This window comes from Streptococcus sp. OMI750, from assembly GCF_047463895.1.
Taxonomy (GTDB): domain Bacteria; phylum Bacillota; class Bacilli; order Lactobacillales; family Streptococcaceae; genus Streptococcus.
This window is the reverse complement of the sequence record NZ_JASHCZ010000002.1, coordinates 1-230,686: the sequence shown is the minus strand read 5'-3', so window position 1 is coordinate 230,686 and position 230,686 is coordinate 1. Positions and strand designations below refer to the sequence as shown.

Sequence of the window (230,686 nt, the reverse complement as noted above, 5' to 3'; positions counted from 1 at the left end):
TAACTCACCTCTATCATACTTGCTTAGAAATCAGTCATTCCAAGCAGAATGATAAGGAACGTCTGCTTCAAATCTGTCAAACATACGTGGATTTTGGGTTTAGAGAACGTAATTTTTATGAATTATTGATTTTTTACCGTGGAGAGCATGAAGATTCAGGCGATTGTTCGCAACCGTTGATGCAATTGAGAATGAAAAGTTATCGTTTATTGGAAGAAGCTATTGATGTCTTTTTACCGAAAGACTTATCTGATGCAGAAGCGCTAAATATTCGTAGTGGAATCTTTATTTTTTTACATGGCTTAGTGAGTATCTACAGTAGGGACAATGAAGAATGTCCAGAACGCATTAAGCAACTACTGACTGATTTTATTTCTTTTAAAATAATAGAAATGAAATGAGTTGGAATAACTTATGGGGCTTCTACAGTAAACTTGGATTGAAAAGACTAAGTTCTTTTATTGCCTTATTTTCCCCTCTTGTCTGCCTATCCATAAATTGAAGATTTTGTCCTTTGGTATTGATTTCGCTTAAACTAATTTTTATGTTACAATAAGAACGAACCGATAAAACAGTAAACGAGACCTATTTATGATTACAATCATTAATCCCACACGTTTGACACGTCAGCCATTTTTCAAGGACTTGATCAACTATTTGGATCAGCATGACGATGTGATCCTGCGGCAAATTAAGGCCCAATTTCCGGATCAACCAGTGGATAAGCTGATGGAGGAATATATCAAAGCGGGCTTCATACTTCGAGAAAATAAACGCTACACCCTCAACCTGCCCTTCTTGGAGTCAGCTGATCTTGTTGACTTGGATCAGGAGGTCTTTGTCCGAGAGGACAGTGCAGTTTATCAAGAATTAAAAGCCAGGATCTTCCAAACGGAACTTCGCAATAGTACCAATGAAGCGATTTTGGTGGAGGAGACTGACTTCGAACGAAATGCACAGACCCTTTCCAATTACTTCTACAAGGTGAAACACCAATATCCATTGACGGAGGAGCAAGAAAAGCTCTATGCTATCTTGGGAGATGTCAATCCTGAGTATGCTCTCAAGTATATGACCAGCTTTTTGCTCAAGTTCCTCAAAAAAGAAGTAGTCCAGCAAAAGCGCAAGGACATCTTTGTCGATAGTTTAGAAGTCTTAGGCTATATCCGCAAAAATGCTGAAGGCAAATATGAATTAGCAGTGGACTTGGACAAGGAAAGACTGATGTTTATCAAATAATAAACAAGGCTAGGAAAATTTCCTAGCCTTGTTTCGTTTGATTATAGATAACGTTCAGCAATGGCGGCGTCACCTGGATACTCTTCTTTTACGCCATTGACGATTTGGTAGCAATCCGCTCCTTTTCCGGCGATAATGACGGCATCTTCAGGCTTGCTGGTTGTTGCCATAGCCACTTGAATGGCTTCTTCGCGATCTGCGATTTTCTCGACAGGGCGCGTGATAAAACTACTAATCTCTTCAGCGATAGCCAAAGGATCTTCATAGTTGGGATCATCCGCTGTGAGGAAGACTTGGATCTCAGGATGGTCTTCTAAGAGTAAGCCAAAGTCTTTGCGGCGGCTCTCTCCTTTATTACCAGTTGATCCAAGGACCAGTGAAATCGTCCCTGTTTGATGGGTTTCGACAACTGAGAGCAGTTTTTTCAAGCTATCTCCATTATGGGCGTAGTCGATGAAGACCTTAGCGCCGTTTTTCTGAGTCAAGACTTCCATTCGGCCTGGAACGCGCGTCTTAGCAATCCCTTTTTGGATATCCTCGAGGCTCGCACCTAGGCGAAGGCAGGCAAGACCTGCTGCTACAGCATTTTCTTGGTTGAAATGTCCAATCAGTTGGATTTCATAGTTTCCAGCTAATTTACCAGTGGCTGAGAAGCTGAAGGCCTTAGAGTTTTCAATTTGATTCTCAGACTGGCTTCCATAAAAATCGTGGTCTTGGTTCGCGACTTGGTCCGCTAAAACTTGGAAATGATCCATATCACTATTGATGACAACGGCTTGGCTGTTCTTCATGAGGAGACGTTTGTGGTAGAAATAATCCTCAAAAGTTGGGTGTTCAATCGGGCCAATATGGTCAGGACTGATGTTGAGAAAAACACCAACGTCAAAAGTCAGACCGTAAACCCGTTTCACCAGATAAGCTTGACTGGAAACTTCCATAATCAGGTGGGTCCGATCATTGGCTACTGCCTGAGCCATCATGGCAAAAAGATCCAAACTCTCTGGCGTTGTCAGGGTCGATTTAAAGAAGTTTTTACCATCCAGTGTCGTATTCATGGTAGACAGCATAGCTGGTCGGTGACTTTGTTCCAAAATATGGTAAGCAAAATAGGCCGCGGTTGTCTTTCCCTTAGTCCCTGTGAAGGCCAATAGTTTTAATTGTTTCTCAGGGTGCCCATAAAACTCCATGGCAATTAAGCTCATGGCCTGTTTGATATCATTGACGAGGATAGCAGGAATACCAACTTCATAATCTTTTTCAGAGACATAAAAGCCGAGTCCATTAGAAATAGCCTGTTCCAGGTATTCTTTTTTGAAGTTGGCCCCTTTGACAAAAAAGAGGGTGCTAGCAGAAACCTTCCGGCTATCATAGCTAATAGCATCAAAACTTGTTCCTTCTAGATGGTAGTAGTATTCACCATTTACTAGAATTTCTCGGAAATTTTGGTCATGTTTTAAAATGTTGAGGGTTTGTTCAATTGTAATCATAAAACTATTGTAAACCTAAAGTCCCTATTTTACAAGTGTCATGGAAAAGTTTATAATGAAGAGAAGAAGAAACGAAAGAGGACACCAATGAGTCACGAACAAAATGACCAGCAAGCCCAGATGCTACGCGGGACTGCCTGGATGACAGCCAGCAACTTTATCAGCCGTTTGCTAGGAGCCGCTTATATTATTCCTTGGTATATTTGGATGGGAAAATATGGGCCACAAGCCAATGGTCTTTTTACAATGGGCTACAATATCTATGCTTGGTTTCTCTTGATTTCGACAGCCGGAGTACCCGTAGCCGTTGCCAAGCAAGTAGCCAAGTACAATACCCGGGACCAAGCCGATCATAGTTTTGCTTTGATTCGGGGTTTCTTGAAGTTCATGGGAATTCTAGGCCTTGGATTTGCCATTCTCATGTATCTTTTGTCTCCTGTCTTTGCTAGTCTTTCAGGTGGGGGAAAAGAGTTGATTCCGATCATGCAGAGCCTTTCTTGGGCTGTCTTGATCTTTCCTTCCATGAGTGTCATCCGGGGATTTTTCCAAGGTTTTAACAACATGAAGCCTTACGCCATTAGCCAGATCGCTGAACAAGTGATCCGGGTCATCTGGATGTTGCTCACGACCTTCTTCATTATGAAGATTGGCTCAGGAGACTATGTGCAGGCTGTGACGCAGTCGACCTTTGCGGCCTTTATCGGTATGGGAGCGAGCCTTCTGGTGCTCTTTTATTACCTTGCAAAGACAGGCTTGCTCTCTTCTATTTTTAGAAAGCAAGAGGGAAGTGAAGGGATTGACACTCGGGCTCTCTTGATCGATACGATTCGGGAAGCTATTCCTTTTATCATTACTGGTTCTGCGATTCAGCTCTTCCAAATTGTTGACCAGATGACCTTTATCAATGTCATGTCTTGGTTCACAGACTATAGTCAAAAGCAGCTCATGGTCATGTTTAGTTATTTCTCTGCTAATCCAAACAAAATTACCATGATCTTGATAGCAGTAGCGACTTCGATTGGGGGAGTTGGGATTCCTCTGTTGACAGAGAATTATGTGAAGGGGGACCTAAAAGCAGCTGGGAAGCTCGTACAGGATAACTTGACCATGTTGCTAGCTTTCTTGCTTCCAGCCACCTTTGGTGCAGTAGCTGTTGCAAGACCCCTCTATACCGTTTTCTACGGGCAACCAGATAACTTAGCTTTGGGCCTCTTCATTGTAGCAATGTTGCAGACGGTAATTCTCGGTCTTTACACGGTCTTATCGCCAATGATTCAAGCCCTCTTTCAAAATCGCAAGGCCATCCGCTACTTCTTTTATGGTGTAGTGGTGAAATTGGTCCTACAAATTCCATTTATTTTGGTCTTTCGTTCTTATGGGCCGCTTTTGTCAACGACCATTGCCTTAATGGTGCCAATCGTTCTCATGTATCGGGAGATCCAAACCATTACTCAGTTTAATCGAACCATCATCTTCAAGCGGACCTTGCTTGGTTCTATCCTGACTGTAGTGATGCTACTTGGAGTCTTGATCGCAGGCTTGATTTTGGGCTGGATTTTCCCACCAAATGGCCGTGTATCGAGCATGATTTATATCATCGTCATAGGCGGATTAGGAGTTGCTATTTATGGAGCCTTAGGATTATGGCTACGGTATTTTGACCGCTTTATTGGAGGTCAAGCTGCACGTCTCAGACAAAAATTCCGGATTAAATAAATCAGAGGTTGGGTAAAAAGTGCCCAGCCTCTTCTTGTTTTTGGATTGTCGAGCAAGTCGCAGTGGTTGAGTGGCCTCTACTACGCTGATTTCATCAGCTTTTACAGCCCTACTCAACTGTGCGGAGGTGGGACGACGAAATCGAATTCTAACGAATTACCGATTTCTGTCCCACTCTCTTTTCTTATAGTTTGAAACTATAGCTGGGTCTTGGAAATGGGAAAACCGCTCTCCTCATAATAGTGATAAAATAGTAAGCAGTTAGATTGAATGTTTATCGGAGGGCAATATGAGTAAAAAACGCAATATCAATACTATCTTGGCACAGGCAGGAATCAAGTCGGATAAAGCAACGGGAGCTTTGACGACTCCTTTGCATTTCTCTACGACTTACCAACACCCAGAATTTGGTCAGTCTACAGGTTTTGACTATACCCGTACGAAAAATCCAACACGCGCAACAGCTGAGAAAACTTTGGCAGCTATCGAAAGTGCAGACTATGCTTTGGCGACAAGCTCTGGAATGTCAGCTATTGTGCTTGCTTTTAGCATTTTCCCTGTTGGTTCAAAAGTCTTAGCCGTTCGTGACCTTTATGGAGGTTCTTTCCGCTGGTTTAACCAACAAGAGCAAGAAGGTCGTTTCTCTTTCACCTATGCCAATACGGAAGAAGAACTGATCCACCATCTAGATCATGGTCCGGTGGATGTCCTCTATATTGAAACACCAACCAATCCATTGATGTTGGAATTTGATATTGCTCATTTAGCCAAATTGGCCCATGCAAAAGGTGCCAAAGTCGTGGTGGACAATACCTTCTATAGCCCGATCTATCAACGCCCGATTGAAGAGGGAGCGGATATTGTTCTTCATTCAGCAACCAAGTACCTGGCTGGTCACAACGATGTCTTGGCTGGTGTTGTCGTGACAAATGATGCAGACTTGTATGACAAACTCTTTTACAATTTGAACACGACAGGTGCTGTTCTTTCCCCATTTGATAGTTATCTGTTGATTCGTGGGATCAAGACACTTTCGATCCGGATGGAGCGTTCGACAGAGAATGCTCGCAAGGTGGTTGAATTCTTGAAAACAGCACCTCAAGTTAAAGAAGTCCTCTACACTGGAAAAGGGGGAATGGTCTCCTTTAAAATTCAGGATGAGACAAAAATTCCTAACTTTTTAAATTCTCTTCAAGTCTTTACTTTTGCAGAAAGTCTGGGGGGAGTTGAGAGTCTTATTACCTATCCTACAACCCAGACCCACGCTGATATTCCAGCTGAAGTTCGTCATTCATACGGTTTGACAGATGACCTGCTTCGTTTGTCTATCGGAATCGAAGATTCGGATGATTTGATTGACGATTTGAAGCAAGCATTGGAGGCTTAAGATGAGCAAATATGATTTTACGACCTTACCGAATCGGTTGACCCACCATACCTACAAATGGAAAGAGACAGAGACGGATCCAGAGATCATTCCGGCTTGGATCGCGGACATGGATTTTAACGTCATTCCAGAAGTACGAGAAGCGGTGATTGGCTATGCTGACCAAATGGTCTACGGCTACACCTATGCTGCAGACAGCCTCTATCAGTCGATCCTTGAGTGGGAAAAAGAAGAACACGGTTATTCCTTTGACAAGGAAGCGATCGTCTTTATCGAAGGTGTTGTTCCAGCTATTTCAACAGCTATTCAAGCCTTCACCAAGGAAGGGGATGCGGTCTTAATCAATACACCGGTCTATCCTCCATTTGCACGAAGTGTCAAGTGCAATCGACGAAAATTGATTGAAAATTCGCTGATTGAAAAAGACGGACTCTTTCAAATTGATTTTGATCAGTTGGAAAAAGATATTGTGGAGCAGGATGTCAAACTCTATGTCTTGTGTAATCCGCACAATCCTGGTGGTCGTGTATGGGATCGTGAGGTCTTGGAAAAAATTGGCCATCTCTGTCAAAAACATGGAGTCCTTCTCGTTTCAGATGAAATTCACCAAGACTTAGCCTTGTTTGGACACCGTCATACCAGCTTTAACACGGTTGATCCAAGCTTTAAAGATTTTAGCTTGATCTTAACTAGTGCGACCAAGACCTTCAATATTGCAGGAACAAAAAATTCCTATGTGGTCATTGAAAATCCAAAACTTCGGACAGCCTTTAAACAACGGCAATTGGCCAATAATCAACATGAAATTTCAGGCTTAGGTTATATTGCAACGGAAGCTGCCTATCGTCATGGTAAGCCATGGTTGACGGAGCTCAAGCAAGTCTTTGAAAAACACATTGACTATGTGGTAGATGCATTGCATGAAAAGACCCAAATCCGTGTCATGAAGCCCCAAGGAACCTATCTTCTTTGGTTGGACTTTTCAGCCTATCCTTATACGGATGATGAGCTACATGCTAAAATCCATGACCAAGCTAAATTGATTTTGAACCGTGGATCAGATTTCGGAAAAGAAGGAACCTTGCATGCCCGCCTTAATGTGGCAGCTCCCTTCACCCTCATTGAAGAAATCACCAAACGCTTGGTGGAAACTTTTCACAAATAAGTGTTGACTTTCTGTAAGTGAAGGAGTACAATAAACTCGAAATACGGTAGGTGAGGCTACCACAAGGATACGGATGACTACCGCAAAGCAGTGGAGACACTACTCGTTGGTCAACAGTCCTGATCGCAAAGGTCAAGACTAAGCTCATTTCATCGCCTTGCGGAGCTAAAGCTTGGACGGTCAGTTTTTTAAGAGTTTTGATTGAAAAATAAATGACGAGTTTCATGAGTCCTACCGATCAAGGGTAGGACTCTTTTTATGCCTTACCTAGAAAAGAGAAAGGAGAGAGCTATGATACAAATCGATGATCATCCCGAACCGTACCGAACCAGCCAATCGCTGATTTGTGTCGTAGGGACTCCAAAAGTGATTGGCTCCTGATTGAAAAAGGAGATACCAATGCAAACAAATAAAGAAAGACTCATTGCTGCTCTTCAAGAACCGCTTGAAAGCACCTTTGCCACCTACAAAACCAGTGCCCTTGGTTTGGTTGACGATCAAGTAGAAGAAAACCGAGATACTTATGGCGAAAATGTCATCACAAAAGGTCAAGAAGATTCCATGATCAAAAAGATCTACGAATCGATCATCAATCCTTTTACAGTGATTTTGTTGGTCATTGCGCTGGTTTCCTTCATCACTAATGTCTGGCTAGCAAAACCAGGTGAGCAGGACCCAACGACCTCTATCATCATTGTGACCTTGGTCTTGATCTCTGGTGGGATCCGCTTCATTCAAGAATTGCGGAGCGACAAAGCTGCCAGCAACTTATCACGTATGATTGTCAATACAGCAACCGTTCTGCGTGATGGATCAGAACAAGAAATTCCTATTGATGAAATCGTTGTCGGAGATGTGATCAAACTGAGTGCCGGTGATATGATCCCAGCTGATGTGGTCTTGATTGATTCCCGTGACTTCTTTGTCCAACAATCTGGTCTCACAGGGGAAAGTGATGCTGTTGAAAAGGTTTGTCTCAGAAAAGCTGACAGTCAAAATCTAGATAGTCTTTTGGAGAGTGAAAGCTTGGCCTTTATGGGGACCAATGTCATCTCAGGGCGGGGGACAGCCTTGGTCTTGGTCGTGGGGGATGAAACCATGATGGGCGCTATTGAGCAAACCATCAACACCTATGACGAACCAACCTCATTTGAGAGAGAAATGAATACCATCTCTTGGCTCTTGATTCGGCTCATGTTAGTGATGGTGCCCGTTGTCTTTGTGATCAATGGCCTCACAGATGGTGACTGGTTAGAAGCGGGTGTCTTTGCCCTCAGCGTTGGGGTTGGTTTGACTCCTGAAATGCTGCCGATGATTATTACGGCGAGTCTTGCTAAGGGATCCATCATCATGGCCAAGGAAAAAGTCGTTATCAAAAAACTCAATGCCATTCAAGACCTCGGGGCTATTGATATTTTGTGTACAGATAAAACAGGAACCTTGACCCAAGATGAAATCGTTTTGGAGTATCCGCTTGATATCCATGGCGATTTGGATCTATCAGTCCTTCGCCGGGCTTACTTGAATTCCTATTTCCAAACCGGGCTAAAAAATTTGATGGACCGGGCGATTATCAATCGGACCCATAAAGAAGCCAAGAAACATGAAATCGTCCGCGATCTGGATCAAAACTTCCATAAGATTGATGAATTGCCCTTTGATTTTGAACGTCGTCGCATGAGTGTCATTGTCAAAGACGAAGACGGTGTGGTCAGCATGGTGACTAAGGGTGCCTTGGAAGAAATGCTTTCTGTATCGACTTATGTTGAGTACAAGGGAGAGATTAAACGCTTGACAGATGAAGTCCGTCAAGAGGTCCTCGCTGAAGTTGCTCAGTTAAATGAACAAGGTCTTCGTGTTTTGGGTGTCAGCTACAAAACCGACTTGGACGAAAATGAAATCTTTAGTGTTGAAGATGAAGGAGACATGATCCTAACCGGTTACCTTGCCTTTCTTGATCCACCAAAACCTTCTGCAGCTCCAGCGATTAAAGCTCTTGCAGAATATGGGGTAACCACCAAGATCTTAACTGGGGACAATGAAAAGGTCACCCAAGCTGTCTGTGAAAAAGTAGGACTAGATGTAGAGCGGATTCTTTTGGGAAGCGAAATTGATACGATGACTGACCAAGAGTTAGCACAAGTTGTGGAAACAACAACGGTCTTTGCCAAACTATCACCAGATCAAAAAGCCCGGATCATCTTGTGCCTAAAGAACAATGGCCACAAGGTTGGTTACATGGGAGATGGTATTAACGATGCTCCATCTATGAAGGTCTCAGACGTTGGGATCTCCGTGGATACCGCTGTTGATATTGCCAAAGAAACGGCAGATGTCATCCTTCTGGATAAGGACTTGATGGTTCTTGAAAAAGGCTTGGTCGAAGGCCGCAAGGTCTATGCCAATATGACCAAGTACATCAAGATGACGGTCTCTTCTAACTTCGGGAATATCTTTTCTCTTCTCTTTGCCAGCATCTTTTTGCCCTTCCTTCCAATGGCTCCCGTTCATTTGATTGTGCTCAATCTTATCTATGATCTTTCTTGTATCGCCCTACCTTTTGACAATGTCGACAAGGAATTCCTCAAGAAACCTCGTATCTGGGAAGCAAACTCTATCATGCGCTTTATGGCCTGGATTGGTCCAATTTCATCTGTATTTGATATCATCACCTACATGCTTCTTTACTTCCTTCTTGTCCCAATGATTTTAGGTCATGGCTACAACCATGGAGCAGCAGACGCAGCAGCCTTTATTATGGTTTTCCAAACCGGATGGTTTATCGAATCCATGTGGTCTCAAACCATGGTTATTCATATGTTGCGTTCACCAAAACTGCCATTTATCCAAAGTCGTCCAGCCTTCTCAGTCGTGGTGACGACCCTAGCAGCAGCCTTCTTTGTAACCTCCCTTCCATATAGTCCTTTGGCCTCTATCTTGAAGTTGAGCCAACTCAATGGATTGTACTTTGTTCTATTGTTTGCGATTATTGTCCTCTATATGCTGAGTGTGACGGTTGTCAAACGTATCTATATTAAGAAATACAAGGAATGGTTGTGATTTTTCCATAGAAAGAGTGAGTCCGAACTTAAAAAATTAAGTGTAAGGGCTCTCTTTTTTTGGTAAAATTTGGTATAATAAGACGAATATAAAGTTGGAAAAGATGATTTCCACGTGTTGCGCGTATCAAAAAAGGAGTAACAGAAAGAGGGAGAGCTTGACTCTTTCTCAATCCAAGCTCCTTTTTAAAGGATAGCAGCTTAGAAAGAAGGATCTCAAAAATGGGAAAACTAGAAGTTATTACACATCCACTGATTCAACACAAATTATCTATTCTTCGTCGTACAGATACCTCTACGAAGGCCTTTCGTGAATTGGTAGATGAGATTGCTATGTTGATGGGTTACGAAGTCTTGCGCGAATTACCTCTTGAAGATGTAGAAATTGAAACACCGATTACCAAAACCGTTCAAAAACAAATTGCAGGGAAGAAATTGGCCATTGTTCCAATCCTTCGTGCAGGAATTGGGATGGTCGATGGGCTCTTGAGTTTGGTACCAGCAGCAAAAGTTGGACATATCGGGATGTACCGTGATGAAGAAACCTTGAAACCAGTTGAATACTTGGTGAAATTGCCAGAAGATATTGATCAACGTCGTATCTTTGTAGTAGACCCGATGCTTGCTACGGGCGGATCCGCTATTCTAGCGATTGATTCCTTGAAAAAACGTGGCGCTAGCCATATCAAGTTTGTCTGCTTGGTGGCGGCACCAGAAGGGGTGAAAGCTCTTCAAGAAGCGCATCCAGATGTTGATATCTTTACAGCAGCTCTCGACGACCACTTGAATGATCATGGCTACATTGTTCCAGGTCTTGGAGATGCGGGTGACCGTTTGTTCGGTACTAAATAAAAAGCCCATTCATAGTAAGGGATAGGTGCTAAAAAATTGACCTTTTTTGACCATTGGTTTATAATAGCAGATATACCTTGAACCTCACGAATTGTGAGAATGAATGGATACTAAAGGAGAAGAATAAATGATTCCAGTAGTTATTGAACAAACCAGCCGTGGAGAACGTTCTTACGATATTTATTCCCGTCTGTTGAAAGATCGGATTATCATGGTGACAGGTCCAGTTGAGGATCAAATGGCCAATTCGATTATTGCCCAATTGCTCTTCTTGGATGCTCAAGATAACACCAAAGATATCTATATGTATATCAATACCCCAGGAGGTTCTGTTTCAGCAGGTCTGGCTATCGTCGATACCATGAACTTTATCAAGTCAGATGTCCAAACCATTGTTATGGGGATGGCAGCTTCAATGGGGACTGTGATTGCGTCAAGTGGTGCGAAAGGCAAACGTTTCATGTTGCCAAATGCTGAGTACATGATCCACCAACCAATGGGGGGCACTGGTGGCGGTACCCAACAAACCGATATGGCGATCGCAGCAGAACATTTGCTCAAAACACGGAATAACTTGGAAAAAATCCTTGCGGAAAATTCAGGTCAGCCGATCGAAAAAGTGCATGCAGATGCAGAACGTGATAATTGGATGAGTGCGCAAGAAACTCTTGAATATGGCTTTATTGATGAAATCATGGCCAATAATAATCTGGGCTAACCCTTTCTAAAGGGAATATCATGGAGGCTGGGCGATGGTCCAGCCTTTTTTGCTCTCATAAAAGAGTAGTTCTTTTTCTTGAAATTTGATATACTAGTAACAGAACGAGAAAGGGATTAACCATGTTTGAGAAACAAGAAAGAACAGGCTTGATTGTTAAATTGTATTACAATCGGGATGGAAAAAAATTACAATCAGTTGGAGATGTCTTGTATCATTCCAAGAAATGTCGCTATGTCCAATTGTATGTGGATAGTGACAAAGCTGATCAAATTATGGAAGACTTAAAGAAAGAACGTTATGTCAAAAAGGTCTTGCCTTGCTATCTCAAAGAGTTAGATACAGATTTTGTCGGTAGTTTGCAGCGATTAGAGACCTCATCTGTGGTCCTAAAAGGATAGAAAACGCAATCATTTTCTGGATTGCGCTTTTTTTATTGACAATTGTCAGATAATTCGGTATATTCTTAATATGTATTTATTTTAAGATTTATTTAAGGAGATCATTACAAATGAAGAAAAAATTTGCTCTTTCATTTTTAACCATTGCAAGTGTCGCTCTTCTTGCTGCTTGTGGTGAAGTTTCTACTTCAGGTTCAAACACAACTGGTAACGAAATCGGCAAAGAACTAAAAGTCGGTTTTAACTTTGAAAAAACTGGTGAAGTTGCAGCCTACGGTAGTGCTGAACAAAAAGGTGCTCAATTAGCCGTTGATGAAATCAACGCTAAGGGTGGAGCTGACGGTAAGAAGATCGTTGTCACAGACAAAGATAACAAGTCTGAAACAGCTGAAGCAGCTACCGTTACAACAAACCTTGTTACTCAATCAAAAGTAAATGCTCTTGTAGGACCTGCCACTTCAGGTGCTACTGCAGCAGCGGTTGCCAATGCTGGTAAAGCTGGTGTTCCACTGGTTACACCATCTGCAACTCAAGATGATTTGACAAAAGGTCAAGATTACCTTTTCCGTGCAACCTTCATCGATAGCTTCCAAGGACAAATCATTTCAAAATATACAATGGATAACTTGAAAGCCAAGAAAGTCGTTCTTTACTACGATAACTCATCTGACTATGCTAAAGGAATTGCTGAAGCCTTCAAGAAATCTTATAAAGGTGAAATCGTAGCAACAGAAACGTTCCAATCTAAGGATACAGACTTCCAAGCTGCTCTTACAAAAATCAAAGACAAAGACTTCGATGCGATTGTCCTTCCAGGGTACTACACTGAAACTGGTAAGATTGTAAACCAAGCACGTGGTATGGGAATCAAACAACCAATCATTGGTGGTGATGGATTTAGCGATGCGAAATTCGTTGAACAAGCAACACCTGCTGCAGCTACAGACATCTACTATGTAGCTGGATTCTCTACTGAAGGTGAAATGACTGATAAAGCCAAGAAATTCGTAGAAGCTTATAAAGCAAAATACAACGAAGAACCTTCAATGTTTGCAGCTTTGGCGTATGATTCAGTTTACATGGTTGCAGAAGCATCTAAAGGTGCTAAGAACTCTGTTGAATTGAAAGACAACCTTGCGAAGTTGAAAGACTTGGAAGGTGTGACTGGTACAATGTCAATCGACAAGAACCACAACCCGGTTAAATCAGCTCTGATGATTGGCTTGAAAGATGGTAAAGTCAAATCTGTTGAGTCTGTTAAACCATAATTATCATTTGTTGTTTGTACAAGAGGCTGGGAGAATAAAAATTCCTGGCCTCGCTCTTTATTGTTAGAAAGGATGGTTCAAATGCTCCAGCAATTAGTGAACGGTCTAATCTTGGGAAGTGTCTATGCACTCTTGGCCCTTGGTTATACTATGGTGTATGGAATTATCAAATTGATCAACTTTGCCCATGGGGATATCTACATGGTAGGTGCCTTTATGGGATATTTCTTATTGAACTCATTGAAAGTGAACTTCTTTGTAGCTTTGCTTCTAGCTATGGTTGGAACAGCTATTTTAGGGGTTGTGATTGAATACTTGGCTTATCGTCCGCTTCGTCATTCGACTCGGATTGCAGCCTTGATCACAGCCATCGGGGTTTCCTTCTTGCTTGAATATGGGATGGTCTTCTTTGTAGGAGCCAATACCCGTTCCTTCCCGCAAGTCATTGAAACTGTTCGTTACAACTTTGGTCCTATTTCAATCTCCAACATTCAGTTGATGATCTTAGGAGTGTCTATTTTCTTGATGGTCGCTCTTCAATTTATTATCCAAAAGACAAAGATGGGGAAAGCTATGCGTGCTGTTTCTGTCGATAGTGATGCTGCTCAATTGATGGGGATTAATGTAAACCGGACCATCAGCTTTACCTTTGCTTTGGGATCAGCCTTGGCAGGTGCTGGTGGTGTCTTGATCGGTTTGTATTACAACTCGATTGAGCCTTTGATGGGGATGACACCAGGGATCAAAGCCTTTGTCGCAGCCGTTCTTGGAGGAATCGGAATCATTCCAGGTGCTGCCCTAGGTGGATTTGTCATCGGTTTGTTGGAAACCTTCGCTACAGCGATCGGTCTTTCAGACTTCCGTGATGCCATTGTGTATGCCATCTTGATTGTGATCTTGCTCATCCGTCCAGCAGGTATCCTCGGTAAAAATGTGAAAGAGAAGGTGTAAGCCATGAAACAAAATTTAAAAGTGAATTTAGTCTGGCTTGGTCTTTTGGTCGCAGGTTTTGCCTTGATCCAAGTCTTGGTTGCAACGGGTGTGCTTAACCTCTTCTATATCCAAATTTTGGAACAAATCGGGATTAACATTATCCTTGCAGTTGGCTTGAACCTCATCGTTGGTTTCTCAGGTCAATTCTCACTCGGACATGCCGGATTTATGGCAATTGGTGCCTACTCTGCAGCCATTCTCGGTTCCAAATCACCAACCTACGGTGCTTTCTTTGGCGCGATGGTTTTAGGGGCCTTGATTGCTGGTGTCGTTGCCTTGATCGTTGGGGTTCCAACCCTTCGTTTGAAAGGAGACTACCTCGCGATTGCGACACTTGGGGTTTCTGAAATCATCCGGATCTTGATCGTCAATGGTGGTACTCTAACAAATGGTGCCGCTGGTATCCTTGGTTTGCCAGCCTTTACAACATGGCAATTGGTTTACCTCTTTGTCGTGATTACAACGATCTTTACGATTAACTTCTTACGCAGTCCAATTGGACGCTCTACCCTTTCTGTTCGTGAAGATGAAATCGCAGCAGAATCTGTTGGGATCAATACGACCAAAGTCAAAGTCATCGCCTTTGTATTTGGTGCGATCACAGCGGCGATTGCTGGATCTCTCCAAGCTGGCTTTATTGGCTCCGTTGTTCCTAAAGATTATTCTTTCACCAATACTATTAATGTCTTGATCATTGTCGTGTTTGGTGGTTTGGGATCAATGTCAGGAACAGTTGTGGCAGCTATCGTCTTGGGGATCTTGAACATGGTGCTTCAAGACTTCTCAAGTGTCCGTATGATCATTTACTCATTGGCTTTGATTCTCGTGATGATCTTCCGTCCAGGTGGTCTTCTTGGAACATGGGAATTCAGCTTGAAAAAACTACTCTCAAAAAAGGAGGCTAACTAATGGCACTTCTTGAAGTAAAAAATTTAACAAAAAACTTTGGTGGTTTGACAGCCGTTGGGGATGTGACCATGGAACTCAATGAAGGGGAATTGGTTGGTTTGATCGGGCCCAACGGTGCCGGAAAAACAACCCTCTTCAACCTCCTAACAGGAGTGTATGAGCCAAGTGAAGGGACCATTACCTTAGATGGTCAGCTACTTAATGGCAAGGCACCTTATAAAATCGCTGCAGGTGGTCTGGGACGGACTTTCCAAAATATTCGTCTCTTTAAAGACTTGAGCGTTTTGGATAATGTCTTGATTGCCTTTGCCAATCACCACAAACCACATGTCTTTGCTAGTCTGTTCCGTTTGCCAAGCTATTACAAAAATGAAGAAGCATTGAAAGTAAAAGCTCTTGAATTGTTAGCCATTTTTGGTTTGGAAAAAGAAGCAGATACCTTGGCTAAGAACTTAGCTTACGGACAACAACGTCACTTGGAGATCGTTCGTGCCCTTGCTACAGAGCCAAAAATTCTCTTCTTGGATGAACCTGCTGCAGGAATGAACCCTCAAGAAACAGCAGAATTGACCCAATTGATCCGTCGCATTCAAAAAGAATTCAATATTACGATCATGCTGATCGAACACGATATGAGCTTGGTCATGGAAGTAACAGAACGGATTTATGTATTGGAATATGGTCGCTTGATTGCCCATGGTAGGCCAGATGAAATCAAGACCAACAAACGTGTAATCGAAGCATATCTAGGAGGTGAAGCCTAATGTCTATGTTAAAAGTTGAAAATCTTTCTGTACACTATGGCATGATCCAGGCTGTCCGTGATGTCAGTTTCGAGGTAAACGAAGGGGAAGTTGTTTCTCTTATCGGTGCTAACGGTGCTGGGAAAACATCTATTCTTCGTACCATTTCAGGTTTGGTGCGTCCAAGTACTGGGAAAATCGAGTTTTTGGGTCAGGAGATTCAAAAGGTTCCTGCTCAAAAGATTGTAGCAGCCGGACTATCTCAAGTTCCAGAAGGCCGCCACGTCTTTCCGGGCTTAACTGTTATGGAAAACTTGGAGATGGGAGCTTTCTTGAAGAAAGATCGAGAAGAAAATCAAGCTAACTTGAAGAAAGTCTTCTCCCGTTTCCCACGTTTGGAAGAACGGAAGAACCAAGATGCAGCAACCCTATCTGGTGGGGAACAACAAATGTTAGCAATGGGTCGTGCACTTATGTCAACGCCAAAACTCTTGCTTCTGGATGAACCTTCTATGGGATTGGCCCCTATCTTTATCCAAGAAATCTTTGATATTATCCAAGATATCCAAAAACAAGGAACAACGGTTCTCTTAATCGAGCAAAATGCCAACAAGGCTCTTGCCATCGCAGACCGCGGTTATGTTTTGGAAACAGGGAAAGTCGTTCTTACCGGAACAGGAAAAGAACTCTTAGCCTCAGAAGAAGTCCGCAAGGCTTACCTTGGTGGATAAGATTTCTAAAATTCACTAGAACGTTAAAAAGAAAGGCCCGAAAAACCTTTCTTTTTTTATCTCTCCTGTTTGATTTTTCTAAATTTTGAAAACAAGAGAAAACTGCTGAAAGCGTTTGAAATCATTCTTAAAATCAAGTATAATAAAACTAATAAAAGCATAGGAGAACTTGTTATGGCTGTTAAAGATTTTATGACACGTAAAGTGGTTTACATTAGTCCAGATACGACAATTGCCCATGCGGCAGATTTGATGCGCGAACAAGGTTTGCACCGTTTGCCAGTCATTGAAAATGATCGATTAGTTGGCTTGGTGACAGAAGGTACGATTGCAGAAGCTAGTCCATCTAAAGCAACAAGCTTGTCTATTTTCGAGATGAACTATCTGTTGAACAAGACCAAGGTTAAAGATGTCATGCTTCGCGATGTCATTACCGTCTCTAAATTTGCAAGCTTAGAAGATGCGACTTACCTCATGTATAAGAACAAGGTGGGAATTCTTCCAGTCGTGGACAATGACCAAGTATCCGGTGTCATCACGGATCGTGATATTTTCCGTGCCTTCCTTGAAGTATCTGGTTATGGAGAAGAAGGAGTCCGTGTTCGCTTTGTGACGGAAGACAAGGTTGGTGTCCTAGAGCAAATCATTCACTTGATTGTAGAAGAAGGATATAACATTGCTAATACGGTCAATATCCCAACCAAAGATGATCATGTCGTCATCGAAGTTCAGATTGATGGAGTAACAGATCTAGAAGGGATCCGTACTAAATTTGAAGCCAACGGTTTGAAAGTAGATGAAATCACTCGAACTAGCGCAAAAGCTATTTAATAAAAAATCAGACTGGATGACAATCCAGTCTGATTTTTTATTAACGGTTAATGGGTTGTTTTTCTTTATCTAAAGTGAAGCCTTCGCCTAGAATTTCGTGTGCTTCAGAAATCGTAATAAAGGCAAATGGATCGATCTGATTAACGATATCTTTCATTTGTTTCATTTCATTCCGTGAAACGACACAATAGACAATATCCAAGTCCTTGCGGCTGTAGTAGCCCATTCCACGAATGAAGGTGATCCCACGGCCTAGATCGTCGGATACCTTTTTGGCGATCTCTTCTGGCTTGGCAGTAACGATGAGGAAGCCTTTTCCAGCGAAACCACCTTCCCCAATCAAGTCGATCACAAGGGTGTCAATCAGGATGAAGAAGAGAGTATACATGGCGGTACGGACATCTTGGAAGACTACGACAACCGTTATCAAAACAATGGCATCTACAATCAACATGAGTTTTCCCATACTGAGGGAAGTGTATTTATTAAAGATGCGAGCGAGGATATCTGTTCCTCCAGTGGTTCCTCCAGCATTGAAGATGATCCCTAGCCCCAAACCAAGCACAACCCCTGAGGCAATACAGGCAAGCAGAATATCTCCTTTAAAGGCGTCAAAGATGAAGTGATGGTAGTGGTGGCTGAGAGGCATGGCCTCAAAGAGTGCCATCCAAGCTGAAACCGAGAAGGTTCCCAGTAAGCTTAGATACAGAGATTTTTTGCCTAGAAGTTTCCAGGCGAGAACAAAGAGAGGAATATTGATCAGTAAGTTCATCAGGGATACAGGAATTTTGAAGAGGTAATAGGTGATCAAGGTAATCCCTGTTGCTCCTCCTTCATAGAAGTGAAAAGGGATGACCAAAAAATAGATTCCAAATGAAAAAATGCCGGCCCCAAAAATGATAGCCAGAATATCTTTAAATTTAAACATGATAGGTTTTCTCCTAAAACTTTATAAGAACATTGTAACAAAAAAGTGAAAAAATGAAAATGACTTTGAAAAATTTTCTCTCCTAAAATACAAGATTTTTACCCTTATTTTTGGTAAAATAAAAAGAAGAAAACTAGAAAGAGGATACTATGGGAAACGGTACATTAATTTCATTTGAAGGTCCAGAAGGAGCAGGAAAATCATCGATCCTAGAAGCCGTTTTGCCTCTACTTGAAGAAAAAGGAATTCCTTATATCACAACCCGTGAACCAGGTGGTGTCGACATTGCAGAAAAAATCCGCCAGGTTATTTTAGATCCAGACCATACTAATATGGATGCAAAGACCGAGTTGTTGCTCTATATTGCTAGTCGCCGGCAGCATTTGGTAGAACGTGTCTTGCCAGCTCTTGCAGCTGGCAAGATCGTCTTGATGGACCGCTTTATTGACAGCTCGGTCGCTTATCAAGGGTATGGTCGCGGTCTGAGTGTGGAAGATATCGAGTGGCTCAATCAATTCGCGACAGATGGCCTTAAACCAGACCTAACCCTATACTTTGATGTCGATGTCGAAGAAGGGCTCGCCCGAATTGCGAAAAACCAAGAGCGGGAAGTCAATCGTTTGGATTTGGAAGGATTGGAGCTTCACCAAAAAGTCAGACAGGGTTATTTGGCCTTGTATGAAAAAGACCCAGAGCGCATTGTGAAAATCGATGCCAGTCAATCCTTTGAAGCAGTCTTTGCGGATGTCTTGGCTGTTTTAGAAAATCGCTTGGGGACATTGAAATGAATCTAGAAGAGATCCAACAGCTCCAGCCAGAACTGGTGGAGCGCTTCACCCAGATCCTAGAACATAAACAGCTCAGTCATGCTTATCTCTTTACAGGCTCTTTTGCCAGTTTTGAGATGGCCCTCTTGCTAGCTCAGAGTCAGTTTTGCGAAGATTTGCAGGGAGTCTGGCCTTGTGGCAAATGTCGGTCCTGCCGCTTGATTGCTGAAGAAGAATTCTCAGATGTGAAGATCGTGCGTCCAGTCAACCAGATCATAAAGACTGATCGTATTCGCTCGCTGGTTCAAGATTTTTCTCAATCCGGATTTGAAGGAAGTCGGCAGGTCTTTATCGTCCAAGATGCGGATAAGATGCATACCAATGCAGCCAACTCTCTCTTAAAAGTCATGGAAGAACCCCAGAGTGAGATCTATCTCTTCTTGTTGACATCCGATGAAAATTTGATTTTACCGACCATCAAGAGTCGGGCCCAGCAGGTCCATTTTCCTAAAAAGCAAGCCTATCTAACCGAACTGCTAGAAAAAGAAGGCTTGATTAAATCGCAAGCAAGTCTAGTAGCTCGTTTTAGTTTTAGTCTCGAAGAGGCAGAGCAGCAAAAAAAGAATGCTAATTTTTTTGAGTTGGCTAAAGTTTGTGATCAGTTCATCGAACGTTGTCAATCTAATTTGAATCGCGCCTATTTGGAAGTAACTCGATTGGTGAGTTTAACAGATGATAAGGAAAAACAAAGCCAGGCCTTTCGTTTGATGGAGTTGGCTTTAGAAGAGCAATTGCACTTGAGCAGATCCCAGCAGCTGCTGGAAAAATTGAGTCTTGCTCGCACCATGTGGAAGGCCAATGTTTCTTTTCAAAATGCTTTAGAATATATGGTTTTGAGCTTAGAAAGTTAAGGAGTCAGAATGAATAAAAAAGAATTATTTGATGCTTTAGACGGCTTTTCTCAGAATTTGTTGGTCACCTTGGCTGAAGTCGAAGCCATCAAGAAAAATTTGAAACAAGTCATCGAAGAAAATACAGCTCTTCGCTTAGAAAATGATAAATTGAGAGAGCGTTTGGGGGAAGTGGAGAAGACCTCCTCCACAAAGTCACAACACCATGGTCGTGAAAATTTGCAACGAATTTACAATGACGGCTTTCATATTTGCACCTATTCCTATGGTCAACGCCGTGAGAACGATGAAGAGTGTATGTTTTGTGACGAGTTGTTATTTAGGGAGTAAGCATGCAGATCCAACGAAGTTTTAAAGGGGAAAAGAAAACAGGGGTGCTTTACCTGGTCCCAACACCGATCGGCAATCGTGAAGATATGAGTTACCGCATGGTCCAGACCTTGAAGGATGTGGACTTGATCGCAGCTGAGGATACTAGAAATACAGGCCTCTTGCTCAAGCATTTTGAGATTAGGACTCCCCAGACTAGCTTTCATGAACACAATGCCATGGAGAAAATTCCAGATCTGATCGCCCATTTAGAATCCGGAAAGGATGTGGCGCAAGTCTCAGATGCAGGACTCCCAAGTATTTCTGATCCTGGTCATGATTTGGTCAAGGCAGCGATTGAACGCGAGATTCCTGTCGTAGCTGTTCCTGGTCCAAGTGCAGGGATTACTGGCTTGATTGCCAGTGGCCTAGCCCCTCAACCTCATATTTTTTATGGATTTCTGCCTCGCAAAGAGGGGCAACAAAAGACCTTTTTCCAAGAAAAAGTGGCCTATCCGGAGACCCAGATCTTTTATGAGTCGCCCCATCGGGTGAAGGCGACCTTAGAGAATATGTTGGCTGTCTATGGGGATCGTCCGGTTGTCTTGGTTCGTGAATTGACCAAGATCTACGAAGAATATACTCGCGGCAGCATTTCTGAGTTAGTCGCATTTCTTGAAGAAAATCCTCTCAAAGGGGAATGCCTCTTGATCGTCGAAGGAGCCAAGGAAGAAGAGCTAGACCTAGAAGAGGTCGACTTGATCCAAGAGATCGATACCTTGGTCCAAGAGGGGATGAAGAAAAATCAAGCAATTAAACAGGTCGCCAAACAATACGGCCTGCAAAAGAGTGAGCTCTATGCTCGTTACCATCAAGAGTAAGAAAGGTTGAAAGCAGGATGGAAATTAGAATGGCTTATCCCAACGAGATTAAGCGAATTATGGAAATCATCCAAGATGCCAAGGAAAGCCTGGCTCAAAGACAGGTTGACCAGTGGCAGGATGGCTATCCAGATGAAGAGATCATTTTTGAGGATATACTAGAAAGTCGTGGCTATGTGGCCGTTGAAGACCAAGAGGTCGTAGCCTATGCAGCCGTCCACAAGGGAAATGAAGCGGCCTATAATGAGATTTACGATGGCAAGTGGGAGCATGACAACTATATGTATGTTACCTTTCACCGTGTCGCTGTGGCCAAAGAAGCTGCTGGCAAAGGGGTGGCTCAGACCTTCCTCCAAGGGTTGATCGAAGGAGAAAAAGGGCCTGATTTCCGTTGCGATACGCATCCGGATAATCTGGTCATGCAACATTTGCTTGAAAAATTAGGCTACCATTATTGTGGAAAGGTCCCAATTGATGGTGTCCGTCTGGCTTATCAAAAGATCAAACGAAAAGCAGAAACCAGTTTGTTCCAAGTGGTCTCAGAAGAGGACCGCTGGGACCAAAGAGCAGAAGCGGCCTACAATGACACTTTATCTTAAACAATTCTATGAAAGCCCTATGGGACTTCTTTCGATCATTGTCAGCGAAGAAGGCCTTGTAGAGCTTGATTTTTATGATCCAAAAGAGCCTGTACCAGATTCTGATGGAGCCCTAGAGCAAGTTCATCCCTTCCATGAAAAGGTGAAGGAGTGGTTGGACCACTATTTTGCGGGGGATCCAATTCCCGTCAGCTTTCCATTAGCGCCAAAAGGAACAGCCTTTCAAGAGCGGGTATGGCAGTTGTTGCGAGAGATCCCCTATGGTGAGACCAAGACCTATGGGCAGCTTGCCCAGGATCTTTCTTGTGGTTCTGCTCAGGCCGTGGGACAAGCTGTTGGGCGCAATCCCTTGACAATTCTAGTCCCCTGTCACCGCGTGATGGGAAAAAATGGAGAATTGACAGGCTATGCGTCTGGACTCGATCGTAAACGCTGGCTCTTACAACACGAAGGAATTACCTGGAAGGAGAAATGAAATCGATGTATACCTTTATTGAATACCCAAAATGTTCGACTTGTCGAAAGGCTAAATCAGAATTGGACGGTCTCCAATGTGAGTTTCAGAGCCAAAATATTGTAACCGAAACACCGACTAGTCAAGAATTGCAAGACTGGATGGTAGCGTCTGGCCTACCGATCAAATCTTTCTTTAATACCAGCGGGATGAAATACCGGGAACTCGGCTTGAAAGATAAGGTGGATCAACTGACAGTGAAAGAAGCAGCGGATCTCCTTGCTTCAGACGGTATGCTGATCAAGCGCCCCCTACTTGTCAAAGACGGAAAAGTGGTTCAAGTGGGCTACCGGAAACCATACGCAGACTTAGATTTGTAAATGAAAAGGGAGTTGGACTCCCTTTTCATTTTGAGTTGAAGATGATATAATCATACGAGTGAAATCTACGAAAGAGAGTTAAGGATGAGTATTTTAGAAGTGAAAAATTTGAGTCACGGTTTTGGGGACCGTGCGATTTTTGAGGATGTGTCTTTCCGTTTGCTAAAGGGAGAGCATATCGGTCTGGTCGGGGCCAATGGTGAAGGGAAATCGACCTTCATGAGCATCGTGACCGGTAAGATGCAACCAGACGAAGGAAAGGTCGAGTGGTCTAAGTATGTGACCGCTGGTTACCTGGACCAACACGCTGTCCTAAAAGAAGGACAAACGGTGCGCGATGTCTTGCGGACAGCTTTTGATGAGTTGTTCACAGCAGAGGCTCGGATCAATGACCTCTATATGGCCATGGCAGAAGACGGAGCTGATGTCGATGCTTTGATGGAAGAGGTTGGAGAACTCCAAGAGCGTCTAGAAAGCCGTGATTTCTATACCTTGGATGCCAAGATTGATGAGGTAGCCCGGGCTCTTGGGGTCATGGACTTTGGCATGGATACGGATGTGACCTCCTTGTCAGGTGGGCAACGGACCAAGGTCCTCTTGGCCAAACTCCTCCTTGAAAAACCAGATATCTTGCTACTAGATGAGCCGACCAACTACTTGGATGCAGAGCACATCGATTGGCTCAAGCGCTATTTGCAAAATTATGAAAATGCCTTTGTCCTCATTTCCCACGATATTCCATTCTTGAACGATGTGATCAACATCGTCTACCATGTGGAAAATCAGCAGTTGACCCGTTATTCTGGGGACTACTACCAATTCCTTGAAGTCTATGAAATGAAGAAATCGCAATTGGAAGCTGCTTATGAGCGTCAGCAAAAAGAAATTGCTGACCTCAAAGATTTCGTAGCCCGTAATAAGGCGCGTGTGGCTACTCGGAATATGGCCATGTCTCGTCAGAAGAAGCTGGACAAGATGGAACTCATTGAGTTGCAAAGTGAGAAACCAAAGCCCTCCTTTGAATTTAAAAATGCCCGGACTCCTGGACGCTTCATTTTCCAAGCCAAGGATCTCCAAATTGGCTATGATCGTCCTTTAACCAAGCCTTTAAACCTGACCTTTGAGCGCAATCAAAAGGTAGCCATCATCGGTGCCAACGGGATCGGGAAAACTACTCTCTTGAAGAGCTTGCTGGGAATCATTCCACCGATCGCTGGAGAAGTAGAACGTGGAGATTACCTAGAACTTGGCTATTTCGAGCAAGAGGTCGAAGGAGGCAATCGTCAGACACCGCTTGAAGCAGTCTGGAATGCCTTTCCGGCTCTCAACCAAGCAGAAGTCCGTGCCGCCCTTGCCCGCTGTGGCTTGACCACTAAACATATCGAGAGCCAAATCCAGGTCTTATCCGGTGGAGAGCAAGCCAAGGTACGCTTCTGTCTCTTGATGAACCGTGAAAACAATGTCTTGGTACTAGACGAACCAACCAACCACTTGGATGTAGATGCCAAAGAAGAGTTGAAACGGGCCCTGAAAGAATACAAGGGATCGATCCTCATGGTTTGCCACGAGCCAGACTTCTATGAAGGCTGGATGGACCAAATCTGGGACTTTAATGAATTAACGTAAACACAAAAAGAGAACCGTGCGGTTCTCTTTTCAGATTGAAGTTAAAGACTTCTTAGAAACTTTCCTTAGGTGAGTACGGACGTCAGCGAACTTCGTAGAAGTTCCATGACTAATTATTGAGCCTAAGGTCTAAATAATTCCGAGTGCCTGAAACTGTATTGTTTCAGGCACTTTTCTCATAGCGGAAAGTTTCAGTAGATGAATGTCTTAAATAATTAGAATTCAGTTTATTTACCAATGAATCTATTAGCTAATTTTATGTAAAATGTTTATCAATATCTTAAAAAGAGAACCGTTTGGTTCTCTTCTCATTATTTCTTGAAATCGTAGTCTTTTATGATTTCAATTTTTTCAATCTTGATGTCCGTTTTTGGTTTGTCCTTATCATCGGTTTCGGCAGATGCAATTTTATCGACGACATCCATGCCATCGATGACTTGTCCAAAGACAGTGTAGTTACCGCCATCAAGGGTTGGATTTCCACCATTTTTATAAGCATCGATGATCTTAGCTGGGAAGCGATCCGTCGGGAGCTTGCTAGAAATATCTTCCTTATTTTGGTTGATATAGAATTGACTACCGTTGGTATTTGGACCAGAATTGGCCATGGCTAGGGCTCCACGAAGGTTGTAAAGGTATGGAGAATACTCATTCTCAAAACCAGTACCTGAATCTTTGGATTTGTCTTTGCCCTTCCAGATGGATTCACCACCAGTACCATCTCCCTTAGGATCCCCAGTTTGGATCATAAAGTTGTTAATGACACGATGGAAAAGTAAGCCATTGTAATAGCCTTCTTTTGCATGGGTCAAGAAGTTCTCAACTGCAAGTGGGGCATATTTAGGGAAGAGCTTCACAGTGATGTCGCCTTCAGTCGTTGTGATTTTAACCTCCGCTTCGTCTTCAGCCACGTCAGTTGATAGTTGTGGGAAGACGGCATTTTCATTGGTCATGGCATCGTTAAAATCTTTGCGCAGTTGTTCTAATTTCTTTTGTTCTTCTTCAATTTTCTTTTGATCTTTTTCACTAGAGCTAGAAGTTGCTGTCTGCTCTGTTTTTTCTTTGCTTGAGCTTGAGGAGTTAGCGTCTGTCTTATTGGACGAACAAGCTGTTAAAGCCAAGCCGGAAAATAATAGTAGTGCGATTAATTTTTTCATATTCTTCCTTTCCAACATAGTTGTCTTTTTCTATTGTACCTTAATTTTGCGATACTTTCAAATTTAGACGGAAATCTCTCCTCACTAAAGTTGGTTAAAGATTGTCAATGCTTGATAAATCACTAATTAAGAAGGAAGTTGCGTAGAGATAGAAAATTCGGTATGATGGAAAGTGCTTTTAGAGCTGTGAAATAGATTTTTAAAGAGGAAGAAAGTCATAAATGAAACAACCACGTAAATTTTATATTTACTCGAGAAGTTCACTGTATTTTTTGATCTTTTTGGCAGTGTCAATGCTCATCGCTGTCATCCAATTGCTGCTTGAAGATGATTTTTTTGAAAACCTAACAGCCTTATTGGCTGCTTGTTCTCTTCTAGTGACAGTTGGCTGGATTGCTTTTTCATCGATGGGAAGAATAGAGATTAGGAACTCAGAAATAGTGGTCGATCGCAATTTCAAGCGCTATCGTCTAGCCCCATTAACCATTGAGGTCCGTTTAGGAGAAAAGGACTCGACGCGAGGGATCACCAATTATCCAATTTATGTGGAAGGAAAGGTCGTGGGGCATGGGACTTCTGGTCGTTCAATTACACTTAAATTCCTTGGTACTAAACGGAAAAATAAGGAATTACTGAAGTATTATCAAGAACATCTTTAAGCCCAAGTAGAAGCAAAGAAAGCTCTTGAGCAGGAGCCTACGGAAGTGGACTTTGAACAAATCGTATTAGCGTTGAAGGAGCGACAACAATTCCCTTTACGCGATTTGGTCGAATTTGGTGCAGATCAAAGGAATCTCAAAAAAACAGTATTTTATCATCCTAAAGAAAATAAACTATATGTCGGAAAAAGTGTTCCATTTCCCATTATCTTTACTCCAAGTGGCATCCTTTTTTATGGCATTTATCTGTTAACGGATCGAGTATCCTTTCATGGATTTATCCCACTAGTGCTATCATTTGGATTGATGTTTGTCATCGCTATAGGCCAATTGAAACGCAGAAGGCAGAAGTATACAGTGAATGTCATTCCTTATGAAATACCTGAGCACTATTTTCAAGTACAGAAGTCAAATGGATTGAAAACCTATTTGCTAATTCTTGTTTTTGGGCTCATCACCTTAGGATTATCCATCTTATATCTTACCTTCGGAAGCTTTCTGTTATTATTTATAAGTTTTTTGATGTGGTATTTCTTTGTTTTGTTAACATTATGCGGCCAATTCAAGAAAACACACTATTTAAAAATTTTGGAAAAGAAATAGTTTTCTTAATTCTTTAAAGCAATATTCACCCGTATGGGTGATTTCTTTTTGGCCTAAATCACTAATTAAGAAGGAAGTTGCATATAGATGGATAATTCGGTATGATGGGAGATAAGTTGTTTTGTTGGAAAATAAACGAATTCCCTCAAAAACGGTATCATGAATAGGAGGATATAAATTGGATTATAAAACTCTACGAAAAAACTATAGACTCTATATTAGATCTGCTGGCTTGTTGGCAATGCTTCTGATTGTTTGTATAGGATTAGTAGTCAGAGATACTCTTCTTCAGACGGGTGGCGTCTTATTGGTACTTGCAGGCTTGTTTTTATTCATCCAATTGCTTAAGAAGAGCTACACCAACAAGTGCAACACTATGCTCCATGTAGACTTAGATTTAGCTTTTTGGCAGCAATACCTTCAGTTGAACAAGAATGTGAAAAAGCCCATTTTACAGATAGATATGAAGCTAACTTCGGTCGCCTATTCTTTTATGATGGGAGATTTCGACACTGTCATAAAGGAAGCTAGAGAAGCACTTAGTCAGACGGATTATCCGCAAAAATATAAGAACTTTTTTGAGAGTTATCTTATTCGTTCGATCGTCCTGACAGATCCTGATTTGTCTAGAGAAGAGCTAGAGGCTCGATTAAATGAATTGACCATTACAGACCCCACACTAGCTGAGAAAACGAAAAAGGTCTGTCTCGCTCTTTATGACTTAACCATTGCCCACCAAAGTAATGATTATTTTGAAGGCTTAAGCAATGACTTCAAGTACCAGCAGTTAGAAATCATTTACTACCAAGCCTTGAATGCTACTCTTAAAGGCGATAAGTCTAGAGCGGAAGAGCTCTTTCGTAAGTTAGTTTCAGAAGATGAGTCGCTCTATATCGTTCGAAAGGCTAAACAATACTTGAAGGATGAAGGCAATCATCTGTAAATTCGATAATCGAAATAGAGATCAAGGGAGCTTGGGATGAACTATCAGGACTGTCTCGGTGGGAAAAAAGGATGTTAAAATGAAAAAATGGAAAATTGTAGCTTTGCTTCTAGTATCGATTCTATCTATCTCAATGATTGTCTATCAGAAAAGTATAGACCTTCAAAATAATGAACATAAAATTAAATGGGAAAAGTATGATGCAGGATCGATTAAAGAATTACACTATCTAGATGAAGAGAAACGAATAATTTCCTTTCTAGGCTCTGAAGATTTCACTTCCCTTAATGGATGGGCATCAATTGGTGATCGTTATTTAGTTTTAGGAACACGGACTGCAAGTAATGAAGGAATAGACGAGGAACCCAAAAAAGGTTGGACTTGGCATGCGATTGTTTATGATTTAGATTATCTAGATAAGAAACCTGAAAAGGTTGATCTTTACCAAGTTGTTAAGAATTATGATAAAAACTTTTATTTGTTATTTCAAGGAAATATAGTGATTGAGGATGACAAGGAATATTTATTGTTGACACTCCAACAATATGAAAAAAAGAACAGAATCACCGTTAAAATGGACTTGGATTCCAATAAAATAGTGGGTGAAACGACAGAGAAATTACTCAAAAGCAATTATCCCAATAGTCATAACTTAACATCACTTGGAGACGCCATTTATAATAGCAATGTATATAACCGAAACGATTTCTTTATCTTCTCTTATCCGTATTGTGACTGTATCAACTTTGAAAAGGACTACCCTAAGTTTATTCAGTTAGGAAAGGCTAATAAAGAAGATAAAATGGTAGTAGCATTTCGGAAGAAAAAAATATCGGTAGAAGAATCCTATCAATTACTGAGACATTGGTTTGCGCCACTTGGTCAAGATAAATTAGAAGTGATTGAAACAGTTGAAAGTAATGATGGGGAGAAGCAAACCAAAGTATTGGAGACTTATCAAGAGTTTGCAGAATGGACTCATCTTGAAAGAGATTGGTAAGGAGCTATCTAGGCTTGTTTTTAAGAGAAAGACAAAAAAAGGTGACCACTATTTCAGAGATATTAGAAAAATTTTACGCAGACCATGAGATGAAACCCTACATTTCGCCTGAGAGGGATTTGGAAGCTTGGCTGTTGGACCCAAAGCCCGTTTCGAAGAGAAATATGGAGCTCCTGCACGATGTTCTGGTCGCTGGGGATATTATTCTCTTGTGGCGGATTAACTTTGGAACCTTTACGACAGAGACGTGGTTTCCTAAGTACTTCGAGTACACCTATGGGATTCATGCGCCGGAACACTTGAAGGCTTTAGTAGATAAGGATTATGCCTATATTGAATCTGCTTTTGGTTCATTGGACCACATCAATGCGACCATGAAAAAAGCCATTCTCAAAAAGAAGGGAGTCGCTGGCTTGTCCAAGATGAAAGCGGCCGATTTGAACCAAGCTTTGGCTGATCACTTCACAGAAGAAGAGCTAGCCCAACAGTTCACGGTTCGGGGCTATCAGTTGATGGACAAAGGAAAACAAGCGTTGAAAGAACATCAAGCCATCATTGACCGCCACCCAAAGCAAAATCTATAAGTAACAGTGCCCACTCGGTGCTGTTTTTCTGCTTTCTGCTACAAATTTGTGGAAGTGATTTTACTAGAGAACTAGCTTGGAAATGTGATATAATAAAGGTTATGGCAAACAATAATCAATCGAAAAAAACACGGTCGACGAGACGACTGTCCAAAGCAGAATTAGAAAGAAAAAAAGCAATTCATCGCATGATTGCGACCATTCTGATTAGTCTGGTCTTAATTTTTGCGGCCCTGAAATTGGGGGCAGTAGGGGTCTTAGCCTACAATTTGATCCGACTATTTGTTGGAAGTTTGGCCTATTTGGCTATTTTAGCAATCTTTTTCTACCTCTATGCCTTTAAATGGTTGGACAAACACGAAGGGGTGATTTCAGGTTTCCTAAGCTTCTTTACTGGGCTTCTCTTGATGTTTCAGGCCTTCTTTGTATCCTCCCTTCATTTAGACAATAATGGGATCAAGGTCACCTTTTCAAGAATCATGGCAGACTTGATTCATCTGCGGGTGGAGAGTTTTGCTGGTGGTGGTATGATCGGTGCCCTTCTTTATGCTCCGATTTCCTTCCTTTTTTCAAATATTGGCTCTTATTTTATTGGCCTTCTCTTTATTGGATTGGGGATCCTCTTGATGAGCCCTTACTCCATCTATGATTTGTTTGAAAAGGGGTCCGAAGCCTTCCATGCTTCTATGGAAAAACGCAAAGAGCGTCGCGAGCAGAAATTCCTTGAAAAAGAAGCGAGAGCTGCCGAGGAAGCTGCTGCAGCTGAAAGAAAGCAAGAAGAAGCAAGAGCTGTTTTTCCAACTCCCCTTTCTATGGAAGGCCATCCTGTAGATCCTGAAACAGGAGAGGTATTGGCGGAAGAGCCGTTCACAGAGCCTTTTCCAGAAGCTGAGATTGTTGCACCAGCAACACCAGAAATCTACCTGCCAGATGAAGAATGGCCGGAAGAGCCTGAAGCATACGAAGAGCTTCCGGTAGCCGAAGAATTCGAAGACGATGGGGAGGAAGTTCAGGTGGACTTCACGCCTAAGGAACTCCTTCAATACAAACTTCCAACCATTGATCTCTTCGCACCTGACAAGCCCAAAAACCAATCCAAAGAGAAAAATATCGTTCGCCAGAACATCCGCATTTTGGAAGAGACCTTTGCAAGCTTTAACATCAAGGCGACAGTGGAGCGGGCGGAAATCGGCCCCTCTGTCACCAAGTATGAAGTTAAACCGGCTGTCGGTGTGCGGGTTAACCGCATTTCGAATCTAGCAGATGATTTGGCCTTGGCCCTAGCAGCCAAGGATGTGCGAATTGAAGCACCGATTCCAGGGAAGTCTCTGGTCGGGATTGAAGTGCCCAACTCAGAGATTGCGACGGTCTCCTTCCGTGAATTGTGGGAGCAGTCCAAAACAGATCCGGCTAAACTCCTTGAGATTCCTCTTGGGAAGGCCGTAGATGGCTCGGCTCGGACCTTTGATTTGGCCCGGATGCCCCACCTCTTGGTAGCTGGTTCTACCGGTTCTGGTAAATCGGTTGCGGTTAATGGGATTATTTCGAGTATCTTGATGAAGGCTCGTCCGGACGAAGTCAAATTTATGATGGTCGATCCAAAGATGGTGGAGCTTTCTGTATACAATGATATTCCTCACCTCTTGATTCCAGTGGTGACCAACCCACGCAAGGCCAGTCGAGCCCTACAAAAGGTTGTCGATGAGATGGAAAATCGCTATGAGCTCTTCTCGAAAGTGGGTGCTCGCAATATTGCTGGCTTTAATGCCAAGGTGGCGGAGTACAATGCCCAGTCTGAGATGAAGCAAGTACCACTTCCATTGATCGTGGTCATTGTCGATGAGTTGGCCGACTTGATGATGGTTGCAAGTAAAGAAGTGGAAGATGCCATTATTCGCCTCGGACAGAAGGCGCGTGCAGCAGGGATCCACATGATTCTTGCGACCCAACGGCCATCGGTTGACGTTATCTCAGGTTTGATCAAGGCCAATGTGCCTTCTCGTGTCGCTTTTGCGGTATCATCTGGGACCGACTCACGGACCATCTTGGATGAAAATGGGGCAGAGAAATTGCTCGGTCGCGGAGACATGCTCTTTAAACCGATCGATGAAAACCACCCGATTCGTCTGCAAGGATCCTTTATCTCAGATGACGATGTGGAGCGGATAGTCAACTTTGTTAAAGAGCAGGCAGAAGCCGATTATGATGATGCTTTTGATCCAGGAGAAGTGTCGGAATCAGATTTTGACGGAGGCATGGGTGGCTCTGATGAAGGCGATCCTCTCTTTGAAGAGGCCAAGGCGCTCGTGGTTGAAACTCAAAAAGCCAGTGCTTCGATGATTCAGCGCCGCTTGTCAGTTGGCTTTAACCGAGCGACTCGCCTCATGGAAGAGTTGGAAGCAGCCGGTGTGATTGGACCTGCTGAAGGAACCAAGCCTCGGAAAGTATTGCAACAATCATAAGGATAGGGAAAAAGGGCGCTTGTCCCACTCCCTTTTCTTTTTATAGAAAATAGAAAGTAGGACCAGATGAAGTTAGACATGATTCATCATATTGCCATCATTGGACGGGATCGCGATGCCATGTTGCATTTCTATGTGGACCAGTTGGGTTTTGCGATTGTCAGTGAATATGACCGTCCTGAACGCGGAGATATCTTGATCAATCTCCGTCAGGGCCAGCTGACGTTAGAACTCTTTATCAAACCGACGGCCCCAGAACGGCCTAAGCTTCCCTTGCCCGAGCATGCGGGACTGCGTCATCTAGCCTTTAAAGTGGAAGATGTAGAAGTGTATCTAGCTAGATTGGATCAGCTAGGTATTGAGAATACAGGCCTTCGCTATGATGACTTTGATGGTAAGAAAATGGCATTTTTCTTCGATCCAGAAGGATTGCCCTTGGAAATACATGAGTGAGGAACGCAATGGATAGATTAGAAGGACTCAGTCAGGAAGAAGTAGACAAAAAGATCCAAGAGGGCAAGCAAAATAAGGTCACAATCAAGACAGAAAAAAGCCTAGGACAGATCATTCGAGATAATGTTTTTACCTACTTTAATCTGATATTTTTGATTTTGGCTATTTTGTTGGTAGCAGTGAAGTCTTGGAACAATCTCTTGTTTGTCCCGATTGTCGTGGTCAACTCCTTAGTTGGTATTGTGCAGGAAGTCCGCTCCAGACGAATCTTGCGTCAGATGCAATTTCTACACATGAGTGAGGCGATCGCTCTTCGCGAAGGCAAAGAAGTCGCTTTACCTATCGATCAGCTGGTGGAGGGTGATCTAGTTCGCTTTCAAGCTGGAGACCAGATCTATGCGGATGGGGTCTTGCTGGAGGGCGAGCTAAAAGTCGATGAGTCGCAATTGACCGGTGAAGCCGATGAGGTCAAAAAAGGAGCGCAAGATGCGCTCATGTCAGGTAGCTTTGTGATTGCTGGTCAAGGACTGGCACGATTGGAAAAAGTGGGGAATGACTCCTACATCAACCAATTGAGCTTGGAAGCCAAACAGGTCAAGTCCCATGAGGAGTCCGACATGGTTCATGCAGTTAACCGCATCGTAGGGATCATTGGCCTCCTCATCATTCCGCTAGGCTCGCTCCTTTTTCTTCGCAGCTATGTCAGCCTAGGCGATAGCCTCAAGCTCAGTGTGACTTCAACAGTCGGAGCCTTGATCGGGATGATCCCAGAAGGCTTGTATCTCTTGATGACCTTGGCGCTGGCTCTGGGTGCTGTCAGATTGGCCAAGGAAAAGGTTCTGCTCAATAGCATGAAGGGGATTGAGACCTTATCGCGCGTGGATGTCCTTTGTGTCGATAAGACAGGGACCATTACAGAGCCTGGTATGGAAGTGACAGAGATTCGTCCAGTTAAAGACGCTCAAGACTTGGAAGCTCTAGCTCAGTATGTAGAAGCTAGTATGGATCAAAACGATACCATGGATGCGATCCGAAAATTCCACAAGACGCCAATCAGCCGTCCTTGGAAGACTCTTGAAATACTGCCCTTTACGTCCAAGAAAAAGTATGGGGCCATTGCCTTTGAAACGGGGATCTATGTATTAGGCGCTCCAGAATTTGTTTTACGAGAAAGCTTCTCTGAGCTTGAAAAAGAGATCGCCCCTGCTACGCAGGCAGGCCATCGGGTCTTGGCCTTTGGTAAATATAAGGGAAAACACCTGGGAGAGACGTTAGAGGCTCCTGTAGATTTGGTAGCCTGGATTATTCTCTCCAATCCTTTGAGAAAAAATGCCAAAGAAACCTTCGCCTACTTTAAAGAACAAGGTGTAACCATTAAGGTCATTTCAGGGGACAACCCTGCTACCGTCTCAGCTATTGCACAAAAAGCAGGCATTGAAGGAGCAGAAGACCTGATTGATGCCAGAACCTTACTGACGGAAGAAGACTTGCACCAAGCGACGAGCCAGTATACAGTCTTTGGTCGGGTGACCCCAGAGCAAAAGAAAAGCCTTGTAGAAGGCTTGCAGGCAAAAGGACACAAGGTTGCCATGACTGGAGATGGCGTCAACGATATTCTGGCCTTAAAAACAGCGGATTGTAGTATTGCGATGGAATCTGGAAATGATGCGACCAAAAAAATGGCGCAAGTGGTCTTACTGGATTCTGACTTTGGAAAGATGCCGTCTATCGTAGCAGAAGGTCGGCGGGTAGTCAATAATATTCAACGATCAGCCAGTCTCTTTTTGATCAAGAATATCTTTTCTATTTTGTTGGCTATCTCAGTTAGCTTCTTAGCCTTTACCTATCCCATCATGCCGTCGCAGATGTCTTTGATCAGTGGTTTTACGATTGGGATTCCAGGATTCTTCCTAGCGCTTGAGCCCAATAGCGAGCGCATCAAAGGACGCTTTATCGAAACGGTCTTTAAAAATGCACTGCCTGCTGCCTTGACGGATTTTATACTGATCTTTAGTTTAGTACTGTTCTCTTCAGCGTTTGGCATCAAGTCGGAAGAACTCTCGAGTGCAGCCATCTGCTTGATGGCCTTCGTCGGATTTACCATCATTTATCAAGAATCCCAGCCTCTCAATCACTACAAGAGACTGGTTCTTCTAGGAAATATCCTAGCTTTTCTGGTTTCAAGTAGTATCCTAGGGAAATTCTTTAACATGAGCCCCTTGAGACTTCAAACGCTGTTTATCTGCGCCATCATGGCAGTTCTCGCTCTCGTCTTGATTCAACTCTTCAAGAAGTTAGTGGGCTGGTTCTTTCATCGGATGAAATAAAAGAAAGAGAGTGGGACAGAAATCGGTAATTCGTTAGAATTCGATTTCGTCGTCCCACCTCCGCACAGTTGAGTAGGGCTGTAAAAGCTGATGAAATCGGCGTAGTAGAGCCCACTCAACCACTGCGTCTTGCTCGATAATCCAAAAACAATTAAGAGACTAGGACTTTTGTCCCAGCCTCCTTTTGGTATTAGATAAACAAACTAGCTGTTAAGATCAGGTAGAGCAAGAAGGTAACCAGAAATCCAGCACGCCAGAAGTATTTGATAAATTTAGGATAGTAAAAACTCTTTTTCTTTTTTAAGAAATAAACCGTTAGCCCCAGGGCTAAAAGAGACAGACTCAAGGACAGCAAAGGTAAGAGGCTGTGGTAAAAGGCATTGTCTGAGATCAAATAGTACTCCAAGGCAAATAAAGGAAAGGCAATATCAGTGGATCGCCATCCTCTTTTTTGAAGCTTAAAGAGGTGAACAATGATGCCGCTCAGAATTAGCGTTAAAAAAATAAATAATACAGAAGCAACTTTGATTAACATAGCTTCATTCTATCATAAAACGAAAAAAAAGTTTACTATATTTTAATTTTTTCTTGCAAAAAAAGAGAAATCGTGTATAATAGAAAGGTATGCACAAAGCATACTTGTGGGAGGTAAAAATCTGTAATTACCGCCAAAACCACAAAGGAGGATTTAAGAAATGGCTAAAAAAGTCGAAAAACTTGTAAAATTGCAAATCCCTGCTGGTAAAGCTACTCCAGCTCCACCGGTTGGTCCAGCGCTTGGTCAAGCAGGTATCAACATCATGGGATTCACTAAAGAGTTTAACGCTCGTACAGCTGATCAAGCTGGTATGATCATCCCAGTTGTTATCACTGTTTATGAAGACAAATCATTCGATTTCGTTACAAAAACACCACCAGCTGCTGTTCTTTTGAAAAAAGCTGCAGGTGTTGAAAAAGGTTCAGGTACACCGAACAAAACGAAAGTTGCAACTGTAACTCGTGCACAAGTACAACAAATCGCTGAAACTAAGATGCCAGATTTGAACGCTGCAAACATTGAGTCTGCAATGCGTATGATCGAAGGTACTGCTCGTTCTATGGGATTCACTGTTACTGACTAATTGTAACAATCCTATTTGCCCGCAATACACTTGATCAAATGACGAGTGACGTGGGAGATGAAAATCGATATGACCACATTACAAGGAGAAAGATAAAATGGCTAAAAAAAGCAAACAACTTCGTGCTGCTCTTGAAAAAATCGACAGCACAAAAGTCTACAGCGTAGAAGAAGCTGTAGCTCTTGCAAAAGAAACTAACTTTGCAAAATTTGACGCAACTGTAGAAGTTGCTTACAACTTGAATATCGACGTGAAAAAAGCTGACCAACAAATCCGTGGTGCAATGGTATTGCCAAACGGAACTGGTAAAACTGCTCGCGTTCTTGTATTTGCACGTGGTGCAAAAGCTGAAGAAGCAAAAGCTGCTGGTGCAGACTTCGTAGGTGAAGATGACCTTGTTGCGAAAATCAACGATGGTTGGTTGGACTTCGACGTAGTTATCGCTACACCTGACATGATGGCTCTTGTTGGACGTCTTGGACGTGTCCTTGGACCACGTAACTTGATGCCAAACCCTAAAACTGGTACAGTAACAATGGATGTTGCGAAAGCTGTTGAAGAGTCTAAAGGTGGTAAAATCACTTACCGTGCTGATAAAGCAGGTATCGTTCAAGCGATCATCGGTAAAGTTTCATTCGATGATACTAAATTGGTTGAAAACTTTAAAGCTTTCAACGACACAATCCAAAAAGCAAAACCAGCTACAGCTAAAGGTACTTACGTAACTAGCTTGACTTTGACTACAACTCAAGGTCCTGGTATCAAAGTGGATGTTAACTCACTTTAATTGAAATGAAAAGCTGCCTTCGGGTAGCTTTTTTTGTGTCAAAAACTTTTAACAAAATCACCAGAAAACGCTTACAAACCAGAAGTAAAATGTTATACTAGATCTATCAAAAAATAAGGAGATCTATTATGAAGAAAGATCACAACCAATTAAATTGGCTCATGGTCTCACTCATTGCTTTTAATATGGTGTGGGGATTGGGAAATGTCGTGAATAACTATTCGACCCAAGGCATTTCTGTTATTGTTTCCTGGATCCTGATCTTGGCAATTTATTTCATTCCCTATGCTTTGATCGTTGGCCAATTGGGCTCAACCTTTAAAGAAAGTGGGGGTGGTGTCAGTGAGTGGGTTGAAAAGACATCTACAAAACGTCTCGCCTATTTTGCGGCTTGGACCTACTGGGTTGTACATATTCCCTATTTAGCTCAAAAACCTCAACGAATTCTGATTTCTCTAGGTTGGGTTCTTCAAGGGAATGACAAATTTGTGAGTGGCTTAAGCATCCAATGGGTGGTTATCCTTTGCTTGATTATTTTTGGAATTTTTCTCTATCTCTCTACCAAAGGTTTGACGACCTTGAAAGTCATTGGTGGTTTGGCTGGTAGTGCCATGCTGATCATGTCCTTCCTTTTTGTCTTATTAGCAGTTGGAGTTCCTTTCATCAATCCGGGTATGCAATTTGCGACCCAACATATGGATCAGGTGAGCACCTATATTCCAAACTTTGACTTCTCTTATTTTACTACTATTTCTCTCTTAGTCTTTGCGGTAGGTGGAGCTGAGAAGATCTCTCCTTATGTCAACCAAACCCGTAATCCTGCGCGTGAATTTCCGAAAGGAATGATTGTTATGGCAATCATGGTTGGACTTTCTGCCATCCTTGGTTCCTTGGCTATGGGGATGCTCTTTGACAGTGGACATATTCCAGAAGATTTGATGCGAAATGGAGCCTTCCAAGCTTTCCAAATTCTTGGGAAACACTGGGGAGTTGGGAATGTCTTAGTGATTGTCTATGCTTTGACAGACATGATTGGACAAATCGCAGCCCTGGCCTTTTCGATTGATGCTCCGCTTCAAATCTTGCTCCATAATGCAGACGATGAATATATTCCTTCTTGGCTTCGCAAACGTAGCAAGAAAGGCGTCTTGACCAATGGTTACCTCCTGACAGGAATTTTGGTCAGTCTTCTTATCGTCGTTCCCCTCTTTGGGATTCAAGAAATCGATGGGTTAGTAAAATGGATGACCAACCTGAATTCTGTTGTGATGCCAATGCGGTACCTCTGGGTCTTCTTTGCCTATATCATGCTCAATCGTGCTTGGAAGAAGTACAAAGATGCAGAATACAAGATGACCAAGAGTCCAAAACTAGGCTTTATTATTGGAGCTTGGTGCTTCCTGTTCACGGCCTTTGCCTGTATTTTAGGGATGGTGCCAAAAGTGGACTTTAAGGTGGACCCAGTCGCTTGGCAATTCTCTCTATTGACCAATATCTTGACTCCGCTTGTCTTGATTGCATTAGGCATTATTTTGCCATGGATTGCCCGTCGCGAAAAGAAAAAAGTCTAATGGTAAATCCTAGTCCTCGGACTGGGATTTTTCCTTGTTAGACAGCTTTTTGAAAATAAAAAATTTTGATGGATATGACTATATAAAAAACGTAATTTATGGTAAAATAATACAGATCAAAAAAGGAGAGAGAAAATGGTAGAACCTAAGTATAAACGTATCTTAATCAAGCTATCTGGTGAAGCCCTTGCTGGCGAACGTGGTGTCGGAATCGATATCAAAACTGTCCAAAAAATGGCTCAAGAAATCAAGGAAGTTCACGAACTTGGAATTGAAATTGCCTTGGTTATCGGTGGTGGAAATCTTTGGCGTGGAGAACCTGCTGCTGAAGCAGGGATGGATCGTGTCCAAGCAGACTACACAGGGATGCTCGGAACTGTCATGAATGCTCTTGTGATGGCAGATTCGCTTCAACAAGTTGGTGTGGATACCCGTGTTCAAACAGCGATTGCCATGCAACAAGTCGCAGAACCTTATATCCGTGGTCGTGCCCTTCGTCACCTTGAAAAAGATCGGATCGTGATCTTTGGTGCCGGGATTGGTTCTCCTTACTTCTCAACAGATACGACCGCAGCCCTTCGTGCAGCTGAAATTGAAGCAGATGCCATTCTTATGGCCAAAAATGGGGTGGATGGTGTTTACAATGCCGACCCGAAAAAAGATGCTTCAGCTGTGAAATTTGAGGAATTGACCCACCGTGATGTCATCAACAAAGGTCTTCGCATCATGGACTCAACAGCCTCCACTCTCTCCATGGACAACGACATTGACTTGGTTGTCTTTAATATGAATGAACCAGGCAATATCAAACGCGTTGTCTTTGGTGAAAATATCGGTACAACTGTATCAAATAACGTAGAAAAATAATCGAAAATAGAGGAAAATTATGGCAAACCCAATCGTAGAAAAAGCAAAAGAAAGAATGACTCAGTCTCACCAAAGTTTGGGACGTGAATTTGGTAGCATCCGTGCTGGACGTGCAAATGCAAGTCTTTTGGATCGTATTTTCGTAGAATACTATGGAGTAGAGACTCCATTGAACCAATTGGCATCTATCACGATTCCAGAAGCGCGTGTCTTGTTGATCACACCATTTGATAAATCATCTTTGAAAGACATCGAGCACAGCATCAATGCATCTGACCTTGGTATCACTCCAGCCAATGATGGGTCTGTTATCCGCTTGGTTATCCCAGCTTTGACAGAAGAAACTCGTCGTGACTTGGCAAAAGAAGTGAAAAAAGTGGGTGAAAATGCTAAAGTAGCGATCCGTAACATTCGTCGTGATGCTATGGATGAAGCGAAGAAACAAGAAAAAGCAAAAGAAATCACAGAAGATGAATTGAAAGGTCTTGAAAAAGAGATCCAAAAAGTTACGGATGATGCTGTTAAGCATGTAGATGAAATGACAGCTCACAAAGAAAAAGAATTGATGGAAGTTTAATCCATCTCAACCACTACTGGAAAGAAAGACTCAGTTGGCACTGCTGGCTGGGTTTTATTTCCATTATTCTTGTGAAGAAGCAAGAAGAAAGAAGGAAGTATGAATACAAATTTAGCAAGCTACATCATGGGAATGGTCATTGATGAAAATGATCACTTCTATTTTGTTCAAAAAGATGGCCAGACCTACGCGCTTGATAAAGCAGAAGGATCGCATCAAGTCGGAGAAAGTGTTAAGGGCTTTGCCTATACCGATATGAAGCAAAAGCTCCGACTCACGACGCTTGAAGTCACTGCGACTCAAGAAAGCTTTGGCTGGGGAACGGTCACGGAAGTGCGCAAGGACCTGGGAGTCTTTGTCGATACAGGGCTTCCAGATAAGCAGATTGTTGTCTCACTAGATATCCTACCGGAGATCAAAGATCTATGGCCTAAAAAGGGCGATCGTCTCTATATTCGCTTAGAAGTTGATAAGAAAGATCGTATTTGGGGGATCTTGGCCTATCAGGAAGATTTCCAGCGTTTGGCTCGTCCAGCTTACAACAATATGCAAAACCAAAACTGGCCAGCCATTGTCTACCGCTTGAAATTGTCTGGGACTTTTGTCTATCTCCCAGAGAACAATATGCTGGGCTTTATCCATCCAAGTGAGCGCTATGTAGAACCACGCTTGGGACAAGTCCTAGATGCCCGGGTCATTGGATTCCGTGAGGTGGATCGGACCTTGAACTTGTCGCTGAAGCCACGCTCTTTTGAAATGCTTGAAAACGATGCTCAAATGATTCTGACCTATTTGGAAGCCAATGGAGGCTTTATGACTTTGAATGATAAATCGTCTCCAGAAGATATCAAGGCAACCTTTGGGATTTCAAAAGGGCAGTTCAAAAAGGCTTTGGGTGGGCTGATGAAGGCTAAAAAAATCAAGCAAGACCAATTTGGAACAGAGTTGATCTAAAAGGGGGCTTATGCGAAAATCGTTTTATACTTGGCTGATGACAGAGCGCAATCCTAAAAGCAATGCTCCTAAGGCCATTCTAGCAGATCTTGCATTTCACGAGTCTGCTTTTCCCAAGCATACAGATGACTTCGACGAGGTCAGTCGCTATCTAGAAGAGCATGCCAGCTTTTCCTTTAATCTTGGCGATTTTGATGCGATTTGGGAAGAATACCAAGCCCACTAGAGAAGGATAGGTCGAGGATGGTTTTTTCTCGGCCTCTTTGTTATAATAATAGAAAAATACAGGTAGAGAGGTTCTTTATTTGCAAGAACATTCAGTTGAAATTACATTAACGCATCCAGACGATCTCTTTCATTTGTTTGGATCTAACGAACGCCATCTCCGTTTGATGGAGCAAGAATTTGGGGTAACTATTCATGCCCGGACAGAAATCGTCCAAATCATTGGGGAAGAAGAAACCTGCGAGCAGGTTCGTCAAGTCATCCAGGCTCTTTTGGTCCTCGTTAACCGTGGTATGACCATTGGTACGCCAGATGTGGTGACCGCCATTACCATGGTGAGAAATGGGGAATTGGATAAGTTCATCGCTCTCTATGAAGAAGAGATTATTAAGGATAGTTACGGCAAGCCCATTCGGGTTAAAACGCTTGGTCAAAAGATCTATGTCGATAGTGTCAAGAACCATGATGTCACTTTTGGGATTGGACCAGCGGGGACTGGGAAAACCTTCCTAGCAGTGACTTTGGCCGTGACTGCCCTCAAGCGTGGTCAGGTCAAGCGGATCATTTTGACCCGTCCTGCTGTAGAAGCTGGAGAGAGCCTTGGTTTCCTACCAGGGGATCTTAAAGAAAAAGTAGACCCTTATCTACGTCCGGTCTATGATGCTCTTTACCAGATTTTAGGGAAAGACCAAACCACTCGGATGATGGAGCGGGAGATTATCGAGATTGCGCCTTTGGCTTATATGCGGGGGCGGACCTTGGACGATGCCTTTGTCATCCTCGATGAAGCGCAAAATACCACCATCATGCAGATGAAGATGTTTTTGACCCGTCTTGGTTTTAACTCTAAGATGATTGTCAATGGAGATACCAGCCAGATCGACCTTCCTCGAAATGTCAAATCCGGCTTGATTGATGCCCAGGAGAAATTGAAGAACATTTCTCAAATTGACTTTGTGCATTTCTCTGCCAAGGATGTTGTTCGCCATCCTGTAGTAGCAGAAATTATCCGGGCCTACGAGCCCATCCCAAATCCAGTCCTCAAAGAAAAACCGGATGTGGAAGAAGAAGAATAAAAGAAAAGGCAAAGATCATCAGATCTTTGCCTTTTTTATGTTAGAAATTAAACCAATTCATCAATTGGTGAGAAGTCACGCTCTAAACCGGTAGCAACGGGTTGGCTAGTGATGTGACCTTGGTAAGTGGTGACCCCTTGGCGCAGGCCTTCGTCGAGGGCAATGGCCTTGTGGAAGCCATTGTCAGCTAGGGATTCGACATAAGGAAGGGTCACATTGGTAAGGGCGATAGTAGAGGTACGAGCGACAGCCCCTGGGATATTGGCAACGGCATAGTGGAGCACACCATGTTTTTCGTAAACTGGCTCCGTATGCGTTGTGACACGGTCTGCTGTTTCAATAACCCCACCTTGGTCCACAGCTACGTCCACGATGACAGAACCTGGACGCATTTGTTTAACCATATCGTCTGTCACTAATTTAGGAGCTTTAGCCCCAGGAATCAGGACAGCTCCGATAACAACATCGGCATCACGGACACTGGCTTCAATGTTAAATGGATTGGACATAAGGGTTTGGATTTGGTGACCAAAGACATCTTCCAGAACAGCCAAACGTTTAGCGCTGATATCCAAGATAGTCACTTGGGCGCCGAGTCCAAGTGCAATCCGAGCTGCGTGGGTTCCAACGACCCCGCCTCCGATGATGGTAACCTTCCCTTTAGGAACACCAGGTACCCCACCTAGGAGGACACCAGATCCACCTTCTTGTTTAGTGAGGAAGTGAGCCCCGATTTGAACCGCCATTCGTCCAGCAACCTCACTCATTGGCACCAAGAGCGGCAATTGTCCTTCAAGGTCTCGAACGGTTTCGTAGGCTACCCCAGTTGTCTTAGCAGTCACCATGGCATCTGCTAATTCAGGAGCTGCAGCCATGTGCAAGTAGGTGAAGAGCAAGAGGTCTTCACGAAGGAAGTCGTATTCTTCAGCGAGGGGTTCTTTGACCTTGACCACCAATTCAGCTGCCCAAGCTTCTGCAGCAGTTGCAACGATAGTCGCTCCTTGTTTGGCGTAATCTTCATCGCCAAAGCCAGAACCAAGTCCAGCATTTGTTTCTACCAAAACTTGATGGCCTTTCTTCACCAAGCTTTGTACACCTGCAGGTGTCAAGCCAACACGATTTTCATTGTTTTTAATTTCTTTTGGGATACCGATTAACATGATTATTTCTCCTTACTTAGATATGGGTGTAAAAAGGCCATTGGTGTGAGATTCCCTCCTAACTCAATGACCTTTTCACTCCTTATCCAACTCTTTTAATTGATTGTTTTTATTTTATAGAAAAGTGGGTTAAAAAGCAAGAAAAAATTGAGCTTGCCTTCCTTAATGTTATTTGCTAAACTAATCCCTAAAGAAGGAGAGTCAAATGGAAAATTTATATGTGAAGTTAGCGGCTTATCGAGAAATAGAGGCTGAGCGCTTGCACTTGCGTCCGGTCACTCTTGAAGATGCACCGGCTATGCTTGAGTATGCTTCTGATGAGACAGTTACGCGCTATACCTTTGCAACCAATCAAAGTCTAGAAGAGACGCGTAATAATATTGCCCTCTTTTACCTAGCGAGCCCACTTGGCAGATGGGGGATCGAGCTAAAAGAAAATGGAAAATTTATCGGGACTATTGATTTACTGGATTTGGATCTTTGTCTGAAGAAGGGGAGTATCGGCTATGTTCTGAATAAAGACTATTGGAACCAAGGTCTTGCGACAGAGGCTACCAAGGCAGTCATTTCCCTGGCTTTTGAACAGTTAGGGATGAACAAGCTCGTTGCCGTACATGATAAGGACAACCCAGCTTCTGGACGGGTGATGGCCAAATCAGGGATGAAATATTCTCACGAGGAGCCCTACGCGATGCTAGACCTGCATGAAGAAGGGCGAATGGTGACGAGAGTTCATTATGTCCTCACGAAGGAAGAATATTTGGCAGAAAAATGAGTCAGGATATTGACAAAAGGTCTATCTCCATGATATAGTAGATAGGTACTGCTGGTTTAGCTCAGTCGGTAGAGCGCATCCATGGTAAGGATGAGGTCGCCGGTTCAATCCCGGCAACTAGCATAGAAGAAGAGAGAAGCTTAGAGGGGATCTAGGCTTCTTTTTTTGCTTTAATTTCTAATTGAGTGCCTATTTATGGACCTTTTTTCAACAATTTTCAAAAAAACGTTGACAAGCACAGAAATCCGTGGTAAAGTTAGAACAACAAAGAGAAAGGAGAAAACCATCATGAACAAAGTAGATGTTTTGATGACACAATTGAATACACAGCTTCTCCAATCTCAGTTGAGTTCTATGTAAAAATTGAATGAAACCCAAGATGGAGGAGTCTGTCTTGGGTTTTTTGTATGCATTTTTGCCTGCCTTAACTGAATTGGTGACAGGCATCAGAAGGCCCAAGTGTGGACTGAGCACGTACTCAGCTCCTACTTGGGTTTTTTCTGTGCCATTTTGAAAAGGAGAATATATGATCAGAGCTATTTGGGAGTATATCAGGGAGCGCAAGTGGCGATATGTGAAGATCGCTATGGTCCTGATTCTTTATGATTACACTTTATTGATCCCGACGCAAGTCATCCAGCGTTTAGTGGATCATTTGAGTCAGCAGACGCTGACGCAATCAAACTTTGTATGGGATATGGTCCTCTTGGTGGGATCAGCCATCCTCAATTACCTGACGGCTTTTTATTGGCAGTTGCGACTCTTTCAGTCGTCAGTCCATTTCAAGGCGACCCTTCAGGGACAAGCTTTTCGTAAGCTAGTAGCTATGCGGCGTCCCTTTTTTGAGAAATTTCGCTCAGGGGACCTCTTGACGCGCTTTACGACGGATGTGGATGGTATGGCCGATATGGCTGGTTACGGGATGATGGTGCTCCTGTTTGGCGGTGGCTTGTTTGCCTTTATTATTCCGACCATGTTTTTCATTTCTTGGCAATTAACCTTGATTTCCTTTATTCCCATGATCTTCCTTGTCGTCTCTACCTATTTTTTGAGTAGAAAGCAGGAGGAGTATGTTGAGCAAAACCGGGAAGCGGTTGCTCAGTTGAACGATGAAGTCTTGGAGTCCATCGAAGGGATCCGGGTCATGCGGGCCTATAGTAGACGGGATCAGCAGGTCAAACAGTTTCAGAAGAAAACGGCTAGTCTATCCAAAACAGGGGACAAAATTGCTTCTATCCAATATTCTTTTGGCCCCTTAGCCCTGTTGTTTATTGGATTCTCGACAGTCTTGCTCCTGCTATTTGGAGGACAGTCCCTAGCAAGTGGGCAGTTGAGCCTTGGCAAGCTATTGGCCTTGCAGCTGTATTTGGTCTTTTTAATTGAGCCTATGTGGATGATGGCGGACCTGATCTTGGTCTATCAGACAGGGCAAATGTCCTATAAAAAACTAAAAGAAGTGATTGATGAGACAGATGATCTGGAGCCAGATGGTACACACTATTTAGAGCAGATCGATTCGGTAGAGTTTAAGGATTATTCCTTCAGTTATCCTGGTGCTGATCGAAAGAGCCTATCAGGCATTGATTGGACTATCCAGCGAGGACAGACGGTTGGAATTGTTGGTCGTACCGGTGCAGGAAAGACTACCCTGGTTCGACAATTCTTGCGGCAATACCCAGTTGGTGAGGGAGAATTCTTGGTCAACCAGCAACCGATCGTGGACTACAACCGACACTCGATTGAAGAAAAAATTGGTTATGTTTCCCAAGAACATATTTTATTTTCTAAGTCTATCCGTGAGAATATAGCGCTTGGTAAAAAAGGAGCCAGCCAAGAAGACTTGGTGGAAGCAGTAGCCCAAGCTGCTTTTGCGGATGATCTCGAGCGGATGTCTCATGGAATGGACACCCTGATCGGTGAGAAAGGGGTCTCTGTATCAGGAGGTCAAAAACAGCGGATCTCTTTGGCGCGTGCCTTCTTAAGAGATGCAGATCTCTTGTTGTTAGATGATTCCCTTTCGGCAGTGGATGCGAAGACCGAACAGGCCATTATTGACACCATTCAAAAAGAACGAAAAGACAAGACGACCATCATTGTTTCTCATCGCTTGTCGGCTGTCCATCAGGCTGATTGGATCATCGTCTTGGATCAAGGACAGATTGTTGAAGAAGGCAGGGCTAGTGATTTATTAGCTCAAGAGGGCTGGTATTATGAACAATACCAACGGCAACAAAAACAGGAAGGAGAATAAGATGAAAGTATTGAAACGATTATTATCTATGATCACGCTTTATCTAACTGTCTTTCTTGCTGGCTTCATTTGCCTCTTACTAGCCACCATTTTTTCTGAATTGTCTCCCTTTCTTCTCCAAAAGATGATCGATGGGCCTTTGACTGCATTGACCCACGGTGGAGGACAAGGGGACTTGCTTCAGATGGGAGGATTCTATCTCTTGGTCTTGAGCCTGGGGCAGCTGATTAGCTACATGGGCAATCGGATCTTGCTACATGGAAGTAATCAAGTAACCGCTAGTCTGAGGAACCAAGCCTTTCAAGTCATGCAAGGGCTGCCTATTTCTTATTTTGATGATAAGCCGGCTGGGAAGATCGCGACAAGAATTGTCAATGATACGGAGACCTTGAGGACCCAGTTTTATAACTCTTGTATGATTTTAGTCATCTATTTGGTACGCTTTCTCTTTATCCTAGGGATTCTCTTTTACCTGAGTCCTATGATGGGCCTTCTCTTGTGTTTGGTCTTTCCGATTTTCTATGGGATCCAGTATCTCTACAAGGTCATGACGGACCAGCCTATGAAGGATTTCTTTGATGCGCGAAGCGAGGTCAATACCCAGGTCAATGAACTCTTGCACGGTGCTAGTATGATTCAGCTCTATCATCAAGAGCCTGGTGTGGTGGAGGAGTTTGAAGCCACTACCCAGAAGATGTTAGGAGCAAATGATCGAATCCTCTTAGCCGATTCTATCGCTTCTTGGACCTTGACGGAATTGCTCAAGTTTTTAGTGATTGCAGGCATTTTGACTATCGCTGGGATTTCTTTCCTACAGGGTAATATCGGTGTGACGGCTGGTTTCTTATTTATCAATATTAACTATGTGATTAATCTATTTGATCTCATGGCCAATCTTAGTCGTCAATTCCCAAATATTCGGCGATCCTTAGAAACGGGGAGCCGCGTCCTTGCCTTCTTAGACCAACCGTTAGAGGCCGATGGTGCATTGGAACTGAAGATAGAAAAGGCAGAGGTCGTGTTTGACGACGTTCAATTTGCCTATGAAGAAGGTAAGCCAGTTCTGCGGGATATTGCCTTTCAGGCTAGCCCTGGGGAAACTATCGCCCTTGTGGGCCATACTGGATCAGGTAAGTCTTCTATTATGAACCTGCTCTATCGTTTCTATGATCCTCAAGAAGGGGCAATTTTGATCGATGAGCAAGATATTCGCCAAGTCTCTCGTGAGAGCCTACGAAGCCACATGGGCATTGTTCTGCAAGATCCTTATCTATTTACAGGAACCATTGCTAGTAATGTGGCCATGAGTCAGGAACATATTGACCGGGATGGGGTCAAAGAAGCACTGAAAAAAGTCGGGGCTTGGCCTTTTGTAGAGCGTCTTGAAAAGGGAATTGATCATCCAGTAGTTGAAAAAGGCTCGGCCTTTTCAAGTGGAGAGCGCCAACTGATTTCCTTTGCGCGGACCCTCTACATGAACCCGAAAATTTTGATTCTGGACGAAGCAACCTCCCACATTGATACGGAGACAGAGGAGATCATTCAGAAGGCTATGGCAGTCCTGCAAAAGGGCCGGACCACCTTTATCATTGCCCATCGCTTATCGACCATTCAAGATGCAGATCAGATCTTGGTTCTATCAGAAGGGCGCATTGTCGAACGTGGGCAACATGCAGACTTGATTGCTCATGGTGGCATCTATGCCCAGATGCAAGCTATCCAACAGACGGTTGAATAAAAGGGCATTCTTCAAATAGTAAAAGTAGCGTGTATTCTAGTATATACGCTATTTTTATGCTATAATTGAAATGATAGTGAGGTGATCCAAGATGTATATTGAAATGGTTGATGAGACCGGTCAAGTCTCTGAAGAAATGATCAAACAAACCCAGGAAATTTTAGAATTTGCTGCAAAAAAATTGGGCAAAGAAGACAAGGAAATGGCAGTGACCTTTGTAACCAACGAACGTAGCCATGAATTGAACTTGGAATACCGGGACACGGATCGCCCAACGGATGTGATCAGTCTGGAATACAAACCAGAGATGGACATTGCTTTTTCAGAAGAAGATTTAGAAGACCATCCAGAGTTAGCAGAGATGATGGCTGAATTCGATACCTATATTGGAGAGCTTTTTATTTCTGTAGACAAGGCGCGTGAGCAAGCTGCTGAGTATGGCCATAGCTTTGAGCGCGAGATGGGCTTTTTAGCAGTGCATGGCTTCCTTCATATCAACGGTTATGATCACTATACGCCGGAAGAAGAGAAGGAAATGTTTGGCTTACAGGAAGAGATTTTGACAGCCTATGGACTCACAAGACAATAAACGAAAATGGAAAAATCGAGAACTGATTGCCAGTCTTGAATTTGCTTTAACAGGGATTTTCACAGCCTTTAAAGAGGAACGAAATATGCGTAAGCATGCACTTTCAGCTATCTTAGCGATTGTTGCAGGCTTCCTTTTTGGCATTTCAGCAACAGAGTGGCTCTTTCTACTCTTAAGTATTTCTTTGGTCATTGCCTTTGAAATCATGAATTCTGCTCTTGAAAATGTAGTGGATTTGGCGAGCGATTACCATTTCTCCATGCTGGCAAAGAATGCCAAGGATATGGCGGCAGGAGCGGTTCTCGTCATTTCGGGCTTTGCCTTTGTGACAGGTCTCATCATATTTGTGCCCAAGTTGTGGGCTTTGGTATTTGGATAAGAGGGAGACTTCCCTCATGAAAGGAAACTATGACATTTAAATCAGGCTTTGTAGCCATTTTAGGACGTCCCAATGTCGGGAAGTCAACTTTTTTGAACCACGTCATGGGGCAAAAAATTGCCATCATGAGTGATAAGGCGCAGACAACGCGTAATAAGATTATGGGAATCTACACGACCGATAAGGAACAGATTGTCTTTATCGATACCCCAGGGATTCACAAACCCAAGACAGCGCTTGGAGACTTCATGGTGGAGTCGGCCTATAGCACTCTTCGAGAAGTGGATACCGTTCTCTTTATGGTGCCAGCAGACGAGCCACGTGGTAAAGGCGATGACATGATCATCGAGCGCCTCAAGGCTGCTAAGGTACCGGTTATTCTGGTGGTCAACAAGATCGACAAGGTGCACCCTGACCAACTCTTGGCGCAAATCGATGACTTCCGTAGTCAGATGGATTTCAAGGAAATTGTGCCGATTTCAGCCCTTCAAGGAAACAATGTTTCGCATTTGATTGATATTTTGAGCGAAAACTTAGAAGAAGGTTTCCAATATTTCCCTGCTGACCAAATCACTGACCATCCAGAGCGTTTCTTGGTCTCTGAAATGATCCGTGAGAAGGTCTTGCATTTAACGCGGGAAGAAATTCCTCACTCTGTTGCAGTAGTCGTGGATTCTATGAAGCGGGATGAAGAGACAGATAAGGTCCATATCCGTGCAACCATCATGGTCGAGCGCGATAGCCAAAAAGGCATTGTCATCGGAAAAGGTGGCGCCATGCTCAAGAAAATCGGAACCCTTGCGCGTAAGGATATCGAGCTCATGCTAGGGGACAAGGTCTTCCTAGAAACTTGGGTCAAGGTCAAGAAAAATTGGCGGGATAAGAAATTGGATCTTGCTGATTTCGGATACAACGAAAAAGAATATTAATAAGAGGTGGGCAGAAGCCTGCTTCTTGTTTTTGAAAGGAGTTCTATGCCTGAATTACCAGAAGTAGAGACTGTCCGACGCGGTCTTGAGAAATTAATTCTTGGAAAAACCATCCAGTCAGTGGAAGTAAAGTATACAAAGATGATTCAGACGGATCTGGATGCTTTTCGTCAAGATCTCCCAGGTCAAGAAATTCTGGCTATGGGGCGCCGCGGGAAATACCTCTTGTTTTATCTGAAGGATCTGGTCCTCATCTCGCATTTGCGGATGGAAGGCAAGTATTTCTTTTATCCAGACGAAGTCCCTTTTCGCAAGCACGCCCATATCTTCTTTCACTTTACAGATGGCAGCACCCTGGTCTATGAAGATGTCCGCAAGTTTGGGACCATGGAAGTCTTAGTACCTGAGCTTGTAGACAGCTACTTTTTGGCGAAAAAGATTGGTCCAGAACCAACAGAATCAGATTTTAAAGGGCCAGCCTTCCAAGCAGCTCTTAAAAAATCAAAGAAACCCATTAAATCAGCTCTTTTAGACCAAAAATTAGTGGCTGGTCTGGGCAATATCTATGTAGATGAGGTCCTTTATCGAGCCAAGGTTCATCCAGCCCGTTTGGGTCAAAGCTTGACTGCTGGAGAAGCTAAAGCCGTTCGCAAAGAAACGATTGCTGTGCTTGCCCAAGCTGTTGAAAAGGGTGGCTCCACCATTCGCTCTTATAGCAATGCCTTCGGAGAGGATGGCACCATGCAGGAGGAACACCAGGTCTATGGAAAAACAGGCCATCCTTGTTTACGCTGCGGGACACCGATTGAGAAAATCCAGCTGGGGGGACGCGGAACCCATTTTTGCCCGCACTGTCAAAAGGAGAACTAGATGGCAAGAATCATTGGATTAACAGGAGGGATTGCTTCAGGAAAGTCCACTGTCACCTCCTATTTGAGAGAAAAAGGTTATCCTGTCATTGATGCTGATCGAGTGGTCCGTGACTTGCAGGCACCAGGAGGAGCCCTTTACCGTGTCCTAGTAGATCATTTTGGTAGAGAGATCCTTACCAAAGAAGGAGAGCTGGATCGCGTCGCTCTAGGTCAACGGATTTTTTCAGATCCTAGTGAACGAGACTGGTCCAATCGCGTCCAAGGCCAGCTCATTCGTGAGGCTTTGGCAGATGCAAGAGACAGGCAAGCAGCTCAATCCGATCTCTTTTTTATGGATATTCCCCTCTTGATCGAGCAAGGCTATGAAGAGTGGTTTGAAGCCGTATGGTTGGTGGCTGTATCAAAAGAAACTCAGCTCAAACGTTTGATGGAACGCAACCACTTGTCAGAAATACAGGCTCAAGAGCGCATTGCGTCTCAAATGCCACTAGAAGAAAAAAGAACCCATGCAGATCTGGTCTTAGACAATAATGAGGATCTAGCTGCTCTCTATGCCCAATTAGATAGAGCCTTAGAACAATTAGAAAGAAGATGATTTTATCACAAGAGAAGTCAATTGGCGTAAAAATCTATGGATCGCCTGGATCGGATGCTTTTTCATCGGAGCCAGTCTTTCATTAGTTGTGCCGTTTATGGCCCTCTTTGTAGAAGAGTTGGGTGTTACGGGCAAGGCTGTTCCTTTTTATGCTGGGATTGCCGTCGCGAGTTCTTCTGTAACCTCTGCGATCATGTCTCCTATCTGGGGGAGCCTGGCCGACCGCTATGGTCGAAAACCCATGATGCTCAGGGCTTCTATTGCTATGACCCTGACCATGGGAGGGATTGCCTTTGTGCCATCCGTCTTTTGGCTCTTGGTTTTGCGCTTTCTCAACGGTGTCTTTTCAGGCTTTGTCCCTAATAGTACAGCCTTGATTGCCAGTCAAGTCCCAAAGGACCAATCAGGCTATGCCCTGGGGACTTTGTCGACCGGTGTCGTAGCTGGAACCTTGATGGGGCCTTTGCTTGGGGGACTCATTGCTGAAAATCTGGGAATGCGCAATGTCTTTCTTTTGGTAGGATGTTTCTTATTTCTAGTGTCCCTTTTAACCTTTTGGGGCATCGAGGAAGACTATGAGCCCCTGCCAAAAGAAGAACAAAAATCCAGTTGGCAGTTGCTCATGTCCATTCAGCAAAAGGATATTCTCTTAGGCCTCTTTTTGACCAGTATGACCATTCAAATGATCGCCCAATCTATTTCTCCAATCTTGCCTCTTTATGTGCGAGCTTTAGGGCAAAGAGATAACTTGATTTTTGTATCGGGGATGATTGTTTCGGCTATGGGGATATCTAGTATGCTCTTTTCAGGTTGGATGGGTAAACTCGGGGACCGAATCGGGAATCACCGGCTCTTATTGCTGGCTCTTCTCTATAGTGGCTGTCTCTATCTCCTCTGCGCTCAGGCCCAAACGCCCCTGCAATTAGGAATCTTACGTTTTCTCTTTGGAGTTGGGACCGGAGCCTTATTGCCAGGAGTTTCCGCTTTGTTAAATCGCTTAACTCCTCCTGAAGGGATCTCTCGGATTTTTAGCTACAACCAGCTCTTTTATTATCTGGGTGGGGTGTTCGGTCCGATGATGGGATCGAGTATTTTCATGCATTTTGGCTATCATTGGGTCTTTTACGGAACAGCCCTTTTGGCCTTTACTGATTTAATGTTCCTCTTATTCTTATTTAGAAAGTATTTGAAAGTGAGAGAGATACGTGCGAATTAAAGTTCAATTGACCTGCACCAGCTGTGGGAGTCAGAATTATTTGACCAGTAAAAATACCAAGACCCATCCTGAGAAGATCGAGGTCTTGAAGTATTGTCCCAAGGAAAGAAAAGTAACCTTACATATTGAATCAAAATGATTTTCGTGGTATAATAGTGAAGATTTTAAGGAGTTTTGAATATGAGCGGAGCATTAACAACTATTTTACTAGTATTATCAGCATTGATTATTATCGCAATTTTTATGCAACCAACTAAAAACCAATCGAGCAACGTCTTTGACGCTAGCTCAAATGACTTGTTTGAACGTTCAAAAGCGCGTGGTTTTGAAGCCGTGATGCAGCGTTTGACAGCCATTATGATCTTCTTTTGGTTATTGATCGCGATGATCTTAATGGTACTTTCTAGTAGATAAGATAGGCTCAGACAATGTCTTTGCCTATTTTTATTTTGCAAAACGATGATTATAAAATTAGATAGAAAAAAGGAGGCTGGATAACCAGTAAAAAATCAATGAAAACAGATATAAAAGAATATTTACAAGAGCATGGCAAAGTCCAGATCAATGATTTAGCAGCTGCTCTAGGAAAGGAAGGGTCTAAGGATTTCCGTGAGTTGGTCAAGACCATCTCTCTGATGGAACGCCGTCATGAGTTAAAATTTGAGGATGATGGCTCCCTGTGCTTATCCCAAAAGAAGGCGCCAGCAATTACCCTCAAGGGCACCTTTCACGCCCATAAAAATGGCTTTGGTTTTGTCAGTTTAGAGGGCGAAGAAGAGGACCTCTTTGTTGGACGAAATGATGTCTATCATGCCATCGATGGGGATACCGTTGAGATCGTCATCACCAAGGTTGCAGACCGAAACAAGGGAACTGCAGCTGAGGCCAAGATTATTGATGTCTTGGAACATAGTCTTAAAACGGTAGTCGGACAAATCGTCCTGGACGAGGAAAAGCCAAAATATGCCGGCTATATTCGTTCGAAAAATCAAAAGATCAGTCAGCTGATCTATGTGAAGAAGCCAGCCATCCAATTAGAAGGTACCGAAATTCTCAAGGTTGAAATTGACCAATACCCGAGCCGTAAGCACAATTATTTTGTAGCGACTGTACGCGATGTGGTAGGTCATGTGACAGATCCAGGCATTGATGTCTTAGAAGTGTTGGAATCTATGGATATCGTCTCAGAATTTCCTGAGGAAGTTTTGAAAGAAGCCGAGCAGGTTCCAGATGCACCGTCTGAAAAGGATATAGAAGGACGCTTGGATCTGCGAGAGGAGATCACCTTCACGATTGATGGGGCAGATGCCAAAGACTTGGATGATGCTGTTCATATCAAGCTACTCAAGAACGGCAACTTTGAGCTGGGGGTTCACATCGCAGATGTCTCTTATTACGTTACAGAAGGCTCAGCTCTTGATAAGGAAGCTCTAAATCGTGCAACCTCTGTCTATGTGACCGACCGAGTAGTGCCCATGCTTCCAGAACGCTTGTCCAATGGGATCTGTTCTTTAAATCCGAATGTAGACCGCCTGACCCAGTCTGCCATCATGGAGATTGATCCTCATGGAAAGGTCGTCAAGCATACCATTACCCAAACAGTGATCAATACAACCTTCCGAATGACCTATAGCGACGTCAATGATATCTTAGCGGGAGACGAAGATAAAGCTCAAGAATTTAAGAAAATTGTCCCAAGTATTCATCAAATGGCGACCTTGCATGGTATTCTAGAAAGCATGCGGATTCGCCGAGGAGCCCTCAATTTTGATACCAATGAGGCTAAAATATTAGTCAATAAAGAAGGAAAACCAGTTGATATCGTCCTCCGTCAAAGAGGAATTGCGGAGCGGATGATTGAGTCCTTTATGTTGATTGCCAATGAAACGGTGGCGGAGCACTTTACGCGACTGAAATTGCCGTTCATCTACCGGATCCACGAAGATCCAAAGGCAGAAAAAGTACAGAAGTTTATCGATTATGCTTCTAGCTTTGGGATCCAGATCTACGGAACGGCTAGTGAGATGAGCCAAGAAGCCCTGCAAGAAATCATGCGCAAGGTTGAAGGAGAACCTTATGCAGATGTCCTTTCGATGATGTTGTTGCGCTCGATGCAACAGGCCCGTTACTCAGAGCACAACCATGGCCACTATGGGCTCGCTGCGGAGTATTATACTCACTTTACCAGTCCCATTCGTCGTTATCCGGACCTCATGGTTCATCGAATGGTGCGCGCATACGGAAAATCTCAAGAAGCGGCTGAACACTTTGAACAAGTCCTTCCAGACATTGCCAGCCAATCCTCTAGTCGAGAGCGCCGGGCTATTGACGCCGAGCGCGAAGTAGAGGCTATGAAAAAGGCCGAATACATGGAAGACTATGTTGGGGAAGAGTACGATGCCGTGGTTTCCAGTGTGGTGAAATTTGGCCTCTTTGTGGAGTTGCCAAATACAGTTGAAGGCTTGATCCATATTACCAATCTCCCTGAATTCTACCATTTTAACGAAAGAGATCTCACCCTTCGTGGGGAAAAATCCGGAGTGACCTTCCGTGTCGGTCAGCAGATCCGGATCAAGGTAGAAAGAGCTGACAAGATGACCGGAGAGATTGATTTCTCCTACATTCCGAGTGAATGGGATGTCGTTGAAAAAGGACTCAAGGCCAAGGGGCGTGATCGCGATAGCAATCGCAGAGAACGTAGACGCAAGGAGAAAAAAGCTTCTAAGAGTTCGTCTATCAGAAGAGACGAAAAACGGAAAGATGCTTCTCCTAAATCCAAAAAGAAAAAAGGAAAGAAACCTTTTTACAAGGAAGTAGCAAAGAAAGGAGCCAAACATGGCAAAGGGCGAAGGAAAGGTAGTCGCGCAAAATAAAAAGGCGAGACACGACTACACCATCGTGGATACGATTGAAGCAGGGATGGTCCTGACAGGAACAGAGATCAAAAGTGTCCGTGCAGCACGCATTAACTTGAAAGATGGCTTTGCACAAGTAAAAAATGGTGAGGTTTGGCTCAGTAATGTGCATATTGCCCCTTATGAGGAAGGAAATATCTGGAACCAAGATCCAGATCGTCGCCGCAAGCTCCTGCTTCACAAAAAGCAAATCCAAAAGCTGGACCAAGAAACCAAAGGAACTGGGATGACCCTGGTGCCATTGAAAGTCTATCTTAAAGACGGTTATGCCAAATTGCTTTTGGGACTTGCCAAAGGGAAACATGATTATGACAAGCGCGAATCCATCAAACGTCGGGAACAAAACCGAGACATCGCACGGGTCATGAAGCAATACAATACACGGTAATCAAAAAGCAGTTTTGAAACTTGTTTCAGAACTGCTTTTTTCTTAGAGACGGCCTCTTCTTTTTCGAACTTGTCAAGAGCTTCTTTTTTCTGTATGATAAAGGTACTGAAAGAAAAAGGAGAAGCTATATGACTCAAAAATTGATTGCCTACAAGCGCATGCCCCTCTGGAACAAGGATACCATGCCAGAAGCCCTCCGACACAAACACAATACTAAGGTGGGGACCTGGGGGAAGATTACGGTTCTAAAAGGTCAGTTAAGATTTATTGAATTGACAGAAGATGGGGAAGAAATCGCTAGCCATATCTTTGAAGCTGGAGCCGAGAACCCCATGGTAGAACCCCAAGCCTGGCACCGTGTCGAAGCTGCAACAGACGATGTGGAGTGGTACTTAGAATTTTACTGTGAGCCAAAAGACTATTTTCCCAAAAAGTACAACACCAATCCTGTCCATTCAGAAGTGTTAGAAGCAGTGAAGATTGTTCCAGCTGGAAAGGCACTGGATCTAGGATGCGGGCAAGGTCGCAATGCTCTCTTTTTAGCCCAACATGGCTTTGACGTGACAGCCGTGGATCAAAATGAACTGGCTCTTGAAATCTTGCAAAGCATTGTCGCTGAGGAAGATCTAGAAATGCCTGTGGGACTCTATGATATCAATGCTGCAGCCCTCACCCAACACTATGATTTGATTGTGTCAACGGTAGTTTTCATGTTTCTAGAGGCTGATCGGATTCCAGCTATCATCCGAAATATGCAGGAACAGACCAATCCAGGTGGTTACAATCTGATTGTCTGTGCCATGGATACGGATGATTATCCCTGCCAGGTGCCCTTCTCCTTTACCTTTAAAGAAGGGGAACTGGCGGAGTATTATAAGGATTGGGAATTGGTTAAGTACAACGAAAATCCCGGCCATCTTCATCGACGAGATGAGAACGGCAATCGAATCCAACTTCGATTTGCAACCATGTTAGCAAAGAAAAAGGAATAGAATGGAAGCGAGACAATAGGATCTCGCTTTTTTGATCTCGGCTGAAGAATCTACACAAGGAGATTTTGTCCTTCCTTACTTGCCAAAAAGAAAAACCTTCTCCACGAAAGTTGGAAAAGGTTGGCTAGCTTAGTTCCAGCTAGTAAAATCTGAGACACTAAGAATGATGGTTGCAATCTCGATTGGATCTTCCTTAGATCCAGATTCTAGCCAGGTCACAATCACAGATTCGATTGTAGCAATGAAAATCTCAAGGCCATATTTGTAGGGAACCTGGAAGTCTGAGATGATGTGCTCCTCAGCATGGGGAGTATCGTCTAATGCATGAAGGGTAAAACCTCTTACCAATTTACGAAAGTCCGAATAGCAGGCTTGAGTGAGGGCGTATATAAAGTCATAGTTTTCTTTAATGGTCGTTAAGACATTGAGAAAATTCACCTTGACAGGGCTTCCTTCAACAAAAAGACTATCCAATTCTTGCACCATATCCATTTTCATTTGTTCGAACATGTCGTATTTATCTACATAATGCAAGTAGAAGGTCCCGCGGTTGATCCCAGCGGTTTCTGTCAATTGTCGAATCGTAATGCTTTCAAAAGGTTGCTGCAGTAGCAGTTTTGAAAGCGCGTCTCTCAAATCGGCCTTGGTTGTCGTTTGTCTTTGTCGTGCCATATGTTCCTTTCTATTGTTGTATGAGTCTGTTTCTATTTATTTGACGTTGAAATAATTTACAGGTTAAATAATTTCACGCCACTAACAAATAGCATTATACTCTAAAAAGATAAATCAGACAACTTTTCCAATTTTTGAAAGGCTTGTAAAAGTATGTAAAAAAATCACAAGTTTATGACTGGCGGGGCTCGGCAAGAATTTGTGAAAATATCACAATAATTAGTGATTTAAAATAATTCCCTTCTAAAAAAATGGTCAGGAAATTTTTAGGAAAAGAATAAACAAGATGGAGAAAGTGACCTGAGAAACAAAAGAAACCAGCACCATTCAAAGTGCTGGTTTTCCTTATTTGATAAAGGTTGTTACAATTAAATGAAGATTCAAGATGGTCAGGACAATTGCGACTAGATAGCCTAAGAGGGTATTCCATTTGGCATTGACGTGTTCTCCCATGATATCTTTATTGGAGGTGAAATAAACCAAGGGGAAGATAGAGAAGGGGAGGGCTGCTGATAGAAAGACCTGAGAATAGACCAGCAGGTCGTCCAAGACATGTTCCTGGTCTCCAAATAAAATCGCAACGATGATGACTGGAAGGAGAGCAATGATGCGGGTCATAAGACGGACCAACCATTGTGGCAGTCGGAATTTTAGGAAACCTTCCATAACAATTTGACCGGTTAGGGTACCAGTAATGGTTGAGTTTTGACCACTAGCTAACAAAGCGATGGCAAAGAGTGTGGACAGAAAAGGACTGGCAATAGCTCCTGCAATCTGGTTATCCTTGAGAGCATCGTACATGCTAGAGAAAGCACCGATCTTGTCACCGTGTCCGAAGAAGAGGGCGGCCCCAAGAATCAAGAGCAGGGAGTTGACGACAAAGGCCAAACTTAATTCGATATTGGAATCCCAGGTCATAAAACGCACCGCACGCTTGATGTCCGCTGGATCGTTGTAATCGACTTTTCGTGTTTGAGAGATCGAAGAGTGGAGGTAGAGGTTGTGGGGCATTACCGTTGCCCCGATGATTCCTAATGCCAAGGTCAAGGCTTCATTTCCCTTTGGAAGCCCGATTCCGACTACTTCTTTTTGAGGGAGAAAGCCGGCGAAGATTCCTCCGATATCTGGCTTCGATAGGAAGACTAGGTAGCCGAAAATTGCGAGGATCGTTAGGATCAAGGTTGAAACGATAGCTTCGATCTTACGAAAGCCCAGATGCATGAGGCCTAGGAGAAGGAAGACATCAAAGATGGTGATGAGGATGGAAAAGAGTAAGGGCCAACCAAAGAGAAGGTGGAGGGCAATCCCTGATCCGATGACCTCAGCTAAATCTGTTGCCATTAAAGCTAGCTCGATCACAAGCCAAAGAGTATAGCGAAGCCATTTGGGTAAGTGATGGGCGGTCGTTTGGGCCAGATCTTTGCGATGGACAATCCCTAGTTTACCAGCCATTTGTTGTAACTGCATGGCGATTAAAGAAGAGAGGAGAACCACCGATAAAAGGAGATACCGATACTGTGCTCCTCCAACGACACTGGTGATCCAGTTCCCCGGATCCATATAGCCGACTGCTACGAGACTACCTGGTCCTGAAAAGAGCAGGAGGGCCTTCCAAAAGGGGATTCCTTTTGGAACATCAATAGATTGATTGATTTCTTGAAGTGATTTCCTTTCAAACTGTTGTAAACTCACAATGAGCCTTCTTTCTAACAATAACTAAAATTTGTTTCTCATTATAGCATAAAATTGACAATCATTCATGATTCTAAGGGATCTTGCAAATCTTTGATCTCCCTATTCCTTTGAGATCTAGAAGAAAAGGACTATAATATAGATAGAAACTACAGGAGGAAAGAGAAAATGGCCTACATCGAAATGAAACATTGTTACAAGCGATACAAGAGTGGAGAGACAGAGATTCTCGCCAATCAGGATGTTTCTTTTGAGATTGAGCAAGGAGAATTGGTCATCATTTTAGGAGCTTCAGGTGCTGGTAAATCAACGGTTCTCAATATCTTAGGAGGGATGGACACCAACGATGAAGGCCAGGTTTTGATTGATGGTGTGGATATTGCTAAGCTTAATCCCCATCAAAGAACGGATTATCGGCGGGATGATGTTGGCTTTGTTTTTCAATTTTATAATTTAGTGGCCAATCTAACAGCTAAGGAAAATGTCGAGTTGGCATCAGAAATTGTTTCTGATGCTCTAGATCCAGAAACCGTATTAAAAGAAGTAGGACTTGGAAATCGTCTGCATAATTTTCCAGCCCAATTGTCAGGTGGAGAGCAACAACGGGTGGCGATTGCTCGGGCAGTGGCGAAAAACCCTAAAATTCTCCTTTGCGATGAGCCGACGGGAGCATTGGATTACCAGACAGGGAAGCAAGTATTGGGGATTTTACAGGATATGTCTCGAAAAAAAGGAGCGACGGTCATCATCGTAACCCATAATGCTGCTCTAGCTCCAATTGCGGACCGAGTCATTCGCATGCACGATGCAAAGGTTCAGTCAGTCGAAGTCAATGAGGCCCCTCAAGATATTGCGACACTAGAATATTAGAAGAGGTGGAAGCATGAAACGAAAAGTATATTGGAAAGACCTCTTTCATTCTTTTACTGAGTCAAAAGGGCGTTTCCTTTCCATCTTAACCTTGATGATGCTAGGAAGTTTAGCCTTGGTTGGCTTGAAAGTGACTACTCCAAACATGCATCGAACCGCTAACCAGTTTATCCAGCAAGAAGAGATGCTGGATCTTGCTGTCATGGGAGACTTGGGATTAGATCAAGCGGATCAAGAAGAGCTGGAAGGACTCAGTGGGACCCGTGTCGAATTTGGCTCTCTGACGGATGTGACAGTGGAAGGAACAGGGAGGGCTATTCGGCTCTTTTCTCCTCCAAAGAGCATTTCGTCCTTTCGTGTGACCAAGGGGCGTCTGCCAAAGAAAGAAGAAGAACTGGCCCTAGCTAGTTTTTGGTCCGGTCGCTATCAGATTGGAGATCGATTTACGGTTGAAGAAAAGGTTGGAGAGAAGTCTGTTTTAAAGAGAAAGCACTTTACTATTGTTGGCTTTGTTCAATCATCTGAAATGTGGTCTCAGAAAAATTTAGGCAGTGCAAGGAGTGGAAGTGGAAATCTAGATGCCTATGCTCTAGTTTCAAAAGAAGTTTTCACGAATAAACTGCCTGTGATAGCGCGTATTCTGTTTGATGATCTGAAATCGTTGGATTCTTTTTCACCAGCCTACCAAAAACAACTCCAAGTCCATCAAGAGGACATAGAAAAGCGGCTGAAAGATAATGGAAAGGCTCGCTACCAAAGACTCAATCAGGCGGCTGATACAGAGATCCAAAAGGGGCAAAAGGAACTTAGTCGTGCTAAAGATACACTTCAAATAGCTAAGTCCCAAATCGATCAGGGTCAAAAACAATTAGACTTGCAAGAGGCCCAGCTAAGTAAACTAGGTCCATTCCTACCAGCTCAGCAACAAGCAAGCAGTCAAGAAAAGATCCAGCAAGCTAAAGCAGAGCTGGATCAGAAAAAGAAAGAATGGACAAGCGGTCAAACTGAGCTTGCACAAAAAGAGGAAGAGTTGCTCCAGGCCCAAAGGGATCTGGAGCAACTAGAAATCCCATCCTACCACGTCTATGATCGCAAGACCATGCCTGGTGGGCAAGGATACCTCATGTATAGCAATGCTAGTAGTAGCATCTCTGCCGTCGGAAATATATTTCCTGTGGTCCTTTATCTAGTAGCAGCCATGGTCACCTTTACCACGATGACACGCTTTGTCGATGAAGAGCGGACCAATGCAGGCATTTTTAAAGCGCTAGGTTATCGTACCAAGGACATCGTTCTCAAATTTGTCCTCTATGGATTTTTTGCAGGAACCATCGGGATGCTTCTGGGAAACTTGCTAGGCCATTATTTCCTATCAGGCATTATTTCCAAGATTATAACACAAGGAATGGTCATTGGGGACAGCAAAGAATATTTTTATGCAAATATGACTCTCATGGCTCTCGGCCTGTCCCTTGTAGCCAGTGTTCTTCCAGCTTATTGGGTGTCTCGTAAGGAATTAAAAGAAGAAGCCAATCTTCTCTTGCTTCCGAAACCACCCGTTTCAGGCTCTCAGATTTTCCTAGAGCGTATTGGTTTTATCTGGAAACGACTGAGTTTCACTCACAAGGTTACTGCTCGCAATCTCTTTCGTTACAAACTACGGATGCTGATGACCATTTTTGGTGTGGCAGGTTCGGTTGCTCTTCTCTTTGCAGGCCTTGGCATTCAATCCTCTGTAAGAGGAGTTCCAAATCGGCAATTTCAAGAAATCTTGTCTTATGAGCTGATTGTGGCCAAAAAAACCAACGCTTCTCCCCAAGAAAGCAAGGAACTAACCAATCGTCTAGCAAAATCAGATATCAAAAATTATCAATCTCTCTATAGCCAGCTGCTTGAAGCTTCTCTTAAAGGTGGTCGAGACAAGCAAAGCATTACCATGATGGTGACGGATCGAGCAGATTTATCGCCCTTTGTAACCCTGGGTTCTCTCCACAAAGGGGACCCCTTGTCTCTAAAGAAAGGGGTTATCATCAGCAGCAAACTAGCACAACTTGCAGGGGTTACGGATGGGGATCGATTAACGATAGACGGTCATTCTTTCAAGGTGGCAGGGATCACTGAAAATTATGTCGGACACTTTATCTATATGGATCAGACAAATTATCAAAAAATATACGGAAAGAAGGCTCCTGAAAATAGCTATTTGGTGCAGTTGCAAGATCCGTCTCAACAAGAAGTACAAGCTGTGAGTCGAGATATGATGTCTCTTGCAGCTGTTAAGGGAGTCAGTCAGAACGCTTCGATGATTTCGCTGTTTACCTCTGTTGCCAAATCTTTGGATAAAACCATGATGATCCTGGTGGTGGTATCGATCTTGCTAGCTATTGTGATCTTGTACAACTTAACCCATATCAATGTGGCAGAACGAATCCGGGAATTGTCAACCATTAAGGTCTTAGGTTTTCACAATAAGGAAGTGACGCTTTATATCTACCGAGAGACCATCTTATTGTCCATCATAGGGATTCTGCTAGGGTTAGGAGGGGGCTACTATCTTCATCAATTCCTTATTGCCATGATTGCACCTGATGCCATTCTCTTTTATCCCCATGTGGGACTGGGTGTCTACTTCTTCCCTGTTGGAGGGATTGTCCTTCTCCTGATCCTGTTAGGAATCTATGTCGACTATTACCTCCGGAAAGTGGACATGCTCGAAGCTCTCAAATCAGTAGACTAAGATACAAAGCCGTTTAGCAACTCAAAGGAAAATAGGAAATCCAACGACGAAGCGTCCGCTTCTAGTTGGATTTATCTTTTTCCAAAGAGTTGTAGGCGTGTTCAATTCGTGTAACGGCAAGCACGATAGTTGTTTTCCTACACGAATTACTAACTCTTCGGGAGGATAGTATCGATCCTCCCTCATCCTGTCGCAATTCACTATGATACAAAGCACGCATCTGATGTTGACAAAAAGAGCCCTAGCCTTCTTTTTCATTTTACCAGCATCAAATGTTTTTAAAACTTTCACCTGAGGGTGGAAGTTTTTCTTCTCTTTGTTATAATGGATGCAAGGAGAAGATCATGACGAAAATTGCTTTGCTTTCAGATATTCATGGAAATACAACAGCTTTAGAAGCTGTTATAAAAGATAGCCAAACAGCCAAGGTGGATGAATATTGGCTCTTGGGAGATAGTTTAATGCCAGGGACAGGCAGACGTGCACTATTGGAGCTGTTAGAGGAGCTTCCTATTACGGTGAAAGTCTTGGGAAACTGGGAAGATAGCCTGTGGCGGGCTATGAAGGGGATGTTGGATGAGACTAGACCGAGTCATCGCTACCTCATGCGCCAGTGTCAATATATTCTCGAAGAAATCACGCCTCAAGAAATCGAAGCCATGCAGAAAATGCCCATGCAGGTCCATAGAGAAATTGCAGGCTTGAAAATCGGTATTAGTCATCACTTACCCGATAAGAATTGGGGACGCGAATTGATCCATATCGGGGATCAGAAGGATTTCGATCGCTTGGTGACAAATCCAGCCTGTGATATCGCAGTCTATGGCCACATCCATCAGCAATTTTTCCGTTATGGGACTGGCGGAGAACTAATCCTCAACCCTGGATCGATCGGTCAACCCTTCTTTTTAGAAAAGAATCTTCGCAAGGACCTTCGGGCTATGTATGCCATTCTCGAATTTGATCAAATGGGACTAAAAGATGTCGATTTCAGACGGGTGGACTATGATGTCAAAAAAGAACTCCAACTTGCTAAAGAACTCCATCTCCCTTATTATCAAGTGTATTACGAAAGTTTGATCAATGGAATTCATCATACCCACAATCATGAGCTGCTTCATGAAATTGAGCGGAGAGAAGGCCATGATCGAGAGATTAATGCTTGGTTAGAGGATTTCTTTCAATAGTGTAACTGTTGACATTACAACACAAAAGAGTATAATAGGGATAATAAGCATCATCTATTGAAAAATATCCAGTAGAAGAGACCTTCCAAACAGCCAGAAAGGAGTGAAGATATGCAAATTTCAAGTCGATTTACCATTGGAACCCATGTATTAGTGATGATTGCCCTAAAAGGAGACTGCACCAAGGTGACCAGTGATATGATTGCTGGCAGCGTTGGGGTAAACCCTGTCATTATTCGGAAAACCTTGTCTCAATTAAAAAAGGCAGGCCTCATCCATGTGGCGCGTGGAACAGGTGGGGCCGAGATGGCCAAAGAATTGGAAGCCATTAGTTTGTTAGATATCTATCAGGCGGTTGAATGTCTGGGGAAGACTGGTCAATTATTTGGCTTCCACGAGCATCCAAATCCAGCTTGTCCGATTGGAAATAGTATCCATGGTGTTTTAGATGGGAAGCTAGAAGAGATTCAATTGGCCATGGAAAAGGAAATGGCTCAGACCAGCCTCAAAGAAGTGGTGGAGCAAACCAAGAAACAAATGGAGCTAGCAACTGTTTCTTGATTTGAGTCTGTGAGAAACTCGATGTAAAAAAGCCGTTCAGTTTAGACTGAAAGGCTTTTTGTGTTCATGGAGTAAAATATCAACCATCCTACTAACTTTACTTCACTAAGGCTACAAAGCTAACTAGAATACAGGTTACTGCAAAAATCCATGTCCAGTAACGATTAGGGATGAACATGAAGGAAGATCGATCGCGCAAAGCTATGCGTTGCCCTGTTTCCTCATCAATCATATACCGAACTTGATCGGAAACAAATTTCTTTGTCAGTAAATAATTGATACCAGCTGAAAAGATTCCCATCATACATCCAAGTATGATACTATCAGCTCTATTTCTCACATTAAGATGAAGAGCCATAAAAATAATATTGGTTAGTGCCCCGCCCAGCATAAAAGCAAGGGGAACGAGCAAGCCTTTACCACGCCAAACAATCATACAACAATCTCCTTATTTTCTAACTTAATCAAAATACAGCAAGTCTTTGCTGGTTTCGGTAAAGAGGCCAAAGCCATCTTTTGTCACATAGCCACAGTCTTCAATTCGAACCCCGACTTTTCCAGGGATGTAGATCCCCGGTTCGACTGAGAAGCACATTCCTTCTTCGATGACCAGGTCATTTCCTTCCATGATAGAAGGGAATTCATGCACATCCATTCCAATGCCGTGTCCGAGGCGATGGTTGAAGTATTCGCCGTAACCAGCTTTTTCAATGACGCTCCGTGCAGCACGGTCTACTTCATGCGCCGTTACACCTGGTTTGATCATGTCAATGGCTGCTTGTTGAGCTTCTAATGTCAAGTGGTAGATTTCTTTTTTGAAGTCATCTGGTTTCCCAACAGCAACAGTACGAGTCATATCAGATGCATAACCATTCACCATACAGCCAAGGTCAAAGAGCAAGAGAGCATCGTTTTCGACCTTGTTGCTTCCAGGAATTCCGTGTGGGTTAGCTGCATTATTTCCAGTCAAGACCATCGTTTCAAAGCTCATTTCATAGCCCAAGCGTTTGATGCCAAAGTCGATTTCTGCAACGATATCAGTTTCTGTTTTATCCAGTGAGATGGCGTCAAAACCCATATTGACAGCCTTATCTGCGTATTGACCGGCAACCAACATCTTTTGGATCTCATCAGCTGATTTGATCAAGCGCATGCGGTTAATCCGTGGTGTTAAGTTAGTAAATTTCGCTTTTTCAAAGACAGTGCGCAAACCATTGTACTTGGTCAGAATCAAGTTATCATATTCAAGTGCAACAGTTTTGGCATCTGGTTTAGCGATAGCCCCTTTAATCTTTTCCCAAGGGTTTTCAGAATCCACATAGCCAACCACTTGGAAATCGACAACTGCAGTCGCCCGTTCCACTTCAAGTGCAGGTACGAAGAGAAGGGGTTCGTGGTCTGTATAGACGAACAAGAAGAGTTGGCGTTCGTGGGGATCACTGTAAAATCCAGTCAGGTAATTGATGGTGACAGGATCGGATACAACAGCGACATCTGTTTTTTCAGTTTCAAGAAAATCGACGATTTGATCTAATTTGGACATAATGCTACCTTCTTTCTATGGATCTATTTTGTCAAATTTTCCCTAAAAAAGCAAGAGTTTACAAAATTTTACCAAAATACTTGAAAGTGTTTACAATCCGTGATAAAATAGGATTAATTAGAGAATGAAAACGAAATTTTCAACAATGAAAGGAAATCTTATGAATACAGACGATACAGTAACGATTTATGATGTCGCCCGTGAAGCAGGGGTTTCAATGGCAACCGTTAGTCGTGTAGTGAATGGAAATAAGAACGTTAAAGAAAATACACGTAAAAAAGTTTTGGAAGTGATCGAACGCTTGGATTACCGTCCAAATGCTGTTGCGCGTGGTCTTGCCAGCAAGAAAACCACAACGGTCGGTGTTGTGATTCCAAACATTACCAACAGCTATTTCTCTACCTTGGCTAAAGGGATTGATGACATTGCGGAAATGTACAAGTACAACATCGTCCTTGCAAATAGCGATGAAGACGATGACAAAGAAGTTTCAGTAGTAAACAACCTCTTTTCAAAACAAGTGGATGGAATCATTTTCATGGGCTATCACTTGACAGAAAAGATTCGCTCAGAGTTTTCACGCTCTCGGACGCCAGTCGTCCTTGCTGGGACAGTCGATGTAGAACACCAATTACCAAGTGTCAATATCGACTACAAGCAAGCGACTGTTGATGCTGTTACACAATTGGCAAAACACAACAAGAAAATTGCTTTTGTAAGTGGCCCATTGGTGGATGATATCAATGGAAAAATCCGTTTGGCTGGCTATAAAGAAGCTTTAAAAACGAAAAAATTGAGCTACAGCGAAGGACTTGTCTTTGAATCGAAATACCGTTATGATGAAGGTTATAACTTGGCAGAACGCATCATTGCGTCAAAAGCAACAGCTGCTTTTGTGACAGGTGATGAATTGGCTGCAGGTCTCTTGAACGGCTTGTCTGATCACGGTATCAAAGTGCCAGAAGACTTTGAAATCATTACTAGTGATGATTCACAAGTAACACGTTACACGCGTCCAAATCTATCAACGATTGGCCAACCCTTGTATGACCTTGGTGCGATTAGTATGCGTATGTTGACCAAGATCATGCACAAAGAAGAGTTGGAAGAACGCGAAGTGTTGTTGTCTCATACGATCAACCAACGTGGAACGACGAAAAAATAAAGATTAGTAGACTAGAGTCTCGACTTGGGAAGACGTGTCTACTAGTCTGAGAGGTTAGAACAAAACTGTTCTAGCCTCTTTTTTATACTGCAAACAGGTAGAGACTTGCTGGGCACTCTTTATTTCGGTATAATAGAAGGTATGAAAGTTTTACTGTATTTAGAAGGAAAATCCGTATTACAAAAATCAGGAATTGGTCGAGCCTTGCAGCACCAAATGCATGCGCTTGATTTGGCTGGGATTCCGTATACGACAGATATTTTAGGGGATTATGATGTGGTGCATATCAATACCTATGGCCCACGGAGTTTCCTTTTGCTCCATGCAGCAAAGCGTCGTGGAAAGAAAGTCATCATGCATGGCCATTCAACCCGTGAGGATTTTGAAAATTCCTTTATCGGGTCTAACTTTTTTGCGCCCTTGTTTGGGAAGTATTTGGCTCACATGTACCAAAAGGCAGACTATGTGATCACGCCATCTGAGTATTCCAAACACCTGATTCAGTCTTATGGGGTGACAACTCCGATTATTGCGGTCTCCAATGGGATTGATTTGGAAAAATACAAGAAGGATCCGAAAAAAGAAGAAGTCTTTCGCAAGCATTTTAATATCCAAGAAGGCCAAAAAGTTGTTATCTGTGCGGGGCTGTATTTTAAACGCAAAGGGATTGAAGATTTCGTAGAAGTGGCCCGTCGCATGCCGGATGTGCGCTTTATTTGGCTTGGATCGATTAACAAATGGATCATTCCGCGTAAGATTCGTCGCATAGTGGAAAAGGATCATCCTAGTAATGTGGAATTCCCTGGCTATTTCAAGGGAGCGGTCTTCCAAGGGGCTATGACGGGTTCAGATGCTTTCTTCTTCCCATCTTATGAAGAAACGGAAGGAATCGTTGTTTTAGAAGCCTTGGCCAGTCATCAGCACACCGTCCTGCGAGATATCCCTGTCTACAATGGCTGGATTGACGAGACCTCATCTGAATTGTGCCACAATGTGGATGAATTTGTGGATTCCTTGAACAAGGTCCTAAATGGACAAGTCGACAAGCGGGAGGCCGGTTACAAGGTCGCTGAAAGTCGTTCGATCGACATAGTGGCTCATCAATTGGTTGAAGCCTATCAAACAGTTTTGGAGATGTAAGATGCGTGTAGGGTTATTCACAGATACCTATTTCCCACAAGTTTCGGGAGTGGCGACCAGTATTCGGACGCTCAAAACAGAATTAGAAAAATTGGGTCATACAGTTTTTATCTTTACGACAACAGATAAAGATGTGAACCGCTATGAGGATTGGCAGATCATTCGGATTCCGAGTGTGCCCTTCTTTGCCTTTAAGGACCGTCGGGTCGCTTATCGAGGCTTCTCAAAGGCGCTTGCCATTGCCAAGCAATACCAGTTGGATATCATCCACACTCAGACAGAGTTTTCACTGGGCCTTTTGGGAGTGTGGATTGGACGCGAGTTGCGGATTCCAGTCATTCATACCTACCATACCCAATATGAGGACTATGTGCGCTATATAGCAAGAGGCATGGTCATTCGTCCAAGTATGGTCAAGTACATTGTGAGAAGCTATATGAATGATCTGGACGGAGTGATCTGCCCAAGCGAGATCGTTTATGACTTGCTCCAGAAATACAAGGTAAAGGCAGAAAAACGTATTATTCCTACAGGGATTGATTTGGCCAAGTTTGACCGACCAGAAATTACCCCGACAGAGACTGCTGCTCTTCGTGAGAAGTATGAGGTAGCAGAAGATGAAACATTGTTATTGAGTCTTTCACGGGTCTCTTATGAAAAGAATATCCAAGCGGTTATTGCGGCTCTTCCGGATGTCCTCCAGGTCAATTCTAAAGTTAAGTTGATCGTGGCTGGGGATGGTCCTTATCTGGATGATTTGAAAAAACAAGCAACCAAGCTGGGTGTATCAGATGCGATCATCTTCACAGGTATGATACAACCAAATGAGACCGCTCTCTACTATAAGGCGGCTGACTTCTTTATTTCAGCTTCAACAAGTGAGACGCAAGGGCTGACCTATTTAGAGAGCATTGCTAGCGGTACGCCGATCATTGCTCATGGGAATCCTTATCTTGATCATGTGATTGACGACCCCATGTTTGGGAAGCTCTTTTATGAGGAGAGCGATCTAGCCCAAGCAATTCTTGAAGCGATTGACGAGATGCCTGCAATCGATGAGGATAAGTGGGCAGAAAAGATTGATGATATTTCTGCAGCAACCTTCGGCCGTCGAGTCTATGAATTTTATCTGGATAAAATCATCTCTAAAGACTTTTCGAATGACTTGAACCCAGAGCAAAGTCGGGTTAAGCGGATGTCCAAGACCATTGTAAAAATTCCGACCAAGGTCATTGCTCTTCCGGTAAATGGATCGGTCAAGATAATGAAGGCGTCTGTCAAACAGGTGAAGAAAATCCGTAAAATCACGCATTTCTTTGATTGAAAAAGAAACTTTCTCTTGCAAAATTTTTCAATCGTGCTATAATAACTGACAGAGACATATCAAATCTAGGAAATCTGATAGAGAGCGCGTGGAGCTGGAAATCGCGTAGAGGATAGGTTTGGGACTACTCGAGATACTTTTATGCAAACATAAAACGGTGGCCACGTTAGAGCCAATCAGAGGTGTCCCTCTTTTTTGAGGAACATAAATGAAGGTGGAACCACGTTGCGACGTCCTTTTTGGATGTCGCAATTTTTTTGTGAGGAGACTAACTATGGAGTTGCAAGAATTAGTGGAGCGCAGTTGGGCAATCCGACAAGCTTATCATGATCTGGAAGTTAAGCATCATGATTCCAAGTGGACGGTAGAAGAAGACCTCTTGGCTTTATCAAATGATATTGGAAATTTCCAACGATTAGTGATGACCAAGCAAGGACGCTACTATGATGAAACACCTTACACACTGGAACATAAACTTTCAGAAAATATCTGGTGGCTAGTAGAACTTTCTCAACGTTTGGAGATAGACATCCTGACGGAAATGGAAAACTTCCTCTCTGATAAAGAAAAGCAGTTGAACATTCATACTAGGAAGTAGTCTGCTAATAAAAAGTCAATGCATAGAAACTATGAAATATAAAAAAGGAGAATATAATATTATGATTAACATTACTTTCCCAGATGGCGCTGTTCGTGAATTCGAATCTGGCGTTACAACTTTTGACATTGCTCAATCCATCAGCAATTCCCTAGCTAAAAAAGCTCTTGCTGGTAAATTTAACGGTAAATTGATTGACACAACTCGTGCGATTACCGAAGACGGAAGCATTGAAATCGTGACACCAGATCACGAAGATGCTCTTGACATCTTGCGTCACTCAGCTGCCCACTTGTTCGCTCAGGCTGCTCGTCGCCTCTTCCCAGACATCCACTTGGGTGTTGGCCCAGCGATCGAAGATGGCTTCTACTACGATACAGACAACCAAGCGGGTCAAATCTCGAACGAAGACCTTCCTCGTATCGAAGAAGAAATGAAGAAAATCGTTAAAGAAAACTTCCCATCTATTCGTGAAGAAGTGACTAAAGATGAAGCGCGTGAAATCTTTAAAAACGATCCATACAAATTGGAATTGATCGAAGAACACTCTGAAGACGAAGGTGGCTTGACTATCTACCGTCAAGGTGAATACGTGGACCTCTGCCGTGGCCCACACGTCCCTTCAACTGGTCGTATCCAAATCTTCCACCTTTTGAATGTGGCAGGTGCTTACTGGCGTGGTAATAGCGACAATGCCATGATGCAACGAATTTACGGTACCGCTTGGTTCGACAAGAAAGACTTGAAGAACTACCTTCAAATGCGTGAAGAAGCTAAAGAGCGTGACCACCGTAAACTTGGGAAAGAGCTTGATTTGTTCATGATTTCTCAAGAAGTTGGTCAAGGTCTTCCATTCTGGTTGCCAAATGGGGCGACGATTCGTCGTGAATTGGAGCGCTACATCGTCGACAAGGAAATCGCTGCTGGTTACCAACACGTCTACACTCCACCAATTGCCTCAGTAGAACTTTACAAGACTTCTGGTCACTGGGATCACTACCGTGAAGATATGTTCCCAACTATGGATATGGGTGATGGGGAAGAATTCGTTCTTCGTCCAATGAACTGTCCTCACCATATCGAAGTCTTTAAACACCACGTTCACTCTTACCGTGAATTGCCAATCCGTATTGCTGAAATCGGTATGATGCACCGCTATGAAAAATCTGGTGCTCTCACTGGGCTTCAACGTGTACGTGAAATGTCACTTAATGATGGTCATACTTTCGTAACACCTGAACAAATCAAAGATGAGTTCCAACGTACGCTTCAATTGATTATCGATGTTTACGAAGATTTCAACTTGACTGACTATCGTTTCCGTTTGTCTTACCGCGACCCTAAAGATACTCACAAATATTTTGATAATGATGAAATGTGGGAAAATGCTCAACGTATGTTGAAATCAGCTATGGATGACATGGGACTTGACTACTTTGAAGCTGAAGGGGAAGCAGCCTTCTACGGACCAAAATTGGATATCCAGGTGAAGACTGCCCTTGGTAAAGAAGAAACTCTTTCTACGATCCAGCTTGACTTCTTGCTTCCAGAACGCTTCGACCTTAAATACATCGGAGCGGATGGAGAAGAGCACCGTCCAGTGATGATCCACCGTGGGGTGATTTCAACCATGGAACGCTTCACAGCTATCTTGATTGAGAACTACAAGGGGGCCTTCCCAACATGGCTGGCACCACACCAAGTAACTCTCATCCCAGTATCTAACGAGAAACACGTTGACTACGCTTGGGAGGTAGCGAAGAAACTCCGTGACCGTGGTGTCCGTGCTGATGTGGATGAACGTAATGAGAAAATGCAGTTCAAGATCCGTGCTTCACAAACAAGCAAGATTCCTTACCAATTGATCGTTGGGGACAAGGAAATGGAAGATGGAACTGTCAACGTTCGTCGCTATGGACAAAAAGAAACAAACACTGTGTCAGTAGATGAGTTTGTATCAGCTATCCTAGCTGATATCGCCAACAAATCTCGTGTTGAGAAATAAAACGATAAAACCTGGGATAAAAATTCCAGCTACCTAAAAAAGAGGTTGGGACAAAAGATCCCGACCTCACTTTTTATTAGCAATCAAACTTTGACGCGGTAGCTGATTGAACTTTTTGTTCGTCTTTTAGACTCCAAAAAGCTCCTAATCATCCTCGCGGGGCTGGGACTACGAAATCGAGACTTTGTCTATCGATTTCTGTCCCACCGCCTTTTTATATTTTATTTAACCTGAGCTAGTAGTGATTGGTCAAACCACTACAAATAGTATCCTCATTAACAATCCTTTTTATCCATTAACTTTTGGATATAGGATATCTTCCCAAGATTTGCTTCCATGAGTTAGATAAGTTGACTATTCTCAATCCTTGTCTGCCTCATTTTCTTTTACGAGATCGTTTTGTGAATCTTTTTCAGAGAGTTTTTGATCGATATACTTGTCAATGTTTTCGTAAAATTCCTTGGTCGTCTCACTATCTAATTTTGTCGAATTATGGACTTGATTGACTTTCAATTGAACAGATTGAATACCGTAAGAGGCTTGTTTTTGGCGAATGGTTTCTAATTCTTCTTCTGAAATCGGATCTCCAACAACCGTCAAGACCAATTCATTATTCCTTGACTTGTAGACTTGATTAATGACCGTATGATTGGCGAACTCTTTTCCTACAAACTGTTTGATCCCTTCTTTTCGCGCTTGATCCATCGTCAGAGTGACTGCTGAATAGCTGGCTGGAAGGATCAATAATACAATCAAGGATATCAACCCAATTTTCATTTTAATGTTTAGCTCATTGAATGAACTTAAGGGAGATTGTCTCATCATAATTCTTGTTCCAACAATATTGATTAGCATGATAAAGACACAGTTGATCAAGAAAAGATAGAGAGCCCCAAATAAAAATCGTACATTTCCATTAGCTAAACCATAGCCTGCAGTGCAGATAGGTGGCATCAGAGCTGTTGCAATGGCTACTCCTGGCACGATATTGTTTGCTTCTTTTTTTCTTGAACCAATGACACCTGCTATCCCACCCGCAATAGCAATGAGAACATCCCAAATGGTTGGAGAGGTTCGTGCAATCAATTCGCTACTTGCATAAGATAAGGGAGAAATCCAGAAATATAGAGTCGAGACAAGCAAACTGACCAATACTTGAGTAAATAAAACCCCTAGAGATTGCTTGATTAAACGCGTATCAAAAATAGCTAAACCAAACCCCAGTCCAATAATCGGTGTCATAAGAGGGGAAATCAGCATGGCTCCAATAATGACAGCTGTTGAATTCATATTTAGACCTATAGAGGCAATAAAAATCGAACACATCAAAATCAGTGTATCTCTTAATCGAACATGAAGGTCATCATATAGTTTCTCGCGGAATTCACGTGTTGAATAGTTTCCGGACATTGGTTACTCCTTTTATTTCATATAATCTTGTTTCTGCATGGATGATGGTAGAGAGACTTCTGTCCAAACTGACATGTTTTTAATTCTTACCTGTGATCCTTTTGAACATTATCTTTTAAATATCCATCAGTCCATCCTACGTATTATATCAAAAATTTTACAGTCTTTCTCTGAAGAAATCTATCAATTGAACAGATTTAATGTTTAAACATGATGAGTTTGTAGCAGCAATCCTAGCTGATATCGCCAACAAATCCCGAGTTGAGAAATAATGAAAAAATAAAAAGATTGAGGATAAAACAATCTAAAAAACCTTCCTTATGTGAGTAAGAACGTCAGCGAACTTCTATGAAGTTCCAAAACTCCCGAGTGAGAGTGGGTCAGAAGTCCTAGCCTCTCAATTGTCTTTGGATTATCGAGCAAGACGCAGTGGTTGAGTGGGCTCTACTAGGCTGATTTCATCAGCTTTTACAGCCCTACTCAACTGTGCGGAGGTGGGACGACGAAATCGAATTCTAACGAATTACCGATTTCTGTCCCACTCTCATTTTTCTCACGACGGAAAGTTTTTAATAAATGATTCATTCCTTCTAGCAAGTAGGAAATTAACTTTTTTTAGAATCACTCAAGTGATTTTATCTTCTACATATCATTCGTTTTTTCTGAGACTGAGATTTTAACATCTCGGTCTTTTTTACCCTTTCTTATTGGAAAGTTCAGCAATTGAGGCTCCACATTTCTTCATAAGTTTGATATAATAAGAAGATAGAGATTGATTAGGAAAAGAAGCATTAGAAACAGGTATGTAAGATGAAAAAAATATTAGTCGTTGATGATGAAAAGCCGATCTCAGATATTATCAAATTTAATATGGCCAAAGAAGGCTATGAGGTTTTAACGGCCTTTGATGGTCGGGAAGCTTTAGAAGTTTTTGCGGCTGAAAATCCGGATATTATTATTCTAGATTTGATGTTGCCAGAGATTGATGGTTTGGAAGTAGCGCGTACCATTCGGAAGACCAGTAATGTGCCGATTATTGTCCTATCTGCTAAAGATACGGAATTTGATAAGGTCATCGGTCTTGAAATTGGTGCGGATGACTATGTGACCAAACCCTTCTCTAATCGAGAATTGCAAGCACGTGTCAAGGCCTTGTTGCGTCGTTCCGAGTTTGCAGCGGATCCTCAGCTTGAAAATGAGGCCGATACAGAGATTGTAATTGGAGATCTCCACATTCTCCCAGATGCTTTCTTGGTTCAAAAAGGCAATAAAGAATTAGATTTGACCCATCGTGAGTTTGAGTTGCTCTATCACCTTGCGACCCATGTGGGTCAGGTTATGACTCGTGAGCACCTTCTGGAAACAGTATGGGGCTATGATTACTTTGGAGATGTTCGGACAGTGGATGTGACGGTTCGTCGTTTGCGTGAAAAAATTGAAGACACACCGGGACGTCCGGAATATATCTTAACCCGCCGTGGTGTCGGATATTATATGAGAAACAATGATTGATCTAATAAAACATTTTGTCATGTCGTCGAACTTTGTCTTTGTTCTGATTACGGTTGGGTTTATCATTGTGGTGGCCTTGCTTCTTCTAGAGAACCGTAGGGACAATATCAAGCTCAGACAACTAAACACGAAAATTAAGGATCTGATTGCTGGGGATTACTCTGAAGTGGTCGACATGCAAGGAAGCCCCGAGCTGACCGATATGACCAATAGTATCAATGATCTGTCCGAGGTTATTCGTCTGACGCATGAAAACCTGGAGCAGGAAACCAAGCGGCTGACCAGTATTCTAGCCTATATGACAGATGGAGTGCTTGCGACCAATAGACGGGGTCAGATCATCATGGTCAATGAAATGGCAGCCAAGCAATTGAATGTCAATCCGGACGAGGTTCTCAACACCAGTATTCTTGATTTGCTTTCGATCGGAGACGACTATGATCTGAGGAAGTTGATTACGGAAGTCCCAGAGTTGACGATTGACTCTCAGGATGAAAATGGGGAATACATTAGTCTTCGAGTGCGCTTTGCCTTGATCCGTCGCGAATCTGGCTTTATCTCTGGATTGGTAGCTGTCTTGCATGATACGACAGAGCAGGAAAAGGAAGAGCGGGAACGCCGTCTCTTTGTCTCGAATGTGAGTCATGAATTGCGGACACCCTTGACCAGTGTAAAATCCTATCTGGAGGCCTTGGACGATGGCGCTTTGTCAGAGCCGGTAGCACCAGACTTTGTCAAGGTTTCGCTCAATGAAACCAACCGGATGATGCGTATGGTCACAGATCTGTTGAGTTTGTCACGAATCGATAATGAAACTAGTCAGTTGGACATTGAGTTGACCAACTTTACAGCTTTTATTACCTTTATTTTAAACCGGTTTGATAAGATCAAGAGCCAATCGCAAGAAGGTTCCAAGAAGTATGAACTGATCCGTGAATATCCAATCACCCCGATTTGGGTTGAAATTGATACGGATAAAATGACCCAGGTAATCGACAATATCTTGAACAATGCCATCAAATACTCACCTGATGGTGGGAAAATCAAGGTAAGGATGAAAACAACAGATGCCCAATTAATCATTTCCATCTCAGATGAGGGCTTGGGGATTCCCAAGAAAGACCTGCCACGCATTTTTGATCGCTTTTATCGAGTGGATAAGGCGCGTAGCCGGGCCCAAGGTGGGACTGGTCTGGGCTTAGCCATTGCTAAGGAGATCATTAAGCAACATAAGGGCTTTATTTGGGCCAAGAGTGAATATGGCAAGGGGTCTACCTTTACCATTGTCTTGCCATACGACAAGGACGCTATTAAAGACGACTGGGACACAGAAGAGGAAGAATAAGGAGTCAATGACAGAAAAGGGATTTAAGTATAGTATTTTAGCTTCAGGCTCTAGTGGAAATTCTTTCTACCTTGAGACACCAAAGAAAAAGTTGCTCATTGATGCAGGGCTCTCAGGGAAAAAGATTACTGGGCTATTGGCCGAAATCGATCGCAAACCAGAAGACTTAGATGCCATTTTGATTACGCACGAACACTCAGACCATATTCATGGTGTGGGTGTTTTAGCGCGGAAATATGGCATGGATCTTTATGCTAATGAAGCCACTTGGAAGGCTATGGAAACGACCAAGTATCTAGGAAAGGTCGATGATGCTCAAAAGCATATCTTTGAAATGGGGAAGACCAAGACATTTGGAGATATCGATATCGAAAGTTTTGGGGTTAGTCACGATGCTGCAGCCCCTCAATTTTATCGCTTTATGAAGGATGGCAAAAGCTTTGTCATGCTAACGGATACGGGCTATGTGAGCGATCGTTTAGCAGGAATCGTCGCGGATGCGGATGGCTATTTGATTGAGTCCAACCATGATGTAGAGATTCTTCGAGCAGGTTCGTATGCTTGGCGTTTGAAGCAACGGATCTTGTCTGACCTAGGCCACCTTTCTAACGAAGATGGGGCAGATGCCATGATCCGAACCTTGGGAAATCGTACCAAGAAGATTTATCTGGGCCATTTGTCAAAAGAGAACAATATCAAAGAATTGGCCCATATGACCATGGAGAACCAACTGGCCAGAGCAGATCTAGCAGTCGGTCATGATTTTGAGGTGCTGGATACATCACCAGACACCGCGACCCCTTTGACGAAGATATAAGATGGAGAAAAGCGACTGTTATCTTATTAGTTTAAATATAGATGTAGGGCTTTTTCTTTTTTGTTATACTGAAAAGGTTCGAAAAATGTATTGTGTAAAGGAGAAGAAAATGCGCCTTGTTTATCTTACGATTGGTTTTATATCATTGGGACTAGGAATTATTGGTATTCCTTTGCCAATTTTACCGACGACCCCCTTTTTATTGCTGTCCATGGCTTGCTTTGCCAAAAGTTCCAAACGCTTTGAAAAGTGGCTCTACCAAACCAAACTTTATCAGACCTATGTAGCGGATTACCGAGAGACCAAATCGATTGCTAAAGAACGGAAGAAATGGATCCTTCTTCAGATCTACATTCTGATGGGCATTTCCATCTATCTGGCACCGATTATTTGGGTGAAGCTTGCTCTAGGTGCTTTGACGATTTTTATCACCTATTATCTCTTAAAGGTGATTCCCAATAAGCCTGAAAATCCAACAGAAGAAAATCCTGATTAAAATTGGAGAAATCAGGCCCTAGAACTAGGAAAAGAAGTGGGTTCGTGCTTCTTTTTTTGCTATAAAAGGAAAAACCCTTGTGTATCAAGGATTTTCGTGCATTGATTACGTTTTTGACTACGCTTCAAGGAATTTTAATAAGAGATCTGCAACATCTGACCGCTGTTTATCATTTAAGTGTGTGTACATATCTAGTGTTGTTTGGATATTTGAGTGACCTAATCTATCTGATATTGTTTTAGGTTCTATGCCAGCTTCAAAGAGTAGACTTGCGTGCGTGTGTCTCAGACTATGCACGCTGAATTGTTTCAGTTTGTGTTTACCAAGAAAACATCGCAGTTCGTCCCGAAAGTGGGCAAAGTCGAAGTAGTTGCCCTTGGTATTCGTGATGACGATATTTTTAGACTTGATACCATGTTTAAAAAATAGTTTCTTCTGTTCTAATTTCCATTCTTTGAGTATCTGTACCGTACTATCATCTAGTGAGATTGTACGTGCGCTACGTTTGGTTTTTGGCGACTGAGTAGACAACTTCCCATTGATTGTGACAAGTGTCTTGCTGACTGATATCGTCTTGTTTTTAAAATCAATATCAGACCATTCAAGGCCCAGCAATTCCCCTCGTCTTAATCCAGTATAGGCCAGTGTATGCCATGCAGTATATAATATAGGCCGTGCATCTTTCTTTGATAGCGTGAGAAATTTGTTTAATTCTTTTTTGGTTAATGCTACTTTTTTTTTCCTTGGTTTCTGCTGCTTTGGTCGTATGATCCTATCAACTGGATTGGTCTAGATAATATCGAGATGCACAGCGTACTTAAATATCCTGTTAATGATCGACAGATAGTTTAAGTAAGTCACGTATTTCTTGCTTAATTCAATTACGATCTTTTGCATCATAGCCACGGACACGCTCTCTATTCGAATATCCTTAAAATGATGCTCTATGATAGCGTTGAGATAATTCTTTGTATTTTGGTATGTCGTAGGCTTTACAGTTGTTTCATAGCTTTCCAACCAGAGATCAGCCATCTCTTTAAATATCGGTTTGCTGGAGTGATCTGTAAATCCATTTTCTTCGATTGATAGCAGTAGCTCACGTTCTGCTTTCTTTGCGTCCTTTTGCGTTTTAAAACCTCTACGGGTCGTGCGTTTTTGCTTGCCAGTAAACGGGTCTACTCCAAAATATGCTATAATATATAATATCTTTCCTATCTAGCGTCCCATTTTTCGGGGCGGTTTTTTTGTTTTATATTCAACTTGCTTTTGTTGGCGGTGTGGAGATTTTTAAAAAATAAGAGCCCTACTCATAAGAGTAAGGCTAGAATTGTCCTCTTAGGATAGCATCATATATTTTGTCGTCAAGCGACCTTATGATATAATTCTAACCCTAAATAAAGGGAAGGTCAAGAAAAAAAGCCTATCTTTTATTTTGTCATATTCCTTTACTAATCAACTTGATTTTGTTAAAATCGAATTAAAATAAAGGGGAGGAATCAATATGAAAATCATTCAAATCCTTTTGGGATATCTATTGTTGTTTTCCTTTTTTTCTCTCATTTTTTTCTTTTTAGACAAGCGTATAATTTTAATTACTTTTTTGATTTTTATTTTAGTGATAAAAATTATCCCTCATCCTGATTCCCATTGGAATCTGTTTGCATTTGGAATTCGTTTTCGTAAGAAACACTAGGTGAGTCGACGCTGATATCAAAAGCCCTTACCTCTCTTAAAGATTCCAATTCTTGACGGGCTTTCTCTTTTTCTATTTCTCGTTGTATATCTTTCAATTCGGAATCTTTTTCCATTGTCTCAACTTCTACAGCCAATTTGCGTTCTTCCAAACTGGCTGTTTTTCTTTGGTGTAAGTAAGGAAGGAGTCCCTTTACTTTAATACCCATGATATCAATATCTCCAAACAAGAGACCTAGTCCAATTAAACCTGAGTTCAGCATCCAATGATTGTCTGATATGAATTGGCCGATCGATTGCAAAGTTATTATTCCGGGGCTCTCTACGTTTGATGTAGCAATAATTTCTTCATCAATTTCAGAGTTTTTATACTTATCGATGATAGAATATAGATTTTTCCACATACTTGATGTGATAGGATCCTTGGTGTTAACCCTCAACCAAAGGTGTAATTTCCCATCTTTGAAGTAGAGTGGCGATATTAGACCATCAATATATTTAGATAGATCAGTAATATTAAAGATAGTGTGATGGACGGTCAGTGTACTATATAAAAAATTGGAGTTTACTTTACTACGAGGAACCTCGTTAATCCAGTTTACATTTCTACGTTTGATATCTGTAGATTTCTCATAACCGTGGTTTAAAGTTAGTTTTTCATCTGCTATATCTTTTTCATAAACGTCACTTGTAATCTGTCCAATTAAGAAATAATTCGACTTAAATGATGGAACGATTACATAATCCCCGATACTCATATCTTCCACAAAACTGTAGAGCCGTTTAGCAGTAAACGTGATTTGGTGTTTTGAAAGTTCTTCATCATGATACACGTTCGTAATTTGCTGCTTATAGTGTTCTATTGTTTTTTCTGCTGTTAAAAGCAAATTTGTTGTTTGCAGATCCGCTAAGGTGACTTGATTGTGATGAATAGAGATAAAATGATTGTACTTAAAGTCGTCATAGTACTTTCCACCATCAGCTCGGACAAGCCAATATTTTGCACGATTGTTAAATTGATAGATTTCAAATTGATTTTTATGAGACATTATTAATCCTCTTTGCTGTTTATATAACCATCATCGTTTCGTTTGCGGTTGCCAATCATTTTATTTAAGTAACTTTATAAAATCATTTTCGGTCATGATTTCAATATCATGTCCTTTTTCAAGTAATGATTGTGCTTTTTTCATCTTACTGCTTAGACCATCTAAACCGACTACACGCCAATCTTGTTCACCGACAACTAGAATATTCGTATGATTAGTGACACCTTTTTCTGGGATTCCACCAACAAGTGCAACCGCCTTATTGGCTTCTTTTCTTGTCATTCTTTCTAATTTTCCAGTAAAGCAAAAGTATAATCCGTAAAAGTAGTGATCTGGATCCATTGCAGCCTTTTCTTCTTCTGTAGGAGTGTAGATAAGATTATCTTTGTACTTGGCATCTTTTTTTCTCTTAAAGCCATATTGTCCAAGTAGACCTGTCTTATCATAACGATACTCTTTTAAAAAGTCGCTGAGGTCAGAAAATGAGTTAGATGATAGTAGATGATTTAGAATTAAACCACTAGCTTTTGCATCGGATAAAGCGTTGTGATGATCTAATTGAATGTTTAATGTTTTAGAAAGATTTTTTAACTTATAATTTAATTGCCCTGGCATAGCAACCTTTGCAAGCCTATACGAACAAATATACCTTATATCGTCATAATCTAATTGATATTTATGGTAAACATCATTCAAAGCTCCCATATCAAACTGTGCAAAGTGGGCTACAACTATATCAGAACCAATAAAATCAACGATCGCTTTTCTTACTTCTGGGAATGTAGGTGAATCAAGAACATCTTCAGGAGTAATGCCATGGATGAAAATATTGAAATCATCAAATTCTTCTTCGGGATTGATTAAAGTGTAAAAAGTATCAACAATATTCCCATCTTTAAATTTTACTAATCCGATAGAACAAACACTACCACGAAAGTCATTCGCAGTTTCAACATCTAAAGCAACATATGAATAAGTCATAACAATCTCCTTGGTACTCATTAAATTATTATCTTCAGCATGACAATCATTTTTTTAGTGATGATTGTTATTTTTCTTCACTATACACATCTACAACTTTGCCGATGATCCTAAAATCACTGTCCGAATTGATCGGTCTATCTTTGTATTTCTTATTAAAACTTCTCAGATAGGCCTTATCTTTCTCTATTATGAGTTGTTTGATATAGGCTTCACCTTCGTAGTCAAATACTCCAACCGTGCCACTTGGAAGTTCTACTGTCAATTTAACAAAAACATAATCCCCAGATTTATAATCTGGCTCCATCGAATCTCGGTAAATCGGACAAACAAAATCAGCATCTACCTTCACAGGCAATTGAATTGTCTCTATCTGTACCTCATTTAGATATTGTCCTGTACCAGCAGATACAGGCTGGTCGTAGTAGTTATATGCCACGTATTCTACAACTACCTCGTGTACTTCCGTGGCTTTTTGCTCTACTAGTTGACTTTTGGCAAAATTAAGCACATTTTTCTGGTATGGATCTGGTTTCAATTCCGAAACCAGTTTGTCAATCTTTTGAGCGATCTCACTTTTTGAAGTAGTAGCTGCAGTATTCAGCCTTGGGTCAATTTGCTCAACAGGAACTTTGAAAAAATCAGCCAATTTCTTGCTATTGGTTTTAGAAGGTAATCTCTTACCTGAAAAATATTGACTCAAAGTGCTTTGAGATATTCCAGACTCTTTGACAATATCTTGTTGAGTTAATTCCTTTTCATTTTTTAATCTATTCAATTCATCGGCTATTTTTAAGCGCATCTCTAACTCCATTGGAGTTAATTTATCTCTTCCTACCATGATGTTTCTTCCTATATTCTTTTAATGAGATTGTATCACAATTTTATATAAAACAAAAGAAAGGAAGGACAGTATGCTGAACCGAAGGCAAAAGAAAAAAGACCCTTGGTTGACACAACCAAGAGCCACAGTCATATCGGCGATCATAGCACTAATCGCCGTGATACTTCAACTCTTATTTAAATAAGAGCTACGCACGAAGTTGTAGGAGGGGCGCAAGCCCCAACCCTACGACCTAAGTTTAGCATACTGTCCAGAGAAAAGCAATGGACGACAAAAAATGGGAAATTGGCGGTTTGATCGCAGTAGGAGCGATTATTGTAATTGTAATTTTAAATTTAATTAAGTAGGAGGCATAGAATAATGGCAGACGAACTAGAAAAAGCAGCCCTCGATGAAATTCTGAGAACTGCTCTGTTTATTGTCACAAGATTAGATGAATTAGAAGCTAAGATCGATCAGAATTTACAAAATCATGAGATTCTTGAACAACGATCTGATATTCAATAAATCTAATAGTTGCTTTAAGTGTTTTCTTGAGATCTTGGACATCCTTGTCTTGGTGAATTCGCATATAATGTGTTTCATCATTGCCAAGCCAGGAACAAGATCTAGCAAGTGCAACAAGCGTAGGATCTTGGATGTATTCAGAAATAAGTGAACCAAGTTTGTGATTTGATTTGATATGATCCTTTCTGTCTGGATGCAGAAATATCAGAAAGTCTTTTATAATAAACTCAAAGGCTTTTCTGAGACCGATTCCGACAAGTGTATCATACCCATCAATTTCAGCTTTAAGCGATTGAATGTAAGTTCTGGCTCCTTGTGGTGAAAGTTCAACGATTTCTTTTGGAAGATCACTCGGTATTTCTTTATAGAAATTAATATCCTTCTCCCACAATTCGTGGTAGTCGGAACTGTAGTCGTATGAATCAACCCAGCATGTCTTACAAGCATTACAAAATAATGTCAAATAGACAATGTGTTGATTGCCGTCTTTGTAAAAACTTGAATTTTTCAATACGGCTTCAATGGCTCGTCCACAATTTGGGCAAATATCAGTCACATCAACATCGACACGAGAACTAGAATAATTATCGTAAGATACACTAAGTTGCATAACGACTAACCTCATTCATTTTTGTTTTAATTATACCAAATAACGATAGGGAATTAAATAACAACGAGGTGAGAAAATGAAACCAAAACGATATCCGTATAGTGGAAAAAGAAAAAAGCAATCCGATGAACAGATTGCTAAATTAAAAAGACATGTTGAGGTAAATATCACTGACATATCATTTTTAAAACATGCTATTCAAACTTTAAAAATCCATCAGAATCATCAATAACTTTGTAACCTTGTGCAATTGCTTCTTCGATAATTTCGGATTTAGACATCTTGTAATCAGATAGTTGGATTACTGCACTAGGGTTATCAGTTGATGACTCTGTAAAGTTAGATAATAGAATGCTATCAAGATCTGACCAAGTAAGTTTTTTAACATGATGGTTTGGTTTTCTGCTAAGTTTACTCATATAGCTCTCCTCCTTTCCATTAAAATCTTGACTAAAACGGTGAGAGGTCTCAGTCAAGATACATTATAATGTAAAAGCTTTTATTTGTCAATATATAGTGATAGAAAGGATTAAATATGTTGCGCATACACAACATATAGTGTTTAAAATGTGGGAAAAGATTGAACAACAATCAAAATCAAGGGACTGGTCGGTGTATCGACTAGCTAAAAAGTCAGGTATTTCTCAATCGAATTTTTCCAACTTAAAGGCTGGAAAATTGAAAGAGATGTCTTGGACGAATATGTGCAAATTAGCTGATGCACTAGAGGTCAGTTTGTACGAATTTAGATAGGAGGTGAAAATTACATGGCTAATGCAAATGTTGATGTTGTATATAAAATTTATGCAAATAATATTAATGATACTATCGACGCAAAAAATAAAATCATCGCCAACACGCTTGACGATGAAAAAGTACGTATCAATATTAAAACAAGTGGAGATGTTTGAACTGTAGTTCGTTATGACAATGGAACTAAAATTAGCGAAACGCACGTAACAGCGCCATTGTAGATTGTCTTATAGTGCTTGGAATTTCATCTGTTTTGTTAGATTCATTTAGAGTGTATGACATAGTCAAACCTATATTTGTATCCAGTGTAAAAGTATCTTGGTATACTTTCCTATTGTTATCTCTGTATGAAATCGTGATTTTCGATGATCCTTTAAAATCATCTTCAATATTAGAAGTGAATTTTTGACCAGGAGCGATCATATTTCCGACAAGAGATTTAAAATTATGCTGATTATAGATACCTAGATCTCCATTGACGGTTATGCCAGTAATATATGCAGGCGTCTTACCAAAATTTTTAATAACATAAACTCTTTGTCGGTCCTTTATTTCAAATAAATCGACAAAGACATTTACATATGGCCTAGCCATATCTTCCTCGGCTCGTTTTGTGCGATGAAGGGATACAATATTAAAAAAGAAGCCTACTAGAGCAATAACTACAGTTGTATACAATGTCCATGCTTGGACTTCAAGTTCAGTAAAAGGCATATCAAGCCCTCCTTTCTGAAATCATTATACCAGAAAGGAGTAAAAGAATAAGGAGGTGAATAGATAGAACCTACCATAAGAAATGAGTGTTAGGTTGGTAGGATATAGAAATGTAATAGTTGAAGAAACTTATAATTCATGGAGCAAATTTACAAAACGTGATATTCAACTAATTGGATCGATATCCAAACACACCTAAAATATAGTAAAAGCAATCAACTGTATCTAATGGATATCTAATGGTAATCGTTTTAAAATTTTGGTATACTTAAAGGTATGAATTTATTAGAAAGTAGGCTTCCTATGGAGAAATTACAAGCCCTGTTATCGGAACGGTTTCAGATCGTTTTTTCAGATAGCAGTTTATTAGATACAGCTTTTACACACACCTCTTATGCAAATGAGCACCGCCTCTTAAAAATTTCACATAACGAACGTTTGGAATTTTTAGGAGACGCTGTTCTTCAATTAGTTATTTCCGAATATTTGTATAAGGAACACCCAAACAGACCTGAGGGAGATTTGTCTAAATTCCGTTCCATGATTGTCCGCGAAGAAAGTCTGGCTGGTTTTTCTCGGGATTGCCAATTTGACCGTTATATCAAACTAGGCAAAGGCGAAGAAAAATCAGGCGGTCGGGACCGCGATACGATTCTTGGCGATTTGTTTGAAGCCTTTTTAGGTGCTCTTTTACTGGATCAAGGAGTGGAAGCGGTCAAACGCTTTGTCTATCAGGTCATGATTCCTAAGGTTGAAACGGGTCAATTCTCCCAAGTCATTGACTACAAGACCCGTCTGCAAGAACTGTTGCAGGTTCACGGGGATGTGGAGATCCAGTACCAAGTGGTGAATGAGTCTGGTCCTGCTCATGCAAAGGAGTTTGAAGTAGAAGTGTTCGTGAACGGTCAAACGATGGGACATGGTCATGGTCGTTCCAAGAAGTTAGCGGAGCAGGAAGCAGCCCGCAATGCAGTTGAAACGAGGAATGATGGGCCATGTATCTAAAAGAGATTGAAATCCAAGGCTTTAAATCCTTTGCGGATAAGACAAAAGTCGTATTTGACAAAGGGGTCACTGCCGTTGTAGGGCCTAATGGATCTGGAAAATCAAATATCACGGAGAGCTTGCGCTGGGCCCTGGGGGAATCCAGTGTCAAGAGTCTACGTGGGGGCAAGATGCCCGATGTCATTTTTGCAGGGACAGAATCGCGAAAACCGCTGAATTATGCCTGTGTCACAGTTGTCTTAGATAACCAAGATGGTTTTATCCAACAGGCAGGGAAAGAAATTCGTGTCGAACGGCATATTTATCGTTCAGGAGACAGCGAGTACAAGATCGATGGCAAGAAAGTACGTCTCAGAGATGTGCATGATTTGTTCATGGATACGGGATTGGGACGGGATTCTTTCTCCATTATCTCCCAAGGTCGGGTAGAGGAGATCTTTAACTCCAAACCGGAAGAACGCCGGGCAATCTTTGAAGAAGCTGCAGGTGTCTTGAAATTTAAGACGCGGCGCAAGGAAACCGAGACCAAACTCAACCAAACCCAGGAGAATTTGGACCGTCTGGAGGATATCCTCTATGAATTAGAAGGACAAATCCAACCTCTTGAAAAGCAAGCGACTGTCGCTCGCCGTTTCTTGGAATTAGACCAAGAACGGCAGGTTCTCTTGCTGGATGTTTTAGTTGCTCAAGTCGATTTGACAAAGGACCTTTATGAAAAGGCTGATCAAGAAGAAAAAGCCATTCAAGAACAGTTGGCTTCTTATTACCAACGTCGTCAGGTCTTAGAAGAAGATAATGTACGTATCAAGAAAGCCCGCCATCAGTTGGATGAAAGCTTAGCTGAGGACCAGGCCAGCTTACTTGAGGTCACTCGTTTGATCAGTGATTTGGAAAAGCAAATCGAAGTAGCTAAGTTGCAATCGAGTCAAGCAGCCCATAGTCGCAGGGAAAATCTTGAGCGTCTGGATGCTGTTTTGGCACGTCTGGAAGAAGCGAAACAAGAGCTGGCGCAAAAACAAGAGACGCTAGCTGTGCTCCAACAAAGACTGACAGAGAACCGTCAGCAACAAGAAGAGTTGGAAAAAGAATTAGCCAACTACGAAGAAGATCCGGAACAAGTCATTGAGCATCTACGCGAGCAGTATGTCGCACTCTTGCAGACAGAGGCTGAAAAATCGAATGAGCGGACAGCGATTGAGAGCCGAATCCAGGCACTCCTGCAAGAATCTAGCCATCGTGAAGAGGATTTGACCAAGGCACAAACAAACTTTGAAGCTGCCAAGGAAAAAGAAGTCCGACAATTGGAAGAGTTGGATCAGGCACAAGCGACGGTCAAAGGTTTACTAGTAGAATACCAAGAGCAATTGGTAAAAGTGGAGCAGGCCAAAGCTGCCTACCAAGAGGCTCAAGCTACCATGTTTGACTTGATGGATGAGAGCAAGAATAAGCGGGCGCGGATCAATAGCTTGGAAGCCATTCAGAAGAACCATAGTAACTTCTATGCAGGCGTCAAGAGTGTCTTGCAAGAAGCGGACCGCCTAGGAGGCATTTGTGGGGCTGTTAGTGAGAATTTGAGTTTTTCAAAAGACTACCAGACAGCGCTTGAAATTGCTCTGGGAGCTAGTAGCCAACAGATCATTGTCGAGGATGAAAAGGCGGCAACGCGAGCGATTGACTACTTGAAACGCAATCGCTTAGGACGCGCTACTTTCTTACCGCTCACGACGATCAAAGCCCGTCAACTTTCTCCTCGGAATCTGGAATTGATTCAAGCCAGTGCAGGATTTCTAGGAATTGCGAGTGACTTAGTGACCTATGAGAATCGTTTTGAACAGATTTTCCAAAACTTGCTTGGCGTAACGGCCATCTTTGACACGACAGATCATGCGCGTGAGGCGGCTCGTAAAGTCAATTATCAAGTTCGGATAGTGACCTTGGATGGGACCGAATTGCGGACCGGAGGATCGTATGCCGGTGGTGCCAATCGCTCCCAAAATACGGTCTTTGTCAAACCAGAATTGGATAGTTTAAAACAGGAAATGCAAGCTCTGGATGCTCGTTTGAGAGAAGCAGAGCAGGAGGTCGAGACCAAGGACAATCTGCTCAAGCAGGCGCAAGAATACTTGGCTTCTATTCAAAATCAAGGTGAGCAAGCGCGTCTGGAGCAACAGCGGGCCCAATTGGCCTACCAACAAAGCCAAGAGCAACTGAAAGAAATTCAGGAACTCTTAGAAGCTTTGAAGTCAGAATTGGCAACAGATGCGACCCAGTCTCTCCAAGAAGAGCTGGAGTCCCTTACCAAGCAATTGGCAGAAATTGAGCTTCAAAAAGAAAATCTGAATCGCGACATTGAAACCATGAAGTCGGACAAAGATGTCCTGCAACAAAAAGTACAAAACTTGCAAGAGCAATTGGCAGAATTGCGACTTCAACAGACGGAATGTAAGAGCCAACAAAGCTATGAGCAAACAGATGCTCGTCGCTTGGAAGAAACGATCTCCCAGTTGGAAGTAGAAGAGCATCAGTTGCAATTGCTGATTGAACAAGGCGAGGCCAAAGTTCAGACAGTGGATGTGGAGCAGCTAGCCAACCAATTGACGCAGGCACAAGCCAAGAAAACGGAACTGGAACAAGGAGTCATTCGGAAACGCTTTGAACTGGATGATTTGGAAGGCCAGGCCGAAGATGTTGCAGAACAGATGGAACAAGCGCGCAAGAAAAACGAAGAGTGGATTCGTCAACAAGCTAAAGCTGAAGCGACACGTGAAAAGCATGCGGATCGTTTGAACAAGCTTTTAACGCAAATTACTGATGAATTCATGCAAAGCTTTGACCAAGCCAAAGAGCAGGCCAAACCTGTTGAAAACCTTGCAGCAGCTGAAAACCAGCTCAAGAGCATCGAAAAAGATATTAAGGTACTTGGTCCAGTCAATGTGGATGCGATCGAGCAGTACGATGAGGTGAAGGGGCGCTTTGATTTCCTTTCCAGCCAGCGTGAGGATGTCTTGGCTGCGAAAAACATGCTTTTGTCTACCATCAACGACATGAATGATGAAGTCAAGGAACGCTTTAAATCAACTTTTGAAGCCATTCGTGAATCCTTTAAAGTCACTTTCCGTCAAATGTTTGGTGGGGGGGCTGCTGATTTGATTCTGACAGAGCCAGATCTTCTGACAGCTGGTGTTGAGATTTCTGTGCAGCCACCTGGTAAAAAGATCCAATCCTTAAACCTCATGAGTGGTGGAGAAAAGGCCTTGTCTGCCTTGGCTCTCTTGTTCTCGATTATTCGTGTCAAGACCATTCCATTTGTCATTCTGGATGAAGTAGAGGCAGCCCTGGATGAAGCCAATGTCAAGCGTTTTGGAGACTACCTCAACCGCTTTGATAAGGAAAGCCAATTTATCGTCGTGACGCACCGGAAGGGAACCATGTCAGCTGCAGATTCTATCTATGGGGTGACTATGCAGGAATCTGGGGTTTCTAAAATCGTCTCTGTAAAATTGAAAGACTTAGAAAATGAAGAATAATGATATTAAATTGATTGCTACGGACATGGATGGAACCTTTCTAAATGACCAACATCAGTACGATCAAGAACGATTAGGCAAGGTATTAGCCAGCTGCAAAGAAAAAGGCATTTATTTTGCTGCTGCGAGTGGCCGTGCCCTCCTTTCTCTCAAATCCCTCTTTAAAGGATTTGAGGACCAAATGATTTTCATTGCTGAAAATGGTAGTGTGGTAGAATTTCATGGAGAAGATCTCTACGAAGCGACCATGTCCAAAGACTTTTATTTGGGTGTTTTTGAAGCTCTAAAATCTTCCCCTTATGCAGACCCCAATAAATTGCTTTTGACAGGGAAAAAAGGAAGCTATGTCTTAGAAACAGTGGATCCTGACTATCTTGCCTTGAGTCAACACTATAATGAAAATATTCAAAAAGTGAAGAGTTTAGTCGATATTCAAGATGAAATCTTCAAAATGACCACCAACTTCGATGCAGCTCTTGTTCTTGAAGGAGAGCAATGGGTCACTGAGAATGTTCCAGGTGTTAAAGCGATGACGACAGGCTTTGAATCGATTGATATTGTCCTCGATTATGTCGATAAGGGAGTGGCGATTACTGCCTTAGTGGATAAACTAGGGATCACGATGGATCAGGTGGTGGCTTTTGGGGATAACCTAAACGACCTTCATATGATGCAAGTCGTGGGCCATCCTGTAGCTCCTGAAAATGCACGTCCCGAAATCTTGGCGATTGCTGAAACAGTCATCGGCCACCATGCGACTGGTTCTGTCCTACGCTATATGGAGGAAATCCTATGAGTCAGATTGCCTTGATTGCGCTGGATTTAGATGGGACCCTTCTCAATTCTGAAAAAAAGATTTCTCCTCGCAATAGAGCAGCCCTCGCTGCTGCACAGGCTCAAGGTGTCAAGGTGGTTCTAACTACTGGCCGTCCCTTGAAAGCCATGGATTTTCTTTTAGAAGAATTGGGAACAGCGGGCCTCAAAGAAGAGTATACAATTACCTTCAACGGTGGTTTAGTGCAGCGAAATAATGGAGAGATCCTCTCAAAAGTTGTCTTGGCAGCAGAAGATGTTGCAACCATTCATGATGAAACAGCTCGTCTCGGCCTTCCGCTGGATGCGATCAGTGAGGGGACGGTTTATGAGATTCATTCAGAGCGAAAGTCTCTCTATTCCCTTTACAATCCCTACCTGAACTTTATTGAGACAGATTTTAAAGACCTACCATCTACGTTATCCTACAACAAGTGTGTGACAGCCGTTGATCAAGACTTTTTAGATGCGGCGATCAAGCAGATCAGGCCGGACTTATTTCAAGACTATGAAATTTTTAAATCTAGGGAAATGTTGTTGGAATGGTGCCCCAAAAATGTTCACAAGGCAACGGGCTTAGAGGCACTGGCTTCTATTTTGGGTCTTGAGGCAGATCAAGTCATGGCCTGTGGAGATGAAGCCAATGACCTGTCAATGATCCAGTGGGCTGGACTAGGGGTTGCTATGGGTAATGCGGTCCCGGCAGTGAAAGAGGTGGCTGCGCTTGTCGCACCCGTGACCAATGACCAAGATGCTGTCGCATGGGCGATTGAAAATTATGTGCTAAAGGAGAGTGAATAAATGGGATTATTTGATCGATTATTTGGAAAGAAAGAAGAAGCTGAAAAAGTGCTTCCGTCTTCTGAAGAAGTGACGGAAAGTAATGAGGTTGAAGAAACTGTCAAAGAGGAGCCAGTGGCTACCTTAAATGACAAGGAAGAGCAAAAAATCGCTGATATGGAGGCTTACTACCAAGAGCTCAAAGCGCGAATTGCAGCTACTCATCAGGTCACTCAAGAAGAGCCATCAGAGGAGCCTCTTGTTGAAGAAATTGGAACTTCAGAGACTTATGAAGACCAAGCACCTGTAGAGGAGTCTCCGGTTGTCTTTGAACCTGCTCAAACACAAGAAACTCCTGAAGAAGCTTCACCTGTAGCTGATGAAACGGAAACTGAGCCTCTTGAAGAAGTGAAATCTGAAGCGGAAGAAACTGAACATGTTGAAGAAGCAGATGAGATTGATGTTATAGACCTGGAAGAAGAGTCACCAATTGCCTCTTCATCACCTGACGCTGAGCCAGTAGAAGTGAGCGCGACAGAAGAGAAGGTTCCAGAACTAGTAAGCGCTCAGGATGAGGTTCCAGAACCGGAAGCATCAGAAGCGATCGCTGAAGTGGAGGAAACTTCAGAAGTAGCGGAAGCCGAGTCCAGACTTCCTGAAGGAGAAGCTGCATCAGCCGTTGAGGAAAGAATTGTTGAAGAGGCAGAGGAGCCGATTCAAGACGAGGTCGCACCTCAGCAAGAAACTATTCAGGAAAAATATGATCGTAGCTTGAAAAAGACACGGACTGGATTTGGCGCACGTCTCAATGCCTTCTTTGCGAATTTCCGTTCAGTCGATGAAGAATTCTTTGAAGAATTGGAAGAACTCTTGATCATGAGTGACGTTGGGGTTCAAGTTGCCTCTAATTTAACCGAAGAGTTGCGCTATGAGGCCCGTTTGGAAAATGCTAAAAAACCAGATGCTCTCAAGCGCGTAATTATCGAAAAATTGGTAGACTTGTATGAAAAGGATGGCCAATTTAATGAAGCCATTCGTTTTCAAGATGGCCTCACGGTTATGCTCTTTGTCGGGGTAAATGGAGTTGGTAAAACAACCTCTATCGGGAAGTTAGCCCACCGATACAAACAAGAAGGCAAGAAAGTCATGTTGGTTGCAGCAGATACCTTCCGTGCAGGAGCAGTGGCTCAACTGGCAGAATGGGGGCGCCGAGTAGATGTTCCAGTTGTGACAGGTCCTGAAAAATCAGATCCTGCTAGTGTTGTCTTCGATGGGATGGAACGCGCGATTGCTGAAAATATCGATGTTCTGATGATTGATACGGCAGGTCGTCTGCAAAACAAGGATAACCTCATGGCCGAGCTTGAAAAAATCGGACGAATTATCAAGCGTGTGGTACCAGAGGCACCACATGAAACCTTGCTGGCTCTCGATGCTTCGACCGGTCAAAATGCCTTGGTACAGGCTAAAGAGTTTTCAAAAATTACGCCTGTGACAGGAATTGTCTTGACCAAGATCGATGGAACAGCTCGAGGAGGGGTTGTCCTTGCCATTCGTGAAGAGTTGGACATTCCAGTGAAGTTGATTGGATTTGGAGAAAAAATTGATGACATTGGACCATTCCAGTCAGAGAACTTCATGAGAGGTCTCTTGGAAGGCTTGATTTAAGAGTCGAATAGAAAAAGACAAATTGTTATTCCGACAATTTGTCTTTTTATTTCCTTGCGCTATAAAAAAACCACCCGAAGGTGGTTTGTATTAATTCTTAGGTTCAGGTTTCCAAACCCACTCTGCTCCGTAGTCTGCAAGGAGATCATCGGATGCAGTTGGTCCCATGGATCCTGATTTGTACTCATAGAGCGGTGCTCCATCTTCGGCCCATAATTTTTCGATCCGGTCAATCAATTGCCATGAAGCGCGGACTTCGTGCCAGTGGCTGTAATTGGTTGAGTCATTGTTCAACACGTCGAAAATTAATTTTTCATAAGGCTCTGGGGAAGCTCCAGTTGCGGTCGCATCTGTCTCGTAGTCAAAGGAAATCGGTGCGATACTGAATTTTTCTCCGACCTCTTTTCCGTTGATACTTAATGAGAAACCTTCATTTGGTTGGATATAAATGGTCAAGACATTAGGTTGCAAGCTATGTCCAAAGATGGAGTCGGTTTGCTTGAAGACCACATTGACCATGGTTCCTTTTTGCGTCAAGCGTTTTCCAGTACGGAAGAAGAAAGGAACTCCACGGAAGCGATCACTATCAACAAAGAATGCCCCAGAAGCATAGGTCTCCGTAGTAGATTCAGGGTCGACATTGGGCTCACTGCGATAAGAGATATCTTTTTTCCCTTCGATGGTCCCTGAATGGTATTGACCACGGATAAAGAATTTCTTTAACTCATCATCTGTTGGATTGTGCAATTGCTCAAAAACTTTAACTTTTTCAGCTCGAATCGCATCCTTGGTAAAGGTAGCTGGTTTATCCATGGCAAGCAAAGATAAAAGCTGAAGAGTGTGGTTTTGCACCATATCCCGAAGGGCACCTGAGTGATCATAGTAGCCACCGCGTTCTTCAACACCCAAGCGTTCTGCAAAGGTAATTTGGATATTGTCAATAAAATCTCGATTCCAGAGGTTGTCAAAAATGAGATTGCCGAAACGGATGGCAAAGATATTTTGGATCATTTCTTTTCCAAGGTAATGGTCGATCCGGAAGATTTGTTCCTCATCAAAGGTTTCTTCCAATTCTTTGTTGAGCTGACTAGCCGTTTCTAGGTCTGTACCAAAAGGTTTTTCAACAATCAGTCGCTCAAAGCCTTGTCCATCAACAATCCCTTCTGATTTCAGGTGTTTAGCAATGGTTCCAAAAAATTGAGGAGCCATAGATAAGAAGAAGACCTTGTTGTGTTCTGTTTGGTATTTTTCATCCAAGCTATTTTGCAATTCGCGCAGAGCGATGTAATGTTCGGTATCATTGACATCATGACTTTGATAGTAGAAATGACTGGCGAATTCTTGGGCTTGTTGAGGGCTATCTGCCAGGTCTGTGATGGATTCTACCACGACTGATTCAAAATATTCTTTGCTCCATGGTCTGCGGGCTGTTCCGATCACTGCAAAGTGTTCAGATAGATTTCCTGATTTGTAGAGTCTAAAAAGGGATGGGTAGAGTTTGCGATGGGCTAAATCTCCACTGGCCCCGAAAATGGTTACAATAACTTTTGAAGACATTTAAGTACCTATTTCCTATTTTATTAACCATATTTTACCATAAAATCTACAAGATTTCTTTGCTGGAATCGTTGTTCTGAATATTTTCCGATGGGATTTGAGTAGACAGCATAGAAAAAGCTAGAACCAATGTGGATTCTAGCTAGAAGTGTTATAAGGTGTTTGGATCTACAACGGAAGCTCCATCAGAATACGCGGTAGACATAAGGATTATCTGGTTGTGTAATGGTTTGACAATCCGTAATGTGGAGGACAGGCAAACTTTGCTTGAGCTGTTTGTGGTATTCAATGGACAAGGTTCCTTTTGCATGGATCCAGGTATTGTTGTCAAAATGTTGAGGAGCACCGGTTGTTAAAAGACCGTAGACACCTGAGTCTGCGATACAGTGGATGATCCCAAAGCGAAAGAGAAATTGACTGTCTTTGTTATTAGGATCATTGTATACAAAACCGGTCAACTCTATGGTTTTTCCCGCAAATTGATCTGGATAATCATAAATGACTTCCATAACTTCCATATAATTTTCAGTAGTCACCTGGATCACCTTTTTATCAACATATTTCTTAGCTGCCTGCTTCATCTCTGACTCATAGGCGGACTTAGTGAAATAGCTACTGGTATCCGGTTTGAGATACTGAGTTGTTGTCCCTTCATCCTGTTGGATTTCCTTGGAAGAACCAGCCGCAACCGGGAAGTGGTAGCCTTTTGCAGAGACTGTTTGGGAATCTAGTGTCACTGTAGGGAAAAATAGCCCGACAAACAAAGGAATACAGAGTAAGAAGATACTCGCCACTTTTGCCCAGAAACCAGAGAGATGACTGTGGATCTTCATTTGTTTGACCCAGATAATCAACTGAACAAGAGCTAAAACGAAGGACAAAAACATGGAAATATAAGCCAAGTAAGAATAGTGTAAGTTGATGTATTGATTGAGCTTACCGGATAATTGAAGATACATGGTGAGCTCAAAATAACCTGCTAAGATCAAAAATCGTATCATAAAGCTACCCCCACAATCCAAGAGTATAGGAGCACAACTCCACAGACAATTCCGATAAATTGCCAGATAAAACGGGTCTTGAGATAATTTTTCATCATGAGGAGATTCTTGACATCAAGCATGGGTCCAATCACCAGAAAGGCCAGCACAGGCGCTACTCCAAAACTACTCAGAAGAGAGGAGCCGATAAAGGCGTCCGCCTCGCTACAAAGTGAGAGGAGGAAGGACAAGACCATAAGGAGGAGAATAGCAATAACCGGTGTCGCACTGATCGAGGTAAGGATCCGTGTTGGGACATAGACTTGGACGAGGCTGGCAAAGAGACAACCGAATACCAAGTAGCGTCCTGTATCAAAGAATTCATCAATTGCCTGCACCAAGACTTGAAAGAGCTTTTGGCTTTTGCTCAAATCGCTAAAATCATGTTCATGCACAGGCTTGCGATGTTCTTTTTGGATCGAATCTGTCTGAATAAAGCCAAGGAAGATCCCTAGTACCGTTGCGACCAGTAGGGAACCAAGGGCGCGATAGAGGGCCATCTTAATAGAATTCCCAAAGGCTGAATAGGTCGCAAAGAGAACGATGGGATTGATGACCGGTGCTGTCACCAAAAAGGGAACAGCAGTATAACTTGGGACTTTCTTTTCTAGAAAGCGATTGATAATGGGAACAATTCCGCATTCACAGGAAGGAAAGATAAAGCCGATAAAGGTCCCAAAGAAGATTCGCCCAAATTTATTTTTGGGAAGAAAACGGTAAACCTTCTCAGGTGTGACATAAACCTCAATCATTCCTGAAATGATACTTCCGATCAGTACAAAGGGCAGGGCCTCGATGATAATCGAGAGAAAAATAGCCCCAGCTTGCAAGACGCTAGAGGGAAGGTGTTGAAAAAATGCCATTATTTAGCCTTCTTTGCATTTTTAGCAGCTGTTTCTGCTTTCTTTTTTTCTTCGGGGAATTCAACTGTTTTTTCTAGATCTGGAAAACTTGCAAAGTTTTCAAACATTTTATCAAGATCATCCGTCTTAGAAAATTTAATAGCCATTTTTGGGCCTCCTTTTTCCTTTTCTATCATTATAACAAAAAGGAAAGACCATGGGGGAAATGGAGTATAGAAAGGGGAATGGCTAGCCCTGAGATAGATAGTAGAATAGGTTGCTAGAAGCCTTGGCTACGCTAAAATATGCTATAATAGAAGCTATGGATAAATATGAAAAAATAGCCCAAGAATTGGGTGTTAGCTTAAAACAAATCGATACCGTATTGAGTCTGACCGCAGAAGGCTCAACCATTCCTTTCATTGCTCGCTATCGAAAAGATCTGACGGGAAATTTAGATGAAGTAGCGATCAAGGCTATTATTGATCGGGACAAATCCTTAACGGCTCTAGCTGAACGGAAGGAAACCGTCCTTGCTAAGATTGAGGAACAAGGCAAACTGACAGAGGCGCTCAAGCAGGCTATTGAGGCTGCTGAAAAATTAGCGGATGTCGAAGAGCTTTATCTACCTTATAAGGAAAAACGACGGACTAAGGCGACGATTGCCCGAGAAGCAGGACTCTTCCCCTTGGCACGTCTCATCCTGCAAAATAGTCCAAACTTGGAAGTAGAGGCACAGAAATTTACCTGTGAGACCTTCCCAACTGAAACAGCGGCTTTGGCTGGTGCAGTGGATATTCTGGTAGAAGCTATTTCAGAGGATACCCAATTACGGGCCCTCACCTATCAAGAAATTCATGGGCATTCCCTCATGACGTCAAGCTTGAAGGATGAAAGTTTAGATCCTAAGAGAACTTTTGAAATCTATTATGATTTTTCTGAGAAGATCAAGAGTATGCAGGGCTACCGGACCCTGGCTCTCAATCGTGGGGAAAAATTGGGCGTTCTCAAAGTCGGATTCGAGCACCATTTGGATCGGATCATTCGTATTTTTGAGGCTCGTTTTAAAAGCAAAAATGCCTATGTGGATGAAGTTATTCAGCAGGCGGTTAAGAAAAAAATCGTTCCTGCGATTGAACGTCGGATTCGGACAGAATTGACAGAAGTGGCAGAAGACGGAGCCATTCAATTGTTCTCTGAAAACCTACGGAATCTCCTGTTAATACCTCCATTGAAAGGGCGCGTGGTCCTTGGATTTGACCCAGCCTTTCGGACTGGTGCCAAATTAGCGGTTGTCGATGAGACAGGCAAAATGCTTGCAACCCAGGTCATCTATCCAGTTGCTCCTGCAAAAACAGCTCAGATCGAGCAGGCCAAGAAAGATTTGTCCTCCTTGATCAAGGAGTTCGGAGTAGAAATTATTGCGATTGGAAATGGAACCGCCAGCCGTGAAAGTGAGGCTTTTGTCGCAGAGGTCCTCCATGACCATCCAGGAGTTCGCTATGTCATTGTCAATGAAAGTGGAGCCTCTGTCTACTCAGCTAGTGAGTTGGCCCGTCACGAATTCCCAGAATTAACCGTTGAAAAACGCTCGGCCATCTCCATTGCCCGTCGTCTGCAAGACCCATTAGCAGAATTGGTGAAAATCGATGCCAAGTCGATCGGTGTGGGTCAATACCAGCACGATGTCAATCAGAAAAAATTGACGGAAAGTTTAGATTTCGTGGTAGATACGGTCGTCAACCAAGTTGGAGTTAATATCAATACTGCTAGTCCCTCTCTCTTAGCGCATGTAGCAGGGCTTAATAAGACCATCTCTGAAAATATTGTGAAATACCGGGAAGAAGAAGGGATGATCCTCTCACGCGCGCAGATTAAAAAAGTCCCTCGTCTCGGAGCCAAGGCTTTCGAGCAGGCGGCGGGATTCTTACGCATTCCTGAAAGTAAAAACATTTTGGACAATACTGGCGTCCACCCTGAAAGTTATAAGGAAGTTGAAAAACTCTTTCAACTCCTTGGGATTACCGAACTAGATGAATCTGCTCAAGAAAAATTAAAAGCTGTGAATATAGAAGAAATGTCTTCTCAGCTGGATCTGGGACCAGAAACTCTGAAAGATATCATTGCTGATCTCCTAAAACCAGGTCGCGATTTGCGGGATTCCTTTGATGCACCAGTGCTCCGTCAGGATGTCTTGGATATTAAAGACCTACACATTGGCCAAAAATTAGAAGGGGTTGTGCGCAACGTGGTTGACTTCGGAGCCTTTGTCGATATTGGCATTCACGAGGATGGCTTAATTCATATCTCCCATATGAGCAAGCAATTTATCAAGCATCCAAGCCAAGTCGTCTCTGTAGGAGATTTAGTGACGGTCTGGGTCAAGAAAATTGACGTGGAACGTGAAAAAGTCAACCTCAGTTTGGTAGCACCGAATGAATCTGACTGACTATGTACGCCAGGTATCTCTGGAAGATTTTGGGAGAGAATTCCGCCATCGAGCAGAGTGGAATGCGCGTCTCCAGACCACCGGAGGTCGTTTCTTTCCTAAGGATCGCCATCTTGATTTTAACCCGAAGGTCTACCAGGCTTTCGGATTAGAGACCTTTCGGAAAATCGTCCGCCATGAGCTCTGCCATTACCATCTTTACGATCAAGGAAAGGGCTATCGCCACAAAGATCCAGCCTTTAAACAGCTCCTTCAGCAAGTGGATGGACTTCGATTCACACCACCTCTACCAGAAAAGACTGGACGAGTCAAGCGGATCTATCTCTATCAATGTCCTCACTGTGGTCAAGAGTATAGACGAAAGCGAAAAATCGATCTGAGGAAATATGCTTGCGGTCGCTGTCACGGTCGTTTGCAACTCCTTGAAATGAGACAGGAATGAGAATCGGTCTTTAGGCGGATCTCTTCTGGGTTAGACTCTGCTAAAATAGATCTAACTAGAAAGAGGAAAATCAAATGACATCATCATTTTATAAATTAAAACGCCACCGCCTGGTTTCAGGTGTGCTAGCTGGTCTAGCTGATAAATTTGGTCTGAGTGTAACGCTGCTACGTTTCTTGTTTGTACTCTTTACAGTCTCCCATGCCTTTATCGGTGTGATTATCTACTTACTGTTAGATACGACCTTACCTTATAAGGAAGAGGAGGAGCAGGAAATATTTGACGATGGCCTTCGACCTCGTCGGAGAAAAGAGGCCGAACCTATCCATGATCAGAATGATAGTCCGTTTTTCTAAAAGGAGATCCGGTTGAAGCAGAAGTTCTATTACTTTGCGTTTCTTTATATCTTACCATCATTTCCTAGAGGCTGGAGACTTTTGTCTTGGCCTCTTTTTACTTTTTAAAAAGCGGGTTAAAATGGATCTTTCAAATGGTACTTTAGTCTCTCGTATGAAGAGAAAATCTGCTATAATAGAAAGAGAATTTGAAAAGGGAGAATGATATGGCAGTTACTGTTCGCGATATACAGGAAAAGCTTCGTCTTTCGGTTGTTTACGGGGATGATCGCCTCTTAAACAAGGAAATTACGACTGCGGATATTTCACGTCCCGGTCTTGAGATGACGGGTTATTTCGACTATTATACACCTGAGCGGATTCAGCTTGTAGGAATGAAAGAATGGTCTTACTTGGTGAAGATGAGCTCTCACAACCGTCATCAAGTCTTGCGCAAGATGTTCCAGCCAGAGACACCCGTCATCATTGTCGCGCGGAATTTAGAAATTCCAGAAGAAATGTTACGGGCTGCGGAAGAAAAGCAGCTGGCTATTTTAAAGAGCAATGTTGCGACGAGCCGTTTGTCTGGTGAGTTATCCAGTTATTTGGATAGCCGCTTGGCAGAACGTACCAGTGTTCATGGTGTTTTGATGGATATTTATGGGATGGGGGTCTTGATCCAAGGAGATAGCGGGATCGGTAAGAGCGAGACAGGTTTGGAACTTGTCAAGCGGGGTCACCGTCTCGTAGCGGATGACCGAGTCGATATCTATGCGAGAGATGAGATGACCCTTTGGGGAGAGCCAGCTGAGATCTTACGTCACTTACTAGAGATCCGTGGTGTCGGCATTATCGATGTGATGAGTCTCTACGGTGCGAGCGCTGTGAAGGATTCTTCACAAGTTCAAATCGCCGTTTACCTGGAAAATTACACTAAGGACCAAACTTATGATCGTCTTGGTAACAACGCAGAAGAGTTGGAAATCGGTGGAGTCACCATTCCTCGTATTCGCATTCCAGTGAAGACAGGTCGAAATATTTCGGTCGTGATTGAAGCAGCAGCCATGAATGTTCGTGCCAAAGAAATGGGCTATGATGCCACTAAAACCTTTGAAGAACGTTTGTCTCAGTTGATCAGTCAAAATGAGGTGAAGGAATGAATCCAGTAGCACTTCAATTAGGTCCGATCAGTATTCGCTGGTATGCGATCTGTATTGTCTCTGGTTTGATTCTAGCCGTTTATCTTTCCATGAAAGAGGCACCTCGAAAGAAAATAAATCCAGATGATATCATTGATTTCATCCTGATTGCTTTTCCACTAGCGATTGTCGGAGCTAGGCTCTATTATGTTATCTTCGAATGGGCCTATTATAGCCAGCATCTTGATGAGATTTTTGCAGTCTGGAATGGAGGAATCGCAATCTATGGCGGTCTCTTAACTGGGGCATTGGTCTTGTATCTATTTTCTCGTAGACGCTTCATTGAGCCAATTGATTTTTTGGATATTGCTGCTCCAAGCGTCATGATTGCACAGAGTATTGGTCGTTGGGGAAACTTCTTTAACCAGGAAGCCTATGGGGCTGCGGTCAAAAGTCTTAACTACTTACCAACTTTCATCCGAGATCAAATGTATATAGATGGTAGTTACCGTCAGCCAACTTTCTTATATGAATCCAGCTGGAATTTACTCGGCTTTGTCTTGATATTGCTTCTTCGCAGAAAACCTCATTTTTTGAGGCAAGGTGAAATCACAGCCTTTTACCTCATTTGGTATGGTTTTGGGCGAATGATTATCGAGGGAATGAGGACGGATAGCTTGATGTTTGCAGGTCTGCGTGTTTCTCAATGGTTATCAATGATTCTAATTCTAGTTGGACTCGTTATTATTATTTATCAGCGGCGCAAAAAAGCCCCTTATTATGTAGAAGAAAAGGAGTAACATATGTTTATTGAAATTGCATACGGTCTCTTAGGCCTTGCTTTAGTAGCGTTAGTCATTTACCTGATTTTCTTCCTCTCAAAGATTGGAAAAGTCGTAGATGAGACGCAAAAGACCATCCAAGTTTTAACATCGGATGTCAATGTCACCTTGCATCAGACCAATGATCTATTGGCAAAAGTCAATGTTTTAACGGATGATTTGAATCAAAAAGTGGCAACGATTGACCCCTTGTTTACAGCTGTAGCAGATCTTTCAGAGTCTGTCTCAGATTTGAATGACCAAGCACGTCAATTGAGTGTTAAAGCTGCATCAGCTGGTGGGAAAACTGTAAAAGCCTCTATGGGCCTTAAAGCTGTTCGGATGGCTTCAAAATTATTTAAATAGAATCGAGGAAAAAGATGGGACGTTTATCTAGTTTATTAATTGGTGTGATTTCAGGTGCTTCAGCAGCCTACTATTTGTCAACAGAGCAAGGTAAGAAAGTTACTAAAAAAGTTGCGCGCTTTGTAAAAGATTATCAAGAAGATCCTCAAGAAGTGCATGAATCGGTTAAACAAACTGCTAAAGATGTTTCAAAACAAGCAGTTGAAGTGATTCAGCAAACCAAGGAAAAAGTTGGTTCAGGAGAAATTACAACAGGAACTGTTATAGAATCTGTTAAAGAAAAGACACAAGATGTGGTTGAAAAGTCACAAGAAGTTTATCATTCATTTAAAGACAAGATTCAAAAAGAAAATCTTAGTGGCAATGAGTTGGTTCAATCTATTCGTAAGCAAACAGAATCAGAGGAGATCGTTCTAGAGTTAGATGAAAATCATGCTGAAGAAGCAGTAGAAGAAGGAAACGAATAATAAAAAAAGAGGCTCAATGAGCCTCTTTTCAGATTTAGTAAAGAGTAGATGGCAATCGATGACATAGACTGCTTGAACTTTTATTTCCATTTATTACATTTTGAGGATAACAAAAAATCAGGCTAACCTGATTTTTATTTTTTCTTTTTATGGTAGTAAATTCTAAATCCTTGGATACTCGCGAAACTAGTAGCAATAGCTAAGGTAAAAGCAAATAAGGTGTTCATCTTGGTTGCCAAGAAAATAAAGCTAAACACAACCGTCAGCACACAGAAAACAGCGATATTTAAAAAATACAGCAATTCACTTAATTGAGGGGCGGGTTCAGCTTCAGGAGCGTAGTCCTGAATAGGGGATTCTTGGGTTTGTTTGGTTAATTCGATATAGTCGAATTCTTCGTCATAGTGTCTTAAATTTCTTACGGGCATTTTCTCTCTCCTAACAGTACTCTATTATTCTATCATGAATTCAGCTTTATAAATGTTACAAAAATGTTACAAATTTTACAAAATGAATAAATTTTTCTAGAATATCGGATTTTTTGTTATAATGGATCTATGAAAAATATTATTATAACAGCAACAGCAGAGAGCGTTGAGCAAGCGCAAGCCTTGATTGATGCGGGGGTTGACCGGATCTATGTCGGCGAAAAAGACTATGGATTACGATTGCCTCAAACTTTAAGCTATGACGAAATAAATCGAATTTCACAACTGGTCCATGCTGCTGGCAAAGAATTGACAGTAGCTGTAAATGCACTGATGCACCAATCGATGATGGATTCAATCAAGCCATTCCTTGATTTTCTAAAGGAAATTCAGGCTGATTATGTTACTGTCGGAGATGCGGGCGTTTTTTATGTTTTGAAACGAGATGGCTATCCCTTCAAAACCATCTACGATGCTTCTACTATGGTAACCTCTAGTCGCCAGATCAATTTCTGGGGGAAACAAGCAGGAGCTTCTGAGGCTGTTTTGGCCCGTGAAATTCCGTCTGCTGAATTATTTGTGATGGCTGAGAATCTTCAAATCCCAGCAGAAGTATTGGTCTACGGTGCTAGCATTATTCACCATTCCAAGCGTCCTCTTCTTCAGAACTATTACAACTTCATCAAGACAGAGGAGTCTGTGACCAAAGATCGTGATTTGTTCCTAGCAGAACCGGGAGATCCAGATTCTCACTATTCGGTCTACGAAGACAAACATGGAACCCATATTTTTTCAAATAATGATTTGAACATGATGACCAAATTGTCAGAGTTGGTGGATCATGGATATGATCATTGGAAACTTGATGGGGTCTACTGTCCGGGTGAGAACTTTGTTAAGATTACAGAGTACTTTATCAAGGCGCGTGATTTGATTCAAAATGGAACCTTCACGCAAGATCAAGCTTATCTGTTTGATGAAGAGATTCGCAAATTGCATCCAGCTAATCGTGGCTTGGATACTGGTTTCTATGATTATGAACCAGATCGTGTAAAATAATAAATAAAGTAGTAGCTTCTTCGTTTGTGAGTTTTCCTTTTTCAGGGAACGAAGGAGCAATTCATCATATCGACAATCTTGTAAATTGGAGAAAAAATGACAAATACAAAAAAACGTCCAGAGGTCCTGGTACCTGCTGGAACCTTAGAAAAATTAAAAGTCGCCGTTAATTACGGAGCAGACGCTGTGTTCGTTGGTGGACAAGCCTATGGGTTGCGGAGCCGTGCCGGAAACTTTACTATGGATGAACTGCGCGAGGGAATTGAATACGCTCATGCACGTGGGGTCGATGTACACGTAGCTTCGAACATGGTAACTCACGAAGGAAATGAACAAGGAGCTGGTGAGTGGTTTCGTGAATTGCGGGATATGGGGCTCGATGCCGTGATCGTATCAGACCCGGCCTTGATTGAAATCTGTGCAACGAATGCACCTGGTCTCAATATCCACTTGTCTACGCAAGCTTCTGCGACTAATGTGGAGACCTTCCATTTCTGGAAAGAATATGGCTTGACCCGTGTCGTATTGGCTCGTGAGGTGTCCATGGAAGAGTTGGCTGAGATTCGTAAGCGTACCGATCTGGAGATCGAAGCCTTTGTTCATGGAGCCATGTGTATTTCCTATTCCGGACGTTGTACCCTTTCAAACCACATGTCAGATCGTGATGCCAACCGTGGTGGTTGTTCCCAATCTTGTCGGTGGAAATACGATCTCTATGATATGCCATTTGGTCAAGAGCGAAAAAGTGTTAAAGGCCAAGTACCAGAAGAATACTCAATGTCAGCTGTGGATATGTGCATGATTGAAAATATCCCGGACATGATTGACAATGGGGTTGATAGCTTAAAGATTGAAGGTCGGATGAAATCTGTCCATTATGTGTCAACGGTTGCCAACTGTTACAAGGCTGCCTGTGATGCTTATATGGAAAGTCCAGAGGCCTTTTATGCGATCAAGGAAGATTTGATTAATGAATTGTGGAAGGTTGCCCAACGTGAATTGGCGACTGGTTTCTACTACCAAACTCCTACAGAAAATGAGCAATTGTTTGGCGCTCGTCGAAAGATTCCTCAATATAAATTTGTAGGAGAAGTGGTTGATTTTGATCCATCTACCATGACTGCGACTATTCGACAGCGGAATGTCATCAATGAAGGCGACCAGGTGGAATTCTATGGACCAGGTTTCCGTCATTTTGAATGCCAGATCCAAGACTTGCATGACAAGGACGGAGTGAAGATTGATCGTGCACCAAATCCGATGGAACTCTTAACCATCACCGTCCCACAGGAAGTAAAACCAGGAGATATGATTCGTTCGTGCCAAGAAGGCTTGATCAATCTCTACTCCAAAGATGGGGCAAGTAAAACTGTTCGAGCATAAGAAAAAAGAGAGGGTTAAACCTCTCCTTTTTGTTGGGCGATGCGAATATTATTGGGAACCAAACTGATTTTCTGGATCTCAGAAATTCGGATAATGGTTGACATACTTTTCTTGAAATTTTTGACGATCAGTTGTCGGCGCTCTTGGTCAAACTTGACAATGTCACCCGTAAAACTTTTATTTGAAAAAATAACATGAACTCCTTGCTTTTTTCGCAATGCTTGTTGAATGATTTCAGTAATTCTTTCATCTTCTATTGGGGCAGGGGTGCTGACTTTTCCATTGAAAAACTCATTCGCTCGGTCTTTAACGATCTCGAGAAATTTTTTCATAGCTAAATTCTCCATAACTTGATACAATATATTATAGATAATTTCCACGATTTTGTAAATGATTTACGAATAATAGAGATGAGAAAGCAAGAAAGGAGTCGTAAAATGGCAGAATTTTCATTTGAAATTGAGGAGCATTTATTGATTTTGTCTGAAAATGACAAAGGGTGGACCAAAGAACTGAACCGTGTAAGTTTTAACGGTGCTCCTGCTAAGTATGATCTTCGCACCTGGAGTCCAGACCATACAAAGATGGGCAAAGGGATTACACTCACGAACGAAGAGTTCCAAGTCATGCTCGATGCATTTAAAAATTAAGAAAAGGGGTCTTTCAAGGACTTCTTTTTATTATAGTCTAAAACTATATAGATATCAAAGATATTAGATTATCTTAAACCCTTGTTTATCAAGTGTTAGACTGCTATAATGGTTGCATTGATGAATTAATGTAAAACTTATAGGAAAGAGGAACTAATATTGACACATACACATGCACCTTATCGCGTAGACCATGTTGGTTCATTTCTTCGTCCAGCTACTTTGGTTCAGGCTCGTGAAGATTTCGCAGCTGGAAAAATCAGTCAGGCTGACTTAACAAAAGTAGAGGATCAGGCGATTCGTGACCTCGTTGAAAAAGAAATTGCTGCTGGTCTAAAGTCAGTAACAGATGGAGAATTCCGCCGTGCTTATTGGCATTTGGATTTCTTCTGGGGCTTTGGAGGAATTGATCATGTCCAGGCGGCAGAGGGATATCATTTCCATGATGAAACGACCAAGGCGGACTCAGCTCTTGTCATTGGAAAGATCACGGGAGCCAATCATCCATTTGTAGAGCATTATAAGTTCTTGCGGGATCTTGTGGCAGATGTAGATGGTGTAGAGGCTAAATATACTATTCCAGCGCCAGCGCAATTTTATTTTGAACTGATTCGTGATGCCGAACATGTGGAGCAATTGAATACCATCTATCCTGATTTTGCGGCTGTTCGTGAAGACATCAAGCAAGCCTATCTTCAAGTGATTCAAGATTTGTATGATGCAGGACTTCGGACACTTCAGGTAGATGATTGTACGTGGGGTGTCTTGGTAGACGATAATTTCTTGACGGCTTGGGGAGCAGCTCAAGGCAAGTCAAAAGATGAGGTTCGCCGGGAACTGGCTGATCTCTTCTTGACCTTTAACAACGATGTCTACCAACATGTTCCAGCTGGTTTGACCGTCAATACACACGTTTGTCGTGGGAATTTCCATTCCACCTGGGCTTCATCAGGTGGCTATGCACCGATTGCCAAAGAACTCCTGGGAGAAGAAGCGGTCAATGCATACTTCCTTGAGTTTGACACCGATCGTGCCGGCGGTTTTGAACCACTTGCTGAAGTAACCCCTGGAAAAGGAGTCGTCTTAGGCCTCTTGACATCTAAGAGTGGTCAATTGGAGAACAAGGATGAGGTCATTGCTCGTATTAAAGAAGCGAGTCAGTATGTACCGTTGGAAAATCTTTATCTGTCTACCCAGTGTGGCTTTGCTTCTACAGAAGAAGGAAACATTTTGACAGAAGAGGACCAATGGAAAAAAATCGGCTTGATTAAAGAAATTGTCGCTGATGTTTGGGGCGAATAAGGAGGAAGAAACATGTCAGATTTACTAAGTATTTATAAAGAATTGCAAGCTAAAAAATGGGTGGACTTGAGTCACCAGATCAATGCGGAAAGTCCACACTTCCCAGCCCTTCCTGCTTTGCAACAAGAAGATCTTTTCACATTAAAAGATGGCTTCCATGTTCAAAAATTTACAGTGGTTGGTCAATACGGTACGCATATCGATGCACCAATTCACTTTGTAGAAGGTGGTCGTTGGTTGGATGAGATTGCCCTTAAAGATCTCCTCTTGCCACTCTATGTTATCGACAAGTCTAAAGAAGTTGCAGCCAATCCAAACTTTATCTTGAGCAAACAAGATATTTTAGATTTCGAAGCAGAGCATGGACAAATTGCAGAAGGGGCCTTTGTGGCCTTCCGTAGTGATTGGTCAAAACGTTGGCCTGATCAAGATGCTATGCGCAATCTTGATGAAAATGGGGTTCAACAAAGTCCAGGATGGAGCCGTGAAGCCTTGGAATTCTTGATTCATGAACGCCATGTCAAAGCAGTGGGGCATGAAACCTTCGATACCGATGCAGGTATTCCAGCAGCAGAGCATGGCTTGGTCAATGAATACTACCTCTTGGAACAAAATATCTACCAAGTTGAAGTCTTGAACCACTTGGACCAAGTTCCAGCAGTAGGTGCCTTGATTTCGATTGCCTTCCCTCATTGGGACAAGGCAACTGGTTCACCTGTTCGTGCCATTGCCATCTTACCATAAGCGAAGAAAAAAGAGAGTGGGACAGAAATCGGTAATTCGTTAGAATTCGATTTTGTCGTCCCACCTCCGCACAGTTGAGTAGGGCTGTAAAAGCTGATGAAATCAGCGTAGTAGAGCCCACTCAACCACTGCGTCTTGCTCGACAATCCAAAGACAATTGAGAGGCTAGGACTTTTGTCCCAGCCTCTTATTTTTTATCTCATGGTTACGAATTCTTCTGATCCAGTTGGGTGAATGGCGACGGTTGCGTCGAAATCGGTTTTCGTCGCTCCCATCTTGATAGCAACGGCAAATCCTTGGATCATTTCGTCCACGCCATATCCAAGTCCATGGAGACCAACGACTTTTTCTTCTGGCCCCGCAGTGATGAGTTTAAATTTTGCCTGCTGGCGGTGTTGGGTAACGGCGGTATACATAGAAGCGAATTGAGAAGTATAGACTTTAATATTCTCTTTTCCATAAGTTTGTAGGGCTTCCTCTTCCGTTAAGCCAACCGTTCCGATAGCAGGGTGAGAAAAGACAACGGTAGGGATGCTAGTATAATCCATTTTAGCATCGACTTTTCCATTAAATAGTCTTTCAGAAAGGGTTCGCCCAGCCTTAATGGCCACTGGAGTCAACTCTTTTTCACCAGTGACATCACCAAGAGCATAGATGCCCGGAACAACGGTGTTTTGGTAATCATCTACTGCGATAAATCCCTTTTCATTTAAAGTAACACCTGCTGCTTCTAAATTCAGATCCTTGACGTTTGGTTTGCGTCCGGTTGCCCAGATGACATGTTCAGCTACATGGCTGGTCATATCTTCAAAGTATACCTTGACACGTCCGTCTATTAATTTTTCAAGCTTCATGGGAACCTTATGTTTGTGAAGTGGAAGGTTTTGTTTTTCCATTTCTTCCATTAAACCATCGGTAATATAGGAATCAAAACTACGTAAAACCCGATCTTTTCGGATGAAGAGGTCTGTTTGAACGCCTAAATGGTGGAGCACACCGGCTAGTTCCACCGCGATGTAGCCTGCCCCAATAATGGCAACAGATGTAGGGAGTTCTTCCCAAGCAAAGACATCATCAGAAGTTTCGCCGAATTCTGCTCCAGGAACAGAAGGAATATGAGGATGGGCTCCAGTCGCAATCACGATATGCTTGGCCTGGATCGTTTCTCCATTTACCTCGATCGTATGAGCATCCACAAAACGAGCACGACCTTGAATCAATTCGACTCCATTGCGTTTAAAACTACCATCATAAGAATTCCGAGTACGATCTATATAGGCTTCGCGATTCTTTCTTAAGGTTGCAAAATCAAATTCGGTCTGTTCAGAAGTAAATCCATAATCTGGCCCGTAATCACGAATGGCTTCTGCAATTTGTGCACCATACCACATAATCTTTTTAGGTACACATCCTCTGTTGACACAGGTGCCCCCCAATTGTTTTTCTTCGATGACAGCAGCGCGTGCTCCGTGCTCCCCAGCCCGGTTCATCGTAGCGATTCCTCCACTACCTGCACCGATTGAAATAATATCAAATTCTTTCATGTTTTCCTCCTAAATGGGATTTCAGTTTGATTGTAATATCAATTGTTACAAAAGTCAAGGGTTTAGCATGTTCCCAAGCATTTAAATTTCATTTTGCTGTGTCAATTTTAGATAGAAAAGAAAGGAAGTATGGTATACTATGGTATAGAATAAAACGCTTTCGTTGATGGAGAAAAACGATGAAGAAATTAAAAAAATGGCAACTATTTACAGCTGCTGGAGCAGCAATTGCGGTGATCGGAACAGGAAGTGTGATGATGTTTTCACGTCCGAGCTCTCCTGATCAAGCAGTGACGAATGAAACTCCAATGGTCCAAACGGTCAAGGATGGATCGATCGCCTCTTCAGTCTTGTTAACAGGAAAGGTTACCGCTAACCAAGAACAGTATGTCTATTTTGATGGAACAAAAGGAGACTTGCAATCGATTCTGGTCAATGTGGGAGATCAAGTGACGGCCGGTCAGCCGATCGTCCAGTACAGCAGTACAGAGGCCCAGACAGCTTACGATGCTGCCGTTCGAGCCGTCAATAAGGCCGATCGTCAGTTAAATGATTTGCTAACAAATGGTGTGACTATTGATACGACAGGAGATGAGGAGGCAGACGCTAAGTCGGCTTCCCAAACGCAACGAACCGTGGATTCGCAAGCTAGCGATCTACGTGATGCCAAGTCTGATGCGGTTGATAATATGAACAAGGCCAAGGCTCTTCTGGATGCAACAACCGTCAAGAGTAACACAGATGGCACTGTCGTTGAAGTCAATAAAGATGTTTCAAAATCAACTACAGGGACCAATCAAACTCTGGTTCATATTGTGAGCAATGGGAATTTACAAGTAAAAGGGGAATTGTCCGAATACAATTTGGCCAATATTTCTGAAGGTCAGGAAGTAGTCCTCACTTCCAAAGTTTATCCTGATAAAACTTGGACAGGAAAGATTTCGTATGTAGCCAACTATCCGACTGACGCGGCTCAAGCAGGTGCCAATGCAGCAGGTGGAACACAAGGAAGTGGGGGAGCCAAGTACCCATTCACAGTAGATATTACTAGTGACATTGGAGAACTCAAACAAGGTTTTTCTGTTAATATTGAGGTCAAAAGTTCCACTCAACATCCACTTGTTCCAGTAACAAGTGTTATGGCTGATGGAGAGACAAGCTACGTATGGACAGTTGAAAATGGCAAGGCTAAGAAAGTAACAGTGACTCTTGGAAATGCCGATGCTGAAAACCAAGAAATCTTGTCAGGCCTCAAGAAAGACGCCCAAGTCATCGTAAATCCTAGTGAGAAACTGGAAGATGGAAAAGAGATCGGTAAATATGACAAAATTGATTGAACTAAAAGGAATCAATAAAACCTATAAAAATGGGGATCAAGAGCTTCGTGTTTTAAAAGATATCGACCTGGAAGTCGAAGAGGGTGAATTTGTTGCCATTATGGGTCCATCGGGTTCCGGGAAATCGACCTTGATGAACGTCATCGGTTTGTTGGACCGTCCAACCAGTGGGGACTATTTCCTTGAAGGTCAAGAAGTTGGAAACCTCAGTGAGAAAAAATTGGCGCGTGTTCGAAATGAACAGATTGGTTTTGTCTTTCAACAGTTCTTTCTCCTATCCAAGCTCAATGCCTTTCAAAATGTCGAACTCCCTCTCATTTATGCAGGTGTCCATCCTGCTAAACGGAAGGAATTAGCTGAGCAGTACCTTGAAAAGGTGGAGCTCCATTCGCGTATGCACCATTTGCCTTCGGAACTTTCGGGTGGGCAAAAGCAGCGGGTTGCGATAGCTCGAGCTCTCGTCAATCAACCGGCCATTGTCTTGGCAGATGAACCGACTGGTGCCTTGGATACCAAGACGGGGGAACAAATTATGGATTTGTTAACCACATTGAACCAAGAAGGAAAAACCATTATTATGGTAACCCACGAACCAGAAATTGCAGCCTTTGCCAAGCGTCGCATCGTTATTCGTGATGGGGAAATCTCCTCAGATAGCAAGCTGGAAAGGAGGCCCTAATGCAAAATTGGAAATTTGCGATGAGCTCGATTATGAGCCATAAATTACGGTCTTTCTTGACCATGGTGGGGATCATTATTGGGGTCGCTTCTGTGGTGGTGATCATGGCACTGGGAGATGGCATGAAGGCTGGTGTCACCAAGACCTTCACCAAAGATCAAGAGTATGTACAAATCTCCTATTCTCCAAATAAGAGTGGTTATGTGACAGGCATCAATATTGGTCCTTCTGACGATATGGGGGAGGGCGGTGGAGAAGGTGGTCCTGCGGCTGAAGACCGAGGGATGGCTGCTCCATCAGATATCGATGGGGAAAATGCAGAAGATATTGACGGTCAAGTCCAAGAAACACCGCCAGTTGTGCAAGAATCTTGGGTCAAGGAATTAACCAAGATTGAAGGAATTGATGGCTACTATGTTGGCAATACTTCTAATGCAACGATTGCTTTTCAAAAGAAAAAGGCAGACGGGGTGAACATCCAAGGAGTTAATGAAACCTATTTTTCAGTTAAAAAAGTTGAACTATTATCTGGACGGAAATTAACTCCTTCAGATTACAGTAATTTTTCACGGGTTGTGCTCCTTGATGAAGGCTTGGCTCAACAATTATTTGGAACTGAGAATCCTCTCAATCAGGTAGTCTCTGTTGGAGATAACAACTATCGAGTCGTTGGCATTTTCAAGGATCCAAATGCTGGAACAGCCCTATATGGAGCATCCTCAGGTGGTAGTGCACTCATGGCCAATACCCAGCTTGCCTCTGAATTTGGAACAGAAGAAATTCAAAATATTGTCGTCCACGTTCCAGATGTGAAGCAAATCAAGACCGTTGGGATCGAAGCTGCTCAAAAGTTAACAGAACTTTCAGGTGTTCGCCAAGGGGAATTCCAAATCTTTAATTTGGATAGTATCCTAGAGGAAACCAATAAAGTTGTAGGAATTATGACGACAGTCATCGGTGCTATTGCTGGGATTTCTCTCTTAGTTGGTGGTATTGGAGTTATGAATATCATGTTGGTTTCTGTCACTGAGCGGACGAGAGAAATTGGTCTTCGAAAAGCATTGGGAGCAACAAGAAGTAAGATTTTGGTCCAATTTTTGATTGAGTCGATGGTCTTGACCATCATTGGTGGGCTCATTGGTCTCGGTCTGGCTTATGGTGTGAATAGCTTGATTGCCTCAGTCGCTGCAGCAACCCTGGAAGGGCCACCAATTATTTCTTTAAATGTTGCGATTGGTAGTATTATTTTCTCTGCCTTTGTAGGCATTCTCTTTGGGATTTTACCAGCCAACAAAGCTTCTAAATTAAACCCAATCGAAGCACTGCGTTATGAATAAAAAATAGGAGGGAGACAGGATGAATGATTCGTCAACATCTACCTTGCTCCTTTTTCTATGTTCACGTAATAGAAAGCTCTAGCTCTTTTTAATTCATTATCTTTAGACAGCTAAAACGGTATGGGCCATCCATCAGTCTAGCAGAATAGCTTTTGAGTAGGGTTGAAGGAGGGACAGTCATTGCTCAGCCTTATTTTTGTTTAATTGGTAATTATTAGTGAATTTCTGCTCTAAATATGATAAAATAGGGGAGAATAACTTAGGAGGTTCCAAATGACTACTGAACATATGGAAGAATTAAATGACCAGCAGATTGTCCGTCGTGAAAAGATGGCGGCCCTTCGTGAACAAGGAATCGACCCATTTGGAAAGCGATTCGAACGAACTGCAGATTCTGGTCAATTGAAAGAAAAATATTCAGAATTAGATAAAGAACAACTTCATGACTTGAACGAAACGGCCATTATTGCGGGTCGTCTTGTAACCAAACGTGGGAAAGGGAAGGTTGGTTTTGCCCACCTTCAAGACCGTGAAGGTCAAATCCAAATTTACGTTCGGAAAGATGCGGTCGGTGAAGAAAATTATGAAATTTTCAAAAAGGCTGACCTTGGAGATTTCCTTGGGGTAGAAGGAGAAGTGATGCGGACTGACATGGGTGAGCTTTCCATCAAAGCTACTCACATCACACACTTGTCTAAAGCCCTTCGTCCTTTGCCTGAAAAATTCCACGGACTTTCAGATGTGGAAACCATCTACCGCAAACGTTACTTGGATTTGATTTCTAACCGTGAAAGTTTCGAGCGCTTTGTAACTCGTTCAAAAATCATCTCAGAAATCCGTCGTTACTTGGATGGTCAAGGCTTCCTTGAAGTAGAAACTCCTGTCCTTCACAACGAGGCTGGTGGAGCATCTGCGCGTCCGTTTATCACTCACCACAATGCCCAAAACATTGACATGGTCCTTCGTATTGCGACCGAACTTCACTTGAAACGCCTGATCGTTGGTGGAATGGAGCGCGTTTATGAAATCGGACGTATCTTCCGTAATGAAGGAATGGATGCTACCCACAATCCAGAATTTACTTCCATCGAAGTCTACCAAGCCTATGCTGACTACCAAGATATTATGGACTTGACGGAAGGGATTATCCAACACGCTGCGAAAGTCATCCATGGGGATGGTCCTGTTAACTACCAAGGAACTGAAATCAAGATCAATGAACCATTCAAGCGTGTCCACATGGTGGATGCAATCAAGGAAATTGCTGGTGTTGACTTCTGGCAGGAAATGAGCTTTGAAGAAGCAGCAGCCCTTGCCAAAGAAAAACATGTGCCAGTTGAAAAACACTACACTGAAGTGGGTCATATCATCAATGCCTTCTTCGAAGAATATGTGGAAGAAACCTTGACACAACCAACCTTTGTCTATGGCCACCCTGTAGCTGTATCACCATTGGCTAAGAAGAATGACGAGGATCCTCGTTTCACGGATCGTTTCGAGCTCTTCATCATGACCAAGGAATATGCTAATGCCTTTACAGAATTGAACGATCCAATCGACCAATTGGAACGTTTCGAAGCGCAGGCACGCGCCAAAGAATTGGGAGACGACGAAGCAACTGGAATTGACTACGATTATGTAGAAGCTCTTGAATATGGTATGCCACCAACAGGAGGATTGGGAATCGGTATCGACCGTCTCTGCATGCTCCTTACTGATACGACTACTATCCGTGACGTATTGCTCTTCCCAACTATGAAATAAGCTAAAAGAAAACACTGATCTGATGATCAGTGTTTTTGAATGTATACAGACTATTGTTTTACATAAGACAACTAGATGATTTTCAAAAAATAACTTTTATTCTAAAACAATTATCTTGCAAACAGTGTTTTTTAGTCTTCCAAATAAGAGGTATCATTCCAAGTCTCTAAGTAAAAGTGCTCAAAATCATCTGTTGTCAAAATGGTCACACTGGCATTGTCGAGGCCACCGTTTTTACGGAGTTCCTCTGGTTTATAACCAAGTAGGGTCCGAATAGAAGCGGTTAAATTAGCCCCATGTCCAACGATAAGAACGGTTTCGAGTTCTGTTTCTTTCAAGCTTTTTACAAAATCACAGGTCCGCTTGGTCGTATCAGAAAGGGATTCCGCATCGAATAGATTGTGATGGAATTGTGAAAAATTGTGTCGGAAAGCCTTCATTTCCTCCGAATAGAGAGCCTTCAACTCCACAATTTTTCTACCTTCTAGGCTACCAAGTCGCCATTCCCGTAGAGCAGGAGTCTCTTGGAGGGAGATAGGATGTTGATTTTGCTCAAGAATGATTTGAGCAGTATGGACGGCTCTAGGCAAGTCACTTGAATAAGCTGCATCAAAGTATGTTTGAGATAAATGCTGACCCAAAGCTTTTAACTGCTGGATGGAAGATTCTAAAAGCGGAGAGTCACCATTTGCCCCTTGGATACGTCCCTCTTCATTCCACTCAGTACGTCCGTGACGGACAAAATATAATTTCATATTGGTTTTATCCTTTACTCAACTAAGTCCTCGAAGCTAGCCTTGACAAAATCAGCTAAATCTTGCGCCTTGATTTGAATACTGTGACCAACTTCACCTGCAGAGACAATTATCTGATCTAGATCAAGGGCTGACTGGTCAATAAAAATAGGGTAGTTGTGTTTTTGTCGAATGCCAACAGGATTATTAGCTCCGTGAACATAGCCCGTCGTCTTTTCTAAGTCTTTTTGCGGAATCATACTAACTTTTTTATTACCAGAGAGTTTGGCTAATTTTTTCTCTGACAAATGGGCAGAGATGGGAACAATACCGATGACAGGACCAGTTTTATCGCCTGTTAGGGCTAGTGTCTTATAGATTTGATCAGTCGAAATCCCCTCTGGAATGATTCCCTCAAGGGCATTGATTTGCAATCCTGTATGGTTGATTTTTGCTTTTTGCAGTATTTGTTCAACCAATGTTTTTTTCACTTTTTGTTTTTTTGCCATTACTTTCTCCCTTTCTGTTTGTCTTTGCAAAATCAGATTTCACCTAAACCATTATATCATATAATAGAACTGATCTTGCTTTCCTCCTCAAAAATAGAAAACAGCAGAGAAGGCTTAGAGCACTTAATCTGCTGTTTTGAGGCTATGAGGAAGAGCTATTTTTTTGTACTTTGAATAGTTTCCGATAAATCGCTTCTTGATCTTGCGTCGGAGCAATTTGGTTGAGATCCAAGTAGTGTGAGAATCCATTTAATTGCCCTTGAGAAGTATATTGATGCAAGTCGTATTCCGTATTGGTATCTGGTGCAGCGTTATAGTAGCCATCATCAAATCCATAGGTTGGAATCCATAGAGCAGTAAATTTATCAGTGGAGATACTATGTTCTTCCATGAAGTAGGTTCCGATATAAATTCCAATATTTTTAGCTCCGAGTGCTTCTAATTTCGCTCGGAAAGCTTCAACGCCTGCATTCATATCCTTCATGGTTTTTTCCTCAACGTCTAACCAATAGTAGGTAGGCTTGTAAGGAGAAGCAGCTTTGTAAAATTCTTCCGCTTCCTTCTCCATTTCTTTTTTATCCTTGGCTGCTACATAAGCATAGACAGCGACAGGGATATTTCGTTTTTGGAATTCTTGGATATGGGTTTTAAATGATTTATCCAGACCATTGAGGTAGGTTGCCGCATTTTCTTTTTTGGCTTGGGCTCCACTATGGACACGAACGATTACACCTCCTACATTTTGAGAGAGGACATCGTAATCGATTTCACTTGGCAATTGCCAACCCGAGATATCAATGATTGGGCGGCCAACCAATTCTGGATTAATGTCTTCTTCTTTTTTAGAAGAAGAACTTGCAGTGGTTGTTTTTTTAGATGTATTGGAGTTTGGAATAGTTATGGTTGTTTCTTGTCGTTCTCTAGCTTGAAGATCGGCAATCGTTCGTGAAAGAACGAGGAAAGAAATGATACCGATAAAAAAGACCAAGAGAACAACGGGTTTTATCCTTTTTCTCATACAGAATCATTTTACCGTAAAAAAAACGAAAAGGCAAAACTTAATGCTTAAAAGATGCTGATTTTAGCTATTATTTTCAAAAAATAGGAATCTTTTCCTCCGAAAAGGATAAAAATATATGAAAATAAGAAGAAAAATTCGAATTTTTACTAAAAATAGTGAAGAAGCCGAATCTTTTCCGGCCTTTCCTTGGTTTTGTACCTTAAAAATGATATAATGAGGGTTGAATATCAGCAATATGGTGAACTATGAAAATTGAAAAAAGACATCTATTAAATTATTCCATTCTCATTCCTTATTTGATTTTATCCATTATTGGTTTGATTGTGGTCTATTCTACAACCAGTGCTTTGGCGATTCAGAGTGGAGTGAGTTCTATTCGGATGGTGCGGACCCAGGGCCTCTTTTTTATCCTTAGCCTCTTGACCATCGCATTAATTTATAAGTTTAGCTTAAACTTCCTGAGAAATAAAAAAGTATTGGCTTTTGTCATCTTCATTGAAGTGATTTTATTAATTCTGTCCAGATTTATTACGGATACGGTCAATGGGGCACATGGTTGGTTAACGATCCCTGGAGGCTTCAGTATCCAGCCAGCCGAATATCTCAAGGTTATTTTAGTCTGGTATCTGGCCTTGATCTTTTCTAAACGACAAGATGAGATCCGTGATTATGATTACCAGGCCTTGACCCACAATGAATGGATCCCAAGGAATTTAAACGATTGGCGTTGGTTGACCGTGATCCTTATTGGAATCGTTGTGATCATGCCGGATTTGGGAAATGCGACGATCTTGGCCTTGACCGTCTTAGTCATGATTACTGTTAGTGGAGTGGGCTATCGATGGTTCACCTCCTTACTTGGTCTAGTCGTTGGAACATCTACCTTGGTCCTTGGATCTATTTGGATAATTGGTGTAGACCGTGTCGCTAAGATCCCTGTCTTTGGTTATGTAGCAAAACGCTTTAGTGCCTTCTTTAACCCCTTTAATGACTTGTCAGGTGCAGGTCACCAATTGGCTAATTCCTATTATGCGATGAGTAATGGTGGTTGGTTTGGATTGGGACTTGGAAATTCAATTGAGAAACAAGGTTATTTACCAGAAGCTCATACGGACTTTGTCTTTGCGATTGTGATCGAAGAATTAGGTTTTGTTGGAGCTAGCTTGATTCTCGCTCTCTTATTCTTTTTAATTCTTCGCATCATTTTAGTCGGTATTCGGGCCAAGAATCCATTCAATTCGATGATGGCCATTGGTATTGGAGGCATGATCCTGGTGCAAACTTTCATTAATATTGGAGGTATTTCTGGTTTGATTCCATCTACTGGAGTAACCTTCCCCTTCTTATCCCAAGGGGGAAACAGTTTATGGGTCCTATCAGTTGCGATTGCTTTTGTCTTAAATATTGATGCCAGTGAAAAACGAGCGAAGATGGAACAGGATGGTATGGTTTTTGAAGAAAAAGGTAAAATCAAACCGTATTACTAAAAGCTAAGAGACAATTGTTTAATGAGGATTCAAAAAGGAGAAAAAATGGTCTTACAAAAATTAGAGAACTATAGAAATAAAGATATTGTCAAAGAAGAAGCCGAAATTTTAACCGACTTATTAGATGATATTACCAAGAATTTGGTTCGTCCGGAAACTTTTGAAAAAATTTCACAATTGAAGGATCTATCCAAAACAAAGAATTATCAAGAGTTAAACCAATTAGTGGAACAACTGACCAATGAGGAAATGACAGTAATTTCGCGTTATTTTGCGATTTTGCCACTCTTGATCAATATTTCTGAAGATGTCGATTTAGCTTATGAAATCAATCATCTCAATAATGTCAATGGCGAGTATCTAGGGAAGCTATCTTCAACTATTCAAGAGGTTGCGAAACAAGAAGATGCACAAGAAATTCTTGAAAATCTTAATATTGTGCCTGTTTTAACAGCTCACCCAACTCAAGTACAAAGAAAAACCATGTTGGATCTAACCAATCATATCCACGCCCTGCTTCGCCAGCATCGGGATGTTAAAGCAGGATTGATTAATGAGGATAAATGGTATAGCAACCTTCGCTGTAATATTGAGATCATGATGCAAACGGATATGATCCGTGATAAAAAATTGAAGGTGACCAATGAGATCACCAATGTCATGGAGTATTACAATAGTTCTTTCTTACAAGCTGTTCCAAATCTGATGTTGGAGTACAAACGCCTAGCAAAAGAACATGGTGTTGAACTCCAACAACCACGTCCAATTACAATGGGCATGTGGATTGGAGGAGACCGGGATGGAAATCCTTTTGTAACGGCTGATACTTTGAAACGGTCAGCCACTATTCAAAGTGAAGTCATTTTGAACTATTACATTGAAAAGATTTCTAAATTATACCGTCACTTCTCACTTTCAACTAGTCTTTCGAAAACAAGTGAAGCAGTGGCTGAAATGGCTGCCCTATCAAGTGATACATCCGTTTTTCGTGAAAAAGAACCCTACCGTCGTGCTTTCCACTATATCCAATCAAAATTGATCCAAACTTTGGTCAACTTAAAAGAGTGGACCATGATTGGAGAAACAAGAGAAGATCGTTATGCGGTAGAGAGACTATTGGGAGCAAGCGCTCATCAACAAGGGCCAGTGTCCGATTATATCGGTAATCGTATCTCTGGAGCTTTAAAGGAAATTTCTGCAAAAGAGTCTCCTGCATATGCATCTGCTCAAGAATTTAAAGAAGATCTTGAAAAGATCAAAAACTCCTTATTGGAAAATAAATCAGAGTATTTAATTTCTGGTGAGTTTGCAGAACTTCTAGAGGCGATTGATGTCTTTGGTTTCTATCTTGCATCCATTGATATGCGTCAAGATTCCAGTGTCCATGAAGCCTGTGTGGCTGAATTATTGAAATCTGCTGGGATCAATGACCATTATTCAGATTTGTCTGAAGATGAGAAGTGTCAGGTTCTCTTGAAGGAACTCTTGGAAGATCCACGGATTTTATCAGCTACCCATGTCGAAAAGTCTGAGTTACTTGAAAAGGAATTGGCGATTTTCCAAACGGCGCGTGAATTGAAAGACCGTTTGGGAGAAGAAGTCATCCGTCAAAATATCATTTCCCATGCAACAAGTGTATCAGACATGTTGGAATTGGCCGTGATGTTAAAAGAAGTGGGCTTAATCGATACTGAAAAAGCACGTGTACAAATTGTCCCTTTGTTTGAAACGATTGAAGACTTAGATCATTCGGAAGAAACCATGAGAAGTTACTTGTCTCTTCCTATTGCTAAACGTTGGATTGCTTCAAAACATAATTACCAAGAAATTATGTTAGGCTACTCGGATTCCAACAAAGATGGTGGATACTTGTCTTCTTGTTGGACCCTCTTTAAAGCGCAACAACAATTGACCGCTATCGGGGATGAGTTTGGCGTGAAGATCACCTTCTTCCATGGCCGTGGAGGAACGGTTGGTCGTGGTGGTGGCCCTACTTATGAAGCCATCACTTCTCAACCATTGAAATCGATTAATGACCGTATCCGTCTAACTGAGCAAGGGGAAGTGATTGGTAATAAATACGGAAATAAGGATGCAGCATACTACAACCTTGAGATGCTTGTTTCTGCAACTATTAACCGCATGATTTCAGAACAAAAGAGCCCTCTCTCCATGTTTGATCGCTTCGGGGAAGTCATGGATAAAGTGGTCAATCGCAGTTACGATATCTACCGTGATTTGGTCTTCGGGAACGAGCATTTCTATGACTACTTCTTTGAATCCAGTCCGATTAAAGCCATCTCTAGCTTTAATATTGGTTCCCGTCCAGCTGCTCGTAAGACCATTACAGAAATTGGTGGCTTGCGTGCGATTCCTTGGGTCTTCTCTTGGTCACAAAGTCGGGTGATGTTCCCAGGTTGGTACGGAGTGGGGTCTAGCTTTAAGGAATTCATTGATGAGGATCCTGAAAACATCGAAACCCTTCGCTACATGTATAAAAACTGGCCATTCTTCCAGTCCCTTTTGTCCAATGTAGACATGGTCTTGTCAAAAGCGAATATGGATATCGCCTTTGAATACGCTCAATTATGTGAGGAAGAAGAAGTCCGTAATATCTATCAAATTATTTTGCATGAGTGGCAATTGACCAAGGATATCATCCTAATGATTGAGGAACAAGAAGAGTTGCTTGCGGAAAATACCTATCTGAAAGAAAGTTTGGACTATCGCATGCCGTACTTTAACGTCTTGAACTATATCCAGTTAGAATTGATTCGCCGTCAACGAACTGGTCAATTACCGGCTGATCAGGACAAGCTAATCCATATTACCATCAATGGGGTGGCTACAGGACTACGAAATTCAGGTTAAAAAAATCGGAACCCTTGTTCCGATTTTTTTATTCAGAATCAGAAGAAATAGGGGATTTAACGGGAGATTTTTCAAAGCTGGATCAAGATCATTCTGCCAGATGGAAAAATAAAAGATAAGAATAGGAATAATTAAGAAAATATAGGTAAAAGGCTTGCAATTTCATCTAAAATTAGATAGAATAGTAAGGAAAGTTAGACTGTATTGCCTACTGTCTATCTATAAAATATATTTTATTGGAGGCTTTTACTCAAATGGCAAAAGAAAAATACGATCGTAGTAAACCACACGTTAACATTGGTACTATCGGACACGTTGACCACGGTAAAACTACCCTAACTGCAGCTATCACAACTGTTTTGGCACGTCGCTTGCCTTCAGCAGTTAACCAACCTAAAGACTATGCGTCTATCGATGCTGCTCCAGAAGAACGCGAACGCGGTATCACTATCAACACTGCGCACGTTGAGTACGAAACTGAAAAACGTCACTACGCTCACATTGACGCTCCAGGACACGCGGACTACGTTAAAAACATGATCACTGGTGCCGCTCAAATGGACGGAGCTATCCTTGTAGTAGCTTCTACTGACGGACCAATGCCACAAACTCGTGAGCACATCCTTCTTTCACGTCAGGTTGGTGTTAAACACTTGATCGTCTTCATGAACAAAGTTGACTTGGTTGACGATGAAGAATTGCTTGAGTTGGTTGAAATGGAAATCCGTGACCTTCTTTCAGAATACGATTTCCCAGGTGATGACCTTCCAGTTATCCAAGGTTCAGCTCTTAAAGCTCTTGAAGGTGATTCTAAATACGAAGACATCATCATGGACTTGATGAACACTGTTGATGAGTATATCCCAGAACCAGAACGCGATACTGACAAACCATTGCTTCTTCCAGTCGAAGACGTATTCTCAATCACTGGACGTGGTACTGTAGCATCAGGACGTATCGACCGTGGTATCGTTAAAGTCAACGACGAAATCGAAATCGTTGGTATTAAAGAAGAAATCCAAAAAGCGGTTGTTACTGGTGTTGAAATGTTCCGTAAACAACTTGACGAAGGTCTTGCAGGGGACAACGTTGGTGTGCTTCTACGTGGTATCCAACGTGATGAAATCGAACGTGGACAAGTTATCGCTAAACCAGGTTCAATCAACCCACACACTAAATTTAAAGGTGAAGTTTACATCCTTACTAAAGAAGAAGGTGGACGTCATACTCCATTCTTCAACAACTACCGTCCACAGTTCTACTTCCGTACAACTGACGTAACTGGATCTATCGAACTTCCAGCAGGAACTGAAATGGTAATGCCTGGTGATAACGTGACTATCGACGTTGAGTTGATCCACCCAATCGCCGTTGAACAAGGTACTACATTCTCAATCCGTGAAGGTGGACGTACTGTTGGTTCAGGTATGGTTACTGAAATCGAAGCTTAATTCGATCTAGTTCCCAGATTAACAATTATATAGACAGACATAAAACCCCGTGAAGACGGGGTTTTTATTGTTTTAAAAAGTAAAAGAATTTGTGCAACCTTTCATTATGACGAAAATTATGGTAAAATAGTTAGTATAAAATTAGAAAAACGAGGTATGTGAAATGTCACGTAAACCATTTATTGCTGGTAACTGGAAAATGAACAAAAATCCAGAAGAAGCAAAAGCATTCGTTGAAGCAGTAGCATCAAAACTTCCTTCATCTGATCTTGTTGAAGCTGGGATTGCAGCTCCTGCACTTGACTTGACAACTGTTCTTGCTGCAGCTAAAGGTTCAAACCTTAAAGTTGCTGCTCAAAACTGCTACTTTGAAAACGCTGGTGCCTTCACTGGTGAAACTAGCCCACAAGTTTTGAAAGAAATCGGTACGGACTACGTGGTAATCGGTCACTCAGAACGTCGTGACTACTTCCACGAAACAGACGAAGACATCAACAAAAAAGCAAAAGCTATCTTTGCTAACGGTTTGCTTCCAATCATCTGTTGTGGTGAAAGTCTTGAAACTTACGAAGCTGGTAAAGCTGCTGAATTTGTAGGTGCTCAAGTATCTGCTGCTTTGGCTGGTTTGACTCCTGAGCAAGTAGCTGCATCTGTTATCGCTTATGAGCCAATCTGGGCGATCGGTACTGGTAAATCTGCATCACAAGACGACGCACAAAAAATGTGTAAAGTTGTCCGTGACGTTGTAGCTGCTGACTTCGGTCAAGAAGTAGCTGACAAAGTACGTGTCCAATACGGTGGTTCAGTGAAACCTGAAAACGTTGCAGAATACATGGCTTGTCCAGACGTTGATGGAGCTCTTGTTGGTGGTGCATCACTTGATCCAGAAAGCTTCTTGGCATTGTTGAACTTCGTAAACTAATCGAACATAAATAAGACGAGATATTTCTCGTCTTTTTTTATCTTTAAAAAACCAGCTAGTAAGCTGGCTTTTGTTTTCTTATGAGCGTCCTAAGATTCGTTTGATCAAGGACAAAGTTTTGAATTTCAGAGGATTTGGGTAATAACGGAAGGTTCCCATCTTACGAACGATATAGCCATTGAAGTTTTGTTTAAAACGAAGAACACCATCTGAGCCGTCAAAAATACCTTGAATACCTAGGAAATTATATCTTGGAATGCCACGTTTAATTGTTTCAAGCATCATGTATTCCTGAAGCACAGCAGGAGCATAGAACTTATTAAATTCTGTATAAGAGCCACTGAATAAATAGGTAGATTCTTGCGGCATATAGACAAAGAGGCTACCTGCAAGGATGACATCTTGGTCACCATATTTTTCAATATATTCTTTGGCTTCTTTCTTTCTCACCTCAAAGGTCTCAAACTGACTAGAAAATTCACGAAGTTGATTTTGTTTTTTCTCTGAATGTGGATTGACTTCAAGATCCTTCTGTAATTTCTCAATTTTCTGAGCTAGTTTGCTTTGGTCTTTTTCAAGATTGGTGTAGTAATCGTAGAAATTCAGAGTAGCAACCATGAAATCCGCTTTGTCCCCAAAACTATCGTAGAAGGTTTGGTAATAATCCAAAGTTTTATCCAGATAGTCTCGACGGTCACTGGTAGAAGAAGTGATATCCTTGAAAAGTTGCAGTTCATCTCGATTTAATCGTTTCAGTTTCATCCCGAAAGATTTGGCTTTCTTCACAAGTGGCTTTCCTTTTTTGCTAAAACTCTTGAGAAGATCTTTTTCGGTGATGCCTTCCATATCTTTTACATAATGCCAATCACCTTCTCCACCTGGGTAACCAGTTGTTAAACCATCATGTTGATACCCCAAATTTTTTAGCGTTTCCATGAAATGAGTTTGTTCTTCGCTAGTTGGGTTTCCGTCGCTATCAAATGTCTGGTAGGTATCATAGGGTTTGATAACTAATTCAATAGCTCCATTTGCTTTAGCATAGTCTTTTAAGGCTGCATAGAAGGGTTCTAGCATGGTTTCATCTTGGTAGAGGGGTCCAGAATTGATTTCCATATGGAGACCGCCTGTCATAGGTAAACTGTACAAGATTGCTGCTACTTGGACTTGCTCATCTTGCTTCCAAGCGATAAATTGAACGGTGTTTCCTCGCTCTACAAGCAGATCTGCCATTTCTGCGGACTGGATGAATGAGCGATGGGAAACGGTATTTGCAAATGAGGTAAATTCTTCTTTTGAAATTGTCGTCAGAGTCATAGGACTTATTTACTCCTTAATTTTTTCCGGATCTTGTAGGCTTTGTTTACAAGTGGATAGAGTGGGCTGGTTGGGAGGTTGAATTCCCCAACAAATTCTTCAATGACAGGATTGAATTTAGATTTGAAATGATAAAGTCCACCATCTAGTGAGTTTTCAATTCCCCCCATATTTTGCCACGAAGCACCACGATCGAAGGCGTGTTGAGCTGTTTCGTACCAGGTGAGGATGGCAGGTTGGTAACGACGGAATTCTTCATCCATCCCTGCATAGACATTTTCAGATGTTCCACCAAATTCGAGTGTCAAGGTACCAGATAGAGGGACGACCTGTCTGCCTGCTTGGAGATGTTGCTCAAGAAATTGCAACTCTTCTTCTAAGCGTTCTTTTTCTTTCTGGTTGTTCTCTACCTTGCCAGGTTTAGTTTTTTCTGTGAATTTTTCAGCCTCAGCCTTATTTTTCTCAAGATCGTTTGTCAGCATGGCCTTCCTCTCTACGAGATCAAGGCTAGACAAGGTAATGTAGGATTGTCCTTGGTAAGTTATCAGCAGTTTCTCGTAGTAGTCTCTTCCACGTAAATGAATGCTTTTCCGAGCTTCCGTCTTTTTCATGAGGGAAGAGAAGTCTTCTAGCAATTCTGTCCCGCCAAATTGCACTTGGATCCCTTTATTTCGAGCGGTTCGAATCGCTTGACGAGTCGATTTAGAAAGGTCTTGTTCGTTAAAAAAGTCTTTATGAATATTGGCTTGAAAGCGTGGTTGGATATTTTCCCCCATATCACTTGTAGGGCCTGTCCATTCAATCCCTTCTTTTGTTAGGGTTTCAATGATCGCTTGTACATCCGTCGTTTCCATATTTTCTTGTCCAATCAAGTGTTTGCTCAAGAACAAGCTTGGATCAAATTTCACAAATAAGGCCTTGTATTGCTTGGCTATTTTCTTTAGGGACTGCATCACGTATGAAACTAGTTCTTTGTTTTGGTAGTCCATGATGGGACCACGAGGAATGTAGAGCATGGAAAAGCCAAGTGGCAGGGGTTGAATCAAGATGCTTGCAACAGCTACTAATTGGTCTTCTTGATAAAAACCAACTCGTTCATTTCCCCAATTATCTTTAATTTTTGCCCATGAGCTACTTTGTAAGAGATTGGTCTGGTCACTCTGAATGACAAAGTCATCATGCTCAGTGGCAGAAATTCCTAGCTGGTAACGATACATTTCTTATAATACCCACTTTCTAAGGGCGTAGGCTACGCCCGATTCATCGTTTGATTTAGTGATAGTTGTGGCAATTTTTTTGAGAGCTGGATTGCCATTCTCCATGACAACAGCATGTCCTACAACTTCTAACATAGAACGGTCATTCTCCTCATCTCCAATAGCCATGGTTTCTTCTTGTTTGATTCCAAGTTGTTCAGCCAGATGGAGAACAGCAACTCCTTTATTGGTGGTTCTCCCGAGAATTTCTAAATAAAATGGAGCTGATTTAACTATAGTGAAGCGGTCCTGAAATTCTTTTGGGATTTTTGCGATTGCAGCGTCCAGGATTTCTGGTTCATCGATGTACATGGCTTTAACAAATTCTTTCTCTCGCACTTCTTCAGGTGTCCGGTAGTAAAGGGGCATATTGACCAGTTGAGACTCATGAATAGTATAGCGTCCGATATCTCGATTACTAGTGTAAATACCGTCTTTTGTAATGGCATGAGAGTGAATCTGGAGTTTGTTAGCGAGAGACTCGATATCGAGATAGTCCTCATAATCTAAAAGGTCCTTGATGATTTCTTTTCCAGTAGCAGTTTCTTGGACCAAGCCCCCATTAAAGGTAATGACATAATCTCCAGCATCCATCAAATGGAGTTCTTTTAAAAGTTTTGAGACCCCTGCGATGGGACGACCAGTTGTGATCACGATTTTCACACCTGCAGCTTTTGCGTCTTGAATGGCTTCAAAAACGGAAGGTGTAATTTCTTTTTTTGAATTAAGAAGCGTACCATCGATATCGATTGCGACTAATTTAATGGCCATTCGTCTCTCCTGTAAAATAATCATTGGTAATGTAAGAAGTGAATTCTTCTACTTGTTTACTGAAAAGTCCATTGGCTTCCAACATTTCTTTTGGGAAATAGAAGCGGTTGTCCCCATAGCGGGTTCCTGCAAGGGCAGCGACAAGTGGAGATAACTGAGACAACTCGGCCAAACTTCCATCTTTTCGCATCATCTCAATCTGAGTCCGTGGTTTTTCAAGCTCTGGTCGATAAATATCGTAGGGCAGGTCAAAATTCTCATGGATGGCGGTGTAATAAGTAGGATTAAACCCAACCTCTTTGATCAGTTTTCCAAGGATTGCTAAGTCTTTTCGCTTATCTTCTGTAAATAGAATCGATTTAAAGACTTTCCGATTGATATAGCGCTGAGCAAGATCAGACAGGATGGTATCTGGACTCTCCATCCAGACTTGGAAATAGGTGTTCATCACACCGTCATCTAAATTCAGGTAATCGTCAATGGTCACGTCTTCTTCAAAAAATGGAATCAAGCGAGGCGAAGTGAGTTGAAAATACGCTTTCTGATCTGGATAGATAGATCGAGCTCGTTTGAGTAAGTTTTGAAGGAGAACTTCCATGGCGCGAGTAGCTGGGTGGAAGTAGACTTGCATATACATTTGGTAACGGCTGACCACATAATCCTCGACAGCATGCATGCCATTTTGCTGGAAAGCAATGCCATTTTCAATCGGTCGAATGACACGAAGAATGCGGGTCAAGTCGAATTTTCCATAGGAAGCACCTGTAAAGTAAGCATCCCGTAGTAAATAATCCATTCGGTCCACATCAATTTGACTAGAAATCAACTGCACCACTTGCTTATTGGGATAGGTGTGGTCAATGACGCTAGCTACACGATTAGGGAAATCAGGTGCCACCTGTAAGAGGATCTGATTCACCTCCGTCTCTGGACTGGTGATGATGAGCTGGGTCATTTTTTCATGATCGGTCCCAAAGAGTCCTTCGAAGGTATGGGAATAGGCACCATGCCCGATATCATGAAGAAGGGCTGCTGTCATGGTCAGTAGATTTTCATCAGAATTCCATCGATCTGCATACTTTTCCTCAAAAATAGACAAAATCCGTCTTGAAATTTCATAGGCACCAAGGCAGTGAGAAAAACGACTATGCTCCCCACCGTGGAAGGTAAAACCAGATGTCCCCAGCTGTTTGATGCGGCGTAGTCGTTGAAATTCTTTACTATTAATTAATTGATAAATGATGGGATGATCCACGTGAACATAATCATGTACGGGATCGCGAAAGACTTTTTCATTCATGGGTCTATTATAGCAAAAAAAAGCCTATTTTGCGATCTAGAGGCTAATGAGGGCAGTCAAAAAGCGTAAAATTTGATAGAATAGAGAAGCAATGAAAGAAGAGAAGGAGACAAAGGTGCAGATTCATATTCAAAATACGATTCGATTTGGAGAAGAAATGGAAATCATCGATCAGTACTATCAAGGAGAGTGGAAAGAAAAAGCTGGTTTTCATTATCTTTTATATACCAATGAAGAAAAGGAAAAAGTTGCCTTGAAATTTTCTAAGGCTGAACTGATTATGACCCGCTTTTCAAGCCCGAAATCCATCATGCGCTTCTACAAATTTGAAGACGGTGGGGCTGTTATTCCAACTCCGATGGGAATCCAGCAATTTTTGATCGCAACAGACCTCTTTCAACTAGAGGATAGTCGTTTACATCTTTCCTATCGATTGATGACGCTCGATGGGGAGCAAGAATTTGCCCATTATCAATTATTGGTTGAATGGGGAGAATAGGATCTATGAAATTATTTGCGATCCTGCTTGCTTTATTCCATAAAAATGGTATAATAATACCACTCAAGGGAGTAGCTGGCGGTTAACCGCGATAGTGTCGTCATTCCGAATTATTTCCGGCACTATATTAAACAGCGAGACTTGTTTTTTTAAAAAACAGGTCTCTTTTTTTGTAAAAAGAGGCCAAAAAGGAGGAGACTGTTTTGTCAAAAGAACAAAATAAAGACTTGTTTTACACACAGACCTCAGAAGAAGTCCTAAAGAACTTGGACTCATCTATCGAAGGTTTGTCAACTGCTCAGGCTCAAGAACGCTTAGCGACTTATGGTCGGAATGAGTTGGAAGAGGGCGAAAAACGTAGCCTACTAGCTAAATTCCTTGATCAATTTAAGGATTTAATGATCATCATTTTGCTTGCGGCTGCTGCACTTTCTGTGATTACAGAAGGAATGGATGGCTTAACAGATGCTATAATCATCTTGGCTGTTGTTGTCTTGAATGCTGCCTTTGGGGTATACCAAGAAGGTCAAGCTGAAGCAGCTATTGAAGCGTTGAAAAATATGTCTAGCCCGATGGCTCGTGTTCGTCGTGATGGTCATGTCATTGAGATTGACTCAAAAGAATTGGTGCCTGGGGATATCGTCTTGCTAGAAGCAGGAGATGTCGTACCTGCTGATATGCGCTTGTTTGAAGCAGCTTCCCTCAAAATCGAAGAAGCAGCTCTTACAGGGGAATCTGTCCCAGTAGAAAAAGATGTGACAGGACTTGTCGAAGCTGATGCAGGTATTGGAGACCGCGTTAATATGGGTTACCAAAACTCAAACGTAACTTACGGTCGTGGTATTGGTGTTGTAACTAACACTGGTATGTATACAGAAGTTGGTAAGATTGCGGATATGTTGGCTAATGCGGATGAAACGGAAACACCGTTGAAACAAAGCTTGACCCAATTGTCTAAGACCTTGACCTACTTAATCGTTGTGATTGCAGTGATTACCTTCTTAGTTGGTGTCTTCGTTCGTGGCGAACATCCATTGGAAGGCTTGATGGTAGCGGTAGCCCTTGCGGTTGCGGCCATTCCAGAAGGACTTCCTGCTATTGTGACTATCGTTCTCTCTTTGGGAACGACAACCCTTGCTAAACGCAATTCAATCGTTCGTAAATTGCCAGCCGTAGAAACACTTGGTTCAACAGAAATCATCGCATCTGATAAAACAGGTACTTTGACCATGAACCAAATGACGGTTGAGAAGGTTTATACAAATGGTCAATTGCAAAGTTCGGCAACTGAAATTTCTGCTAGCAACAATACCCTTCGTATCATGAACTTTGCAAATGACACTAAAGTGGATCCATCTGGTAAATTGATTGGGGATCCAACAGAAACTGCTTTGGTACAGTTTGGTTTGGACCACAACTTTGATGTCCGTGAAGTCTTGAAGGATGAGCCTCGTGTGGCTGAATTGCCATTTGACTCTGATCGTAAGCTCATGTCTACCATCCATAAGGAAGCAGACGGATCTTACTTTATCGCTGTTAAGGGTGCCCCTGACCAATTGCTCAAACGCGTGACTCGTATTGAAGTCAATGGGGAAGTTCGCCCAATCACAGAAGAAGATAAAAATGCTATCCTTGCCACCAATAAAGACTTGGCCAAACAAGCCCTTCGTGTCTTGATGATGGCTTATAAGACAAGCAATGAAATTCCAACCTTGGAATCTGAAATTGTTGAGTCTGAACTCATCTTCTCAGGTTTGGTCGGCATGATTGACCCTGAGCGTCCAGAAGCTGCAGAAGCTGTCCGTGTCGCTAAGGAAGCAGGTATCCGTCCGATAATGATTACGGGTGACCACCAAGATACAGCTGAAGCTATTGCCAAACGTTTGGGAATCATCGATCCAAATGATACAGAAGATCATGTCTTCACTGGTGCTGAGTTGAATGAACTTTCTGATGAAGAATTCCAAAAAGTCTTCAAGCAATACTCTGTTTACGCTCGTGTATCACCTGAACATAAGGTTCGGATCGTGAAAGCATGGCAAAAAGAAGGCAAGGTTGTTGCCATGACTGGTGATGGGGTTAATGACGCGCCATCACTTAAGACAGCTGATATCGGTATCGGTATGGGAATCACTGGTACAGAGGTTTCTAAAGGAGCATCGGATATGGTTCTTGCCGATGATAACTTTGCAACTATTATCGTAGCGGTAGAAGAAGGACGTAAGGTCTTCTCAAATATCCAAAAATCTATCCAATACCTCTTGTCTGCCAATATGGCTGAAGTATTCACCATCTTCTTTGCAACCCTCTTTGGTTGGGATGTGTTGCAACCAGTACACCTTCTCTGGATTAACTTGGTAACAGATACCCTACCGGCTATCGCTCTTGGGGTGGAACCAGCTGAACCAGGTGTCATGACCCACAAACCTCGTGGACGTAAATCTAACTTCTTTGATGGCGGAGTCTTCGGAGCTATCCTCTATCAAGGGATCTTCCAAACTATCTTGGTACTTGGTGTTTACGGTTGGGCCATTCTCTTCCCAGAGCACCAAGGTCATGCAGAGATGCATGCAGATGCCCTTACTATGGCCTTTGCGACTCTCGGTTTGATCCAATTGCTCCATGCCTTTAACGTCAAGTCCGTTTACCAATCGATCTTTAAAGTGGGACTCTTCAAGAACAAGACCTTTAACTGGTCTATTCCAGTAGCCTTTATTCTCTTAATGGCAACCATTATGGTACCTGGATTCAATAAACTCTTCCACGTTTCAAACTTGAGTTTGACGCAATGGTTGGTGGTTGCTGTAGGTGCAATTATGATCGTGGTCCTTGTTGAGATTGTCAAAGCTGTTCAACGATCTCTTGGTAAAGATAAAAACGCGATTTAAGCATAAAAAGTCATCTTCGGATGGCTTTTTTATCTGACAGAAAATGACTAGGCATATTTCTTGAGGCAAGAGTCGATTTTTGATAAACTAAACAACAGTTTTAAGAAAGGAAACTTGATTATGAAAAAGTTTATTGCTGAAGTCATCGGCACATTTATGCTCGTCTTTATCGGGACTGGAGCAGTTGTTTTTGGGAATGGGACTGAAGGTCTCGGTCATTTAGGAATTGCCTTGGCATTTGGTTTGTCCATTGTTGCAGCAGCATACTCTATTGGGACTGTTTCTGGTGCTCACTTGAACCCAGCTGTTTCCATTGCTATGTTTGTCAACAAACGCTTGTCTTCTAAAGACTTGGTCAACTATATCGCAGCGCAAGTAGTGGGAGCTTTCCTTGCGACTGCAACTGTCTTCTTCCTTTTGTCCAATTCAGGTATGTCAACCGCTAGTATTGGTGAAAATGCCTTAGCTAAAGGAGTGACACCATTTGGCGGTTTCTTGTTTGAAGTGATTGCATCCTTTATCTTTATCTTGGTGATTATGACCGTGACATCAGCTTCTAAAGGAAATGGGAAGATCGCTGGTCTTGTGATCGGTTTGAGCTTGACTTTGATTATTCTTGTTGGTTTGAATATTACAGGACTTTCTGTAAACCCAGCTCGTAGCTTGGCTCCTGCTCTCTTTGTAGGTGGTGCAGCCCTTCAACAAATTTGGATCTTTATCTTGGCTCCAATTGTGGGAGGAATTCTCGCAGCAATCGTTGCAAAAAATCTTTTAGATACAGAAGAGTAAAAAAATTGGTTCCAGAGGGACCAATTCAGATTGAAGACAAAGTCATATAAAAAACTTCCCTTAGGTGAGTACGGACGTCAGCGAACTTCGTCGAAGTTCCAAGACTTAGTTTTGAGCCTAGGGTCTCAAAACTCCCGAGTGCCTGAAACGTTATTGTTTCAGGCACTTTTCTCACAGCGGAAAGTTTCGGTATTTTCTTGAATCGATTTAAAAATTGGAATTTTTTTTGCAAAATCGCTTAACTTATTTTATTTTAGAGTAGTTTGTCTACATTCTAAATTGATTCTAGGAGGACTAATTTTTTTATAGTTCAAGGATAGTCATGGCTTGGGAGAATTCATGGGCAAGTTGTTTTTTCTTGTATGCCTGAAATTCTGGCAGGTCTTTTATTTTGCGATAGCGTTTGTAGGGATCATACCGTTTGGGAAAATCAAATTGAGGGAAGTCTTCGAAGAATTGCTTGCAAAGTTCCCATTCTCGGACATAGCCTAAAGGTCTGGCATGATAGGTGATATTGTCGATTGTCCTATCTGAAATTCGGTGGTGGCTGTGTCCAAATATGACATCTTTGACAGGAAATTGCCTAAAAAGTTCATGGAAGGCTTGGCTTCCGAGAAAAGCATTAAAACGCTCGAAATAAGGATGGCGCATAAGAAAATGAGCGTGGGGAACAAAGTGCATAGCGATGACCAAGGGTTGATCCACCAGCTTCAGTTCTTCTTGGAGCTCATGCAAAAGATTTTTGGTAATCTCTGGATCGGACCCCCTTCGTTGGAGGCGTCTATCAAACCAAAACAGATTCTTAGTTTGAAGATGTTTTTGAGGAGAGATGGCGGGAACGAAGCTATAGTCATACCAGCCTGAAAAGGCCAGAAGAGTATGCTTTGAAAAGGAAATCTTTTGAAATTCAAAAGGTTTTATAGATTCTTCTGATAGCCCTAGCATATCATGGTTCCCCAGACTGAAGGTTACGGGGACTTGGTGTTGAAGTTGGGCTATAAAATCTTGTGAGATCTTTTCAAAGCCATTGGCAATATCTCCTGCGATATGGAGGTGTTGAATCTCTTCTTGCTTAAAAAGGGTGATGAGGGTCTCTATTTCTTCCTGGCCAAAGAGGTTTGAATCAATATGTAAATCGGACATAAAAGCTACTCTTGTCATGCTATCAGTCTAGCATATCCGGTTCTTTTTTTCTAACAATTAGGTTACAAATAAATAGAAAAAGACTGAAAATAAGCTGGTTTGATAGTCGTAAACCAGTAGATCTCATATTGGAAAGTGGGCAAATAATGAAGGTTATGATATAATAGACTAGATACATAGAAAGAGGTACTTATGGATATTTCAGAAATTCGTCAAAAAATTGACGCAAATCGTGAAAAATTAGCTTCTTTCAGGGGGTCTCTTTGACTTAGAGGCATTGGAAGAAGAAATTGCCATTTTAGAAAATAAAATGACAGAACCTGATTTTTGGGATGATAATATTGCTGCGCAAAAAACATCTCAGGAATTGAACGAACTCAAGCAGACCTATGAAAATTTCCATCAAATGGTGGATCTCTTTGATGAGTCTGAAATCTTACTGGACTTTTTGGCAGAAGATGATTCGGTCAAAAAAGAATTGATCGAAAAGTTAGAAGAACTAGACAAACGAATGACCAGCTATGAGATGACCTTACTATTGTCTGAACCCTATGACAATAATAATGCTATCTTAGAAATCCACCCAGGTTCAGGAGGCACAGAGGCTCAGGACTGGGGCGACATGCTTCTTCGGATGTATACACGTTTTGGAAATGCCCACGGCTTTAAAGTTGAAGTCTTGGATTATCAGGCTGGAGATGAGGCGGGAATCAAATCCGTAACCTTATCCTTTGAAGGGCCTCATGCCTATGGTCTTCTCAAGTCTGAGATGGGGGTTCACCGTTTGGTTCGGATCTCTCCATTTGACTCTGCCAAACGTCGGCATACTTCCTTCACTTCTGTTGAAGTCATGCCAGAATTAGATGATACTATCGAAGTGGAAGTTCGGGATGATGATATCAAGATGGACACCTTCCGCTCTGGTGGAGCTGGTGGACAAAACGTCAATAAGGTCTCTACAGGGGTACGCTTGACCCACATTCCGACAGGAATTGTTGTCGCATCTACTGTGGACCGGACCCAATACGGAAACCGTGATCGAGCAATGAAGATGTTGCAAGCTAAACTCTACCAATTGGAGCAAGAGAAAAAGGCTGCAGAAGTAGACTCTCTTAAAGGGGATAAAAAAGAAATCACCTGGGGAAGTCAAATTCGCTCTTATGTGTTTACCCCATACACGATGGTTAAGGATCACCGGACCAACTACGAAGTTGCGCAGGTGGATAAGGTGATGGATGGAGATATCGATGGTTTTATCGATGCCTATCTCAAATGGAGACTCCAATAACCTAAAGGGGATACCTAAAAAGAATGAAAGGAATTTCATTACATGTCAATGATTGAAATGAAAGATGTTGTCAAAAAGTATGACAACGGGACTACGGCCCTTCGAGGGGTAACGGTCCAAATTGAACCGGGAGAATTTGCCTATATTGTAGGACCTTCTGGTGCAGGGAAGTCGACCTTTATTCGACTTTTATACCGTGAAGTAAAACACGATAAAGGAAGTTTGAAAGTAGCTGATTTTGATTTAGATAAAATCAAAAAACGCGATATTCCTATGTTGCGTCGGAACGTTGGGGTAGTCTTCCAAGACTACAAATTGCTTCCAAAGAAAACAGTTTATGAAAACATTGCCTATGCTATGCAAGTTATTGGGGAACGCCGACGGAATATTAAAAAGCGCGTTATGGAAGTCTTGGATCTTGTTGGCTTAAAACACAAGGTTCGTTCATTCCCGAATGAATTGTCAGGTGGGGAACAACAACGGATTGCCATTGCGCGGGCCATTGTAAACAATCCTAAAGTCTTGATTGCGGATGAACCCACTGGTAACTTGGACCCAGATAATTCATGGGAGATCATGAATCTTTTGGAACGGATTAATTTACAAGGGACCACAGTCTTAATGGCGACCCATAATAGCTTAATTGTAAATACCTTACGTCACCGTGTCATCGCGATTGAAAATGGTCGTGTCGTGCGTGATGAAGCGGAAGGAGAGTACGGATACGATGATTAGAAGATTTTTCCGACACTTAATCGAATCGTTTAAAAGCTTGAAACGAAATGGTTGGATGACGATTGCGGCAGTCAGCTCGGTTATGATTACCCTTAGCTTGGTTGCTATCTTTGCCTCTGTCATTGCCAATACCATCAAACTCTCAGATGATATTCAAAACAGTGTGCGGGTTGTAGTATACATGCGCAAAGATATTCAAGATCAGAGCGAACAGATTGAACAAGAAGGTCAGACTGTCACTAATGAAAATTACCATAAAGTCTACGATGCTTTGACAGCCATAAAACATGTCGATAAGGTAGTTTTTTCTAGTAAGGAAGAACAGTATGAGAAACTGATCAAAACCGCAGGAAACAACTGGAAGATTTTTGACGGAGATGCCAATCCCCTTTACGATGCTTATTATGTAGAGACCACAGCTCCTAAATATGTTAAGCAAGTTTCGGCTGATGCCAAAAAGATTGAAGGAGTTTCTGAAGTCAAAGATGGTGGGGTAGATACCCAACGCTTGTTTGCCCTTGGAACCTTTATTCGAAATTGGGGCTTGATTGGTGTAGCCTTATTGATCTTTATCGCTGTCTTCTTGATTTCCAATACGATTCGGATCACCATTATTTCACGTAGTCGTGAGATTAAGATTATGCGTCTAGTTGGTGCGAAAAGTGGCTATATTCGTGCGCCATTCCTTTTAGAAGGAGCTTGGATCGGTCTCTTAGGAGCCGTGGTCCCTTCTGCCTTGGTTTTCTATGTCTACAATGTTGTCTACACATCGATGAACAATAACTTAGCGGACCAAAACTTGTACCTATATAGCCCAAATCTCTTGGTGCCTATTATGGTCGGTGCCTTGTTTGGATTGGGAATTTTGATCGGAGCGATCGGTTCTTCAATCTCCATGAGACGTTTCCTTAAAATATAACAAAAAAGCAAGTGTGAACTTGCTTTTTTGTATCCTTTAATTAGTACAGGAAGGATGAGACAGGGCTTTTTAAGATTACCTAAAGAAGGGATTGAACATTTTTTCATGTCCGATAGAAGTTTCAGGGCCATGACCAGGATAGACGGTGTAGGAAGATGGAAGAGGGAAGAGTTCTTCCTTGATACTGTTCAATAGCTGTGTAGCATTTCCAGTTGGAAGATCGGTCCGTCCAATCGTCTCACGAAAGAGGGCATCGCCGGATAGGACCAAGTGGTCGTCGGGAAAGACGATAGAGACTCCACCGGCCGAATGGCCCGGTGTCTCCAGAACGTAAAAGTGGAAATCCGCTATGTCATACTCACTGCGAATCTCATAGAGAAACTCTGCTTCTTTACAAATCACATCTTGCAAATCTGCATGACGATCCAAACCAGATAAATTGTCAACAGGAGAAGACAACCAACTAGATTCTGCTGGGTGGACATAGACAGGTGGGAAGTGATACTGCTGACGAACCTTTTCAAGACTCATAATGTGATCGTAATGCGTATGGGTTAAAAGAATCGCTACGATTGGTTTTCCTATGCGATCAATTTGTTTTTGAATAGTAGCCCAGTCGCTACCTGGATCTACTAGGATAAGGGCCTGTTCATTTTCAAGGTAGTAGGTGTTTTCATAAGCTACAGGATTAACAGTTCGATAGATTTTCATTGGGACTCCTTTCTAGAATAGTGTATCAAATTACAAGGAAAATAACAGGATTGAAGTCGGCTTGAAAGGATAAAAAAAATCTGCAGAGCTTGCTCAAACGTGATATAATTTTAAGTACTATGACAAGACAGAAACGGAAATACGCCATTGTGGATCTGGAAGCCACCAGTGCTGGAAGCAATGCCAAGATCATTCAGGTTGGAATTGTCATCGTTGAAGATGGCGGGATCACTCAATCCTATGAGACGGATGTGAATCCCCATGAACGATTGGATGACCACATCAAACAATTGACTGGCCTGACAGATGCTCGCTTGCGAAAAGCTCCAGAGTTTGCACAAGTGGCAAAAGAAATTTTTGAGTTAATAGAAGATGCCGTCTTTGTGGCCCATAATGTCAAATTTGATGCGAATTTATTGGCAGAAGCCCTCTTTTGGGAAGGCTTTGAGCTAACCACTCCTCGAATTGATACGGTCGAATTGTCTCAAATTTTCTATCCTACTTTGGAACGTTACAATTTAGGAGCACTTGCGACTGAACTGGAAATTGACTTGCATCATGCTCACTCTGCCCTAGCGGATGCTATGGCAACAGCCCAGTTGCTGTTGAAGTTAAGAGAAAAAATTGCGAGCTTACCAAGAGGATTGATTGAGAACCTCCTTTCGATGGCAGATTGTTTGATTTATGAATCACGGCTGTTGATAGAAGATGCACTTGAAGACAGTAGCCTCTTTTTGCCGTCTCATTTATTCGAAGTTCATGGACTCTATTTGCGAAAGCCACAGCAGTTTCTGGAAAGCTACCATTTATCTGAACAATTTGAACTCAATATGCAGTTGTTGGGATTGGAGGCTTATCCGGAGCAGAGTCAATTTGTGGCTTATCTCGAGGAAAGTTTGCATCAGCCTCTTCCCAGTTTTATAGAGGCTCCGACAGGAATTGGGAAGACCTACGCCTATCTGTTAACGCTATTGTCCAAAACCTCTAAGCGTATCCTTGTGAGTGTACCGACTAAAATTCTTCAGGATCAAATAATGAAAAAGGAAGGAAAGGCTATTCAGGATCTTTTCCAAATCCCCTTTCATAGCCTGAAAAGTCCAAAGGATTACATCCAACTTGATAAATTTTATGAGACCTTACAGAGTGATTCAGATAATCGGATGATCCGACGCTTTAAGATGCAACTGTTGGTTTGGCTAACCATGACAGAAACAGGAGAGTTAAGTGAGATTGGCCAGCTTTATCGTCATGCCCATTTTGTCTCTGAAATAAGTCACGATGGCCAATTGTCGAAGCATTCACTTTTTTATCAGGAAGATTTCTGGCGTCTTGGCCAGGAAAAAGTAAAAACTAGCCGGGTGATTCTGACCAATCATGCTTATCTTTTAACCCGCCTAGAAGATGACAAAAGTCTGCTTCAAGAGACTGCCCTGGTTGTGGATGAAGCACAAAAACTCTTCTTTGCTTTGGAGCAGTTTTCACAGAGAGAAGAGACCTTGCAATCTCTTCTAATGAGCCTGCAACACGCAATTGAGGAGGAGAAAGATCTTCTGCAACGGCGTTTGTTGGAGAGTATTCAATTTGAGTTAAATGCCTGCTCCAAAGAAATCCAGCAAGGAAAAACGGCAGTTTTATCCGATCAAACGGTGGCCAAAATACGTCAAGATGTATCGGAATTAAAAAACGACTCTTTAGAGAAACTAAGAGAATTATTTGATGAGCGCTACCAGACCTTTTGGATAGATAAAGAAGTGGTCGATAGCCACCAACTCCTTCATCTTCATGCAGGAGTTGAGGATTTATGTTCCTTTAGGGATTTTGTTCCTGAAGAAGTGCCCGTGCTCTTTGTATCAGCGACCATCGCTATCAGTAAAAAGGTGGATTTGCCTTCTCTATTAGGTTACCAAGAGCAGCAAATCTACCAGGTTCCAACCCAGTTAAAGCAACACCAGGCAATGCTCCTACCAATTGATTTTCCAGATGTGGTTTCCCTGTCTTCATCAGAGTATGCAATTGAAATCAGTCGATTGATCGAAGAGTTGCTTCCTCTTAGAAAACCAATCTTTCTTTTGTTCACTTCAAAAGAATTATTACTGGAGACCTCAGCTGCTTTGAAGTTTCCTCATTTGGCCCAGTACCGAAATGGGGATGCAGCCAATATTAAACGACGATTTGATCGTGGAGAGAGTACGATTTTATTGGGAACAGGAAGCTTCTGGGAGGGAGTCGATTTTTCCCAACAAAGAGAAGTGATTCAAATCATCACGCGCTTGCCTTTTGATAATCCTAAAAACTATATGGTTCAAAAGGTAAATAGCCAACTCAGACAAGAGGGGAAGAACCCTTTTTATGACTATAGTCTGCCAGTCGCGATTTTGAGACTAAAGCAGGCCATTGGGAGAACCAGTCGTTTCCAAGAACAGGAATCTTTAGTGCTCCTATTAGACCAGCGAGTGGTGATCAAACGATATGGAAAACAAATTTTAGATAGCTTGCAACAGGTATTGCCCCTTCACACGACATTGAGAGAACGACTTGTTGAGCAAACAGCCAACTTTTTCAAAAAGGAAAATAGAGAATGAAAAATAAGGGATTTGGACTTGCAATTGCATTTGTATTAGCGTTGGGCGCTATGTTTTTGGGAAAGTTCTTTCCCATCATTGGCTCAAGTGTCTTTGCTTTGATTTTAGGAATTGTCCTCAATGAATTGGTAGACCTGCCTGAGACGTCGCGGCCAGGACTCAATTGGTCCGGTAAGAAATTGTTGCAGTATTCGATTATCTTCATGGGCTTTAGCTTGCCTATTGCGACGGTTGCCTCTACAGGGGTCTCTTCCCTAAAGATTAGTTTGCCCACTATTGCGGTTGCCTTTCTTGCTGCTGTGATCTTTGGGAAAGTCTTTCATCTGAAATCTCATTTACGAACCTTAATCGGTTTTGGAACAGCTATTTGTGGTGGATCAGCTATCGCTGCCGCCGCGCCCATCATTGAAGCAGATGAAGAGGAAATTGCTCTATCCATGTCAACCATTTTCTTTTTTAACATTTTGGCTGTCTTTATCTTTCCGCTATTAGGTCATTTATGGCACATGTCTGATTTTCAATTTGGCCTTTGGTCAGGGACAGCTATTAACGACACATCATCTGTTGTAGCGGCAGCCTTTTCCTACAGTAAAGCGGCTGGTGAAATGGCGACGATTGTAAAATTATCAAGGGCTCTCATGATCGTGCCGGTTTGTTTGGGCATGATCGGTTTAAAATGGTATCGGAGTCAGTACCAGGAAGGTAACAAAGGAATGGTGAAACAAATTATTCCTTGGTTTATCATTTGGTTTATTGTGGCTTCCATTCTATCTTCTATCGGCGTGGTTCCTAAGGTAGTCCTTCCTTACCTAAAGGACCTTTCTCATCTCTTTATGGCTATGGCCTTGGTTGGAATCGGCAGTAAGGTTTCTTGGGAACAGTTCCGCGCTGCTGGAGCAGCTCCTCTTTTAGTTGGCTTGATAGCTTGGTTTTTTGTGGCAGGATATAGCTTGATTCTACAAATGTTATTTTATTAATTGAATTTATCACCTTTTTAGAAAGGAATGTGAATGAAGAAAAAGCAGTACTGGAAGGTACACCTGGATTATTCGATTATTACGATTGTCCTTATTCTTCTCCTGATTGGGATCTTATCTGTTTATGTCGCGGTTTCTCACGATTATCCCCAATGGGTCTGGCCTTTTTTGGGACAACAATTGGCCTGGATTGGTCTAGGAGTTCTTATTTGCCTCATTGTGACGATTTTTAGCACAAAATTTCTTTGGAAAATCACTCCCTTTCTCTATCTACTCGGTTTGGCCTTGATGGTTCTTCCTCTTGTTTTTTATAATCCCAACTTGGTGGCTTCAACAGGGGCTAAAAACTGGGTGGCTTATGGCAATATTACCTTATTTCAGCCTTCAGAATTTATGAAGATTCCCTTTATTCTGATGTTGTCACGCTCGATTGTCTTATTTTTACAACGAAACAAAGGGCGTGAGCGCTGGTTGCGACAAGATTGGTTTTTGATCCTCGAGTTGATCGTTTATACGATTCCTGTTTTTGTCTTACTGGCTTTACAACAGGACTTGGGAACGGCTTTGGTATTCTTAGCCATCTTTTCAGGCTTGGTGCTGGTTTCAGGAGTTTCCTGGAAAATTATTTTTCCGGTGATCTTACTTGTAGCGGGTGGCGTAGCAGGCTTTCTCTTTCTCTTTTTATCAGAAGGTGGCCGTGCTTTTCTTCACCAGCAAGTAGGGATGCCTACTTACCAAATGAATCGGATCGTTGCCTGGTTAAATCCCTTTGATTATGCCCAAACAACAACCTATCAGCAAGCCCAAGGACAGTTGGCTATTGCTAGCGGTGGTCTCTTTGGACAAGGATTTAATGTCTCCAATTTGTTGGTCCCTGTTCGGGAAAGCGATATGATTTTTACAGTAGTAGCAGAGGACTTCGGTTTTGTTGGATCTCTCCTGCTTTTGATTCTTTATGTAGCTTTAATTTACCGAATTTTAAAAATCACTCTACGGTCCAATAACCAATTTTATACCTATATTTCCATTGGGTTTATTATGATGTTGGTCTTTCATATTTTTGAAAATGTTGGAGCAGTGACGGGGCTACTGCCATTGACTGGGATTCCCCTTCCCTTTATCTCTCAAGGTGGCTCCTCTATTATTAGTAACCTGATCGGTATTGGTCTGGTTCTCTCGATTTACAATCATAGTAGCAAAAAGAAAGAGCCAAAGGAGCAGGTGCCGATCCGTAAAAAAGTCATCCTTAAAGGAGCGCAATAGAAAGAAGGAATGAAGATGAAAAAAGTAGCGACTATTTTAGCAAATGGATTTGAAGAAATTGAAGCTTTGACCATTGTCGATGTTTTGAGACGTGCAGGGATTGATTGTGACCTTATTGGCATGGAAGAGACTGTAACAGGCTCTCACCAAATCTCGGTGGAAGTAGACCGTCTCTGGAATGGAGATTTGTCAGATTATGATGGGGTCTTTCTACCAGGTGGAATGCCAGGAGCAGCGAATTTACGGGATAATCCAGAATTGATTGCAGCCCTTCAAGAAGAAAGTAGCAAAGGAAAAACCATCTCTGCGATTTGTGCAGCTCCCATTGTCTTGGCGCGTGCCGGTCTTTTAAAAGATAAACACTATACCTGTTACGATGGCTTTGAAGAGGAGATTCAAGACGGACAGTATCTAAAGGAGACAGTCGTCAAGGATGGCAACCTTCTAACCAGTCGTGGTCCTTCAACTGCCCTAGCCTTGGCTTATGCCTTGGTAGACCATTTTGGAGGAGACGCCCAGAGTCTTCGCCAAGGGATGCTTTACCAAGACGTCTTTGGAGACGCCTAAAAATGTGCTTTGGGCCACAGTTTTTGTAAGGGAGAGAAGGCATTTTCTGCTAGGAAATGCCTTCTCTTTGATGTAAAATGAAACGAAGGTAAAAAATGGCTAAAATCCCCCCTAAATGAGGGTTTTGGCTTATTTTTTTTGTCCATTTGTGGTATAATATTGACTATGAATTATCATGATTTTATATGGGATCTTGGTGGGACGCTGTTGGATAATTACGAAATGTCCACAAATGCCTTTGTAGCGACATTGAAGGACTTTCACATCCAAGCTGATCATGATTCTGTTTATGCAGCATTAAAAATCTCAACACAGGATGCGATTGCTACCTTTGCACCTCATATCTCTGAATTTCGTACAGAATATAAGAAAAAAGAAGCCGTCGCCTTGCAAGAACCGGTCCTGTTTGAGGGAGCGAAAGAGTTGCTAGAAGAGATTGAATTACAAGGAGGTCGTCATTTTTTGGTATCCCATCGGGATCGCCAAGTATTGACCCTCATTGATCAGACGGGTATCGCGTCTTTCTTTACGGAGATTGTAACAGCAGACGAGGGGTTCCCTCGCAAACCAGATCCAGCCTCTATGCTTTATTTGAAGGAAAAATATGGCATCCAAGACGGCCTGGTTATCGGAGATCGTCCGATCGATATAGAAGCTGGAAAGGCAGCAGGTCTCACAACTTATTTATTTGATACCATGCCCCACTTACACCAGTTTATATTTGAATAGAAAAGGGAAATTATGACAGAGGATAAACAGCAAGAAGTTCAAGCACAAGAATACGATGCCAGTCAAATTCAGGTCTTGGAAGGACTAGAGGCAGTGCGGATGCGTCCGGGGATGTATATCGGATCTACCTCAAAAGAAGGTCTCCATCACTTGGTCTGGGAAATCGTAGATAACTCGATTGATGAAGCCTTGGCTGGCTTTGCTAGCCATATTGAAGTTTTTATTGAAGCGGATAACTCCATCACGGTTGTCGATGATGGACGGGGAATCCCAGTGGATATCCAAGAAAAGACAGGTCGTCCTGCTGTCGAAACCGTCTTTACCGTACTTCACGCAGGAGGAAAATTCGGCGGTGGTGGCTATAAGGTATCTGGTGGTCTACACGGGGTAGGTTCTTCCGTCGTGAATGCCCTGTCCACGTCACTGGATGTTCGTGTCTACAAAAATGGCAGTATCCATTACCAAGAGTATCGTCGAGGCCATGTTGTAGATGACTTGAAAATCATTGGAGAGACCGATCGAACAGGGACAACCGTCCACTTTATTCCAGATCCAGAAATTTTCACAGAAACCACTGAATTTGACTTTGACAAGTTGAACAAGCGGATTCAAGAATTAGCCTTCTTGAATCGTGGCTTGCGCATCTCGATCACGGACAAGCGTGAAGGGCAGGAGCAAACGAAAGATTACCACTATGAGGGTGGTATTTCAAGCTATGTAGAATACATCAATGAAAACAAGGATGTTATCTTTGAAACACCGATCTACACAGATGGCGAAATGGATGATATTACGGTTGAAGTAGCTATGCAATACACAACCGGCTATCACGAAACCGTCATGAGTTTTGCCAATAATATCCATACCCATGAAGGTGGAACCCATGAGCAGGGATTCCGTACAGCCCTCACTCGCGTCATCAATGACTATTCCAAGAAAAATAAGCTCTTAAAAGAAAACGAAGACAATCTAACTGGGGAAGATGTTCGGGAAGGGTTGACAGCAGTGATCTCGGTCAAGCATCCTAACCCACAGTTCGAAGGACAAACCAAGACCAAACTTGGGAATTCAGAAGTTGTAAAAATTACCAACCGACTCTTTAGTGATGCCTTTTCTGATTTCCTATTAGAAAACCCGCAAATTGCTAAGAAAATCGTCGAAAAAGGGATTTTAGCAGCTAAGGCTCGGGTCGCTGCTAAGCGGGCTCGGGAAGTGACCCGCAAGAAATCTGGTTTAGAAATCTCAAACCTTCCTGGTAAATTGGCAGATTGTTCTTCAAACAACCCAGCAGAAACAGAACTCTTTATCGTCGAAGGGGATTCAGCCGGAGGATCTGCAAAATCAGGTCGAAACCGAGAGTTCCAGGCGATTCTCCCTATTCGTGGGAAAATCCTCAACGTGGAAAAAGCTAGCATGGACAAAATTCTAGCCAATGAAGAAATCCGGAGTTTATTCACCGCTATGGGTACCGGTTTTGGTGCAGAATTTGACGTATCAAAAGCTCGTTATCAAAAATTAGTCATCATGACAGATGCCGATGTCGATGGCGCTCATATTCGAACCCTTCTGTTAACCTTGATCTATCGCTATATGAAACCAGTTTTGGAGGCAGGATATGTTTACATCGCTCAACCACCAATCTATGGTGTAAAAGTCGGTAGTGAAATCAAAGAATATATCCAACCGGGTGCAAACCAAGAAGCACAGTTAGCTGCCGCTTTGGAACGCTATTCAGAAGGTCGCTCAAAACCAACGATTCAACGATACAAAGGTCTTGGGGAAATGGATGATCACCAGCTTTGGGAAACAACCATGAACCCTGAACACCGCTTGATGGCACGCGTATCCGTAGATGATGCTGCCGAAGCGGATAAGATTTTTGATATGTTGATGGGGGACCGAGTAGAACCGCGTCGTGAATTTATCGAAGAAAACGCTGAATATAGTACTCTCGATGTATAAAATTCACTGAACACTTCCCATTAATGGATATTTTATGGTATAATTACAGGGATTACGCTCAAGTAATACGATGAAGGAGTTTTTATATGTCTAGTGGACTAATTGCTCTCATCTTTATTGTAGCCCTTATCTTGATTGTAGGATATGTGGTTGCAGTGATTTTGAGAAAAAGAAATGAAGCCTTACTGGCAGCACTGGAAGAACGAAAAGAAAAGTTATACAACCTTCCGGTCAACGATGAAGTAGAGGCGGTCAAAAACATGCATTTGATTGGTCAAAGTCAAGTGGCATTTCGTGAATGGAATCAAAAATGGGTAGACTTATCCTTGAATTCATTTGCTGATATTGAAAACAATCTATTTGAAGCAGAAGGTTATAATAATTCTTTCCGTTTCATGAAGGCCAAACAAGCCATTGACAATATCGAAAGTCAGATCCAATTAATCGAGGAGGATATCAAGGCGATTCGCCAAGCCCTTTCAGATCTGAAAGAGCAAGAGCAAAAGAATAGCGGTCGTGTTATCCATGCCTTAGATATGTTTGAGGAACTTCAAAAAGAAGTTACTTCGAATCCAGATCGTTATGGTAGTGCTCTTCCTGAAATTGAAAAGCAAATTGGGAATATTCAATCTGAATTTTCACAATTTGTCACTCTGAATTCTTCAGGGGACCCTGTTGAGGCTGCTGAAATTCTTGATACTGCTGAAAATCATATTGTTGCTTTAAAACAAATTGTAGAGCGGGTACCAGAAATTGTCACAGCCCTTCAATCAAAACTTCCGGATCAATTGGAAGATTTGGAAAGTGGCTACCGCAAGCTTTTAGAATCTGGTTATCATTTTACTGAAACGGATATTGAATCTCGCTTCCAACAATTGCATGCTTCTTTGAAGAATAACATGGCAAATGTATCAGCTCTTGAATTGGACAATGCCATTTACGAAAATGAGCAAATTCAAGAAGAGATCGATGCTTTGTATCACATTTTTACCCGTGAGATTGAATCGCAAAAAGTTGTCAAGAAGTTAGTGAAACAATTGCCTGGTTATTTGAACCATGCAAAAGAAAACAATAAAAACCTTGCAACGGAAGTAGAACGTCTTGGTAAAACCTTTGTCTTGAATGAAGCCTTTAGCCAACAGTTAAAAGAGTTGGAAGTTGAATTGTCTTCACAAGAAGATGTGGTGGAGGATGCTTTGAAAGATTCATCTGAAACACAAAAAGCTTATTCCATCGTTGAAGAGGAATTAGAAGCGATTGAAGCTCGTTTGAAAGAAATTGAAGATGAACAAATCAACTTAAGCAATTCCCTTTCAAAAATTGAAAAAGACGATGCCAATGCTCGCCAAAAGGTTAATATCTATGCCAACCGTTTGCATGCGATCAAACGCTACATGGATAAGCGAAACTTGCCAGGAATTCCTCAAGAATTCTTAGAAATTTTCTTCACAGCAAGTAACAATACTGAAGCATTGATGAATGAATTGGAAGGCGAAAAAGTCGATATTGAAACAACCAACCGTTTATTGGATATCCTAACAAATGATATGAATGAATTGGAAGAAGCGGCTTATCGAATTGTGCAAAATGCGACGTTGACAGAGCAATTATTGCAATACTCGAATCGTTACCGTTCATTTGATGATCATGTACAAGCGGCTTTTGACGAATCGCTATATATTTTCGAAAGAGAGTACGATTATGCGGCTTCCTTCAAAGTCATCTCAGATGCTTTGGAAATGGTAGAAGCAGGAGTAACTGACCGCTTTGTTACTTCATATGAAAAAACGCGGGAGCAAATTCGCTTCTAAGGATAGAAAACGACCTGTTTGAAGGTCGTTTTTTTTTTGATTAGCTTACTCTTGAAACTTGAAATTTGCTACCTCTTTTTGTATAGTAAGGGAGAAGTAAAGAGAGGGAAAAAATGAAGAAAGTTTCAGGACTCCTTGTCATGGATGTAGATGGAACCTTGATCCGACAAGAAGGAATTAATCTACTGGCTCAAGCAGCTGATATGGGAGAAAAAGTGGCAGAGATCACAGCAGGTGCAATGAATGGAGACTTGGATTTTGCTACCTCTTTACACGCAAGAGTGGAGCTTTTGAGGGGCTTGGAGACCTCCGTCTTTCCAAAAATTTTGGAGCAGATAGATATAACAAGAGGGGCAGGTGATTTGATCACCGAACTTCGTCTAAGAGGATACAAGATCGGTTTGGTTTCAGGTGGTTTTCATGAAGTCATTGATCCCATCGCTCAGTCTCTAGGAATTGATCTCGTCCAAGCCAATCGATTGGAAGTTGCTGATGGCCGTTTGACAGGAAAAGTGCTCGGTGAAGTTGTCACGCCCGAGAAGAAAAAAGAAACCCTTTTGACCTGGGCTAGAGACTATCATGTTCAAACAAGTCAAACCATTGCCATAGGGGACGGTGCCAATGATCTTCCTATGATAAAGACTGCCGGAATGGGGATTGCCTTTATGGCCAAGCCAATCGTGTCAAGACTAGCTCCTTATCGGATTGAGACAAGGGATTTAAGACTTGTTCTTGAGATTCTAGACAAGCATGGAAAGGAAACAAGATGCATATTCTACTAGCACCGGATTCCTTTAAAGAATCCTTATCTGCTAAACAAGTAGCAGAGTCCTTAAAAAAGGGGTTTCAAGAAGCCCTACCAAATGCTACCTTTGACCTTCTTCCTATCGGGGATGGTGGCGAAGGGACCATGGATACTCTCGCTGGAGTTCTGAATTTAACTGAGTACCACACTCAAGTGACGGGTCCATTTGGACAGCCTGTTTCAATGCCCTACTATCAAAGGGACCAGATGGCTTTTTTTGAAATGGCCTCTCTTGTCGGTTTAGCCTCTATTCCAGCTGAAAAACGAAATCCTCTTGAACTGGAAACAAGAGGAATTGGTGAACTCATTTTGCAGTTAGTTGATCAAGGGATCAAAACGATCTGTGTGGGAATTGGCGGTTCTGCAACCAATGATGGTGGCATCGGAATGGCTGCTGGCTTAGGTGTAGCTTTCTATGATGAGCAAGGTCATTTGCTTCGTCCTGTAGGTGCTTCACTCGGTCGTGTGGCTAGAATAGATACCAGTGCGGTTCCCAAGGCGCTACAAGAGATTGATCTCCAAGTCTTAACAGATGTGACCAATCTTCTCTGTGGTAGTCAAGGAGCAACCTATATTTTTGGAGGGCAAAAAGGGTTAAATCCTCTTCTATTTCCAGCGGTGGATCAGGCCATGCAAAAGTTTTATCAGCTAGTAGATTCACGAATATTAACTATAGAGGGAGCTGGTGCTGGCGGGGGCATGGCAGCTGGTTTGGTTGCCTTTGCAGGAGGGCAGATTTCTTCAGGAATTGAGAAGAGTCTGGATTTAATTGATTTTAATCGCATAGTGCAAAAAGCAGATCTGGTCGTCGTTGGGGAAGGCAGGATGGACCTTCAGTCACTCTCCGGAAAAGCACCTGTTGGGGTTGCTCAAAGAACCCCAGACCAGATCCCAGTCCTTGCAATTTGCGGAGCTCTAGCCTCAGATTTACCAGCTTTTCCAAGTCATCACATTGATGCTGCTTTCTCTATCCTAACAGGGCCTTGTGAGGTGACAGAAGCACTTGCACAAGCAGAGAGCAATCTCATTTCCTGTGCTCGAAATATTGGCAATCTTTTAAAAATGAAAACAAACTAAAAACCAATTGAAAGAGGGGCTTCCCTTTTCAATTGGTTTTCTTTAGCCGAAGAGGCGTTTCCAAAATGATTTCTTTTCTGGAGCAGAAGTTTCCTGCTTCTTTTCAAAGAGATCTGGATACTGGAGACGGAGATCGGTTGGATCTATTCCAGATGGGTGGTCGGTATGAATGATGAAACCAAATGGTGAATGGCGACAGTCATCTGAAACGATACTGGCAACCAGACCGAGGTCCTTGGTCTTTTTCAAATACTGGAGTTGGCTGCTTTCATCTAGGGCAGGAGAAATCTTGACCAAGACAGGATCAAAGCGCTCGGAAATCTCCGTAAGGATGGTCGAGTAATGCTCCAGATACTTACTTTCCCTTGCCTCCACCAAGGTACATGAAGCAATCACGCGCTCCTCATAGGTTTCCAAAAATCGACGCTGTTCATCAGGATTGAACCGACTAGGGCCTGCAGCTTTTTCTAAAATGGTTTTATTAATATCTGTCATAAGCTAAGTATAGCATAAAGCCAAGCGGAAGAGTAGAAGAATTCAAAAAAATTAAATCAGCTATGAAAATGAAGGTGAAACTATAACTGGAACCGTTTTCTTGTTAAAAACTTCTCAATTTTCGATGTTTTCCTTGTTTTTTCTTGAAAAAATAGCCTAATTACGATATGATAGAGGAGTAAAAAATATAACTCAATAAGGAGAGTAAGAAATGTCAATTATTACTGATGTTTACGCTCGCGAAGTCCTAGACTCACGCGGTAACCCAACACTTGAAGTAGAAGTTTATACTGAATCAGGTGCTCATGGACGTGGTATGGTTCCATCAGGAGCTTCTACTGGTGAACACGAAGCGGTAGAACTTCGCGACGGTGACAAATCTCGTTACGGTGGTCTTGGAACTCAAAAAGCGGTTGACAATGTGAACAACATTATTGCTGAAGCAATCATCGGTTACGATGTACGTGATCAACAAGCTATTGACCGTGCAATGATCGCTCTTGACGGAACTCCTAATAAAGGTAAATTGGGTGCAAACGCAATCCTTGGTGTGTCTATCGCTGTAGCTCGCGCTGCTGCTGACTACCTTGAAATCCCACTTTACAGCTACCTTGGTGGATTCAACACTAAAGTTCTTCCAACTCCAATGATGAACATCATCAACGGTGGTTCTCACTCAGATGCTCCAATCGCTTTCCAAGAATTCATGATCTTGCCAGTTGGTGCACCTACATTTAAAGAAGCTCTTCGTTACGGTGCTGAAATCTTCCACGCTCTTAAGAAAATCCTTAAATCACGTGGTTTGGAAACTGCCGTAGGTGACGAAGGTGGATTCGCTCCTCGTTTCGAAGGAACTGAAGATGGTGTTGAAACTATCCTTGCTGCGATCGAAGCTGCTGGATATGTACCAGGTAAAGACGTATTCATCGGATTTGACTGTGCATCATCAGAATTCTACGATAAAGAACGTAAAGTATACGACTACACTAAATTCGAAGGTGAAGGCGCTGCTGTTCGTACATCTGCAGAACAAATCGACTACCTTGAAGAATTGGTTAACAAATACCCAATCATCACTATCGAAGATGGTATGGATGAAAACGACTGGGAAGGTTGGAAAGCTCTTACTGAACGTCTTGGTAAGAAAGTCCAATTGGTTGGTGACGACTTCTTCGTAACAAACACTGACTACCTTGCACGTGGTATCCAAGAAGGTGCTGCTAACTCAATCCTTATCAAAGTTAACCAAATCGGTACACTTACTGAAACTTTCGAAGCTATTGAAATGGCTAAAGAAGCTGGTTACACTGCCGTTGTATCACACCGTTCAGGTGAAACTGAAGATTCAACAATCGCTGATATCGCAGTTGCAACAAACGCAGGACAAATCAAGACTGGTTCACTTTCACGTACAGACCGTATCGCTAAATACAACCAATTGCTTCGCATCGAAGATCAACTTGGTGAAGTAGCTGAATACCGTGGATTGAAATCATTCTACAACTTGAAAAAATAAGCTAGTTTACTAGACTAAAAAGATCCTTGAGTTTTCTCTAGGATCTTTTTGTTATCGAGCCAAAGAAAAACTCCTCAACTATCTAGTTGAGGAGTAGATCTATTAGAATAGGCCTTTGATTTTGTCCAAGGCACCGCTAACCATTTCGTTTCCGGAAACAAGCCCTTTGGCTTGTTCAAGGTAGTCTCCAAGGTTATCTTTATTGTCATCCACAAATTTCTTTGCAGCATCGAAATCTTTCTTTTCGATCATTTCTTTGACTTGGTTAAACAGATCCATTGGGTTCATGAGGTTTCTCCTATAAACTATTTATTTTATCACTATTTAATCATTTTTTTAGAGGTTTGACAACTAAAACGACTTAACGAAAAACGGTACAAACAGCTTCTGGAACATAGAAGTCGTGGGATAAAAGGGTCAACTTTCCGCTAGCAGGATCGCGCTTGAAGATAGTAGCATTTGGTGAATCTTGATGGGCTACAATCAGATGATTTTGATCCGGACTTAGAGTGAAATCGCGTGGATTGAGTCCATGTGTTGGAACAATTTCAATCAGTTCGATGCTGCCATCTGCCAAAACTTGAAAGACAGCGATCGAGTTATGAGCCCGGTTAGAAGCGTAGAGGAATTTTCCATCAGCTGAGAGTTTAATGGCTGCTGCCCATTTTTGTCCCTCGTAGTCGGAAGGAAGAGTAGAGACGGTTTGGAAATGTTCGAACTCTCCCATTCCATCGTAGAAGAGCACGTCAATGGTAGCGTTTAATTCATTGATCAGATAGGCAGTCTTATAATGGGGATGAAAAACAAGGTGGCGAGGTCCTGCACCGGGTGCTGTTTGATACTGATTGATCAGCCTTAGTTTTCCTTCCTCGCTAAGATCGTAGACATGTAAACTATCGGTTCCTAGATCACACGTGATCAGGTACTGATCTGGAGTCAGATCGGCATAGTGGGTATGCGGACTGGCTTGGTTGGCGTGAGGACCGCTTCCTTGGTGAGTGTCTTGATCGACAAAGGTTAAGCTACCATCAGCTTCTTGTTTGTATACGAGAACCTGTCCCTTGTGATAGTTTGCCCCATAAACCAGTTGACGTTTGTCATCGACAGAGACATAGCAGAGTGGTGCTCCGTCTTCAACAACGTGATTGAGCGGTTGAAAATCGGCTGTAAAACTAGCAATCCCTCCTTTGCCATCTTCAGCTCCTACACTATAAAGGTTCCCTTTTTTAGAAAAAGCGATATAGGTTGGATTGGGCTCAGCTGCAAGGAGTTTAAGATCGCTCAATGATCCTGTTTCAGGGTCAAATGCGGCCTTGTAAATTCCTTTGGATTCTTTTTTGGTATAGGTTCCGAAATAAATAGATTGAGACATAGGTCACCTCGTATGATTTGTTAGGTTTATTATATCAAAGGTCCTATTGGAAGGCAATTGCTAGTTGAAGAAGGGAGAGGTCTTTCTTATTTTACAAGTTTTTTCGTAACTTCACGCTCAAAAAATGCTAAAATAGAAACAGATTGAAATGAAAAGGAGTTCCCTGTGGATAATAAAGAAAAACAGTTTAGTATGTCCTGGTTTTTTAGATGGTTTTTAGACAATAAGGCCATCACCGTGTTTTTAGTTACCTTGCTCTTGGGTCTGAATCTTTTGGTCTTGAGTAAAATTACCTTTATTTTTATACCGATTTTTGAGTTTGCAGGAGCCGTCATGCTGCCAGTCATTATTTCTGGCTTGCTTTATTACTTGCTCAACCCTATTGTCGACTTTCTTGAAAGAAAAGGAATCAAGCGGATTTTTGCGATTTCCTTCGTCTTTTTCTTGATTGCAGTCCTCTTGGTATGGGGGCTAGCCGTCGTGATTCCAGCTGTTCAACGACAAGTCATTAGTTTCTTTCATAATTTACCAACTTATTTAGAGAAGGCCAATGCGACCATCGATGATTTTCTAGACAACCGCGTCTCCTCTGATATTAAACCCCAGTTGGATGAGATCACCAAGGAACTGTCTGCTAATATTACTTCTTGGGGTAGTTCTATCTCTGGTCGGGCGGTCAACTGGGTCAGCAACTTGATCGGAGTGGCATCTCAAGTCATTGTTGCCTTGATCATCATGCCTTTTATTGTCTTTTATCTTCTTCGGGATGGAAAAAATTTAAAGGGTCATATTGTTCGTTTTTTGCCAACTAAGATTCGGAAATCAGCTGAACAAGTTCTCTCAGATGTCAATACCCAGCTCTCCAACTATGTTCGAGGACAAATTACGGTAGCCATAGTTGTAGCGATAATGTTTATCCTCTTCTTTAAAATCATTGGCTTGCGCTATGCAGTGACACTTGGGATCTCTGCGGGGATTTTGAATTTGATCCCTTACTTAGGTAGTTTTTTGGCTATGTTGCCTGCTATGGTCTTAGGTTTGGTGGCAGGACCGGAGATGTTTATCAAGGTTTTGATTGTATTTGCCGTGGAGCAAACTATTGAAGGACGTTTTGTATCGCCTTTGGTTTTGGGCAGTCAGTTGAATATTCATCCGATTACCATTTTATTTGTTCTCTTGACTTCAGGATCTATGTTTGGAATTTGGGGAGTCTTTCTTGGGATTCCAGTCTATGCATCCGCTAAGGTTGTCATTGGAGCCATCTTTGAATGGTACAAGGTAGTCAGTGGCTTGTATGAAGAAAATCATGAATTAGTAGAGGAAAAACACAGTGAATCATAGTCAACGAATGGTAGAGGCTCTCGAAATACAAGAGTTGGAAGAGGCTGAAATTCAATTTCAAAAGGCCTTGATCGAGGATGAGGCTGCAGACTTATTGGATTTGGGCCAATACCTTGAGAGCATCGGTTTTTACCCTCAGGCAAAAGAAATCTATCAACAAATTGCCCCAACCTATCCGGAGGTATATCTGAGTTTGGCAACCATTCTTGCTGAAGATGGTCAAATGGAAGAGGCCTTTGCTTACTTAGAAGAAATTGGCCCTGAGTCAAACTGGTATGTGGCGAGTCTGTTGGTTAAGGCGGACCTGTATCAGCTGGAAGGCTTAGCCGATGTGGCGCGTGAAAAATTAGTCCAAGCAGCCAGTCTGTCGGATGATCCCATCATTCAATTAGGGCTAGCTGAAATTGATCTGGAATTGGAACGCTACCAAGAGGCTATTCAAGAGTATGCCCAGTTGGACAATCGAGAAATTTTGGAAGCGACAGGAATTTCTACCTATCAACGGATCGGTTTTGCCTATGCCAATCTTGGTAAATTTGAAGCTGCTGTTCCCTTCTTAGAGAAAGCTCTGGATATTGAGTTTGATGACCAGATTGCTTACGAATTAGCGACCTTATTGTCTGACCAAGAAGAATTTCAAAAAGCCCTGATCTACTACAAACAAATTGATACCTTGTCGCCTGATTTTGAGGGCTATGAGTATGGTTATGCCTTGGCTTTACAGGCTGAAAATGACCGTGAAAAAGCGCTTGAGATTGCTAAACAAGGGATTCAGAAGAATCCATTTGATGCCCAATTGAAGCTCCTTGCTTCTCAGCTTTCATATGAACTTCACCAGCCTAAGCAAGCGGAAGCTTACCTGTTAGAAGCCAAAGAAGTGGCGGATGACCTGGAAGAGATTGTTCTTCGCCTCACGACGCTTTATATAGAACAGGAACGGTTTGACGAAGTCCTAGCTTGGCAAACAGAAGAAGTCGAAAACCTTGTGACCAAATGGAACATTGCACGTGCTTTGGCTGCCTTAGAGAAAACAGAAGAGGCCGTTTCAGCCTACCAAGAGCTCTACGAGGACTTAAAGGATAATCCAGAATTTCTGGAAGCCTATGTGTATGTGTTGCGTGAAGCTGGAGATGTGACGCGGGCGCGTGAAGTGGCCAAGCACTATTTGGCGATTGTTCCAGATGATGTGCAAATGCAATCCATCTATGATAGCCTTGAATGAAAACCAAGTAGTAAAGTTTCGGAACAGTTTATGGTATACTGGTAGAAGATAGAATGAGGAGAGAAACATGGAACCGGTGAAACTTTTTCAATACAATACTTTGGGTGCCCTGATGGCAGGTCTTTATGGGGGCTCATTTACGATTGGTGAGCTTTTAGAACATGGAGATCTGGGAATTGGGACTCTGGATTCTATTGATGGAGAGTTGATCGTATTAGATGGTAAGGCATATCAGGCCAAGGGCTCTGGCGACCATCCTGAAATTGTCGAAGTTTCTCCTGATGCCAAGGTTCCATATGCAGCCGTAGTTCCTCACCAGGCAGAAGTGATTTTTCGGCAACGCTTTGAAATGACGGATGAGGAATTAGAAGCGCGCATTGAGTCTTATTACGATGGGGAGAATCTTTTTCGCTCCATCAAGATTCGTGGTGACTTTGCCAAGATGCATGTCCGTATGATTCCAAAATCTACACCAGAGATGAAATTTGCGGAAGTAGCAACCCATCAGCCAGAGTATACACGGGAAAACGTGACAGGAACCATCGTCGGTTTTTGGACCCCAGAAATTTTCCACGGTGTCAGCGTGGCCGGCTATCATTTGCATTTTATTTCAGATGATTTCACCTTTGGTGGCCATGTGATGGATTTTGTCATCTCAGAAGGGATTGTAGAGGTGGGGGCTATCGATCAGCTGGATCAACGTTTCCCAGTCCAAGACCGTCAGTACCTCTTTGCCAAATTCAATGTTGATGAAGTGAGACAAGACATTCATAAAGCAGAATAAAAAGGTTGAGCGATGCTCAACCTTTTATTTTTGAAATCAATCAGCTAGTTTCATGGCTTTGATTTTTTCTTCTTCCGGAGTAACCCGCAGGGTCTTCTGGCCGGTATAGGTGACAAAGCCAGGTTTTCCACCGGTTGGTTTATTGAGTTTCTTAGCTTCGATCATATCGACTTGGACTAGATTTGACAGCCGGGCCTTGGAGTAGTAGGCGGCCAATTCTGCAGCGTCGGTTTTCACTTCATCCGTTGGATCGAGATTTCCTGTAATGACGACGTGGCTACCTGGGATATCCTTGGCATGGAACCAGAGCTCGTCTTTTTTAGCGATCTTAAAGGTCAATTCATCGTTTTGGAGATTGTTGCGCCCGACTAAAATAATGGTTTTCCCGTCAGAAGCTAAATACTTCTCTGGTTTTTTGCGTTTGTGGATCTTTTCTCGGTTGCGTCGTTTGATGAAGCCAGTTTGGATCAGCTCTTCTCGGATCTCAGCGACTTCAGAAAGGCTTGCTAGGGCAAGGGCTGTTTCAACCGTTTCGAGATAGGAAATGGTCTCCTTGGTTTCTTGAATCAGGAAGGTTAAATGTTTGACGGCTTCTTTTAATTTCTGGTAACGCTTGAAGTAGCGTTGGGCATTTTGGTTGGGGGTTAGTGCCTTGTTGAGTTGGATGGTGATCGGTTCGTTGGTATAGTAATTGTCTAGGACAACCTGATCTTGGTCGTTGGGTACCTGATGGAGGAAGGTGGTCAGTAATTCCCCTTTTTGGCGAAACTCTTCCGCATTGTCGGTCGCTGCTAACTCAGCTTCTTGTTTACCTAATTTTTTTCGGTTCTTTTCAAGATCGTTTTCGACCTTCCGGATCAATTCGCTGGCCTGTTGTTGCACCCGATCGCGCTCAGCCTTGTCTCGGTAATAGTCATCCAGTAGATCTGAAAGTGTCTCAAAAGTTTGACTAGTGGCATCTTCAAAGGGAATAGCTGAGAAGGATTTGGTTGTTAAGCGAGGCTCAGTTGGAGCTTGGAAAAAGGCACGGAAGGTTCTTAATTTTTCATCCGTCTCAAGTCTCTTGGCCAATTCTTGAGCCGTATCTCGGCCAAGCCCTTGGGAACATTTTTGAAGGTTCTTAGGGCTTAGTTCTTCCTTGTGAAGAAGGGCAAATAGGGCTTCATCTCCAATTGTAAAAGGATTAACCGCGTCGGTTTTCGGAGGAGCTACATAGGTTGATCCAGGGAGAATGGTCCGATAGCTATTTTGTGAGAAGCCGACGTGTTTGATGGCTTCAATGATTTTATTGCTGGTGCGATCCAGGAGGATAATATTGCTGTGCTTGCCCATGATTTCGATCATGAGGCTGACGGAAATAGCATCACCGATTTCGTTTTTATTGGAAACACGGATTTCGAGGATCCGGTCGTTGTCCAATTGCTCAATTCCTTCAATGACAGCGCCTTGAAGATACTTGCGCATGACCATAATAAAGGTATTGGGAAAGGCTGGGTTTTCAAAGTTGGTCTGGGTCAGTTGGATTCGCCCGAAGACAGAATGGGCAGAGAGCAAGAGTTTTTGGTTTTTCCGATTGCCTCGGATTTGGAGCACCAATTCTTGCTCGAAGGGTTGGTTAATTTTTTGAATGCGACCACTCAAGAGTTGGGCCTTCAATTCTTGCACCATATGGTGTAAAAAAAATCCATCAAAAGACATGGGATTCCTCATCATTCTAGCTGTTATTCTAGTAAATTATATCAAAAATAGATCGGAAATCCTAGAAAGAAGCAAGAGGATGTAGAATAGAAAATGCGAACGTTTCCAAAAAAAATACTGAAAAAGTATTGACATTTTTGAAAGAAAACTTTAAAATGTAAGAAATTAGAAAAGTAGTAAATGAAAGTTTCAAGAGAGCCCACGGTTGCTGAGAGTGGGTAGCGGCAGTTTATGAAATTGGACTAATGATGAGATGAATTTGAAACAATAAAAATTCGGTTGGCACACCTTATCGTGCAACTTGTTGCTAGACAAGACAGAGATATGGGGAGAGACTATCCTTTTCCCATAAGTGAGGTGGCACCGCGATGACACGTCCTCACATAGCTTTTGCTATGTGTGGGCGTGTTTTTTTGTTTTAGATGAGAAGGGAGAAAAGATATGAAGAAACGATGGCGTCGCATTCTTTAGAGGATGAAAAATAGAAGAAAATGAAAAAATAGAAGAGGTAGTAAAATGAAAAATAAACGGTTAATGGGAATTATTGGTTTGATTGCAGCAGCAGTCATTGGGACAGCGATCTATTCAGCTACAGCAGGCAAGGACAACAAGGTAGCAACTAGCAATGAAAAGGCTAAAGTAGGCGTCTTGCAGTTGGTCAGCCACCCTTCGCTTGATTTGATTTACAAGGGAATTCAAGATGGTTTGGCTGAAGAAGGTTATGACAAGGACAAAGTGGACATTGATTTCCTCAATGCAGAAGGGGACCAAAATAAAGTTGCAACTATGAGTAAACAATTGGTAGACAAGGATAACCAAGTCTTGATTGGAATCGCAACCCCATCTGCTCAAGGTTTGGCCAGTGCAACCAAAGACAAACCAATTGTCATGGGAGCCATCACCGATCCAGTCGGTGCAAACTTGGTCAAAGATTTGAAAAAACCAGGTGGCAATATCACAGGGGTATCTGACCACAATCCAACGGAGCAACAATTGAAATTGATCAAAGAATTGACTCCGAACGTGAAAACAATCGGTGCCCTTTACTCAACCAGTGAAGACAATTCTAAATCTCAAGTAGAAGAATTTACAAAATTGGCTGAAAAAGCAGGCTTCAAGGTGATTCCTTACTCTGTACCTTCAACAAACGAAGTTGCTTCAACAGTTTCTGTCATGACTGGTAAAGTCGATGCCATCTGGGTTCCAATCGATAATACCATCGCATCAGCCTTCTCAACTGTTGTTGAAGCCAACAAAACAGCTAAAAAACCAATCTTCCCAAGTGCGACAGCCATGGTAGAAGCGGGTGGCCTTGCTTCAGTCGTTGTCGACCAACATGATCTTGGGGTAGCAACTGGTAAAATGGCTGCCAAGATCTTGAAAGGTCAAAAACCTGCAGACACACCTGTTGAAATCTTTAGCCAAGGAAAATCTGTCATCAATAAAAAAGTCGCAGATGAATTGGGCATTACTATTCCAGAATCTGTCTTGAAAGATGCTGGACAAGTCATTAAATAAAAAGAAAACGAATCACAAGAGTGGCAGGAGAATTTGGCTTTGATAGGTCTTTTAATCGGGACCTTTGAGGGGAAAGAAATGAAAGTCAAGCTAACGGATCTTCATCCGACCCAACTATACTTATCAGAAAAGAAGTTGCAAGCTATCCAGATGCTTGATCAGTCGGCAGAAATCATCAATATGGATCCAATTAGTATTCTTACATTTGGAAATCGCTTCTTGATTACAGACGGGCATCACAGGGCTTATCAGGCTTTATTGGCAGGTCGGGATACGATTTCTGCTGAGTTTGATAGAGATGGTGGCGATGCCTTGTATGCTCTCTATGCGCAAGCTTGCGAGGAAAGAAAGATAGACTCTGTTTTGGATTTAAAACATCATATCTTACCTCAAGATGAGTATGCAGCAAAATGGTATAACTGGTGTGATGGTTTTAACCAAGCAGCAACTCTTCTATTGAAAGGGAAAGCAGATGAAACAGACAAGGCAAATAAATAATGCCCTGCGTCTTGTTTCTTTGTCTATTGAAATTAGTCTCATCTAACTTGTTTTTTAACTAAAAATCTGATAAACTAGAACGTAATTGAATAGAAATCTGCAAGACTAGTACCTCAAGGGAAGTGCAACAGGGAGAAGAGCCGTGACTGAAAGCTCTTTGCATGAAAGCTGAGTGAATTCACTTGCGCAAGGATTTAGAAATTAAGGTCTGAGTTTCAGATAAAAGACGGATGGTACCGCGTGTCAACGCTCCGAATATGGGTGTGGCGCGTGGTTTTTTCAATGTCTGAGTGAAGACCATGATGGAGGAAATATGTCAACGATTGAAGAACAATTAAAAGCGCTTCGGGAAGAAACGCTGGCAGCTTTGAAGCAGATCTCTGCTGAAAATAAAAAAGAGATGCAAGAGTTACGCGTCTCTGTCCTTGGGAAAAAAGGTTCCCTTACTGAAATCCTTAAAGGGATGAAAGATGTCTCTGCTGAAATGCGTCCGGTTATCGGAAAACACGTCAATGAAGCCCGTGATGTCCTTACCGCAGCTTTTGAAGAAACAGCTAAACTCTTGGAAGAAAAGAAAGTCCAAGCTAAATTGGCTAGTGAAAGTATCGACGTGACGCTTCCTGGTCGTCCGGTTGCTAGTGGTTACCGTCATATCTTGACCCAAACCAGTGAAGAAATCGAAGATATCTTTATCGGGATGGGCTATCAAGTCGTAGATGGCTTTGAAGTCGAAAAAGACTACTACAACTTTGAACGCATGAATCTTCCAAAAGATCATCCAGCGCGGGATATGCAGGACACCTTCTACATCACAGAAGAAATCTTGCTTCGGACCCACACGTCTCCAGTTCAAGCGCGGGCGATGGATGAGCATGACTTTAGCAAGGGACCTTTGAAGATGATCTCTCCAGGGCGTGTTTTCCGTCGGGATACAGATGATGCGACCCACAGCCACCAGTTCCATCAGATCGAAGGTTTGGTCGTTGGGAAGAATATTTCTATGGCAGATCTTCAAGGAACGCTTCAGTTGATCGTGCAAAAGATGTTTGGTGCAGAACGCCAAATCCGTCTGCGTCCTTCTTACTTCCCATTTACAGAGCCATCTGTTGAGGTCGATGTCTCTTGCTTCAAATGTGGTGGAGCGGGATGTAATGTATGTAAGAAGACAGGTTGGATCGAAATCATGGGGGCCGGTATGGTTCACCCACGCGTGCTTGAAATGAGTGGCATTGATGCAACCGTCTATTCAGGATTTGCCTTTGGTCTTGGGCAGGAGCGTGTAGCCATGCTTCGTTATGGAATCAATGATATCCGTGGCTTCTATCAAGGAGATGTTCGCTTCTCAGAACAGTTTAAATAATCATGTTAGTTAGAGTAAAAATCGATCAAGTACAGACCTTACGTGACCTAGAGGTGGAGACCTACCGGGATACCTTCGGTCCCTATATTGTTGAGAAAGATTTGGAAGACTACTTTTCCACGGTGCTCTCTTTGGAGCAAATCGAGAAGGATCTGCTAGATCCAGAATCCGAAACCTATTTTGTCCTCAATGAAGGTCAAGAAATCTGTGGTTTTCTTAAGATCAACTGGGGTCAAGCGCAGACCGAGCCAGTAGAGATGGACAAGTCCTTTGAGATTCAACGGATCTATGTCAAAAAGGAATTTCATGGGGCTGGTTTCGGTAAGGAAATGTTTACCTTTGCGCTGGATCAAGCCAAGAGCCGTGGCTTTGAATGGGCCTGGCTAGGTGTCTGGGAGCGTAATTTTAAGGCGCAAGATTTTTACTACCGCTTTGGTTTTGAACGATTTAGTGAACACCAGTATATAACCGGAGATACCGTGGATACAGACTGGTTGTTGAGAAAGAAATTGATCTAGAAGGAACAAGAAACTTCTATTCTAGAGAAGGGGAGGTTACTAGACCTACCTAAGCCAGCCTCGAGCTGGAAAACACAAAATGAAAGGATCTAAACTAGGGCTTAAGGAAATCTAGGAAAGTCATCTAGATTTCTACATGGCCCTTGGTATCTTACATATGTTAGTTAGTTATAAATGGTTAAAAGAATTGGTGGACATTGATGTACCATCACAAGAGTTGGCTGAAAAAATGTCAACCACAGGGATCGAAGTAGAAGGTGTGGAATCACCTGCTGCTGGTCTCTCAAAAATTGTCGTCGGAGAAGTCTTGTCTTGTGAAGATGTACCCGAAACACATCTTCATGTCTGCCAAGTCAATGTGGGTGAAGAAGAAGCCCGTCAGATCGTCTGTGGAGCGCCAAATGTGCGTGCAGGCATCAAGGTCATGGTGGCTCTTCCGGGTGCCCGTATCGCGGATAACTACAAGATTAAAAAAGGGAAAATCCGTGGCTTAGAGTCACTCGGAATGATCTGTTCACTTGGTGAATTGGGGATTTCTGACTCCGTTGTACCAAAAGAATTTGCAGATGGCATCCAAATCTTGCCAGAAGAAGCTGTTCCAGGTGAAGAAGTTTTCTCTTACCTCGACTTGGATGATGAAATCATCGAGCTTTCTATCACACCTAACCGTGCAGACGCTCTTTCTATGCGTGGGGTAGCTTACGAAGTAGCAGCTATCTATGACAAGGCAGTCAACTTCAAAGAATTTACTTTAACAGAAACAGACCAAGTTGCAGTGGATGCTCTTTCTGTCAGCATTGATACAGACAAGGCTCCTTACTATGCAGCTCGTATCTTGGACAATGTGACCATCGCACCAAGTCCACAATGGTTGCAAAACCTCCTCATGAACGAAGGCATCCGTCCCATTAATAATGTCGTCGACGTGACCAACTATATCCTGCTTTACTTTGGTCAGCCTATGCATGCCTTTGACTTGGATACCTTTGAAGGGACTGACATCCGTGTACGTGAAGCACGTGCTGGTGAGAAATTAGTGACCTTGGATGGGGAAGAGCGTGAGTTGGAAACAACTGATTTAGTGATTACTGTTGCTGACAAACCAGTAGCCCTTGCAGGTGTCATGGGTGGAGAGGCTACAGAAATCTCTGAAAACTCTAGCCGTGTCGTCCTTGAAGCCGCTGTCTTCAATGGTAAATCAATCCGCAAGACTAGTGGTCGCCTCAACCTTCGTTCAGAATCTTCTTCTCGCTTTGAAAAAGGCATCAACGTGGCAACCGTTAATGAAGCCCTTGATGCGGCAGCAAGCCTGATTGCTGAACTTGCAGGAGCAACTGTTCGTAAAGGTATTGTTTCAGCAGGTGAATTGGATACTTCTGATGTAGAAGTTTCTTCTACTCTTGCAGACGTTAACCGTGTTCTTGGTACGGAGCTTTCCTACGCGGATGTAGAGGATGTCTTCCGTCGCCTTGGATTTGGCCTTTCTGGAAATGCTGAAAGCTTTACTGTCAGCGTCCCTCGTCGCCGTTGGGATATCACTATCGAAGCGGACCTCTTTGAGGAAATCGCACGTATCTATGGCTATGACCGCTTGCCAACCAGTCTTCCAAAAGATGACGGGACAGCCGGTGAGTTGACAGCGACACAAAAACTCCGTCGTCAAGTTCGTAACATTGCAGAAGGTGCTGGATTGACAGAAATCATCACCTATGCACTGACAACTCCTGAAAAAGCAGTGGAGTTCACGACTGCACCAAGTAACTTAACGGAGCTCATGTGGCCAATGACTGTGGATCGTTCAGTCCTTCGTCAAAATATGGTTTCTGGTATCCTTGATACAGTTGCCTACAACGTAGCGCGTAAGAACAAAGACTTGGCTCTTTATGAGATTGGAAAAGTCTTTGAACAAACAGGTAATCCAAAAGAAGACTTGCCAAATGAAATCAACAGCTTTGCCTTTGCATTGACAGGTTTAGTCGCTGAAAAAGACTTCCAAACTGCAGCTGTTCCAGTTGACTTCTTCTATGCTAAGGGAATCCTTGAAGCCCTCTTTGCTCGCTTGGGTCTTGAAGCGACCTATACAGCAACGCAAGAGATCAAGAGTCTTCACCCAGGACGTACAGCCCTGATCTCACTTGGTGATCAAGTAGTCGGTTTCCTCGGTCAAGTGCACCCTGTGACGGCTAAGGCTTACGATATTCCAGAAACTTATGTAGCTGAGATCAACCTTTCAGCTATTGAAGAAGCCCTTCAACCAGCAGCAGCCTTTGTGGAAATTACTAAGTTCCCAGCAGTCAGCCGTGATATCGCTCTTCTCCTCAAAGCAGAAGTGACTCACCAAGAAGTGGTCGATGCCATCCAAGCTGCGGGCGTGAAACGTTTGACAGACATCAAACTCTTTGACGTCTTCTCAGGTGAAAAACTAGGTGTTGGAATGAAATCTATGGCCTACAGCTTGACCTTCCAAAATCCAGAAGATAGCTTGACTGACGAAGAAGTCGCTCGCTATATGGAAAAAATTCAAGCTTCCCTTGAAGAAAAAGTCGACGCAGAAGTGCGCTAAATCTAAAAAACATGAAACAGTTGAGAATTTCTCAGCTGTTTTTTTCTTCCAGGATTTGCAAGTTATAGGCCTTAAAACCCTATAAGAACAAAGAAATTCCTTTAAGTACTCAAAATATCTATGTCAACCATCCTTCTATTTTTGACAAATATTTTTATTTTTTTGTAAAATATACTTGTCAAAAAGAAAAAGAAGTGTTACAATGATTTCAGTTGAAATAAGGGGAGGTTTTCTTATGGGAGCTGTGTGGATTATTTTTATCCCTTTTCTGCTTATATTTTATGCAAGCTCAGAAAAGAAGATAAAAAGATTGAACAAACGCATCAGACGATTAGAAAAACAAGTGAAAGGAAATCAAGACATGTCTAGACTTTTAGAAGAATTGAAAGGCCAAACGGCCACTGTTACAGTAGATGGTGTTGGATTTGAGTATGAAATTATAGATATCGATGAAGATTGGGTCAAACTGACTCGTGTGAATCATAAACAACAGAGGGAAACCAAATTAGTCCGCATCGAAGATATTCAAGGTATTCAACTATAAGGGGGCGAAAGCCATGATTTTAAAAAATCGACTGAAAGAGCTGAGGGCGCGTGATGGGCTCAACCAATCCGAGCTAGCCAAGCTAGCAGGAGTCTCGCGCCAGTCCATCAGTCTCTTGGAGCGGGGGGAATACACCCCCTCGGTTATCATTGCGATCACCATCGCCCAAATTTTCAAGGAACCGGTGGAGAATGTCTTTAGTCTAGTAGAGGGAGAGGAATAAAAATGAAAAAGCAACAACAAGAACGATCTGATCGTTACCGTTTTTGGAGAAATGTCGGAATCATCATAGGTTCCGGCTTGATTGGAGGAGTCATTGGTTTTTTGACAGGCATGTTTGGATCCGAAAAGCCCCTTGAAATCCAATCCTTCTTTAGTAAAGAGGTGCTCCTTTTGGGCTCAGTAGTTTTATTCTTGGTCGTGTTTATGATCACGATGGTCCTATTGATGCGGGTAAGTAAACTTCATTACAAGATTCTCCAAATAGAAGACGAGGATGAAGCCTATCACTATGATATCCAGAAGGAAAAACTGTATGGGTTAGCGACCATCTTTAAAGGAATCATGATCTTACCATACTTTTTTATTATCATCTTTTATATTCAATTGGTGAATTTGGATAAACCTGCGGCTTTTATCTTTGGACCTTTTACCATGCTCTATCTTTTTCTTGCCTTGATTGTCCTATTTTTCCTAGTGGGTATCTTCTATCGTAAGACCTTTAACTTGGTTTATGGGAAACCGATTCCCCGCAATGCCGATGCCAAGGAAATGCGTGAATTTATGATGAGTATGATGGATGAGGCAGAAAAACAGATAAACTACGAGGAAAATTTCGAAGTGGTGGTTAAGTTAAGCAATTATATCTTGCCGAGCCTTCTCCTTGCTCTCCTCCTCATTGGGGTTGCCTTCAAAACGGATATCCTCTTAGCTTTGTTCGTCGTATCCATTCTCTATATTTATATCCTTATTTCACAATACAAAATTACCAAACGTTATTATAAAGAGTAAAGGAGTCATCCATGTTAGAAATTAGAAATTTAGAAAAAAGCTTTGGCAAGAAGCAGGTCTTGTTCGGCATTGACTTGACTGCGAAAAAAGGATCCATCTTAGGTTTGATCGGGAAGAACGGAGCAGGGAAGACCACTATCTTCCATAGTATCCTCCGCTTCCTTGACTACAGCGGCGATATCCAATTGGATGGCAAAGCAATCAGTCAAGAAACCTATAAGGAAATTGGTTATCTACCAGAAGAGCGGAGCCTCATGCCTAAGTTGACCATCTATGAGCAAGTCCGTTACCTTGCAAATCTCAAAGGCATGTCAACTGCTGAGGTCAAAGAGAAACTTCCGATCTGGATGGAAAAACTCCAAGTAAAAGGGAAATTAACTGATAAGATTAAGAGCCTCTCAAAAGGGAATCAGCAAAAGGTTCAATTGATCATTACCATGATCCATGAGCCAAAATTGATCATCTTGGATGAGCCGTTTAGTGGACTGGATCCTGTTAATACAGAAGTCCTCAAGCAGGTCATCTTTGAAGAAAAAGAACGCGGTGCGACTATTATCTTCTCGGACCACGTCATGACCAATGTGGAAGAACTCTGTGATGAGTTGGTCATGATTCGTGATGGATCCGTGATCCTCTCAGGTCCTGTACAAGAAGTTCGTAATAGCTTTGGCAAGACTCGTCTTTTCGTATCCAATGACTTCAGTAAAGAGGAGTTGGAAGCCTTGCCTCATGTGACTAAAGTGACTATGACCAAGCAAGGTCTATGGAAGTTGGTCTTGGATGATGAGACAGCAGGTCCAGACCTCTTTGACCAGTTGACCAAGGGGCGCTATCTAGCAACCTTTGACCAACAAGCCCCAACCATTGATGAAATCTTTAAATTAGAATCAGGAGTAGAAGTATGAAACAGATGCTGATTGTTATCAAAGAAACTTATTTACGCCAAGTGAAATCATGGAGCTTTTTACTGATGGTGCTTACTCCCTTTCTCTTCTTCGGATTGACGATTGGAGTGAACTATTTCGTCGGATCTTCTACATCTGCGAAAAGCAACATCGCCTTGATTACAGATCAAGCTCCTGTCAAGGAAGTCTTGAAAGGGACCGATGGCTTGTCCTTTGACTATAAGGATGAAGCAGCAGCTAAGAAGGCCATGAAAGAGGAAGAAATCAAGGGAATCCTCACAGTTGAAGAAAAGGATGGCCAGCTAGAGGCTCGCTACCAGAGTGAGGATGCCATGAAGCCAGGTTTCAAAGCAATCCTTATGGCTAAATTGAGTCAGGTCCAACAAATGCTCAATGTTTCTAAAGCGGATTTAAGCCAAGAGCAGTTAGCAGCCCTTTCGCAACAGGTCTCATTGATTGAAAAAATTGATGAGAAGAAAGAAGGGCTGAAAATGGTGCAGACCGTGGTAGCTGGAGGAATCGGTTTTCTTATCTACATGATTCTGATGTTTTATTCAGGTATCACTGCTCAAGAGGTAGCCAGTGAAAAAGGGACCAAGATTATGGAAGTGGTCTTCTCAAGCATTCGCGCAACTCACTATTTCTATGCTCGCATGATTGGTCTTTTCGGAGTCATTTGTACTCATATTGGTATCTATGCAGTCGGATTGGGAGGCGTTTGGATTTTTAGAGACTCCATTCCTCTTGTGAAAGATATCTTATCTCCAGACTCTCCTATCACCCAACATATTGGACAATCCATTTCCTTGAATACCTTATTCTTGATCATTCTTGGAATCTTCATGTACGTGGTTCTTTCAGCTTTCCTAGGTTCAACAGTTGCTCGTCCAGAAGATACAGGAAAAGCGATTTCGCCACTGATGATGTTAGTGTTCTTTAGCTTCTTTGGAGTAACCACCTTGGGTAGTGCAGGAGATGTCCTTCTGTTGAAGATTGGATCATACATTCCATTCATTTCAACCTTCTTCATGCCATTCCGTACCATCAATGGCTATGCAAGTGGACTTGAATCATGGGGATCATTCGGAATTGCCTTGGCCTTCACGCTCCTCGGCACCATGATCATTGGAAAAATCTATTCTAGCCTCATCTTACAAACGGATGACCTAGGCTTGGTCAAAACAGTCAAAAAAGCTTTGAGTTATCGCTAAAAGAGACACCTTCAGTGGATACTGGGGGTGTTTTGCTCTGTGAAATCATTGCTGTTTGGTCTTCTTTCCTTTATAATGAAGGAAGAATGAAAAGGAGGCGGACATGAACTATATTGAGTTTACTGAAAATGAGCGTCTGTCCACGATTGTCCTTGGGATGATGCGGATCAGTCAGATGAGTGAAGATGAGGTGGAGGCCTTGGTGGAGGCAGCCTTGTCGATTGGGATCAACACCTTTGACATGGCAGATATCTATGGCGATGGCCAGTGTGAGGTCCTGCTGGGGAAGGTTCTCAAGCGCCGTCCAGATCTTCGGGACCAGATGTGGATTCAGTCCAAGTGTGGGATTCGCAAAGACGGCTTTACCTATTTTGATTTTTCGAAGGACTATATTTTGGACTCCGTCGATGGCATCCTCGAGCGTCTGCAGATCGAGCGCTTAGATAGTCTCCTCCTTCACCGACCGGATGCCCTCATGAAGCCGGAAGAAGTGGCGGCAGCTTTTGATCACTTGGAGAAAGCGGGCAAGGTCCGTCATTTTGGGGTGTCCAATCAAAATCCTATGATGATGGAATTGCTCAAAACAGCTGTCAAACAACCACTCAAGGTCAACCAGTTGCAGTTGAGTGCCGCCTTTACGCCTAGCTTTGAAGCCGGTTTTCATGTCAACATGGAAGGGCCAAAAGCAGCCGTGCGAGATGGCAGTGTCTTTGAGTATTGTCGTTTAACTGATACGGTGATTCAAGCCTGGTCTGTCCTCCAGCATGGCTATTTCAAGGGGAATTTTGTGGGCAAGGAAGAGTTTGCGGCCCTCAATCACGTCCTCAATGACTTGGCGAAAAAATACCAAGTCACTCCGACAGCCATTGCCCTTGCTTGGGTCCTCCGCTATCCGGGTAAGATGCAGGCTGTCATCGGAACGACCAAACCCCAGCATATCCTTGAAGCGGGGAAAGCAGCAACAGTCACTCTAACGCGCAAGGAATGGTACCAAATCTACTTGGCGGCGGGAAATGATTTGCCTTAGAATCTTATTAGTAGACCAGACTTCACTTGTATCAGTGGGCTGGTCTTTTGTTTTATACTTTACGAATTTTTCTTGACAAGTCTTACTTTGTTATGGTATTCTTTATGCAACAAGTGTTGCGCAACGTTTGTTGCGTGAAAGGAGTCTTATGCCACCCAAGGTTAAATTTAGTAAAGAGGCTATCATTGGGACAGCTTTACAATTGGTGAGAGAAGAGGGCCTGGCTAGTTTGACGGCTCGAGCATTAGCAGAGAAACTGGGAGCCACGCCAAGGGTCATTTTTGGGCAATTTGCTAATATGGCTGAGTTACAAGCAGAGGTTATTGTTGCTGCGGAAATGGTAGTGGTGGGGTATATTCGCAAGGCCTTAGAAGATGAGAAACCTTTTCGATCTGTCGGGGTTGCTTATATCCTCTTCGCCTCAAAAGAGCCCCAACTCTTTCAATTGCTTTTCCAAAATCCTAGCAAAGATCCGATTCGTCGCTTTCAAGATTTTCTTCCCATGAAGGATCATAGTTACCAATTAGTTCTGGATTCGATTGTCGCAGACTATCCTTTGACGTTAGAGGAGGCTAGTCGCCTGTACCAGCATTTATTTATCTACTCACACGGAATGGCCTTTATGGTTGCTTCTAGTATTTATCAGTTCAGCATGGAAGAAGTGATTGGTTTATTGACAGAAGTTTGTCAATCTCTCATCAAAGAAATGGTAGGAAAGAAATGATTCAACTAGAAAATGTTCACAAAAGTTACGGTCAAACCAAGGTTTTAAAAGGGATTGATTTGCAGATTCAAGACCAGGATGATGTGGTTATCCTAGGTCCTTCTGGATCAGGAAAGTCAACCCTCTTAAACGTATTATCCGGATTAGAAAAGGTAGATGAGGGGCATATTCTCATTCAAGGACAGGATTTGTCTCAACTCACTGATGCTCAATTGACAGCCTTTAGACGTGAGAAGATAGCCTTTATTTTTCAGCAGTATTATTTATTACCGAATCTGACGGTTAGACAGAATGTAAAGATGGGAGCTGACCTGGCAAGCAATCATGATTTTTTGCAGATTATCGAGGATTTGGGGCTTGGTGATAAGCTGGACAAGTATCCAAGTGAATTGTCTGGTGGGGAACAGCAGAGAGTCTCCATTGCCCGTGCCTTGGCCAAAAAGCCAGAGATTCTTTTCTTAGATGAGCCGACGGGGGCCCTGGATGAAGAAACAGGGCGCAAAATTCTCGACTATATCTGGAAGTTGAAGGAAAAGCTAGGCTTTACCTTAATCATGGTGACACACAACCAAAATATTGCGGATATGGGCAGAACCATCATTCGCGTCAATAGTGGCAAGATTACCCAAGTTGTGACCAACGATCAGCCTCAGAATGCCTATGAGATTGGATGGTAAGCCATGTTTTCAGTAAAAGATATTCGAAAATTAGTTGTCGTCAGTATCATCGGAGCTTGTGCGGTCTTTGTGGCCAATCTCTTCTTGAATTTTTATCTGGATATCGAGCAGTTGGAGATTTCTAAAACCAATCCCATGATTACGACCTACTATGATGCCCAGGTTTCGCTTTCCTGGATGGTGGCCATGGTCAGTGGGGTCGTCTTGTCCTTGACGTCGATCCTTCTCATGTGTTTTTATATCAAACAATTTGTCGATGACCACAAGGAACAATTAGGGATTTTAAAGGCTTTGGGCTATAGCAATGGCCAGTTGGCGAAACGATTTTGGGCTTTTGGACTCAGTTTTGGAGTTGGAGCACTTCTTGGCTATTTCGCTTCTTTTCTAATGATGGGGCATTTTTATGACTTTCGCAATGAGAAGGGGATTTTGCCAGACATTACCATTCATTTTCACTGGCAGCTCTTGGTTGCTTTAGTGATACTGCCAACGACCTTCTTTATGGTCCTTGCGATTGCTTATGCTAGAAGACAACTACAAACGCCGGCCCTTCGCTTATTGAAAAAATCTCCAAGTCCAATCAAGGTCAAAAGGAGAAAAAGTGCTCCTAAGAAAGAGAAATCCTTCCTAAAAGAGCTGTCTTCGTCGCTGATTTGGGGGAGAAAATCGATCCTGTTTTTTGTGGTTTTTGGCTCCATGTGTTTCGCGGCCATGGTTCAATTGTCTTTTGGGCTAAGGGACTACACAGATGACATCATCCAAACGATGATGATTATGATTGGTTTGATCCTTTCTTTCTCGATCCTCTTTTTGTCATTGGGAATTGTGGTCTCAGAAAGTCGCGAAACCTTGGCCCTTATGAAGGCTTTTGGCTACACCGATCGTGAATGCCAAAGTCATATTCTCGCTCCTTATCGTTTCTGGGCTTATCTAGGATTTGCCCTTGGGACGGCTTATCAATATGGCATCATGGAAATCTTGATTGGTGTGATCAAAGACACCGTTCCTGAAAAGATTGAGCACAACTTTGACTGGAATGTGTGCTTTTGGACCTTGCTCGGTTTTGCGGTGATTTATGAAAGCCTCTTTTATCTATCCAACAGAAAACTCCAAAAACAAACCATCAAAGAAGTGCTCTTAGCTGAATGATCAGAAAAGGTTGGGTTTCCCAGCCTTTTTCTTGTGCAAGTCATTGACAAGGGAGGGCTTTTCCGCTATTCTAGGGGAATGAAAGAAAAGGAAAGGGATGGAGATGAAACGGAGTTATTGGCAGGAACTGAAGGGGGCCTTTTACTTAATCTGGCGTAACAAATGGTCCTTTATCGCGATTGGGATTTTGCTACAATTTGTCGTTGGTATTGGGGCTGCGACCTTGAGTTGGCTCTTTCAACTGGCAGTCTTGCTTGCGGGTCAGGCCAATATCGATAAGAACAACTTGGTCTCTGTGATGAGCCATCCCTTGAGCTTGCTGGCTCTTTTGGTCTTTATCATGGTCTTTGCTTTCTTGTTTATGCTGGAAATGCGGACCCTGATTTCGGTTATTTACCTGTCGCGAACCGATCGGCACTTGTCCTTTAAAAAGGTGTTAGGCCAATCATTTGGTCGCTTGAAGGATCTAGTGGGGAGAAACCTGCTTTACTTTCTGCTCTATCTCCTTTTGACCTTGCCTGTCGCAGGGGTTTTGATTGGATCGACCCTGACAGATGGGCTTTTTATTCCAACCTTTATCACAGGGGAGTTTGAAAAGACTACGATGGGCTCCATCGGGCTCTTAGTGGTGCAGCTGACCCTTATCTATCTCAATCTTCGCCTCATCTATACGGTTCCTAACCTAGTGGTAGAGGAGCTGCCATTTGGTCGTGCCTTGAAAAAAAGCTGGAGCATGACCAAAAGAGGAAGCTTTCGTCTCTTATGGAGAATTCTGTCCTTTGAGTTTCTCTTAACCTTTCTAGGGATTTTGCTGGTCTTGGGTCTGGTCTTTACCTTGATGGTGATCGATAAAGAGGGGCAGTATTTCTGGGTGGAGACCATCTTTTTGGTCTTGATTCGGACCTTCCTGTTTATTTTTACAGTCTTGACAAAGGTGGGATCGCTCGGCATCATCTTGGATTCTGCATGGGAAGTACCGAGCCGTTCCGTCATGCGCTCCAAAGGCAGTCGAAAGATGAAGGGGCTCTTTGCTCTGACAGTGGTCTTTCTCATGGTCCAATCGGGGATTTCAGCTTTTGAACTGGCAACCCTAAAAGTCAATGATCAGATCAAGCTCATCGCCCATCGAGGAGACGTCTCTAAAGGGGTAGAAAATTCCCTGGAAGCCTTAGAAGCAGCAGCCAAGGGAAAGGCGGCTTATGCAGAGATGGATATTCTTCTCACCAAGGACCATCAATTTGTCGTCCTGCATGACTACAATCTCAAGCGCCTTGCTGGGGTGGACAAGGATGTGAAAGATATGACCCTAGCTGAGGTGCAAGGCCTCAAGATTCAGCAGGATGGTCACACGAGTCATATCCCTTCTTTTGAAGAATATGTTAAACGGGCCAAAGAATTGAAGATGAAGCTCTTGGTCGAGCTTAAGCCTCACGGTACAGAACCGGAAAACTACGTGGATCTTTTCGTCCAGAAGATGCGGGACTTGGGGATCGAGAAAGACTATCCGGCTATGTCTTTGGATCTGTCGGTCATGGAAAAGGTCGAGAAAAAAGCTCCTGAGATCAAGACTGGCTATGTTATTCCCATTCAATTTGGTCGCTTTGAGAATAATTTGGTAGACTTCTTTGCGATTGAAGACTTTTCTTATCAGGAGGAATTGGTGACCCAGGCCCATGAGATGAAAAAAGAGCTCTATGTCTGGACCATCAATGACAAGCAGAAGTTGACCAAGTATTTGCAACAACCCATTGATGGCTTGATTACGGATGAATTGACAGAGGCTCAAAGATTGAAAAAAGATTTGAAACAAAACAAGTCCTACTTTGATCGCGTCTTAAATCTTGTCGCTACGTCTAAGGAAGAATAAGAGGCACTCTGCTTTAAAGGTTTCTCAAAATAGGAGAAGCCTTTTTAGCTGACTTAAATCTTGCTTTTTTTGTGAAATTAGTATACAATGATACTTAATTAGTATACATGCGTAATCCCTAGGGTCTTTCCCTCAGGGAATTTTGTGTGTTTTGACCTATTTTTCGGTGGGAAAAAGCTTTGCTTCTCCCGCAGAAAAAAGTATGAAAAACTTTGGAGGTAATGATGATTCGATCCTTAATTTCCGAGATCAAGGAATTCAAGAAGCCCTCGATTTTGGCTTCCTTGTTCATGGTCTTTGAAGTCATGTTTGAGATTTCGATTCCCTTTGTCATGGCGAGTCTATTGGACCAGGGTGTTCAACAAAGAAACATGAACAATATCCTATTTTACGGTGGGCTCATGCTGGTCTGTGCCTTTCTCTCCCTCTTTTGTGGGATGCAGTCTGCCCGTTATGGTGCCTATGCTTCAGCTGGTTTTGCTAAAAACCTTCGTCGGGCCATTTTCAAAAAGGTTCAAACCTTCTCATTTGAAAATATTGACCAGTTCTCATCTGGTGGTCTGGTTACTCGGATGATGACGGACGTGACCAATGTGCAAAATGCCTATCAAATGGTCATCCGGATCTGTGTACGGGCACCGCTCAATTTGATTTTTGCCATTGCGGCCTGTTTTTTGATCAACCCGGAAATGGCTATGATCTTTGTCTATGTGACCATCTTTTTGGCAGCTGTTCTAAGCATCATCATGAAGATTGTTTATCCGCTCTTTACAGAAGTGTTTGAATCCTATGACAATCTTAACAACAGCATTCAGGAAAACATTACCAATATGCGAGTGGTGAAGTCTTACGTTAAAGAAGCCGACGAAACGGTTAAATTCCAAAAAGCTTCCCGCCGGATTTACAACATGTTTATGAAGGCAATCCGTATCGTTGTCTTTAGTAGCCCAGCTATGATGCTTTCCATGTATGCTTCCTTCCTTTTGATCTCTTGGATTGGGGCACATCTGATCGTTGGTGGCCAACTCTCTACTGGGAATTTGACTTCTATGTTTAGCTACACCATGACCATTCTCATGTCGCTCATGATGTTTATGATGATCTTTGTCATGCTGTCAATTTCTATGGCCTCTGTCGAGCGGATCAATGAAGTCTTGACGACCAAAGCGACGATTGTCTCCCCAGAAAATGGAATCAAAGAAGTTGCAGATGGATCCATCAACTTTGAAGATGTGACCTTTGCCTATACTGATGAGAATGGCGACAAGACCCATGTCTTGCAAGGAATTAACCTTTCCATTCGTTCAGGGGAAGTCATTGGTATCTTAGGGGGGACAGGATCAGGGAAGTCTAGTCTAGTACAGTTGATTCCTCGTCTCTATGATGTCGAGTCTGGTCGGGTGACAGTAGCAGGCCACGATGTCAAAGAATACGATCTTGATTCCCTTCGTAAGCAAGTGGCCATGGTTCTTCAGACCAATGTTCTTTTCTCTGGTACGATTAAAGAAAATATGCGCTGGGGAAATAAAGATGCGACGGATGAAGAGATCATCGCAGCTTGTAAGATTGCCCAAGCCGATGAATTTATTCAAGATTTCAAAGAGGGTTATGACACCATGATTGAGCGTGGGGGATCCAATGTCTCCGGTGGACAGCGCCAACGTCTCTGTATTGCGCGTGCTCTCCTCATGAATCCGAAGATCTTGATCTTGGATGATTCGACTTCAGCGGTCGATACCAAGACAGATAGTTTGATCCGTCAAGGATTGGCAAGGAGCTTGAAAGAGACTACCAAAATTATCATTGGTCAACGGATATCCTCTATTCAGGATGCAGATCGTATCATCGTCATGAATGATGGGCAAATCGATGCCATCGGTAGCCACGAGGAATTGCTTGCCAATAATGCCATCTACCAAGAAGTATATGAAATGCAAACACAAGGGAAAGGAGTAGCAGATGAAAACTAAGAAAAAAGCAAATCTAGGTTCACTCCTTCGCCTACTGGACTTCCTATGGAAAAACTACAAGCTGTCCTTGATTGTTTCCTTTATCTTAATCATTCTATCGTCTCTTGCGACGGTCAATGTGATAGCTTCGATTCAGTCCTTGGTCGACGTCTATGTGGAGCCCATGCTGTCGTCCAACAGCCATGACTTTGGACCGCTCTTGTCCTTCTTGACAAGGGTTGGTTTGATCTGTTTGATCGGGGTCCTTGCCAACTATGGCTTTACCTTGATTATGGCGACCATTTCACAAGACTCGCTTAGAAGCCTTCGGAATCAGTTGTTTGCTCGCATGCAAAAACTGCCCGTTCGCTACTTTGATACCCACCAACACGGGGACATCATGTCTATCTATACCAATGACATTGACGCTCTTCGCCAAGCGATTGAACAATCCATTCCCCAACTTTTATCCTCAGCGATTATGATCCTTGGGGTAACGATTACCATGCTGACCGTCAGTCCGCTCTTGTTCTTAATTGTTCTGATTATGGTCATCGTTATGTTCTTTATTATCAAGGATGTTTCTGGCAAGTCCGGCCGTTACTTTGGGGCCCAACAAAAGAACTTAGGGATCGAAAATGGCTTTATTGAAGAAATGATGTCGGGTCAAAAGGTGGTCAAGGCCTTTGTCCACGAAGCAGAAAGCATCGAGGATTTTGATCGGATCAATGACCAACTCTTTGAATCTTCTTACCAAGCCAATCGCTATGCCAATGTTCTCATGCCGATTCTTGGGAACCTAGGAAATGTTTCCTTTGTTCTGACATCCTTGATCGGTGGGATCATTGCCCTCAATGGCATCGGTGGTTTAACCATTGGTGGTCTCATGGCCTTCTTACAATTGAACCGCTCCTTCACGGGTCCCATTGCCCAGGTCTCTCAACAATTGAACTTTGTCCTGATGGCCTTGGCTGGTGGAGATCGTATCTTTGATCTTTTGGACGAAGAAGAAGAAGTCGACCAAGGAAAAGTGACGCTGGTCAATTATGAACTGGTCGATGGAGAAATGGTCGAAACCGATCAGAAAACCAACAAATGGGCTTGGAAACACCCGCGTCCAAATGGAGATTACCAGCTTGTCAAGATGGTCGGAAATGTGGTCTTTGATGATGTTGATTTCTCTTATGATGGGAAGAAACAAATCCTTCATGGCATCAACTTGTACGCGGATAAGGGTCAAAAAGTGGCCTTTGTCGGTGCGACTGGTGCAGGGAAGACAACCATCACCAACTTGATCAACCGCTTCTATGATATCCAATCCGGAATGATTACTTATGATGGGATCGATATCAAATTGATTGAGAAAGATTCTCTTCGTCGTTCCCTCGGAATCGTTCTTCAAGATACCCACTTATTCACTGGTACGATTGCGGAAAACATCGCTTATGGCCGTGCCGATGCAACGCGGGAGGAGATCCTTGAGGCAGCTCGGATTGCCAATGTGGATTCCTTTGTCAAACACTTGGATCAGGGCTATGAAACGGTCTTGACAGATGATGGGGCTGGCCTTTCAAATGGTCAACGACAATTGATCGCCATTGCCCGTGCAGCCCTTGCCAATGCGCCAGTCTTGATTCTGGACGAAGCGACGTCTTCCATTGACTCTCGGACAGAGAAGATGGTGCAAGAAGGGATGGACCGCTTGATGGAAGGTCGGACTGTCTTTGTCATTGCCCACCGTCTGTCGACGATTGTCAATTCCGATGTCATCATGGTGATGGACCATGGACGCATCATCGAGCGAGGCAACCATGCTTTCTTGATGGCAGAAAAAGGAACCTATCACCGTTTGTACACTGGTGGACTTGAAATTGATTAAGCTAAAAAAGCTTGAGCGTTGGCTCAGGCATAGAATGAAGACAAAGTCATCTTAAAAACTTTCCTTAAGTGAGTACGGACGTTAGGTGAAATTATCCAGTGGATAATTTCAGCAATCCAGGAAGTTCCATGACTAAATCAAGATACAGAGGGTGTTTGCGGATAAAGTCAAAATAGGAAGTTTGACGAAGAATCTTTCGATTCTAGGAGAACTTATCTTTTTGACAAGATCCGCAGCCCGTGTTCAATTCGTTTTGGATCCCTTCGCTTTTTATGTTTTAGTCTCAGGCTAAAACAGTTTCCCAAACTGTTTTACTTCTAGCACTTTTCTCACGGCGGAAAGTTTTGGTATTTTCTTGATTCATTTTAAAAATTAGAACTTATTTTATTTTTTGCAGAATCGCTTAACTTATTTCTAAATAGTTTGTCTACATAAAAAAAGCTTGAGCCAGCGCTCAAGCTTTTTTGCTTATTTATCAAGTAATTCTTGGATTAAGTCTTCCATAGCAGCTGGTTCTGTTTTGGAGGAGAAGCGTTGGGCGACTTGGCCTTGTCGGTCGATGACAAATTTTGCGAAGTTCCATTCGATGCGTTTGCCCAGTGGTCCGGCTGCTTGGCTTTTGAGCCAGTCATAAAGAGGAAGGGCTTCTTTACCATTGACCTTGGCTTTAGCGAATCGTGGGAAGGTGGTCTGGTAGTTGAGGCTACAGAAGCTATTGATTTCTTCTGCAGTTCCTGGAGCTTGTCCCATGAATTGGTTACAAGGGATGTCTAGGATTTCCAGCCCTTTTTCCTTGTAGCGCAGGTAGAGATCTTGCAGTCCTTGGTATTGCGGGGTCAAGCCACAGCCTGTTGCTGTATTGACCACGATAAGGACCTTACCTTGGTAGTGGGAAAGAGAAATTTCTTCCCCTTCTTGGTTTTCTAAAGAAAAATCATAAATGCTGGTCATAGGTGTTATCCTTTCTGTCTTTTCATCTTTAATTGTAGCACAAATATCCTAAAATTGGGCCAAGAGGACCATGACTTCTTGCTTTAGTCCCACTTGTGAAAATGATATAATAAGAAGATAAAAGCTCTCAAGAAAGTGCCCAAAGGAGAACGGATCGGATGAAATTACTCTATACGGATGTTCGGACCCCCTTGACCCAGGTCCTGACGCAAGAAGCCGTAAGGTTAGTAGAAGATGGCAAGCGTGTATTTTACATTGCACCTAACTCTCTTTCCTTTGAAAAAGAAGCCAAGGTCTTGTCCTATTTAGAAGGTCAGGCTTCTTTTGCTATAACCGTTACGCGCTTTGCTCAAATGGCCCGTTATTTCATCCTGAATCAGGTTTTTGAGGAGAAAGCCTTAGATGACATCGGACTAGGCATGTTATTTTTTAAAGCTCTTTCCCAAATGAAGGACCAAGACCTTAAAGTTTACGGAGCCCTGCGCAAGGATCCTCAGTTTATCCAGCAACTGGTTCAGCTCTATCATGAATTGCAGACGGCCCAGATGGATTTTACAGATTTGGAGTTGCTCGAGGAAGCTGAAAAAAGAGAGGACCTCTTGGCGATTTTTGAAGCGGTCTCTGAGATGCTGGTCCAGCACCAGTATGAATCCCAGTCCAAGATGGCCGTTTTCCTCAATCAGGTCGAAGCAGGGCACTTAGAGGAGCAATTAAAGGATGTAGCGATCGTCGTCGATGGCTTCACGCGTTTTTCTGCAGAAGAAGAGGCCTTGATTGGTCTCCTTCACCGAAAAGGAGTGGAGATTGTCATCGGGGTCTATGCCAGTGAAAAAGCCTACCGGGCAAGCTTTAGAGAGAGCAATCTTTACCAAGCCAGTGTTGACTTTCTCCTTCAGCTGGCAAAGACTTTTGAGGTACAGCCACAGTATTGTGGGCAAGCGATCGAAGACTCCTTTAGTCGCATGACCCGCATGTTAGAAGCGCGTTACGATTTTTCACAAGTGGAAGATGAACTGGAGAACCAAGATCGAACTGCTGTTCAACTCTGGCAAACCAATACACAAAAAGAAGAGTTGGAATTTGTTGCTAAATCCATCCGTCAGCGCCTTCATGATGGGGCACGCTATCGGGATATTCGGGTCTTGCTAGGCGATGTAGAAGCTTATCAACTGCAACTCAAGACCATTTTTGATCAGTATCAGATACCCTTTTACTTGGGACGAAGCGAAGCCATGGTCCATCATCCCTTGATTCAGGTCATTGAATCCTTGTGGCGGATCAAGCAGTTCAATTACCAGACCGAAGACGTCATCAATCTATTGAAAACGAGTCTGTATAGTGACTTGACCCAAGAAGAAGTCGATTCTTTTGAGCAGTACCTTCGCTTTGCGGAAGTAAAGGGGGCTGCAAAATTTCACAAGCCTTTTACCAGCAATCGTCAGGTTAAGTTCAATCTAGAAGTACTCAATGCCCTCCGAGAACGCGTCGTAGAACCTCTAGCGCCCTTCTTTTCACAGCGCAAACAAAAGGTTTCCCAACTCTTAACAGCCTTTACAGAGTTTCTGCAAGAGGCTCAGCTTTCTCAGAATCTACAAGCTTTGATCAAGGATCTAGCTTTGGAAGAGCAGGAGCGCTATGATCAAGTTTGGAAGACCTTCCTCCACGTCTTAGAAGAATTGAATCTGGTTTTTGAGGACCAAGAACTGACAGTGGATGACTTTTTAGCTCTTGTCTTATCCGGCATGCAATTGTCACAATACCGGACAGTTCCTGCTACGGTCGATGTAGTGACGGTTCAGTCCTATGACTTGATTGAGCCCTTGACAGCTCCTTATGTCTACGCGATCGGGCTGACCCAGGAGCGTTTTCCAAAGAGCGCGCAGAATACCTCGCTTCTCAGTGAAGACGAGCGCCAGCAGCTCAATGAGGCAACGAAAGAAGGAGCAGAGCTCCAGGTGGTGACCAGCGAAAATCTCAAGAAGAATCGTTTTGTGGCGGTTTCGCTACTCAATGCAGCGACCAAACAGTTGGTCCTATCGGCCCCTAGCTTGGTCAATGAAACGGAAGATAGTGTCTCTCCTTACCTTCTAGAATTGACCAAGGAGCCTATTGCCATCGAATGGACGACCAAACAAGCCCAAGCCTCGAGTGATGACATCGGAACCTACCGAGCCCTCTTAGCGCGCGTGATCGAACTCCATCAAGAAGAGATCACTAGTGAGCTGTCTGCTGAAGAAGCCAGCTTTTGGGGTGTGGCGGTGCGGGTCTTGCGAAAGAAATTGGCCGCTGAAGGCATTCAGATTCCTCAGATTTCAACGGAATTAAAGAGTCGCCAGCTTCAGTCGGATACCCTTCAAGCGCTCTATCCAGAAGGCAAAGCCTTGACCTTATCTGCTTCTGCCTTGAATGAATACTACAAGCACCAGTATGCCTTTTATCTGCGCTATGTCTTGTGCTTACAAGAAGATGAGACGATCCGGCCAGACGCTCGCAGTCATGGGAATTTCTTGCACCGAATCTTTGAAAAAGTCTTAAAAGACAGCTCCGATCAAGCTTTTGATCAGCGCTTAAGTGAGGCGATTCGAGAAACCAGCCAAGAAGCAGAGTTCCAGCAATTGTATGGAGAAAATGGAGAGACCGAGTTTATTCGCAACTTGCTTCTTGATACCGCTAAAACAACCGGACGGGTCCTCGCCCAGCAAAATGGCATCGAGACCATTGGTGAGGAGACCCTCTTTGGAGGGAGTGCCCACACCTCTTATCCTTTGTCTGATGGCCGTCTCCTGCAGCTACGAGGCAAGGTGGACCGGATTGACAAATTACGAGAACAAGGAGCTCTTGGCGTTGTGGATTACAAGTCGAGCTTGACGCAATTCCACTATGACAAGTTCTTTAATGGCCTGAATTCTCAATTGCCAACCTATCTCTCTGCCATTCAGGATCTGAAGGAATACCAAGAGGAACAAGGGATTTTCGGAGCCATGTATTTAGAAATGGGAGATCCCCTAGTGGATCTGAAAAAGACCAAGACAGTAGAGGACGCCATCAATCAAACTATGAAAAGTCAACAGTACAAGGGGCTCTTTATGGCAGATCAGGCGCCTTACCTGGGCGAGGCCTATGATAAGAACAAGGCCATGATGCTGAGTAAGGAAGAGCTGGACCTGCTCCTCTTGTACAACGCTTATCTCTATAAAACAGCAGCAGAAGGGATTCTCAAAGGGCAATTTGCCATCAATCCCTATAGTGAAAATGGGCGCAATATCGCACCATTCGTGGAGCAGTTTAAATCCATCACTGGCTTTGAAGCGGATCGTCACCTAGGTCAGGCACGGTTCTTGACCAAACTAGACCAAAAAGGAATACGCGGTGAAAAGGTGAAAGCCGCTTGGATCGAGAAGATGAAGGAGGTCTTGAACAAATGATCAAACATGCATTTTTGACAAGAGATGAAATCAAGGCCCTTCAGGACCAAGAAGCAGCCTCCACCAAAGAGCAAAAACGAACACCAGAACAGATCGATGCCATCTATAGTTCAGGCACCAATATCTTGGTGTCGGCCTCGGCTGGTTCGGGGAAGACCTTTGTCATGGTGCAAAGGATTTTGGATCAGATCCAGCGAGGCATTTCGATTAAGGAGCTCTTTATCTCGACCTTTACGGTCAAGGCAGCAGGAGAGCTCAAGGAGCGTTTGGAAAGTGAACTTGGAAAAGCCCTGCAAGCGAGCGATGACCCAGAACTCAAGCAACACCTGGCCCGTCAAATCGCAGATGTCGCAACGAGCGATATCGGAACCATGGACTCCTTTACCCAAAAGGTCCTAACGCGCTATGGCTATTTGCTTGGGTTTGCGCCCCAGTTTCGCATTTTACAAAATGCCAGTGAGCAGCGTCTCTTGCAAAATGAAGTCTTTCAAGCTGTTTTTGACCGCTATTACCAAGGAGAAAACCAAGAAGCCTTTGTCCAGATGGTCAAGAATTTCACGGGACAGCGCAAAAATTTGACCTTGTTTAAAGAGCAGGTCTACCAGATCTATGACTTTCTTCAGTCCACCAGTGATCCGGAGAAATGGTTGGAGGAGCATTTCTTAAAAGGCTATGAAGAGACCGATTTTGAACAGGTGGAAACTACCCTAATGGAGAGCATCCAGCAGGCCCTTTATGAGGCAGAGAGCTTTTTTGCCTTTCATTTGTCTAATGAAGGCCAAGCATTTGGCAAGGCCAAATATTTGGAAGCCGTGCAAGAGGTGCTGGATCAGATTGGAAGCCTCACAGAGCGCCCTAATAAAGCGCAACTGACCTCTGTCCTAAAGGCAGTCGTGGCGATTAGTCGAGCTTCAAATGGGGGAGCCTTGACCAATAGAGCCCGAAAGGAAGAGCTGAAAGACCTAGTTACGGCTTATAACCAAGACAAAAATCTTCATATCAACCGCCTCAGAGACTTGGAAAATCAACTCTATCAGCTGGAATTTCAACAAACCTTCCACCAAGAAGAAGGCCCCATGCTCTCCTTGCTTCGGGACTTTATCCGAGATTTTTCTCGCGCTTATCTGGAGCGAAAAATCCAAGAAAAGTCTTATGAATTTGGGGATATCAGTCATTTTGCGATTCAAATTTTAGAGCAATTCCCAGAGGTGAGACAAGCCTTTCAAGAGCGTTATCATGAGGTCATGGTCGATGAGTACCAGGATACCAACCACACCCAAGAGCGGATGTTGGAATTGCTATCAAATGGTCACAATCGCTTCATGGTGGGGGATATCAAGCAATCGATTTACCGTTTCCGTCAGGCAGATCCACAGATTTTCAATGACAAATTTAAGGCCTACCAAGAAGAAGGGGCAAAAGGGCGGTTGATCCTCCTCAAGGAAAATTTCCGGAGTCATGTGGAAGTGTTGGACGCGACCAATGATGTCTTTCGCCATTTGATGGACGAAGAGGTGGGAGAGATTGACTACAATCAAACCCATTATCTAGTTGCAGGAAGCGACAAGCAGCGGATGGCCTTGCCACAACATCGGGCAGAATTTTTGCTCTATGATGGTAGCCAAGACCAGGAAGAAAAGGCTGAAGACGAGGAAGCTGCTTCTGGACTCGAGACGGTTTCCAAGGGAGAAATTCTCCTTGTCATCAAAGAAATTTTACGCCTCCATCGGGTGGAAAAAGTGCCTTTTAAAGACATCACGCTCTTGACCGCGACTCGAACGCGAAATGACGCGATTCTGGAAGCCTTTGACCAGTATCGTATCTCGATTGTGGCAGATAGCGGCCAGGCGCATTATCTTGAGTCACTGGAAGTGATGGTCATGCTGGATACCTTGCGGACCATTAATAACCCCTTGCATGATTATGCCTTAGTAGCCCTCATGAAATCCCCCATGTTTGACTTTGATGAAGATGAATTGGCACGGATTTCCTTGCAGACCCTTTCAGAGCAAAAGCAAATGGCCTTCTACCACAAGGTCCAGTTAGCCCTTGAAAAGACTGCAGAGCATGCCAATCTGATTGATGCCAAACTCTCAGCTAAAATCGAGAACTTCCTCAAAGTTTTATCTACTTGGCGGGCTGCTGCCAAGACCTCTTCACTCTATGATTTGCTGTGGAAAATCTATGAGGATCGCTATTACTATGATTATGTCGGCGCCCTTCCGAATGGGGCCCAGCGCCAGGCCAATCTCTATGCCTTGACGCTTCGGGCCAATGATTACGAGAAGGCCAGCTTTAAGGGCTTGTCGCGCTTCATTGCCATGATCGACAAGGTAATCGAAAATGAACACGATTTGGCCAGCGTCCCTCTTGCGGCTCCAAAAGATGCCGTCCAGCTCATGACCGTCCATAAGAGTAAGGGGCTGGAATTCAAGTATGTCTTTATTCTCAATATGGACAAGGCCTTTAACCGTAAGGATCAATCAGGACCGATCATTCTCAGCCGTCAAAAAGGGATTGGTTTTAAATACATTGCCAACCTGCCAGTTGAGACAGAGAATCCAGCTGCTCCAGAAACCATTCGCTTGCAGATCGAAACGCCTTGCTACCAAAGCAATGTGGAAGAAACAAAATTGGCCACGATTTCGGAGCAGATGCGTCTTCTATATGTTGCTATGACACGGGCCGAGCTCAAGCTCTATCTGGTCGGAAAAGGCCGTGAGGACAAACTGCGCGATACCGATTGGGGGACTAGTCGCAATGGCAAGCTGGATCCGGAAAAACGAAAAGAATGGACCTCTTATCAGGACTGGCTCTTTGCCATTCAAGATGTGTTTGCCAAGAATACGCTGGCCTATGACACGCGTATTGTGACAGATGAAGACCTAACACCGAACCAGCTGGAGCCACTAGAGAAGGAGAAGGATTCCCGCCTGGATCAGCTCAAGGATGTCCGCCAGTCAGAGGATATTCGTCGGGCTTTGGATATCTTGGAAAATGTTGATCGGCTCAATCAGCTGTATGCTCCGGCCATTCATTTACCTAGTGTCCGTACCCCTAGCCAGATCAAGAAATTCTACGAGCCGGTCATGGATGCCAATGGCGTCCAGATCATGGATGCGAAGACCGTGACACCTGACTTTGAGCTTCCTACTTTTGGGCGAGAAGAAGCCGTGACGGGAGCACAAGTCGGTAGTGCTGTCCATGAACTCATGCAGCGCGTGCCTCTTGAAGAAGCAATCACTCTTGATACACTGCGTCAAGCCTTGGAGCAAGTCCAAGCAGAGCCAGCGGTCAAAGCCCGCATCAAGCTAGAGGCTATTCTCGCTTTCTATGAGACGCCTTTGGGAACCTTACTTCAAAGAGAAGCCCCTCGTGTTTATCGTGAAGCCCCCTTTGCCATGCTGAAGAAAGATCCAGCTAGTGGAGAGGACTTTGTCGTGCGGGGGATCTTGGATGGGTATATCGTGCTAGAAGATCGGATTCTGCTCTTTGACTACAAGACGGATCACTACAAGGTCCCTAGCCAATTGGTCGAACGATACCGAGATCAGCTCGATCTTTATGCAGAAGCTCTTCGCCGTTCCTATGGCCAAGAGCACGTTGAAAAATATCTGGTACTTTTAGGTGGCCCTCATCTAGAAGTGGTGAAAGTGGAGTAACACATGACAATTGCAAAGGATAAAATTGAACGCATCCAAAGGATGGAAGGTTATTTGAATGACTATGCTAGGACTTTGGAAGATACAAAAAAAGCAGTGGATCGACTAAAAGAGCATCAAGAGAGCTATATCCAACTGCGCGATTATTATAGTAGTCAGGCCTATTTTGATGACTTGGACCTGTCCAATCAAGCTGATTTTCCAGCCGATCTTCCTTGTGGTGTCTTGTCTGAAGATGCCGTCTATGATTTGTTAGACGAGCATTTTCAGATGGGAGTTGAACTCTTGGAGATCGCAACGAAAATGATCAAAGAACGGTGATATCATTCTTTATATTTTATCTTTCCTTAGGTGACGACGGACGCTAGCGAACTTCTACGAAGTTCCATAGCTAATTATTGAGCCTAGGGTCTCAATAATTCCGAGTACCTGAAACAGATTCTGTTTCAGGTACTTTTGTCACTGCGGAAAGTAAAACATAGTTAAATAATAGTATAGAAAACAGAAATATAGTTTGAAGAGCACACTTTATATGTTAAGCGTTTACAATTATAACTATATAGTGTAGAATATAGTTATTAAAAACACTACTTGTAGTATTATTTGGGAGGTTCTGATGAACAGAAAAGTTAAAAAGGTTTTAGGGTATGGACTAGTGAGCTTAATGCTATGTGGTCCAGCGTTAGTTAGTAAGGTTGGTGCGGAAGAATCTGGATCTATCCAAACCACAGTCCAATTTAAAAATCATAAAGATGGTAGCCAGTCAGTTATTGGTAAGACAACGCCAAATACTAGATTAAGAATTGGTTATGATGGTACGGTAGAGACTGTATCTGATGGAGAAGGAAATTATGAATTGAAGATCCCAAGTGGGAGTGCTTTTAAGAATTATGAAAGGTTTACAATTTATAAAATTAATTCTGATGGAAACTCACGTTATGATACGGATGGTGTTGCAGATACTGAAGCTCCAAGTATTCCAGATTTTTATCTTATAGCAGGAGATAAAGTGATTAATGGACGAGCGAACTACAATGATAGAGATGGAAATGCAACATTTAAAATAATTTTACCAAATGGAGATACCAAAGAGACTTCTACTGATTCTGAAGGAAGATGGGAATTCGAATTACCTGATGTCGGTCCAGGTGAAAAAATTAAAATCATTTCAAGTGACAAAGCTGGTAATATTTTTGAAAAAGAAATTGTAGTTTCTGAAGTTGAATCTCCAGAGGTGCGTAAATCCATTCAGTATAGTCCCAATTATCAAACTTTATCGGGATATACCTATCCAAATTCTACAGTATATGTATTGTTACCAGATGGTACTAAATTATCTGCTGAAACAGGAGAAAATAATTATTATTCAATAAATATTCCTGAGGAACACTATTTTTATAAAGGTGAAGGAAAAGCAGAAGTTTGGGTTTCTAAAAATAACAAATTTGAATCAAATAAAGTAGAAGTTGAAGGCTTTTCTGATGATGAGTCTAGCCTATATAATTATGGTACAAGTGCAAATAATAATGATTTTCACATAAAACGAGATGGTAGTCAGTCCTATGTAGGATTTATCAGTGGTTTTTATAATGGAATACACGCTAAATTAGTTCTTCCAGATGGTTTTGTAATTGAGACTAGAACTGAAGATGGAGGCAGGGTTACATTTAATATTCCTGCTAAACATGCGTTAAAAAATGGTGAAAAAGGTCTTGTTACGTTAAAATCCCCAGGGGGAATTATAAATGGTGAATTTACTGCTTATATTGTGCCACCTGAATTAGGTGAGATTAATAGTCTAACTGAAGGAAGTAATACTATTGGGGGAGTAGTCAATCAGCATATAAAAGAAGAAAATTCTAATGAAGATAAATCAAAAATTTCTCTAATTCATGTTACTCTTCCAAATGGAACAAAACGTTTAGTTGAACCTGATAGAAAAGGAAATTGGATTTTATCAACTCCTGTATTAAAAAAAGGAGATGTACTTAAAGTATCTACAGAAGATATAGTCGGTAACATATCAGAACCCTATATCATTAAAGTTGGAGAGACACCATCAGTGGTGAAACCAGACAGTAATAATAAAGAGGAACAAAAGGTAGATAACGAACAAGGTACAAATAAAGAAACTGGGGAGAAGAGTGAAAGTAAAGAAAAAGGAAAAACGGAAGTTAAACCTACTGAGGAAAAAGGAATATCAAGTTCTCAGACTAGTAAAAATGAAACAAGTAAAGAGACTGATTTGAAAGTAACAGATAGTACATCCAGTGATAAAACTTTAAAATCAAACTCTAATGTTTCAAAAGATCAGCAAGCTACTTCTAATATTGATCGTAAAGAGAACAATGGGACAGTAGTAGGAGAGAAATCTAAAACTGGATATTCTAATAATACGAATTCAGGCTTAACTTCTTCTGTTCAGAAAGTCCAAGATAAGCAAAATAAGTCATTACCAAATACTGGTACAGTAAATCATTTATTTGCTATGATTTCAGGTCTTGTTTCATTGATAGTTGGATCTGCCATTTTTAGACTGAAAAGAAGAAACTAACAAACACAAAAAAGCTCCGGTTTCCCGGAGCTTTTTGTTGGATTAGTGTGAGACACGACGACGTGCTGCTTTTTTGCGGTTTTCTTCGATGAAAGCTGCTTTTTGTTCTTCTGGCTCGATTACTTTTTTCTTGAATGTGTAAACTGCACCTGCGACAGCAGCAACTGTACCAGCAACACCAGTAACAAAACCTTTACCAAATCCTTTAGCCATGAGAATTTCTCCTTTTCTGAACTTTAAATATTTATGTTATAATATATGGTAACGAAAAAACGTGAATTTTGCAAGGAAAAACGATGAAAACCAAGATAATTGTGATTGTGGGACCGACTGCGGTTGGAAAAACAGCTCTTGCGATCGATTTGGCGCAAGCCCTCAATGGTGAAATCATCAGTGGCGATAGCCAGCAAGTCTATCGCAAGCTGGATATTGGAACAGCCAAGGCGACACCAGAAGAGCAAGCTGCAGCTTCCCATCATTTGATCGATGTGCGGGAGGTGACCGAGTCTTACTCGGCTTTTGATTTTGTAAGAGAAGCCAAGATTGTGATTGAAGAGATCACAGCCCGAGGCAAGCTCCCCATCATTGCAGGTGGGACGGGCCTCTACATCCAAAGTCTTCTTGAAGGCTATCATCTTGGTGGTGAAGTTCCCCATGAAGAGATTCTGGCCTATCGGGCTCAATTAGACTTGCTTTCGGATGAAGACTTGTACAAAAGGGTGATGGAGCAAGGACTTGTGATTCCTCAGATCAATCGCCGTCGGGCCATACGGGCTCTTGAAATTGCGCATTTTGGGAAAGACCTAGCAAACGAAGAGACCGATTATGAACCCTATCTGATCTGTCTAGATGATGAACGCTCCTTGATCTATGATCGCATCAATCGTCGAGTAGATCGCATGCTAGAGGAGGGCTTACTGGATGAAGCTCGCTGGCTCTATGACCATTACCCAGATGTGCAAGCCAGTAAAGGGATTGGCTACAAGGAACTCTTTCCTTACTTTAAGGGAGAGCAGAGTCTTGCGGAAGCCAGTGAGATCCTCAAGCGCAATACGCGTCGTTTTGCCAAACGGCAGCTGACCTGGTTTCGAAATCGGATGGAAGTAAAATTTTACGCCATTTCTGCCCCCCACTTCAAGGAGCAGGTTCTTGCAGATGTAAAGGAGTTTTTACAGCATGATTGAAACAGAAAAGAAACAAGAACGCATCCTTTTGGTCGGTGTGGAACTTCAAGGCATGGACAATTTTGATATGTCAATGGAGGAGTTGGCGAGCCTGGCTAAAACAGCTGGTGGAGATGTCCGGGGCTCCTATACACAAAAGCGGGAGAAATACGATACTAAGACCTTTGTCGGCTCAGGAAAACTCGAAGAAATCGCTCAAATGGTCGAAGCAGATGAGATCACGACGGTAGTTGTCAATAACCGCCTAACCCCCCGTCAAAATGTCAATTTAGAAGAAATCCTTGGGGTCAAGGTCATTGACCGGATGCAGCTGATTTTAGATATCTTTGCCATGCGGGCTAGGAGTCATGAAGGGAAGTTGCAGGTGCACTTGGCCCAGCTCAAATACCTTTTGCCACGCCTTGTCGGTCAAGGGATCATGCTCAGCCGTCAGGCTGGGGGAATTGGTTCTCGTGGTCCAGGGGAAAGTCAGTTGGAGTTGAACCGCCGGAGCGTTCGCAATCAAATCACCGATATCGAGCGCCAGCTCAAGGCAGTTGAAAAGAACCGGGAAACCCTTCGTGAAAAACGCTTGGAATCACCTGTCTTTAAGATTGGTTTGATCGGCTATACCAATGCAGGAAAGTCGACCATTATGAATCAGCTGACCAGTAAGAGCCAATATGAAGCAGATGAACTTTTTGCGACCTTGGACGCCACAACCAAGAGCATCCACCTAACAGGTAATCTGCAAGTGACCCTGACCGATACGGTTGGCTTTATCCAAGATCTGCCAACAGAGTTAGTATCGAGCTTTAAGTCAACTTTGGAGGAAAGTAAGAATGTGGATCTCTTGGTCCATGTCATCGATGCTTCTGATCCCAATCATGAAGAGCATGAAAAGACCGTTCTCTCTATCATGAAGGACTTAGATATGCTGGAGATTCCTCGCTTAACCCTCTACAACAAAGCGGATAAAGTAGCGGACTTTACCCCAACCCAGACACCTTACCGCCTGGTTTCAGCGCGCTCTGAGAAAGCTCGAGAGGATCTGCAGGCTTTGTTCCTAGAAAAATTGAGAGAGCTCTTTGTTCCCTTTACCATTCGGGTTCCCTTTTCAAAATCCTATCGGACACATGACCTAGAAACGGTTGCGATCATTGACCAGCGAGAATTTGAAGAAGACGTCGAGGTCATTCAAGGCTATATCGCAGAGAAAAATAAGTGGAAGTTGGAAGAATTTTATGACGGATTATGTTGATTTAGCGATAAAATATGGAGGTTATACTAGCCTCGATCGGGTCTATCTGACCAATCTTTTAAGCACCATCCCTGAGGACTTGCGTCTCCGTGTGATTACACCTCCGCCAAGTGTGATCAACGCTTATTTCGCTGAGCTCTACCAAAAGAAGAGCCCCAAGGAGGCCATGGATTATTTCTTGGACTTGAGCCGAGCATTTGACTTATTCACAGTTCAGAAAAGCTTTGATGAACAAAAACCTTTTATCCGCCTCAACTTATCAGGCCAGTCTTATGGCTTGGCCTATGTAAATGAAGAGATAGCCTGTGTCTTTGCTGAACATCCAGCGGCGGAAATCACCCCTTCGATTTTATTCGAAATCGCAGAGATCTTTCCACATTGTTTAGTCTTTGAAAAAGATGGCAAGATCTGTCTGCAAGAGGCCGGCCCAGAAGTGGTCACCAAAACGGAGGACCTCACAGCCCTTTCTGACTTGTTGACCTTAGAAGATGGACGCTTAAAACTGTCAGGTTATAACCAAGAGGAGTTGCTTGAGTTGGCTCAAGCCTATCCTTTCAACCTTTCGTTCCGTTCAGAGAACCGGACGGCCATGATTTATATAGATAGAAAGTAGACAATGGACATTCAATTTTTAGGAACGGGAGCTGGGCAACCCTCAAAAGCCCGGAACGTATCGAGCTTAGCGCTCAAATTGCTAGATGAGATTAATGAAGTCTGGCTCTTTGATTGTGGTGAAGGGACACAGAATCAAATTTTAGAAACGACCATTCGTCCACGAAAGGTTAGCAAGATCTTTATCACTCACTTACATGGGGACCATATTTTTGGTTTGCCAGGTTTCCTCTCTAGCCGGGCTTTCCAGGCTAATGAAGAGCAGACGGATCTGGATATTTATGGTCCAGCTGGCATCAAATCCTTTGTCATGACCAGTCTTCGCGTATCGGGTTCGCGTCTGCCTTACCGCATCCATTTTCATGAGTTTGATGAAAACTCTCTAGGAAAAATTTTAGAAACCGATAAATTTACAGTTCATGCAGAAGCTTTGGATCATACCATCTTCTGTGTGGGCTATCGCATCACGCAAAAAGACCTAGAAGGAACATTGGATGCTGAGAAGCTCAAGGCAGCAGGAGTGCCATTTGGACCACTCTTTGGCCAGGTTAAAAATGGGCAGGATGTTACATTAGAGGATGGCACCAAGATCATTGCGGCAGACTATATTTCAGCTCCTCGACCTGGTAAGGTCATCACCATCCTTGGCGATACACGAAAGACAAATGCTAGTGTACGACTAGCAGTCAATGCGGATGTGCTAGTTCACGAGTCCACCTATGGCAAGGGCGATGAGAAGATTGCTCGGAAGCACGGACACTCGACCAATATGCAGGCGGCAGAAGTGGCGCGTGAAGCAGGAGCCAAACGCCTTCTTCTCAACCATATCAGTGCCCGCTTCCTCTCCAAGGATATCAGTCAATTGCGCAAGGATGCTGCAACAATTTTTGAGAAGGTCCATGTGGTTAAGGATTTGGAAGAAGTAGAATTGTGATGTACAGGTTCATCAAGAGGAAATAAGATGACAGTTGAAAATCGTTTATTAGATAAAGCAGATTGGTATTTTGAGAACACAGTAAGCAACTATTTGCACAGCTATCAATTACAAGAAGAAGCATTAACCCAAAATGATTTCCGCGAGATTTATCGTTGGGCTGCCAATCATATCGGATTCTTCCTTACTTGGCTCATTCAGCAGGATGCGAAAGAAACGATGTCTCCTGATGAAGAAACAGCATGCCAGAGTGTAAAGAACGAGCAAACGTTGGGCGTTGATTATCTTTTAGACTGGTGCGATGGTAAGTTGGGAACAATGGATATCAAAGAGGAGTTTCAAGCTTTTGTAACTGACTATTATGAACACCAGTATATGGATGATTATTCCGAATTTGTCATCAATGATTTGGATGACTTGCCTTTAGAATTTTTAGGTAGCTGGGAGGATTATCATCTCTTTGCTCCTATTATTGATGATGCTTATGCTGACTATTTAGCTGGAATAAGATTTCATTAATAGGACCAACCCATTGAAAGGAATAGAGATGCGAACTATCATCATCACAGGAGCAAGTGGAGGCTTGGCACAGGAAATGGTCAAGCTCCTCCCTGAAGACCGGCTGATTCTCTTAGGTAGAAATCAAGAAAAACTGGAAAAACTCTATGCCAATCATCCTCAAACCGAGTGCATCGGAATCGATATCACCGATCCATCAGCTGTCCAACAGCTTGTCGAAGAGCTGACTCAGCGCTATGGAAAAATCGATGTCTTGGTCAACAATGCAGGCTATGGGATCTTTGAGGCCTTTGATAGCATATCTGACCAGCAGGTACAGGATATGTTTGAGGTCAATACCTTTGCCCTCATGCAGCTTTCACGCTTGATTGGTGCGCATATGAAGGCAGCAGGCAAGGGGCACATTGTCAATATCGTCAGCATGGCGGGCTTAGTTGCAACAGCCAAATCTAGCCTTTATTCGGCCACTAAGTTTGCAGCCATCGGCTTCTCCAACGCTTTGCGTTTGGAACTCATGCCCTTTGGTGTCCATGTGACGACAGTCAATCCAGGACCAATTCGGACTAGTTTCTTTGACCAGGCAGACCCAGACGGAAGCTATGTCAAGGCTGTGGACCGCTACATTTTGGAACCAGACTTTGTGGCTAAGAAGATCGTGAAAAACTTTGGAAAACCAAAACGCGAGCTTAATTTGCCTTGGCTCTTGAACCTGACCCACAAGCTCTATACCCTTTTCCCTCGCATCTCGGACAAGCTCGCCAGCAAGATGTTTAATTACAAATAGGAGGAGCCAGATGGCAGCTAATATTCAAGCCTATTTAGAAAATATCCAGCAACCCTGGGGACAGATCTATTATGATATCCTTTTTGAACAATTAAAAGACATCAAAGGTAAGCAAGTGCTTGATTTCGGCAGTGGCTTTGGCCTGATGGCTAACCACCTAGCGAAAGAAAATCAAGTCCTTGCTGTGGAGCCGAATGAAGAAATGGTCACCTTGCGGGCTAAGGACCATCCCTACCAGCAACTGGTCGGAAGTCTGGGCCAGTTAGCAAGTCTTGAAGATGCTAGCTTTGAGATCATCCTTTGCCACAATGTCTTGGAGTATGTAGAGGATCGCAAGCTGGTTCTCAAGGAATTCACCCGTCTCTTGAAACCAGGCGGCCTGCTCTCCATCGTCAAGCACAATGAAGTCGGACGCGTCCTGCAGACCGTCGTCTTTGAGAATGATCCTCAGAAGGCCCTCGATCTCCTAGCAGGTCAGGATCTGGAAACCCACTCCATGGGCTTGGCCCAGGCCTATGATCTAGATAGAGCAGTCGAAAACCTAGACCTCGAAGTTCAGGACTACCAAGGAATTCGAGTTTTCTATGGCTTGCAGGATAATCGCTTCAAAGGCCAAGAAGGCTGGCGAGAGTCTATGCTTCAGATGGAGCTGGCAGTCTGCCAGGAGTCCCCTTACCGGGAGATAGCCTTCTTCCAGCACTTTCGGTTAAAAAGGAGTTAAGATGTTAGAGTATAAAAAAGAAATTCCAGCGATGACAGACCTAGTCGCACTCTACAGCTCGGTCGGCTGGACCAATTATACCAACTATCCAATCATGCTAGAAGAAGCTGTAAAAGCCAGTCTCTGGCAGTTAGCAGTCTATGATGAGAAAGAGCTCGTCGCTTACATTCGCTTGGTAGGAGATGGGCACTCTGTCCTGTTGGTGCAGGACCTCTTGGTGCGACCAGATCACCAGCGCCAAGGCATCGGAAAGAAACTCTTAGAAGAGGCTTTTGAAACTTTCCCCCATGTCTATCAACGGCTCCTTGTTACTGAACGGAGCGAGAAAAATCTAGCCTTTTACCAGTCTCTCGGCTTTGTCGAACTTTCCGAGCAAGCCTGTACAGGGATGATCTATAAAAATTGACGGAGAGAGAGTGGGACAGAAGTCCTAGCCTCTTAATTGTTTTTGGATTGTCGAGCAAGACGCAGTGGTTGAGTGGGCTCTACTACGCTGATTTCATCAGCTTTTACAGCCCTACTCAACTGTGCGGAGGTGGGACGACGAAATCGAATTCTAACGAATTACTGATTTCTGTCCCACTCTCTTTTCTTGTTTTTCCTGATATTCCTTGTAAATAATGGTAGAATAGAGCTAGATAATTGAATACGTTGAGGAGCATTTCAACTTGTGAGAACCCTTCTTCATCTAGTTCTTGCTAGTTCTCTAGCTAACTTTTGGAAGTTTTCTATTTTTGGAGGTAGACCTATGAAAAATAAAGGTTATTCCCTTTTACTCCTAGTTCCCATTTTATTCTTAACGATGGTTCTAAGCAGTTGTAAGATCATGACATCGAGCGATTACAAAAAGGCTAAAGAAGTTGTTAGTAGTGAGCTTGCTCAAGTTGGTCTGCATGGAACTGTTACCATAAACAAACTGGATTGGACTGCTTTGGAATTCCCACAGTATCATGTAAGCTATACCTACTCTGAGAAAACCTACGATGATCAAACGGTATCATTAGAACAGAAAACAACTTTTGCGGGTGACTGGTCAGATTCATATAATGACCATCTTCCAGAATATAAGAAAGCTTTTTTGGAGCAGAAATCTATTAAAGAACAGGAAGATAAAATTGAGAAACAATTAAAGAAACAAAAGATCGGTCTCCCTATTCATTTCATTAGTTTCTTTGGGGACTTTTATAAAGAAGAGAAAGAGGCAAGGTTGGATGCCATTGCCACCCAAAATCTTAAAGAAGGAAAGAAGGACTTTGCTGGCTACTATCAAATCCCTTTTCAAACTTTGATGGATCAAGAGCTTGTAGATATGACTATTTTTGTCGATGATAGTGCATCTGTCACAACGGATCAGGACTTGAAGAAGGCTGCTAAAAAGCTAGATGCGAGCGATCTGCCAGATGGTGCTTATAGTTTCTATTATTCCAATCATAAAGATGATTCGGGTGACACGCTCAATTACTCCTTCAAAGTTAAAGATGGAAAAGTTATTTTTTATGAAGATCAAAATAAGGTGGAGTAAGAGAAGCAGATACAGAAAAAGATCTAGTCACGTTTGACTAGATCTTTCATGTTTCTTAGAAGTCTTCTTTCTTCTTAAGTGTCATAGAAGCAATAGCTGTAGCGACGAATGTCAAACCAGTTACAAGAAGTCCTAAATGATCTTCCGTTCCTGTTGAAGGAAGAGATAGCTTACTTTCTTTAGGCTTGTCACTAGATTTAGGAGTTTCACTAGATTTAGGCTTGCCACTAGGCTTCGGCTTATCTTCATTTGACGATGGAGGTGTTGATGCTTTCGGTTTATCTGTTGATGGTGGAGGTGTTGATGCTTTCGGTTTATCTGTTGATGGTGGAGGTGGAAGAAGTTTATTTACCACGTTTCCTTTATCAACAACAAGGTTTGTAGCAGCAACATAGTCGCTTACAGAAACTTTGATAACTTCATTTGAAAGTTGGTAACCACTTGGAGCAGAGATCTCTTTGATCACGTAATCTTTCGCTTCAAATCCAACAAAGCTTGCAAGCCCATCTTGACCAGAAATTGCTTGCGCTTGGCCTTGTCCATATGGGTTGGCAACAGGTGTCACACCATCTGCTTCAAAGAGTCCAAAAATGGCACCTGCAAGATAATCACCCTTTTCATTCACTTTCCGCACTTTAAGTGTATAGAGTTTTAATTCAGGGGTATCAATTGTTGGTGGGGTTGGTGGAATCACCTTGTTGATAAAGGTTTTCTTGTCACCATAAGAAACTACCGCTTGAATCGCATTTGATGCTTCATCTTTTGTGACGGTAACTGTGACATCCACTTGACCTTCATCATATTGGATGTTTGCCTTATCAGCTGATACGACTTCTTTAATGGTATATTTATGAGTACCAATCATCGCTTCCGTGTAGGCGATCGCATCAAATGTCACTGTACCATCTGCAGCATTTTGTTTTGTTTGAAGAACAGTTCCATTTTCGTCCAAGAGGTTAAAGCTAAATTCACCACCTTGAAGGTCACGACCTTCTAAAATCTTACTTGTGGTAATTTGTTTTTCACTTGGAGTTGGAGGTGTCGGAGGTGTATACGTGTTGGTAAAAGTAAGAGTATCCATCTTACCATCGTATTTCACATCCGCAGTCAATTGTCCAGTTGCATCTTTTGTGACAGTTACTGTTACAGTATGAACAGTTTCATCATAAGTAATAGCGGATTCTGGCGTAGCTGGTTTTTGTTCAGCGATTGTGTAGGTGAAAGTACCGGCCTTGCTAAAGGTTACTGGATTGAAGAGAATATCACCATTCTCACCATTTGTCTTGGTATCAAGGACTGTACCATTTTGATCCTTGAGAAGGAAAGTAAATTCATTAGCTTTTAATGTACGATCGCTCGAACCATTGATCGCCAAAACTTTTTTAGCCTTAAATTGAGCTGACGTTGGTTTCACTGTTGGAGGAACAGGCGTTGGAGGTGTCGGAGGTGTCTTCGTATTTGTGAAGGTATTACCTTTTTCAGTATCTCCACCTGAGTAAGTCACAGTAGCGACGAGTTTGTCGTTTGCTTTCTTCACAGCAACAGTAGCCGTGATGGTTTGTGTGCTATAGTTGATAGAAGCATCCGTACCTTTGTTTTCGGTAATGGTGTAAGTGTGTGTTCCTTCTGCAGTATAAGAAAGTTCCTTAAAGGTTACAGTACCATCTGCCTTGTTCTTGGCAGTTTCAAGGGTAGTGTTTCCTTCTTTTAAGACAAATTCAAATTGATTGTCTGCCATCGGTAAGGTTGTTTCATCTTCTTTAAAGAGCTTTTTCACTTGAAGAGTAGCTTTTGTACTTTCTGTTTTAGGAGCTTCTTTTTTGTTGATGAACGTATCTGTGTTAGTTTGACCATCAGAGTAGTTGATTTGTTCGACAACTAAAGCATTGTCTTTTTCAACCACTACAACCGTAGCCGTGATGGTTTTATCACTGTAGGTAATGGTTTTGTCACTACCTTTTGTTTCAGTGATGGTATAGTTGAATGTTCCTGCGTGGTCTACAGTGATGGTATCAAAAGTAATCGAACCATCTTCTTTGTTCTTAGCTGTACCAACAACTTTATCGTTTGCATCTTTTGCAACAAACTCAAAGTCATCGCCCTTCAGTTCGCCACCTTCAAATGCTTTTTTAAGTTTTAAGGTTACCTTAGCATTTGAAACTTTTGGTTTATTTTGAGTATTGGTGATCGTATTTTTTTGTTCACCATCTCCACCTGAGTAAGTGACAGTAGCAACGAGTTTGTCGTTATCTTTCTTCACATCGACAGTAGCCTTGATACTTTGTGTACTATAGTTGACACTAGTATCTGTACCCTTATTTTCAGTGATGGTATAAGTATGAGTACCTTCTTTATTGAAAGTCAGAGACTTAAAGTTAACAGTGCCATCTGCTTGGTTCTTGGCAGTTTCGACTACTTTGTTATTTTCGTCTTTCAAGACAAATTCGAATTGACCTTCTGTGATCGGAACTTGTGTATGTTCCTGATCGCCGGCTATTTCGAAAGTTTTTTTTATAACAAGATTTGCAGTGGTTTCAGTAACTTTTGGTTTATTTGAAGTGTTTACAACTTTGATAACATTCGACTCATTGATTGGTTCAACTTTTGAAGTATATCCATCAGGTGTATTTGTTTCCACTACGGAGTACTCAATCTTCTTACCGTCTTTGATACCTGGTAATTTAGTAAATTCTGCTTGCCAACCAGAAGCCTTTGTCAAGGTCTTAGTCATTCCGTCTAATTTTTTACCATCAGCTACTAATTGAACAGTGATATCTTTACGATCTGCTTCGCTATCGCCAACCCATTCTTTTTGAACTGTAACAGTCTTGTCACCAGTTACCCAGAAGTTCAATTCTGTGTTATTCCAGAATGCAGGATCTGTTTGTGGTGTTTTGATTTCATCAGCTGTTAACGTAGCATTGTTATCTACGCGAATAGTTGTCTTAGGAATTAATGTTTGGTATTCAACGATCAATTCATCGCTAGACGCTGTTTTAAATACATCACTGACATCTGATAAATTCACGGTAAATCCATTACCGTCTGCATCGAATTTCACATGTTGCCAGAAGTCCCATCCTGAAGCAACCACTTGTCCACCTTTTCTTAATGTGAAGGATGGTTTCAAGTATGTTCCAACGAAGAATTCACTTGCAGCGTGATTGGCAGCTGGAGCAAAAGTGATTTTTGAGTAATCGACAGCTGGAGCTTGGATTTTATCTGATACAACAGGATTTGTGATGGCTTGTTTCTTACCATCTCCGTTGATACGGATGAACCAAGTAGTTAAATAATAGTCATCTCCAACATTCATCCATGCGTAGTTTTCAGATGCGTCTAATTTGAATTGCTTAGTTACATAGTCACCAGTACGGTTGTACTTGTTCAAAACAGATTCAAACACGCCAGGTCCATCAGGACGAGTGATGACAACGGATTCCGAACCGACATTAGAAGTGGCAGTTTTATTTCCAGGATTTCCTGGAGTATTGTCCCATTCTGCTTTGTATGAGAATCCACCTTTTACGTTTTGGTTCATGGATTCGATGGCTTTTTTAAAGGTAAAAGTAATCTTTTTGTTTGTCATCGAAATGGTCGCGACTTCAGCTCCATTTGCTTGGAGGGATTGAGTTGCTACTTCAGTGATATTGACACCTTCAGGAGCATCAATGGTGAACGTATCACCTTCTTTGACTGACTTCCCAGTTAAATCCCAGTCAAATGAAAATGTAACTTTTTGTCCAGTTGCCTGAGCTTTTAGATTGGATACTGTTGGCGTTACAGTGGCTGCACTGACAGGTTTGATCACAGACAATCCTAAGGCTACCACAGCGATGATAGCTACAAATGCAACTATCTTTTTATAAAGAGATTTCAATTGGCCTCATTTCCTTTCTTTTGCATGCCTTCTCCCCTTTTTCTATATAGTGATATATTCTAAAACAGAAAGGCTTCTAATTTCTACTCCTTGAAACTAGTCGCCTTATTTGATGATGGATCTATAAACGATCTGTTAGCTAAAAGTAACAACCTCAGCGATCAGATCCGCATCAAAGCCTCTAATTACGTTTGTTTACATAGAAAAATAAGGTGAATGACAAGCTTAGTAATGTTAAAACGATAATAAACGTTCGAAATTATAACAGAATAATCATCCCATCACATATTTAAAAAGATTATTATTATAATATATTATAAGTTTTTGTACCTATAAGTCAAGCCAAATGCAACAAAAATAGAGGTTGCTGTTCATTTTGTTTCAAGATCTGTCTGACCCTTTATTTCCCGACATTTCTTGCTTTCATGATATAATATTCAGATAAGAAAAAGAGGAGACTAAAAGCTAGATGATCACTTCAAAATACGATTGGCAGTTAGCTTCGCCAAGTGCAGATGAGGCCTTTTTAGCCCTTGCTAAAAAAGCAGGCCTAGAAGCGTCCGTAGCAACCTTACTGTATGAGCGTGGCATTCAGACCAAAGAGGATTTAGAAGATTTTTTAGAACCCAAGTTAGAGAACCTTCACGACCCTTATTTGCTCCATGATATGGACAAGGCAGTGGAGCGCATTCGTCGGGCCATCGAAGATTACGAGCAGATCCTCATCTATGGAGACTATGACGCGGACGGGATGACTTCGGCCTCTATTATGAAGGAAACCTTGGAGCAGATGGGAGCAGAGGTGCAAGTCTACCTACCCAACCGCTTCACAGACGGCTATGGTCCCAATGAGAGTGTCTACAAGTACTTTATCGAGCAGCAAGGTATTTCTTTGATTGTCACGGTGGACAATGGTGTCGCGGGTAATCAAGCCATCGCCATGGCTCAGGCAATGGGAGTAGATGTCATTGTAACGGACCACCACTCTATGCCAGAGGACTTGCCGGATGCTTATGCGATCATCCATCCGGAGCATCCAGATGCGGCTTATCCCTTCCATTATCTAGCAGGTTGTGGTGTGGCCTTTAAGTTGGCCTGTGCCCTCTTAGAAGAAGTGCCGGTTGATCTTTTAGATTTGGTCGCGATCGGGACCATCGCTGACATGGTGAGTCTGACAGATGAAAATCGAATTCTGGTCAAATACGGTCTGGGTGTTCTCCAACATACCCAGCGCATGGGCTTGCAGGAGCTCTTGAAGATCGCAGGGATTCGTCCGGAGGATGTCAATGAAGAAACGGTTGGTTTTCAGATTGCTCCTCGTCTCAATGCCCTTGGACGCCTCGATGATCCCAATCCGGCCATTGAACTCCTGACAGGATTTGACGATGAAGAGGCGCACGAGATTGCCCTCATGATTCATCAGAAGAATGAAGAACGAAAAGAGATTGTTCAAAGCATCTACGATGAAGCAAAAACCATGGTCGATCCAAGCTTGTCCGCCCAAGTCTTGGCCAAAGAAGGCTGGAATCCAGGTGTCCTTGGTATTGTCGCCGGTCGTCTATTGGAAGAGCTTCATCAGCCAGTTGTTGTTTTAAGCATCGAAGATGGGCGGGCAAAAGGAAGCGCTCGAAGTCCTGAGTCGGTCAATATCTTTGAGGCCCTCGATCCTCACCGGTCGCTCTTTGTCGCCTTTGGAGGACATTCCGGTGCAGCAGGGATGACGCTCGAGGTGGACCAACTCCCTGCCCTGTCTCAGGCTCTTACGGATTACATTGCAGAACAAGAGATTGATCTCAGCAGCAAGTCTAGCTTAGCCATCGACGAGGAACTGCATCTAACAGAATTAACGCTTGAAACCTTGAAAAGCTTTGATCGCTTGAGTCCTTTTGGCATGGATAATAAAAAGCCGGTCTTTCTGGTCCGTAATTTCAAGGTAGAAGGGGCGCGCTCGATGGGAGCCGGCAATACCCATTTGAAACTCAAAATCTCTCAAGAAGATGCGACCTTTGAGGTGGTTGCCTTTGGATTGGGAAGCTTAGAGGCAGAGTTTGCCCAGGCGCAAGACCTAGAGCTAGCTGTGCAGTTGTCGGTCAACCAATGGAATGGCCAAACAACTCTGCAGCTCATGCTGGTCGATGCGCGTGTGGACGGAGTCCAGCTCTTTAATATCCGCTCCAAAAATGCCAGTCTCCCCGCAGGTGTTCCTGTTCTCGACTTTACCCAAGAACTGCCGGATCTGACAGGCGCGCCCGCTGTAGTGGTTGGAAATATCCCTGAGGATATAGAGTCCTTACGGCAAATTTTTCAAGAGCATGATTTCCAGGCTGTCTATTTCAAAAATGAGATCCCCAAAGCCTACTATCTGACAGGGTACGGGAGCAGGGACCAGTATGCCAAGCTCTATAAGACCATCTACCAATACCCTGAGTTCGATGTCCGCTACAAACTGAAAGACCTAGCAGCCTATCTCAAGATCCAGCAGATCCTCTTGGTCAAAATGATCCAGATCTTCCAAGAGCTGGGCTTTGTGACCATTGAAAATGGCATCATGAAGGTCAATAAAGAAGCAGAAAAACGGGAAATCGCTGAAAGCACCATCTACCAAAACCTCAAACAAACCGTGAAAGAGCAGGAATTGATGGCTCTTGGAACCGTTCGCGAAATCTATGACTATCTGACAGAACAGGCCTCATGAAAAAACGTCTAAAAATTACTCTCTGCCTAATTCCCATCCTACTTTTTGCTCTTTATTGGTTTGGAATCTATCTAAGCCTCAAAAATCCTATGGAGGAGATCGCTTACTCTGAAAATGGTGGGCTGATGCGCTATGTGATGTTTAAGCCCTATACAGAAACGATAGGGAACGATGGTATTTGGAAAGAAAACGAGGATTTTCAGACCTACCCCTATTCTAAAGGAATTGTCGATGCTAACGAAGAACTGTCCGTGATGATGTTTAGGGGAACGCCCAACTGGACCTATATGTATGATCTTGAACTACAAAAAGGTGTGACACTTGGTTTTATATTTAAATACAACTCATCCAAAAAGTTGTTTTTCCAGAAAGAGGTCTACCTTTCTAAAGAAGATACTACCTACGAGGGCCAGCAACTCCTTGATAACCTTGCCACCTATGGCAAAGACCGCACTTGGTTGAAAAACCAAAGCAAGAAGGTCGCCGAGCAATATATCCTGGGTACTTGGTTTAAAAACGGAAGCTCCCGTTACTCTTTGAAAAACCTGGGTGACATGAAAATCGAGTACAACAAATTAATAAGAAAACAGTAAAAGGCTTTTCTAACAATTATTATCCCGCATCTTCTTCAGATGTGGGATTTTTTAGTGTATATAAATATAATAGGAGATCAGTTACAATGAGGCTTAGATACTACTAACTAAGCTTTTTTTAATTATAAAAGGATGTTATAATACTTCTAACTAAGTGGAAAACTAAGAGTGGTCTCTTAAAAAAATTATTTGGAGGAATTAAATGGCCTTAATACAATCAAATGCTATTTCAGCTGCAGATGCAATTAGTGAGCTGGTTTCAGTTGATACCAGTAATGTGCAAAATCAGCAAGTTTCATTTTCTTACACCCAAGAAATTACAGGAATGGAAAATGGAAAGGAGGTAACAAATTCAGTTCTTCAGGCTATTAGCGAATTTAGTCAAGCAGTTCTAATTCAAGCCAACAAGTTCCCTCAAATTGCTGCTGTAATTGAAAAGAGAGATATAGAGGAATCTCAAAGATGGAATCATTAAATAAAAAAATAGATAAGAGCGAAAAAGAGCGCTCTACTTTGACTCGAAAAATTATAGAACTTGAAGAAAAGGAAGATGATTTAAAATTATTACAGAAGCGACATGAAAACAGAGTTCTTTATTTAGCTGAGCAATTTGAACAGCTGTCTTCTGGCGTGGACTCATTACTAAAAGAATCGGATATGTCAACACAATTTAGAATTCAGGAGTTAGAAAATAATCAAGAACTGCGTCGTCAAATGTCCGAATATGTGCAAATCCATTTTGATGACATAGAAAAATGGAGTCAATCGATCCGTCGAAATACGGATGAACAAAGAGATAAATTAATATCAGAAAGGAATCGATTGCCTTGGGAGTGAAATATAGTTCTGCAGAATCTAGTGCATTAATTGAAGCACTATCAAACAATATAGAAATTGCAAATGAAATTACAGAAAGATTATCAAATGGTTGCGCTTATTTGGTAAGTTCTTTGGATTCAGGTAAATTACAGGGAGCTGCATATACTGCGGGTAAAGGACTTTTTACCGATATTATTATCCCTGCAATTACGAAAATCAAGGAAGCAGTGGATGATATTCAGATCGAGTTGAATTCATATAAAACAGCAAATGAACCTGTATCTCAATATGGAAATCTTGATTTAGAAGAATTAAAAGCTCTCAAAAAAAGTAAAGAAGACATGTTAACAGTTGTTAATGAACAGATTGCTGAGCATGAGAGCTTTTTTAATAAATTAAAAGATACTTTTAATTCCGATGCCCATCGTGAGACTTCTCGTCAATTGACTGACTCAAAAAATAATCTAGAGTCAGAAATTCAGAGTGTGACAAAGAAAATTAATGAGTTGGAATTGTTTGTATCTCAAGTCGCATCATTTTTCTCAGACAGTTTAACTGTTCTTCAACTTGCTATTCAAGGAGCAAGTCAGTTAAGTCAAGTGGTTGTTGATGCTAATGGTAATTACTATACAGATGGGCTAGATATGACTTGGGTTGATGAATTAAAGGCTCAGAAAATAGTAAGCGAATCCCCAAGTTTACAAGATCTGTCCCCAGAAGACGCAATGTTTGCTCAGAACCTGATGGTGCAGTATGGATTTAACGAGCAGACGGCAAGGGAAATCATAAAAGTCAGAGATGGCATTGATAAAAAATTCCCAGATAAGTCTCAAGAGGAAAAAGATTACATACTTCTTAGGGTTCTTGGAAGCGCCTCATATACGGGATTTAAGTGGGATCAAACTGCGGGTTCTTTAGTTAATTATTTTTACGATGAAGAGATAATAAATCGTGTTCTTGTTCATTTAGTGAAGAGCTTTGATGAAATTATGGATGAACTAGGATTAAGTAAAGAGGAGTCAAAACATCTTTATGGAATGTTATCCTTACAGCATGCAGTATCAGGTTCGAAACGTAAATTTGGTAAGTTCAATGATAAAGAATTACATGAGTTTGGTATTGAAGCAGAGAATGTTTACAATATTTCCGCTAATGAAGTTCAATCGGTTGCAAAAAGTATGTATCGAAAAGCTGACTTTACTCACCAGTCTATCACAATGGCCACACATCTAAATTCTAGATGGTTTGCTTTAGCTGATTTTTATGGTGGAAGAAAAAATGTTAAAGACTTATCGGGCTGGGAAGGTGATACTACTACAAATGCGACCGATATGCAACCAAGTATTGGAATGGATGATTATCTTGCAGACTTAGATTCTGTTAATATTGTAAAACGTATGACTTCGAATACTCAATCTTATACGCAAGCAATGAATAGTTACTTCAATGATCTGCAAAGCTCTCCAAATTTAAGAGAGAAAGAATTTAAACAAAACGTGGATTTGAATGAAGTTAAATCAACTATTTTTGAAAGTCTAGTACCAGTTTATGAAAGATCTTCAGAGGAACAGTCAATGGAATATCTGAAGGAACATGAAAAGTATAATTCATCCTACCTGTTCATTGAAAGTTTGGAAAAAGAAGAAATGCAATATAAGAAAGATGAATAATGAAGCAAAAACTTAAATTATTTGTTTGGTTGATTCCCGTCCTACTTTTTTGCCTCTATTGGTTAGGAATCTACCTGAGCCTCAAAAACCCCATGGAAGAAATCAACTACGCTGAAAATGGTGGGCTGATGCGCTATGTGATGCTTAAGCCCTATACAGAAACGATAGGGAACGATGGTATTTGGAAAGAAAATGAGGATTTTCAGACCTACCCCTATTCTAAAGGAATTGTCGATGCTAACGAAGAACTGTCCGTGATGATGTTTAGGGGAACGCCCAACTGGACCTATATGTATGATCTTGAACTACAAAAAGGTGTGACACTTGGTTTTATATTTAAATACAACTCATCCAAAAAGTTGTTTTTCCAGAAAGAGGTCTACCTTTCTAAAGAAGATACTACCTACGAGGGCCAACAACTCCTTGAGCAACTTGCCACCTATGGCAAAGACCGCACTTGGTTGAAAAACCAAAGTAAGAAGGTCGCCGAGCAATATATCCTGGGTACTTGGTTTAAAAACGGAAGCTCCCGTTATTCCCTGAAAAACTTGGGGGATATGAAAATCGAGTACAACAAATTAATAGAAGGACAGTAAAAGGTTCTTCTAACAATTATTATGAAAGTGGGACAGAAATCGGTCATTCGTTAGAATTCGATTTCGTCGTCCCACCTCCGCACAGTTGAGTAGGGCTGTAAAAGCTGATGAAATCAGCGTAGTAGAGCCCACTCAACCACTGCGTCTTGCTCGACAATCCAAAGACAATTGAGAGGCTAGGACTTTTGTCCCAGCCTCATTTTGCTGTTGCTGCAGGTATGGGAAAATGATTTGGCAAAAATGATGCAAGTTAGTAGAATTCATGGTATAATGGAATGTAAAAATTTTTTATGAAAGAAAGTTAACCATGAATTTAAAAGATTACATTGCAAGCATTGAAAACTATCCACAAGAAGGAATTACCTTCCGTGATATCAGCCCTTTGATGGCAGATGGTAATGCTTATAGTTATGCGGTTCGTGAGATCGTTCAATACGCAACCGATAAGAAGATCGATATGATCGTTGGTCCTGAAGCGCGTGGGTTCATCGTTGGATGTCCGGTAGCTTTTGAGTTGGGAATTGGATTTGCACCTGTCCGTAAGCCTGGTAAGTTGCCACGTGAAGTCATCTCTGCTGACTACGAAAAAGAATACGGTGTGGATACCTTGACCATGCACGCAGATGCTATCAAACCAGGTCAACGTGTTCTCATCGTTGACGACCTTTTGGCGACTGGTGGTACGGTGAAAGCAACCATCGAAATGATCGAAAAACTCGGTGGGGTCGTTGCAGGGTGTGCCTTCTTAATCGAGTTGGATGAATTGAAAGGTCGCGAAGCGATCGGCGATTACGACTACAAAGTTTTGATGCATTACTAATATAGTCTAATACTATAACTGGCTACAGAAAAACCATAATTGAAAACTATAAGCTCCTATCATATAATGTTAGTTAAGAACTTGTAAGATGGGAGCTTTTTATGCCAATTACTCTAGATAAAAAATTACCAGCAGTCGATATCCTTCGTTCAGAAAATATTTTTGTCATGGATGATGTTCGGGCGACTCACCAGGATATTCGGCCCATGAATGTTCTCATTCTTAATCTGATGCCGACCAAGGTTGCGACAGAAACCCAGCTCTTACGCCTCTTGGCCAACACACCCTTGCAGATCAATGTGGATTTCCTCTATATGGCGAGCCATGAGTCCAAGAATACAGCGGCAGAACATTTGGAGAGCTTCTACAAGACCTTTGAGGATATCAAGGATAATTACTATGACGGTTTGATTGTGACAGGAGCACCTGTCGAAAAGATGGATTTTGAAGAAGTGGACTACTGGGATGAGTTGACCCAGGTCTTTAAATGGGCCAAGCGTCATGTTTTTTCCACCTTGCACCTCTGTTGGGGAGCTCAGGCTGGTCTTTACTACCGTTACGGGATTCAAAAAGTAGCCCTCTGTGACAAGCTATCCGGTATCTATGACCAAACAGTGGTGCGTCCGGAAAGTCTGCTCATGAGAGGCTTTGACGATCGCTTCCTTGCCCCTCATTCTCGCTATACGGATGTTCCTTTGAAGGAAGTCCTTGAAAAGAGCAATCTTCAGGTGATTGCGCAAGGAAATGAAGTTGGCCTTTCCATCATTGCTAGCCCAGACATGCGTGAGGTGTATAGCTTTGGCCATCTGGAATATGATCGCGATACGCTGGCTAAGGAATACAACCGAGATGTCAAGGCTGGCTTGGATCCGGATGTTCCTAAGAATTATTTTGACCACGATGATGCCAGTACAGAGCCTCGCATTCGCTGGAATCTAGCTGCGACAACCTTCTTTAGTAATTGGATCAACTATGCGGTTTATCAAGAAACACCTTACCGCTTGGAAGAATTGGAAAAAGATATTTCATTTTATGGTTACCTATAAAGGGGAATTATGACATATTCACAAGCATTTAAGTATGGCAACTTGGTTCTTCCAAGTGCCTTGCTTTTTCATTATCATGAATTGTTTGACCAAGCAGATGACTACTTGGTTTGGCAGTTTTTCTTCCTTCAAAATACGACCGGTCAAGAGACCTTGACTCCTAATCAGATTGCTAGTCATCTGGGAAAAACGGTGACAGAGGTCAATCGGATTATGTCCAATTTGACCACCAAGGGACTTCTTCAATATCGGACCATTGAGCTCAATGGCGAGATTGAAGCCATCTTTGATGCGACCATTGCCCTGGAACGCTTGGATGAAATTTTAGAGGCTCAGACACAAGGGAAGGCACAGAGTGCTCCTGCCAAGGGAAATGTCATCAAGGACTTGGTGGAAACCTTCCAACAAGAACTGGGACGACTCTTGACGCCTTTTGAGATTGAAGACCTGACCAAGACCGTGCGCGAGGATCAGACAGACCCAGATGTGATCAAGGCAGCGCTACGAGAAGCTGTCTTTAATGGCAAGCCTCACTGGAAATATATCCAGGCCATTTTGCGAAACTGGCGCAGTGAAGGCATCAACAGTCTGGTCCAAGTAGAGGCGAAACTACAAGAACGCGAGCAAGCCAACCCACGCAATGTGACAGTTTCAGACGATTTCTTACAGGCCATGGATTTGTGGAAGGATTAAAAAACTAGCACTCATAAAGTGCTAGTTTTTTTCGTTTATAAATAGTCCGCGTAAGCTTTTTCTAGTTTGGTCAGGAGTTCTTGCTTTTCTTCGTCGCTAGCAAAGGAAGCTTGGATAGCATCGACATTGTGCTGGTAAAAATCAGCTGGCGTCGTTTGGAAGTGGTGGTGGTAGAGCTTGTATTCCTTGGTTAAATCCGTATCAGATACGGTCCGGTTATCGGTGTTGATACTGATGTGAGCATGTGCTTCCTTCATCTTGAGGTAAGGGAAGTCTTCCACAGTTGCAGCTGCTTTGGTTTGAAGGTTACTTGTCAAGCAGAGCTCACCGGTGACCCCATTTTTTACAAACTCTTTTAGAAGTTCTGGTTCAACAGCTAGTAAGGTCACATGACCATTTCGTTTGATACTATAGGCCATGGATTGAGCGACATTGGCTGGGCAGTGGCATTCTCCTGCATGAAGGGTCATGGGCCGGTTGTAACTGTTGACCTGTTGGATGAGGGCCTCAATGGCTTGTGGTGGATAGTGGTGCTCATCTCCAGCGAAGTCAAAACCAACAAAATATTGATCCCTAACCTGGTTAGCTTCGGCAAGGATACGAGAGGTGAGTTCTTGGTCCGACTGGCGCATGCCACAAACGAGGGCTTTGGCTGTAATGCCAAATTCATCCTGGGCTTGGCGCAATCCTTCACAGACAGCATCGATAGTTTCTGGGACGGTAAGTCCTTGGTCCATGGACAACTCTGGGGCAAAACGAACCTCGATATAGAGGACATTCTCCAGAGCCGCTTGCTTAGCCACATCGTAAGCAGCAAGGGTCAGGGCTTCCTTGGTCTGAAGGAGAGGGCGAATGTAGTCAAAGGCCTCCAAATAGTCCAAAAGATTCTCACAGTGGGCAGGGGCAGTGACATGGTGTTTGAGCTCCTCATCGCTAGCAGGAAGGTCAATATTGGCCAGGGCTGCCAATTGGCGAATAGTCGGAAGAGACAAGGAACCGTCTAAGTGACAGTGGAGTTCCGTCTTTGCCAAACTATGAAAGTCAATTGTGGACATATTTTTTCTCCTTAAAATGTATTTTTTCTATACTATCATTTTGCTAAGAAAAGTCAAGTAAAGCTAGCGTAGCAGATTTTTGAAAGTGCGAACGGGATTTGATATGCTAGTAGTAACGTAGAAAAAGGAGAACAGAGATGTCAGATTATCAATTACCGGAAGTATGGGAAGCGCCAAATCAAATGGGTGGAGCCTGGGGTAGCTTGAACCAACCAACAGCAGGTGCCCGCTTTGAACAAAGCCTTCCAAAAGGCGACCAGCCTTTTCAACTCTATACTCTTCCAACTCCAAATGGGATCAAGGTGACTATTATGCTGGAAGAACTAAAAGAGTTGGGTGTGGATGCGGGCTATGACGCTTATCGCATCAAGATTGGTGATGGGGATCAATTCGGCAGTGACTTTGTAGCCATCAATCCAAACTCGAAAATTCCAGCCATGTTGGATCAATCAGGTGACCAAGCCATTCGGGTCTTTGAATCAGCCAATATTCTCTTGTATCTAGCGGAGAAATTTGGACAATTGATTCCAGCAGATCCTGCTAAACGGACCGAAGTGCTTAACTGGCTCTTCTGGCAGACAGGGGCTGCACCTTTCTTAGGTGGAGGCTTTGGCCATTTCTTCCACTACGCACCTGAAAAAATCGAGTATGCCATCAATCGCTTTGCCATGGAAGCCAAACGCCAATTGGACCTACTGGACAAAGAATTGGCGACCAAACCTTATATCGCAGGAGATGACTATACTATTGCAGATATTGCCATCTGGTCTTGGTATGGCCGTCTAGCTCAAGACAAGGTCTGGGATCGTGCGGGAATTTTCCTAGATGTGAAGGAATACAAGCATTTGCAAGCTTGGACAGAGAAAATTGCTAATCGCCCAGCAGTGCAACGAGGATTGGAAGTGGAATATAAGGAAATTGACTAAAGTCTAAGCATAGATAATTCAATTGTATTGAGATTTTCCTTAGGTGAGTCCGGACGTCAGCGAACTTCGTAGAAGTTCCATGACTTAGTTTTGAACCTAAGGTTTCAAAACTCCCGAGTGCATGAAACAAAATAGTTCCATGCACTTTTCTCACTGCGGAAAACTCAATACGTATTTTATTGGCTCCAAAAATAAGAGATTTCTCAAATTATATATCTAGCTAGAACAATATAGAAGCAATTTGACAAGGCGCCGTCGCGCCTTTTTTTAATGCTGCAAACATGGTATACTAAAGGTTGGAATAAAAGTATAGAAAGAAGCACATGGAATTTACAAAATTATCAAATCGCTTGGACTTGGTGGCTAGCTTTGTCCCAGAAGGAGCGCGTCTGTTAGATGTGGGAAGTGACCATGCTTATCTCCCAATCGCTCTTTTACAGGAAGGCAAGATTGAGGTTGCTATTGCAGGGGAAGTGGTTGAGGGACCTTATCAGTCTGCCCTGCAAAATGTCGCCGATAATGGTTTAGAGGACAAGATTGAAGTTCGCCTAGCTAATGGCTTGGCTGCATTTGAACCAACAGATAGTATTTCCTGCATCACCATCGCAGGAATGGGCGGGCGCTTGATTGCAGATATCCTAGCAGCAGGGCTTGAGAAATTAGCCGGTGTTTCTCGCTTGGTCTTGCAACCCAATAATCGGGAGGATGAATTGCGGACTTGGTTAGTAGACCATGATTTTCGCATAGTTGATGAAGCTATCTTAGAAGAAAATGAGAAGTTTTATGAGATCCTCGTGGTCGAACAGGGTTCTCAAGAGTTGTCAGCTAAGGAACTGCGTTTTGGTCCCTATTTGATGCGGGAACAAGCTCCAGCCTTTGTTCAAAAATGGTCCAAGGAAGTGGAGAAATTAGCCTTTGCCTTGGAGCAGGTCCCAGTTGAGAATCAATCTGCCAGAGCATCGTTAGAAGAGCGCATCGCACAAATCAAGGAGGTCCTAAATGCTAGCAAGTGAACTTATCAAACGCTATGAAGTCTACTGTCCTCAGGAACTTTCCATGGAGGGAGATGTCTGTGGCTTACAGGTCGGCACCCTGCAAAAAGACATCAAGAAGGTCATGGTAGCCTTGGATATCCGGGAGCAGACGGTGGCAGAAGCCATTGACCATGGAGTGGACTTGATCATCGTCAAGCATGCGCCTATTTTTCGTCCTATTAAGGATCTGGTTTCCGATCGGGCTCAAAATCAAATCTATATTGACTTGATCAAGCACGATATCGCAGTCTATGTCAGCCATACCAATATTGATATTGTCCCAGATGGTCTCAACGATTGGTTTTGCCAGCTCTTGGAAATTGAAGACGCAGAGCCCCTCAGCATGACAGGAGAAGGTCTAGGAATCGGCCGTATCGGTCAAGTACCATCTCAAACATTTGGCCAGTTGGCTCATAATGTAAAAGAAACTTTTGGCTTAGATGCTTTGCGCTTGGTTGGTTATGACCAGGCGGACCTGGATCGGGTCATTGAGCGCGTCGCTATCTGTGGAGGAAGTGGGCAATCCTTTTACAAGGATGCTCTTGCTAAGGGGGCTGAGGTCTACATCACAGGAGATATCTACTACCACACGGCTCAAGACATGCTGAGCGATGGTCTCCTTGCCTTGGATCCAGGTCACCATATCGAAGTTCTCTTTGTGTCGAAACTAGTCGAAAAACTCAATCAGTGGAAGTCTGAAGAAGCGTGGGAGATCGAAGTGATTGGCAGTCAAGCCAGCACCAATCCTTTTTACCATATCTAAGGGGTTATCATGAAAGTTGCCATTATCGGTGCAGGGATCGTTGGATCCACTGCAGCCTATTATTTATCCAAGGAAGCACAGATAGATGTCACCGTCTATGATCACGGAGTTGGCCAAGCAACCAAGGCAGCGGCTGGGATCATTAGCCCTTGGTTTTCTAAGCGGCGAAACAAGTCCTGGTATCGTCTGGCTCGGCTAGGAGCTGATTTCTATCAAGAATTAGTAGAGGACCTGGCCAAGGACGGAATCGAAACAGACTTTTACCAGCAGACAGGGGTCTATCTCCTTAAGAAGAAGGAAGAGAAATTAGATGAACTCTATCAGTTGGCGCTGAGTCGACGGGAAGAATCTCCCTTAATTGGGGAATTGGCGGTTTTAACCAAAGAAGAAGTAGGTCAACAGTTCCCAGGTCTGCAAGGCTTTGAACAGCTCCTTTATGCCTCAGGTGGGGCCCATGTAGAGGGAGCCCTTCTAACGGAAACCCTTCTAAAGGCAAGTGGCGCAAGAGTCATCAAGGAAGAGGTTGCCCTCTCCGCCTCGGATGATGGCTATCAGATAGCAGGAGAGAGCTATGACCAAGCCATCCTAGCTACAGGAGCCTGGTTGGGGCAAATCCTTGAGCCACTTGGCTACCAAGTGGATGTCCGTCCACAAAAAGGACAGTTGAGGGATTATCAGCTAGACATAGATACTGATGATTATCCTGTGGTCATGCCAGAAGGAGAACTGGATATCATTCCCTTCCAGCAAGGCAAGATCAGTATGGGAGCTACCCATGAGAATGAGATGGGCTTTGACCTGACGGTGGATCAAGCTTTACTGAATCAGATGGAAACAGAAGCCTTGACCTACTATCCAGAACTAGCTCAAGCGACAGTTGTCGGTGAGCGCGTAGGTACCCGAGCTTACACCAGTGACTTCTCGCCCTTTTGGGGAGCTCTTCCCGATCAAGCTGGTATTTATGTCGCCAGTGGCCTAGGTTCGTCTGGCCTCACAACTGGTCCCCTTATTGGGTGGCACCTGGCCCAACTAGTAATAGGAGGAAAGGTGCGCCTAGACCCAGCAGATTATCCAGTTGAACAATATGTGAAGAAGAGAGTGGGACAGAAATCGGAAATTCGTTAGAATTCGATTTCGTCGTCCCACCTCCGCACAGTTGAGTAGGACTGTAAAAGCTGACGAAATCAGCGTAGTAGAGCCCACTCAACCACTGCGTCTTGCTCGACAATCCAAAGATAATTGAGAGGCTAGGACTTTTGTCCCAGCCTCTTTTTTTCGAAAGACCTTCCTTAATTCGGATAGAAATAGTAGAATAGAACAAGTGAATCAACAAGGAAATGGGAGTTGTTATGAATTGGTTTCAATCACAATCCGTGGTCTTACAGGCCTTTCTCGCAGGATTGTTTACATGGGGCTGTACCATTATCGGGTCAGCCATCGTCTTTTTCTTCAAACATATTAGTCGAAAATTACTGGACATCATGATGGGCTTTGCGGCAGGGGTCATGATTGCGGCATCGTTTTGGTCCCTCTTGCAACCGTCTATTGAGTATGCGGAAAACTCCTATGGAAGTTTGGCTTGGTTGCCAGCAGCGATTGGTTTTCTAACTGGAGGATTCTTCCTTCGCTTGATCGACGCCATCGTCCCTCACCTTCATATGACGAAGGAGATTGAAGAGGCAGAGAGTATCCATACTCCGAGAGAGAAGAAGTTGTCTAAAACGACCCTCCTCTTTCTCGCTATTACCATCCACAATTTCCCAGAAGGCTTGGCAGTCGGGGTTGCCTTTGGAGCTCTGGCTAGTAATCCAAGTCCAGAAGCCTTTATCGGGGCGGTTGGTTTGGCCATTGGGATTGGCTTGCAAAATATCCCAGAGGGGGCTGCCCTCTCGATCCCGATTCGGACGGATGGAAAATCCCGTCTTAATGCCTTTTATTGGGGTTCCATGTCAGCCATCGTGGAGCCAGTAGGAGCCCTGCTAGGGGCAGTGGCGGTCTTATCCATGACGGCTATCTTGCCTTATGCTCTTTCTTTTGCGGCAGGTGCGATGATCTTTGTAGTGGTCGAAGAGTTGATTCCAGACTCCCAGACCAATGGCAACACAGATGTTGCGACCCTCGGACTCATGGTTGGCTTTGTCATTATGATGATCTTAGACGTCGCTTTGGGATAAGGAACAGAAAAGGAGAGCACCATAGTGAACTCTCTTTTTGATTGCTGTTATTGTCTTTGATAAAAAAGATAGTCAGATACAGCTCGAAGGTAGCTCAAAAAGGGATCTTCATTAGTAAGGAGTATCGTCTTATGGTAAAAATCAAGTTTAAAAAGAAAAGCAAAAGGATGATGGTCATCGCCTTGGCTCTCCTTATGGTAGTTGGGATTTCTTTGTTTTATATGAACAAACAATTGGAGGAAAAGCGACGGAACCGAGAGTACGAAGTCAGCCTTGTAAAGACCTTGAAGAGATCTTACGAGGGAATTGAGGAGATTGAGATTAAAAACCCATCCTATAGCTCCATTCCTTCAGACGCATGGGGAGCTGAGGTGAAACTCACATTTTCTGATGGGATTTCAAAGCAACACCAATTGGCCTATGATAAAGATGCTCATAAAATGAAGATAGGGATCTATGATAACCAAGATGAGGGATTTCAAAGGTTTATGGATTCTAGAAAAGGCACGACCAATTCGGGAGTAAAGGTAAGGTTTTCAGACGGCTCAGTCAAGGAGCAGTAATCTATTTGAACAATGAGTAAGACCAATGCTAACAATTCTACAACTCTCATTTCCTTGTAACATAAATGCAAAGTGACTTTTTTATATAAACATGATAAAATAAGGGTAATGACAACGTAGAAAGGCCTAACATTATGAAAGGTATTATTTTAGCCGGTGGCTCAGGAACTCGCTTGTATCCATTGACACGTGCGGCTTCCAAACAGTTGATGCCCATTTATGACAAACCAATGATCTACTATCCTTTATCAACCCTTATGTTGGCAGGGATCAAAGATATCCTGATCATCTCAACTCCTCAAGACCTTCCTCGTTTTGAAGAGCTTCTTGGAGATGGTTCTGAACTTGGGATTTCCCTCTCTTATGCAGAGCAACCAAGCCCAGATGGCTTGGCGCAAGCCTTTATCATTGGAGAAGACTTTATCGGTGACGATCACGTTGCCCTCGTACTTGGAGATAATATCTTCCACGGAAATGGTTTAACCAAGATGTTGCAACGGGCGGAAGCCAAAGAAAAAGGCGCTACTGTCTTTGGTTACCAAGTCAAAGATCCAGAACGTTTTGGTGTGGTAGAGTTTGATGCGGACATGAATGCCGTCTCAATCGAAGAAAAACCAGAACATCCGAAATCAAACTTTGCGGTGACTGGGCTTTACTTCTATGACAATGATGTGGTAGAGATTGCCAAAAACATCAAACCAAGTCCTCGTGGAGAGCTCGAAATCACCGATGTCAACAAGGCCTATTTGGAGCGTGGAGATCTCTCTGTTGAGCTCATGGGCCGTGGCTTTGCTTGGTTGGATACAGGAACTCATGAAAGTCTCTTGCAGGCTTCTCAATATATCGAGACGGTTCAACGTTTGCAAAATGTCCAAGTAGCTAACCTTGAGGAAATCGCCTATCATATGGGCTATATTACTAAAGAGCAAGTCTATGAATTGGCTCAACCTCTGAAGAAAAACGAGTACGGACAATATTTGCTCCGTTTGATTGGAGAAGCTTAATGACAGAACAATTTTTCGAGAAAGAATTAGCAGCCCGCAAGATTGAAGCGATTCCAGGTTTGATGGAGTTTGATATTCCAGTTCGTGGGGACAACCGTGGTTGGTTCAAGGAAAACTTCCAAAAAGAGAAGATGCTTCCTCTTGGTTTTCCAGAAAGCTTCTTTGCGGAAGGCAAGTTGCAAAACAACATTTCATTCTCTCGTAAGAATGTCTTGCGTGGCTTGCACGCAGAACCTTGGGATAAGTACATCTCTGTAGCAGATGAAGGAAAGGTTCTCGGTACTTGGGTAGACCTTCGTGAAGGTGAGACCTTTGGGAACACCTACCAAACTGTGATCGATGCTTCTAAAGGAATCTTTGTCCCTCGTGGAGTTGCCAATGGATTCCAAGTTTTGACGGATAAAGTGGCTTATACCTACTTAGTCAATGACTACTGGGCATTGGAGCTCAAGCCAAAATATGCATTTGTTAATTACGCAGACCCAAGCCTAGATATCCAATGGGAAAACTTGGAAGAAGCAGAAGTCTCAGAAGCAGACAAGAATCACCCACTGCTCAAAGACGTCAAACCCCTAAAAGCAGAAGATTTGTAAAAATAAACCTTGCACAGTATTTTTGCGACTGCAAGGAGCCTGGTAGGATTGTTCCTGCCCTAGTGGAAACAAGATTGCCGTAGGGAATCTTGTAGGGAAATCCGGAGACATGGACTCCGGATTTAGCCATGAAACCGAAGGGTTGCTGGCGTCCCTCACTAGCTAAAGGAACAATCAAAACTAAAAACTATTTGGAGAAAAAATGACTGAATATAAAAATATCATCGTAACTGGTGGCGCAGGTTTCATCGGTTCAAACTTCGTACACTATGTCTACAACAATCATCCAGACGTGCATGTGACTGTCCTTGACAAACTCACTTACGCTGGTAACCGTGCTAACATTGAAGAAATCCTTGGTGACCGTGTTGAATTGGTTGTTGGTGATATTGCTGACGCTGAATTGGTTGACCAATTGGCTGCTAAGGCTGATGCGATTGTTCACTATGCGGCTGAAAGCCACAATGACAATTCATTGAATGACCCATCACCATTTATCCACACCAACTTCATCGGTACCTACACACTTTTGGAAGCGGCTCGCAAGTATGATATCCGTTTCCACCACGTGTCAACAGACGAAGTTTATGGAGACCTTCCATTGCGTGAAGATCTTCCTGGACATGGGGAAGGTCCTGGTGAAAAATTCACTGCTGAAACCAAATACAACCCATCATCCCCTTATTCATCAACCAAGGCTGCTTCAGACTTGATTGTGAAGGCTTGGGTTCGTTCCTTCGGTGTTAAGGCAACCATTTCAAACTGCTCAAATAACTATGGACCATACCAACACATCGAGAAGTTTATCCCTCGTCAAATCACCAACATCTTGTCTGGCATCAAGCCAAAACTTTATGGTGAAGGAAAGAACGTCCGTGACTGGATCCATACCAACGACCACTCAACTGGTGTTTGGGCTATTCTTACCAAGGGCCGTATTGGTGAAACTTACTTGATCGGTGCTGATGGTGAAAAGAACAACAAGGAAGTGCTTGAACTGATCCTTGAAAAAATGGGTCAACCAAAAGATGCTTACGACCGTGTAACAGACCGTGCTGGTCACGATTTACGTTACGCCATCGATTCAACAAAATTACGTGAAGAATTAGGTTGGGAACCACAATTCACCAACTTCGAAGCAGGTTTGGAAGAAACCATCAAGTGGTACACCGATCACCAAGACTGGTGGAAAGCTGAAAAAGAAGCTGTCGAAGCCAACTACGCAAAAACACAAGAAGTTTTGAAATAAGGATGTTAGTCCAAGTGGGAAACCGCTTGGACTTTTTCTTGCTTTTCTAAAAAAGTCACTAAATAGGGAATTGATTTATGGTATAATAAGAATAGTTTCTATACTGAATGAAAAGGGGAAGCGATGATGAATCAAAGAGATTGGGTTGAATATTTTGAAGTGATCAATGGTCGCAAACCAAGTATGCAAGAATTTCAAGAAGCGCGTGAAAAAGGGGAGTTTGTAGTCGAACCTAAGGATTTGTGCGCTCCGACAACAGTAACACCAGCTCCAACAACTGAAGCTCAGGCTGCTACTCAGGAAGCGTCTGTTGCCCCTAGTGCACCTCTTTCACAAGAGTCTACAGCTTTTGTCCCACCGCATCCTGTTCCAAGACCAAAAAGATCGACATTGTCTTTCAATAAACCAACAAAGTTCGGTCTTGCAGTCGTCGCTATTGTTACGGCAATTACTCTTGTTTGGATCTTTTTCTTTACAGGAGGACCAAGTCTAGATGGAATTTGGTCCAATATTTCAGATTCTGATGCGATTGTTTATGAGACAAATCGAAAAGGAATAATAAAAGATGGAAATATTAAAATTCAATCATTAACAAAAGGAGATAAAGCTGATAAGGAACTATCTCAATTTTTAGAAAAAGTGAATAAATCTGATCTGAAATCACTAAAAGATTTTGATCGTATTTTTAATTTAAAAACGAAAGAAGTTATTGTTGCTCACAGTGATAAAAATACCTATTATAATCTTATTCAAAAAGATGGAACAATGGTTTCATTTAGTAATGATAGATATAGATTAAGATCTCTATATTTTGAACCAAAAGAATTGAAAAAAGCCATGACCTACCGTAAAGTTGCTATGTCTCAAGCGTTTGTTGGGAAGTGGAATATGTATTATGAAAATAATTCCTATAACGATACAATTACAATTAATAAAAATGGCATTTTAACAACTAGAAAGAGAGATCCACAGGTATTCGCAGTTTATTCTCTTGAGGAGGCTGAAAAGGATGAAGCCCTTAAGAATGGAGAAAAATTTAGTGAAGAAAAATTTAAAGAAAAATTCTATGAAATTCAATCAAAATTAGAAGCTCAGGGATATCATGTGAATAATCCAAAAGATATTTACAAAAAAGTTGGGGATTATTTTTACTTTCTAGCAACAAATGGTGGAAAAACAATTATTGTTCTAACTAATCATTTTGAGTACAATGGAAAAATAGAAAAAACAAAATAATTTAAAGGACTGAGAGGTCCTTTTTTAGTCCAAATTTCATCGGTAAAAATGATTCAAGTCTAGGAAAAAATATGGTAAAATGGATAAGATATAGTGGAGAGGTTAGGACCTTTTCAAGCGATTAGAGGTATTGGAGTAGAAAATGCAAAATAGACCTATTATTATTGGTGTTACTGGTGGTTCTGGTGGTGGAAAGACCAGTGTATCCCGTGCCATTTTGGCAAATTTTCCAGATGAAAAGATTGCCATGATTGAGCATGATTCTTATTACAAGGACCAAAGTCATTTGACTTTTGAGGAGCGGATCAAGACCAACTATGACCATCCTTTTGCCTTTGATACGGACTTGATGATTGCGCAGATCAATGAACTCTTGGCAGGTCGTCCGGTGGATATCCCAACCTATGACTATGCAGAGCATACGCGCAGTAGTAAGACCTATCGCCAGGAACCTCAGGATGTCTTTATCGTGGAAGGAATCTTAGTCCTTGAAGACAAGCGCCTTCGAGACTTGATGGACATCAAGATTTTCGTTGATACGGATGATGATGTTCGGATCATTCGCCGAATCAAGCGCGATATGGAGGAGCGTGGACGGAGTCTCGATAGCGTTATTGAGCAGTACCTTGGAGTGGTGAAACCCATGTACCATCAGTTCATTGAGCCAACCAAGCGCTATGCGGACGTGATCATTCCTGAAGGAGTGACCAACACGGTAGCGATTGATTTGATCACAACCAAGATTGAAAAAATCCTCAACGAAGCGCGTGAGGGAAAATAGAAAAAGAGAGAAGAAGGGCAACTGGTCACCAAGTGTCTACGGATATGAGGAGTGACGGAATGTCTCAGTAGTTGATGAGACTCTTCATTCGCTAAAAGACTCAGAAGAGTTTTCAATCAACTTTGTGGGGTAGTATGGGAAATGTTTATTTAAACATTTGGTACCACTCCCTCTTTTTCCTAAGGAGAATGGAAATGAAAAGGGAGTTTCATTCGCGGACCAAGGCGTTCGCTTGTTTATTGACCATGTGTGCTGGTTTTTCAGATGCTTATACCTTTATTTGTCGGGGTGGGACCTTGGCGGCAGGCCAGACGGGAAATGTGGTCTTTCTATCGGTTGGTTTGATAGGCCAGCAGATCTCAGATGTAGAAGTGAAGTTAGCCACGATGCTGGCCTTTATGCTGGGGATCTTTTTAATGACGGTCTTGCGTCGCTTGATTGATAATTCAGTCTGGCGCTTGAGTACCCTAGTGCCCTATATCCTCACAACTTTGGTGACGGGATTTTTGCCAGCATCGGTAAAAAATGTCTTCATCGTGCCTTTTTTTGGCCTGAGTTTAGGAATCGTAGCGACCTCATTTGGAGAAGTAGGTAGCTATGCCTACAACCACTCTTTTATGACCGGAAATCTCAAGAAAACCATGGTGGCTTATGGAAATTTTGTCAGAGAAAAGGAGATGAAATTCCTCTGGGAAGCCATCTTTATGACCTGCTTGATCGGGAGTTTCGTCTGTGGGGCCATTTTTTCGACCTACTTGATCCAGTTTTATGGATTAAAGACGATTTGGCTGGTGGCCATCATCTTGACCATCTTTTTAATCTACCGGGCCATTCAATATTTTGAAGTCTTTCACTTCAATCGGCGGCATGAATAGATAAAAGTATCATAAATAACTTTCCTTAGGTGAGTGCGGACGTCAGCGAACTTCTTCGAAGAAGTTCCATGACTAATTATTGAGCCTAAGGTCTCAATAATTCCGTGTGCCTGAAGCAGTTAAGCTTCAGGCACTTTTCTCACAGCGGAAAGTTTAGTATATTCTTTATCAATTTAAATTAATGAGACCTCGATTTTATCTCTTTGCAGAATCGCTTAAGTTATTTTACTAAAAATTAGGGGTCTTCGGAATATATAGTGGAATTACTTTCTTAATAGTTTAAAAACAACTGGTGTTTAAATCGGATTTTCTGGTGGGATGTTAGGATAATCAATAGTATTATATAAAAGTATCAATCACATACGAGTGATACTTTGGGAAAAAAATAAAATAGTCCAATTTACTTGACCGTGTACTATGGTACATGGTTTATAATATTCAGGGGATGAAATAAGATGATTTATCGCATTAGTGAGTTTGCAGATAAATGTGGAGTTAATAAAGAAACGATCAGATATTACGAGCGAAAAAATTTATTACAAGAACCTCACCGAACGGAAGCTGGTTATCGGATATATTCATATGATGACGTTAAGCGTGTTGGGTTTATTAAACGAATACAGGAACTTGGTTTCTCTTTAAGCGAGATTTATAAATTACTTGGTGTTGTAGATAAAGATGAAGTTCGTTGTCAAGATATGTTTGAATTTGTTTCTAAAAAACAAAAGGAAGTGCAAAAACAAATAGAGGATTTAAAACGAATTGAAACTATGTTAGACGACTTAAAACAACGATGTCCAGATGAAAAGCAATTACATTCGTGTCCAATAATAGAAACATTAACATGAGAGATTAATTAACGAAAGGAGCTTTTTTATGAATAAATTTAAGGTAAACATTTCAGGAATGACTTGTACGGGTTGTGAAAAACACGTAGAATCAGCACTTGAAAAGATAGGTGCTAAAAATATTGAGTCTAGTTATCGTCGTGGTGAAGCAGTATTTGAACTGCCCGATGATATTGAGGTTGAAAGTGCAATAAAGGCGATTGATGAAGCAAATTACCAAGCCGGAGAAATTGAAGAAGTATCATCACTAGAAAACGTGGCGTTAATTAATGAAGAAAATTATGACCTTCTTATTATTGGTTCTGGTGCTGCTGCCTTTTCTTCGGCAATTAAAGCTATAGAATACGGTGCAAAAGTTGGAATGATTGAGCGTGGAACGGTTGGGGGAACCTGTGTGAATATTGGCTGTGTTCCGTCAAAAACTCTTCTTAGGGCAGGGGAAATCAATCATTTATCAAAAGACAATCCGTTTATAGGTTTACAAACATCCGCTGGAGAAGTGGATTTAGCTAGTTTAATCACGCAAAAGGATAAATTGGTGAACGAACTTCGGAATCAAAAATATATGGATTTAATTGATGAATATAATTTTGATTTAATTAAAGGTGAAGCAAAATTCGTTGATGCTAGTACGGTTGAGGTCAATGGGGCAAAGTTATCTGCAAAACGCTTTTTAATTGCAACAGGTGCATCGCCTTCGTTGCCCCAAATTTCAGGACTTGAAAAAATGGACTATTTAACTAGTACAACACTTCTTGAGTTAAAGAAAATACCAAAACGATTAACTGTAATTGGTTCAGGATACATTGGAATGGAGCTTGGACAACTATTTCATCATTTAGGTTCAGAAATAACGCTTATGCAAAGAAGTGAGCGACTTTTAAAGGAGTATGATCCTGAGATTTCAGAGTCAGTTGAAAAAGCGTTAATTGAACAGGGTATAAACCTTGTCAAAGGGGCAACTTTTGAGCGTGTTGAACAAAATGGAGAGATAAAAAGGGTTTACGTAACAGTAAATGGCAGTAGAGAAGTCATTGAATCAGATCAGTTACTTGTTGCCACTGGAAGAAAACCAAATACGGATTCTTTAAATTTAAGTGCAGCAGGTGTTGAAACTGGAAAAAATAATGAAATCCTGATCAATGATTTTGGTCAAACAAGTAATGAAAAGATTTATGCAGCAGGAGATGTGACTTTAGGACCACAATTTGTATATGTAGCAGCCTATGAAGGTGGAATTATTACTGATAATGCTATTGGTGGATTAAACAAAAAAATAGATTTATCGGTAGTTCCTGCTGTTACGTTTACGAATCCGACGGTTGCAACGGTTGGTTTAACAGAAGAACAAGCAAAAGAGAAAGGGTATGATGTGAAGACATCTGTATTACCTTTAGATGCTGTTCCAAGAGCAATTGTAAACCGTGAAACAACCGGTGTATTTAAACTAGTAGCAGATGCAGAAACACTAAAAGTATTAGGGGTTCATAATGTATCTGAAAATGCAGGAGATGTCATCTATGCAGCATCATTGGCTGTTAAATTTGGCTTAACGATAGAAGATTTAACAGAAACCCTAGCACCATATTTAACAATGGCTGAAGGGCTAAAATTAGTTGCACTTACGTTCGATAAAGATATTTCGAAATTATCTTGTTGTGCAGGCTAAGGGAACTTTTTTACAACTCCCTATTCAAGTGAACCAGCTAATGCTTTAAGGGATTTTCTAAGTGAATTTGTGGTCACAAAAATAATTTAACACTGATGATTTCGACATTACAGACAACTTAGGTGTCGATTTTTCCACACTTATTAAGAATTTGGAGAAGGGTGATTTATAAGCCCTTTTCCACCATAAAATCCGAATACCCAAAATTAGTTTATCTATATTCCAGAGGCTGGGGCAAAAGTCATAGCCTCTTAATTGTTTTTGGATTGTCGAGCAAGACGCAGTGGTTGAGTGGGCTCTACTACGCTGGTTTCATCAGCTTTTACAGCCCTACTCAACTGTGCGGAGGTGGGACGACGAAATCGAATTCTAACGAATGACCGATTTCTGTCCCACTCTCTTTTCTTTCGCTGCTTGAAGCTTAATTTTTGGGCAAAGATTTGGTATAATGGAAGGTATGAAACAATCGGAAAAAGAATCACAATACCAACTTTTACTGGCACAGTTAGACGCTCTCTTAACGGGTGAAAGCAATGCCTTGGCTAATCTGTCCAATGCCAGTGCTCTCTTAAATCAAGCCCTGCCTCGTTCTGTCTTTGCGGGTTTTTATTTGTATGACCAGTCAGAATTGATCTTGGGACCCTTTCAGGGTGGTGTCTCTTGTGTCCACATCGCACTTGGAAAGGGTGTCTGTGGAGAAGCGGCCCAGAAGCAAGAAACCATGATTGTCGATGATGTCCGCCAACATGCCAACTATATTTCCTGTGATAGCCGGGCTATGAGTGAAATTGTGGTGCCTATGGTCAAGGACGGTCAACTCCTTGGGGTTTTAGACCTGGACTCAGAATGCGTCTCTGACTACGATCAGCTGGATCAAGAGTATTTGGAAGAGTTTGTCACCATCTTGATCGAAAAGACAAATTGGGACTTTAAGATGTTTGGAGTTAAGAACTAATGTATCAAGCTTTATATCGGAAATACCGTAGCCAGACCTTTGGTCAATTAGTCGGCCAGCAAGTGGTGGCACGGACATTGAGGCAGGCAGTGGAGCAGGACAAGATCAGCCATGCCTATCTCTTTTCTGGACCTCGTGGAACTGGGAAAACGAGTGTGGCCAAGATCTTTGCTAAGGCTATGAACTGTCCTAATCAAGTCAATGGGGAGCCGTGTAACGACTGCTATATCTGTGAATCCATTACCAATGGGAGTCTAGAAGATGTTATCGAGATCGATGCAGCCTCTAACAATGGGGTCGATGAAATTCGCGATATTCGCGACAAGTCGACCTATGCTCCAAGTCTAGCCAAGCACAAAGTCTATATTATCGATGAGGTCCATATGCTCTCAACAGGGGCCTTTAATGCCTTGTTGAAGACGCTGGAAGAGCCAACGGAAAACGTGGTCTTTATCCTCGCTACGACAGAGTTGCACAAAATTCCTGCAACTATTTTGTCACGGGTACAACGCTTTGAATTCAAATCCATCAAACTGCCAGATATCGTTCACCATTTGGAAAGCATCCTAGCTACAGAAGGGATTGCCTATGAAGCAGATGCTGTGCAGATCATCGCTCGACGCGCTGAAGGTGGGATGCGGGATGCCTTGTCGATTTTGGACCAAGCCCTGAGTCTGACTGCGGGTAGTGAGTTGACGACCGCGATTGCTGAAGAGATCACGGGCTCCATCAGTCTAGCTGCGCTCGATCAGTACGTGGCTGCCATCCTGGCTCATGATGCGACAGCTGCGCTGGATCAACTTGCGATTATCTTTGATAATGGCAAGAATATGGCTCGTTTTGTCGCGGACTTACTTCAATACCTGAGAGATCTCTTGATTGTCCAAACAGGTGGAGAAAATACCCATGCTAGTGATTTGTTTGCGGCCAACCTTGCAGCCGATCAAGCTCGTCTCTTTGCTCTGATTGATCAGGCGACGACTAGTCTAGCGGACATCAAAAATAGTCTGCAACCGCGCATCTATACTGAAATGATGACCATTAAATTGGCTGAAAGAACGGGTCAAGTTTCTAAGTCAGTTGCTGTGGAGGTTCCTTCTAATGTGCTAGCTCAGCTGGAAGACTTGAAGAAGGAAATTGCTCAACTCAAGCAACAGTTAGCGCAATCAGGTAGCAGTCTTTCTGCTTCAAAACCAGCAGTAACTCGTTCAACTAAGTCGAACAAGAGCTATCGGGCAGATCGCAATAAGGTCAACGCCATTTTACAAGAGGCGGTCGAAAACCCAGAGTTGGCACGGACCAACTTGATCCGTCTTCAGAATGCATGGGGGGAAATTATCGAGAGCTTGGCAGGTGCGGATAAGGCCCTCTTAATCGGATCCCAGCCAGTCGCTGCCAATGAAAATCACGCGATTTTAGCTTTTGAGTCTGCCTTTAATGCTGAACAGACCATGAAGCGGGACAACCTCAATACCATGTTTGGGAATATCCTCAGCAATGCTGCAGGCTTTTCTCCAGAGATTTTAGCGGTTTCTCTAGAGGAATGGACTCAAATCCGGGCAGAGTTTTCTGCCAAGACACGTGGGCAAAAAGCGGAAGTGGTGGAAGAAGAGGATAGCCTCATTCCTGAGGAATTTACCTTCCTATCTGATAAAATCACCCTTCAAGACGATTAATACATGAATTTTTTACTGATTCATGGTAAAATGATGATATGAATACAAAACAATTTGTGATGCTAGCAGTCTTTACTGCTATGGAGACTTATTTTTTCAATGAAGCGACCATGGAGGGGCAGATGTTCTTTGCATTCTTTTGGGCCCTCTTGATCTTGCGCAATCTCCAGACGGCCTATATGGTGGAGAAGATTGCTAGTGCCATTGAAAAAGAAATCAGAAAGAAAAGAAAATAAAACCTTTGAAAAGAAATTCTTTTTCAAAGGTTTTTTTCTATGGCGATAGATAAAGTGACTCTAAACGACTGAACAGCTTTCCTAGATTTTTCTAGGAAATTTTTTCTATTTCATAAACATTTCACATTTCTCCTCTATAATGAAAGCAACAAATGATGAAAGCGTCCACAATGCATCGCTGTGGACCTTGAAATGGAGGGTAAGATCATGCTCTTACAACAGGCAATCGCCTATATTTCTCGAAAAAGAACGAGGAATCTGGTCCTCTTTCTGATTCTCTTCTTGATCCTCTCTTGCTTGTATTTCTGTTTTTCACTGATGCAAGTGGGAGGAAGACTGGAGGACCACATCAAGCAGTCGGCTGGGACCAGCTTTGCCCTGACCAGTAAGCAGGGGAATGCTCCCTTTGCTCTGAAGGAGGCTAAAAAAGTGCAGCAACTAGCTGGGGTAGGATCCATGGTCCCACAATATGAAAGTCCCGTTCGCATTCTTGGGAAAGAAGCGGTAACGGGGCAGCAGTCGGTAGAGCGGGATGATCTGGGGCAGGAAGCCAAGCAAGCACTAGGCGCTGTCTTCACCCAGAAGACAGACCAGCACCTGGATTTCCGCAGTGGTAGTTTCCAACTGGTGCAAGGCAAGCACTTATCCGACAAGGCTCGCGGCCAGATCTTGATCCACCAAGAGTTGGCTAAGAAGAACAAGCTAAAGGTCGGAGATTCCTTGACCTTATCCAGCTTTCAGATGGGAGAGACTCCTGCCAAAGAGCAAACCTTTAAAATCGTAGGGATCTTTTCAGGTAAGAAACAGGAAAAATTCACAGGGATGACCTCAGATCTGAGTGAGAACCAAGTCTACCTCCCTTATGAGGATGCGACTAAGCTCCTAGGTCTCAGTCGGCAAGAAGTGACCCAGGTCACCTTTGGCGTCAAAGATCCTGAGAAAATCGATGCCCTCTTGAAGCAAGTCAAAAGCTTGGATCTGGATTGGCAATCTCTGCGCGTGGTCGAAGATCGCAAGGCCTTTGACCAGATGAAGGAATCCTCTCAGACCTTAGAAGGCCTGGTACGGATCATGATGATCGTCCTCCTAGTGACGGGAGCCGGTGCCCTATCGCTCTTACTCAGTCTCTGGACACGGGAGCGGATCCATGAAATCGGGGTGCTCTTATCCATTGGGAAGAGCAAGGGCCGGATCTTTAGACAGTTCCTCTTGGAGGTGGTGCTGGTATCCTTACTAGCGGTGATCCCAGCCTTTCTCATCGGGCGGCTGGTCAGCCATCGTTTCTTAGAGCAGTTTGTCGGACAGACAGGTCAACAGCAGACCCTAGACTTGCTCAACCAAATCCCTCAAGGCCTTTCCTTAGGAATCGCCTATGCTAGCCTCTTGTGCTTGATCCTTCTGTCGCTCGGTGTAACGACCAGCATGATCTGGCGCAAGAGTCCAAAAGAAATATTAACAAAAATGAGTTAAGGAGAAATGACACCTATGTTAGAACTCAAACATGTATCCTATAGCTACCAAAGCTACCAAGAAGAGATCTTCTCAGACGTGAACTATCAGTTCAAAAATGGGACATTTTACAGCATTATCGGTCAGTCTGGAGCAGGGAAATCGACCCTCCTCTCCCTCTTGGCTGGTCTAGACAATCCCAAGAAGGGGCAGGTTCTCTTTGATGGGGAGGACATCCAGACCAAAGGGTCTAGCTACCACCGCAAGCACCATGTTTCCTTGGTTTTTCAGAATTACAATCTGATTGATTATTTGACGCCACTTGAAAATGTCCGCCTGGTCAACAAACAAGCTGGGAAAGACATTCTCTTGGAATTGGGATTGGATGAAACGCAAATCAAACGCAATGTCCTTCAACTATCCGGAGGGCAGCAACAGCGGGTGGCCATTGCGCGTGCGCTCGTTTCAGAAGCACCTGTCATCTTGGCAGATGAGCCGACAGGAAACCTTGATGAACAGACAGCAGGTGATATCATTGCCATTTTGAAGAAATTGGCCAAGGAGCGCCAAAAATGTGTCATCGTCGTCACCCACAGTAAGGAAGTGGCAGAGGCCTCCGATGTGGTCTTGGAATTGAGTCGTCGTAGCCTCGTTGAGAAGAGCAAGTAAGGAGGGAATCTTATGTTGCGAAATGCTTTTGCTTATATCACACGTAAATGGCCCAAGTCTCTCTTGCTCTTTGCCATTATTCTCCTCATGGGGACCTTGAGCTTGATCGGACTCTCCATGAAGGGTGCGACCCAAAAAGCTTCATCGGAAAGCCTGGGATCCATCACCAATAGCTTCTCCATGCAGATCAACCGCAGGACTAATCCAGGAACCCCTCGGGGAGCTGGGAATCTCAGAGGAGAAGATATCGAAAAAATCAGCCAGGTAGAGGGGATCACTTCCTCCATCAAGCGGATCAATGCCATCGCAGATATCCTAGACCACGAGATCATTGAGACCGAAGAAACCTTACAAAATCAATCTCCAGAGCGGGCTAAACACTTCAAGAATACCTTGATGGTGACAGGGGTCAATGACTCTTCAAAAGAAGATAAGTTTGTCTCTGGAGCCTACAAGCTGGTCCAAGGGGAGCACCTGACGGATAAAGACAAAAACCAAATCCTCATGCACGAAGATTTGGCGAAAAAGAATGGCCTCAAGGTAGGCGATAAGGTGCGCCTCAAGTCCAACCTCTATGATGCTGACAATGAAAAAGGGGCCAATGAAACCGTCGAAGTGACCATTAAAGGCTTGTTCTCAGGAAAAAACCAAGCTCCTCTAACTTACGCCCAAGAGTTATATGAAGATACCCTCATTTCTGACTTGGATACAGCTGCCAAACTCTATGGCAATACTGTCCAAACAGCTACCTATGAGGATGCGACCTTCTTTGCCAAAGGGGATCAGGACCTGGATGCCTTGATCGAAAAAATCAAAGCCTTGGATATTCCATGGAATTACTTCGACTTGGTTAAGAGCTCTTCCAACTACCCAGCCTTGCAAAAATCCATCAGCAGTATGTTCCAAGTGGCGGACTACTTGTTTATCGGCAGCCTCATCTTTGCTAGCTTGCTTCTCACTCTTCTCCTTGTCTTGTGGCTCAATGCCCGTCGCAGAGAAGTGGGTATCTTGCTGGCCCTAGGGCTTTCTAAAGTGCAGATTGCAGGACAATTTGTGGCAGAGTTGGTCATGATTTCCATTCCAGCCTTCCTCCTCTCCTATGGAGTCGCAGGTCTTCTTGCCAAAGCAGTGGGAGATACGGTGCTCAAAAACGTCACCAGTGGCATTGCCAAACAAATGGCTCAAGAATCCTCTGCAGCCAACCTTGGTGGAGGAGCTGAGGCGGAAAGCTTCAGTAAGACCCTGACAGATCTCCATATGGACATCCAACCGAGCCAATTGCTGGTGATTGTTTTGGTCGGTGGGCTTCTCTTGATTTTGGTATCCATCCTTTCTTCACAATGGCTCTTGCATAAGAAACCAAAGGAACTTTTGGTGGATGTCGAATAAGAGATTGTTTCCTAAAATAGAAATAGGGTATAATAGGAGGTAGAAGTTTCTTAGATAAAAAGGAAAGTGTATGAAGATACTAATCGTAGAAGATGAAGTCCTGATTCGAGAAGGGATGAGCGACTATCTCATGGAATGTGGCTATGAAGTCTTTGAAGCAGGCGATGGGCAGGAGGCCCTGGACCTCTTTCACATAGAAGCGCCGGATCTAGTCTTGCTGGATATCCAGCTTCCCATCCTCAATGGCTTGGAAGTGCTCAAGACTATTCGGAAGACCAGCTCAGTCCCTGTCCTCATGCTAACGGCCTTCCATGATGAGGACTATAAGTTGACAGCCTTTGGAGAGTTGGCAGATGGCTACCTGGAAAAACCCTTCTCCTTGTCCCTCTTGAAGGTCCGTATCGAAGCTATTTTTAAAAAGCTTCAACCTTCCCGGGTCTTCACCTATGGAGAGGCACGGGTGGATTTTGAGAGCTACACAGCCAGCATAGCAGGCCAAGCCATTTCCATGAATGCCAAGGAGTTGGAAATCTTGGAATACCTGCTCCAGCATGAAGGCAAGGCCCGGACTCGCTCTCAGATCCTCGATGCTGTCTGGAAGGAGACGGAGGAGATTCCTTTTGACCGGGTGATCGATGTCTATATCAAGGAACTACGAAAAAAACTGGAGCTGGACTGTATCGTTACGGTACGCAATGTCGGCTATAAATTGGAGAGACCATGACCAAACGGAGTATCTTTGCAAAAATCTTTCTGATCACCTTTGCCCTTTTTAGTAGCTTAGTCATCCTTCTCCATGCTTCGGTTTACTTTATTTTTCCATCGACCTATATCGAGTCCCAGCGCCAGACGATTTTGAAGAAATCGCAAGCCCTGGCTAAGAGTTTCCAGGGGCAGGAAGAAAGGACCATTGAGTCGGTCATCGACCTTTATTCCAAGACTAATGATATCAAGGTCTCGATCAAGGGCAAGGAAAAACAAAATGCCCTAGAGGTCAAGGATGACCTGCTCCTGAACCCTGATAGCCAGAATAATTCGCTGGTCATTGAAGAGCGAAAGATTCAGACCCAGGAAGGGAAAGACTTGACCTTGCAATTCTTAGCGACTGTCGATTCGCAAAAGGAAGCGCGGGACATCAGTCTGGGCTTTCTTCCCTATAGTCTTCTTGCTTCCTTTGTTCTGTCGTTAATTGCCTCCTATCTCTATGCCCGCATGATTTCTGCTCCGATCCTTGAAATCAAGCAGATGACCAAGCGGATGAAACGGCTGGATCGGACAGCTAGTCTTCCCATTCATTCGCAGGATGAGATTGGCGTTCTCAAGCAACAGATCAACGACCTCTATCACCATCTTTTAGAGGTGATCGACAATCTAGAGCAGCAGAAACAGGAAAATCTGAAGTTGGAGCAGATGAAGGTGGAATTCCTACGGGGAGCTTCGCATGAGCTCAAGACGCCTCTGGCCAGCTTGAAGATTATCCTTGAAAATATGCGGGATAAGATCGGCCGCTACAAGGATCGGGACCGCTATCTGTCGGTCTCCCTCGATATCGTCGATGAGATGAACCAGATTGTCCTAGAAATCCTATCCCTGTCCTCTGTCCAAGAACTGGCCGGAGACAAGGAGTGGATCCAGCTGGATCAAGTCTTAGAGCAGATCCTCGACCAGTACAAGGTCTTGGCTCAATCCCGCGCTCTCACGATTGACAATCAAATCCCTGACAAAGCAGTTTATATGGACCCAGCGATTCTGAAATTGGTCCTCTCAAATGTCATCAGTAATGCTGTTAAGCATTCGGATGTTGGTGGAGAGATCCAGCTCCGTCTCGAAGAAGAAGGGACGCACTTGGCGGTTGAAAATACCAGTCAAGAAATGGTAGAGACCGCTGAGATGCCAATGACCGCTAGCCGCCAGAAGAAGGAAGGTGGCTTGGGGCTCTTTGTGGTCCAACACTTGCTGGACCATGAAGAACTGGCCTACCAATTTGATAAAACGGCTATGGGCTTACGCTTCCGTATGGAACTTCCCAAAGATCCACAATAATAAAAAAAAGCGAACAAGGATTTGTATTGACCCCAAAAAGTTAGACAATTAATTTATCCAAAGGATTTAGTTCTGTATTGCACAGGACTGAGTCCTTTTAGTTTTACCTTAATTCGTTTGTTGTTGTAATAATCAATATAGTCTACAAT

Annotated in this window: 216 protein-coding genes, 1 tRNA gene, 1 pseudogene, 1 riboswitch and 1 other annotated feature (1 of these 220 cut by a window edge); of the genes and pseudogenes, 175 read left to right on the top strand and 43 right to left on the bottom strand. The window is 42.7% G+C overall.

The features are described 5' to 3' along the window. Both QM830_RS05680 and QM830_RS05675 read left to right on the top strand, forming a co-directional pair. Nucleotides 1-401, top strand: the 3' portion of a protein-coding gene (locus QM830_RS05680) for a TetR/AcrR family transcriptional regulator (RefSeq protein WP_070595302.1). 178 nt of this gene lie to the left of the window's left edge; only the last 401 of its 579 coding nucleotides appear in the window; its start codon lies off the left edge, out of view; its stop codon occupies nt 399-401. A gap of 190 nt (nt 402-591) precedes the next feature. Then, nucleotides 592-1,239 carry a DUF1803 domain-containing protein gene (locus QM830_RS05675; protein WP_414325923.1) on the top strand — a complete coding sequence of 216 codons (648 nt, stop codon included), beginning with the start codon at nt 592-594 and terminating at the stop codon, nt 1,237-1,239. A 41-nt stretch (nt 1,240-1,280) separates the two neighbouring features. On the opposite strand, the gene QM830_RS05670 is transcribed toward QM830_RS05675, so the two are convergent. After that, nucleotides 1,281-2,726 carry a UDP-N-acetylmuramoyl-L-alanyl-D-glutamate--L-lysine ligase gene (locus QM830_RS05670; RefSeq protein ID WP_070675062.1) on the bottom strand — a complete coding sequence of 482 codons (1,446 nt, stop codon included), beginning with the start codon at nt 2,724-2,726 and terminating at the stop codon, nt 1,281-1,283. A gap of 87 nt (nt 2,727-2,813) precedes the next feature. Here QM830_RS05670 and QM830_RS05665 point away from each other — a divergent pair, with 87 nt between their 5' ends. The 13 genes from QM830_RS05665 to QM830_RS05605 all read left to right on the top strand — a co-directional run bounded on the left by QM830_RS05665 (nt 2,814) and on the right by QM830_RS05605 (nt 17,499). Next, nucleotides 2,814-4,442 (top strand): putative polysaccharide biosynthesis protein, encoded by a 1,629-nt coding sequence (locus tag QM830_RS05665; protein WP_414325922.1) that lies wholly within the window; start codon nt 2,814-2,816, stop codon nt 4,440-4,442. 289 nt (nt 4,443-4,731) lie between these two features. Continuing rightward, a complete protein-coding gene (locus QM830_RS05660) occupies nt 4,732-5,829 on the top strand; it encodes a cystathionine gamma-synthase (RefSeq protein WP_414325921.1) in 1,098 nt (365 codons plus the stop codon). A gap of 1 nt (nt 5,830) precedes the next feature. After that, a complete protein-coding gene (locus tag QM830_RS05655) occupies nt 5,831-6,994 on the top strand; it encodes a MalY/PatB family protein (protein WP_009731478.1) in 1,164 nt (387 codons plus the stop codon). 35 nt (nt 6,995-7,029) lie between these two features. After that, a riboswitch (M-box (ykoK) riboswitch) is annotated at nt 7,030-7,187 on the top strand. A 206-nt stretch (nt 7,188-7,393) separates the two neighbouring features. Next, on the top strand, nt 7,394-10,054 hold the full coding sequence (gene mgtA, locus QM830_RS05650) for a magnesium-translocating P-type ATPase (RefSeq protein WP_414325920.1): 2,661 nt from the start codon (nt 7,394-7,396) through the stop codon (nt 10,052-10,054). Between the two features lie 221 nt (nt 10,055-10,275). Continuing rightward, nucleotides 10,276-10,905 (top strand): uracil phosphoribosyltransferase, encoded by a 630-nt coding sequence (upp, locus tag QM830_RS05645; RefSeq protein WP_009731476.1) that lies wholly within the window; start codon nt 10,276-10,278, stop codon nt 10,903-10,905. Nucleotides 10,906-11,032: 127 nt separating this feature from the next. Then, nucleotides 11,033-11,623: an ATP-dependent Clp protease proteolytic subunit ClpP gene (clpP, locus tag QM830_RS05640; RefSeq protein ID WP_414325919.1), complete on the top strand. Its 591-nt coding sequence runs from the start codon at nt 11,033-11,035 to the stop codon at nt 11,621-11,623. 122 nt (nt 11,624-11,745) lie between these two features. Further along, nucleotides 11,746-12,024, top strand: a complete 279-nt coding sequence (locus tag QM830_RS05635; protein ID WP_414325918.1) for a DUF2129 domain-containing protein — start codon at nt 11,746-11,748, stop codon at nt 12,022-12,024. Between the two features lie 110 nt (nt 12,025-12,134). Continuing rightward, a complete protein-coding gene (locus QM830_RS05630) occupies nt 12,135-13,292 on the top strand; it encodes an ABC transporter substrate-binding protein (RefSeq protein WP_009731473.1) in 1,158 nt (385 codons plus the stop codon). A gap of 81 nt (nt 13,293-13,373) precedes the next feature. Next, nucleotides 13,374-14,243 (top strand): branched-chain amino acid ABC transporter permease, encoded by an 870-nt coding sequence (locus QM830_RS05625; protein ID WP_009731472.1) that lies wholly within the window; start codon nt 13,374-13,376, stop codon nt 14,241-14,243. A 3-nt stretch (nt 14,244-14,246) separates the two neighbouring features. Next, nucleotides 14,247-15,194, top strand: coding sequence for a branched-chain amino acid ABC transporter permease (locus QM830_RS05620; protein WP_342983528.1), 948 nt, complete (start codon nt 14,247-14,249; stop codon nt 15,192-15,194). Beyond that, entirely contained in the window at nt 15,194-15,958 is a 765-nt protein-coding gene (locus QM830_RS05615; protein WP_414325917.1) for an ABC transporter ATP-binding protein, read from the top strand. The genes QM830_RS05620 and QM830_RS05615 overlap by 1 nt, the downstream gene beginning before the upstream one ends. Then, the gene (locus QM830_RS05610) at nt 15,958-16,668 is read left to right on the top strand and encodes an ABC transporter ATP-binding protein (RefSeq protein WP_414325916.1); all 711 of its coding nucleotides are present in this window, start codon (nt 15,958-15,960) and stop codon (nt 16,666-16,668) included. Before QM830_RS05615 ends, QM830_RS05610 begins: the two co-directional genes overlap by 1 nt. Nucleotides 16,669-16,842: 174 nt before the next feature. Continuing rightward, nucleotides 16,843-17,499, top strand: coding sequence for a CBS and ACT domain-containing protein (locus QM830_RS05605; protein ID WP_414325915.1), 657 nt, complete (start codon nt 16,843-16,845; stop codon nt 17,497-17,499). A 40-nt stretch (nt 17,500-17,539) separates the two neighbouring features. Here QM830_RS05605 and QM830_RS05600 read toward each other — a convergent pair whose 3' ends face one another. Further along, nucleotides 17,540-18,427 (bottom strand): YitT family protein, encoded by an 888-nt coding sequence (locus QM830_RS05600; protein WP_414325914.1) that lies wholly within the window; start codon nt 18,425-18,427, stop codon nt 17,540-17,542. A 149-nt stretch (nt 18,428-18,576) separates the two neighbouring features. On the opposite strand from QM830_RS05600, the gene tmk reads away from it, so the two are divergent. The 8 genes from tmk to QM830_RS05560 all read left to right on the top strand — a co-directional run bounded on the left by tmk (nt 18,577) and on the right by QM830_RS05560 (nt 24,354). Next, nucleotides 18,577-19,215: a dTMP kinase gene (tmk, locus tag QM830_RS05595; RefSeq protein ID WP_414325913.1), complete on the top strand. Its 639-nt coding sequence runs from the start codon at nt 18,577-18,579 to the stop codon at nt 19,213-19,215. Next, entirely contained in the window at nt 19,212-20,105 is an 894-nt protein-coding gene (locus QM830_RS05590) for a DNA polymerase III subunit delta' (protein ID WP_414325912.1), read from the top strand. Before tmk ends, QM830_RS05590 begins: the two co-directional genes overlap by 4 nt. A gap of 9 nt (nt 20,106-20,114) precedes the next feature. Then, entirely contained in the window at nt 20,115-20,435 is a 321-nt protein-coding gene (gene yabA, locus QM830_RS05585) for a DNA replication initiation control protein YabA (RefSeq protein ID WP_049497826.1), read from the top strand. 2 nt (nt 20,436-20,437) lie between these two features. Continuing rightward, nucleotides 20,438-21,295, top strand: a complete 858-nt coding sequence (gene rsmI / locus QM830_RS05580) for a 16S rRNA (cytidine(1402)-2'-O)-methyltransferase (protein WP_414325911.1) — start codon at nt 20,438-20,440, stop codon at nt 21,293-21,295. A 17-nt stretch (nt 21,296-21,312) separates the two neighbouring features. Next, nucleotides 21,313-21,894: a GNAT family N-acetyltransferase gene (locus QM830_RS05575; RefSeq protein WP_037613917.1), complete on the top strand. Its 582-nt coding sequence runs from the start codon at nt 21,313-21,315 to the stop codon at nt 21,892-21,894. Further along, nucleotides 21,878-22,369, top strand: coding sequence for a methylated-DNA--[protein]-cysteine S-methyltransferase (locus QM830_RS05570; protein ID WP_009731463.1), 492 nt, complete (start codon nt 21,878-21,880; stop codon nt 22,367-22,369). The genes QM830_RS05575 and QM830_RS05570 overlap by 17 nt, the downstream gene beginning before the upstream one ends. Nucleotides 22,370-22,374: 5 nt before the next feature. After that, complete coding sequence (locus tag QM830_RS05565) at nt 22,375-22,728, top strand: arsenate reductase family protein (protein WP_009731462.1); 354 nt, start codon at nt 22,375-22,377, stop codon at nt 22,726-22,728. Nucleotides 22,729-22,812: 84 nt separating this feature from the next. After that, on the top strand, nt 22,813-24,354 hold the full coding sequence (locus QM830_RS05560) for an ABC-F family ATP-binding cassette domain-containing protein (protein WP_414325910.1): 1,542 nt from the start codon (nt 22,813-22,815) through the stop codon (nt 24,352-24,354). A gap of 311 nt (nt 24,355-24,665) precedes the next feature. Here QM830_RS05560 and QM830_RS05555 read toward each other — a convergent pair whose 3' ends face one another. Continuing rightward, on the bottom strand, nt 24,666-25,511 hold the full coding sequence (locus QM830_RS05555) for a peptidylprolyl isomerase (protein ID WP_414325909.1): 846 nt from the start codon (nt 25,509-25,511) through the stop codon (nt 24,666-24,668). A 221-nt stretch (nt 25,512-25,732) separates the two neighbouring features. Between QM830_RS05555 and QM830_RS05550 the strand changes: the two genes are divergently transcribed. The 9 genes and pseudogenes from QM830_RS05550 to QM830_RS05510 all read left to right on the top strand — a co-directional run bounded on the left by QM830_RS05550 (nt 25,733) and on the right by QM830_RS05510 (nt 34,542). Continuing rightward, nucleotides 25,733-26,170 carry a hypothetical protein gene (locus QM830_RS05550; protein ID WP_414325908.1) on the top strand — a complete coding sequence of 146 codons (438 nt, stop codon included), beginning with the start codon at nt 25,733-25,735 and terminating at the stop codon, nt 26,168-26,170. A 45-nt stretch (nt 26,171-26,215) separates the two neighbouring features. Continuing rightward, nucleotides 26,216-26,773, top strand: coding sequence for a hypothetical protein (locus QM830_RS05545; protein WP_414325907.1), 558 nt, complete (start codon nt 26,216-26,218; stop codon nt 26,771-26,773). A 178-nt stretch (nt 26,774-26,951) separates the two neighbouring features. Next, nucleotides 26,952-27,716, top strand: coding sequence for a hypothetical protein (locus QM830_RS05540; protein ID WP_414325906.1), 765 nt, complete (start codon nt 26,952-26,954; stop codon nt 27,714-27,716). A 79-nt stretch (nt 27,717-27,795) separates the two neighbouring features. Further along, nucleotides 27,796-28,716 (top strand): hypothetical protein, encoded by a 921-nt coding sequence (locus QM830_RS05535; protein WP_414325905.1) that lies wholly within the window; start codon nt 27,796-27,798, stop codon nt 28,714-28,716. A gap of 89 nt (nt 28,717-28,805) precedes the next feature. Continuing rightward, nucleotides 28,806-29,300, top strand: a complete 495-nt coding sequence (locus QM830_RS05530; RefSeq protein WP_414325904.1) for a hypothetical protein — start codon at nt 28,806-28,808, stop codon at nt 29,298-29,300. A 101-nt stretch (nt 29,301-29,401) separates the two neighbouring features. After that, nucleotides 29,402-30,056 (top strand): annotated as a pseudogene (locus QM830_RS05525) (DNA translocase FtsK); the annotation flags it as partial. A gap of 56 nt (nt 30,057-30,112) precedes the next feature. Beyond that, entirely contained in the window at nt 30,113-31,762 is a 1,650-nt protein-coding gene (locus tag QM830_RS05520; protein ID WP_414326071.1) for a DNA translocase FtsK, read from the top strand. A 66-nt stretch (nt 31,763-31,828) separates the two neighbouring features. Beyond that, nucleotides 31,829-32,215 (top strand): VOC family protein, encoded by a 387-nt coding sequence (locus QM830_RS05515; protein WP_049472077.1) that lies wholly within the window; start codon nt 31,829-31,831, stop codon nt 32,213-32,215. Nucleotides 32,216-32,223: 8 nt separating this feature from the next. After that, nucleotides 32,224-34,542: an HAD-IC family P-type ATPase gene (locus tag QM830_RS05510; RefSeq protein WP_414325903.1), complete on the top strand. Its 2,319-nt coding sequence runs from the start codon at nt 32,224-32,226 to the stop codon at nt 34,540-34,542. A 190-nt stretch (nt 34,543-34,732) separates the two neighbouring features. Here QM830_RS05510 and QM830_RS05505 read toward each other — a convergent pair whose 3' ends face one another. Further along, nucleotides 34,733-35,077 (bottom strand): DUF3397 family protein, encoded by a 345-nt coding sequence (locus QM830_RS05505; protein ID WP_414325902.1) that lies wholly within the window; start codon nt 35,075-35,077, stop codon nt 34,733-34,735. Between the two features lie 160 nt (nt 35,078-35,237). On the opposite strand from QM830_RS05505, the gene rplK reads away from it, so the two are divergent. The 8 genes from rplK (at nt 35,238) to QM830_RS05465 (ending at nt 41,720) form a co-directional block, all read left to right on the top strand. Next, complete coding sequence (gene rplK, locus QM830_RS05500) at nt 35,238-35,663, top strand: 50S ribosomal protein L11 (protein ID WP_003005369.1); 426 nt, start codon at nt 35,238-35,240, stop codon at nt 35,661-35,663. Nucleotides 35,664-35,760: 97 nt separating this feature from the next. Then, a complete protein-coding gene (rplA, locus tag QM830_RS05495) occupies nt 35,761-36,450 on the top strand; it encodes a 50S ribosomal protein L1 (RefSeq protein ID WP_003005355.1) in 690 nt (229 codons plus the stop codon). A 128-nt stretch (nt 36,451-36,578) separates the two neighbouring features. Next, on the top strand, nt 36,579-38,021 hold the full coding sequence (locus QM830_RS05490; protein ID WP_009731452.1) for an APC family permease: 1,443 nt from the start codon (nt 36,579-36,581) through the stop codon (nt 38,019-38,021). Between the two features lie 135 nt (nt 38,022-38,156). After that, entirely contained in the window at nt 38,157-38,888 is a 732-nt protein-coding gene (gene pyrH, locus QM830_RS05485) for a UMP kinase (protein ID WP_009731451.1), read from the top strand. A 19-nt stretch (nt 38,889-38,907) separates the two neighbouring features. After that, on the top strand, nt 38,908-39,465 hold the full coding sequence (gene frr, locus QM830_RS05480; protein WP_003005165.1) for a ribosome recycling factor: 558 nt from the start codon (nt 38,908-38,910) through the stop codon (nt 39,463-39,465). A 99-nt stretch (nt 39,466-39,564) separates the two neighbouring features. Next, complete coding sequence (cvfB, locus tag QM830_RS05475) at nt 39,565-40,419, top strand: RNA-binding virulence regulatory protein CvfB (RefSeq protein ID WP_414325901.1); 855 nt, start codon at nt 39,565-39,567, stop codon at nt 40,417-40,419. Nucleotides 40,420-40,429: 10 nt separating this feature from the next. Continuing rightward, nucleotides 40,430-40,645: a YozE family protein gene (locus tag QM830_RS05470; protein ID WP_003005127.1), complete on the top strand. Its 216-nt coding sequence runs from the start codon at nt 40,430-40,432 to the stop codon at nt 40,643-40,645. A 79-nt stretch (nt 40,646-40,724) separates the two neighbouring features. Continuing rightward, on the top strand, nt 40,725-41,720 hold the full coding sequence (locus QM830_RS05465) for a PhoH family protein (protein ID WP_049490841.1): 996 nt from the start codon (nt 40,725-40,727) through the stop codon (nt 41,718-41,720). Nucleotides 41,721-41,767: 47 nt separating this feature from the next. Here the strand turns inward: QM830_RS05465 and ald are convergent, their stop codons facing one another. Beyond that, a complete protein-coding gene (gene ald / locus QM830_RS05460) occupies nt 41,768-42,880 on the bottom strand; it encodes an alanine dehydrogenase (protein WP_414325900.1) in 1,113 nt (370 codons plus the stop codon). 205 nt (nt 42,881-43,085) lie between these two features. On the opposite strand from ald, the gene QM830_RS05455 reads away from it, so the two are divergent. The 15 genes from QM830_RS05455 (at nt 43,086) to tehB (ending at nt 56,519) form a co-directional block, all read left to right on the top strand. Continuing rightward, entirely contained in the window at nt 43,086-43,655 is a 570-nt protein-coding gene (locus QM830_RS05455) for a GNAT family N-acetyltransferase (protein WP_223363432.1), read from the top strand. 50 nt (nt 43,656-43,705) lie between these two features. Continuing rightward, nucleotides 43,706-43,778, top strand: a tRNA-Thr gene (locus tag QM830_RS05450). 403 nt (nt 43,779-44,181) lie between these two features. Then, nucleotides 44,182-45,906 carry a tetracycline efflux ABC transporter Tet(46) subunit A gene (tetA(46), locus tag QM830_RS05445; protein WP_223363433.1) on the top strand — a complete coding sequence of 575 codons (1,725 nt, stop codon included), beginning with the start codon at nt 44,182-44,184 and terminating at the stop codon, nt 45,904-45,906. Nucleotide 45,907: 1 nt separating this feature from the next. Next, on the top strand, nt 45,908-47,644 hold the full coding sequence (tetB(46), locus tag QM830_RS05440; RefSeq protein ID WP_223363434.1) for a tetracycline efflux ABC transporter Tet(46) subunit B: 1,737 nt from the start codon (nt 45,908-45,910) through the stop codon (nt 47,642-47,644). A gap of 91 nt (nt 47,645-47,735) precedes the next feature. Next, nucleotides 47,736-48,233: an rRNA maturation RNase YbeY gene (gene ybeY / locus QM830_RS05435; RefSeq protein ID WP_048689623.1), complete on the top strand. Its 498-nt coding sequence runs from the start codon at nt 47,736-47,738 to the stop codon at nt 48,231-48,233. Then, nucleotides 48,214-48,612 (top strand): diacylglycerol kinase family protein, encoded by a 399-nt coding sequence (locus tag QM830_RS05430; protein ID WP_223363435.1) that lies wholly within the window; start codon nt 48,214-48,216, stop codon nt 48,610-48,612. The genes ybeY and QM830_RS05430 overlap by 20 nt, the downstream gene beginning before the upstream one ends. A gap of 29 nt (nt 48,613-48,641) precedes the next feature. Further along, on the top strand, nt 48,642-49,541 hold the full coding sequence (gene era / locus QM830_RS05425; RefSeq protein WP_016465947.1) for a GTPase Era: 900 nt from the start codon (nt 48,642-48,644) through the stop codon (nt 49,539-49,541). Nucleotides 49,542-49,586: 45 nt separating this feature from the next. After that, nucleotides 49,587-50,411 (top strand): DNA-formamidopyrimidine glycosylase, encoded by an 825-nt coding sequence (gene mutM / locus QM830_RS05420; protein WP_414325899.1) that lies wholly within the window; start codon nt 49,587-49,589, stop codon nt 50,409-50,411. Further along, nucleotides 50,412-51,008, top strand: a complete 597-nt coding sequence (gene coaE / locus QM830_RS05415) for a dephospho-CoA kinase (RefSeq protein WP_414325898.1) — start codon at nt 50,412-50,414, stop codon at nt 51,006-51,008. A gap of 97 nt (nt 51,009-51,105) precedes the next feature. Further along, nucleotides 51,106-52,224: a multidrug efflux MFS transporter gene (locus tag QM830_RS05410; protein ID WP_414325897.1), complete on the top strand. Its 1,119-nt coding sequence runs from the start codon at nt 51,106-51,108 to the stop codon at nt 52,222-52,224. Further along, nucleotides 52,214-52,363, top strand: a complete 150-nt coding sequence (rpmG, locus tag QM830_RS05405; RefSeq protein ID WP_003005699.1) for a 50S ribosomal protein L33 — start codon at nt 52,214-52,216, stop codon at nt 52,361-52,363. Before QM830_RS05410 ends, rpmG begins: the two co-directional genes overlap by 11 nt. A gap of 41 nt (nt 52,364-52,404) precedes the next feature. After that, on the top strand, nt 52,405-52,638 hold the full coding sequence (gene secG, locus QM830_RS05400; protein ID WP_414325896.1) for a preprotein translocase subunit SecG: 234 nt from the start codon (nt 52,405-52,407) through the stop codon (nt 52,636-52,638). 98 nt (nt 52,639-52,736) lie between these two features. Beyond that, on the top strand, nt 52,737-55,097 hold the full coding sequence (gene rnr, locus QM830_RS05395; RefSeq protein WP_414325895.1) for a ribonuclease R: 2,361 nt from the start codon (nt 52,737-52,739) through the stop codon (nt 55,095-55,097). Next, on the top strand, nt 55,060-55,527 hold the full coding sequence (gene smpB / locus QM830_RS05390; protein WP_009731435.1) for an SsrA-binding protein SmpB: 468 nt from the start codon (nt 55,060-55,062) through the stop codon (nt 55,525-55,527). The genes rnr and smpB overlap by 38 nt, the downstream gene beginning before the upstream one ends. Before the next feature lie 128 nt (nt 55,528-55,655). Next, nucleotides 55,656-56,519 carry an SAM-dependent methyltransferase TehB gene (gene tehB, locus QM830_RS05385; protein ID WP_009731434.1) on the top strand — a complete coding sequence of 288 codons (864 nt, stop codon included), beginning with the start codon at nt 55,656-55,658 and terminating at the stop codon, nt 56,517-56,519. Between the two features lie 129 nt (nt 56,520-56,648). Here the strand turns inward: tehB and QM830_RS05380 are convergent, their stop codons facing one another. Together QM830_RS05380 and QM830_RS05375 are read right to left on the bottom strand one after the other, a co-directional pair. Beyond that, on the bottom strand, nt 56,649-57,191 hold the full coding sequence (locus QM830_RS05380) for a TetR/AcrR family transcriptional regulator (RefSeq protein ID WP_009731433.1): 543 nt from the start codon (nt 57,189-57,191) through the stop codon (nt 56,649-56,651). Nucleotides 57,192-57,536: 345 nt separating this feature from the next. Continuing rightward, nucleotides 57,537-58,883: an Nramp family divalent metal transporter gene (locus QM830_RS05375; RefSeq protein WP_414325894.1), complete on the bottom strand. Its 1,347-nt coding sequence runs from the start codon at nt 58,881-58,883 to the stop codon at nt 57,537-57,539. Between the two features lie 168 nt (nt 58,884-59,051). Between QM830_RS05375 and QM830_RS05370 the strand changes: the two genes are divergently transcribed. From QM830_RS05370 to QM830_RS05355, 4 genes are all read left to right on the top strand, one after another. Continuing rightward, nucleotides 59,052-59,753, top strand: a complete 702-nt coding sequence (locus QM830_RS05370) for an ABC transporter ATP-binding protein (RefSeq protein WP_414325893.1) — start codon at nt 59,052-59,054, stop codon at nt 59,751-59,753. 13 nt (nt 59,754-59,766) lie between these two features. Then, nucleotides 59,767-62,490 carry an FtsX-like permease family protein gene (locus QM830_RS05365; protein WP_414325892.1) on the top strand — a complete coding sequence of 908 codons (2,724 nt, stop codon included), beginning with the start codon at nt 59,767-59,769 and terminating at the stop codon, nt 62,488-62,490. A gap of 344 nt (nt 62,491-62,834) precedes the next feature. Next, nucleotides 62,835-63,677: a metallophosphoesterase family protein gene (locus tag QM830_RS05360; RefSeq protein ID WP_414325891.1), complete on the top strand. Its 843-nt coding sequence runs from the start codon at nt 62,835-62,837 to the stop codon at nt 63,675-63,677. A 111-nt stretch (nt 63,678-63,788) separates the two neighbouring features. Continuing rightward, complete coding sequence (locus QM830_RS05355) at nt 63,789-64,238, top strand: Rrf2 family transcriptional regulator (RefSeq protein WP_123160487.1); 450 nt, start codon at nt 63,789-63,791, stop codon at nt 64,236-64,238. A 97-nt stretch (nt 64,239-64,335) separates the two neighbouring features. Here QM830_RS05355 and QM830_RS05350 read toward each other — a convergent pair whose 3' ends face one another. Together QM830_RS05350 and QM830_RS05345 are read right to left on the bottom strand one after the other, a co-directional pair. Next, nucleotides 64,336-64,674, bottom strand: a complete 339-nt coding sequence (locus QM830_RS05350; protein ID WP_009731427.1) for a hypothetical protein — start codon at nt 64,672-64,674, stop codon at nt 64,336-64,338. 24 nt (nt 64,675-64,698) lie between these two features. Beyond that, nucleotides 64,699-65,781, bottom strand: a complete 1,083-nt coding sequence (locus QM830_RS05345) for a M24 family metallopeptidase (protein ID WP_414325890.1) — start codon at nt 65,779-65,781, stop codon at nt 64,699-64,701. Between the two features lie 160 nt (nt 65,782-65,941). On the opposite strand from QM830_RS05345, the gene ccpA reads away from it, so the two are divergent. The 5 genes from ccpA to thrS all read left to right on the top strand — a co-directional run bounded on the left by ccpA (nt 65,942) and on the right by thrS (nt 72,013). After that, the gene (gene ccpA, locus QM830_RS05340) at nt 65,942-66,946 is read left to right on the top strand and encodes a catabolite control protein A (protein WP_414325889.1); all 1,005 of its coding nucleotides are present in this window, start codon (nt 65,942-65,944) and stop codon (nt 66,944-66,946) included. A gap of 141 nt (nt 66,947-67,087) precedes the next feature. Next, nucleotides 67,088-68,086, top strand: coding sequence for a glycosyltransferase family 4 protein (locus tag QM830_RS05335; protein ID WP_414325888.1), 999 nt, complete (start codon nt 67,088-67,090; stop codon nt 68,084-68,086). A 1-nt stretch (nt 68,087) separates the two neighbouring features. Continuing rightward, nucleotides 68,088-69,410, top strand: a complete 1,323-nt coding sequence (locus QM830_RS05330; protein WP_414325887.1) for a glycosyltransferase family 4 protein — start codon at nt 68,088-68,090, stop codon at nt 69,408-69,410. Nucleotides 69,411-69,684: 274 nt separating this feature from the next. Next, entirely contained in the window at nt 69,685-70,008 is a 324-nt protein-coding gene (locus QM830_RS05325; RefSeq protein ID WP_009731422.1) for a hypothetical protein, read from the top strand. Nucleotides 70,009-70,069: 61 nt separating this feature from the next. After that, nucleotides 70,070-72,013, top strand: coding sequence for a threonine--tRNA ligase (thrS, locus tag QM830_RS05320; RefSeq protein WP_414325886.1), 1,944 nt, complete (start codon nt 70,070-70,072; stop codon nt 72,011-72,013). A 360-nt stretch (nt 72,014-72,373) separates the two neighbouring features. Here thrS and QM830_RS05315 read toward each other — a convergent pair whose 3' ends face one another. Next, nucleotides 72,374-73,423: a DUF389 domain-containing protein gene (locus tag QM830_RS05315; RefSeq protein WP_414325885.1), complete on the bottom strand. Its 1,050-nt coding sequence runs from the start codon at nt 73,421-73,423 to the stop codon at nt 72,374-72,376. An 810-nt stretch (nt 73,424-74,233) separates the two neighbouring features. Here QM830_RS05315 and yycF point away from each other — a divergent pair. The 4 genes from yycF (at nt 74,234) to QM830_RS05295 (ending at nt 77,593) form a co-directional block, all read left to right on the top strand. Continuing rightward, on the top strand, nt 74,234-74,935 hold the full coding sequence (yycF, locus tag QM830_RS05310) for a response regulator YycF (RefSeq protein WP_003008151.1): 702 nt from the start codon (nt 74,234-74,236) through the stop codon (nt 74,933-74,935). Then, nucleotides 74,928-76,280: a cell wall metabolism sensor histidine kinase VicK gene (vicK, locus tag QM830_RS05305; RefSeq protein WP_414325884.1), complete on the top strand. Its 1,353-nt coding sequence runs from the start codon at nt 74,928-74,930 to the stop codon at nt 76,278-76,280. Before yycF ends, vicK begins: the two co-directional genes overlap by 8 nt. Nucleotides 76,281-76,287: 7 nt before the next feature. Continuing rightward, nucleotides 76,288-77,097, top strand: a complete 810-nt coding sequence (locus tag QM830_RS05300; RefSeq protein ID WP_414325883.1) for an MBL fold metallo-hydrolase — start codon at nt 76,288-76,290, stop codon at nt 77,095-77,097. A 109-nt stretch (nt 77,098-77,206) separates the two neighbouring features. Then, a complete protein-coding gene (locus QM830_RS05295; RefSeq protein ID WP_414325882.1) occupies nt 77,207-77,593 on the top strand; it encodes a YbaN family protein in 387 nt (128 codons plus the stop codon). 117 nt (nt 77,594-77,710) lie between these two features. Here QM830_RS05295 and QM830_RS05290 read toward each other — a convergent pair whose 3' ends face one another. From QM830_RS05290 to QM830_RS05260, 7 genes are all read right to left on the bottom strand, one after another. Further along, on the bottom strand, nt 77,711-78,361 hold the full coding sequence (locus QM830_RS05290) for a site-specific integrase (protein WP_414326069.1): 651 nt from the start codon (nt 78,359-78,361) through the stop codon (nt 77,711-77,713). A gap of 21 nt (nt 78,362-78,382) precedes the next feature. Continuing rightward, entirely contained in the window at nt 78,383-78,787 is a 405-nt protein-coding gene (locus tag QM830_RS05285; protein WP_414326067.1) for an Arm DNA-binding domain-containing protein, read from the bottom strand. A 431-nt stretch (nt 78,788-79,218) separates the two neighbouring features. Further along, nucleotides 79,219-80,334: a hypothetical protein gene (locus tag QM830_RS05280; RefSeq protein ID WP_414325881.1), complete on the bottom strand. Its 1,116-nt coding sequence runs from the start codon at nt 80,332-80,334 to the stop codon at nt 79,219-79,221. Nucleotides 80,335-80,394: 60 nt separating this feature from the next. Next, nucleotides 80,395-81,315 carry an exonuclease domain-containing protein gene (locus tag QM830_RS05275; protein WP_414325880.1) on the bottom strand — a complete coding sequence of 307 codons (921 nt, stop codon included), beginning with the start codon at nt 81,313-81,315 and terminating at the stop codon, nt 80,395-80,397. Nucleotides 81,316-81,382: 67 nt separating this feature from the next. Beyond that, a complete protein-coding gene (locus tag QM830_RS05270) occupies nt 81,383-82,156 on the bottom strand; it encodes a S24 family peptidase (RefSeq protein WP_414325879.1) in 774 nt (257 codons plus the stop codon). A gap of 448 nt (nt 82,157-82,604) precedes the next feature. Continuing rightward, a complete protein-coding gene (locus tag QM830_RS05265) occupies nt 82,605-83,276 on the bottom strand; it encodes a hypothetical protein (RefSeq protein WP_414325878.1) in 672 nt (223 codons plus the stop codon). Nucleotides 83,277-83,470: 194 nt separating this feature from the next. Beyond that, the gene (locus QM830_RS05260) at nt 83,471-83,695 is read right to left on the bottom strand and encodes a hypothetical protein (RefSeq protein WP_414325877.1); all 225 of its coding nucleotides are present in this window, start codon (nt 83,693-83,695) and stop codon (nt 83,471-83,473) included. A 148-nt stretch (nt 83,696-83,843) separates the two neighbouring features. Here QM830_RS05260 and QM830_RS05255 point away from each other — a divergent pair, with 148 nt between their 5' ends. Both QM830_RS05255 and QM830_RS05250 read left to right on the top strand, forming a co-directional pair. Continuing rightward, nucleotides 83,844-84,029, top strand: coding sequence for a helix-turn-helix domain-containing protein (locus tag QM830_RS05255; protein ID WP_414325876.1), 186 nt, complete (start codon nt 83,844-83,846; stop codon nt 84,027-84,029). Nucleotides 84,030-84,043: 14 nt separating this feature from the next. Beyond that, the gene (locus QM830_RS05250; RefSeq protein ID WP_414325875.1) at nt 84,044-84,187 is read left to right on the top strand and encodes a hypothetical protein; all 144 of its coding nucleotides are present in this window, start codon (nt 84,044-84,046) and stop codon (nt 84,185-84,187) included. 31 nt (nt 84,188-84,218) lie between these two features. Here the strand turns inward: QM830_RS05250 and QM830_RS05245 are convergent, their stop codons facing one another. Further along, the gene (locus QM830_RS05245; protein ID WP_414325874.1) at nt 84,219-84,743 is read right to left on the bottom strand and encodes a hypothetical protein; all 525 of its coding nucleotides are present in this window, start codon (nt 84,741-84,743) and stop codon (nt 84,219-84,221) included. Nucleotides 84,744-85,046: 303 nt separating this feature from the next. Between QM830_RS05245 and rnc the strand changes: the two genes are divergently transcribed. Genes rnc through ftsY form a run of 5 tightly spaced genes read left to right on the top strand, consistent with a single transcriptional unit; the run spans nt 85,047 to nt 92,536 of the window. Beyond that, nucleotides 85,047-85,748: a ribonuclease III gene (rnc, locus tag QM830_RS05240; RefSeq protein WP_061591310.1), complete on the top strand. Its 702-nt coding sequence runs from the start codon at nt 85,047-85,049 to the stop codon at nt 85,746-85,748. Continuing rightward, nucleotides 85,739-89,275 carry a chromosome segregation protein SMC gene (gene smc, locus QM830_RS05235; RefSeq protein WP_414325873.1) on the top strand — a complete coding sequence of 1,179 codons (3,537 nt, stop codon included), beginning with the start codon at nt 85,739-85,741 and terminating at the stop codon, nt 89,273-89,275. Before rnc ends, smc begins: the two co-directional genes overlap by 10 nt. Further along, nucleotides 89,265-90,071 carry a Cof-type HAD-IIB family hydrolase gene (locus tag QM830_RS05230; RefSeq protein ID WP_414325872.1) on the top strand — a complete coding sequence of 269 codons (807 nt, stop codon included), beginning with the start codon at nt 89,265-89,267 and terminating at the stop codon, nt 90,069-90,071. Before smc ends, QM830_RS05230 begins: the two co-directional genes overlap by 11 nt. Continuing rightward, nucleotides 90,068-90,889: a Cof-type HAD-IIB family hydrolase gene (locus tag QM830_RS05225; RefSeq protein WP_414325871.1), complete on the top strand. Its 822-nt coding sequence runs from the start codon at nt 90,068-90,070 to the stop codon at nt 90,887-90,889. Before QM830_RS05230 ends, QM830_RS05225 begins: the two co-directional genes overlap by 4 nt. Continuing rightward, nucleotides 90,890-92,536: a signal recognition particle-docking protein FtsY gene (gene ftsY / locus QM830_RS05220; protein WP_414325870.1), complete on the top strand. Its 1,647-nt coding sequence runs from the start codon at nt 90,890-90,892 to the stop codon at nt 92,534-92,536. 90 nt (nt 92,537-92,626) lie between these two features. Here the strand turns inward: ftsY and zwf are convergent, their stop codons facing one another. The 4 genes from zwf to QM830_RS05200 form a co-directional block, all read right to left on the bottom strand. Beyond that, complete coding sequence (gene zwf, locus QM830_RS05215) at nt 92,627-94,093, bottom strand: glucose-6-phosphate dehydrogenase (protein ID WP_414325869.1); 1,467 nt, start codon at nt 94,091-94,093, stop codon at nt 92,627-92,629. Nucleotides 94,094-94,278: 185 nt separating this feature from the next. Continuing rightward, complete coding sequence (locus QM830_RS05210) at nt 94,279-95,094, bottom strand: TIGR03943 family putative permease subunit (RefSeq protein WP_414325868.1); 816 nt, start codon at nt 95,092-95,094, stop codon at nt 94,279-94,281. Beyond that, on the bottom strand, nt 95,091-95,996 hold the full coding sequence (locus QM830_RS05205; protein WP_414325867.1) for a permease: 906 nt from the start codon (nt 95,994-95,996) through the stop codon (nt 95,091-95,093). Before QM830_RS05205 ends, QM830_RS05210 begins: the two co-directional genes overlap by 4 nt. Continuing rightward, nucleotides 95,996-96,142 carry an SPJ_0845 family protein gene (locus tag QM830_RS05200; protein WP_414325866.1) on the bottom strand — a complete coding sequence of 49 codons (147 nt, stop codon included), beginning with the start codon at nt 96,140-96,142 and terminating at the stop codon, nt 95,996-95,998. Before QM830_RS05200 ends, QM830_RS05205 begins: the two co-directional genes overlap by 1 nt. 155 nt (nt 96,143-96,297) lie before the next feature. Between QM830_RS05200 and QM830_RS05195 the strand changes: the two genes are divergently transcribed. From QM830_RS05195 to QM830_RS05165, 7 genes are all read left to right on the top strand, one after another. After that, a complete protein-coding gene (locus QM830_RS05195) occupies nt 96,298-98,424 on the top strand; it encodes a Tex family protein (RefSeq protein WP_414325865.1) in 2,127 nt (708 codons plus the stop codon). Further along, a complete protein-coding gene (locus QM830_RS05190) occupies nt 98,411-98,866 on the top strand; it encodes a SprT family protein (protein ID WP_414325864.1) in 456 nt (151 codons plus the stop codon). The genes QM830_RS05195 and QM830_RS05190 overlap by 14 nt, the downstream gene beginning before the upstream one ends. A 74-nt stretch (nt 98,867-98,940) precedes the next feature. Beyond that, nucleotides 98,941-99,222 carry a PspC domain-containing protein gene (locus QM830_RS05185; RefSeq protein ID WP_414325863.1) on the top strand — a complete coding sequence of 94 codons (282 nt, stop codon included), beginning with the start codon at nt 98,941-98,943 and terminating at the stop codon, nt 99,220-99,222. A gap of 206 nt (nt 99,223-99,428) precedes the next feature. Beyond that, nucleotides 99,429-100,361: an HPr(Ser) kinase/phosphatase gene (gene hprK, locus QM830_RS05180; RefSeq protein ID WP_009731403.1), complete on the top strand. Its 933-nt coding sequence runs from the start codon at nt 99,429-99,431 to the stop codon at nt 100,359-100,361. Further along, nucleotides 100,358-101,140 (top strand): prolipoprotein diacylglyceryl transferase, encoded by a 783-nt coding sequence (lgt, locus tag QM830_RS05175; RefSeq protein WP_414325862.1) that lies wholly within the window; start codon nt 100,358-100,360, stop codon nt 101,138-101,140. Before hprK ends, lgt begins: the two co-directional genes overlap by 4 nt. A 3-nt stretch (nt 101,141-101,143) precedes the next feature. Continuing rightward, the gene (locus QM830_RS05170) at nt 101,144-101,527 is read left to right on the top strand and encodes a DUF948 domain-containing protein (protein WP_009731401.1); all 384 of its coding nucleotides are present in this window, start codon (nt 101,144-101,146) and stop codon (nt 101,525-101,527) included. A 14-nt stretch (nt 101,528-101,541) separates the two neighbouring features. After that, nucleotides 101,542-101,994, top strand: a complete 453-nt coding sequence (locus QM830_RS05165; protein ID WP_009731400.1) for a YtxH domain-containing protein — start codon at nt 101,542-101,544, stop codon at nt 101,992-101,994. A gap of 134 nt (nt 101,995-102,128) precedes the next feature. Here the strand turns inward: QM830_RS05165 and QM830_RS05160 are convergent, their stop codons facing one another. Then, entirely contained in the window at nt 102,129-102,422 is a 294-nt protein-coding gene (locus QM830_RS05160; protein ID WP_009731399.1) for a DUF3270 family protein, read from the bottom strand. 129 nt (nt 102,423-102,551) lie between these two features. Between QM830_RS05160 and QM830_RS05155 the strand changes: the two genes are divergently transcribed. Together QM830_RS05155 and QM830_RS05150 are read left to right on the top strand one after the other, a co-directional pair. After that, nucleotides 102,552-103,481: a peptidase U32 family protein gene (locus QM830_RS05155; RefSeq protein WP_009731398.1), complete on the top strand. Its 930-nt coding sequence runs from the start codon at nt 102,552-102,554 to the stop codon at nt 103,479-103,481. A gap of 96 nt (nt 103,482-103,577) precedes the next feature. Beyond that, entirely contained in the window at nt 103,578-104,864 is a 1,287-nt protein-coding gene (locus tag QM830_RS05150) for a peptidase U32 family protein (RefSeq protein ID WP_009731397.1), read from the top strand. A 14-nt stretch (nt 104,865-104,878) separates the two neighbouring features. On the opposite strand, the gene QM830_RS05145 is transcribed toward QM830_RS05150, so the two are convergent. Continuing rightward, nucleotides 104,879-105,211: a hypothetical protein gene (locus QM830_RS05145; RefSeq protein ID WP_037613912.1), complete on the bottom strand. Its 333-nt coding sequence runs from the start codon at nt 105,209-105,211 to the stop codon at nt 104,879-104,881. 90 nt (nt 105,212-105,301) lie between these two features. On the opposite strand from QM830_RS05145, the gene QM830_RS05140 reads away from it, so the two are divergent. The 3 genes from QM830_RS05140 to QM830_RS05130 all read left to right on the top strand — a co-directional run bounded on the left by QM830_RS05140 (nt 105,302) and on the right by QM830_RS05130 (nt 107,560). Further along, nucleotides 105,302-105,514: a YdbC family protein gene (locus QM830_RS05140; RefSeq protein WP_009731395.1), complete on the top strand. Its 213-nt coding sequence runs from the start codon at nt 105,302-105,304 to the stop codon at nt 105,512-105,514. A gap of 159 nt (nt 105,515-105,673) precedes the next feature. Beyond that, nucleotides 105,674-106,816 (top strand): 5-methyltetrahydropteroyltriglutamate--homocysteine S-methyltransferase, encoded by a 1,143-nt coding sequence (locus QM830_RS05135; RefSeq protein ID WP_009731394.1) that lies wholly within the window; start codon nt 105,674-105,676, stop codon nt 106,814-106,816. Between the two features lie 12 nt (nt 106,817-106,828). After that, nucleotides 106,829-107,560, top strand: coding sequence for a cyclase family protein (locus QM830_RS05130; protein WP_009731393.1), 732 nt, complete (start codon nt 106,829-106,831; stop codon nt 107,558-107,560). A gap of 194 nt (nt 107,561-107,754) precedes the next feature. Here the strand turns inward: QM830_RS05130 and gorA are convergent, their stop codons facing one another. Further along, the gene (gorA, locus tag QM830_RS05125) at nt 107,755-109,104 is read right to left on the bottom strand and encodes a glutathione-disulfide reductase (protein ID WP_414325861.1); all 1,350 of its coding nucleotides are present in this window, start codon (nt 109,102-109,104) and stop codon (nt 107,755-107,757) included. A 179-nt stretch (nt 109,105-109,283) separates the two neighbouring features. On the opposite strand from gorA, the gene QM830_RS05120 reads away from it, so the two are divergent. The 4 genes from QM830_RS05120 to lysS all read left to right on the top strand — a co-directional run bounded on the left by QM830_RS05120 (nt 109,284) and on the right by lysS (nt 114,221). Then, nucleotides 109,284-110,441 (top strand): efflux RND transporter periplasmic adaptor subunit, encoded by a 1,158-nt coding sequence (locus QM830_RS05120; protein ID WP_009731391.1) that lies wholly within the window; start codon nt 109,284-109,286, stop codon nt 110,439-110,441. Next, entirely contained in the window at nt 110,425-111,120 is a 696-nt protein-coding gene (locus QM830_RS05115) for an ABC transporter ATP-binding protein (RefSeq protein ID WP_009731390.1), read from the top strand. The genes QM830_RS05120 and QM830_RS05115 overlap by 17 nt, the downstream gene beginning before the upstream one ends. Continuing rightward, nucleotides 111,120-112,457 (top strand): ABC transporter permease, encoded by a 1,338-nt coding sequence (locus QM830_RS05110; protein ID WP_009731389.1) that lies wholly within the window; start codon nt 111,120-111,122, stop codon nt 112,455-112,457. Before QM830_RS05115 ends, QM830_RS05110 begins: the two co-directional genes overlap by 1 nt. A gap of 273 nt (nt 112,458-112,730) precedes the next feature. Next, complete coding sequence (gene lysS / locus QM830_RS05105) at nt 112,731-114,221, top strand: lysine--tRNA ligase (protein WP_414325860.1); 1,491 nt, start codon at nt 112,731-112,733, stop codon at nt 114,219-114,221. A gap of 131 nt (nt 114,222-114,352) precedes the next feature. Here lysS and QM830_RS05100 read toward each other — a convergent pair whose 3' ends face one another. The 3 genes from QM830_RS05100 to QM830_RS05090 all read right to left on the bottom strand — a co-directional run bounded on the left by QM830_RS05100 (nt 114,353) and on the right by QM830_RS05090 (nt 116,482). Further along, entirely contained in the window at nt 114,353-114,976 is a 624-nt protein-coding gene (locus QM830_RS05100; protein ID WP_414325859.1) for a histidine phosphatase family protein, read from the bottom strand. A gap of 14 nt (nt 114,977-114,990) precedes the next feature. Further along, complete coding sequence (locus QM830_RS05095; protein WP_414325858.1) at nt 114,991-115,464, bottom strand: aminoacyl-tRNA deacylase; 474 nt, start codon at nt 115,462-115,464, stop codon at nt 114,991-114,993. Nucleotides 115,465-115,606: 142 nt separating this feature from the next. Continuing rightward, on the bottom strand, nt 115,607-116,482 hold the full coding sequence (locus QM830_RS05090) for a GH25 family lysozyme (RefSeq protein WP_414325857.1): 876 nt from the start codon (nt 116,480-116,482) through the stop codon (nt 115,607-115,609). A 248-nt stretch (nt 116,483-116,730) separates the two neighbouring features. Between QM830_RS05090 and ftsW the strand changes: the two genes are divergently transcribed. From ftsW to tpiA, 4 genes are all read left to right on the top strand, one after another. Next, entirely contained in the window at nt 116,731-117,972 is a 1,242-nt protein-coding gene (gene ftsW / locus QM830_RS05085; RefSeq protein ID WP_414325856.1) for a cell division peptidoglycan polymerase FtsW, read from the top strand. Nucleotides 117,973-118,017: 45 nt separating this feature from the next. Beyond that, entirely contained in the window at nt 118,018-120,843 is a 2,826-nt protein-coding gene (ppc, locus tag QM830_RS05080) for a phosphoenolpyruvate carboxylase (protein WP_414325855.1), read from the top strand. Between the two features lie 254 nt (nt 120,844-121,097). Then, nucleotides 121,098-122,294: an elongation factor Tu gene (gene tuf, locus QM830_RS05075; protein WP_009731382.1), complete on the top strand. Its 1,197-nt coding sequence runs from the start codon at nt 121,098-121,100 to the stop codon at nt 122,292-122,294. A 163-nt stretch (nt 122,295-122,457) separates the two neighbouring features. Continuing rightward, entirely contained in the window at nt 122,458-123,216 is a 759-nt protein-coding gene (gene tpiA / locus QM830_RS05070; RefSeq protein ID WP_006595928.1) for a triose-phosphate isomerase, read from the top strand. A gap of 78 nt (nt 123,217-123,294) precedes the next feature. On the opposite strand, the gene QM830_RS05065 is transcribed toward tpiA, so the two are convergent. From QM830_RS05065 to QM830_RS05050, 4 genes are read right to left on the bottom strand one after another with little or no spacing between them, the layout of a single operon-like run. Continuing rightward, entirely contained in the window at nt 123,295-124,530 is a 1,236-nt protein-coding gene (locus tag QM830_RS05065; protein ID WP_414325854.1) for an aminoacyltransferase, read from the bottom strand. 5 nt (nt 124,531-124,535) lie between these two features. Next, nucleotides 124,536-125,747: an aminoacyltransferase gene (locus QM830_RS05060; RefSeq protein ID WP_414325853.1), complete on the bottom strand. Its 1,212-nt coding sequence runs from the start codon at nt 125,745-125,747 to the stop codon at nt 124,536-124,538. Between the two features lie 3 nt (nt 125,748-125,750). After that, nucleotides 125,751-126,557 carry a sugar-phosphatase gene (gene yidA, locus QM830_RS05055; RefSeq protein WP_414325852.1) on the bottom strand — a complete coding sequence of 269 codons (807 nt, stop codon included), beginning with the start codon at nt 126,555-126,557 and terminating at the stop codon, nt 125,751-125,753. After that, nucleotides 126,547-127,857, bottom strand: a complete 1,311-nt coding sequence (locus QM830_RS05050; RefSeq protein WP_414325851.1) for an HD domain-containing protein — start codon at nt 127,855-127,857, stop codon at nt 126,547-126,549. Before QM830_RS05050 ends, yidA begins: the two co-directional genes overlap by 11 nt. Before the next feature lie 115 nt (nt 127,858-127,972). Here QM830_RS05050 and QM830_RS05045 point away from each other — a divergent pair, with 115 nt between their 5' ends. The 3 genes from QM830_RS05045 (at nt 127,973) to QM830_RS05035 (ending at nt 132,033) form a co-directional block, all read left to right on the top strand. After that, a complete protein-coding gene (locus tag QM830_RS05045; RefSeq protein WP_037614034.1) occupies nt 127,973-128,356 on the top strand; it encodes a DUF1934 domain-containing protein in 384 nt (127 codons plus the stop codon). A gap of 203 nt (nt 128,357-128,559) precedes the next feature. After that, nucleotides 128,560-131,244: a calcium-translocating P-type ATPase, PMCA-type gene (locus QM830_RS05040; protein ID WP_414325850.1), complete on the top strand. Its 2,685-nt coding sequence runs from the start codon at nt 128,560-128,562 to the stop codon at nt 131,242-131,244. 120 nt (nt 131,245-131,364) lie between these two features. Continuing rightward, nucleotides 131,365-132,033, top strand: a complete 669-nt coding sequence (locus QM830_RS05035) for an MIP/aquaporin family protein (protein WP_414325849.1) — start codon at nt 131,365-131,367, stop codon at nt 132,031-132,033. 303 nt (nt 132,034-132,336) lie between these two features. On the opposite strand, the gene QM830_RS05030 is transcribed toward QM830_RS05035, so the two are convergent. Beyond that, nucleotides 132,337-133,194, bottom strand: coding sequence for a metallophosphoesterase (locus QM830_RS05030; RefSeq protein ID WP_414325848.1), 858 nt, complete (start codon nt 133,192-133,194; stop codon nt 132,337-132,339). Nucleotides 133,195-133,368: 174 nt separating this feature from the next. On the opposite strand from QM830_RS05030, the gene prfB reads away from it, so the two are divergent. The 3 genes from prfB to ftsX all read left to right on the top strand — a co-directional run bounded on the left by prfB (nt 133,369) and on the right by ftsX (nt 136,118). After that, nucleotides 133,369-134,464, top strand: a protein-coding gene (gene prfB, locus QM830_RS05025; protein ID WP_414325847.1) for a peptide chain release factor 2 whose coding sequence is annotated in 2 segments (ribosomal slippage) — nt 133,369-133,440 and nt 133,442-134,464 — 1,095 coding nt in all. Because the reading frame shifts where the segments join, the coding sequence is not laid out codon by codon here. A 42-nt stretch (nt 134,465-134,506) separates the two neighbouring features. Further along, the gene (ftsE, locus tag QM830_RS05020) at nt 134,507-135,199 is read left to right on the top strand and encodes a cell division ATP-binding protein FtsE (protein WP_009731372.1); all 693 of its coding nucleotides are present in this window, start codon (nt 134,507-134,509) and stop codon (nt 135,197-135,199) included. Further along, nucleotides 135,192-136,118: a permease-like cell division protein FtsX gene (gene ftsX / locus QM830_RS05015; protein ID WP_414325846.1), complete on the top strand. Its 927-nt coding sequence runs from the start codon at nt 135,192-135,194 to the stop codon at nt 136,116-136,118. Before ftsE ends, ftsX begins: the two co-directional genes overlap by 8 nt. A 75-nt stretch (nt 136,119-136,193) precedes the next feature. Here the strand turns inward: ftsX and QM830_RS05010 are convergent, their stop codons facing one another. Further along, the gene (locus QM830_RS05010; RefSeq protein WP_414325845.1) at nt 136,194-136,829 is read right to left on the bottom strand and encodes an MBL fold metallo-hydrolase; all 636 of its coding nucleotides are present in this window, start codon (nt 136,827-136,829) and stop codon (nt 136,194-136,196) included. Nucleotides 136,830-136,948: 119 nt separating this feature from the next. Here QM830_RS05010 and QM830_RS05005 point away from each other — a divergent pair, with 119 nt between their 5' ends. From QM830_RS05005 to QM830_RS04965, 9 genes are all read left to right on the top strand, one after another. Then, the gene (locus QM830_RS05005; protein WP_414325844.1) at nt 136,949-139,411 is read left to right on the top strand and encodes a bifunctional DnaQ family exonuclease/ATP-dependent helicase; all 2,463 of its coding nucleotides are present in this window, start codon (nt 136,949-136,951) and stop codon (nt 139,409-139,411) included. Beyond that, nucleotides 139,408-140,388 carry a YeiH family protein gene (locus QM830_RS05000; protein ID WP_414325843.1) on the top strand — a complete coding sequence of 327 codons (981 nt, stop codon included), beginning with the start codon at nt 139,408-139,410 and terminating at the stop codon, nt 140,386-140,388. The genes QM830_RS05005 and QM830_RS05000 overlap by 4 nt, the downstream gene beginning before the upstream one ends. Before the next feature lie 33 nt (nt 140,389-140,421). Beyond that, on the top strand, nt 140,422-141,651 hold the full coding sequence (locus QM830_RS04995; RefSeq protein ID WP_414325842.1) for an FtsW/RodA/SpoVE family cell cycle protein: 1,230 nt from the start codon (nt 140,422-140,424) through the stop codon (nt 141,649-141,651). A 15-nt stretch (nt 141,652-141,666) separates the two neighbouring features. Beyond that, on the top strand, nt 141,667-142,218 hold the full coding sequence (locus QM830_RS04990) for a DJ-1 family glyoxalase III (protein ID WP_414325841.1): 552 nt from the start codon (nt 141,667-141,669) through the stop codon (nt 142,216-142,218). A 165-nt stretch (nt 142,219-142,383) separates the two neighbouring features. After that, entirely contained in the window at nt 142,384-142,947 is a 564-nt protein-coding gene (locus tag QM830_RS04985) for an HAD-IA family hydrolase (RefSeq protein WP_414325840.1), read from the top strand. Nucleotides 142,948-142,959: 12 nt separating this feature from the next. Beyond that, nucleotides 142,960-144,909 (top strand): DNA topoisomerase (ATP-hydrolyzing) subunit B, encoded by a 1,950-nt coding sequence (gene gyrB, locus QM830_RS04980; RefSeq protein ID WP_414325839.1) that lies wholly within the window; start codon nt 142,960-142,962, stop codon nt 144,907-144,909. An 86-nt stretch (nt 144,910-144,995) separates the two neighbouring features. Further along, entirely contained in the window at nt 144,996-146,720 is a 1,725-nt protein-coding gene (ezrA, locus tag QM830_RS04975) for a septation ring formation regulator EzrA (protein WP_414325838.1), read from the top strand. Nucleotides 146,721-146,833: 113 nt separating this feature from the next. Next, entirely contained in the window at nt 146,834-147,502 is a 669-nt protein-coding gene (serB, locus tag QM830_RS04970) for a phosphoserine phosphatase SerB (RefSeq protein WP_414325837.1), read from the top strand. Next, nucleotides 147,487-148,602, top strand: coding sequence for a glycerate kinase (locus tag QM830_RS04965; protein ID WP_414325836.1), 1,116 nt, complete (start codon nt 147,487-147,489; stop codon nt 148,600-148,602). The genes serB and QM830_RS04965 overlap by 16 nt, the downstream gene beginning before the upstream one ends. A 42-nt stretch (nt 148,603-148,644) precedes the next feature. On the opposite strand, the gene QM830_RS04960 is transcribed toward QM830_RS04965, so the two are convergent. Further along, nucleotides 148,645-149,097, bottom strand: a complete 453-nt coding sequence (locus QM830_RS04960) for a DUF1694 domain-containing protein (RefSeq protein ID WP_009731360.1) — start codon at nt 149,095-149,097, stop codon at nt 148,645-148,647. 211 nt (nt 149,098-149,308) lie between these two features. Here QM830_RS04960 and eno point away from each other — a divergent pair, with 211 nt between their 5' ends. After that, a complete protein-coding gene (gene eno, locus QM830_RS04955; protein ID WP_414325835.1) occupies nt 149,309-150,613 on the top strand; it encodes a surface-displayed alpha-enolase in 1,305 nt (434 codons plus the stop codon). A gap of 102 nt (nt 150,614-150,715) precedes the next feature. Here eno and QM830_RS04950 read toward each other — a convergent pair whose 3' ends face one another. Beyond that, entirely contained in the window at nt 150,716-150,901 is a 186-nt protein-coding gene (locus QM830_RS04950) for a hypothetical protein (RefSeq protein ID WP_009731358.1), read from the bottom strand. Between the two features lie 73 nt (nt 150,902-150,974). Further along, entirely contained in the window at nt 150,975-151,985 is a 1,011-nt protein-coding gene (locus tag QM830_RS04945; protein WP_414325834.1) for a lactonase family protein, read from the bottom strand. A gap of 165 nt (nt 151,986-152,150) precedes the next feature. Between QM830_RS04945 and QM830_RS04940 the strand changes: the two genes are divergently transcribed. From QM830_RS04940 to budA, 3 genes are all read left to right on the top strand, one after another. Further along, on the top strand, nt 152,151-153,326 hold the full coding sequence (locus tag QM830_RS04940) for an AI-2E family transporter (RefSeq protein WP_414325833.1): 1,176 nt from the start codon (nt 152,151-152,153) through the stop codon (nt 153,324-153,326). Further along, the gene (locus QM830_RS04935) at nt 153,316-154,548 is read left to right on the top strand and encodes a tetratricopeptide repeat protein (protein ID WP_414325832.1); all 1,233 of its coding nucleotides are present in this window, start codon (nt 153,316-153,318) and stop codon (nt 154,546-154,548) included. Before QM830_RS04940 ends, QM830_RS04935 begins: the two co-directional genes overlap by 11 nt. A gap of 67 nt (nt 154,549-154,615) precedes the next feature. Beyond that, on the top strand, nt 154,616-155,332 hold the full coding sequence (gene budA, locus QM830_RS04930; RefSeq protein WP_414325831.1) for an acetolactate decarboxylase: 717 nt from the start codon (nt 154,616-154,618) through the stop codon (nt 155,330-155,332). A gap of 36 nt (nt 155,333-155,368) precedes the next feature. Here budA and QM830_RS04925 read toward each other — a convergent pair whose 3' ends face one another. Next, nucleotides 155,369-157,030, bottom strand: coding sequence for an NFACT family protein (locus tag QM830_RS04925; RefSeq protein WP_414325830.1), 1,662 nt, complete (start codon nt 157,028-157,030; stop codon nt 155,369-155,371). Between the two features lie 151 nt (nt 157,031-157,181). Continuing rightward, nucleotides 157,182-157,414 (top strand) — a binding site (T-box leader). 132 nt (nt 157,415-157,546) lie between these two features. On the opposite strand from QM830_RS04925, the gene trpX reads away from it, so the two are divergent. From trpX to QM830_RS04840, 17 genes are all read left to right on the top strand, one after another. Beyond that, complete coding sequence (gene trpX / locus QM830_RS04920; RefSeq protein WP_414325829.1) at nt 157,547-158,548, top strand: tryptophan ABC transporter substrate-binding protein; 1,002 nt, start codon at nt 157,547-157,549, stop codon at nt 158,546-158,548. Nucleotides 158,549-158,626: 78 nt separating this feature from the next. Further along, nucleotides 158,627-159,046: a chromosome partitioning protein ParB gene (locus QM830_RS04915; protein WP_414325828.1), complete on the top strand. Its 420-nt coding sequence runs from the start codon at nt 158,627-158,629 to the stop codon at nt 159,044-159,046. A 313-nt stretch (nt 159,047-159,359) separates the two neighbouring features. Continuing rightward, nucleotides 159,360-160,406, top strand: coding sequence for a phenylalanine--tRNA ligase subunit alpha (gene pheS / locus QM830_RS04910; RefSeq protein ID WP_343093241.1), 1,047 nt, complete (start codon nt 159,360-159,362; stop codon nt 160,404-160,406). 2 nt (nt 160,407-160,408) lie between these two features. Next, entirely contained in the window at nt 160,409-160,924 is a 516-nt protein-coding gene (locus tag QM830_RS04905) for a GNAT family N-acetyltransferase (RefSeq protein ID WP_343093240.1), read from the top strand. 157 nt (nt 160,925-161,081) lie between these two features. After that, complete coding sequence (gene pheT / locus QM830_RS04900) at nt 161,082-163,487, top strand: phenylalanine--tRNA ligase subunit beta (RefSeq protein WP_414325827.1); 2,406 nt, start codon at nt 161,082-161,084, stop codon at nt 163,485-163,487. Nucleotides 163,488-163,722: 235 nt separating this feature from the next. Then, nucleotides 163,723-164,031, top strand: a complete 309-nt coding sequence (locus QM830_RS04895) for a hypothetical protein (RefSeq protein ID WP_414326066.1) — start codon at nt 163,723-163,725, stop codon at nt 164,029-164,031. A 13-nt stretch (nt 164,032-164,044) separates the two neighbouring features. Next, on the top strand, nt 164,045-164,254 hold the full coding sequence (locus QM830_RS04890; RefSeq protein WP_003002675.1) for a helix-turn-helix transcriptional regulator: 210 nt from the start codon (nt 164,045-164,047) through the stop codon (nt 164,252-164,254). A 2-nt stretch (nt 164,255-164,256) separates the two neighbouring features. Further along, nucleotides 164,257-165,042, top strand: a complete 786-nt coding sequence (locus QM830_RS04885) for a DUF3169 family protein (RefSeq protein WP_414325826.1) — start codon at nt 164,257-164,259, stop codon at nt 165,040-165,042. Nucleotides 165,043-165,053: 11 nt separating this feature from the next. Then, nucleotides 165,054-165,947 (top strand): ABC transporter ATP-binding protein, encoded by an 894-nt coding sequence (locus QM830_RS04880; protein WP_140814147.1) that lies wholly within the window; start codon nt 165,054-165,056, stop codon nt 165,945-165,947. Continuing rightward, nucleotides 165,944-167,158 (top strand): ABC transporter permease, encoded by a 1,215-nt coding sequence (locus QM830_RS04875; RefSeq protein WP_414325825.1) that lies wholly within the window; start codon nt 165,944-165,946, stop codon nt 167,156-167,158. The genes QM830_RS04880 and QM830_RS04875 overlap by 4 nt, the downstream gene beginning before the upstream one ends. Before the next feature lie 103 nt (nt 167,159-167,261). After that, nucleotides 167,262-168,185: an aldo/keto reductase gene (locus QM830_RS04870; RefSeq protein ID WP_414325824.1), complete on the top strand. Its 924-nt coding sequence runs from the start codon at nt 167,262-167,264 to the stop codon at nt 168,183-168,185. Nucleotides 168,186-168,333: 148 nt separating this feature from the next. Continuing rightward, entirely contained in the window at nt 168,334-168,909 is a 576-nt protein-coding gene (locus QM830_RS04865; protein WP_414325823.1) for a TetR/AcrR family transcriptional regulator, read from the top strand. Continuing rightward, the gene (locus tag QM830_RS04860; RefSeq protein WP_414325822.1) at nt 168,906-169,586 is read left to right on the top strand and encodes an ABC transporter ATP-binding protein; all 681 of its coding nucleotides are present in this window, start codon (nt 168,906-168,908) and stop codon (nt 169,584-169,586) included. Before QM830_RS04865 ends, QM830_RS04860 begins: the two co-directional genes overlap by 4 nt. A gap of 3 nt (nt 169,587-169,589) precedes the next feature. Then, entirely contained in the window at nt 169,590-170,735 is a 1,146-nt protein-coding gene (locus QM830_RS04855) for an FtsX-like permease family protein (protein WP_414325821.1), read from the top strand. A 103-nt stretch (nt 170,736-170,838) separates the two neighbouring features. Further along, nucleotides 170,839-172,602 carry a glycerophosphoryl diester phosphodiesterase membrane domain-containing protein gene (locus QM830_RS04850; RefSeq protein ID WP_414325820.1) on the top strand — a complete coding sequence of 588 codons (1,764 nt, stop codon included), beginning with the start codon at nt 170,839-170,841 and terminating at the stop codon, nt 172,600-172,602. A 224-nt stretch (nt 172,603-172,826) separates the two neighbouring features. After that, nucleotides 172,827-174,572, top strand: coding sequence for an ABC transporter ATP-binding protein (locus tag QM830_RS04845; protein ID WP_414325819.1), 1,746 nt, complete (start codon nt 172,827-172,829; stop codon nt 174,570-174,572). Next, nucleotides 174,562-176,430, top strand: a complete 1,869-nt coding sequence (locus QM830_RS04840) for an ABC transporter ATP-binding protein (protein ID WP_414325818.1) — start codon at nt 174,562-174,564, stop codon at nt 176,428-176,430. Before QM830_RS04845 ends, QM830_RS04840 begins: the two co-directional genes overlap by 11 nt. A 468-nt stretch (nt 176,431-176,898) precedes the next feature. Here QM830_RS04840 and QM830_RS04835 read toward each other — a convergent pair whose 3' ends face one another. Next, nucleotides 176,899-177,381: a glutathione peroxidase gene (locus QM830_RS04835; protein WP_414325817.1), complete on the bottom strand. Its 483-nt coding sequence runs from the start codon at nt 177,379-177,381 to the stop codon at nt 176,899-176,901. 158 nt (nt 177,382-177,539) lie between these two features. Between QM830_RS04835 and rexB the strand changes: the two genes are divergently transcribed. The 4 genes from rexB (at nt 177,540) to QM830_RS04815 (ending at nt 187,022) form a co-directional block, all read left to right on the top strand. Beyond that, nucleotides 177,540-180,806, top strand: a complete 3,267-nt coding sequence (gene rexB / locus QM830_RS04830; protein ID WP_414325816.1) for an ATP-dependent nuclease subunit B — start codon at nt 177,540-177,542, stop codon at nt 180,804-180,806. Then, entirely contained in the window at nt 180,803-184,468 is a 3,666-nt protein-coding gene (addA, locus tag QM830_RS04825) for a helicase-exonuclease AddAB subunit AddA (RefSeq protein ID WP_414325815.1), read from the top strand. Before rexB ends, addA begins: the two co-directional genes overlap by 4 nt. Before the next feature lie 3 nt (nt 184,469-184,471). Next, nucleotides 184,472-184,789 (top strand): DUF4298 domain-containing protein, encoded by a 318-nt coding sequence (locus QM830_RS04820; protein ID WP_414325814.1) that lies wholly within the window; start codon nt 184,472-184,474, stop codon nt 184,787-184,789. 295 nt (nt 184,790-185,084) lie between these two features. After that, a complete protein-coding gene (locus QM830_RS04815; protein WP_414325813.1) occupies nt 185,085-187,022 on the top strand; it encodes an LPXTG cell wall anchor domain-containing protein in 1,938 nt (645 codons plus the stop codon). Between the two features lie 42 nt (nt 187,023-187,064). Here QM830_RS04815 and QM830_RS04810 read toward each other — a convergent pair whose 3' ends face one another. Beyond that, entirely contained in the window at nt 187,065-187,235 is a 171-nt protein-coding gene (locus tag QM830_RS04810; protein WP_003002781.1) for a DUF3042 family protein, read from the bottom strand. 83 nt (nt 187,236-187,318) lie between these two features. Between QM830_RS04810 and miaA the strand changes: the two genes are divergently transcribed. The 9 genes from miaA (at nt 187,319) to QM830_RS04765 (ending at nt 194,538) form a co-directional block, all read left to right on the top strand. Next, complete coding sequence (gene miaA, locus QM830_RS04805; protein WP_414325812.1) at nt 187,319-188,206, top strand: tRNA (adenosine(37)-N6)-dimethylallyltransferase MiaA; 888 nt, start codon at nt 187,319-187,321, stop codon at nt 188,204-188,206. Beyond that, the gene (gene hflX, locus QM830_RS04800; protein ID WP_414325811.1) at nt 188,199-189,446 is read left to right on the top strand and encodes a GTPase HflX; all 1,248 of its coding nucleotides are present in this window, start codon (nt 188,199-188,201) and stop codon (nt 189,444-189,446) included. Before miaA ends, hflX begins: the two co-directional genes overlap by 8 nt. Further along, on the top strand, nt 189,430-190,059 hold the full coding sequence (locus QM830_RS04795) for a cystathionine beta-lyase (protein WP_414325810.1): 630 nt from the start codon (nt 189,430-189,432) through the stop codon (nt 190,057-190,059). Before hflX ends, QM830_RS04795 begins: the two co-directional genes overlap by 17 nt. A 3-nt stretch (nt 190,060-190,062) precedes the next feature. Further along, on the top strand, nt 190,063-190,992 hold the full coding sequence (gene rnz, locus QM830_RS04790; RefSeq protein ID WP_414325809.1) for a ribonuclease Z: 930 nt from the start codon (nt 190,063-190,065) through the stop codon (nt 190,990-190,992). Between the two features lie 27 nt (nt 190,993-191,019). After that, nucleotides 191,020-191,511 carry a hypothetical protein gene (locus QM830_RS04785; protein WP_414325808.1) on the top strand — a complete coding sequence of 164 codons (492 nt, stop codon included), beginning with the start codon at nt 191,020-191,022 and terminating at the stop codon, nt 191,509-191,511. A 28-nt stretch (nt 191,512-191,539) separates the two neighbouring features. Next, nucleotides 191,540-192,295 (top strand): SDR family NAD(P)-dependent oxidoreductase, encoded by a 756-nt coding sequence (locus tag QM830_RS04780; protein WP_414325807.1) that lies wholly within the window; start codon nt 191,540-191,542, stop codon nt 192,293-192,295. Between the two features lie 10 nt (nt 192,296-192,305). Next, the gene (locus QM830_RS04775; RefSeq protein WP_414325806.1) at nt 192,306-193,016 is read left to right on the top strand and encodes a class I SAM-dependent methyltransferase; all 711 of its coding nucleotides are present in this window, start codon (nt 192,306-192,308) and stop codon (nt 193,014-193,016) included. Between the two features lies 1 nt (nt 193,017). Further along, nucleotides 193,018-193,422 (top strand): GNAT family N-acetyltransferase, encoded by a 405-nt coding sequence (locus QM830_RS04770; protein ID WP_414325805.1) that lies wholly within the window; start codon nt 193,018-193,020, stop codon nt 193,420-193,422. Nucleotides 193,423-193,764: 342 nt separating this feature from the next. Then, a complete protein-coding gene (locus tag QM830_RS04765) occupies nt 193,765-194,538 on the top strand; it encodes a hypothetical protein (RefSeq protein ID WP_414325804.1) in 774 nt (257 codons plus the stop codon). A 55-nt stretch (nt 194,539-194,593) separates the two neighbouring features. On the opposite strand, the gene QM830_RS04760 is transcribed toward QM830_RS04765, so the two are convergent. Next, nucleotides 194,594-198,418, bottom strand: a complete 3,825-nt coding sequence (locus QM830_RS04760; RefSeq protein WP_414325803.1) for a Spy0128 family protein — start codon at nt 198,416-198,418, stop codon at nt 194,594-194,596. Between the two features lie 469 nt (nt 198,419-198,887). On the opposite strand from QM830_RS04760, the gene recJ reads away from it, so the two are divergent. The 9 genes from recJ (at nt 198,888) to QM830_RS04715 (ending at nt 207,350) form a co-directional block, all read left to right on the top strand. Beyond that, nucleotides 198,888-201,113: a single-stranded-DNA-specific exonuclease RecJ gene (gene recJ / locus QM830_RS04755; RefSeq protein ID WP_414325802.1), complete on the top strand. Its 2,226-nt coding sequence runs from the start codon at nt 198,888-198,890 to the stop codon at nt 201,111-201,113. Continuing rightward, nucleotides 201,110-201,706, top strand: a complete 597-nt coding sequence (locus QM830_RS04750) for a TipC family immunity protein (protein ID WP_414325801.1) — start codon at nt 201,110-201,112, stop codon at nt 201,704-201,706. Before recJ ends, QM830_RS04750 begins: the two co-directional genes overlap by 4 nt. Before the next feature lie 202 nt (nt 201,707-201,908). Next, nucleotides 201,909-202,181, top strand: coding sequence for a hypothetical protein (locus tag QM830_RS04745; protein WP_009731321.1), 273 nt, complete (start codon nt 201,909-201,911; stop codon nt 202,179-202,181). Then, the gene (locus tag QM830_RS04740; protein ID WP_009731320.1) at nt 202,169-202,543 is read left to right on the top strand and encodes a hypothetical protein; all 375 of its coding nucleotides are present in this window, start codon (nt 202,169-202,171) and stop codon (nt 202,541-202,543) included. The genes QM830_RS04745 and QM830_RS04740 overlap by 13 nt, the downstream gene beginning before the upstream one ends. After that, nucleotides 202,540-204,195, top strand: coding sequence for a hypothetical protein (locus QM830_RS04735; RefSeq protein ID WP_414326064.1), 1,656 nt, complete (start codon nt 202,540-202,542; stop codon nt 204,193-204,195). Before QM830_RS04740 ends, QM830_RS04735 begins: the two co-directional genes overlap by 4 nt. After that, complete coding sequence (locus tag QM830_RS04730; protein ID WP_414325800.1) at nt 204,195-204,791, top strand: TipC family immunity protein; 597 nt, start codon at nt 204,195-204,197, stop codon at nt 204,789-204,791. The genes QM830_RS04735 and QM830_RS04730 overlap by 1 nt, the downstream gene beginning before the upstream one ends. Before the next feature lie 307 nt (nt 204,792-205,098). Then, on the top strand, nt 205,099-205,611 hold the full coding sequence (locus QM830_RS04725; RefSeq protein ID WP_006154681.1) for an adenine phosphoribosyltransferase: 513 nt from the start codon (nt 205,099-205,101) through the stop codon (nt 205,609-205,611). A gap of 101 nt (nt 205,612-205,712) precedes the next feature. Beyond that, nucleotides 205,713-206,657, top strand: coding sequence for a homoserine O-acetyltransferase MetA (gene metA, locus QM830_RS04720; protein ID WP_414325799.1), 945 nt, complete (start codon nt 205,713-205,715; stop codon nt 206,655-206,657). A 9-nt stretch (nt 206,658-206,666) separates the two neighbouring features. Further along, nucleotides 206,667-207,350, top strand: a complete 684-nt coding sequence (locus QM830_RS04715; protein WP_414325798.1) for a DnaD domain-containing protein — start codon at nt 206,667-206,669, stop codon at nt 207,348-207,350. Nucleotides 207,351-207,385: 35 nt separating this feature from the next. Here the strand turns inward: QM830_RS04715 and add are convergent, their stop codons facing one another. Continuing rightward, nucleotides 207,386-208,405: an adenosine deaminase gene (add, locus tag QM830_RS04710; protein ID WP_414325797.1), complete on the bottom strand. Its 1,020-nt coding sequence runs from the start codon at nt 208,403-208,405 to the stop codon at nt 207,386-207,388. A gap of 137 nt (nt 208,406-208,542) precedes the next feature. Here add and yghU point away from each other — a divergent pair, with 137 nt between their 5' ends. The 22 genes from yghU to QM830_RS04600 all read left to right on the top strand — a co-directional run bounded on the left by yghU (nt 208,543) and on the right by QM830_RS04600 (nt 230,537). Beyond that, a complete protein-coding gene (gene yghU, locus QM830_RS04705; RefSeq protein ID WP_414325796.1) occupies nt 208,543-209,331 on the top strand; it encodes a glutathione-dependent disulfide-bond oxidoreductase in 789 nt (262 codons plus the stop codon). 323 nt (nt 209,332-209,654) lie between these two features. Next, complete coding sequence (locus QM830_RS04700) at nt 209,655-210,344, top strand: tRNA (adenine(22)-N(1))-methyltransferase (protein ID WP_414325795.1); 690 nt, start codon at nt 209,655-209,657, stop codon at nt 210,342-210,344. Next, nucleotides 210,331-211,128 (top strand): Nif3-like dinuclear metal center hexameric protein, encoded by a 798-nt coding sequence (locus QM830_RS04695; RefSeq protein ID WP_414325794.1) that lies wholly within the window; start codon nt 210,331-210,333, stop codon nt 211,126-211,128. The genes QM830_RS04700 and QM830_RS04695 overlap by 14 nt, the downstream gene beginning before the upstream one ends. Nucleotides 211,129-211,137: 9 nt before the next feature. Then, on the top strand, nt 211,138-212,253 hold the full coding sequence (locus QM830_RS04690; RefSeq protein WP_414325793.1) for an NAD(P)/FAD-dependent oxidoreductase: 1,116 nt from the start codon (nt 211,138-211,140) through the stop codon (nt 212,251-212,253). Between the two features lie 224 nt (nt 212,254-212,477). Continuing rightward, nucleotides 212,478-213,302 carry a ZIP family metal transporter gene (locus QM830_RS04685; protein ID WP_414325792.1) on the top strand — a complete coding sequence of 275 codons (825 nt, stop codon included), beginning with the start codon at nt 212,478-212,480 and terminating at the stop codon, nt 213,300-213,302. A 131-nt stretch (nt 213,303-213,433) separates the two neighbouring features. Next, nucleotides 213,434-213,865, top strand: a complete 432-nt coding sequence (locus tag QM830_RS04680; RefSeq protein WP_414325791.1) for a hypothetical protein — start codon at nt 213,434-213,436, stop codon at nt 213,863-213,865. Between the two features lie 134 nt (nt 213,866-213,999). Next, nucleotides 214,000-214,869: a glucose-1-phosphate thymidylyltransferase RfbA gene (gene rfbA, locus QM830_RS04675; protein ID WP_414325790.1), complete on the top strand. Its 870-nt coding sequence runs from the start codon at nt 214,000-214,002 to the stop codon at nt 214,867-214,869. Beyond that, nucleotides 214,869-215,462, top strand: a complete 594-nt coding sequence (locus tag QM830_RS04670; protein WP_003007862.1) for a dTDP-4-dehydrorhamnose 3,5-epimerase family protein — start codon at nt 214,869-214,871, stop codon at nt 215,460-215,462. The genes rfbA and QM830_RS04670 overlap by 1 nt, the downstream gene beginning before the upstream one ends. Nucleotides 215,463-215,664: 202 nt before the next feature. Further along, complete coding sequence (gene rfbB / locus QM830_RS04665) at nt 215,665-216,711, top strand: dTDP-glucose 4,6-dehydratase (RefSeq protein ID WP_414325789.1); 1,047 nt, start codon at nt 215,665-215,667, stop codon at nt 216,709-216,711. A gap of 126 nt (nt 216,712-216,837) precedes the next feature. Further along, nucleotides 216,838-217,947, top strand: a complete 1,110-nt coding sequence (locus tag QM830_RS04660) for a hypothetical protein (RefSeq protein WP_349977185.1) — start codon at nt 216,838-216,840, stop codon at nt 217,945-217,947. A gap of 142 nt (nt 217,948-218,089) precedes the next feature. Further along, the gene (udk, locus tag QM830_RS04655) at nt 218,090-218,728 is read left to right on the top strand and encodes a uridine kinase (RefSeq protein ID WP_009731303.1); all 639 of its coding nucleotides are present in this window, start codon (nt 218,090-218,092) and stop codon (nt 218,726-218,728) included. Between the two features lie 194 nt (nt 218,729-218,922). Next, nucleotides 218,923-219,603 (top strand): YoaK family protein, encoded by a 681-nt coding sequence (locus tag QM830_RS04650; protein ID WP_009731302.1) that lies wholly within the window; start codon nt 218,923-218,925, stop codon nt 219,601-219,603. A gap of 455 nt (nt 219,604-220,058) precedes the next feature. After that, nucleotides 220,059-220,451: an Hg(II)-responsive transcriptional regulator gene (gene merR / locus QM830_RS04645; RefSeq protein ID WP_001863748.1), complete on the top strand. Its 393-nt coding sequence runs from the start codon at nt 220,059-220,061 to the stop codon at nt 220,449-220,451. Nucleotides 220,452-220,479: 28 nt separating this feature from the next. Then, nucleotides 220,480-222,120: a mercury(II) reductase gene (merA, locus tag QM830_RS04640; protein WP_349977184.1), complete on the top strand. Its 1,641-nt coding sequence runs from the start codon at nt 220,480-220,482 to the stop codon at nt 222,118-222,120. 457 nt (nt 222,121-222,577) lie between these two features. Continuing rightward, nucleotides 222,578-223,075: a GAF domain-containing protein gene (locus QM830_RS04635; protein WP_349977183.1), complete on the top strand. Its 498-nt coding sequence runs from the start codon at nt 222,578-222,580 to the stop codon at nt 223,073-223,075. Continuing rightward, entirely contained in the window at nt 223,075-224,751 is a 1,677-nt protein-coding gene (dnaX, locus tag QM830_RS04630) for a DNA polymerase III subunit gamma/tau (RefSeq protein ID WP_349977182.1), read from the top strand. The genes QM830_RS04635 and dnaX overlap by 1 nt, the downstream gene beginning before the upstream one ends. Before the next feature lie 38 nt (nt 224,752-224,789). After that, on the top strand, nt 224,790-224,987 hold the full coding sequence (locus QM830_RS04625) for a DUF3272 family protein (protein WP_315376220.1): 198 nt from the start codon (nt 224,790-224,792) through the stop codon (nt 224,985-224,987). A gap of 207 nt (nt 224,988-225,194) precedes the next feature. After that, complete coding sequence (locus QM830_RS04620; RefSeq protein ID WP_414325788.1) at nt 225,195-226,457, top strand: ABC transporter permease; 1,263 nt, start codon at nt 225,195-225,197, stop codon at nt 226,455-226,457. Between the two features lie 6 nt (nt 226,458-226,463). Continuing rightward, nucleotides 226,464-227,105: an ABC transporter ATP-binding protein gene (locus QM830_RS04615; protein ID WP_080674687.1), complete on the top strand. Its 642-nt coding sequence runs from the start codon at nt 226,464-226,466 to the stop codon at nt 227,103-227,105. Nucleotides 227,106-227,117: 12 nt separating this feature from the next. Continuing rightward, complete coding sequence (locus tag QM830_RS04610; protein WP_049518729.1) at nt 227,118-228,494, top strand: ABC transporter permease; 1,377 nt, start codon at nt 227,118-227,120, stop codon at nt 228,492-228,494. Between the two features lie 70 nt (nt 228,495-228,564). Beyond that, entirely contained in the window at nt 228,565-229,218 is a 654-nt protein-coding gene (locus QM830_RS04605; RefSeq protein WP_414325787.1) for a response regulator transcription factor, read from the top strand. Then, entirely contained in the window at nt 229,215-230,537 is a 1,323-nt protein-coding gene (locus QM830_RS04600; RefSeq protein WP_414325786.1) for an ATP-binding protein, read from the top strand. Before QM830_RS04605 ends, QM830_RS04600 begins: the two co-directional genes overlap by 4 nt. 53 nt (nt 230,538-230,590) lie before the next feature. On the opposite strand, the gene QM830_RS04595 is transcribed toward QM830_RS04600, so the two are convergent. After that, a partial coding sequence (locus QM830_RS04595) for an IS3 family transposase (protein WP_133162783.1) occupies nt 230,591-230,686 on the bottom strand: 96 nt, incomplete at its 5' end.

Bases quoted from the DNA above. Each gene is read 5' to 3' on its own strand.
- QM830_RS05550 (WP_414325908.1), top strand. From the start codon at position 25,733: ATGAAACAACCACGTAAATTTTATATTTACTCGAGAAGTTCACTGTAT.
- udk (WP_009731303.1), top strand. From the start codon at position 218,090: ATGCAAAATAGACCTATTATTATTGGTGTTACTGGTGGTTCTGGTGGT.
- dnaX (WP_349977182.1), top strand. From the start codon at position 223,075: ATGTATCAAGCTTTATATCGGAAATACCGTAGCCAGACCTTTGGTCAA.
- QM830_RS05170 (WP_009731401.1), top strand. From the start codon at position 101,144: ATGTTTATTGAAATTGCATACGGTCTCTTAGGCCTTGCTTTAGTAGCG.
- QM830_RS04625 (WP_315376220.1), top strand. From the start codon at position 224,790: ATGAATACAAAACAATTTGTGATGCTAGCAGTCTTTACTGCTATGGAG.
- eno (WP_414325835.1), top strand. From the start codon at position 149,309: ATGTCAATTATTACTGATGTTTACGCTCGCGAAGTCCTAGACTCACGC.
- pheS (WP_343093241.1), top strand. From the start codon at position 159,360: ATGTCAACGATTGAAGAACAATTAAAAGCGCTTCGGGAAGAAACGCTG.
- QM830_RS05210 (WP_414325868.1), bottom strand. From the start codon at position 95,094: ATGATACGATTTTTGATCTTAGCAGGTTATTTTGAGCTCACCATGTAT.
- QM830_RS05265 (WP_414325878.1), bottom strand. From the start codon at position 83,276: ATGCAACTTAGTGTATCTTACGATAATTATTCTAGTTCTCGTGTCGAT.
- QM830_RS05515 (WP_049472077.1), top strand. From the start codon at position 31,829: ATGAAGTTAGACATGATTCATCATATTGCCATCATTGGACGGGATCGC.
- ccpA (WP_414325889.1), top strand. From the start codon at position 65,942: ATGAATACAGACGATACAGTAACGATTTATGATGTCGCCCGTGAAGCA.
- QM830_RS04680 (WP_414325791.1), top strand. From the start codon at position 213,434: ATGGTAAAAATCAAGTTTAAAAAGAAAAGCAAAAGGATGATGGTCATC.
- QM830_RS04965 (WP_414325836.1), top strand. From the start codon at position 147,487: ATGCATATTCTACTAGCACCGGATTCCTTTAAAGAATCCTTATCTGCT.
- QM830_RS04895 (WP_414326066.1), top strand. From the start codon at position 163,723: ATGGGAGCTGTGTGGATTATTTTTATCCCTTTTCTGCTTATATTTTAT.
- QM830_RS05635 (WP_414325918.1), top strand. From the start codon at position 11,746: ATGTTTGAGAAACAAGAAAGAACAGGCTTGATTGTTAAATTGTATTAC.
- QM830_RS05325 (WP_009731422.1), top strand. From the start codon at position 69,685: ATGGAGTTGCAAGAATTAGTGGAGCGCAGTTGGGCAATCCGACAAGCT.
- QM830_RS05410 (WP_414325897.1), top strand. From the start codon at position 51,106: ATGGCCCTCTTTGTAGAAGAGTTGGGTGTTACGGGCAAGGCTGTTCCT.
- QM830_RS05050 (WP_414325851.1), bottom strand. From the start codon at position 127,857: ATGAATGAAAAAGTCTTTCGCGATCCCGTACATGATTATGTTCACGTG.
- QM830_RS05610 (WP_414325916.1), top strand. From the start codon at position 15,958: ATGTCTATGTTAAAAGTTGAAAATCTTTCTGTACACTATGGCATGATC.
- QM830_RS04650 (WP_009731302.1), top strand. From the start codon at position 218,923: ATGAAAAGGGAGTTTCATTCGCGGACCAAGGCGTTCGCTTGTTTATTG.
- QM830_RS05130 (WP_009731393.1), top strand. From the start codon at position 106,829: ATGTCAGATTTACTAAGTATTTATAAAGAATTGCAAGCTAAAAAATGG.
- QM830_RS04815 (WP_414325813.1), top strand. From the start codon at position 185,085: ATGAACAGAAAAGTTAAAAAGGTTTTAGGGTATGGACTAGTGAGCTTA.
- QM830_RS04700 (WP_414325795.1), top strand. From the start codon at position 209,655: ATGGAATTTACAAAATTATCAAATCGCTTGGACTTGGTGGCTAGCTTT.
- QM830_RS04890 (WP_003002675.1), top strand. From the start codon at position 164,045: ATGATTTTAAAAAATCGACTGAAAGAGCTGAGGGCGCGTGATGGGCTC.
- QM830_RS05245 (WP_414325874.1), bottom strand. From the start codon at position 84,743: ATGCCTTTTACTGAACTTGAAGTCCAAGCATGGACATTGTATACAACT.
- QM830_RS05560 (WP_414325910.1), top strand. From the start codon at position 22,813: ATGAGTATTTTAGAAGTGAAAAATTTGAGTCACGGTTTTGGGGACCGT.
- QM830_RS05300 (WP_414325883.1), top strand. From the start codon at position 76,288: ATGACAGAAAAGGGATTTAAGTATAGTATTTTAGCTTCAGGCTCTAGT.
- tuf (WP_009731382.1), top strand. From the start codon at position 121,098: ATGGCAAAAGAAAAATACGATCGTAGTAAACCACACGTTAACATTGGT.
- QM830_RS05185 (WP_414325863.1), top strand. From the start codon at position 98,941: ATGACATCATCATTTTATAAATTAAAACGCCACCGCCTGGTTTCAGGT.
- QM830_RS05295 (WP_414325882.1), top strand. From the start codon at position 77,207: ATGCGCCTTGTTTATCTTACGATTGGTTTTATATCATTGGGACTAGGA.
- addA (WP_414325815.1), top strand. From the start codon at position 180,803: ATGATCAAACATGCATTTTTGACAAGAGATGAAATCAAGGCCCTTCAG.
- QM830_RS05600 (WP_414325914.1), bottom strand. From the start codon at position 18,427: ATGTTTAAATTTAAAGATATTCTGGCTATCATTTTTGGGGCCGGCATT.
- QM830_RS05190 (WP_414325864.1), top strand. From the start codon at position 98,411: ATGAATCTGACTGACTATGTACGCCAGGTATCTCTGGAAGATTTTGGG.
- QM830_RS04860 (WP_414325822.1), top strand. From the start codon at position 168,906: ATGATTCAACTAGAAAATGTTCACAAAAGTTACGGTCAAACCAAGGTT.
- rplK (WP_003005369.1), top strand. From the start codon at position 35,238: ATGGCTAAAAAAGTCGAAAAACTTGTAAAATTGCAAATCCCTGCTGGT.
- QM830_RS05155 (WP_009731398.1), top strand. From the start codon at position 102,552: ATGAAAAATATTATTATAACAGCAACAGCAGAGAGCGTTGAGCAAGCG.
- thrS (WP_414325886.1), top strand. From the start codon at position 70,070: ATGATTAACATTACTTTCCCAGATGGCGCTGTTCGTGAATTCGAATCT.
- QM830_RS05570 (WP_009731463.1), top strand. From the start codon at position 21,878: ATGACACTTTATCTTAAACAATTCTATGAAAGCCCTATGGGACTTCTT.
- smpB (WP_009731435.1), top strand. From the start codon at position 55,060: ATGGCAAAGGGCGAAGGAAAGGTAGTCGCGCAAAATAAAAAGGCGAGA.
- clpP (WP_414325919.1), top strand. From the start codon at position 11,033: ATGATTCCAGTAGTTATTGAACAAACCAGCCGTGGAGAACGTTCTTAC.
- QM830_RS05455 (WP_223363432.1), top strand. From the start codon at position 43,086: ATGGAAAATTTATATGTGAAGTTAGCGGCTTATCGAGAAATAGAGGCT.
- QM830_RS05005 (WP_414325844.1), top strand. From the start codon at position 136,949: ATGACAAGACAGAAACGGAAATACGCCATTGTGGATCTGGAAGCCACC.
- yghU (WP_414325796.1), top strand. From the start codon at position 208,543: ATGTCAGATTATCAATTACCGGAAGTATGGGAAGCGCCAAATCAAATG.
- gorA (WP_414325861.1), bottom strand. From the start codon at position 109,104: ATGAAAGAATTTGATATTATTTCAATCGGTGCAGGTAGTGGAGGAATC.
- mutM (WP_414325899.1), top strand. From the start codon at position 49,587: ATGCCTGAATTACCAGAAGTAGAGACTGTCCGACGCGGTCTTGAGAAA.
- QM830_RS04870 (WP_414325824.1), top strand. From the start codon at position 167,262: ATGAACTATATTGAGTTTACTGAAAATGAGCGTCTGTCCACGATTGTC.
- QM830_RS04855 (WP_414325821.1), top strand. From the start codon at position 169,590: ATGTTTTCAGTAAAAGATATTCGAAAATTAGTTGTCGTCAGTATCATC.
- QM830_RS05665 (WP_414325922.1), top strand. From the start codon at position 2,814: ATGAGTCACGAACAAAATGACCAGCAAGCCCAGATGCTACGCGGGACT.
- lgt (WP_414325862.1), top strand. From the start codon at position 100,358: ATGAATCCAGTAGCACTTCAATTAGGTCCGATCAGTATTCGCTGGTAT.
- tmk (WP_414325913.1), top strand. From the start codon at position 18,577: ATGGGAAACGGTACATTAATTTCATTTGAAGGTCCAGAAGGAGCAGGA.
- QM830_RS05470 (WP_003005127.1), top strand. From the start codon at position 40,430: ATGCGAAAATCGTTTTATACTTGGCTGATGACAGAGCGCAATCCTAAA.
- QM830_RS05615 (WP_414325917.1), top strand. From the start codon at position 15,194: ATGGCACTTCTTGAAGTAAAAAATTTAACAAAAAACTTTGGTGGTTTG.
- QM830_RS05565 (WP_009731462.1), top strand. From the start codon at position 22,375: ATGTATACCTTTATTGAATACCCAAAATGTTCGACTTGTCGAAAGGCT.
- QM830_RS05255 (WP_414325876.1), top strand. From the start codon at position 83,844: ATGTGGGAAAAGATTGAACAACAATCAAAATCAAGGGACTGGTCGGTG.
- QM830_RS05630 (WP_009731473.1), top strand. From the start codon at position 12,135: ATGAAGAAAAAATTTGCTCTTTCATTTTTAACCATTGCAAGTGTCGCT.
- upp (WP_009731476.1), top strand. From the start codon at position 10,276: ATGGGAAAACTAGAAGTTATTACACATCCACTGATTCAACACAAATTA.
- QM830_RS05160 (WP_009731399.1), bottom strand. From the start codon at position 102,422: ATGCCCGTAAGAAATTTAAGACACTATGACGAAGAATTCGACTATATC.
- QM830_RS05380 (WP_009731433.1), bottom strand. From the start codon at position 57,191: ATGGCACGACAAAGACAAACGACAACCAAGGCCGATTTGAGAGACGCG.
- QM830_RS05345 (WP_414325890.1), bottom strand. From the start codon at position 65,781: ATGTCCAAATTAGATCAAATCGTCGATTTTCTTGAAACTGAAAAAACA.
- yabA (WP_049497826.1), top strand. From the start codon at position 20,115: ATGAATAAAAAAGAATTATTTGATGCTTTAGACGGCTTTTCTCAGAAT.
- QM830_RS05145 (WP_037613912.1), bottom strand. From the start codon at position 105,211: ATGGAGAATTTAGCTATGAAAAAATTTCTCGAGATCGTTAAAGACCGA.
- QM830_RS04835 (WP_414325817.1), bottom strand. From the start codon at position 177,381: ATGACCAGCATTTATGATTTTTCTTTAGAAAACCAAGAAGGGGAAGAA.
- lysS (WP_414325860.1), top strand. From the start codon at position 112,731: ATGACTACTGAACATATGGAAGAATTAAATGACCAGCAGATTGTCCGT.
- zwf (WP_414325869.1), bottom strand. From the start codon at position 94,093: ATGTCTTCAAAAGTTATTGTAACCATTTTCGGGGCCAGTGGAGATTTA.
- QM830_RS05280 (WP_414325881.1), bottom strand. From the start codon at position 80,334: ATGTCTCATAAAAATCAATTTGAAATCTATCAATTTAACAATCGTGCA.
- QM830_RS05360 (WP_414325891.1), top strand. From the start codon at position 62,835: ATGACGAAAATTGCTTTGCTTTCAGATATTCATGGAAATACAACAGCT.
- QM830_RS04945 (WP_414325834.1), bottom strand. From the start codon at position 151,985: ATGTCTCAATCTATTTATTTCGGAACCTATACCAAAAAAGAATCCAAA.
- QM830_RS04765 (WP_414325804.1), top strand. From the start codon at position 193,765: ATGAAAAATAAAGGTTATTCCCTTTTACTCCTAGTTCCCATTTTATTC.
- QM830_RS04990 (WP_414325841.1), top strand. From the start codon at position 141,667: ATGAAAAAAGTAGCGACTATTTTAGCAAATGGATTTGAAGAAATTGAA.
- rnc (WP_061591310.1), top strand. From the start codon at position 85,047: ATGGAGAAATTACAAGCCCTGTTATCGGAACGGTTTCAGATCGTTTTT.
- QM830_RS05120 (WP_009731391.1), top strand. From the start codon at position 109,284: ATGAAGAAATTAAAAAAATGGCAACTATTTACAGCTGCTGGAGCAGCA.
- QM830_RS05365 (WP_414325892.1), top strand. From the start codon at position 59,767: ATGAAACGAAAAGTATATTGGAAAGACCTCTTTCATTCTTTTACTGAG.
- QM830_RS04875 (WP_414325825.1), top strand. From the start codon at position 165,944: ATGAAACAGATGCTGATTGTTATCAAAGAAACTTATTTACGCCAAGTG.
- QM830_RS05030 (WP_414325848.1), bottom strand. From the start codon at position 133,194: ATGACAAGAGTAGCTTTTATGTCCGATTTACATATTGATTCAAACCTC.
- QM830_RS04845 (WP_414325819.1), top strand. From the start codon at position 172,827: ATGATTCGATCCTTAATTTCCGAGATCAAGGAATTCAAGAAGCCCTCG.
- QM830_RS04850 (WP_414325820.1), top strand. From the start codon at position 170,839: ATGAAACGGAGTTATTGGCAGGAACTGAAGGGGGCCTTTTACTTAATC.
- mgtA (WP_414325920.1), top strand. From the start codon at position 7,394: ATGCAAACAAATAAAGAAAGACTCATTGCTGCTCTTCAAGAACCGCTT.
- QM830_RS04685 (WP_414325792.1), top strand. From the start codon at position 212,478: ATGAATTGGTTTCAATCACAATCCGTGGTCTTACAGGCCTTTCTCGCA.
- QM830_RS04660 (WP_349977185.1), top strand. From the start codon at position 216,838: ATGAATCAAAGAGATTGGGTTGAATATTTTGAAGTGATCAATGGTCGC.
- QM830_RS04610 (WP_049518729.1), top strand. From the start codon at position 227,118: ATGTTGCGAAATGCTTTTGCTTATATCACACGTAAATGGCCCAAGTCT.
- QM830_RS05095 (WP_414325858.1), bottom strand. From the start codon at position 115,464: ATGGCAAAAAAACAAAAAGTGAAAAAAACATTGGTTGAACAAATACTG.
- QM830_RS05330 (WP_414325887.1), top strand. From the start codon at position 68,088: ATGCGTGTAGGGTTATTCACAGATACCTATTTCCCACAAGTTTCGGGA.
- smc (WP_414325873.1), top strand. From the start codon at position 85,739: ATGTATCTAAAAGAGATTGAAATCCAAGGCTTTAAATCCTTTGCGGAT.
- ftsX (WP_414325846.1), top strand. From the start codon at position 135,192: ATGATTAGAAGATTTTTCCGACACTTAATCGAATCGTTTAAAAGCTTG.
- QM830_RS04725 (WP_006154681.1), top strand. From the start codon at position 205,099: ATGAATTTAAAAGATTACATTGCAAGCATTGAAAACTATCCACAAGAA.
- rfbA (WP_414325790.1), top strand. From the start codon at position 214,000: ATGAAAGGTATTATTTTAGCCGGTGGCTCAGGAACTCGCTTGTATCCA.
- QM830_RS05100 (WP_414325859.1), bottom strand. From the start codon at position 114,976: ATGAAATTATATTTTGTCCGTCACGGACGTACTGAGTGGAATGAAGAG.
- rnr (WP_414325895.1), top strand. From the start codon at position 52,737: ATGAAAACAGATATAAAAGAATATTTACAAGAGCATGGCAAAGTCCAG.
- ybeY (WP_048689623.1), top strand. From the start codon at position 47,736: ATGTATATTGAAATGGTTGATGAGACCGGTCAAGTCTCTGAAGAAATG.
- QM830_RS05675 (WP_414325923.1), top strand. From the start codon at position 592: ATGATTACAATCATTAATCCCACACGTTTGACACGTCAGCCATTTTTC.
- QM830_RS05090 (WP_414325857.1), bottom strand. From the start codon at position 116,482: ATGAGAAAAAGGATAAAACCCGTTGTTCTCTTGGTCTTTTTTATCGGT.
- rexB (WP_414325816.1), top strand. From the start codon at position 177,540: ATGAAATTACTCTATACGGATGTTCGGACCCCCTTGACCCAGGTCCTG.
- QM830_RS04885 (WP_414325826.1), top strand. From the start codon at position 164,257: ATGAAAAAGCAACAACAAGAACGATCTGATCGTTACCGTTTTTGGAGA.
- ezrA (WP_414325838.1), top strand. From the start codon at position 144,996: ATGTCTAGTGGACTAATTGCTCTCATCTTTATTGTAGCCCTTATCTTG.
- ald (WP_414325900.1), bottom strand. From the start codon at position 42,880: ATGTTAATCGGTATCCCAAAAGAAATTAAAAACAATGAAAATCGTGTT.
- QM830_RS04960 (WP_009731360.1), bottom strand. From the start codon at position 149,097: ATGACAGATATTAATAAAACCATTTTAGAAAAAGCTGCAGGCCCTAGT.
- QM830_RS05590 (WP_414325912.1), top strand. From the start codon at position 19,212: ATGAATCTAGAAGAGATCCAACAGCTCCAGCCAGAACTGGTGGAGCGC.
- tehB (WP_009731434.1), top strand. From the start codon at position 55,656: ATGACTCAAAAATTGATTGCCTACAAGCGCATGCCCCTCTGGAACAAG.
- QM830_RS05205 (WP_414325867.1), bottom strand. From the start codon at position 95,996: ATGGCATTTTTTCAACACCTTCCCTCTAGCGTCTTGCAAGCTGGGGCT.
- QM830_RS04915 (WP_414325828.1), top strand. From the start codon at position 158,627: ATGAAAGTCAAGCTAACGGATCTTCATCCGACCCAACTATACTTATCA.
- QM830_RS05165 (WP_009731400.1), top strand. From the start codon at position 101,542: ATGGGACGTTTATCTAGTTTATTAATTGGTGTGATTTCAGGTGCTTCA.
- metA (WP_414325799.1), top strand. From the start codon at position 205,713: ATGCCAATTACTCTAGATAAAAAATTACCAGCAGTCGATATCCTTCGT.
- cvfB (WP_414325901.1), top strand. From the start codon at position 39,565: ATGAATACAAATTTAGCAAGCTACATCATGGGAATGGTCATTGATGAA.
- QM830_RS05355 (WP_123160487.1), top strand. From the start codon at position 63,789: ATGCAAATTTCAAGTCGATTTACCATTGGAACCCATGTATTAGTGATG.
- trpX (WP_414325829.1), top strand. From the start codon at position 157,547: ATGAAAAATAAACGGTTAATGGGAATTATTGGTTTGATTGCAGCAGCA.
- rnz (WP_414325809.1), top strand. From the start codon at position 190,063: ATGGACATTCAATTTTTAGGAACGGGAGCTGGGCAACCCTCAAAAGCC.
- QM830_RS04745 (WP_009731321.1), top strand. From the start codon at position 201,909: ATGGCCTTAATACAATCAAATGCTATTTCAGCTGCAGATGCAATTAGT.
- QM830_RS05535 (WP_414325905.1), top strand. From the start codon at position 27,796: ATGAAAAAATGGAAAATTGTAGCTTTGCTTCTAGTATCGATTCTATCT.
- QM830_RS04810 (WP_003002781.1), bottom strand. From the start codon at position 187,235: ATGGCTAAAGGATTTGGTAAAGGTTTTGTTACTGGTGTTGCTGGTACA.
- gyrB (WP_414325839.1), top strand. From the start codon at position 142,960: ATGACAGAGGATAAACAGCAAGAAGTTCAAGCACAAGAATACGATGCC.
- QM830_RS05065 (WP_414325854.1), bottom strand. From the start codon at position 124,530: ATGACTCTGACGACAATTTCAAAAGAAGAATTTACCTCATTTGCAAAT.
- QM830_RS04715 (WP_414325798.1), top strand. From the start codon at position 206,667: ATGACATATTCACAAGCATTTAAGTATGGCAACTTGGTTCTTCCAAGT.
- QM830_RS05555 (WP_414325909.1), bottom strand. From the start codon at position 25,511: ATGAAAAAATTAATCGCACTACTATTATTTTCCGGCTTGGCTTTAACA.
- QM830_RS04740 (WP_009731320.1), top strand. From the start codon at position 202,169: ATGGAATCATTAAATAAAAAAATAGATAAGAGCGAAAAAGAGCGCTCT.
- frr (WP_003005165.1), top strand. From the start codon at position 38,908: ATGGCAAACCCAATCGTAGAAAAAGCAAAAGAAAGAATGACTCAGTCT.
- QM830_RS04950 (WP_009731358.1), bottom strand. From the start codon at position 150,901: ATGAACCCAATGGATCTGTTTAACCAAGTCAAAGAAATGATCGAAAAG.
- QM830_RS05035 (WP_414325849.1), top strand. From the start codon at position 131,365: ATGAAAAAGTTTATTGCTGAAGTCATCGGCACATTTATGCTCGTCTTT.
- QM830_RS05315 (WP_414325885.1), bottom strand. From the start codon at position 73,423: ATGTCCGGAAACTATTCAACACGTGAATTCCGCGAGAAACTATATGAT.
- QM830_RS05260 (WP_414325877.1), bottom strand. From the start codon at position 83,695: ATGAGTAAACTTAGCAGAAAACCAAACCATCATGTTAAAAAACTTACT.
- QM830_RS05250 (WP_414325875.1), top strand. From the start codon at position 84,044: ATGGCTAATGCAAATGTTGATGTTGTATATAAAATTTATGCAAATAAT.
- QM830_RS05000 (WP_414325843.1), top strand. From the start codon at position 139,408: ATGAAAAATAAGGGATTTGGACTTGCAATTGCATTTGTATTAGCGTTG.
- QM830_RS04620 (WP_414325788.1), top strand. From the start codon at position 225,195: ATGCTCTTACAACAGGCAATCGCCTATATTTCTCGAAAAAGAACGAGG.
- QM830_RS05625 (WP_009731472.1), top strand. From the start codon at position 13,374: ATGCTCCAGCAATTAGTGAACGGTCTAATCTTGGGAAGTGTCTATGCA.
- QM830_RS05195 (WP_414325865.1), top strand. From the start codon at position 96,298: ATGGATAAATATGAAAAAATAGCCCAAGAATTGGGTGTTAGCTTAAAA.
- QM830_RS05430 (WP_223363435.1), top strand. From the start codon at position 48,214: ATGGACTCACAAGACAATAAACGAAAATGGAAAAATCGAGAACTGATT.
- QM830_RS05520 (WP_414326071.1), top strand. From the start codon at position 30,113: ATGGAAGGCCATCCTGTAGATCCTGAAACAGGAGAGGTATTGGCGGAA.
- ppc (WP_414325855.1), top strand. From the start codon at position 118,018: ATGGTCTTACAAAAATTAGAGAACTATAGAAATAAAGATATTGTCAAA.
- QM830_RS05110 (WP_009731389.1), top strand. From the start codon at position 111,120: ATGCAAAATTGGAAATTTGCGATGAGCTCGATTATGAGCCATAAATTA.
- QM830_RS04780 (WP_414325807.1), top strand. From the start codon at position 191,540: ATGCGAACTATCATCATCACAGGAGCAAGTGGAGGCTTGGCACAGGAA.
- QM830_RS05660 (WP_414325921.1), top strand. From the start codon at position 4,732: ATGAGTAAAAAACGCAATATCAATACTATCTTGGCACAGGCAGGAATC.
- QM830_RS05010 (WP_414325845.1), bottom strand. From the start codon at position 136,829: ATGAAAATCTATCGAACTGTTAATCCTGTAGCTTATGAAAACACCTAC.
- miaA (WP_414325812.1), top strand. From the start codon at position 187,319: ATGAAAACCAAGATAATTGTGATTGTGGGACCGACTGCGGTTGGAAAA.
- QM830_RS05150 (WP_009731397.1), top strand. From the start codon at position 103,578: ATGACAAATACAAAAAAACGTCCAGAGGTCCTGGTACCTGCTGGAACC.
- QM830_RS04690 (WP_414325793.1), top strand. From the start codon at position 211,138: ATGAAAGTTGCCATTATCGGTGCAGGGATCGTTGGATCCACTGCAGCC.
- add (WP_414325797.1), bottom strand. From the start codon at position 208,405: ATGTCCACAATTGACTTTCATAGTTTGGCAAAGACGGAACTCCACTGT.
- QM830_RS05060 (WP_414325853.1), bottom strand. From the start codon at position 125,747: ATGTATCGTTACCAGCTAGGAATTTCTGCCACTGAGCATGATGACTTT.
- rplA (WP_003005355.1), top strand. From the start codon at position 35,761: ATGGCTAAAAAAAGCAAACAACTTCGTGCTGCTCTTGAAAAAATCGAC.
- QM830_RS04925 (WP_414325830.1), bottom strand. From the start codon at position 157,030: ATGTCTTTTGATGGATTTTTTTTACACCATATGGTGCAAGAATTGAAG.
- secG (WP_414325896.1), top strand. From the start codon at position 52,405: ATGAGCGGAGCATTAACAACTATTTTACTAGTATTATCAGCATTGATT.
- QM830_RS05575 (WP_037613917.1), top strand. From the start codon at position 21,313: ATGGAAATTAGAATGGCTTATCCCAACGAGATTAAGCGAATTATGGAA.
- QM830_RS04730 (WP_414325800.1), top strand. From the start codon at position 204,195: ATGAAGCAAAAACTTAAATTATTTGTTTGGTTGATTCCCGTCCTACTT.
- QM830_RS05620 (WP_342983528.1), top strand. From the start codon at position 14,247: ATGAAACAAAATTTAAAAGTGAATTTAGTCTGGCTTGGTCTTTTGGTC.
- QM830_RS04600 (WP_414325786.1), top strand. From the start codon at position 229,215: ATGACCAAACGGAGTATCTTTGCAAAAATCTTTCTGATCACCTTTGCC.
- QM830_RS04615 (WP_080674687.1), top strand. From the start codon at position 226,464: ATGACACCTATGTTAGAACTCAAACATGTATCCTATAGCTACCAAAGC.
- serB (WP_414325837.1), top strand. From the start codon at position 146,834: ATGAAGAAAGTTTCAGGACTCCTTGTCATGGATGTAGATGGAACCTTG.
- ftsE (WP_009731372.1), top strand. From the start codon at position 134,507: ATGTCAATGATTGAAATGAAAGATGTTGTCAAAAAGTATGACAACGGG.
- QM830_RS04795 (WP_414325810.1), top strand. From the start codon at position 189,430: ATGACGGATTATGTTGATTTAGCGATAAAATATGGAGGTTATACTAGC.
- QM830_RS04770 (WP_414325805.1), top strand. From the start codon at position 193,018: ATGTTAGAGTATAAAAAAGAAATTCCAGCGATGACAGACCTAGTCGCA.
- QM830_RS04985 (WP_414325840.1), top strand. From the start codon at position 142,384: ATGAATTATCATGATTTTATATGGGATCTTGGTGGGACGCTGTTGGAT.
- recJ (WP_414325802.1), top strand. From the start codon at position 198,888: ATGATCACTTCAAAATACGATTGGCAGTTAGCTTCGCCAAGTGCAGAT.
- QM830_RS04840 (WP_414325818.1), top strand. From the start codon at position 174,562: ATGAAAACTAAGAAAAAAGCAAATCTAGGTTCACTCCTTCGCCTACTG.
- QM830_RS05115 (WP_009731390.1), top strand. From the start codon at position 110,425: ATGACAAAATTGATTGAACTAAAAGGAATCAATAAAACCTATAAAAAT.
- coaE (WP_414325898.1), top strand. From the start codon at position 50,412: ATGGCAAGAATCATTGGATTAACAGGAGGGATTGCTTCAGGAAAGTCC.
- QM830_RS05670 (WP_070675062.1), bottom strand. From the start codon at position 2,726: ATGATTACAATTGAACAAACCCTCAACATTTTAAAACATGACCAAAAT.
- QM830_RS05140 (WP_009731395.1), top strand. From the start codon at position 105,302: ATGGCAGAATTTTCATTTGAAATTGAGGAGCATTTATTGATTTTGTCT.
- hflX (WP_414325811.1), top strand. From the start codon at position 188,199: ATGATTGAAACAGAAAAGAAACAAGAACGCATCCTTTTGGTCGGTGTG.
- merA (WP_349977184.1), top strand. From the start codon at position 220,480: ATGAATAAATTTAAGGTAAACATTTCAGGAATGACTTGTACGGGTTGT.
- QM830_RS04995 (WP_414325842.1), top strand. From the start codon at position 140,422: ATGAAGAAAAAGCAGTACTGGAAGGTACACCTGGATTATTCGATTATT.
- merR (WP_001863748.1), top strand. From the start codon at position 220,059: ATGATTTATCGCATTAGTGAGTTTGCAGATAAATGTGGAGTTAATAAA.
- yycF (WP_003008151.1), top strand. From the start codon at position 74,234: ATGAAAAAAATATTAGTCGTTGATGATGAAAAGCCGATCTCAGATATT.
- tpiA (WP_006595928.1), top strand. From the start codon at position 122,458: ATGTCACGTAAACCATTTATTGCTGGTAACTGGAAAATGAACAAAAAT.
- QM830_RS05350 (WP_009731427.1), bottom strand. From the start codon at position 64,674: ATGATTGTTTGGCGTGGTAAAGGCTTGCTCGTTCCCCTTGCTTTTATG.
- QM830_RS05270 (WP_414325879.1), bottom strand. From the start codon at position 82,156: ATGGTAGGAAGAGATAAATTAACTCCAATGGAGTTAGAGATGCGCTTA.
- QM830_RS05655 (WP_009731478.1), top strand. From the start codon at position 5,831: ATGAGCAAATATGATTTTACGACCTTACCGAATCGGTTGACCCACCAT.
- QM830_RS04785 (WP_414325808.1), top strand. From the start codon at position 191,020: ATGACAGTTGAAAATCGTTTATTAGATAAAGCAGATTGGTATTTTGAG.
- QM830_RS04670 (WP_003007862.1), top strand. From the start codon at position 214,869: ATGACAGAACAATTTTTCGAGAAAGAATTAGCAGCCCGCAAGATTGAA.
- QM830_RS05200 (WP_414325866.1), bottom strand. From the start codon at position 96,142: ATGGCTATTAAATTTTCTAAGACGGATGATCTTGATAAAATGTTTGAA.
- QM830_RS04865 (WP_414325823.1), top strand. From the start codon at position 168,334: ATGCCACCCAAGGTTAAATTTAGTAAAGAGGCTATCATTGGGACAGCT.
- QM830_RS05230 (WP_414325872.1), top strand. From the start codon at position 89,265: ATGAAGAATAATGATATTAAATTGATTGCTACGGACATGGATGGAACC.
- pheT (WP_414325827.1), top strand. From the start codon at position 161,082: ATGTTAGTTAGTTATAAATGGTTAAAAGAATTGGTGGACATTGATGTA.
- yidA (WP_414325852.1), bottom strand. From the start codon at position 126,557: ATGGCCATTAAATTAGTCGCAATCGATATCGATGGTACGCTTCTTAAT.
- QM830_RS05605 (WP_414325915.1), top strand. From the start codon at position 16,843: ATGGCTGTTAAAGATTTTATGACACGTAAAGTGGTTTACATTAGTCCA.
- QM830_RS04775 (WP_414325806.1), top strand. From the start codon at position 192,306: ATGGCAGCTAATATTCAAGCCTATTTAGAAAATATCCAGCAACCCTGG.
- budA (WP_414325831.1), top strand. From the start codon at position 154,616: ATGGAACCGGTGAAACTTTTTCAATACAATACTTTGGGTGCCCTGATG.
- QM830_RS04905 (WP_343093240.1), top strand. From the start codon at position 160,409: ATGTTAGTTAGAGTAAAAATCGATCAAGTACAGACCTTACGTGACCTA.
- pyrH (WP_009731451.1), top strand. From the start codon at position 38,157: ATGGTAGAACCTAAGTATAAACGTATCTTAATCAAGCTATCTGGTGAA.
- QM830_RS05335 (WP_414325888.1), top strand. From the start codon at position 67,088: ATGAAAGTTTTACTGTATTTAGAAGGAAAATCCGTATTACAAAAATCA.
- QM830_RS04695 (WP_414325794.1), top strand. From the start codon at position 210,331: ATGCTAGCAAGTGAACTTATCAAACGCTATGAAGTCTACTGTCCTCAG.
- QM830_RS04750 (WP_414325801.1), top strand. From the start codon at position 201,110: ATGAAAAAACGTCTAAAAATTACTCTCTGCCTAATTCCCATCCTACTT.
- rsmI (WP_414325911.1), top strand. From the start codon at position 20,438: ATGCAGATCCAACGAAGTTTTAAAGGGGAAAAGAAAACAGGGGTGCTT.
- QM830_RS04635 (WP_349977183.1), top strand. From the start codon at position 222,578: ATGAAACAATCGGAAAAAGAATCACAATACCAACTTTTACTGGCACAG.
- hprK (WP_009731403.1), top strand. From the start codon at position 99,429: ATGGCAGTTACTGTTCGCGATATACAGGAAAAGCTTCGTCTTTCGGTT.
- QM830_RS04880 (WP_140814147.1), top strand. From the start codon at position 165,054: ATGTTAGAAATTAGAAATTTAGAAAAAAGCTTTGGCAAGAAGCAGGTC.
- QM830_RS04820 (WP_414325814.1), top strand. From the start codon at position 184,472: ATGACAATTGCAAAGGATAAAATTGAACGCATCCAAAGGATGGAAGGT.
- vicK (WP_414325884.1), top strand. From the start codon at position 74,928: ATGATTGATCTAATAAAACATTTTGTCATGTCGTCGAACTTTGTCTTT.
- QM830_RS05505 (WP_414325902.1), bottom strand. From the start codon at position 35,077: ATGTTAATCAAAGTTGCTTCTGTATTATTTATTTTTTTAACGCTAATT.
- QM830_RS05530 (WP_414325904.1), top strand. From the start codon at position 28,806: ATGAAACCCTACATTTCGCCTGAGAGGGATTTGGAAGCTTGGCTGTTG.
- QM830_RS05370 (WP_414325893.1), top strand. From the start codon at position 59,052: ATGGCCTACATCGAAATGAAACATTGTTACAAGCGATACAAGAGTGGA.
- ftsY (WP_414325870.1), top strand. From the start codon at position 90,890: ATGGGATTATTTGATCGATTATTTGGAAAGAAAGAAGAAGCTGAAAAA.
- QM830_RS04605 (WP_414325787.1), top strand. From the start codon at position 228,565: ATGAAGATACTAATCGTAGAAGATGAAGTCCTGATTCGAGAAGGGATG.
- ftsW (WP_414325856.1), top strand. From the start codon at position 116,731: ATGAAAATTGAAAAAAGACATCTATTAAATTATTCCATTCTCATTCCT.
- rfbB (WP_414325789.1), top strand. From the start codon at position 215,665: ATGACTGAATATAAAAATATCATCGTAACTGGTGGCGCAGGTTTCATC.
- QM830_RS05490 (WP_009731452.1), top strand. From the start codon at position 36,579: ATGAAGAAAGATCACAACCAATTAAATTGGCTCATGGTCTCACTCATT.
- era (WP_016465947.1), top strand. From the start codon at position 48,642: ATGACATTTAAATCAGGCTTTGTAGCCATTTTAGGACGTCCCAATGTC.
- QM830_RS05510 (WP_414325903.1), top strand. From the start codon at position 32,224: ATGGATAGATTAGAAGGACTCAGTCAGGAAGAAGTAGACAAAAAGATC.
- QM830_RS05275 (WP_414325880.1), bottom strand. From the start codon at position 81,315: ATGACTTATTCATATGTTGCTTTAGATGTTGAAACTGCGAATGACTTT.
- QM830_RS05225 (WP_414325871.1), top strand. From the start codon at position 90,068: ATGAGTCAGATTGCCTTGATTGCGCTGGATTTAGATGGGACCCTTCTC.